A 166,876-nucleotide genomic window follows, 5' to 3' on the forward strand; every position below is an offset into this window, starting at 1 on the left:
TTTGTGTTCGGGAAATAGCTCAGCTTGGTAGAGCACCTGGTTTGGGACCAGGGGGTCGCAGGTTCGAATCCTGTTTTCCCGATTAATTAAAAAAGAACCTAAACATTATGTTTAGGTTCTTTTTTTGTCTCAAGACAAATGACTTTCAATTTTGATATATATTTCGTATAATTAAAGTCAACATTAGTCAAACTATTTGAGGTGATGAATATGCAGGGTCAGAATATTTCTGATGTGATTGAAAAGTACTTCAAAAAAATTCTGTTGGATGAAAAAGCAATCGTTATTAAACGCTCTGAAGTTGCTGAATTATTTAATTGTGTACCATCGCAAATAAATTACGTGATAAATACTCGCTTCACTATTCAAAATGGATACGTGGTTGAGAGCAAACGCGGTGGCGGTGGGTATATAAAAATTGAAAAGGTAAACCTTTTTGCGGATCAAGAATTTATTCAAACACTAGAAAATTTAATTGGCACGGATGTATCTCAACAAGAAGGATACGATATTATACAAAGTTTATATGATGAAAAAACATTAACAAAGAAAGAATCAAATTTAATTTTGGCTACAATAAAAAAAGATGTTTTTCTTGGGATGGATACCAACTTAGAAAACACAGTACGTGCTAAAATGTTAATTAATTTAATTAATCGCTTACGATATGAAGAGTAGAAAGAGGTAATATTATGGATAATTTATTTACTCCGAGCGCAAAAGAAGTTCTTATTAGGGCTCAAGAAGCAGCCAAACACTATCGTCAACAAGCTGTTGGTACCGAACATTTACTTTTGGCCTTATCTGAAGTGCAAAATGGTGTCGCAGATAAAGTATTAAAGCAGTTTGATGTTGACCCAGAAGATATAATGGAAGAAATCGAAAGATTTACCGGTTATGGGTCGTTGAGATTGACTAAGAATGACACTTATTTACCATACTCACCAAAAGCAAAAATGATTTTATCAATTGCTAATGATGAAGCTAAAAACTTAAATGCAAGTAAAGTTGGTACGGAACATCTTCTACTTGCACTGACAAGTAACAATGAGATATTGTCATCAAGAATAATGGGTAGTTTGAGTGCGGACATTAAACAGGTTCGCAAGATAATATTCCGCCAACTTGGCGTTAGTGAAGTTCAAATGAGACAAAAAAATCGTGGTAACAAAGATAACGCGGAGCAAGGTACGCCCACATTAGATGAATTAGCTCGTGATTTAACTAAAATGGCACGTGACAAACAAATTGATCCCGTGATTGGCCGAGATTCCGAAGTAAAAAGATTAACTCAGGTTCTAAGTCGCCGAACAAAGAATAACCCCGTATTAATTGGTGAACCCGGTGTTGGTAAAACGGCGATTGCTGAAGGATTCGCACAGCGATTAGTTGATGAAAATGTTCCTGAAGATATGATTGGTAAACGATTAATGATGCTCGATATGGGTTCATTAGTTGCGGGCACTAAATATCGTGGTGAATTTGAAGATCGATTGAAAAAGATTTTGAAAGAAGTCTATGCTACTAAAGATGTTATTTTATTTATCGATGAATTGCACACGTTAATTGGTGCCGGTGGTGCTGAAGGTGCTATTGATGCATCGAATATCTTGAAACCAGCTTTGGCTCGTGGTGAAGTCCAAGTTATTGGTGCAACAACTTTAGATGAATATCAAAAATACATTGAATCTGATGCTGCTTTGGAACGTCGTTTTGCAACAATAACGATTAAAGAACCAACCGAAGCACAGACGGTTGATATTTTAAAGGGTCTTCGACCTAAGTATGAGGCGCATCATCACGTTCAAATTACTGATGACGCAATTGAAGCTGCTGTAGAATTGGGAAATAGATATATTACTGATCGTTTCTTACCAGATAAGGCCATCGATTTAATGGATGAAGCTGCTGCTCAAGTTCGTATTGAACGTCCAAGTACCAAATCAAAATTAAGTAAAAAACAAGATCAGCTTGATGAATTACGTCAACAAAAAGATAATGCAGTTAGTCAACAAAATTTTGAGTTGGCTGCGGGCATTCGAACAAAGGAAATGCGTGTTAAGAAACAGGTTGAAGATTTAGAAGCCGAAAAGGTTGCTGCTGTTGAATCTGAGACGGAACACTATGATATAAAAGTAACTAGTGAAGAAGTTGCAAGTATCGTTTCTGATTGGACGGGAGTCCCACTTCAACAACTAAATAAAAGTGAAAGTGATCGTTTACTTCACCTTGAGGATGTCCTGCATAAACGGGTTGTTGGTCAAAATGAGGCAGTTAGCTCAATTTCAAAAGCAATTCGACGTGCTAGAAGTGGTTTGAAAAATCCAACGAGACCAATTGGATCATTTATGTTCCTTGGCCCAACTGGTGTTGGTAAAACGGAATTAGCTAAGGCACTTGCTGAGGCAATGTTTGGTTCTGAAGAGGCAATGATTCGAGTGGACATGTCGGAATACATGGAAAAATATAGTACGAGTCGTTTGATTGGTTCGCCACCAGGATATGTTGGATACGATGAGGGTGGTCAATTAACTGAAAAAGTTCGTCAAACACCTTATTCTGTTGTTCTTTTAGATGAAGTTGAAAAAGCACATCCTGATGTTTTTAATATCTTACTTCAGGTCTTAGATGATGGGTACTTAACAGATTCTAAAGGTCGCCGAATTGATTTTAGAAATACGATTATTATTATGACGTCTAACTTAGGCGCAACCGCCATTCGTGATGAAAAATTTGTTGGGTTTGGTGTTGAATCTGAGAAAGATGAATATAAAGCAATGTCCGAAAAAATTCGCGCGGCACTGAAAAAATCATTCCGTCCCGAATTCTTGAATCGAATTGATGAATCAATTATTTTCCATTCATTAACTAAAGATGAATTACATGAAATTGTGAAGTTGATGACTAAGGAAGTTCTTGACCGTTTGAAGGAACAAGGTATTAAAGTTAAAATTTCATCCGCCGCAATTGATGTTATTGCTAAGGTTGGTTTTGATCCTGAGTATGGTGCTCGACCAATTCGTCGCGCATTACAAACGGAGGTTGAAGATCGATTAAGTGATATTCTTCTTTCGGGTCAGATAAAAGACAATGATAACGTGATGATTGGTGCAGTAAAAGGTGTCATTAAAGTGACCGTTAAGGAACCAAAAATTAAAGTAATAGCGAAATAAGTCTTAAAGGGTGTAACTATTTATGTGGTTGCGCCCTTTTTAGGCATTAAAATATGAGAATTTAGTAATTCAATCTATAATCAAGCTAGTAGAAAAGGAGGGTCACACATGGAAAAATTTGATTTTATTGCAATCGGTGGTGGATCTGCTGGTATTGCCGCAGCAAACCGTGCCGGATCTTTTGGCAAAAAAGTATTATTAATTGAAGGAAATGAAATTGGTGGGACCTGTGTCAACGTGGGATGTGTACCAAAAAAAATTATGTGGTCAGCGGCGTCAATGGCTCAAGACTTTAATTTAGCTGCTGATTATGGATTTAATGTTCAGAAACCTCAGCTGGAATTTGCAAAATTAGTTGCTAATCGTTCCGCATATATTGATCGTTTGCACGGTTCTTACTTTAGAAATCTTGATAAGAATCATGTTCAAGTTATTAAGGGTTATGCAAAGTTTGTTGACAATCGTACGGTTGAGGTTAATGGCTCGCAGTACGAATCAGATCATATTTTAATCGCGGTTGGGGGTACACCAGATATTCCTGATATTTCTGGCGCGGAATATGGTATCGAATCAAATCAGTTTTTTAATGAGTTAAATGAGTTACCTACCAGTGTTGCAATTATCGGAAACGGTTATGTTGGAACTGAGCTTGCGGGTACTTTAAATGCGTTAGGATCAAAAGTGCATATGTATGCGAAATATGATGCACTTTTACCTAAATTTGATGAATTAATTTCAACGAATGTGACAGAATCGTATGTAAAAAAAGGAATTGATATTAGTTTTAAATCAGAAATAGCTGAGATAAAGAAGACTAGTGACGGTAAACTTGAAGTGGTTGCCAATGATGGTACGATCATTGTAGACCGTGTTATCTGGGCTGTTGGACGTCATCCGGTGACTGATAAAATTAATATTTCGGCGACGGACGTTGTGTTAAATGATGATGGTACTATTATGGTCGATGACTATCAAAACACGTCTGTTGCTGGCGTTTACGCAACTGGTGATGTGATTGGTAAAATGGATTTAACACCCGTTGCGATTGCTGCCAGTCGCCGATTGATGGAACGCGTCTTTAACAACAAGCCAACTGAACATTTGGATTACCAACTTGTACCGTCGGTCGTTTTCTCTCACCCAGTTGCCGGAACCATTGGTCTAACTGAGGCGGAAGCGATACTGGAATATGGTGAAGATAATCTTAAAATATATCGATCGACATTTACACCGATGCGTTATAGCTTGGGTGACGTTAAAGAGACCGAGAATTTGAAATTGATTACATTCGGTGAGAACGAACGTATTATTGGCTTGCATGGTGTTGGCGAAGGTATGGACGAGATGTTACAAGGTTTTGCAGTTGCCATTAAGATGGGTGCAACTAAAAAAGATTTCGACGATACAGTTGCTATACATCCAACAAGTGCCGAAGAATTTGTGACAATGACATAGCGAACAGGAACTGTTGACATCTGATTCAAGAACGTATATGATAATTAAATGTATAATACTGTGAATTTTTATAGCTGATTACGATCTATTGTCCGTAAGAAGCCTTATAGAGAAACAAAAATGGTTATTGTTTAAAAAATAAATAAACTATTTTTGTTTTTTCTTTTGTCAAAAAAACCGATTTTTTCGTCTAGTATGCAATTTGTAACCAAATTGTAATATAAAATCATCGGCTTTTGGCAGGTTTACAGAATAAATTTGAGAGGTGACTAATTTGGCTGGACATTTAGTAAACTACGGTAAACACAGTACACGTAGAAGTTACGCACGTATCAAAGAAGTTTTAGATTTACCTAATTTAATCGAAATTCAAAGTGATTCTTACCAATGGTTCTTGGATGAAGGTCTTCGTGAAATGTTTGAAGATATCATGCCAATTGATGATTTTGCTGGTAACTTATCATTAGAATTTGTTGATTACCAATTATTAGAACCTAAATATACTGTAGATGAAGCACGCGCACATGATGCGAATTACTCTGCTCCACTACATGTAACATTACGTTTAACTAACCATGAAACTGGCGAAATTAAATCACAAGATGTTTTCTTTGGTGATTTCCCATTAATGACTGAACAAGGAACCTTTATTATTAATGGTGCCGAACGAGTTATCGTTTCTCAATTAGTTCGTTCACCAGGTGTCTACTATAATGGTTCATTAGATAAGAATGGCCGTGAAACATACGGTACAACAGTTATTCCTAACCGTGGTGCATGGTTAGAATATGAATCAGATGCTAAAAACATTTCATATGTACGTATTGATCGTACACGTAAAATTCCATTAACTGAATTGGTCCGTGCTTTAGGATTTGGTTCTGATGATGAAATTATTGAAATGTTGGGAAACAACGATAGCTTAATGCTAACGCTTGAAAAAGATGTTCATAAAAATACAGATGATTCACGTGTTGAAGAATCTTTAAAAGATGTTTATGAACGACTACGTCCCGGCGAACCTAAAACGGCTGACAGCTCACGTAGCTTATTGACGGCTCGTTTCTTTGATCCAAAACGTTACGACTTAGCTCCAGTTGGTCGTTACAAAATTAATAAGAAATTAAGCTTGAAAACACGTCTATTGAACCAAACATTGGCTGAAACATTGGCTGATCCAGATACTGGTGAAGTGCTTGCACAAAAAGATACCGTAATTGATAAACAAGTTATGGAAACTTTAGCACCATACCTTGATCGTCAAGATTTCAAAACAGTGACTTACCATCCATCAGAAGATGGGGTTGTTACTGAACCAATGGTTCTTCAAATCGTTAAGGTTTACTCTCAAGTAGATCCAGAACGTGAAATGCCAATGATTGGTAACGGTAATATTGACTTACAATATAAACATATTGTACCTGCTGATATTATTGCTTCAATGAACTACTTCTTTAACTTGAAAGAAAACATCGGTTCCGTGGATGATATTGATCATTTAGGTAACCGTCGTATTCGTTCAGTTGGTGAATTACTACAAAATCAATTTAGAATTGGTTTATCACGAATGGAACGTGTCGTTCGTGAACGTATGTCAATTCAAGATACAACAACTGTGACACCACAACAATTGATTAATATTCGTCCAGTTGTGGCTTCAATTAAAGAATTCTTTGGTTCATCTCAATTGTCACAATTCATGGATCAAACTAATCCACTTGGCGAATTGACGCATAAACGTCGTCTTTCTGCCTTAGGACCTGGTGGTTTGACTCGTGATCGTGCCGGATATGAAGTTCGTGATGTTCATTACACGCATTACGGTCGTATGTGTCCAATTGAAACGCCTGAAGGACCTAATATCGGTTTGATTAATAGTTTATCAAGTTACGCACGTGTTAACCGTTATGGCTTTATCGAAACACCATATCGTCGTGTGAGCTGGGAATCACATCAAGTAACTGACAAAATCGATTACTTGACTGCTGATGAAGAAGATAACTATGTTATTGCACAGGCTAACTCACCATTAAATGAAGATGATTCATTCGTGAATGAACTTGTAATGGCTCGTAACCGTTCAGAAAATATCGAAATCGGTATTGATAAAGTCGATTACATGGATGTTTCACCTAAACAAGTTGTGGCTGTTGCTACAGCATGTATTCCTTTCTTGGAAAATGATGATTCTAACCGTGCCTTAATGGGTGCCAACATGCAACGTCAAGCTGTTCCTTTAATCAATCCTCATTCACCACTTGTTGGTACAGGTATTGAATATAAGGCAGCTCATGATTCTGGTGTGGCTTTAATTAACAAAAACGAAGGTACTGTTGAATATGTCGATGCGCGTGAAATTCGTGTTCGTCGTGAAGATGGCGCTTTAGATAAATACAAATTAATGAAATTCCATCGTTCAAATGGTGGTAAAAACTATAACCAACGTCCAATCGTTCGTGTGAATGACCATGTCGATGCTGATGAAATTTTAGCTGATGGTCCTTCAATGGAAAATGGGGAATTAGCTTTAGGCCAAAACCCATTAGTTGCCTTCATGACATGGAATGGTTATAACTTTGAAGATGCTGTTATTATCAATGAACGTCTTGTTCGTGATGATGTTTATACATCAATTCATATTGAAGAATTTGAATCAGAAGCACGTGATACGAAATTAGGACCTGAAGAAATTACTCGTGAAATTCCTAATGTTGGTGAAGATTCATTAAAAGATCTTGATGAATTTGGTATCGTTCGTATTGGTGCTGAAGTTAATGATGGTGATATCTTAGTCGGTAAAGTAACGCCTAAAGGGGTTACTGAATTATCTGCTGAAGAACGTTTATTACATGCTATCTTTGGAGAAAAAGCTCGTGAAGTACGCGATACTTCATTGAAAGTTCCTCATGGTGGTGGCGGTATTGTTCAAGATGTTAAAATCTTTACTCGTGAAGCAGGGGATGAATTAAGTCCTGGTGTTAACATGATGGTTCGTATCTACATCGCACAAAAACGTAAGTTACGTGTTGGTGATAAGATGGCTGGACGTCATGGTAACAAAGGGGTTGTTTCAATCGTTGTGCCTTCTGAAGATATGCCTTATATGCCAGATGGTACACCAGTTGATATTCTCTTGAATCCCATGGGTGTTCCTTCTCGTATGAATATTGGACAAGTATTAGATCTTCATTTAGGTATGGCTGCTCGTAAATTAGGTATCCACGTTGCAACACCTGTTTTTGATGGTGCTCGTGATTCAGATATCTGGAATGTCTTTAAAGAAGCTGGAATCTCAGAAGATGGTAAGACAATTTTATATGATGGACGTACTGGTGATGCATTTGATAACCGTGTCTCTGTAGGGGTTATGTACTACATGAAACTTGCTCACATGGTTGATGATAAAATCCATGCTCGTTCAATAGGACCATACTCATTAGTAACGCAACAACCTTTAGGTGGTAAAGCACAATTTGGTGGACAACGTTTTGGTGAAATGGAAGTTTGGGCACTTGAAGCTTATGGTGCCGCTTATACGTTACAAGAAATTTTAACGTACAAATCTGATGATGTTGTGGGTCGTGTGAAAACATACGAAGCAATTGTCAAAGGTGAACCAATTCCTAAACCAGGTGTTCCTGAATCCTTCCGTGTTCTTGTTAAAGAATTACAGTCATTAGGATTAGATATGAAAGTACTTGATGCTAAGAAAGCTGAAATTGAATTACGTGACATGGATGATGACGATGATGATATCGTTAATGTGGATGCGTTAAGCAAGTTAGCTAACGAACAAAAAGAGAAAAAAGCTAAAGAAGAAGCCGAAAAAATGGCTGCTGAAATGAACAAAGAATAATTTTGGCTTAGTTACTGAACTTGAATTTGTGTTGATGAAGCTAATTTCAGTTTAAGAAATTCAATACACTATAAAACTAAAGGGAGGTCGGTCCTTTGATCGATGTCAATAAATTTGATAGCATGCAAATTGGCTTAGCATCTTCTGATAAGATTAGAAGCTGGTCATACGGTGAAGTTAAAAAGCCTGAAACAATTAATTATCGTACATTGAAACCTGAAAAAGATGGATTATTCGATGAACGTATTTTCGGACCAACAAAAGATTGGGAATGTGCCTGTGGTAAATACAAACGTATTCGCTATAAAGGTATTGTCTGTGATCGTTGTGGGGTTGAAGTTACACGTTCTAAAGTACGTCGCGAACGTATGGGTCATATCGAATTAGCTGCACCAGTTACACATATCTGGTACTTTAAAGGAATTCCAAGTCGTATGGGTCTTGTCTTAGATATGAGTCCTCGTGCTTTGGAAGAAGTTATTTACTTTGCTTCTTATGTTGTTACGGAACCTGGTAACACACCTCTTGAAAAGAAACAGTTATTAACGGAACGTGAATATCGTGAAAAACGTGAAGAATACGGAACTGAATTCGAAGCTGGAATGGGTGCCGATGCTATTCGTCATTTATTACGCGATGTTAACCTTTCTGGTGAATCTGAAGAATTAAAAGAAGAATTGAAAGATGCTACTGGCCAAAAGAGAACGCGTGCCGTTCGTCGTTTGGATATTTTAGAAGCATTCTTACTTTCTCAAAATGAACCTTCATGGATGGTTATGGACGCTGTTCCTATCATTCCGCCTGATTTACGTCCAATGGTTCAATTAGAAGGTGGCCGTTTTGCCACTTCTGATTTGAATGATTTATACAGACGGGTGATTAACCGAAATAACCGACTAAAACGTTTATTAGATTTGAATGCTCCTGGTATTATTGTTCAAAATGAAAAACGTATGTTACAAGAAGCTGTTGATGCATTGATTGATAATGGTCGTCGTGGCCGTCCAGTTACTGGACCAGGTAACCGACCATTGAAATCTCTTTCACATATGTTGAAAGGTAAACAAGGACGTTTCCGTCAAAATTTACTTGGAAAACGTGTTGATTATTCAGGCCGTTCAGTTATTGCTGTTGGACCAACGTTACAAATGAATCAATGTGGTATTCCTCGTGAAATGGCTTTGGAATTATTCAAACCATTTATGATGAAAGAACTTGTTAAACGCGAAATGGCATCAAATATTAAAAATGCTAAACGTAAGCTTGATCGTCGCGATGAAGACATCTGGGATGTTTTAGAAGAAGTTATTGTTGAACATCCAGTTCTTCTTAACCGCGCACCAACACTTCATCGTCTTGGTATTCAAGCTTTCGAACCAATTTTAGTTGATGGTAAAGCAATTCGTCTTCATCCTTTGGCTTGTGAAGCTTACAATGCTGATTTTGATGGAGATCAAATGGCTATCCATGTACCTTTATCTGATGAAGCACAGGCAGAAGCTCGTTTGCTTATGTTAGCTGCTCATCATATCTTGGCACCTAAAGATGGTAAACCAGTTGTAACACCTTCTCAAGATATGGTTTTAGGTAACTACTACCTTACAATGGAAGAAGCTGGTCGTGAAGGCGAAGGCATGATCTTTAAAGATGCTAACGAAGCAGTGATGGCTTACCGTAATGGTTACGTTCATTTGCACACTCGTATTGGATTACAAACAGCAACACTTGCTGCTGAAGGTAAACCATTTACGGATTGGCAGAAAGAACGCATTATGATCACAACTGTTGGTAAAGCAATCTTTAATGAAATCTTACCTAAAGAATTTGCTTATATTAACGAACCTAAGAATGATAACTTAATTAACCAGACAGCCGATAAATATTTCGTTGAACCTGGCGATAATATTGGCGATATGATTAAAGCACAAGAAATTATTTTACCTTTCAAAAAAGGCTTCTTGAGCGATATCATTTCTGAAGTTTATAAACGATTTAAAGTAACTGAAACTTCTAAGATGTTAGATCGTCTTAAAAACTTAGGTTACGATCAATCAACACATGCTGGTATCACAGTTGGTATTTCTGATGTAACCGACTTGAAGGAAAAACCTGCAATTATCGAAGAAGCTCATAAACAAGTTGCTTTGGTTGCAAAACAATTCCGTCGTGGTTTGATTACAGAAGATGAACGCTATGAACGCGTTATTGCTATCTGGACACAAGCAAAAGATGACATCCAACAAAAACTGATGGAAGCATTGGGCACACAAAATCCTATCCAAATGATGAGTGATTCTGGCGCCCGTGGTAATATCTCTAACTTTACTCAATTAGCTGGTATGCGTGGTTTGATGGCAGCTCCTAATGGTAAAACAATGGAATTACCTATTATTTCTAACTTCCGTGAAGGTTTGTCCGTGTTGGAAATGTTTATCTCAACTCATGGGGCTCGTAAAGGGATGACTGATACGGCCTTGAAGACTGCCGATTCTGGATACTTGACTCGTCGACTTGTTGATGTTGCTCAAGATGTTATTATTCGTGAAAAAGATTGTTTCACTGATCGTGGCTTAGATGTATCAGCCATCAAAGAAGGAAATGAAATGATCGAACCATTGTATGACCGTATTTTAGGTCGTTACGCAATGAAGACCGTTAAAAATCCTAAAACTGGTGATGTTATTGTCACTTCAAATGAAATGATCGAAGAAAGCAAAGCGCAAGCAATTATCGCTGCTGGAATCGAACAAGTAACAATCCGTTCAGCATTTACATGTAACACGAAGCATGGGGTTTGTGAACATTGTTATGGCCGTAATATGGCTACTGGCGACCAGGTTGAAGTTGGTGAAGCAGTTGGGACCGTTGCTGCTCAATCAATCGGTGAACCCGGAACTCAATTAACAATGCGTACTTTCCATACCGGTGGGGTTGCCGGAGATGATATTACACAAGGTTTACCTCGTGTTCAAGAAATCTTCGAAGCACGTAATCCTAAAGGTCGTGCCGAAATTACAGAAGTAACTGGTGTGATTGAAGCGATTGAAGAAAATCCTGCTGAACGTACTAAAGAAGTAACGGTTAAAGGTGAAACTGATACACGAACATATAGCTTGCCTTATACTGCTGTTCTTAAAGTTGCTGAAGGCGATAAGATTCATCGTGGTGAAGCACTTACAGTTGGTTCAATTGATCCTAAACAATTAATTCAAGTTCGTGATGTTCTTTCAACGGAGAACTACATTCTTCGTGAAGTTCAAAAAGTATATCGTATGCAAGGGGTAGAAATCTCTGATAAGCATGTGGAGGTTATGTCTCGTCAAATGTTACGTAAGGTTCGCGTTATGGATCCCGGTGACACAGACGTATTGCCAGGTACTTTGATGGATATCATGGATCTTAAAGAAGATAACTATAAGACATTGATTAAGGGTGGCATTCCAGCTACTTCACGTCCTGTCTTGCTTGGTATCACTAAAGCTTCTCTTGAAACAAACAGTTTCTTATCAGCTGCATCATTCCAAGAAACAACTCGTGTTCTTACGGATGCTGCTATTCGCGGTAAGAATGATCCATTAATTGGTCTTAAAGAAAATGTTATTATTGGTAAGATTATTCCTGCCGGTACTGGTATGCCAGATTACCGTCAAATCAAACCAAAAGAAACAGGTTCAATTTCGGCTAATGTTTATTCAATCTCAGACATTGAGAAACGAATGAAAGAAGAAGAAGCTGGCGTGAACGACTAACGTTAAAGCAAAAAAAGAACAATTCTTATTAATTTAAGGATTGTTCTTTTTTTTGTGCTTTATAAACGAACGATAGATGTAACAAGTAAAAAAACATCCGTGAACCATTGAATGAATAAATGGACTGTGTTAATATTGTCATACAATAAAAAAATACCAACCACCTATATAATGTCATGATATGGATGCTAGTCTCTACCCGGAGCCGTAAATTCCGGACTATATGTGAGTTAAATCAAGCGTGTATTGAGAGTGGAGTCCATAAAAATCTGACTTATTAGTGTGCAGGATAACGTGGAGGATTGAATGAAAAATAGCACGGAATTAGAAGATAGTAGTTTGGATGAATCTAACTTATCAAATTTTAAAGCATCAATATTAGGGTTGCAGCATTTATTAGCCATGTATTCAGGCGATATTTTAGTGCCATTATTAGTTGGGGCTGCACTTGGGTTTAGTACAAAACAAATTACTTATTTAGTTTCGATGGATATTTTTATGTGTGGGATTGCAACATTGCTACAATTAAAACGCACACGTTTTACCGGGATTGGGTTGCCAGTAGTGCTTGGATGTGCAATTGAGTATGTGGCACCATTGTCAGCCGTAGGGAAACATTTTGGACTGGGAACCATGTACGGGTCAATTATTGCCGCTGGGATTTTTATTTTCTTAATCGCAGGTTTTTTTGCGAATATTAGAAAGTTTTTCCCACCAGTAGTGACGGGTTCATTGATTACATTGATTGGGTTAACATTAATTCCGGTTGCCTTTACTAACATGGGTGGCGGGGATATCACGGCTAAATCATTCGGTAGCATTCCTAATCTGATTGTTGCCGGTGTAACAGTCCTCGTCATCTTAGGGTTGAACATCTGGGGACGCGGATTTATTCAACAAGTCGGAATCTTAATTGGTATCTTGGTAGGTGTTGTGGTTGCTTCGTTCATGGGTGAGGTATCATTAGAGCCTGTGAGTCAGGCAAGTTGGTTCCAACTTCCTCATGTCTTCATGTTCGCTGCTCCAAAATTTGAATGGTCATCAATTGTGACGATGATTTTAGCGGCATTAACAACGATGATTGAGTCAACTGGTGTGTTCTTTGCATTAGGTGATATCGTTGGTCGTCCCATTAAAAAGGATGATTTGAAAAAAGGGTACCGTGCTGAAGGACTTGCAGCTATTTTAGGTGGTATTTTCAATACATTCCCTTATTCAACTTTTTCACAAAATGTTGGGATCGTTCAATTATCAGGAATTAAAACAAAAAAACCGGTATACTTTTCAGCATTCTTTTTAATTGCCTTGGGTTTGCTTCCAAAAATTGGTGCAACGGCAACTGTCATTCCCGCATCCGTTCTAGGTGGCGCCATGTTGGTGATGTTCGGAATGGTTGGTGCGCAAGGAATTAAAATGTTGCGTGAAGTCGAAGGTAGCAATAGCAATTTATTAATTATTGGTATCTCAGTCAGCTTAGGTCTTGGCGTAACTGTTCAACCAGCGTTGTTACAAGCCTTACCTTTAACGATTCAAACTATTTTTGGCAACGGACTTGTTGTCGGTAGTTTGTCAGCTGTTATATTAAACGTTTTATTCAATTATGGTCATTTAAACGACGCAATCGAAGATTAAATTAAAGGCCGAGCGTATTTGCTCAGCCTTTTTGTTTACATATAGAAAGATAGTGCGAATGTTAGATAGGTGCCTAACGTTAAATGGGGAACGAACGCAAAAATCTGATATCTCGTTTGATTTGCGCAGATAAAATATAAGAGTGCACTTACACAGGCGCAAAGTGTCACGATTAAGCAAAAATGGATACCAAATGTTAGTTGAATGACAAGCAGTAGTATGAAATCACCGACCCCCATTTTTTGTTGAAAGCATAATGTAAATAGAAACAGGCTAAATAACAAGATTTCTAATAATGAGTCTGGTAAGCCGAGTAATAAATAGTGCCAAACAATAAATATGAGACCACCACCAATAGTTAGACGACTAGAAATAAGTCGATTAGTAAAATCCATAACAGATAAAAAAGTGAGATAAAATAAAAATGCGGTAACTAGTATAAATAGTGGCGGGGAAAGTTTAGCGAAAGTCAGAGGCAGCATAATAGCCAAACTGCATTCAAAAATAAATGAGTATGCTGGAAATTGCCCCTTGCAGAATCGACAATGTCCACGTAATCTAAGATAAGCGTAAATCGGAATAAGGTCTCGCCAAGGGATGTTTACCCCACAATAGTCGCACATCGATCTTTGACCGAGTTGACTTTGATTCAACGCATGGCGTGTCGCAGTGCAGGTAATAAATGATCCCAGGCAGGCGCCTAGTAAAAATAAGTAGCTAATTAACATAATTTATATCCTCCTATGTAAAAAATACGCTTTTTAATACAAATACCATTGACGAAAATAAAATACCATGCTATTCTGTGTAAGGTGCTTTTTGTGAACAGTTAATTCATCTACATAGTTGAGATTCTGTATAACAGCAGCGCATTATAAGCCAGACGTCTAGGACGTTATTTTTTATTATTAAAAAATGAACCACCTGGATGTGTGGACTTAAAAACAATTAACCTATAATAAGGAAGGAGGAAACTTTAGATGCCAACAATTAATCAATTAGTTCGTAAAGGTCGTAATTCTAAAGGTTCAAAATCTGGTGCACCCGCATTAAACTTCGGGTATAACAGTTACAAGAAAGTTCAAACAGATAATCCTGCACCACAAAAACGTGGGGTTGCTACTCGTGTCGGAACAATGACACCTAAAAAGCCTAACTCTGCTTTACGTAAATATGCGCGTGTTCGTTTATCTAACCTTCTTGAAGTTACAGCATACATTCCTGGTATTGGACATAACTTACAAGAACATAGTGTTGTTCTTATTCGTGGTGGCCGTGTAAAAGATTTACCTGGGGTACGTTACCATGTTATCCGTGGTGCTCTTGATACAGCCGGTGTTGCTGATCGTAAACAAAGTCGTTCAAAATACGGCGCAAAGAGACCTAAATAAGTTTAGGTCATTCTAATAAAAATAGAATCTAAGGAGGTTATTTAGATGCCAAGAAAAGGCCCAGCTCCAAAAAGAGAAGTATTGCCTGATCCAATTTACAATTCTAAATTAGTAACACGTTTAATCAACCGTTTAATGTTAGATGGTCGTCGTGGTACTGCATCAAAGATCTTGTATGATGCATTCGAAATGATTAAAGAACAAACAGGAAACGAACCTAATGAAGTTTTTGATGAAGCTATGAAAAACATCATGCCCGTACTTGAAGTTAAAGCTCGCCGTGTCGGTGGTTCTAACTACCAAGTGCCAATTGAAGTTCGCCCTGATCGTCGTTCAACTTTAGGTTTACGTTGGTTAGTAAGTTACGCACGTTTACGTGGGGAACATACAATGCCAGAACGTTTAGCTAAAGAAATCATGGATGCAGCAAACAATACTGGTGCATCAGTTAAGAAACGTGAAGATACACATAAAATGGCTGACGCTAACAAAGCATTCGCACATTACCGCTGGTAATTTTATAAAAGGATGGCTATTATATGATTTTGATAATCGATATAGTAGTCATTTTTTTGGATATATTTTAGAATTGGAAGGAGATCATACAAAATGGCAAATAAACGCGAATTTCCACTAGAAAAAACGCGTAATATTGGTATTGTTGCTCATATCGATGCTGGTAAGACAACAACTACTGAACGTATTTTATACTATACGGGTAAAATTCATAAAATTGGTGAAACTCATGAAGGAGCTTCACAAATGGATTGGATGGAACAAGAACAAGAACGTGGTATTACAATCACATCAGCTGCTACAACAGCTGAATGGAAAGAACATCGTATTAATATCATCGATACTCCAGGACATGTGGATTTCACTATTGAAGTTGAACGTTCACTTCGTGTCTTAGATGGAGCCGTTGTTGTTTTAGATGGTCAATCTGGTGTTGAACCACAAACTGAAAATGTTTGGCGTCAAGCAACAACATATTCAGTTCCTCGTATTGTATTCATCAATAAGATGGATAAAATGGGTGCTAACTTTGATTACTCAGTAGGTACAATCAAAGATCGTCTTCAAGTAAACGCTGTTCCTATCCAAATGCCAATTGGCGCTGAAGATGATTTTGAAGGTGTTATTGATTTAATCGAAATGAAAGCCGATTTATATGATAACGAAGATTTAGGTGCTACATGGGAAAGTATTGACGTTCCTGAAGAATATTTAGAAGAAGCTACAAAACGTCGCGAAGCTTTAGTTGAAGCCGTTGCTGATGTTGATGAAAAGCTTATGGAAAAATATCTTGATGGCGTTGAAATTACTAAAGATGAAATCAAAGCTGCTATCCGTAAAGCAACATTAAACCTTGAAATGTACCCAGTTCTTGCTGGTTCAGCATTTAAAAACAAGGGTGTTCAAATGATGTTGGATGCTGTTAATGATTTCTTACCATCTCCTTTAGATGTTAAACCTTATAACGCAACTGATCCTAAAACGGACGAACAAGTTGAAATTACAGCTGGCGATGATAAAGATTTCGCTGCTTTAGCTTTCAAAATTGCAACGGATCCATTCGTTGGTCGTTTGACATTCTTCCGTGTTTACTCAGGTACGTTACAAGCTGGTTCATATGTTTTGAATTCTACTAAAGACACGCGTGAACGTGTTGGTCGTATTCTTCAAATGCATTCAAATCACCGTAATGAAATTCCTGAAGTATTCTCAGGTGATATTGCTGCTGCTATCGGTTTGAAAAACACGACAACTGGTGATTCTTTAACGGATGAAAAACACCCATTAATTCTTGAATCAATGGAATTCCCTGAACCAGTTATCCAAGTTTCTATCGAACCAAAAACAAAAGCTGATCAAGATAAGATGGATATCGGTTTACAAAAACTAGCTGAAGAAGATCCTTCATTCAAGGCAGAAACTAACCCTGAAACTGGTGAAACTTTAATCGCTGGGATGGGTGAATTGCATTTGGATATCATCGTTGATCGTATGAGACGTGAATTTAACGTTGAAGCTACTGTTGGTGAACCACAAGTTGCCTACCGTGAAACATTTACAAAAACTGTTTCTGCACAAGGTAAATTCGTTCGTCAATCCGGTGGTAAAGGTCAATATGGGGATGTTACGGTTGAATTCTCACCTAATGAAGAGGGTGGCGGTTTCGCATTCGAAGACGCTATCGTTGGTGGTGTTGTTCCTCGTGAATACATTCCTTCAGTTGAACAAGGTTTGAGAGAAGCTATGCAAAATGGTGTTCTTGCAGGATACCCACTTATTGATGTTAAAGCCAAGTTATATGATGGATCATATCATGATGTCGATTCTAACGAATCAGCATTTAAAGTAGCTGCTTCAATGTCATTGAGAAATGCTGCTAAGAGTGCTGGTGCTGTCATCCTTGAACCAATGATGAAGGTTGAAGTTGTTGCTCCAGAAGATTACTTAGGTGATGTTATGGGACATGTAACTGCTCGTCGTGGACGTGTTGAAGGTATGGAAGCTCGCGGAAACGCACAAGTTGTTAACGCAATGGTTCCTCTTTCAGGTATGTTCGGTTACGCAACTACTTTACGTTCTTCAACACAAGGACGTGGTACATTTACAATGACATTTGATCATTATGAAGCTGTACCAAAAGCAATCCAAGAAGAAATTATGAAGAAAAACGGAACATCTGCTGATTAGTCAGCCGTTCTGAATTTTTAAAAGAAGTTACCGTTTATCGGTAGCTTCTTTTTTTGTGTTAAAATAACGATTGAATAAAAAGTTGTTTCGAAAAAAGTGAATTATGATTTTCTAATGAGAAACTTTGAAAAAAAGAAAGAAAGCACTTGCCATAAGGCTTTATCTTTAGTAGTATAGATAAGTACCCAAAAACAGATGGCGTAGTTCGCCCTGTGATAGGGTTTCATAGAATGAGCTAAGATGTGAAAGATTGCGACACGCCCGGCAGCTTTGCCACGCAAGGCGTGTCGGTCACTTACACGGAGCTAGTCTTATTTTTAAAATAGACGAAGGAGGGAACAAAATGGCAAAACAAAAAATTCGTATTCGCCTAAAGGCTTACGAACACCGTATTTTAGATCAATCTGCTGACAAGATTGTTGAAACTGCAAAAAGAACAGGGGCAACAATTTCTGGACCAATTCCATTGCCAACAGAACGTACATTATACACAGTTTTACGTTCACCACATAAGCATAAAGATTCACGTGAACAATTCGAAATGCTTACACATAAACGTTTGATTGATATCGTTAACCCAACACCTAAGACAGTTGATTCATTGATGAAACTTGACTTACCTAGTGGCGTTGATATTGAAATCAAATTATAAAACTCAGCAACAAAAATAAATTATAAACATATTGGAGGTGTACTTATGACTACAAAAGGAATCTTAGGAAAAAAAGTCGGTATGACACAAGTTTTTACTGAAAATGGTGAATTGGTACCAGTTACAGTGATTGAATCTACGCCAAACGTTGTTTTACAATTGAAAACAATTGAAAACGATGGTTACGAAGCAATTCAATTAGGTTACCAAGACAAACGTGAAGTATTAACAAACAAACCTGCTAAAGGTCATGCAGCAAAAGCAAATACTACTCCTAAGCGCTTCGTTCGTGAAATTAACGATGTCGTGCTTGGAGATTATACTGTGGGTGACGAAATCAAAGTTGATACTTTCTCAGCTGGAGACGTCGTTAACGTCACAGGTACGTCTAAGGGACATGGTTTCCAAGGAAATATCAAACGTTGGGGACAATCACGAGGTCCTATGACTCATGGTTCTCGTTACCATCGTCGTCCTGGTTCAATGGGTGCCGTTATTAACCGTGTATTCAAAGGTAAGAGATTACCAGGTCGCATGGGTGGCAAGCGCGTAACTGTCAAAAACTTGGAAGTTATCCGCGTTGACGTTGAAAGCAATGTTATCTTGATTAAAGGTAACGTGCCAGGCGCAAACAAATCATTAGTTACAATTAAAAACGTCACTAAAGACGCTAAATAACAGGAAGGAGGAATTTCAAAATGCCAACAGTCGCATTATTAAAACAAGATGGTACTAAAAATGGTGAAGTTGAATTAAACGACGCTATTTTTGGAATCGAACCTAACGACAATGTCATTTTTGACGCCGTAATCATGCAACGCGCATCATTACGTCAAGGAACTCATTCAGTTAAAAACAAAAGTGCAGTTTCAGGTGGTGGTAGAAAACCATGGCGCCAAAAAGGTACAGGTCGTGCTCGTCAAGGATCTATCCGTAGCCCACAATGGCGTGGTGGTGGTGTCGTATTTGGCCCTACTCCTCGTTCATACAGTTACAAATTACCTAAAAAAGTTCGTCGTTTAGCTCTTAAATCAGTACTTTCACAAAAAGTATTGGATAATGGCGTGGTTATGGTCGATGCTCTTAGCTTCGAACAACCAAAAACAAAAGCTTTCAAAGAAGTTTTAAGTAACTTAGATATCAACAAAAAAGTATTAATAGTTCTTGAACCTGGCAATGATTTCGTTGCTTTAGCAGCTCGTAACTTACCAAATGTTACAGTAGTAGAAGCTAAAGGTGTTAACGTTCTTGACGTTATCAACAACGACAAATTAGTCATGACTCAAGCAGCTCTTTCTCAAGTAGAGGAGGCTCTTTCATAATGGAATCAAGAGATATTATCTTACGCCCAGTCATCACCGAAGCAGCAATGGACAGAATGGCTGATAAAGTTTACACATTCGACGTTGATACTCGCGCAACTAAAATTGAAGTCAAAAAAGCTATCGAAGATATTTTTGGCGTTAAAGTTGTTAAAGTAAATATCATGAATGTTAAAGGTAAGTTAAAGCGTCAAGGTCGCTATGCCGGTTATACTAAAAAACGCCGTAAAGCAATCGTTACTTTAACTGCCGACTCAAAAGAAATTCAATTATTCGAAGAATAATCTAAAATTTTGTAAATAGGAGGAAAATAACGTGGGAATTAAAAAATTCAAACCAACCACTAACGGTCGTCGTAATATGACTGGTTCTGATTTCTCAGAAATTACTAAATCAACTCCTGAAAAATCATTACTAGAATCAAAAAGCAGAACTGCCGGCCGTAATAACTATGGTCGCATTACTGTTCGTCACCGTGGTGGTGGTCACAAACGTCAATACCGTTTGATCGATTTCAAGCGTGTTAAAGACAATGTAACAGCAACTGTTAAAGCAATCGAATATGATCCAAACCGTTCAGCTAATATTGCATTATTACAATATACTGATGGTATCAAATCATACATCATTGCTCCTAAAGGATTAGAAGTTGGCATGATGGTTCAATCTGGTAAAGAAGCAGATATCAAGGTTGGTAACGCATTAGCTCTTCAAGATATCCCAGTTGGTACAATTATCCATAATATCGAATTAAAACCAGGTAAGGGTGGACAACTTGCTCGTTCAGCCGGTGCTTCAGCACAATTACTTGGTAAAGAAGGTAAATACGTTCTTGTTCGTTTGACATCAGGCGAAGTTCGCATGATCTTGTCAACATGTCGTGCATCTATCGGTGCCGTCGGTAACGAACAACACGAATTAATCAAAATCGGTAAAGCTGGTCGTGCTCGTTGGGCTGGTAAACGTCCTACAGTTCGTGGATCAGTTATGAATCCTAACGATCATCCTCATGGTGGTGGTGAAGGTAAAGCTCCAATTGGTCGTCCATCACCTATGTCTCCTTGGGGTCAAAAGACGATGGGTTACAAAACACGTTCAAAGAAAAACCAATCAGACAAATTTATCGTACGTGGACGCAACAAAAAATAATAATTTGCTTGTTGCTTAAGCTATATTCCGGAAGGAGGATTCACATTGAGTCGTAGTCTAAAAAAAGGACCATTCGTCGATGAACATTTGATGAAAAAGGTCGAAGCACAAACTGATCAAGAAAAGAAAACAGTTATCAAGACATGGTCACGTCGTTCAACAATCTTCCCTAACTTCATTGGTCTAACAATCGCTGTATATGATGGACGCAAACACGTTCCAGTATTTATGCAAGAAGATATGGTTGGTCATAAGTTGGGTGAATTTGTTCCAACACGTACTTTCCGTGGTCACGGATCTGACGATAAGAAAACTACAGTTAAATAAAGGAGGTTATACACATGGCTGAACAAGTAACATCAGCAAAAGCAACCGCCAAAACTGTTCGTATTCCAGCGCGTAAAGCTCGCTTGGTAATCGATCTTATCAGAGGTAAAAGTGTTGCTGAAGCTATCGGTATTTTGAGATTTACTCCCAGAGCCGGAAGCCCAATCATTGAAAAAGTTTTACTTTCTGCTGTAGCTAATGCAGAAAATAATTTTGATTTAGATGGTGAAAACTTAATTATTAGTGATATCTTTGCTAACGAAGGACCAACGTTAAAACGTTTCCGTCCTCGTGCCAAAGGATCAGCTTCACCAATTAATAAACGTACGAGTCACATTACAGTAGTTGTATCTGAAGCTACAAAATAAGGAGGGATAACGCGTGGGTCAAAAAATAAATCCAACGGGATTACGTGTAGGTATCATTCGTGATTGGGATTCAAAATGGTATGCAGAAAAAGATTTTGCAAACTACCTTCATGAAGATTTACACATCCGTAAATACATTCAAGAAAAATTAACCGACGCTTCTGTCTCTATCGTTGAAATCGAACGCGCTGCAAAACGTGTTAACGTTTCAATCCATACTGCTAAACCTGGTATGGTTATCGGTAAAGGTGGAGCTGAAGTTGAAAAACTTCGTAAAGAATTAAATGATTTAACAGGTAAACGTGTGCATATCAACATTGTTGAAATCAAACGTCCTGATTTAGATGCTCAATTAGTCGGCGAAAACGTTGCGGAACAATTAGAAAACCGTGTCGCTTTCCGTCGTGCCGTTAAACAAGCTATGCAACGTACAATGCGCTCTGGTGCCAAAGGTATCAAAGTTCAAGTTGCTGGCCGTCTTAACGGAGCTGATATGTCTCGTGTTGAAAGCTACTCAGATGGTACAGTTCCATTACATACCTTAAGAGCAGATATTGACTACGCTTGGGTTGAAGCAATGACTACTTATGGTAAATTAGGCGTAAAAGTCTGGATCTACCGTGGCGAAATCTTACCAGCTAAGAAAAACGCTGTGAAAGGAGGGAAATAACCTATGTTAGTACCTAAACGTACAAAATTCCGTCGTGAATTCCGTGGTAAAATGCGTGGGGAAGCTAAAGGTGGCAAAGAAGTCGCTTTTGGAGAATTCGGTTTACAGGCTCTTGAATCATCATGGATCACTAACCGTCAAATCGAAGCTTCTCGTGTCGCAATTAACCGTCATATGAAACGTGGTGGGAAAGTATGGATTAAAATTTTCCCTCATAAATCATATACTGCAAAAGCAATTGGTGTTCGAATGGGTTCTGGTAAAGGTGCTCCTGAAGGATGGGTAGCTCCAGTTAAACGTGGAAAGATCATGTTTGAAGTTGCCGGTGTTCCCGAAGAAGTTGCTCGCGAAGCTTTACGCTTAGCATCAAACAAACTTCCAGTGAGAACTAAAATTGTAAAACGTGAGGAAGTAGGTGGCGAATCACATGAAGGCTAAGGAAATTAATGAATTAACCACTGCTGAAATGATTACCAAAGAACAAGAATTTAAAGATGAATTGTTTAACTTACGCTTCCAATTAGCTACCGGTCAATTAGAAAATACCGCACGCTTAAGTGAAGTACGTAAAACAATTGCTCGTATTAAAACGGCATTACGCCAACAAGAATTAAACAAGTAGATTACGAAAGGGAGGCCATTTACGCATGAGTGAAACTCGTAACCAACGTAAAGTCTATCAAGGACGCGTTGTATCCGACAAAATGGATAAAACGATTAGTGTTCTTATCGAAACATACAAGACACACAAAACCTACGGTAAACGTGTGACTTATTCTAAAAAATTCTATGCACATGATGAAAACAACGAAGCAAAAATCGGCGATATCGTTCAAATTATGGAAACTCGTCCGTTGTCAGCAACTAAGAGATTCCGTTTATTAGATATCGTTGAAAAAGCAGTTATTGCTTAAGCATAATTGCCATTCGTATTTCTAATTTGCTATTGAAAGGAGGACACTTACTGTGATACAAACAGAAAGTCGTTTAAAAATTGCCGACAATTCAGGCGCAAAAGAAATCTTAACTATTAAAGTTTTAGGTGGATCAAAGCGTAGAACTGCTAATATCGGTGACGTTATTGTTGCTACTGTTAAACATGCAACACCAGGTGGTGTTGTCAAAAAAGGTGAAGTTGTTAAAGCTGTAATCGTACGTACAAAATCAGGTGCTCATCGTGCTGATGGTTCATACATCAAATTTGATGAAAATGCTGCTGTTATCATCCAAGATGACAAGAGCCCTAAAGGTACACGTATCTTTGGACCTGTTGCACGTGAATTACGTGATAACAATTTCATGAAGATTGTTTCTTTAGCACCCGAAGTATTATAAGAAATCCATCGGAAAACAAGGAGGTGCGCTAAATGTTCGTCAAAACTGGTGATAAAGTTCAATTAATTGCAGGTAAAGATAAAGGTAAACAAGGTACTGTTACTAAAGTTTTCCTTAAACAAGACCGTGTGATTGTTGAAGGTATCAATATTGCAAAAAAACATCAAAAACCTAGTAACTCGAATCCACAAGGTGGCATCGTGGATATTGAAGCACCAATTCACGTTTCAAACGTGATGCTTGTCGACCCTTCTACAAACGAACCAACTCGTGTTGGCTTCAAAGTTGTAGATGGCAAGAAAGTTAGAGTTTCTAAAAAATCAGGTGAAACTGTTAAATAGACCTATTGAAAGGAGGACACTTTCTTCATGACTAACCGTTTAAAAGAAAAGTTCACTAATGAAATTACACCATCTATGATGGAAAAATTTAACTACACATCAATTATGCAAACACCTCAAGTTGATAAAATTGTTATCAATATGGGTGTTGGTGATGCTGTTACTAATGCTAAAAACTTAGATAAAGCTGTTGAAGAATTAGCTTTGATTTCTGGTCAAAAACCATTGGTCACAAAAGCTAAGAAATCAATCGCTGGCTTCCGTTTACGTGAAGGTATGCCAATCGGTGCTAAAGTTACTTTACGTGGCGAACGCATGTACGATTTCTTAGATAAATTAGTTTCAGTTTCATTACCTCGTGTGCGTGATTTCCGTGGCGTTAGCAATAAAGCCTTTGATGGCCGCGGTAACTATACTTTAGGTGTTCGCGAACAATTAATTTTCCCAGAAATCGATTTTGATGATGTGGATAAAGTTCGTGGAATGGATATTGTTATTGTTACAACTGCTAATACTGATGAGGAATCAAAAGAATTACTCACACAATTGGGTATGCCGTTTTCTAAATAATAAGGAGGTTACAAAGCTTTGGCTAAAAAATCATTGATTGCAAAGAACAAACGTCCCGCAAAATTCTCTACGCAAGCTTACACGCGTTGCGAACGTTGTGGTCGTCCACATTCTGTTTATCGTAAATTTAAATTATGCCGTATTTGTCTTCGTGACCTTGCTCACAAAGGCCAAATTCCTGGTATGAAAAAAGCTAGTTGGTAAATTTAAAAAGATAAGTTAAAGGAGGGTAAACTCAATGGTCATGACTGATCCGATCGCAGACTTTTTAACTCGTATCCGTAATGCAAACATGGTACGGCATGAGTCTTTAGAAGTACCTGCTTCAAAAATCAAACGTGATATCGCTGAAATCCTTAAAAATGAAGGTTTCGTACGTGATATCGAATACATCGATGATGACAAACAAGGTATTATCCGTGTATTTTTAAAATTTGGAAAAGACAACGAACGTGTAATCTCTGGTATTAAACGTATTTCAAAACCAGGATTACGTACGTACGTTCAAGCTGATGCAGTTCCTAAAGTATTAAATGGTTTAGGAATCGCAGTTATCTCAACATCAGAAGGTGTGATGACAGATAAAGATGCACGCGCCAAACAAATTGGTGGCGAAGTCTTAGCATACATCTGGTAATCAATTAATTCGTAAGGAGGTGTCACTCGCGTGAGTCGTATAGGTTATAAAGAAATCGTTCTTCCTGCTGGTGTAGAAGTTACACAAGAAGGTCAAATGGTTACAGTAAAAGGCCCCAAAGGTGAATTAACTCGTAAGTTTTCTAGTGCTATTACAATGCATGTAGAAGGTCTTTCAGTTAAATTTACTCGTGAAAGTGACGATAAAAGCACTCGTGCCTTACATGGTACAATGCGTGCCAACGTAAACAACATGGTTCTTGGAGTTACAGAAGGTTTCAAAAAAGAACTTGAGTTGATTGGTGTTGGTTATCGTGCACAATTACAAGGGAAAAAATTAGTATTAAATGTTGGTTATTCACATCCAGTGGATTTTGAAGAACGCGCAAACTTAACTGTTGAAGTTCCTGCAAATACAAGCATTATTATTTCAGGTATCAGTAAACAAGAAGTTGGCGATCTTGCCGCAGAAATTCGTGCCGTTCGTCCTCCAGAACCTTATAAAGGTAAAGGAATTCGTTACGTTGGCGAACATGTTCGTCGTAAAGAAGGTAAAACAGGTAAATAATGCTGCTTAGCATTACTTACTTTGTTTTTGAATAAAATCAAGAGGTGAAAATTGTGATTACAAAACCAGATAGAAATAAAACACGTTCAAAGCGTCATTTACGTGTTCGTGGTAAGATTTCTGGAACTGCAGAGTGCCCACGCTTAAACGTATTCCGTTCAAATAACCACATCTACGCTCAAGTAATTGATGACGTAGCGGGTGTAACGCTAGCAAGTGCCTCAACAATGGATAGTGATGTAACAGGCGATAGCAAAGTAGCAAAAGCTACTGCTGTCGGCGCATTAGTTGCTAAACGCGCTAATGACAAAGGTATCAAAGCTGTTGTTTTTGATCGTGGCGGATACTTATACCATGGACGCGTTGCTGCTTTAGCTGAAGCAGCTCGTGAAAATGGATTAGAATTCTAAGAAAGGGAGGAAATAGTTTATGACTTTCATTGATCCAACTCATTTAGATTTAGAAGATCGTGTTGTTGCGATTAACCGTGTTACTAAAGTTGTAAAAGGTGGACGTCGTCTACGTTTTGCTGCATTAGTTATTGTCGGTGATCACAATGGTCATGTAGGCTTCGGTACAGGTAAAGCTCAAGAAGTTCCTGAAGCAATCCGTAAAGCAGTTGAAGATGCTAAAAAGAACTTGATTGACGTACCTATGGTCGGTACGACACTTCCTCACGAAGTTCTCGGTCAATACAGTGGTGGACGCATTATGCTTAAACCAGCTGTTGAAGGTTCTGGAGTTGCCGCTGGTGGTTCAGTTCGTGCCGTTATGGAACTTGCTGGAGTATCAGATGTAACAAGTAAATCATTAGGTTCAAATACACCAATCAACGTTGTTCGCGCAACAATGGATGGTTTAAAGAAAATGAAGAGTGCTGAAGAAGTTGCTGCGTTACGTGGCGTTTCTATCCAACACTTAGCTGACTAGGAGGACTAAAACATGACAGATTTGAAAATTACATTAAAACGCAGTGTCATCGGACGTCCTCAAAATCAACGCGAAATCGTTAAAGCTTTCGGTTTACACCGTATTAGCAGCTCTGTTATTCGTCCTAACGACGCAGTAACACGAGGCGTTATCGCAAAGATTTCTCATTTAGTGGACGTTGAAGAAGTTAAATAACATCAACATCTTGTTTGCAGTTTAAAATAAGGAGGTGCCAACCCTATGAAATTACATGAATTAAAACCAAGTGAAGGTTCTCGCTCAGTACGTAACCGTGTCGGACGTGGAACATCTTCTGGTAATGGTAAAACTTCTGGACGTGGTCAAAAAGGCCAAAAAGCCCGTAGTAAAGTACGTTTAGGTTTTGAAGGTGGACAAATGCCTTTATTCCGTCGTATGCCAAAACGTGGATTTAACAACATTAACCGTAAAGAATATGCAGTTGTCAATTTAGATAGCTTAAACAAATTCGAAAACGGTGCTGAAGTAACACCAGCTTTACTTGTTGAATCAGGTATTGTTAAGAACGAAAAATCAGGAATTAAAATTTTAGCTTCCGGCGAACTTAACAAGAAATTAACTGTTAAAGCAGGTAAATTCTCAGCTGCTGCTAAAGAAGCTATTGAAGCTGCCGGTGGTCAAACAGAGGTGATCTAATGCTTAAAGTGATGAAAAATGCATTAGCCGTGAAAGAAATCCGTCAAAAGATTTTTTTCACTTTATGTGTTTTAATTGTCTTTCGCTTAGGTACTTTTATAACAGTTCCTGGAATTAACCATGCTGCAATTGCTAGTGCAACAAGTAGTAACTTAGTTAGTCTTCTTAACACTTTTAGTGGTGGTGGATTAACTAACTACTCGATTTTCGCAATGGGGGTTTCACCCTACATTACCGCTCAAATTGTTATCCAATTACTACAGATGGACATTGTTCCTCGTTTTGTAGAATGGAGTAAACAAGGTGAAGTTGGTCGTCGTAAATTGAATCAAGCTACGCGTTACCTAACAATTGTTTTAGCATTTGTTCAGTCTGTGGGTATCACCGCAGGGTTAGACTCATTGAGTAGTTTAGGTTTGGTTAAAAATCCAAGTACGGAAACATATGTTGTTCTGGGCATTATTTTAACAGCCGGAACAATGTTGACGACTTGGTTAGGTGATATGATTACCGAACGAGGTATTGGAAATGGTGTTTCCATGTTAATCATGGCAGGTATCGTTTCTCGTATCCCGGGTGGTATTAAACAGATTTTTAATGAACAAATTGTCCAAGCTGATAAAGGTGATCTTTGGGGGGGCATCTTGTTCATAGTAATCTTGTTCGTTGCAATTTTTGCAATCGTAACTTTTGTAACATATGTTCAACAGGCTAACTATAAGATTCCAATTCAATACACAAGACGAGTTGCTGGTGCGACAGATAGTTCATATCTGCCACTTAAGGTAAACGTTGCGGGTGTTATCCCCGTTATTTTTGCGAGTTCATTCATTGCAACTCCCCAAACTGTGCTTTTGGCTTTCCAAAGCTCACAAGGGGACGCGACTTGGTATAAAGTATTGAGTCAAGTTTTCAATATGCAAACGACATACGGTGCCATTCTTTATACCGTATTGATTGTCTTGTTCACATTCTTCTACGCTTTCGTTCAGGTAAATCCTGAGAAACTCTCAGAGAACTTACAAAAACAGGGAAGTTACATTCCAAGTGTTTGGCCTGGTAAAGCAACAGAAAAATATGTTTCAAAATTATTGATGCGTTTAAGTACCGTTGGTTCATTGTTCTTAGGATTTGTTGCTTTAATTCCATTATTAGCATCAAGTATGTTTGGATTAGATGAATCAATTGGTTTAGGTGGTACTAGTCTGTTGATTGTTGTTGGTGTTGCTCTTGAAACAATTCGTCAACTAGAGGGTATGATGATGAAACGTAAGTACGTTGGATTCATTAGATAATCGATAAAAACAAATTTTAAACTGAGAATTAGGTTAGGCTGATGCCTAACCATTTCTCATATTAGGAGGATATTCATGACTAAAATGAACCTGATGTTAATGGGTTTACCTGGTGCAGGTAAGGGAACACAAGCTGAAAAGATTGTCGACGCTTTCCACATCGCTCATATCTCTACGGGAGACATCTTCCGTGCAGCAATGAAAAATGAAACACCAATGGGACTTGAAGCTAAAAAGTATATTGATCGTGGCGATCTTGTTCCTGATGAAGTCACAAATGGCATTGTCAAAGAACGATTAGCCGAAGATGATATTCAAGATGGCTACATGCTTGATGGCTTTCCAAGAAATATGGCGCAAGCTGTTGCCTTGGACGAAATCGGTAAAGACCTTGGAAAACCTCTTAACGCAGTCATTGACATTCATGTCGATCCTGAATCTCTAATTGAACGTTTAACTGGTCGTTACATTTGTCGCAACTGTGGTGCCACTTATCACAAAATCTTTAACCCCACAAAGGTTGAAGGAACATGTGATCGTTGTGGTCATCATGAATTTTATCAACGTGAAGATGACAAGCTTGAAACGGTTAAGAACCGTTTAGAAGTTAACATCAAAATGAATACACCGTTATTAGATTTTTATGAACAACGTCATCTATTGTATACAGTAGATGGCAACCGTGATATTGAAGATGTATTTGCAGATATTGAAACGATTTTAAACAATCTCAAGTAATCTGAGTATTCCGCCGCAAAGTAATTGTGCCGGAGTGACTAACTTGCATCTGAGATAGCGGTATGATAGAATAATTCCGGTTTATCTTTTCAGGAGGATATTTTTTATTAATATCCTGATAAGAACGGGTGAGAGTCTCTATTTCTCACCATTTTTACATGTAAAGTTAAAACACGATTTTAAGGAGGTACATTTACGTGGCGAAAGAAGAAGTAATTGAGATTGAGGGTACGGTCCGTGAAACGTTACCCAATGCGACTTTTCGAGTAGTACTTGAAAATGATCATGAAATTTTAGCTCATGTCTCAGGTAAAATTCGTAAGAATTATATTCGTATTTTACCTGGTGATAAAGTGACGGTTGAAATGTCTCCTTACGATTTAAGTAAGGGTCGTATTACTTATCGCTTTAAATAGATTGTACTTCAAAAACTTTTAGGAGGTATAATTCAATGAAAGTAAGACCATCAGTAAAACCAATGTGTGAACATTGTAAAGTTATCAAGCGCAAAGGTCGAGTTATGATCATTTGTAGCGCAAATCCAAAACATAAACAACGTCAAGGATAATAAAAATTAGGAGGTGTAATTGTTATGGCTCGTATTGCAGGTATTGATATTCCACGTGATAAAAGAATCGTGGTAGCATTAACTTACATTTATGGAATCGGTAATACTACTGCTGCTAAGATCTTGGTAGAAGCAGAAGTATCAGAAGATATTAGAACTCGTGATTTAACAACTGACCAAGAGGATGCAATCCGTAAAGTTGTTGATCAATTCAAAATTGAAGGTGACTTACGTCGCGAAATCAGTTTGAACATTAAACGTCTCCAAGAAATTGGAACGTACCGAGGCATGCGTCATCGTCGTGGTTTACCAGTTCGTGGACAAAACACGAAAAACAACGCTCGAACACGTAAAGGCCCAGCTACATCAATTGCAGGCCGCAAGAAATAATTACTAGATTAAGGAGGTAATACTATTTATGGCAACTAAGAAAGTTTCTCGCAAACGCCGTGTTAAAAAACATATTGAAGCCGGTGTTGCACATATTCATTCTACTTTTAACAATACACTTGTTATGATTACTGATGTTAACGGTAACGCCGTTGCATGGTCATCAGCTGGTGCATTAGGTTTTAGAGGTAGTCGTAAATCTACACCATTCGCAGCACAAATGGCAGCAGAAGCTGCAGCTAAAGGCTCAATGGAAAACGGTATGAAAACCGTTGAAGTAGCTGTTAAAGGACCTGGTTCTGGCCGTGAAGCCGCAATCCGTGCTTTACAAACTACTGGTCTCGAAGTAACCGCAATTCGCGATGTTACTCCGGTGCCTCATAATGGATGTCGTCCTCCAAAACGCCGTCGTGTTTAACGTGGATTAATATTCATTACGGAGTTGAACTTCATAATGTTTTCACTAGATTACACGTTACGTTTTGAAAGGGGTAAAGATAAGAATGATTGAATTTGAAAAACCAAATATTCATAAGATAGATGAAAGTCCTAACTATGGTAAATTTGTTGTAGAGCCACTTGAACGCGGTTATGGTACGACATTAGGTAATTCACTTCGTCGGATTCTACTATCTTCCTTACCAGGTGCATCTATTACTAATATTCAAATTGATGGTGTCTTACATGAGTTTTCAACTATTGAAGGCGTATTGGAAGATGTTACTCAAATTATCTTGAATATTAAGAAAGTTGCTTTGAAGTTAGCTGCTGACGAAGACCAATCCATCGAAATTGATGTGAAAGGTCCCGCAGAAGTTACTGCCGGTGACATCATTGGCAACAGTGATGTTGAAGTGTTAAATCCCGACTTGTACATTTGTACAGTCGCAGAAGGCGCATCTTTTCATGTTCGCATGAACGCTAGTAATGGTCGTGGATATGTATCTGCTGATCAAAACAAAGCGGAAGATATGCCAATCGGCGTATTACCAATTGACTCCATTTATACCCCAATCGAACGTGTGAACTACCAAGTAGAAAAAACACGTGTTGGTCAAAAAGATGATTATGACAAATTGACACTTGATGTTTGGACTAACGGTTCAATTACACCAAGCGAAGCCATTAGTTTGTCGGCTAAAATTTTAACTGAGCATTTGACTTTATTCGTTGATTTAACCGATGAAGCTAAAAATGCCGAAATTATGGTTGAAAAAGAAGAAACGCATAAAGAAAAAATGCTCGAAATGACGATTGAAGAACTTGATTTATCAGTTCGTTCATACAATTGTTTGAAACGTGCTGGTATCAACACGGTTCAAGAATTGACGAATAAATCCGAAGCTGACATGATGAAGGTCCGTAACTTAGGACGTAAATCATTGGAAGAAGTTAAAGCTAAATTAGCTGCGCTTGATTTATCATTACGTCATGATGACTAATATTATATAGAGGGAGGGAACCTATTCATGAGTTACCGCAAATTAGGACGTACAAGTTCTCAACGTAAAGCAATGTTACGTGATTTAACAACAAGTCTTATTATCAACGAACGAATTGTGACTACTGAAGCTCGCGCTAAAGAAGTACGCAAATCTGCCGATAAAATGATTTCTTTAGGTAAACGTGGTGATTTGGCTTCACGTCGTCGTGCTGCTGCTTTCGTAAGAAACACAGTTGCTGACGTGAAAGAAGATGGTGACGATGTCACTGTTCAATCAGCATTACAAAAATTATTTTCTGATGTAGCTCCTCGTTACGCTGAACGTAATGGTGGATACACTAGAACTATGAAGACAATGCCTCGTCGTGGCGATGCCGCACAAATGGTTATTATTGAATTAGTATAATTCGTTAACAGATAATTTTTCACTTTGATTGATGATTAAAAACAAACGTTATGATGATGGAGTAATCTTAGTCTAGTTTGAAGGTCTTTCACGTTTGTGAATTGCCGGTCATCCTTCATAGTGATTTTTTATTGTCTAATGAGATTTTTAAAAGGGTTCTAAACACATTCAAGTAATGTGTTTAGAACCCTTTTTTTATGTCTAGAAACCTAGTATGATAATAATATTCTTAATCCAATCAGGAGGTAGCCCGATGTCGATTGATGGTACTCAACTTTATCAGTATGATCCTAAATATTTATCCGAAATTATTACATTGTTTAATCGAACTGTTCAAGTCGTTAATCGACAGGATTATTCGCAATTAGAAATTAATGAATGGGTACAAGTACACCCCGATTTGGACGAGTGGCATCAACGGTTAACTCAGACGTATAGTTTGGTTGCCATAAGTGACGGGAAGGTTGTTGGGTTTAGTAATATTGATGAAGACGGGCAGGTAGATTTATTGTATGTTTCGAGTCTTATGATTCGGCAACAAATCGGTACACGATTGCTTGCTGGATTAACCAACTATCAAAGACTTTATTTACAAACAAAAATACAATCAGTAGATGCTTCAATAACAGCCGTTCCTTTTTTTGAACAACAAGGTTTTAAAGTAGTCCGAAAACAAAATAACTACCGACGACAGCAAAATTTAATTAATTATCACATGGTGAGAACTATTGGACCAGAATACGGTTCTCAGCCTGCTCTGAATGGTCACAACTAAATCTCCATCAATAAGTAATAAGTGCCTTATAATTGGAAATTAGACTCATAGTGATGAAGATATGGTCGGATTAGTGTGTATAATTAAAAGTATAAAGTTACCGGGTTAATTTTTGCCTGTGATATAATTCAAAACATAATCTATTTTGTGAAGTGTGAGGACAAGCGGCATGACTGAAGTAATTAAAGTTGATCATTTAAATTATCAATATGAAGCACAAAAAGAACTGAATGAAATGGCGCTCAAAGATGTCTCCTTTACGATTAATAAGGGAGAGTGGGTCGCTATCATCGGTCATAATGGTAGTGGTAAAAGCACGCTATCAAAAAATATTAATGGCCTATTGGCTCCTAAATCTGGTGAAATTACGGTTGATGGACTGGTGCTATCAACTGAAACAGTTTGGGACATTCGCCGTAAAATTGGAATTGTCTTCCAAAACCCAGATAATCAGTTCGTTGGAGCAACAGTTGAAGACGATGTGGCATTCGGACTTGAAAATAATGGTATTGAACGTAAAGAAATGCAAGAACGTGTTAAAGATGCGCTTGAACGTGTTGATATGTGGCAGTTTGCGGCCAAAGAACCAGCCAGACTATCTGGTGGGCAGAAACAACGGGTCGCAATCGCAGGAATTGTCGCTCTAAGGCCAGAAGTCATCATCTTGGATGAATCAACTAGCATGTTGGATCCTGAGGGTCGTGACGAGGTTTTAAGCCTAATTCATCAACTTAAAGATGAGCGTGGGTTAACAATCATTTCAATTACACATGATATTAATGAAGCGGCAAGTGCCGATAAAATTATGGTAATGGATGGCGGGCAACTCGTTAAACAGGGAACGCCTGCCGAAATTTTTGCGCTCGGCGAACAATTAGTGGATATGGGTTTAGATGTTCCTTATCCGGAACGCCTAAAAGCAGCACTTAAAAAACGTCATTTTGATATTCCGGACGACTATATGACAGAGGAAGGCATGGTAGATTGGTTATGGCAATTAAATTCAACGAAGTAGCCTTTACCTACCAAAAAGGCACACCTTTCGAAAGTCAGGCTCTGCATGATATTAATCTTGAAATTGAGGATGGATCATTTACGGCAATCGTCGGGCATACGGGTTCTGGTAAATCGACACTATTACAACATTTAAATGGACTATTAAAGCCCACTGAGGGTGAAATTCAGATTGGTGAGCAGATAATAACGCCAGAAACGCCTAATAAAGCGCTGAACGATTTACGTAAACAGGTTGGGATTGTTTTTCAATTTCCGGAGGCACAACTCTTTGAAGAGACCGTCATTAAAGATGTGGCTTTTGCGCCAAAAAATTTCGGTAAAACGGAATCTGAGGCAGAAGCCATTGCCGCAAAAATGCTGAAATTAGTTGGATTGCCAGAGAGCATCTATCAACAGTCTCCATTTGACCTCTCAGGGGGCCAAATGCGTCGGGTAGCAATAGCCGGCATCTTAGCTATGGAGCCTAAAATCCTTGTTTTAGACGAACCTACGGCAGGATTAGATCCTAGAGGCCGCGTTGACATGATGGCAATGTTCGAGGAACTCCATCGTGAACAAAATCTCACAATAATTTTAGTGACGCATCAAATGGATGACGTGGCGAATTATGCAGATCATGCGATTATTATGTCTAAAGGAACGATTATTAAATCGGGTACGCCGAGGGCCGTTTTTTCGGATCCGGATTTCTTATTGGATAACCATTTAAATGTGCCAACGACGACTTTATTTTCAAAAAAATTAACTGAAAAAGGGTTCTCTTTCGCCAATATGCCTTTAACGGAAGCTGAACTCGCTGATGACCTTGTCGAACTATTAAGTCGAAAAGGAGGTCACGACGCAAATGAATAAATTAATTTTAGGACGTTACATAGCAGGTGATTCACTTATTCACCGCCTAGATCCCCGAGCTAAATTAGTTCTGAGTTTCTATTTTGTCGGAATCATCTTCATGGCGAATAACTGGCAAAGTTTCTCGATGCTCTTAATCTTCACGTTAGTCTGTATCTTGGCGTCAAAAATTAGTCTGAGTTTCTTTCTAAAAGGTGTCCGGCCATTAATTTGGCTGATTATTTTCACGGTCGCTCTACAAATGCTATTTTCAAGTGGTGGCCAGATGTATTGGCATTGGGGAATCTTCAAAATTTCAGAGTTTGGTGTGACAAATGGGTTATATATTTTTTGTCGGTTTATTTTAATTATTTTCATGTCGACATTATTAACGTTATCGACGGCGCCATTGCAATTAGCAGACGCGATTGAATCGTTATTGAAACCCCTGAAAGCCATTAAATTTCCAGTTTACGAAATTGCCTTGATGTTATCAATTGCGTTACGATTTGTGCCAACATTGATGGATGAAACGGCTAAAATTATGAATGCGCAACGTGCTCGAGGCGTGAATTTTGGTCAAGGGTCGTTGATTAAACAAATGCAGTCAATCATTCCTTTGTTAATTCCACTATTCGTTAGTTCGTTCAATCGGGCGGAAGATTTAGCCATTACGATGGAATCGCGTGGTTATCAAGGTGGCGAAGGTCGCACGAAATACCGAGTGCTTAAATGGCAAACAACGGATACGATGGCTTTTGTTTTATTTGCAGTCGTGACCGTTGTATTAGTCTATCTCAAAAATTAAGGATGAAGAAATATGTCAGTACGTTATAAAATCACGGTTGCTTATGATGGGGCAGCCTTTGCCGGATTTCAACGGCAACCAAACCAACGAACTGTTGAATCCGTGTTAGAAAAAGCAGTCACAATTATGAGTAAGTCAGATGTTCCGGTTAGAATTTATGGTTCTGGTCGAACGGATGCAGGCGTTCATGCATTAGGTCAAGTTTTTCATTTTGATTTCATGCATGAAATTCCAGAAATGAGTATGTTAAGGGCTTTGAATAGTTTATTACCGTTGGATGTTCAAGTTAAAAAGGCTGAACTGGTTAGTGATGATTTCCACTCACGTTATAGTACGCACGGTAAACGCTATATGTATCGTGTATCACAAGGAGAGTTCACGGATCCATTTAAACGATTCTACACGGGTCACTATAAATATAAAATCGATATTGCAAAAATTGAAGCAGCGTTACCTGATCTAGTTGGGGAACATGATTTTTCGAGTTTTGTGGCTGCCGGTAGTCAGGTCACCGATCATGTTCGAACGATTTATGAGGCAACTGTGAGAGAAGATAAAGAAAATCATGAAATTATTTTTGAATTTTATGGTAATGGATTTCTCTACAATATGGTCCGAATTTTAGTTGCAACGCTCCTAGAAATAGGGAACGGGCGGCGTCCAGTCCATGATATTCTACGGTTATATGAAGTGAAAGATCGACAACAGGCTCGAGAAACTGCTCCAGCCAGTGGATTATATTTAAAAAAGGTTTATTATCCGGATGAACTAGGGTAATATGGTAGTTATTGACAATATGAATACTAAGGCAATTCTAAATCTGAAAAGGTGTTATTTATTTGTGGGATGCCCATAAATTAGATTGACAAATTGACTTTTAATAGTTAATATTATAAATGGTATTGTTTGCCCCACTGATAGGCCCCGGAAACTTATTTGAGTGTCAAACAAACAACATGAAAAAACGGAGGAAACAATCGTGCGTACAACTTATTTAGCAAAAAAAGGCGAAATAGAACGTAAATGGTATGTTATTGATGCAACCGATATCTCTTTAGGTCGCTTATCAACTGTCGTTGCTTCTATCTTACGCGGTAAAAACAAACCAACATTCACACCTAATGTGGATACTGGTGATAACGTTATTGTTATCAATGCAGAAAAGGTTGGTTTAACTGGTCACAAAGCTGACAGAAAATTATACCAACATCATACAGATCATCCAGGTGGTTTAAAGACTCGTACTGCCGGTGATTTCCGTGCCAACGATCCTGAAAAATTGATTGCTTTCTCTGTTAAAGGTATGCTTCCAAAAGGTACTCTTGGTAAAGAACAAGCATTGAAATTACACGTATATCGTGGTGCAGAACATGATCAACAAGCACAACAACCAGAAACTTTAGATATTACAAACTTAATTTAAGGAGGCAATTGAAATGGCTCAAGTCGTATATTCAGGAACAGGTCGTCGTAAAAACTCAGTAGCTCGCGTACGTTTAGTACCAGGTACTGGTAAAATTACTATTAACAACAAAGCAATTGAAGATTACATTCCATTTGCTAACTTACGTGAAGTTGTCTTACAACCATTTAACGCTACAGAAACATTAGGTAGTTATGATGTTTTAGTTAACGCTAATGGTGGTGGCTTCTCAGGTCAAGCTGGCGCAGTTCGCCATGGTATTTCTCGCGCATTGCTTACAGTAGATCCAGATTTCCGTGCCGCTCTTAAATCTGCAGGATTACTTACACGTGATCCTCGTATGAAAGAACGTAAGAAACCAGGTCTTAAGAAAGCTCGTAAAGCAAGTCAATTCTCAAAACGTTAATATATTCGTATATCAATATTTCAAGACATCTTCCATTTGGAAGGTGTCTTTTTTACGGAATAAAAATAATTCAGTTTTGCTAAAAGCGCACACTATCATGAATTGATAGTGTGCGCTTTATTTATTTAGTGGTAACTTTATTTGCTCTTTCAATTAGGGAAACAAATTGTAAAATGCTTTCCATCTGCTCGTCAGTTAGTCCCCCCATTTTGAATGGTAAATCATCGGAAATCCCAAGTAAATAGTCAGCAGATGTATCTAATATAATGCAAATTTTTGTCAACGTTTCAATTGATGGATAAGATAAGCCTTGTTCGTACCCGGAAATAGTTCCTTTGCTAACATTTAGACGTATCGATAAGTCCCGTTGTGTAAGACGCTTTGATTTACGAATTGCTTTTAATTTTCCGCCAAAAAAGTCTATAGACATATGATTATCACCTCAATATTAAGGGTATCAAAGATATATAACAATATTACACGTACTAAGTGAAGTCAATATTGTTAATTAAAATGTTTTATGATAATATTAACCATATTAAATATCATATTTACACGTAGTTTAATTATCGAAAGTGGGGGAGAAAAAGATTATTGAATGTGTGTTCCGAGGGGAAGAAAAATAATTATGATGAGATATTTGATATGACTCGTTGGTGTGAAGTATATAACTTGGATGGGATGGGATATTATGAACAGAAATGAAACGTTAGAATATTTAGAAGAAAAAAGAATAGCGCTTGCACCCGTTGCTATTGCGCAGCAAGATAGAGCCCCAAAACAATTTAAATCTGAAAAAGCTGAAAAAAGATTAAGGAAAACAATTATTGCATTTTGGGTATTCGCATTAATTGGTCTCTTTTTTGGTGGATCAGCCAATGAACCATTGATATACAATGACGCAGCGGGGGTAGCGCAAACAAATAATATGGGTTATTTCTTGATTTTTGGGGTCATTGCGGCGATTATTATGGCAGTCAAATATAAATTTTGGGTAAAACCGGCTCATGAAATTTTAGATGAAGCCAATCAAAAATTAAGACAAGAAGAAAACATGCCAGCTTATATAGAAGGACGAAATGGATTTCCGGAAGAGTTTTATACGTACTCGGACGCTTATCGACTATGGAAATTAGTTAATGAAGGCCGGGCAGAGTCGCTAAGAGAAGCGTATAATCTTTTAGAAAAACAAAATTTTTATGAAGATCAATTGGCGATTCAAGAGGAGACAAGGTCCTTGCAGGCAGATACAGCCACATCTGCAAAAATAGCCGCTATAGCCGCAACTGTTGCCGCAGTTAATACAACTAATAATAAATAGCTTTTATTATTACAACGTAGCATTGTTCTAATTATTAATAAGAATAATTTTTAGGGATAGGGAGAAAAATGAAAAAGAAAATAATTATGTTAATGATGGTTTTTATGGGAATGATTACACTATCGGCATGTGGTAATACGTTAGAGGGAAATTACGTGTATAATTTCCCGAAAATAATCAGACGTGGTTCGATACCTCAAAAAAAACAGTCTTACGTATTCGATAATGGTACCGTTACAGTAAAGGCGGACGATAAAAGAATTTCGTCGGAAGGGACTTATACAATTTCAGGCGATAAACTCGAAATTAGATTTGGAGATGCACTACATACAGCGAAACTCTTTAACGATAAAAAATCGTTTAAGATTACAAGTGTAAAAGTCGGTGGTGAGGAAGTACCGAATCGGGTTCACTTAACGTATACGAAAGAATAAATTATGAACTAACGAATTACTTACGAGAAACGGAGATAAAAATGAATAAAAAAAGAATTGTTGGATTTATTGCCTTGTTGGTGATGATGTTCACTCTTACAGCATGTGGTAATAAGTTGGATGGTGATTACAAAGGTAAAGTTCATTTTATGTTTACTGAAACAACTGACACGCTGACTTTTAAAGGCGATTCTGTTGAAGAAAAACAAGATGGCAAGGTTATTAATAAAGGGACATATACAATATCCGATGGAAAGCTCAATATAAAATTGGGTGAATACCGTATGGTAGCGCTTTTGTCACAAGATAAAAAATCATTCGTTGTGCAGTCTGCCGAGGGATTAGCCAACTTAGCAAAAGGGACAACATACGATAAAAAATAAATTTAGCGGTATTAATTGTGAGCTGTTAATAAAAAGCTAAATATGTAATAAATGATAAGGGGCCTATTTCCTATACTTTGAAGGAAATTGACCCCTTATTTTAGAGAGATACAGGATGTAATTTAACAATTAAATAATATTGTTATTAATATCCATAATCTATAGTATAAACATGGGACGCTAGCCGATAAATTGTTTTTAATGATTCAACGTACTTATAAGAATTAATAAATTACGGGGGTAATAAGGATGAAGAATAAGAAAGTTTTATGGATTGTGGCAATTATAGTTATTTTGGGTGGCGCGTTTTACATATATAATCAGAAGCAAGACAATGGGCCAAAGATAGAGGAACAGTTAAAAGGAATAGACAAAGAGACAGTAGCTTTTGAAAAAGAAAAGAATGAAAGTAAGCAATTTATAGAATTAGAAAAATTGATTAAAGAGTCAGACGAGTACAAAAAAGGAACAGAAAAAAATAAAAAAGTCATAAAACGTTATGATGATTCAATTTATAAAGCTAGAAAATTACTGAAAGATAAAAATGAGACAACTTTTGAAGAAAGTAAGATTACAAATCTTTCTAAAGCATCAATCAGAAATATTACGATGAAGGTAAATTCATTAAAGGTTCTTTCTAAAAGATTAGAGATACAAGATGTGACTGTTTACGATAAAAAAGAACTTAATAATTTTAAATCAAAAGTAACTACTTTGAAGAAATCTTATGATAAACAACTTAACAAATCGGATAACGAGTCAGATGAAAAGTCAGAATCTGCATCAACGGAAGTAAACGAACAAGCAGATCAAGCAATGGATCTTTCAAAGATTCAACAGGGAGACTATACGAGTTTACTGGGCGATTGGAGAGAGGTTGCCACATCTAGTAATCATCACGACGGAAATGGTAACACATGGGATTCCCCAGATGGCACCAAACTTTCGGTAACTGAGAACCAACTTGCTAATGAATCCATGAAGCTACAAAGTAAGACATTAACTGATAGTAATGGAAGTTCAGCAATGATATATAAAGTGCAAAATGGATATTTGGCGGCAGATTCTGCGGATCAAATGGCTTCAATATTATGGGGCGTATCTTTTTACCCTAAAGGAGTGGCAATGGCTAACTCAGGAGACGATAAGCCAGCGACCATAGACGATTCGAAAGATCGAATTACTGTCCGAACGAGTAACAATAGTTATTTACAGGTTTTTCAAAAAGTTGACGGAAGCACATCCGTTAAAAAAAGTTCAAATGTGAGTTCTACGGATAAGGCAAAGATGGATATTAATGAAATCAAAACGGGTGACTATGCGACCATTGATGGAACTTGGAAAAATAAACATGGACGTGAAATTAATGTAGGACATGATACCATGAAATTTACGGATATCACTGGATTTAAGCAGGCCGGTGAAGTGAGAAATTTAAAACTAAATATTCCCGAGTTAAACCTAGCAAATGGTAAACCAAAGCTAGCGGGTCTTTATCAAAGTGGAGATGAATTGATGTATAAGCAGCAACTACAATCGACAATAACTGATGGGGCGCTAGAATTAAAAGGTTCAGTTTCTCGTTCTGGCTTATTTGTCTTTTTCTTACCTGCAGGAACAAAAGGTGAACTGGCGGCTGGAGATATCAACAAAGACAAGATAGTGGCCCTTAGTACTCAAGGAGCACTGTCAATGATGGTTACGGAATCGGACGTCTACTATAAAGTTAATTAACATATTTGCCCATCCCCCACAAATATGATAATCTATAAACAATTAATAAACAGGGAGTGTGAAGAACATTGAAAAATACAAATCGTTAATCGAATATCTGTCGGCCAAGCATGGGGCGAAGTGTGTCCTTTTATGCGGGTTGGCTATTCAAACGGTTTGCAATTTCAATTCTTTTTCACATCTCAAAGAACCATTTTTTGATGCGTAACGATTGAAGAGCATATAACTGTATGCTCTTTTTTTGTGGACCCAAGTTGAATGGGCCAATGGTCGACCTCACAAAGAAATGAGGTAATTACCATAGGAACAATACAAATTGAACAATTAAGTTTTCAATATGATGGCCAGTTAGCACCAATATTTAACCGCGTTGATTTACAATTAGACGCGAGTTGGAAGTTAGGGTTAATTGGTAGAAATGGTCGTGGAAAGACGACCTTATTTAGAATTTTACAGAACCAACTGCAGTATAAAGGGAAAATTAGAACCGATTTAGAATTTCAGTATTTCCCTCAAACTGTTGAAAAACCGGAAGAATCCGTCTGGTTAGTTATTAGGCGTGTGACAGGTTTAGAAGATTACGATCAGTGGCAGATTTTAATTGAATTAGATAAGTTAGGTTTGCCTGAAAGTATTCTAGCAGAACCGTTTAACCAGTTAAGTCCGGGGCAACAAACGAAGATATTATTGGCTAGTTTGTTTGTGGGAGAAGGAAAGTTTCAACTAATTGACGAACCAACGAATCATTTAGATGAAGCTGGACGCCAGGTTATTTCTGACTATTTATGGCAAAAATCAGGTTTTATCTTAATTAGCCATGACCGGTATTTTTTAAACGCCATTATAGACCATGTTATCTCCATTGACCGAGCTAAGATTAGCCAGTTTAAAGGAAATTATCGAACATGGGATGAAGAAAATACGGCACGTAACAACTGGGAGCTCAATGAAAAAGAAAAATTACAGCGCGATATTAAACGGTTAGAAAGCGCATCGCAGAAAAAAACGGGTTGGGCTAATCAAACGGAAGCCAAAGTCTCTAGTGCAGTCGACCGTGGATTTATTAGTCACAAGTCGGCAAAATCAATGAAACGTGCATTAAGTATCAAAAAAAGAGCCAATAAGGCAGTGGAAGAAAAACAGTCGCTCCTTAAGAATATCGATGTGGCAGAACCTTTAACCTTGAATTTTGAGCGTATCTCGTCAGAAAAATCATTATTAGAAATTATTGATTTCTCGGCATTCCGAAAGGAAGTGGCAGTCAATCATCCCGTCTCTTTTAAAGTAAAATCAACGGAGCGACTTGTTATTCAAGGTGAGAATGGATCCGGAAAATCTAGCGTTATTTCCGCCATTTTGGGTCATTTAGATTATCAAGGGCAACGGCAACTGGCAGCGCCTTTAAAAGTCAGTTGGTTGCCGCAAGATTTTGATGGACTATCTGGTTCATTACAAGATTTTGCCGCAGAAAAGGCTGTTTCATATTCGTTATTATTAGATATGTTAAGAAAATTAGGCTTCGAACGGGATGAATTTACGAAAGATATCAGCCAAATGAGTATGGGGCAGAAGCGAAAAGTTGCGTTAAGTCGCTCCTTAGTTGAACCGGCCAATTTATATATTTGGGATGAACCACTTAATTATTTGGACGTCATCACGCGACAACAAATTCAAGATGTCATTATGACTTTTCAACCACCAATGTTAATCATTGATCACGATAAGGAATTTGTTGAGGCGGTAGGGACAAAATTTATTGAAATTAAACGACGTATTTGAAAGCTAAACCTTAGCTATTTAACGCTTCTATTGATATAAAGTGAGTCATAATGATATACTGTTACAAGCATCGTTATTTGATTGTATGTCAGTAAGTAATGCATACAAAATTGAAAGAGACCTAGAAGTTGATGATTCAAGAATCGACTTTATTTGAAGGCATTTATTCAGTAGATGAATCTTTAACTTTGAAAAAATTGTTAATTACGAGAGCAAGGAGGACACACCAATGGCTGATAAAGCAAAGACAGACAGAGAAAAAATGTTAGAAATTATTAAAAAGAAACAAACTGACGGTGGCAACTTCAACAAGAAGGCAACTGCTCGAAATGATCGCACTAAAATGCGTAAAGGTCCTAAAATATTTAAATAGTCGTAGGGAGAATAGTTCAGATAATATCTGGGCTATTTTTTTGCAATAAATTTAGGTGTAATCGATAGTTAGGTTGATGCCAATATGATAAACTTAGCCCATCTAAATACGTCAAGGAGACCCTAATGAAAACAGATAAAGACATAATTAAAGTGCTTAACCGGTTATCAGACCATTATGGCCCACAATACTGGTGGTCAAATGAAAATCCAATTTCTGATTGGGTGACGATGATTCTTATCCAACAATCTACTGGTGTCAATGTGGAGAAGGCCATGGTTAAACTAGACGGTTATTTAACGGTTGAGCAACTTCAGTCAATGGACATTGAAGACTTGCAAGAGCGCATTCGATCGGCAGGATTTTACAAACAAAAAAGTGCCTATATTAAAAATTTAATTAACTGGTTTGCTGGACACGGAGCAGATTTTACTGGTTTTGAAGAAATAACGACGATAGATTTACGTCAAGAATTATTGGCAATTAAAGGTATTGGGCCCGAAACGGCAGACGATATTTTATTGTATACATTTGGCCGCAATGTCTTCATCGCAGATCAATACGCAATGCGGTTATTTGGTCGCTTAGGTTTTGGAGAATATAAATCTTACAAAAAAATGCAAGCTGATTTTACGGAGGCTGCTGAAAAGGTCCCACTAAACCTGTGTCGTGAATGGCATGCGGTGATTGATGAACATGGTAAAGCCTTTCGGAAAAATAAAAATTTGGACGAAAGCTGGTTACTTGCGGATTAGAAAGTTAGGCTACTTTAGTAGTCTTATTTTTTTGTCACTAATCGTACGTCGGTCATTTTGACATCCCTCGTAGAAACAATTATACTTCAAATATGAAAGCGTTTTAAAAAGACTAATGGGGGTTAAATAAAATGATTCCAGAGATTGAATGGTTAGATACACCAGCAGTTTTCCGAGAGGGCCAGTTACCGGCTCATAGTGATCACCGTTACTACGCTACGGAAGCTGAGATGGCACTACAGAAAAGTTCATTTGAACAATCTTTGAACGGAACATGGCAATTTAGTTATAGTCCAAATGCAGCAAGCCGGCCAAAAAATTTCTTTCAGACAGATTTTGATGCGGAACAATTCGATCAAATTACGGTACCGCAGCATATCGAATTGGCGGGTTATGATCAATTCCATTATATAAATACGATGTATCCGTGGGAAGGTCATGAATATCGACGACCTGCTTTTTCGGAATTTAATCAGGATCATTTCACAGGGATGTTTAGCGCGGCAGAATACAATCCGGTCGGTTCGTATTTGCAGCATTTTGATTTGGATCCCGCACTGCAAAACAAACGCGTTATTATTCGTTTCTTGGGAGTCGAACAGGCAATGTATGTTTGGTTAAATGGTCACTTCTTAGGTTATGCAGAAGATAGTTTTACACCATCCGAATTTGATTTGACGCCTTATTTAAAAGCGGAAGATAACCATTTAGCGGTGGAGGTTCATAAACGAAGTTCTGCAGCTTTTATTGAAGATCAAGACTTTTTCCGTTTCTTCGGAATTTTCCGAGATGTGACTTTATTAGCGCAACCGGAAACACATTTAGATGACTTATGGGTTATTCCTGAATATGATGTTAACCAACAAACGGGACAATTAAATTTACAGCTGCATTTTAGTGGCGAAACACGACGAGTACGCGTCACTTTTAAAGGCCAAGAAAATCTGTTATTTAGTGATGATTTAACGAGTGCGCCAACCGTTGAGCAACACTACGATTTGGAACAACCAGTTGTTGCTTGGCAAAATGAACGCCCTTATTTATATACGTTACAATTAGAAATTATGAATAATGAGGGCCAAGTTATTGAGGTGATTCAACAGTTAGTTGGTTTTCGGAAAATTGAGATTAAAGATCGTGTAATGTTGTTGAATGGTGAACGTCTAATTATTAATGGTGTTAACCGACACGAATGGAATCCTAAAACGGGACGGACAATTTCTGATGCTGATGAGGCATGGGATGTTGACGCCATGTTGCGTAATAACATTAATGCAGTCCGGACATCACATTACCCGGATCGGTTATCTTTCTATGATCGTTGTGACCAAGCCGGCATTTATATGATGGCTGAAACAAACTTGGAATCACATGGCTCGTGGCAGAAAATGGGCGCGGTTGAACCTTCTTGGAATGTTCCTGGTTCAATGAATGAGTGGGAACCAGCCGTTTTAGACCGTGCCAAAAGTAATTTTGAACTTTTTAAAAACCATCCTTCAGTCTTGTTCTGGTCGTTAGGTAATGAATCTTATGCCGGTAGCGTGTTGGAAAAAATGAATGCCTACTATAAACAACAAGATGCAACACGTTTAGTTCATTACGAAGGTGTTTTCCGTGCGACTGAGTATAAGGACACGATTTCGGATGTTGAAAGTCGGATGTATGCAACGCCAGATGAAATTAAAGCTTATTTAGACGACTCACCAAAGAAACCATTTATTTTGTGCGAATATATGCATGATATGGGAAATTCACTAGGCGGAATGAAATCATATATTGATTTATTGCAGCAGTATGAGTCATACCAAGGCGGGTTTATTTGGGACTTTATTGATCAAGGACTATTGGTTGAAGACCCAGTAACGGGACAATCTGAGTTACGTTATGGTGGCGATTTTGATGATCGGCCATCTGATTACGAATTCTCGGGTGATGGACTTGTTTTTGCAACGCGTGAAGAAAAACCAGCAATGCAGGAGGTAAAATACTACTATGGCACAGACAAATAAGCAGTTAGCCGTAATTTATGGGGATGTGACGCTTGGGTTGAAAGGAGACGATTTCCATTATATCTTCTCTTATCAAACGGGTGGTCCAGAATCTTTTAGAATTCAAGGCAAAGAGTGGCTTTATCGTTCACCTAAACCAACTTTTTGGCGAGCGACTACTGATAATGATCGCGGTAATAAGTTTCCAGTGAAATCCGCAATGTGGTTGGGCGCTGATCAGTTTAGTCATAATCAATCAGTGTCTGTTGCCATTAACGGACAAGCGATTGAATTACCCATTGCGCCTGAAAATAATCGTTATACTGACCATGAAGTCGCCGAAAAAGTTGAGATAAGCTATACTTATCTTACGACGACCGTGCCAGAAACGCAGGTGACAGTGACTTATACGGTTGAGCCAACCGGTAAGATGAATGTCGCAGTTGCTTATAAAGGACAAAAAGGATTACCATCTTTACCTGTCTTTGGGTTACGGTTTATTATGCCAACGACGGCAACGCGTTTTACTTATCAAGCCCTTTCTGGTGAAACGTATCCGGATCGCATGGCAGGCGGCATAGCAGGTCAATACGACGTTCAAGGGTTACCGGTAACGCCTTATTTGGTACCACAAGATTGTGGAATGCATATGCAAACGGATTGGGTGACCGTCTATCGTCAGGCAGTTCTAGATAATCGTATTCGACAAGTACCAGAAACCGGACTGAAATTCAGTGCGGTCAATCAACCTATTGCGTTTTCATGCTTGCCTTATACGGCTGAAGAATTAGAAAATGCGACCCATCATAGTGAATTGCCAGCCAAACATCGAACTGTTCTATCTATTCTTGGCGCCGTTCGAGGCGTGGGTGGTATTGATAGTTGGGGCAGTGATGTTGAGTCTGACTATCAAATTGATGCGGAGAAGGATATTGAGTATCAGTTTGATATTTCATTTTAGAGGAGCCTTTTTTTCTAAATAGATTGAAAAAGTATAATAATCACCCCAAAGAACCTTCCAACCAGAAGGTTCTTTTTTTATTGACTTCAAATAAAAAGAATTATATTATGAAGTTAACTTCACATGAAGTTCATTTCATACTGAGAGGTAACAAACATGCAAAATAAAATTAAACAATACAGGACGCAACTTGATTTAACGCAGGAACAGTTGGCTGAAAAAGTCCAGGTCTCAAGTCGGACCATCATTTCGCTTGAAAAAGGGAAATATAAACCGTCGATTATGTTGGCTTATCGATTGAGTTTATTATTCGATTGTCGAATTGAAGACTTATTTCAGCTAAAAGAAAACTTAGCATTGGAGGAAAGTTAAGATGAAAATTTATAGTTATCGTCATTTTTTTACCGGAATATTCTTTACAATTATTGGGATTTCAACAATTTGGACAACGAATTTAACCTTTACGGATACTTTTGATTGGTTAGAACTAGGGAAATCACTCTTCTTTATTATTTGTTCTTTTTTGATTGCGAGTTACCAATTCTATATCACTTTTTCCAAAAAGGGATTGAAGGAACATGACCTTGAGGAAAAAGATGAACGTAATCAGTTAATTGATAAATCAGTCGATGCCATGATTGGCAAAATTGCGTATAACATGATTTTTGTTTTATCGTTATTATTCATTATTTTATGGGCAATTTTTAAAATCGGAACACTTTTATGGATTGGGGCGGCATTCTCAGTCTTGTATACGACGTTGTTATTTATTTCATTCGCAGTAGTTGTCCACTATGAAAAGAAATTTTAGTTGTAATTTAAGATGTTCTTTTCAATTTGAAAAGGCATCTTTTTAATTCCGAAAAAATAACCTATGCTATAATTTACGTATTAGAGAATTATCTGTGAAAATGAGCAAAGAGAAAGGACCATATGAATCCACAATCAGTTTTAAAAGAAAAATTTGGGTACGATAATTTTCGTCAAGGCCAACAAGAAGTCATCGACGGTATCCTAGCCGGTGAAGATGTCTTAGCGATTATGCCAACGGGTGGCGGAAAGTCACTCTGTTACCAGATTCCGGCACTTATCTTGGATGGATTAACGTTAGTTATTTCACCATTAATCTCATTAATGAAAGATCAAGTTGATGCCTTGAATGAAAATGGGATTGCGGCAACGTTTATTAATAGCACGTTAGATTATATGGAAGTTCGTGAACGCTTCAATCAAGCTGCGCGTGGTGAAGTGAAGTTACTTTATGTGTCACCTGAACGACTGGATTCTGATGGATTTATGGCCGACTTATCACAATTAAAAATTGATCTTGTAGCCATTGATGAGGCCCATTGTATCTCACAATGGGGGCACGATTTTCGTCCCAGCTACTTGCGGCTGACAGAAACAATTCAACGGTTGAATTCGAATCCGACTATTATTGCGTTGACGGCTACAGCAACGTCACAAGTGGCCGCAGATATCATGCAACGACTTGCGATTGTACATGAAGTCAAAACGGGATTTTCTCGTGAAAATTTAGCCTTTCAAGTGGTTAAAAATCAAAATAGTGACCGCTTCTTACTTGATTATTTGAAAGCGCAAAAGCAACAATCTGGTATTATTTACGCTAGTACACGAAAAGAAGTTGAACGGTTAACGAAATTAATTAAAAAGGCCAAAATTAAAGTGGCAATGTATCATGGTGGTATGAAGGAAGACGAACGCCGTCAGAATCAGGAAGACTTCTTGTATGATCGTGTACAAGTCATGATTGCGACTAATGCTTTTGGAATGGGTATTGATAAAAGTAATGTTAGATTTGTGATTCATGCTCAGATTCCGGGAAGTTTGGAAGCTTATTACCAAGAAGCTGGACGCGCGGGTCGAGATGGGTTACCCAGTGAAGCCGTTTTGCTCTTTAATTTAAAAGATGTACAGATTCAACATTTCTTTATTGATCAGTCTGAGATGGATGAAATTAATAAAAAACATGAATATCTAAAATTGCAAGAAATGACGCAATATGCGAATACGCAGCAATGTTTACAACAGACAATCGTGAATTATTTTGGCGATGAAGCGCCTGAGTGTGGTCGCTGCAGTAATTGTCTGGACACACGGGATGCGCAAGATATTTCAATTGACGCCCAGAAAGTGTTATCGTGCGTAAAACGTATGGATGAACATTTTGGTAAAGGCTTGGTCGCCCAGGTTTTAACTGGATCGAAGGTACAAAAGGTCATGCAATTCAGATTTGATGAGTTGCCCACTTATGGTTTGATGAAAGATCGCTCGCAAAAAGAAGTTTCGGGATTAATCGATTATTTGGTGGCATCGGGATTCTTACAGGCCTCAAGCGGACAATATCCCGTCTTACAGCTTGCTGCTGATGGTGTTGGGGTTTTGAAAGGCGAGACAAAAGTTACCCGTAAAATGGCCGTTAAAGTACGACAGGCATTACCGGAAGATAACGAATTATTTGAAGAATTGAGACAATTACGTCGTGAATTGGCGGAAGACCAAGGCGTACCGCCATTTGTTATTTTCTCTGATAAAACGTTATATTCAATGTGTGAAATTATGCCGGAAACCTTAACAGAAATGTTAGACGTTAAAGGTGTCGGTGAAAGTAAATTAGAAAAATACGGCGAGTTATTCTTAGATATTTTAAACGCAGAAGATTAAATTCTTGAAGGAGAGTTCACATGACAATTTATGAGTATTGGCAAGCATTTAAAAAGGCAAACAATATTGAACATGATAACTACGATGCATGGGCATTTGGTGCCACTAAAAAAACGTCGCTAGAGTTGGGCCAATTAGTACTGGACGGTCTTAAAACAGCAACGTCATCAGCTTATGGTCTATATTTTGATGAAGAACCAATACCTAAAGTTGGCGATTATAACGTTATTGTCGACTACAAAGACAATCCGATGGCTATCACGAAAACAACTAAAGTCTACACGACACCATACAACGAGGTCACGGAAGCGCATGCTTTTCTTGAAGGGGAAGGTGACCGGACATTAGCTTATTGGCGTAGTGTTCATCAACCTTTTTTTGAAGAAGATTTAGAGAGCGTCAATAAGACATTTGACGAAACAATGCCCGTCTTATGTGAAGAATTTGAATTGGTTTTTCCAACCGTAACAACGGAGGCATAAAAATGAAAATTGAACATATTGGTTTGTGGGTAGCAGATCTCGAAAGCATGCGTGATTTCTACGTGACAAATTTTAACGCTACTTTAGGTGAACGTTATGATAATGTCACTAAAGGATTCTCTTCATATTTTATGAGCTTTCCGGACGGTCAAGCCCGGTTAGAGATTATGACAAGAACGGACGTTACAACGCGTTATCCGACTGGTCATGGCTACGCGCATCTTGCATTTTCCGTTGGCAGTCATACAATTGTTGACCAAATGGTCGTTGATTTCAAGGTTGCTGGGATAGAGGTAGTTGGTGAGCCTCGGACAACTGGGGATGGCTACTATGAAGCTGTAATCCTAGACCCTGAAGGTAATCAAATTGAACTTGTCGGTTAAGTAAAAGGCGCTCAGTTATTGAGCGTTATTTTTTTGGTTAAAATTAAATTGGTACTTAACAAGTAAGTCATTTATAATTAAATGAAAGCGATTTAAAAGAAACGGAGAACACTCATGAATTTTGGTATAATTGGTTATGGTAATATTGCGAAGCGTTTTTTCAACAGTATACAATACACAGAAAATGGACGAGTAACGGCAATTGGATCGAAATCATTAGCCACTAACGACCAATTCAAAATGGATAATCCTAATATAACTGTTTATGATTCTTATCAGGCTGTTTTAGAGGACGATACGATTGATGGTGTCTATATTGCGTTACCGCACATGATGCACAAAGAGTGGTCGCTAAAAGCGTTAGCGTTAAAGATACCCGTCTTTTGTGAAAAACCAGCCGTTTTAACAACGGCTGATATGAAAGAAATTGAGTTTGCCTCGGTGCAAAATAAAACATTATTTATGGAAGCATTTAAGACGAAATTTAATGCGGGGATGGATCATTTAAAAAAGGACTTAGATTTAATTGGACCCATTCAAACGTTGTCGGCTAATTTTTGTTCAAATGCTATCCCGGAACAAAAACCAACCTCATATTTACTACAAAAAGGTCAAGGTGGGGCTTTAAATGATATTGGTACGTATCCAATTGGGTTCGTATTAGATATTGTGGCGGCTCCAATTCGAAAAATTAATCCTACAATGGAAATGCGCAATGGGATTGATGAAAGTTTTTCGGCAACTATTTATTTTGAAAATGGCGTGCAGGCATTTATCGAAGGGGCCATTAATGAAGCTAAAGAACGAGTTGCCATTATTTCAGGGCAACGGGGCCAAATCACAATTCCGATGTATAACAGAATTGAAGATTATACGATTGCGCTGACGAATAGGCAAAAAATTGATCGTCATTATTTTATTGCTGGGGATGATATGACGCTTGAAATTCAGGCTTTTATTGATTTGGTGGAAGTTGGGGCGAGCGAATCTCACAGACATAGTTTGCAAGATACATTTGATATTATTCAAGTGATTGAGAAGATTAGACAAGATAAATGATGATAAAATACCTTTTGACAGCGCTTTCTTAATTTGGTATACTTGTCTTGTCAAATAAGGGCTGTAACTGATTAGATCAGGCGTTACCTATTGATAACTACTTTTTGTGGTTATTAATGGGTAATTTTTTTTGAAAAAATGAGTATCAGCTTGTTTTGACGGCAACATGGTACATAAGAACGACAAAAAAACTTTGAAGGAGCGTAATGATATGTATAAAACAGATTATCCAAAAGGGTTTAAAGATGGTTTCTTATGGGGTGGCGCAACGGCCGCTAACCAAGTTGAAGGTGGCTGGAATTTAGATGGAAAAGGGATGACGACTGCTGAAGTTATTCGGAAATCTGAAAAAAGAACTGAAATGAATTTGGGTTCTGTCACAATGAAAGCTATTGAAGAAGCGATGGCTGATACGACCACTGACCATTATCCAAAACGTCGTGGTATTGATTTTTACCATAATTATAAAGAAGATATAAAATTATTCGCAGAAATGGGATTCAAATCATACCGAATGTCGATGGCATGGGCACGTATTTTCCCTAAGGGTAACGAAACAGAACCAAATGAAGAAGGATTGGCTTTTTATGACCGTGTCTTTGATGAATTAGCAAAATATGATATTGAACCCGTTGTGACATTATCACATTATGAGATGCCGCTCGACTTGACGATTAAACAAAATGGATGGGCAAGTCGTGATACAATCACAAGTTTTACACGTTACACGGATGTTGTCCTTAAACGTTACAAAGATAAAGTGAGGTATTGGCTTACTTTTAATGAAATAAACGTTAGCTCATTTGGGTTTATGGAAACAGGCGCCGTAGATAGTGAATTAACGGAAAAGGAACAATTACAAATTCGTTATCAGGCAGTTCATCATCAATTTATTGCTAGTGCATTGGTCGTTGAACAAGCACGGAAAATTAATCCTAATTTTGAGGTGGGATGTATGCTTGCGAGAATGCAAACTTATCCCTCAACGCCAAATCCGGCAGATGTTCGGGCTGCTCAAAAAAATGATGATTTAAACTTATTCTTCACGGATGTTCAGGTCCGTGGTGAATATCCAGAATACATGAACCGTTACTTCAAAGAAAACGACGTACATATTTCAATGGAACCTGGGGATGAGGCAATCCTTAAAATGGGAACAGTGTCCTATCTTAGTTTTAGTTACTATATGTCAATGGTCACGTCGGCTGGCAAAACAGGTGATACGTCGTTGGGAAACATGATTAATGGTGAAAAGAATCCATACTTAGAAACAAGTGACTGGGGTTGGCAAATTGACCCAGTCGGGTTACGAATTACGTTGAATGCAATGTGGGATCGTTACCGAGTGCCATTATTTATCGTTGAAAATGGGATTGGCGCTCTTGATAAGTTGGGCGCGGACGGTAAAGTTCACGACGACTACCGAATTAAATACCTTGAAGAACATATTATCCAAATGAAAGAGGCAGTCATGGATGGCGTCGATTTAATGGGTTACACCATGTGGGGTTGTATTGATTTGATTAGTGCATCGACTTCCGAAATGAGTAAACGCTATGGATTCATTTATGTGGATCAAGATGACGACGGTAATGGCTCATTGAAACGTTACAAGAAGGATAGTTTTGATTGGTATAAGCAAGTCATTGAAGCCAATGGTCAAAATATTTAAAGACAGATTTTATCCGACGAAAAGGGGAAATATAATGAATTTAAATGATATCAAAGATGGGCTAGTTGTTTCTTGCCAGGCGCTTGAAAATGAACCGTTATACAGTTCATTCATTATGGGGAAAATGGCTCTGGCAGCAGAACAAGGTGGTGCTGTCGGGATTCGTGCCAATTCAGTCGCCGACATTTTAGAAATTAAAAAACAGGTGAATTTGCCGTTAATTGGAATTATAAAACGAGACTATCCTGATTCAGAAGTTTATATCACGGCGACCATGAAGGAAGTAGATGAGTTACTGACAACGGATGCCGAAATTATTGCGATGGACGCAACTATTCGAGACCGTCCAAATCATGAAGCCGTTAGTGATTTAGTCAGCAAAATTCATGCGGAAAATAGACTAGTTATGGCAGATATTTCGACTTACGAAGAAGGTATTATGGCCGAAAAAAATGGCTTTGACATGGTTTCTACTACGCTTTCTGGCTATACAAATTATACGGATGAAAGAGACAGTCCAGATTTTGAATTATTAAAAAAATTGGTTGAAAATCTTAGAATTCCCGTAATCATGGAAGGCCATACAACAACGCCGGAAGAAGTAAAAAAGGCCTTGAATATGGGCGCATTCTCAGCTGTTGTGGGTGGTGTTATAACAAGACCACAACAAATTACGCAACGATTCGTTGATAAAATAAGTTAAGACAAGTGTAAAAATTAAGGGACGCCTTATCAGGGAGCGAGATAATTATGATAAGGTGTCCCTTTGTGTGGATAAAATTTAGAATTTAAGATACATAAAAAATTATATTCATTATTTTTATTATTGGGCTTAGGCGCGTTATGATAGGCATGGACGTTTGTATTATAAATGTCATAAAGTCCCATTTTAAAAGTAATTTTAACAAACGACTATATAAGTGGTATTCTTATACTATGATAAAAACTGAGAGAGAAAAGATGTCAGATGGTGAACCGTATGAGCAGTTTGATCCGGAATTAGTTGAACGAAGAGAACTAATTCGGAGAGAACTGCTGACAATTAACCAACTTGACGATAATAAACAACAGAATACAAATATTAAAGCATTATTGGCTGATTCCGGTGACGACTTTTGGGCCGAAACGGGAATCGAATTTGATTATGGATTTAATATTCATATCGGAAATCACTTTTATGCGAACTACCATTTAACGATGTTGGACACTTGTCCGATCACGATTGGTGATCATTGTTACATTGGTCCAGACGTTGGCTTCTACACACCAGTACATCCCTTATCCGCAAAATTACGTAACGCGGATGTCGAAATGGGTAAACCAATTACGGTTGGCGATAGTGTCTGGATGGGTGGACACGTCACGATTTTACCAGGCGTTACGCTTGGTGACCGTGTCGTAGTTGGCGCCGGATCAGTAGTAACAAAGTCGTTCGGTGATGATCTCGTAATTGCGGGTAACCCAGCACGAATTATTCGTTATCTAGATGATAATGGAGACGTGAGCCCAGGTTAGCGATTCGATAGAATATTAACTATTAATTAACGTTATGAGTATTTGTATAAGATGGCAAGCTAACAAGCACGCTGTGCAGATATCCCTAGTGGAGAAACTGTACCAGTGTGTTTTTTTTGTGCAAATAAAAGTGAAGTTGTTGGAATGAGTGCGAGGCGCACTCTAAATTTAGGAGGAATTTTTTATTTTAGAAAAACAAAATATCGATAAAAAAATGTTTGTACCAACTGTGGCACTATTTATTTTAGTGTCAGTCGGATTATTGCTTGGTGGCTCAGGTTTGAAGCTAGCATTGGGTTCTGCGATGGACGCCATTACGGCTCATCTGAGTTGGGTTTATCTTGGCATATATATTCTTAATTTTGTTTTCTTTTTATATATTGCCTTGAGTCATTACGGTAGAATAACCCTCGGTAATAAAGGCGAAAAGCCCGCATACAATGATTTTAAATGGGGAAGTATGGTTTTTGCGACTGCCATTGATGCTAGTATTTTGATGCTTAGCATGGTCGATCCACTTCGTTACGTGCAACAACCATTGTTTGGCGCTAAAGCGATGTCACCTGTTAATTATCAAAATGCACATATGATGGGCCAATTTGATTGGGGTCCAATGGCTTGGATGATGTTTGCGTCATCGGCCGTAATTATTTCGTACGTTATGTATGTAAAAAAAGTAAAAGTGATGTGTGTCAGTGATGTCATCCCCATGTTAAAAGGGGACCAAGCTTATAAAAAAATCTTACGTAAAATTGTTGATTTTCTAGTTGTCTTTGGCATTATGGGCGGTGTTGGCTCATCAGTCGGAATGGAAATCCCAGTATTGTCACGAATTATCGCAACATTAACGGGTGTTCCAGATACAATTTTGTTGAAATTAGCCTTGTTTGTAGTCTTGTTTTCTATTTTTACGTTAACAATGTTCAAGGGAATTAAGGGCGGAATTGATCGATTAAGTTCAGCGCATATCTGGACGGCAATTGGGTTCTTATTAATTGTTTTATTAGTAGGTCCAACGCTATATATTTTAAAATCAGAAGGACATAGCCTTGTACTGATGGTGACACAATTTGTCGCAATGAGTACAGGGACTGCATCAGGATTGGGCCATGCGGTTGATCCTGTTAAATCAGAAACTATTTTTTATTGGGGTTGGTGGTTGACGTTCATGCCATTTATGGGCTTGTTCATTGCTAGAATTTCACGTGGTCGAACAATTCGCCAAGTGATTTTAGGGATGCTGGCATATGGCGCATTAGGTTGTATGAGTTTCTATGCAATCTTAGGTGGCTACTCACTTTATCTTCAGCAAAGTGGAGCTGTTGACCTTATTCATACCTTGAATGTTTACGGGCAGGCCGCAGCAATCGCGCAAGTCATTTCGACATTGCCCTTTAAATATGTCATGTTAGTTATATACGCAATTTCCTGCTTTATTTTCTTAGCAACCACAATTTCTTCGTCAGCGTACATTGTGTCGGCATTTACCAGTACAAAACTTGGACCAGCGCAACAACCAAGTTTATTTAATCGCTTGGTTTGGATGGCAATTTTTATGTTATTCTCATTCGGGATCGTCTTCGTCGGCGGTTTCAAAACCATTCAAGCGATTTGTTTAATGGCCGGATTCCCGCTGATTTTTGTATCATTATTGTTAATTATTTCAACATGGCAATATTTGGCACATGATCATTCAACGGAAAGCGTCCATACTTCATTTATGAAGATGATTGGAAAAGCAGTTAAAAAGAATATCGCTGCGCAACAACATGTGATACACGATATGATTCATTAAGTAGATAAGAATAAAGGCTATTTCTGATGGAATTGACGGATGAATAATTCTTTGTTACAGTATTCATAACAAATCAACTAAAAATGAAATGAGTGAACTTTTTGAGCGCCTTAGGTATCTAAACAAACCATAATTGAAGCAACAAACAGAACTATTACTAATTGTTTTATTTGTTGTACCCATTATTTAAGTTTGAGATATCTGTTATTTATAGGCGCAATTAACTATTTCTAAATAGAAATGGTCAATTTAGAGAATTTTATTTGACTATAATCCAGAATATTAAATGAAGAGATTGGGAAATATTTCCCGATCTCTTTTTATTTTGAGTTGATTTGTTAAAACGGATATCTCTTTAACAGAAAGAGAGAACACAATGAAAAAGCAAGCAATTGAACAAACCCAATTTAACGAAGTTAGGAATCGCGTCAGCGAGTACGCGAGAAGTAACACAGTTAAAGAAAGAATTGAGACATTTGAACCATCAAGTAACTTAGACGAAGTTTTATTGTTCCAAAAAGAAACAGGAGAAGGCGTATCACTAGTAGAAAGTCAAAAAAGTATTCCGTCAATGGCGAGTGAAAAAATCGATCGGTTATTTCAAAAAATTGAAGATGGATATGTACTAGGGGTAAAAGAGTTACTAGAAATATCTGGATTTTTAAGAACGATTCGAAAGATAAAACGTTATTTTCAAGAGAACAAGAAGTCGGCACCAACCCTGTATGAATACTCAGTGGCGTTACAGAGTTTCCGACATATAGAAGAGGCAATAAATATATCTATCAAAAATAATTTAGTTACATCTGAAGCTTCAAGGGAATTGAAAAAAACGCGTCAAAACATAATCCGTTATGATAGTAATATTAGAGATAAGATGCACAAATTTATTACTAGCTCGACCAATAAATTTAAAATACAAGAATTTATGGTTATTGAACGAGATGGTGTCCTAACAGTACCTGTCAAAAGTGCCTTTAAGAACAGTATTAAAGGCAGAATAGTTGCTGAATCTGGAAAAGGGTCAACAGCTTTTCTCCAGCCTGAAGCAACTATAGAACTGAGCAGGAAATTACAAATGTTTCAAGCGGAAGAAAGTACCATTGTTTATCAAATATTAGCTAATCTAACGGAAGAAGTTGCTGTAGAACTTAAGAAATTAAAAGAAACAAATGAAATTGTTTTATCACTTGAAATGATAATCGCTAAATCAAAATACAGTGTTGAAATAAATGGTCGGAGAGTAAACATTAATGACCAGGGGAGGATTAACCTGATTGAAGCCAAGCATCCTTTATTAGATAACGTGGCAGTTCCATTATCAATTCAAATTGGGGCATTAGAACGAGGCTTAGTCATTACTGGTTCTAATTCTGGTGGAAAAACGGTCGTGCTTAAAACAATCGGGTTACTCACTTTCATGACGATGATGGGGCTCTTTATTCCCGCAGATACGACCAGTGAAATCAGTATTTTCGAACACATACTAGTTGATATTGGGGACTATCAAGATTTTGACAATGCGTTAAGTACTTTTTCAGGACATATAAATAATATGAGAGCCATTTTAGAAGTTGCTAATAATCGTTCATTAGTACTAGTTGATGAGATTGGAAGTGGAACTGATCCAAGCGAAGGTGCCGCCATAGCCATAGCAATTTTGGAAACATTAACGGAAAAAGGCGCTCTTGTTTTAGCTACTACTCATTACGGAGAAATTAAAGAATTCGCCGTAAAAGATGAGCTCTTCCTAACTGCCGCAATGGCATTTGATCGAGAAACGTTGCAACCTCTATATCGGCTATTAATGAACGAAGTAGGCGAGAGTAACGGTCTATTCGTCGCTCGTAAAATGAAACTAGATGAGTCAGTCATCAATAGGGCAGCTAAATATTTAGAATTATTTAAAACGTCATGAGAGATAAGATGAGGGTAAACTTTTAATGAGGTGAAAAGGAAATTAGAATTTTTTTAAATAGACATGGTTTAAACGAGACTGTTTCGGTATGGTCCGTATTCAAAAAGGTCTGATATTCTAGGTGATTAATTACTGCTTAAATGTGAGTGGTAATTGGTTGCCTATTTTTATTTAAGTTGAATTTTAGTTATCTTGGAATAAACTGTAATGTCGATGAAAATATTGGTATAATTCACTTATAATTACTTACGCTCTGCGACAACGTAAGTTCGGAGGAGAGGCGATATTATGGCCGAAAGTGAAGCACAACTTGAAGAACGTTTTATTGGGTATCTAGAAAAATTAAATTATAAACGAGTCGAATTACGTTCGCTTGATGAAATGATTGCACATTTTAGAGCAATATTAAATCAACGTAACGCTGATAAATTAAATGGGAAATTATTAACGGATGGCGAATTTTCACGAATCATGTCGAAGTTAACAAGCGGGAACGCGTACGCAACTGCACATATCTTAAGAGATCAAACATTAACGATCCAAAGGGATGATACTAATGAACCAACGTTGTATCTGAACTATTTTGATACGAAAAATGCGGATAAAAATATTTATGAGGTTACAAATCAAGTAACTGTGATGGGTGTTAATGAACACGAAAACCGATATGATGTAACGATTTTGGTTAATGGATTACCACTTGTTCAAGTTGAATTGAAAAAACGTGGTGTTGAGAATCACCAAGCCTTCAATCAAATTGGACGTTATCGACAGGTTTCTTATCAAAATCTTTTCAGATTTATTCAAATTTTTGTGATTTCTAACGGTGTAAATTCACAGTATATGTCTAATACTGACGGTAAGATTAGTGCGGACTTTCTATTTAATTGGACGGATGAGGGAAATCATCGTTTTAATGAAATTCAAGATTTTACGAACTCATTTTTAGAAATTAACCGACTGCATTCAATGATTTCAAAGTACTTTATTTTTGATGAACGAAAAAAAGTCTTGATGGTGATGCGCCCTTATCAAGTATATGCGACAGAGGCGTTAGTGAACCATGCGCTAACAACGAATGAGAATGGGTATATCTGGCATACAACGGGTTCGGGTAAAACCGTGACGTCGTTTAAAGCAGCAACGTTGCTGGCCCAAGAAGAAAGCATTGAAAAAGTTATTTTTATGTTAGATCGCGCTGATTTGAATAAGCAGACGACCGATAATTTTACGGCGTTTTCTGAAGAACTAGATTTATTGAGCGGGACAGAATCGACCTATGACTTAGTTAGACAACTTAAAGGACAAGAGACACAAGTTGTCATTACCACTATTCAAAAAATGAATTATGCAGTTACCCGTCATGAAGCGGGGTTAGCAGCATTAAAAGATAAAAAAGTTGTCTTTATTGTAGATGAAGCTCATCGGACAACTTTTGGTGAACAACAAAAGGCTATTAATGGTTTCTTTTCAGAAGCTCAGTGGTTTGGATTTACTGGAACGCCGAGATTCAAACAGAATCCGGCAGGCGATGGTAGAACAACCGATGATATTTTTACAACAATGCTACATTCGTATCTAATAACGGATGCGATTCGAGATAAAAATGTGTTAGGTTTCCAAATTGACTATATGAGTACGCTTAAAATGGCAAACGCGGTTGATGATGGTGAAAAAGTTGTTGGAATTGATACGCAAGAAGTTTATGAATCTGAAGAGCGTATTGCCGCAGTAACTAAAAATATTTTAGGACAACATCTACAACGGACGCGCAATGGTAAATTTAATGCCTTTTTAACAGTTAAAGATACTAAGTTAGCAGTTGCTTATTATGATGAATTTAACAAGCAACTAGCCGATTCTAAAAAAGACATTAAGGTGGCAACTATATTTACCTGGGCGGCAAATGAGGATGGTAATGAAGATGAGTCAACGCAATCTCATTCACAATTACAAATGGACCGAATTATAGATAATTATAATAAAACGTACCATACGCAGCATTCGACGAATGAGTTCAGAAAGTATGCTGAAGACGTTCAAAATCGCGTGGAAAAAAATGATCCATTAAATCGGATTGATATTTTAATTGTGGTCAACATGATGTTGACTGGATTTGATTCTAAAACTCTGAACACGCTCTACGTCGACAAAAATTTGGAATATCACAATTTAATCCAAGCTTATTCAAGAACAAACCGTGTTTATGATATGAATTTAAAACCATTTGGACAAATTGTTGCTTACCGTAAGTTAAAAGAACAAACGGATGAAGCACTTGAGTTATTTGGTGCAACTAATAGTGTAGGTGCCTTTTTACAGCCACCTTTTAATGACATCAAAGCCGATTATCAAAAAGCAATTGATGAGTTACTTGAATATGTGGGAACACCACAAATGGTTGATGATTTACCGGATGAAGAGGCGCAAAGTAAATTTATTAAACTTTTTAGAACGCTCGCTCGAGTTGAACGAAAAATGGAAGGTTATGCTGAATTTGATTTAGCTAAATCTGGTTCAGAGTTTGGTTTTACTGAACAGGATATGAATGACTATCGTTCAAAATATTTGGATATTTATATTAACCAAGGGGGTCATGATAAGGCCTCAATTCTTGATGAAATCGATTTTGAAATTGATCTTATTGAGGAAAATACAATCAATACAAGATACATCAAAGGGTTAATTGGACAACTTGACTTAGCTGCTCCAGAAGATGAACGTAGAAAGGCAGTTAAAGAATTAATAGATGGAATTAAGAGTTCTAATGATGCTAACCTGTTTTTGAAACGAGACTTATTGATCTCATTTCTTGAAAATGAGGTACCCAGCTTAAGTTCAGATATTAAAATTGAAGATGCGTTGTTAGATTTCTTTGAAGAACAAGAAAAAATTGCTGTTCAAACGTATTCGAAAGAAAATGACGTTCCAGAATCAGCGATTAACGAAACGATTAGTGAATATAAGTTCACTGGTCGAGAGAAGAAAGAGTCGCTGAAAAAAGGAATCGGCGCACCGCTTAAAAATAAACGGAAAATTGAATCGGCATTGAAATTCGCCATTCAAACCGTTAAAAAATTCACTATAGGAGTTTAATTAATGACTGAAAATACGGATACTGTACAGCAACAACAGGCTAACCTACAAAAAGCACTTTGGGCTGCCGCAAACGATTTACGTAGTAATATGGATGCCAGTGAATTTAGGAATTATCTGCTTGGCATGATTTTTTATCGGTATTTATCACAAAAAACAGCAAAATATGTGGACACTTTACTGGAAGATTATCCTGAATTAACAACTTATCAAGAATTGGTTGCGGAAGCTGGGGAAGAAGACGTTCGCGCCGAATTGTTAGATACGCTTGGTTATGTCGTATTACCTGAAGATTTATTTTCTAATATGATTAAAGAAATATCTGCTAATAACTTTTCTGTTGAACATTTAGAAATTGCGGTAAACCGTGTTCAAAGCTCAACAATCGGAACGGATTCAGAACAAGATTTTGACCATCTGTTTGACGACATGGATTTGAGTTCAACTCGTTTGGGTAGTTCGGTAACAGCTAGATCTGGTTTGATTGCGAAAGTAATGCTTTCAATTAATTCAATTGAAACAGACTACGATAATACTCAGATTGACGTTCTTGGGGATGCGTATGAATATTTAATTGGCCAATTTGCGGCAAGTGCTGGTAAAAAAGCTGGTGAATTCTATACACCACAAAAGGTTTCAAGTATCTTAGCTAAATTGGTCACAATGGATAAAAAGAAATTACGTAACGTCTATGATCCAACGGCTGGTTCGGGTTCGTTGTTACTTCGTGTCGGGGATGAAGCCGAAGTTAGCTATTACGCGGGTCAAGAATTGAATGGAACAACTTATAATTTAGCTCGCATGAATCTACTTCTTCATGACGTTTCTTTTGATGACTTCAATATTGAGCAAGGCGATACGTTGGAAAATGATAAATATGGCGATCAAAAATTTGATGCAGTAGTCGCAAATCCACCATATTCAGCTAACTGGAATGCCGATGCATCTAAGAATGATGATCCACGTTTTGGTTCATTTGGTAAATTAGCGCCTAAATCAAAGGCTGATTTTGCCTTTGTTGAAACGATGCTTTACCATTTGTCCGAAGAAGGTACGATGGCTGTAGTCCTACCTCACGGGGTATTATTCCGTGGTGCCGGTGAGGGCTTAATTCGTAAACAAATGATTGAATCAATGAATGTCCTTGATGGTGTAATTGGTTTACCGGCTAATTTGTTCTATGGCACAAGTATCCCAACAACTATTTTAGTATTCAAAAAGAATCGGACTAATGATGATATCTTCTTCATCGATGCGTCAAATGATTTTGAAAAAGCGAAGAATCAAAATAACTTAACTAATGAGCACGTAGATAGGATCATTGCAACATATCAAAAACGTGAAGATGTTGAAAAATATGCGCATAAAGCGGAATTGGCCGAAATTGTGGAAAATGATTTTAACTTAAATATCCCACGTTATGTGGATACTTTTGAAGAAGAAGAACCTATCGACTTAATTCAAGTTAGTAAAGAACTTGTTGATTTGAATGCAGAAATTAAGAAATCAGAGGCAGAATTTCGAGCTATGCTGGATGAATTAGCCATGACCGACGAAACAAAAGACTTGATTGAAGCGACAAAAGAGGTATTCAAATGAGCGATAAAATGACGCCCGAGATACGGTTTAAAGGGTTTTCTGACGATTGGGAACAGCGTAAATTGGGAGATATTCTAAAGGTTAACTCAGGCCGCGATTACAAGCACCTGCACAGTGGAAATATTCCGGTTTACGGAACTGGTGGATACATGTTAAGCGTAGATGACAAACTATCCCAACAAGACGGAATAGGGATTGGCAGAAAAGGTACTATCGATAGACCACAATATCTTAGTGCCCCTTTTTGGACTGTAGATACTTTATTCTATTTAACACCCTTAAACAATCACAAGCTTAACTTTATTCAACAAATTACTTATATAATAAATTGGAAAAAATATTCTGAACAGACTGGCGTTCCAAGTTTATCTAAAAATTCTATTGAAAAAATAGATATTAATGTCCCTGAGATCACTGAACAAACTAAAATTGGGGAATTATTAAGAACGCTAGACACCACTATCGCTCTTCATCAATTTAAGATAAAAAAAATTCAAAAAATAAAACAAGGACTATTACACGTTATTACTCCTAAAAGAGGTCAGTTGATACCTTTTTTACGATTTACAAATTTTTCTTCTTCTTGGGAACAGCGTCAGTTGGACTCTACCGGTGAAATCATTACTGGATCAACCCCATCAACTTTAAAAAGTGAAAATTATTCAACTAATGGGTCACCTTGGGTTACACCAACAGATATTATTTCAAAAACGACAATAAATACCGCTAAAAAACTATCAAAAGTTGGTGAATCAGCTTCAAGAATGGTTCCAGCTAATACCATTTTAGTTACAAGTATTGCAAGTATCGGAAAAAATACAATGTTATTAGTACCCGGTAGTTTTAATCAACAAATAAATGGAATAGTTCCTGACAATAATAATGATTCCTACTTTTTATTAACAATGTCAGAACTTTGGTCACGCACCATGAAATCATTTGCTAGTTCCGGTATTATGCAAATAGTTAATAAATCCGAATTCAGTAAAATGAAATTTCCATTTCCAGATACCAAGGAAGAACAGATGAAAATTGGATACTTGTTTAGGCAACTAGATAATACCATTGCTCTTCATCAAACAAAAATCAAAAAACTCCAACAAATTAAAAAAGCTTACCTTCAAAAAATGTTTATCTAGCGTTATCTTTGAAGTAATCGTTAACCTCCTAAATAATAAAGAAGATGATTTAATCATCAACTATAATTTAGGAGGTTTTTTGTATGGTAAGCAAAAAAAAGAAGGAACAACTGTTTTACGATTATTTTGAAGAATGGGTGGAATTATACAAGGTAGGTGCGGTACGACAGGTTACGTTACAAAAATATCGAATGACAACCCAACGATTAGTCGAACTGGCACCAAAGTTAAAGATGGGTGAATTGAATCGACAACGTTATCAAGAATTATTGAACGAGTATGCGATTACGCATGAACGACAAACAACGATGGATTTTCATCATCAAATAAAAGGATCCATTATGGACGCAGTAGATGAAGGTATTATTGATAAAAATCCAACTAGGAAAGTTATTATTAAAGGACGAGCACCCAGTGAGAAGAAAATAAAATTTCTCAATCAATTTGAAATTCAGGCGTTGTTTCGAGAAATGAACTTGGCTGACGAAATAAATTGGGATTGGTTTATTCTATTAGTTGCGAAAACGGGACTACGCTTTTCTGAAGCACTGGGACTAACGCCTAACGATTTCGATTTTTCGAAACAAAAATTAACCGTGAATAAAACATGGAACTATAAGCGAGCTCACGGCAGATTTCAGGAGACAAAAAATGAATCTTCTAAACGGAAAATTCAAATCGACTGGCAAACGGCCATGCAATTTTCTCAGTTGATTAAGGGATTGGATCCGGATGAACCTATTTTTGTGAAGAGTCGTGTATTTAATTCAACTGTGAACAATCGATTGAAAGTACTTTGTGAAAAAGCTGATAGTCCGGTTATCACAGTTCATGGATTAAGGCATACGCATGCATCATTACTTTTATTTGCGGGAGTATCGATTGCGAGCGTTGCAACAAGGTTAGGTCATTCCAGCATGACGACTACGCAAGAAACTTATTTGCATATTATTCAGGAATTAGAAAACAAGGATAATGATAAAATTATGCAACACCTTGCTTCTTTAATGTAAATGTAAAAATGAAAAAGATTGAATCCAGTTATATTTTCTGAATTCAATCTTTTTTGTGTTAGATAAACATTTTTTGAAGGTAAGCTTTTTTGATTTTTTGGAGTTTATCGATTTTCGTTTGTTGAAGGGTAATCATAATATCCACGTGTTTCAAAAATTTTTTTATTGTTAATTGTTCTTGATTATCTGGAACATTAATTTTTATTTTTGATAGTGTGGGGAATTTCAAATTCCAGGTATCCGATGTTAAACCCTGCGAGTTTTTTTGGAATATCTGTATCATATCATTTCTTTTAAACAGAAATGAGAATAATTCAGCGTCTATTCCTTCCCTTGGCGTAATTACTGTGTATGCGGGGCTTAGTATTCCGTCATAAACGGAGTATCCGCTGGCGCCCTGCCACATGCGCATTGAATTGTACGCAATATCATTTTTTTTAACAATCTTATAATTTGATTTGTTCGAACTAGAATTATCTTTTCTGATTAACTCTGAAGATTTGATTACACCTGAATTTATTGTAACTGAGATTAATTCACCCATGCTACTACGATCAGAACGTTCAGTAAATATCTCTCCTAACTCTCGCTGATTCCAATTGTCCTTGAAGTTAGTGAACCTTAATTGGGGTACGCTCTTATGAGCTGTCGGAAAAAGAGACTGTAGAAAACTTTTTTTCGCTCTCCTAAGCGTAAGAGCCTTCTCCTGATGAAGAGCGATAGTGTTATCTAATTTATTAAATAACGTTCCAATTTGTTCTTGCTCGTCAATTTTAGGAATATATATCATTCTTTTTTTCCAATCAGCTATGTTAAACACAAGTTTTTCAATATCAATCCCATAGGAACTGAGAAAAAACATCTTATACATTTGTGGAAGTTTAGATATTATGGTTAGGAAATTTGTGGTTATATTATCATTTTCGATTGATACGAAGTACTCATTAGATACGATTGCCCCATCTAAATGATCAGGAACTAACCCCGTTGCTCCATGGACGACTTGACGTTTAGATATTAAGAAATCTCCAGAATTTAATTGGTAATAATTTTTTACTAAGATATCTTTTCCCTTAAAAAAGCCTCTAGAAACGATCCCTTCATTTCGTCGTTTCACAGTTACTAGTTGGTAGTTTATATTGTCATACATTTTTATAGGCCGCTTAGTTTCTGTAACGATATCTCCCAGTTTACGCTGTTCCCATGTGTCAAAGTTAAACGTTTCATCGAGTAATCAAAACGTTGTCTACAAAAAAACGCAATACTAATGCCATAAATCAATTTCTATGACATAATAAAAATATACTAACTAAATTAATGGGGTAACCAATATGAACTTTGAAGATGAAATTCCAACAATCACAACGACGGAACTTGAAGCATTACTGTCGGAAAATCCACAGATTATTGACGTTCGTGAAGATTACGAATTTGCCGAAGAACATATTCTGAATGCAATTAATGTCCCACTAGGTGAAATTGATAATTATGAGTTGAATGGTAAAGCATACATCATTTGTCGATCAGGACAACGTAGTGCGCAGGCTGCTGATATTTTGTACGAAAAAGGAAACAACGTGGTCGATGTATACGGAGGAATGCTTAGCTGGCAAGGTCCTACAGTTACAGAGGGGTAAACGGTTTCATGATTTTTATGATTTAAGAACGGAGAGGGGGACATATTACTTGTATGTACCCCTCTATTTACTCTATAATAATTAAAATGAGTGTTTAAGTATTAGAAATTGATGATTATTTGCTTTGTTTTGGGTGGGGACTAAGCGTGAGTAAAATTAGGAGGGTCAAGATGATTGAACTAAGCGGAACTTTTAATAAATTAAATCAGCTGTTGAGCTTATACGGGAAGCAAGACGGGCTTATGGATATTAAGCAACTGGGGACAATTGACATATACTATTTGAACGCGATTGAGCAGTTAAAAAATCCAACAATTGGACGAGTGTCAAAATTGTTGAATCAATCAACACCAAATACGAATTACCATTTAAAAAAGCTAATCATGTTAGGGTTAGTAGTGAAAAAGGCAGATGTTTCAGATAAACGGGTGATTCACCTGGTTGTAACGGATAAATATAAAGAGTTAACGGCTGTTGATAACGATTTTTGGAATCAATTAGAAAGTAAGCTAGAGGAACAAGTAACGGGTAAAGATCTAGCGACTTTTAGACGCGTATTAAAAGAAACAATTAATCAAATTGAAGCAATGGAATAAATTTATAATAATAAATTATTCTGGCAAAAATAGCGTACTTAATTAATAAGCATTAGCTATAATTTAATGGATCGATACCTATGAAGAACGATAATAACATCGTTCTTTTTATTTTTGGCAAAAATGATTTAACGCTTGCGATATAAAAATGAATAGGGTATGATAAGTAAAGAGAAACGAACAGATGTTCTACTATTGAGAGGATGGGTTACTAACTATGGCTAATAGAAGTATTGCAACCGGAGACGGTAAGAGAAAAGACGGTAAAGAACGCGAAGCAGCATTAGAAAAAGCGTTATCAGCAATTACAAAAGAATTCGGACAAGGTGCTATCATGAAGATGGGTGACAAGGCCGATACGAAGATTGATGTTAACTCAACGGGTATTTTATCGTTGGATTACGCATTAGGTGTAGGTGGTTTCCCTAAAGGCCGTATTATTGAAATATACGGACCAGAAAGTTCTGGTAAAACAACGATTGCACTTCATGCAACTGCAGAAGTGCAAAAAAATGGTGGTACAGTGGCTTATATCGATGCTGAAAATGCGATGGATCCTGCATATGCTACAGCATTAGGTGTAGATATTGATGGCTTACTATTATCACAACCAGATACTGGTGAACAAGGATTAGAAATCGCAGACGCCTTGGTATCTAGTGGCGCTGTTGATCTTGTTGTTATTGATTCAGTTGCAGCCCTAGTGCCACGTGCCGAAATTGAAGGCGAAATGGGTGACGCTCATGTTGGTTTACAAGCCCGTATGATGTCGCAAGCACTCCGTAAATTAGCCGGTTCAATTAATAAGACAAGAACAACGGTTATTTTCATTAACCAATTGCGTGAAAAAGTTGGGGTTATGTTTGGTAGCCCTGAAACAACGCCAGGTGGCCGCGCTTTGAAATTTTACGCAACGATCCGTTTAGATGTTCGTCGTCGCGGACAAATTAAAGATGGTACTGATGTCATCGGAAATGAAACAACGATTAAAGTAGTTAAAAACAAAGTCGCACCACCATTTAAGATTGCTGAATTAAACATGATGTATGGTTCAGGTATTTCAGCGACAGCCGATATTTTAGACCTTGCAGTTGAAAATGGGATTGCTGAAAAAGCCGGTTCATGGTTCTCATATCATGGTGAACGTTTAGGTCAAGGTAAACCAAATGTTGTTAATATTTTGGAACAAAAACCTGAAATGTTACATGAAATGGATCAAGAAGTTCGTGCAAAAATATTTGCACCTGAAGAAGAACCTGCTAAAAAAGTTAAAGAAGAAGTAACAGCGCCAAAGAAAACGACTAAAAAAGCAAAAAAAGCTGATGATGATGCCCCAGTATTAGATTCAAAAATCGAAACATTGGATTTACCAGAAGCTTAATAAGATTAAAAAGCAGCCCGCATTTAAAATGTGGGCTGCTTTTTGTTTCTAACTATATGGAAGGATCGATTAAAACGTCGATTAATTTTGCTTGGGTTGGTGTCAAAATGTGACTCGTACGATAAACAAGTGACATTAAAAATTTTGGTTGATCTTGTTCTGATAAGGGTAGTGCAACTAAGTTGTCTGAAGGATCTAGGGCAAGTTCTGTTAAGAATCCAACTCCGATATTTTCGGCAACCATTTTTTTAATAATTTGACTGTCGCTTGTTGTATAAATGATTTTCGGTTTAAAGTGATTCTTAGTAGTTAGTTCTTTAAATGCAATAGGATGAACAAAACCCTCATTTTGCATAATGAATTTTTCGTTACGAAGTTCGGCAAACTTAACGGATTCTCTTGAGGCAAGCGGATGTTCCTTACTGACAATAATCTTAAAATTTTTAGACGCAAAATGCCTAACTATTAGGCGATCATCTTCAATCGGTTCAACTGACCCTAGTAAAGCCATATCCAGGGAACCATTTATTAACTGGTGAAGTAGGACTTGTGAGCCATTTTCTACAGTATCAAGATGGTCCATCAATCCCGTTTTGAAAAGGTTGCCCACAATCTGTGGGAAATAGTAGGTTCCTATAATAGGGGGTAGACCAAAGCGAACGCGTTCATTTTTAAGTTGTTCAATCTCTTGGTTCGCAATTTTCAATTCCCCTAGAATTATATTAACGTGTTCAGCAAATTGTTCTCCGCTAGGCGTGAATAAAACTTGCCGATGTGATTGGTCACGAATGATTAAGGTTGTTTCGAGTTCTGCCTCCAACCGTTTCATAGAAGTTGTAATTGTGGGCTGACTTACTGAAAAATAATTAGCAACTTTTGAAAAATTTCTTAAATTAATTATTTGTTGGTAATATTCTAAATCTCTAATATTCATCATAATCCCCTTGAAATAGGCTTTTTTAATTGTCATATAAATAATATTTATAGTATAGCATATGTTTGACTATAATTTTTAGTGGGGTGTATCCTTGCTCTTGTAAGTAACAGAGAAAACTAAATACAGATAAATAAATGGAGGAATCAATTATGACAAAAGCACAAGATATGTTAAATAACCCATTTGTAAATAAAGGAACAGCTTTTACAATGGAAGAACGTCGTGAATTAGGACTTGTTGGTATGTTGCCAGCCCAAGTTCAAACAATCGAAGAACAAGCTACACAAAATTATGCACAATATTTAAGTAAAGAATCAGGTCTTGAAAAACGCCATTTCTTAATGGAATTATTCAACGAAAACCGCACGTTATTCTTCTATTTAATGGGACAGCATGTTGCTGAATTCATGCCCGTTGTTTATGATCCAGTTGTTGCTGACTCAATCGAACAATACAATGAAATCTACGTTAACCCACAAAATGCTGCCTTCTTATCAATCGATCATCCAGAAGATATCGAAGCAACTTTGAAAAACGCTGCTGCTGGCCGTGATATTCGTTTAGTTGTTGTAACTGATGCCGAAGGAATTTTAGGTATGGGTGACTGGGGTGTCAACGGTGTTGATATCGCAATCGGTAAATTAATGGTTTATACAGCTGCTGCTGGAATCGATCCTTCACAAGTATTACCCGTTTCTATTGATGCCGGTACAAATAATGAAACATTGATGAATGACCCATTATACCTTGGTAACAAACATGCTCGTGTAACTGGCGACAAATACTATGACTTCGTTGATGGTTTTGTTCAAAGTACAAAGAGTTTGTTCCCAGAATTATTATTACATTGGGAAGATTTTGGTCGCTCAAATGCTGCTAATATTCTTGAAAAATACCAAAATGATATCACAACATTTAACGATGATATTCAAGGAACAGGGATTGTTGTTTTAGCTGGTATCTTAGGTGCTCTAAGTATCACTAAAGGCTCAATTGCCGACCAAACAATCGTTACTTATGGTGCTGGTACTGCCGGTGTTGGTATTGCTAACCAAATTATGGATGAAATGAAACGCGCTGGTGTTTCAGAAGAAGATGCTCGCAAACGTTTCTTCTTAGTCGACAAACAAGGGTTATTGTTCGATGATACAGAAGACTTAACACCTGGCCAAAAAGAATTCACGCATAAACGTTCAGAATTCGCTAATGCTGATGAATTAACAACTTTAGAAGCAGTTGTTAGAGCTGTTCAACCAACTGTTATGATTGGTACATCAACACAACCTGGTACATTTACGAAAGAAATTGTTCAAGATATGGCTTCACATGTTGAACGTCCAATTATCTTCCCATTATCAAACCCTACAAAATTAGCAGAAGCTAAAGCTGAAGATTTGATTGAATGGACTGACGGTAAAGCATTAGTTGCTACTGGTATTCCAGCAGATAACGTTGAATATAAAGGTGTTACTTACCAAATTGGTCAAGCGAATAATGCACTTATGTACCCAGGTCTTGGATTTGGTATCATCGCTTCAACGTCTTCAAGAGTTAATGGCGAAATCTTATCACAAGCTAGTCATGCTTTAGGTGGAATCGTTGATACGACAGCCGTTGGTGCTGCTGTATTGCCACCAGTGACACATTTAGCAGAATTTTCACAAACAATTGCTGAAGTCGTTGCCCAAAGTGTCGTCGACCAAAAATTAAACAAAGAAGCAATTACGGATGTTAAAAAAGCTGTTGCAGATATGAAATGGACTCCTAAGTACTAAAAAAAGTGTAGAGAGAAGGACAATTAATTATGGTATTTTTCCAATCAATTCAAAGTGTTTTAGTTGTTGTTTTGATGATGTTACTTGGTTATATTTTACAAGTTAAAGGATGGTTCGCCGATTCATTTGGTGGCAATATCTCATCATTAATTACTAAAATTGCTTTACCCGCATCAATTTTCGTTTCTGTTTTAAAATTTTTAAAACGTGATCAATTGGTTGCCTTGTCAGGTAGTTTACTTTACCCAGCAATCGCTGTTATTATTGGTTACTTAATTGCATGGGCACTTGTTCATATTTTGAACATCAGACCAGGTCGTCGTGGTATTTTCATGAATGCTGTTGTTAATGCAAATACAATCTTTATTGGTTTACCTTTAAACGTTGCTTTGTTTGGCGAAAAGAGTATCTCATATTTCCTTGTTTACTATATTATTAATACAGTATCAACATGGGCATTTGGTGTTTTCTTAATTTCAAATGATGATCCAACAAAAGATAAATCAGACAAAACGAAAAAGAAAATTAACTGGGCAAAAGTTATCCCAATGCCACTTGTTGGTTTCATTGTTGCTTTGATTTTCTTGATTCTTGCAATTCCAGTTCCTGATTTTATTAGCCAAACATTAGGTTATGTTGGTGGATTGGTTACACCATTGTCATTGATCTATATTGGTATTGTGTTAGCTAAGGCCGGATTGAAGAGTATCAGATTTGATCGTGATACAATCGTTGCTTTATTAGGACGTTTCGTCTTATCACCAATCATTTTGATTACTGTTATCCTTTTAGGGACACACTTAACTGGTGCAGATTTAGCACCATTGCTACAAAAAACGTTGATTATTCAATCAGCTACACCTATGTTAGCTGTATTACCAATCTTGGCTAATGAAGCACATGGGGACGTTAAGTATGCAACGAATATTGTGACTTCAAGTACAATTCTATTTATCATCGTTGTCCCAATTTTAACGACACTTATCTCATTTATGTAAGACTTAAGTATTCAAATAGTGTATTGATGATGACCTCCATAATCATTGATGCACTATTTTTTTGCATATTAATGGCAACAACAAGTAAATCAGTTATAATGAAGGAGCATTAGTGAGACCCATTAAAATTGTAGGAGTAAAAACATGAAAACTAATAATAAAACGTATCATATGAGTATTCTAGCGCTATTTATTGCGATTGTTATCGTTCAGAATTTTGTGCCATTATTCGGGTATATTCCAGTTGGACCACTGAGTATTACAACCATTCATATCACAGTTATCGTTGCCGCGTTGGTATTGGGTTGGAAGGATGGTGCGTTTGTCGGTGGCGTTTGGGGATTAATTACTTTTATTAGAGCTTTTGTATCACCAACAAGTCCAATTGCGCCAATTGTGTTCACCAATCCAATTGTATCAATTGTGCCAAGAATTTTGATTGGTATCGTTACGGCAGTAGTTTTCTACTTCATATATAAATGGTGGAAAAATAAGACATTGGCGATGATCATTGCTTCTGTCTTAGGTTCATTAGTTAATACTGTTTTAGTGTTAGGACTGATTTACTTGTTGTACCATGGGCAAGCAGCTAACTTTTATAAAGTTGATATGGGACAATTATTACCTTACATTATGGGATTAGTTGTTACAAATGGTGTGCCAGAAATGATTTTAGCGGGGGTTGTCGCGCCACTGATTGCAGCACCGTTACAAAAATTAGTTCGAAAAGGTTAGGTGAAGTGAGCGATGAGTGTTTTAACATTTGATTGTTATGGAACATTATTGAATAGTGACATTATTTATGAGTATATTGAAAAAGTGGCAAAAGAACACGGTGTTGATGGACAACATGCAAGAGACATATTTACGATGTATGAGGATCGATTAATGTATGGTGAACCATACCAGGATTATGATCAAATTTTAAAACAGATTTTAGAGTATTGTGATTTTGAACTTAAAACGGATTTTTTTAAAGGTGAATATGATAATCTTATTGCAATTCATTTTAACTTTAAATTACATCCTGATGTTTTACCAGCCTTAAAGAAGTTAAAGGAACAAGGACATCAAATCTATTTGATGTCTAATACGATGCATCGATTTATGGATAAACATTCGGAACAATTTGATGGCGTAGTTGATGGTGTGTTTTTAGCCGAAGATATGCATTGTTATAAACCAGATTTAAATTTCTTTAAACAGGTGCAAGCAAAACTGGCATTTACAAATGATAATCATGTTCACATTGCTAAAGGTTATTGGTGGGATATTGTCCCTGCAACAAAACTAGGGTGGTCAAAGATCTGGATAAATCGTGATCAAAAGCAAGGATTTGAACAAGAGGCTCCTTACTTAGAATTGCCGGATTTAACTGATTTGGTAACACTCATTAAAAAATAAAAAAGTTGCTAACAGCGAGAAAATCCGTTGTTAACAACTTTTTTAATTGAATTTAGAAATAATATGAGAGTCTGAGTTACCTGACTCCAATGCGATTAACGCATCGATGACGGACATTTGGTGAATTTCAGTATCATCCGCGAGCAAGCTACTAGGGATGAAAAAAGTCATTTCATTTTGATCACCGGCCAAGTAATCACCATCGATTGTTTGACCTAAAATGCAAACATCATCCCAGTTCAAAGAAATAGTATCCGGTGTTTTTAAAAAATTCATTGTTTCTTGAAATTGGGTTTGTAGCGAACGACCGGGAAACTGAATGTACCCGTCATTTGTTTGGCGAATATTTTTGTCTATTAATAATTGTTGCAGTGTTTGTGGCGCCAAATCGCTTAATTGATTTTTTAATTCTGTGAACATGAATACCACACTCCTTTGACTTAACGTTTGTTTAGGATGGTAACATTAAAATTGATATTTCCCCAAGAAGTTGTACTTTTTCCTTGCATTTGTATCGCTTTTGGAAAAAGTGATTTACCGGAAAAAATAGGTGTGACTTGATAACGAACATGATCACCTTTATCGACTGCTGCGCGAACTGCATTTTCGTATTTAGTCATGTAAGGCGTATTGACAGGATTTTGATATAATGTTGCCAAGTTTTCTCTCTTATCACCGCTACCGCCTAATTGGCGACCAATTAAATGGCCGCGAGAATGATTGTAGGGTGATTGACCAGAAACGAAACCAGTTGGTCGGATTGCAGGGTCAGCGGATGTTCCTCGAGATGCCAATGATTTAACTAAAAGTGCATTCGCTTGTGTTGCACGGCCAAGTGAATCTAATGCGCCATATTTAATCCAACCACTTGAAGAGTCTGACAGATCACTTTTTGAAAATGTCGGATTCTTATTGTCGATAATTCCTTTAACAGCTTTATTGCTATTAATGGAGCTTGTATTTGCTGTTCCTGACCCTTTTTTAACGGTTGTTGAAGTTTGGTGGTCATTTGTTTGTAACAAATCTTTAACAGAACTAGGTAATTTACTACCAAAAAGTGAGAGGACGATAATGACTACAAGTCCTATCAGATAATTTCGCGTTTTATTTTGGATGACACGTTTTTTTCGTTTCATATAATAGTTAACTCCAACTCTTTTTCTTTTAGTGTAGCATGGAATTAAAAAAAGTTATCAACAATTTATGTTGGTAACTTTTTTGATCGAATTTATTTTTCAAATGGATATTTATAGTTCCATTGTTCACGCGCTTGCGTCATGATTGACATGACATCAACTGTTTTTTCTAAGAATGGTTTTGGATCTAATTCGCCAGAGACCATATCTTGAACGTCTTTAATTTCATAATTCATTGCTTGTTTTGAATGGCCAGCTATAATTTCTTTGACTGAACCATCCGCAAACACAAGTGTTGCCTTGTTAGCGCGAGGATAATCATAAACTGTGAAATAGCCACCTTCATAGGCAACGATGCCTATTTTAGGCATTTTAGCTCTAAAAGTTAATGAAACATTTGCCATTTCATCGTTAGCATTTCGTAAACTAATCGTTTCAGATTCATCAACACCTGATTCGAATAAATTCATAGCTGAACCCGTGATTTCTGGTGTTGCTGTCATGAATTGACGAACGAAAGATAAGGCGTAAACACCAATATCTAATAATGCGCCACCAGCTAAGTTGGGATTAAAGAAACGGTTTGTTGGATCTGGTTCTTTAAAACTACCAAATGAAGCTTGAACCATTTTTAATTTGCCAAGTTTATTTTCTTCAGCAATTTCAATGATTCTTTGGTAAAGCGGCATATGATAAACGGTCATTGCCTCTTGTAAGATTAAACCTTTTTCTTTAGCTAAATCAGTCGCTTGCTTGAGTTCAGCACTCGTCATCGTAATGGCTTTCTCACTCAAGACATGTTTACCAGCATTAAGTGCAGCTAGAATTGTTTCAATGTGATAATTGTGAGGCGTTGCAATGTAAACGATGTCAATTTTATTGTCAGCTAATAAGTCTTCATAACTACCGTAAGCATGTGGAATATTAAATTCATTTGCAAAAGTCTGCGCCTTTTCTAAATCACGAGATCCTGCTGCATAAATGTCACCAAATGGTTGATCAAAATAAGTTGCGAAGCTGTGGGCAATGTTACCGAGTCCGATAATTCCCCAGTTCAAATTTTTTGTCATAACTGCTCTCCTATCACATTTAAGAATAGGTTAAGTTTAACAGAGATTTACTTAAAAGAGAAAAAATACGATGGTATTAAAGATAAAATTAGGGTAAAATAAGTGAAACAATTAAAAGCATAGGGGACGTGTACTGATGAAAAAGAAAAATGTACGGGGAATTTTTGTTAAGAATGGGAAAATTCAAGTTGCAAATATTATCGTTTTAATTCTAATTGTGGGGATCATTACAGTGGTCGTTTCAATGAATGTTCATAAAAAAAATGTTGCGCGTGATGAATCGATTGCAACATCATTATCAACTTCAAAAATTGAAGCCAGTGAATCAGCTAAAAAAGCAGCCGAAGCAGCTAAAAAACAAGCATTTATTAAAAAAGTTGCGCCCGAAGCACAAAAAATGCGTAAACAATATAAAGTATTTGCTAGTATCACAATTGCGCAAGCTATCTTAGAATCGGATTGGGGCACAAGTTCACTAGCTAAGGACTACAATAACCTATTTGGTATTAAAGGAACTGGTGCACGCGCCAAAGACTTTAAAACTAAAGAACAAGAAAAAGATGGTACATGGAAAACAGTTACTGCTAAGTTTATTGTGTTCAAAGACTGGGATGAGGCAATTATGTCTCATTCAAAACTGTTAGCAAATGGAAATACATGGAATAAGACACAATTTGCGGACGTTTTATCGGCAGCAACATACGAAGATGCCGCAGCGGCATTGGTTGTTGATGGGTATGCAACAGATAATGATTACAGTACTAAATTAACAGATATTATTAAACAATATAATTTAGATCAATACGATAAATAAATGGGTCTATGGCAAGTAGAATAACGATAAATGAGCGGATTCAAATTGAATTTATCCTCATTTTGTGTTATTCTTAAGTCATTCAAAACCGGAATGTAGCTTTTTTACTTATTACCGAAGTGAAAAAGCTATTTTTATACCCAAAAAAATATAATAACAAGAGGAGCGTAACCCACGTGAAACTTTTAGAAGACAGAATTATGCAGGATGGCATTGTATTACCAGGAGACGTATTGAAGGTTGACCAATTTTTGAATCATCAAGTTGATCCCGATTTAATGATGGCAATGGGTAAAGAATTTGCTAAGTTATTTAAGGATGAAAAAATCACTAAAATCTTGACGGTTGAATCATCAGGTATTGCACCTGCCGTATTTGTTGGTTTACAATTCCATGTGCCCGTTGTTTTTGCACGTAAGAATAAGAGTATTACCATGCAAAATGACTTATATTCTGCTTCTGTTTACTCGTACACAAAGAAAGTTGAAAATACGATTGCCGTTGCCAATAAATTTTTAGGCGAAAATGATCGTGTTTTAATTATTGATGATTTCTTGGCAAATGGTCAAGCAGCTGAAGGGTTGTTTAAAATTTGTGACGAAGCTAAAGCAGAGATTGCTGGAATTGGAATTGTGATTGAAAAATCATTCCAAAAAGGTGCCGAATTAATTCATAAACGCGGCGTGCGTTTAGAAGCACTCGCTAAAATCTCATCATTCGATGGTGATCAAGTTCATTTTGAAGATTAAATTGACTAAAAGAACGCAAAATGCGTTCTTTTTATTTTCTTATAAATTTGTTAAATAAAGAAGGTTAAACCTTGCTTGCCCCACATGATACCAGTATGATTAAGAGTATAAAGCCAAAGTAGAAAGTAGTGAACATATAGTGGAGAAAAAAGTTATCTTTCCTGGAAGTACTTTAGGAATAATTGGTGATAGTCCAACGGGCGCAATGTTGGCCATGGCTGCAAGAAATTTAGGATTCAAAATCGCAGCATATAGTCAAAATGAAGTCAGCGAAACGCTTCAATTAGCGGATTATTCCGTTGTGGGTAAGATGAACGATAAAGATAAATTGAAAGAATTTGCCGAACGAGCAGATGTAGTGACGTATGAGTCTGAACATGTCAGCTCTGAAGTCATTGAATACATTTCAAAATATACTTACGTTCCCCAACAATATGACGCACTAGAAATTGTACAAGATCGTTTGTTAGAAAGAGCTTTTTTTGATCAAATAAATGTTAATATCCCGCCTTTTGAGACAATTGTATCGCTTGAAGACGTCTATAATTCAGTGCTTTCAATCGGGTACCCGAGTGTCTTAAAACCCATTCAAAAGGGATTTGGCAAGAGTTACCAAAGCGTGCTTAAAACCCAAGCCGATATTTCGGATGCGGCTTATTTAGTTGAACGTGGGACTTATATTTTAGAGTCATGGATTCCTTATGAGCAAGAGATTTCAATGGTGTTGATTAAGAATGGGAAAGAAATTAATTTCTTTCCAGCGGTGGAAAATAAATATCGTGATCATAGATTACACCAATCAATTGTACCGGCTAATCTAGATTCTGAAATTTCTGCTGAAATCCATAAAATTGCCATTAAAATTACGGAGAACTTGGATTACGCTGGCGCATTAGAAATCGGTTTTTTTGTTACGAAATCTGGTACGATTTATGTGAAACGTATTGTACCGGCCATGCACCAATCGGGTTACGTATTCGATAAGGCGACTAACGTTACAATGTACGAACAACATTTACGTGCAATTTGTGGGTTACCATTATCAAAAGTTAAATTTCTCGCGCCGACCGTTATGGTGTCATTAAAAGAAGAAGAACGTGCTGATTTGAAGACGCAGTGGGTTCTTAAAAATAACTGGTATTATCATTTCTATCGTTACCCAGAAAATCATAAATTGGAACGTGCTGGTCATATTTTAGTACAGTCTGATTCAGTTCGTGAAGCATTAAACCAAATTGAAGATACGGGTATCTGGGATAAAAAAGAACCAATAAATTAAATATAAATGAGGGGATGAATCGATTCAAAGTGATTCATCCTTTTTTATGGACTAATACGGGTATTTATTAAACAAAAATTAAAGAAGTTAAGACGTTTTTTTGCTATAATAAATAATGACTGATTTATAGAGAGGGTTGACTAATTTGACTACTGAAAGCTTACTGAACGGAATGAATAACAAACAAAAAGAAGCTGTCCTACAAACTGAAGGACCACTTTTAATTATGGCCGGAGCCGGAAGTGGAAAAACGCGGGTATTAACGCATCGCGTTGCTTATTTAATTGAAGAAAAAGGGGTAAACCCGTGGAACGTTTTAGCCATTACGTTTACAAATAAAGCATCGAAAGAAATGCGCGAACGTGTTAACAAGTTGCTTGATAAAGGTGCTGAAGATGTTTGGGTTTCAACTTTCCATGCACTTTGTGTCCGTATTTTAAGACGCGATATTGACCAAATTGGTTATAATCGTGCTTTTTCGATTACCGATACTGGTGAACAAACGACTTTAGTAAAACGTATTTTAAGAGAACAGAACATTGATCCACAAAAATTTACGCCAAGATCATTTTTGGGTGCTATTTCGAATGCCAAAAATGATTTACTAACAGAAACGGAATATGCTGAACGTGCTGCGAGCATGTTTGAACAAATGGTTGCCAAAGTTTACACGGCATACCAAAGAGAATTACGTTCAAATCAAGCCGTTGATTTTGATGACTTAATTATGTTAACGATTCGCTTATTTAAAGAAAAATCAGAAACGTTAACTTTCTACCAAAATAAATTTCAATATATTCATGTTGATGAATACCAAGATACAAATGAAGCACAGTATACATTAGTTAATATGTTAGCTGAACGTTTCAAAAATCTCTGTGTTGTCGGGGATGCGGACCAAAGTATTTACGGGTGGCGTGGTGCGAACATGGATAACATCATGAACTTTGAAAAAGATTATCCGAATGCCGCTGTCGTTAAATTGGAACAAAATTATCGTTCAACAAAAACAATTTTAGACGCAGCTAACTCAGTAATCGGAAACAATACAAACCGGAGTGATAAGAGCCTTTGGACCGACAATAAAGCCGGTGAGAAAATTTCTTATTACCGTGGTCAAAGTGAAAACGATGAATCACATTATGTGGTTGAAAAAATCCAAGAACAAATTAAAGAAAACCATTTAAACTATGGCGATTTTGCCATTTTATATCGAACGAATGCGCAGTCACGTGTAATCGAAGAAACGTTCCTAAAATCTAATGTTCCCTACAAAATGGTTGGTGGACATAAGTTCTATGAACGTCTAGAAATCCGAGATATCTTAGGTTATATTCGGTTAATTGCTAACGATCAGGATTCGATGAGTTTTGATCGTGTTGTGAACGTGCCAAAACGTGGAATTGGTGCAAGTAGTGTTGATAAATTACGTGAATTTTCAGAGATGAATAATTGGACAATGCTTGAAGGTGCTGAAAATTCAGCACTTGCTAATATCTCTGGTAAAGCTGGGAAATCGCTTCAAGAGTTTGCCGTCATGATCCGTGGACTGCAAAAAATGCGTGAGTTCTTAAACGTAACTGAATTAACCAAAGAAATTTTAAAACAATCTGGCTACGAAGCTAGTTTGAAAAAAACAAAAACAATTGAGAACGAAACACGACTTGAAAACGTCGAGGAATTCTTATCTGTGACGCAACAATTTGATGACCGCTGGGAAGCTGAAGAAGATGACAGTGACCGGTATGTTGATTTCTTAGCCGACTTGGCTTTGGTTTCCGCACAAGATGACATTGCGGAAGAGCCTGAAGAAGTGACGTTAATGACCTTACATGCTGCAAAAGGACTTGAATTTCCAGTTGTCTTTTTAATGGGATTGGAAGAGGGGATTTTCCCACTTTCTCGTGCCATGTTAGAAGATGATGAACTTGAGGAAGAACGTCGTTTGGCCTATGTAGGTATCACACGTGCAGAACGTAAATTATACTTAACTAATGCTTATTCAAGAATGTTATATGGTCGTCGTCAAAGTAATCAGGCATCACGTTTTATTGGTGAAATCGATGATTCATTGCTTGAATTAGACAATCAAATGGCGGCACCATCAAGTGGTCGCTCGTCATTTTCAAATCAACGTGCAACGGCCACGACCTATCGTCGTCCTGCTAAAACGATTGAACGTGATAATGGAACAGGGGCAGATTCAGTTGTTTGGCGAATTGGTGAAAAAGTTGAGCATAAGGCTTGGGGAACTGGGACAATCGTCAAAGTTTCGGGTTCTGGATCCGATGCTGAATTAGATATCGCATTCAAAGAACAGGGGATTAAACGCTTATTAACAGCATTTGCGCCCATTACAAAAAAAGTTGACTAAATAAGGGAGGGTTCAAGTTTGTCAAATCAAGAGACAACATTAGAAGAAGCAACTCATAGAATTAATCAATTGAGAACTGATTTAATCGAATGGACGCGTCAATATTATGTCCTTGATCAGCCAACGGTTGAAGATCATGTCTATGATGAAAGTTACCGGCAGCTAACGGAACTTGAGCAAGCCTTTCCGAGTTTAGTGACACCCGACTCACCGACGCAACGAGTTGGTGGACAAGTACTTCCTGGATTTGAAAAAGTAACACATGAGATTCCGATGCTGTCATTGGGGGACGTTTTTTCCATTGAAGAGCTTTCTGAATTTGACCAACGATTACAAAAATCGGTTGAGTCTGAAGTTAGCTATAACGCTGAACTTAAAATCGATGGATTAGCAATTTCATTAACGTATGAAAATGGTGTATTTATTAAAGGATCAACTCGTGGGGATGGGACAATTGGAGAAGATATAACTGAGAATCTTAAAACAGTTAAATCTATTCCGTTAACATTGACAGAACCTATTTCACTTGAGGTTCGTGGTGAGTGTTATATGCCAACAAAAGCATTTATTGCATTAAATAAACGACGTGAAGAAGCTGGGGAAGCAACCTTTGCTAATCCACGGAATGCAGCGGCAGGCAGCTTGCGTCAATTAAATACGTCCGAAACAGCACAACGCCAATTAAGTACTTTTATTTATTATTTGGTTAATCCAGAACAATTAAACGTAAAAACGCAAAGTGAAGCTTTAGAACGGTTAACCAAACTTGGTTTTAGAACAAATAACGAGTCGCGCGTGACTAACAATATGACGGAGATATCGGCATATATTGCTGAATACCAAGCGAAACGCCATGATTTATCTTACGATATTGATGGTATTGTACTGAAGGCTAACTTGTTTGCGATTCATGATGAAGTTGGGAATACGGTTAAAGTACCAAAGTGGGCAATTGCTTACAAATTTCCTCCCGATGAGCAGGAAACAATTGTTTTAGACATTGAATGGACGGTTGGTCGAACGGGTGTTGTGACGCCAACGGCAATTATGAATCCAGTAAAATTGGCTGGAACAACGGTTTCTAGGGCATCTCTGCATAATGGTGATTTACTTAAACAAAAAGATATTCGGATTAACGATACTGTCATGTTACACAAGGCCGGAGATATCATTCCAGAAATATCTGAAGTTGTTTTGAGCGAACGTCCAGCCGATAGCGTTGATTACGAATTACCAACACATTGTCCCGTTTGTGATGCATTATTAGTTCATTTGGATGAAGAAGTTGCATTGCGCTGTATTAATCCAAAGTGTCCTGCCTTAATCAAAGAAAGTTTAGCTCATTTTGCTTCTCGAAATGCAATGAACATTGATGGACTCGGACCTAAGATTGTTGAACAATTATTTGAAGCTAAGTTAATTACGGATGTTGCGGGTTTGTACCAACTAACTGCGGATCAGTTATTAACATTAGATAATTTTAAAGAAAAATCTGTTAATAAATTATTGCAGGCCATAGATAACAGTCGACAAAATTCCATGGAACGTTTGTTGTTTGGACTGGGTATCCGACATGTTGGTGCTAAGGCGGCACGTTTAGTTTCAGCCGAATTTAAAACAGTTCATCAGTTAATGACCGTGACAGCTGAAGAAATTTTAACAATTGATTCGATTGGACAAGTCATTGCTGACAGCCTTGTGACGTATTTTGCAAATGAACAGGTTCATGAATTGATAGCCGAATTAGATAGTGCGCAAGTTAATTTAACCTTTTTAGGCCGAACAGCTGAAGAAATTGCAGAAGTGGCTGAGGGAAGCCCTGTGATGGGTAAAAAAGTTGTCCTAACGGGAACCCTTGACCAATTGAAACGCAATGATGCTAAGAAATGGCTTGAAGCACACGGCGCTTCCGTCGTAGGTAGTGTTTCAAAAAATACGGATTTATTAGTTGCCGGACATGATGCCGGAAGTAAATTAACGAAGGCCGAGCAACTAGAGATTGAAATCTGGGATGAACAAAAGTTCATTTCGATTATGGAAGGAGCATAACATGAAAAAAATTAAACTTGGACTTATGCTGAGTTTCTCACTGATCATTTTAGCAGCGTGTGGCAACGTTGCATCATCATCAGGTGCATCAGGTATTTCTAAAAATAACTCGAGTTCAGGGTACCAGACAACTGGACAAACAAGTGATAGTAATTATGAAGGTGTTATTAAAAGCGGTAAATACTTGACGAGTAAGTCAAGAGGCGTGGCATTAACACAAAATGAGAATGTTTTGAATTTGAAAAGTTTTGAATCTGGTTTATTAGATTTATCAAAAGGTCAATTTGCAACTAACGATTATATATTTCAAGAAGGTCAATACCTATCAAAAGCAACCGTTCAAAGCTGGCTATCACGCGAATCTGGTTCAAATAGTGAGGGGTTAAATCCTAAAGATAATGGCAAAACGGGTGAAACAGAACGTAATCCAATGTACGTTCAACAACTTGAAGAACAAGACTTTATGACAAAAAAAGATAACAAAATGACTCTTGCAGGTATATCTTTAGGTATTGGGATGAATTCGGTCGATTATTACCAAAAAGAAGAATATGGTGCGCAATACAAGACTGAAATATCTGATGCCACAATGAAAGAAAAAGGTAAGGAGGCGGCAAACAAAGTAGTTGCTCGTCTTCGTAAGACAAAAGGAATTAGCGATAACATTCCCATCATGGTTGCAATGTATAAGCAAGCTTCAAATGATAGTTTAGTTGGTGGTAGTTTCTACGCGTACGCCGTGAATAAAAATGGTAAAACAACCATAGATAGTTGGAAAGACGTTTCAATCACAAGTTACACATTCCCAACAACGTCATCGGCAACAACACCCAACACAAATGATGAAACGACATTTACGAATTTCAAGACAGAAGTTCAGAGTTTCTTTCCCAATTTAGCGGGTGTGACGGCACAAGTTCAATACAAAAATAAAGCAATCACGGGGATGCACATTAATATTACCTCGCAATTTTACAGTGAAACTGAGATTGTTAGTTTTACGCAGTACTTAGCAACAACCGCTGCAAAATATCTAGCTTCTGGGATTCCAATTGACATTACCGTTAAGGGTAGTGATGGAACAATCCAAAGTTTCCTTGCCAAATCGGCTAAGGATAGTTCATACTATACGCATGTATTTACCAGTTATTAAAAATAAAACCAATTTGAATTTTGAAGGGATGGCTTTGAATGTCAATTAGCAAAGAAGAAGTAAAGCATGTCTCAGAGTTAGCTAAATTAGAACTCAGCGACACAGAATTAGACGTATTTACTAGTCAATTAGATGATATTATTGGAATGGCTGAACAACTTTCGGAAGTGGACACAACAGATGTTCCTGTTACAACGCATATTACGGATGTTATGAATGTCATGCGTGAAGATGTTGCAGAAAAAGGAACAGATCGTGATCTACTCTTTAAAAATGCGCCAGACAGTGAAAATGGGTTGATTAAAGTGCCCGCTATTATTGATGAAAGTGAGGAAGCTTAAACATGGATTATTTCAAACAAGACTTATCGAGTTTACATGACTCATTAGTAAATAAAGAAATGAGTTCTGAAGAGCTGACAAAGGCGACCTTTGCCGAAATTAAAGCACGCGATTCAAAAATTTCTGCTTTCCTTGCAATGAATAAAGAAATGGCAATTAATCAAGCTAAAGCAGTTGATGCCGCTGGTATCGATGCAAATAACGTTTTAGCCGGAATTCCCATTGCTGTTAAAGATAATATTGTGACTAAAGATTTAACAACAACTGCTGCAAGTAAAATGTTGGAAAATTTCAACCCAATTTATGATGCAACTGTTATTGAAAAAATGCGTCAAGCTCAAATGGTTACGATTGGTAAAACGAACATGGACGAATTTGCCATGGGTGGTTCTACTGAAACATCAGCTTTCAAGACAACAAAAAATCCTTGGAATACAACTAAAGTTCCCGGCGGCTCATCAGGTGGCTCCGCTGCCGCCGTTGCCGCAGGAGAAGTTGTTGCCGCATTAGGTTCAGACACTGGTGGTTCAATTCGTCAACCCGCTTCATTTAACGGCGTTGTCGGTACAAAACCAACTTACGGTCGTGTATCTCGTTATGGGTTAATCGCATTTGCTTCAAGCTTAGACCAAATTGGCCCATTCACACGTGGTGTTAAAGATAATGCTGCCGTTTTAAATGCAATTAGTGGTAACGACAGTCATGACTCAACTAGTTCAGCACAAGCCGTTCCTGATTTTACTGCCGGTTTGACTGGTGATATTAAAGGGATGAAGATTGCTTTACCTAAAGAATATCTGGGTGAAGGTGTTGATGCAGACGTTAAAGAAGCGATTCAAAAAGCCGTTAAGACGTTTGAAGAACTCGGAGCAACAGTTGATGAAGTGAGCTTACCAAATAGTAAATATGGTGTACCCGTTTACTATATTTTAGCTTCTTCTGAAGCATCATCTAACTTACAACGTTTTGATGGAATTCGTTATGGTTTCCGTGCACAAGATGTTAAGAGTTTGGAAGATGTTTACGTTCGTTCTCGCTCTGAAGGATTTGGTGATGAAGTTAAGCGTCGAATTATGTTAGGAACGTTCTCATTATCTGCTGGAACTTATGATGCATTCTTTAAGAAAGCAGCCCAAGTTCGAACATTAATCTGTAATGATTTCCGTAATGTATTCAACGATTATGATTTAATTATCGGCCCAACAGCGCCAAATACGGCCTTTAATATTGGTGACAAAATTGAAGACCCTATTACGATGTACATGAATGATATCTTAACAATCCCGGTTAACTTAGCTGGGTTACCAGGTATGTCAGTTCCTGCTGGATTCTCAAAAGGGCTTCCAGTTGGGTTACAATTAATTGCGAAATCATTCGATGAAGCAACAATGTATCGTGCCGGATATGCGTTTGAACAAGCAACTGATTTCCACAAAGAAGTTCCTACGTTAGGAGGCCAAAACTAATGAATTTTGAAACAACAATTGGACTTGAAGTTCATATTGAAATGAAAACTAAATCCAAAGCGTTCTCGCCTTCAAAGGTTGATTTTGGGGCAGAACCTAATACGAATACAAATGTTATTGACTGGGGTTATCCCGGTGTTTTGCCAACAGCAAATAAAGGCGCGATTGAATATGGCATGCGTGCCGCTTTAGCGTTAAATTGTGAAATCACAAAAGATAATCATTTTGATCGTAAGAATTATTTTTACCCTGATAATCCAAAAGCTTACCAAATTACACAATCTGAAGAACCAATCGGTCGTAATGGTTTCTTAGAAATCGAAGTTGACGGCAAAACGAAAAAAATTGGGATTGAAGAAATGCATGTTGAAGAAGATGCGGGTAAAAATACGCATAATCCTAACGGCTATTCTTATGTCGATTTAAACCGTCAAGGGACACCTTTAATTGAAATTGTGTCGCGTCCTGATATTAAAACACCTGAAGAAGCTTACACGTATCTTGAAAAGTTACGCCAAGTTATTCAATTTACTGGTGTTTCAGATGTGAAGATGGAAGAAGGGTCAATGCGAATTGATGTTAATATCTCAATCAATCCAATTGGACAACCAGGTTATGGTACAAAAATTGAAATGAAGAATTTAAACTCATTTGAAAATGTCCGTAAAGGACTTGAATTTGAAGAAAAACGTCAAATGAATGTTTTAATGTCTGGTGGTATTGTACAACAAGAAACACGCCGCTTTGATGCACCAACTGGCACAACTATTTTAATGCGTGTTAAAGAAGGAGCTAGCGATTATCGTTACTTCCCAGAACCAGATATTCCACCAATTCATATTAGTGATGACTGGATTCAAGAAGTTAAAGACTCAATTCCGGAAATGCCTGACAAACGTCGTGCGCGTTATGCAAGTGAATTAGGGTTACCTGAATATGATGCTGAAGTCCTAACGCAAACAAAAGAAATGTCAGATTTTTTTGAAGAGACAATTCAATTAAAGGCAGATCCTAAGTTAGCCGCTAACTGGTTAATGGGCGAAGTAAATGCCTTTATGAATACGAATAAATTAAACTTACAAGATACTAAATTAACACCAGCAAATCTTGCCGGCATGATTAATTTAATTACTGATGAAACAATATCAAGTAAGATTGCTAAAAAAGTTTTCCAAGAAATTATTAAAAATGGGAGCGAACCTAAAGCGTGGGTTGAGTCTAAGGGTCTTGTTCAACTTTCTGATCCTGCTAAGTTACAACCTATTATCGATGGTATTTTGGATAATAATGAACAATCAATCGAAGATTTCAAAAACGGTAAAGATCGCGCTGTTGGATTCTTAATTGGACAAATCATGAAACAAACACAAGGACAAGCAAATCCTAATGTGGTTAATCAATTATTGATGGCCTCGTTGAAGCTAAGATAATCTTATTAAAATAAGATTCATGTGGAGGAACGGAATGAGAAAAAGAGCCAGAATTATTTATAATCCAACATCTGGTCGCGAGGCATTAAAAAGTGATCTTGTGAGTATTCTAGATATTATTGAAAATGCGGGATACGAAACGAGTGCTTATGCCACAACGGCTAAAAAACATTCAGCACGTGATGAAGCAACACGAGCTGCCCAATTAGGGTTTGATTTAGTCATCGCTGCCGGTGGTGATGGAACCATTAACGAAGTTGCTAATGGAATTGCGGGGCTTAAACACCGACCAAAACTAGGTGTTATACCTGCCGGAACAACTAATGATTATGCTAGGGCCTTAAAAATACCTAGGGATGATCCAGTTGCTGCAGCAAAAGTTATTGCTAAAGGAAACACGGTTAAAATGGATGTTGGACAAGCCGGGGAAAAATATTTTATTAATATTGCCGGTGGTGGACTCTTAACGGAATTAACTTATGATGTTCCTTCACAGTTTAAATCGCTTTTTGGTTACCTTGCCTACTTGGCCAAGGGTGCTGAAATGTTGCCAAGAATGAAGCCAATTGAAATGAACCTTGAATATGATGGGGGATCGTTTAAAGGAAAAGCGTCAATGTTTTTATTAGCATTAACGAACTCCGTAGGTGGCTTCGAACAAATCGTACCAGACGCTTCGCTTGATGACGGTAAGTTTACCTTGCTTGTCGTTAAAGCAAGTAACATCGCCGAAATGTTGCATTTGATGGCACTTGTATTAAATGGTGGTAAGCATATTAATGATAAACGTGTAATCTACATTAAAACGTCTAAATTAGTTGCTAAGCCAGTTAATAACAATAAAATGATGATTAACATTGACGGTGAGTACGGCGGGGATGCACCAATGACGTTCAAAAATTTGAAGCAACATATTGAGATTTTTGCGAACACGGATGCATTACCTGAAACGTCAATTACATCAGGACGCACAGCTGCTGAAATTGCTGCTGAAGAACAATTCGTAAAAGGCGTTGAAAAAATGAATGGTGAAGATATTGACGGCAATGGTATAATCGGTAAGTAAGAGATAAATAGGAAATCAAGTAGGATTGGGGCGCTCGGTAAAGGCCTCAATCCTGTTTTATTCCTAGAGTTGGTACCTATTGACTTTTAGGGGTTAAACATGGTTGAATAAAGTAAATACGCAGGAACATCGAAAGGACAACAATGAAAAAACTACCTCCAGTAATAAAGAACCAAGAATTTGACACAGAAATTATCGATTTAACTTATCAAGGCATGGGTGTTGCCAAAGTAGACGGCTACCCATTGTTTATTGAAAATGCGTTACCAGGCGAAAAAGTTAGTATTCGTGTTATGAAAGTCAGCAAGAACTTTGGTTTCGCCAAAGTATTAGCTTTCCGTAATGAAAGTCCAGATCGTGTTGAAACAAAGGGCTCAGCATACACACAAACTGGGATTGCGCCATTACAACATTTGGCCTACCCAGCACAATTGAAATTCAAACAAGCACAAGTACAAGAATTATTAAAAAAGGCGCATTTGGATATTGAAGTATCTGACGCTATTGGTATGGAAGATCCTTTCCACTACCGTAATAAAGCCCAAGTACCTGTACGCGAAATTGCTGGTGAATTAAAGACTGGATTCTTTAAGAAAAATAGTCATGATTTTATCGCAATTGAAGATTTCTTAATTCAAGATGAAGAAATCGATAAAGCCATTGTTGCCGTACGTGATGTCTTGCAACGTTTCCATGTGGAAGCTTATGATGAACGTGCACATAAGGGGATTATCCGTCATATTATGGTTCGTCGTGGCCATTACTCAAAACAAATGATGGTTGTTTTGGTGACACGTTCTAAGAAATTACCAATGTTTACAGAAATTACGGCTGCAATTCGTGAAGCATTGCCAGACGTTACGACAATTGTTCAAAATACAAACTCTGAAAAAACAAATGTAATCTTAGGTCGCGAAAACAAAGTTCTCTTTGGCCCCGGTTACATTGAAGATCAATTGAACGGTTTAACATTTAGAATTTCTCCACATTCTTTCTACCAAATTAATCCCGTTCAAACGGAAAAATTATATGCTGCAGCCTTTGAACGTGCCGGTTTAACAGGTAACGAAACAGTAATTGATGCTTATAGTGGTATCGGTACAATTTCATTATCAATGGCAAAACATGCACGTCAAATTTACGGTGTAGAATTGGTTTCAGAAGCCGTTAAAGATGCAAAAGAAAATGCTAAAATTAATGACATTGATAATGTTCGTTTCGAAACAGGGATGGCAGAAAACTGGATGGAAAACTGGAGTCATGCTAACTTAAGACCCGACGTCTTAGTTGTCGATCCTCCTCGTAAGGGATTAGAACCAGCATTTATCGAAAGCACACTTAAAATGCAACCCAAGAAGGTTGTCTACATTAGTTGTAACCCATCAACGTTAGTTCGTGATATTGAAGGATTTATGGCAGATGGTTATAAAGTAACAAAACCAATCTTACCAGTTGATCAATTCCCACAAACGACGCATATTGAAACAGTTACAATTCTAGAAAAATAAACAAAAAGAAGACACCCCAAAGGCTATTGCCCTTGGGGTGTCTTCTTTTATACATGCTCAACAATAATTAATTGAGTAAATGTTATAATTATTCAAATTTTTTTGATGTGAAAATTCCTGATCTAAAGTACAATGTTAAAGCAATTACTATCATAAAAGCTGCAAAAATAGGTCCTATGTCAAATAGTGTTGATGGAGCAAAAAAATGATAAAGCTAAAGCTGAAGAATCTTACGATTCTTTGGTTTTTTTATGCCGTTATAAAGATTCTATTTCTGAATGAATTGAAAGTTCTGTAACCGAAGGATACACGCTTAATAACCTTGATTTTATTATTTATGCCTTTTAGTGTCGCATTAGAATATGGCTGAGAGATTACATTTATTATATGTTCTTTATGTTTGATTGAACTGATGTTTTAAAGAGTTCATTCGGTGTTCCTTTTTCTTCTGGTCCTTTAATAAATTGAAGAAATTATTCTGTCTTTTTGTATTTAATGATATGAATAATAGCTTGATAAATATGATAAGCATCAGAAAGTTCAGGTGAATAGGCTAACAATCGGTCCATTAAGTCTTGTTCAGTAAAAAGACCTTTAAATAAAGAAAAATGTTGGTAATTCTTATAATCGACTTTATCGGAATACTTGTTAAATTTTTTCCAATAACGCTTTAATACTAGCGTATCTTTTTTACGAGATAACTGTTTAGAGACGTTCACGCGTGTACTAGATAAGGATCTTTGAAAGATTTGGACAATATGAAATCAATCTAAAATGATGGCGGTATTTGGATAGACGGTTTTAATAACGGTCTCGTAAGAGGCGTTCATATCAATTACAATATACTTTATTCCTAACTTCTTTAGGATAGTGGAGAAAATGCGATTTTAAAGTTGTTTGTCTACAATCTGGTAAGATATCGAGAATTTTCCCACTTGTTTCATCTGAATATATGAAACTTAAACCACCTAAAACGTTACTAGTGAGACGGACTTCATCAAAGCAGAGTGCTTCAGGTAAATGCATCCAATCTGTCTGATGTTGATTTTCAAGGGCATTTAAAACACGAAGTGTTGTTGAAATCGAAATACCAATCCGGGTTGAAATAGTTTTTATGGATGAAATATCCGATAAGTAAAGAAGCGCTTAATGGCGATAGAAAGATGACAACCAGGTTTCCTGACATACTTTACAAAAGAAACGTTGTTTCTTTAAGTTAAGATCGGTATATATGTGAGAACGGCATCAACTTTTTTGATTTTTCTTTGATGGTAAGTCACTGTCGTGACGGCATTCTTACAAAATAAAATATTTTTGTCTTGGATATCAAGTAAATCTCGTATACCATTATTAATGGACATGAAGTTCACACTCCTAAAATTGTAGTTTAGTCGCTTTTAATTTTATCATGTGAGAACTTTATGTTCTTTTTTTGCGAAAAAATAGTGCTGATGATTTCTCATCAACTCTCAAAAGTATAGAACCTTTTTTGTATTTTTGTGTCAATAATAGCTTTAATTTTATCACTCAATAACAAATATTGTAGATCCAATGATAATTACTTTGAGTTGTCTTTTTTTGGTAAATGATAAATGATATTTTTAATGAATTGTGTTATTACGAATAGGGTGCAAGTTTTGTACCCCATCAAAATTAATCAGGTAATATACTATAGTTACAATCAAACCTGGCCAAGGGAGATTTAAAAATGGAAAATAAACGTTTAAATTTAATTTATAAGTTAAACCATATTGTCAATGAATTAGAGATAGGAACAGTGGAGTATGAACTAGCAAAATTTTTCTTAGGAAACTTTAAAAGCGCTAACAAATGGAATATTTATGATATAGCAGAAGAAAACAATGTATCAAGAGCCTCAGTTAGAAGATTTGCTAAACAATTAGGGTATAAAAATTTTTTAGAGATGAAAAAATATGTACAAGAGTTTGATGATGGAATTGAAGAATTTCAAAAGTTTTATGGTGTTGAAAATTTTTTAGATAAACTTGTCACAAACATTGAAGTAATGATGAAAGAATTAAGTGTTCGATTAAATACTCAAGAAGTTGACTGTTTAAATAAAATGATTAATGAACATGACGAAGTAATTATTTTCACTTCTAGTAATATAGCTGGATTAGTTAAAACATTCCAACAAAGAATGATTATTTTTGGAAAAAAAGTTACGTTACTGACTGAATTAGAAAGTTTAAAAAAATTTAAAAATGTAAAGAATCCTCCGTTAATTATTGTTTTTTCTATTTCGGGGTTGCTACTTTCAACTATTTTGTTAGAACTAAGACAAATTGATGCAACGAAAGTATTATTTACGAATAATCGTAATCCAGTTTACAATCAAGATTTTGATAAATTGTATCATTTGAGTTCGCAGCATTATGAAGGAGATATGAATGATGTGCTGTATTATACGTACGGTATTAATTTTGTTTTAGATTTGTTATTTAATGGATATTTATTGAAATATAAAACAGGGGGAATTTAATTATGTATTATAAAGAAAATCCAACATTTCCAAAAGATTTTTTATGGGGAGCTTCAAGTTCTGCTTGGCAAGTAGAGGGAGCAGTTGCAGAAGATGGTCGTTCAACTGCAATTATTGACTTAAACAGTAAAAAGAAAAAACCGTATGCCGATAACTCGGTTGCCGCAGATCATTATCATTTCTATAAAGAGGATGTTAAGTTAATGAAGGAAGCAGGATTTACTTCGTATAGATTTTCAATTGCTTGGTCAAGAATTTATCCAGATAATTCTGGGGTACCTAATCAATTAGGAATTGATTTTTACAATAACTTAATTAATGAATTAGTAAATAATGGGATTTCACCAATTGTTACGCTTTACCATTACGATATGCCAGTATGGGTTGACGAAGAATTTAATGGTTGGTATGGTCGAGGAATCATTGATGCCTTTGACAAATATGCTAGAACATGTTTTGAAGAATTTGGAGATCGTGTGAAGTACTGGTTAGCAATTAATGAGCAAAATATGCAAATTGTTTATGGTAATTGGTTAGGTGTATGTAAAAATTCTGAAACGTGGTTTGAAGATAAATGGAAAGTAAATCATATTATGAATCTTTGCCATACGAAAGCAGTTATTGCCTGTCATGAATTGGTTGATGGTGGAAAAATTGGTCCTGTTCCAGGAATGGTACCTTTTTATCCTGAGTCTGCTAGTCCAGAGGATCAAATTGCAACAATGAATGCTGAAGAGTTGACTGAAAAAATTTGGAATGATTTTGATGCTAATCGTGAGTACAATGGATTTATTAAACGTTATTGGAAGGAACATAATATTGATCCAGATATCCGACCTGGAGATATGGACTTAGTTTCACAAGCAAAAATTGATTTCTTTGGTATTAACTGTTATCGAAGTAATGTAGCCAAAGCATCATCGATTGATTCAAAATTTCAAGAAATTGGGTTGAATAAATCTGGTAAAAAAGGAAATTTTGTTTATCCTAATTATCCAGGAATTTTTGAACAAACAGAAAATCCATTTGTTGATACCACTGATTGGGATTGGGAGATTGACCCTGTTGCAATGCGATACTTACTCAGATATATGGACGATCATTACCACCTCCCAATGGTCATAACAGAAAATGGATACGGCGCTCATGAAAAATTAAATGAAGATGGAAAGGTTCATGACATCGAACGAATTAAATTTCTTAAAGAAAATATTTATCAAATTGGTCTTGCAATTGAAGATGGTGCAAAAGTGTTTGGGTACAATCCTTGGTCATTTACTGATTTGTTGAGTACAGGTAATGGTATGGCGAAGCGTTACGGGCTAGTTTATATTAATACAACAGACGAGAATGTTCTGGATCTTAAACGAATACCAAAGGATTCATTTAATTGGTATAAAGAAGTAATTACTTCTAATGGTGCAAAAGTTAGTGAAGATAATATTAATTTGTAAAAGTAAAAGAGCAAACGCTCTCAAAGTTTGCTCTTAAAATAGAATTCAAATGTAATCGATTACAAATAGGGAGGTGTATTATGGGGAAATATGATGATTTAATTCCTTTTATCTTTGATAATATTGGGGGAGAAAAAAATATTATTAGTTCAAATCATTGTGCAACTAGATTACGATTAAAGTTGGGTGATGCATCAAAATTTAATGAAGATAAGTTGAAAAATAATTCATTAATCATGGGAACAGTAAAAAGAGATAATGAGGTTCAATTAATTATCGGGCCAGATGTTGATAAAGTCTATTCACTTTTTAATAAAGAATGGAATAAATCTGAATTTGATAATCAAGTTAGGCAACAAAAACGGCCTAAGAAAAATTTAAAAAGTTATGGAACTTTAATAGTAGATTTCATTAGTGGGACTTTTGTTCCGGTATTACCTATTTTAGTTGCAGCTGGACTAGTATCAGCGGTATTAAATATATTAGTTACATTCTTTGGTGTTTCAACTACGAGCGGAACTTATACAATCCTTAATACAGTGAACAATGCAGGATTTTATTTTTTACCAATTTATATAGGGTATAGTGCGGCGAAAAAAATTGGAATAAATGGTATGATGGGGATGTTTTTAGGTGCTATATTAGTCCATTCAGCTATTGATGGGGCAAAAGGCTTAAGTTTCTTTGATCTATCAATTCCTATTACGACATATAATACAACAACAATACCTGTTATTTTTGGTGTTTTATTCATGGCTTTAGTTGATAAGTGGGCTGATAAGGTTATACCCGATGCAATTAAATTCTTTTTAAAACCGTTAATTGTGATTTTAATAACAGTGCCGATAACACTTATTTTGTTAGGACCACTTGGAAATATTGTTGGTGGGTATATAGTAAGTTTATTAGGATTTATGTTTGATAAGATGGGCTGGCTTTCAGTTGGAATATTAGGTGGATTGACACCACTATTGGTTATGACGGGCACCAATCAAGCGCTGTTTCCGCTTGTATTTGCTATGATGGCTGAATCAAATTATGATCCGTTTGTACTTCCTGCGATGTTGGCAGCAAATGTGGCTGTAGGTGCAGCTGCGCTAGCTATTTCGTTACAAGAAAAAAATGTTGAAAAACGGTCCTTGGCCTTGTCAGCAGGTATTACTGGAGTGATGGGGATTACAGAACCAGCTGTTTTTGGAGTAATGATTAATTACAGTAGTGCATTTATTGGTGCCATTACTGGTGGGGTTGTTGGTGGAATATTTGCTGGGTTAGTTTCATTGAAACAATATGCTGTAGTTTCACCAGGAATTGCTGCTATTCCAACATATATACCAACAAATGGTTCTGGATTAAATAGTAATTTTTGGTTTTCTATAGCTGTTCTAGTTGTTTCCGTGTGTGCTTCATTTACTGTGACTATTGTTCTTGAAAAGAGGAAACGCAACAAATTAAAAATTCAAAAAGCAGATGCTTCATTTAAAATATTAAGTCCCGTTCAAGGTACAGTTTTACCAATTGAACAGGTAAACGATCCATTATTTTCAGAAAAAATGATGGGTGATGGATTAGCAATTATTCCTAGCGAAGGAGTAATTGTGGCTCCATTTGATGGCTATGTTATTATGACCACACCAACCAAACATGCAATTGGATTACGCGGAGATAATGATGTAGAAATTTTGATACATGTTGGAATGGATACTGTTAATTTAAATGGAGAATTTTATAATTTATTAGTTGAAGAGGAACAATATGTTTATGCAGGAGATGTATTGATAGAGTTTGATATGCAGGCGATAGCTGAAAAGGGATTCGATTTAATAACGCCGGTAATTGTTACTAATTCTGCAGAACATGATTGCTTTGCCAAAACTATTCAAAAAGAAGTTAAGAAGAATGATTATCTTTTTTCAGTGAATTAATAATAACGAATCAAAGTACCTTCTGACACACTATTGACAGCGGATACATTTAACGCTATACTGAGTTTATTCACAATGTTATTACTCTTGAAGTAAGCATGTGTGGACTTAAAATGATTATAAATGATTTAATAAGGTGTTATCAGAATTCTGAGCATGACTTGTTTGTAGGTGGTAAACTATACCTAATACAGATGAGTCTATTTTTTTGAGGTGAAAGCGATGAAGATTAAACGTGTTTTAAATAATAATACTGCGATATCCGTCAATCACAGCGGACTAGATGTATTATTGATGGGCGCTGGAATTGCTTTTGGTAAAAAGCAAGGTCAAAGTGTAGATATGGATAAAGTTGAAAAAACGTTTATTATTAAAGATAAAGACACGCTTAATAAATTTACAGATCTTGTAATAGATGTTTCTTTGCCAGAAGTCATGATGGCGGAGAAAGTCATTAATTTTGCTAAAATTAAATTGGGTAAAAAGTTTAATGAAATAATCTACGTTAATTTAACCGATCATATGCATAATTCAATTAAACAATACAAAGCTGGTATTGTTTTGAAAAACCCTTTAAAATGGGATATTGCAAGGTTTTATCCGGATGAATATGAGGTTGGTCAAAAAGCAATTAAAGTTGCTTCAGATGAGTTGAATATTAAGTTTGAAGACGATGAAGCTGCTTTTATTGCTTTGCATTTTGTGAATGCAGAGATAGATGGTGTCGAAACTAGTAATAACTTGGCTTATAATGTCACCAAGATTGTTAAAGAAATCGAAGATATTGTGAAGGACTATTTCCATACGGAGTTTGATGAATCATCATTAAACTATTATCGGTTTATTACTCACTTAAAATTCTTTGCGCAGAGACTGTTAGCAGGGAAGCATTACGACGATGACGAAGATCAGATACTACTTGATACAATAAAGAAACGGTATCAAAAAGCTTATGATTGTGCACTTAAAATTCAAAATTTTGTGAGTGAACATTATCAGTATGAAATAAGTGGAACAGAATTATTGTATTTAACGGTTCATATTAACAGATTAATAAAAAATTTATAGGGATGTTATTTTAATTAAGCATGACCTAAAAGACAAGTAATAGTGTCTTTTTAGGTCATGCTTTTTTTATATCAAAGGAGAGCATAAAATGAAAAATAAAGACTCAGCAAAAAAAATATATGATGAAGTTGGACAAGAACAAAATATTCATTCACTGATTCATTGTATGACAAGATTACGTTTCGAATTAAAAGATGGAAGTATTGTTGACGATGAAAAAATTAAAGAAATACCTGGTGTTATGGGTGTTAATCATCAAAGTGGTCAATATCAAGTGATTATTGGAAACGATGTTGGTGATTATTATGATGAAATTACAAAGTTGGGCGATATTGTTGGAGAGTCATCTGATGAATCATCAACTGAAACAAAGAAAGAGAAAAGAAATTTATTTAATCGTTTTGCGAGCTTCATCTCAGCCTGTATGTCACCGTTAATTCCTGCATTAATTGGTGGTGGGATGGTTAAAGTCATTTTGATTTTATTGCCATTGCTCGGTTGGATGAGTGAAAAAAGTCAATCGTATGCAATTTTAACAACATTTGGTGATGCACCATTTTACTTCTTACCGATTATGTTGGCCGTTACTGCAGCTAAATATTTCAAAGTGACACCAATGTTAGCCGTCACGATTGCCGGGGTTATGATTCATCCCTCATTTGTTGCGATGGTCGCTGCTGGTAAAGGTGTGCACTTCATGGGATTACCAGTTACATTGGCCACTTATTCATCATCAGTTATTCCAATTTTGATGGTGGTTTGGGCTATGAAGTATATTGAAATGGGTGTAGATAAAATTTGTCCCGCTTCAATGAAAAGCATTTTAAAACCACTTTTAGTTTTATTTATCACAGCAACTTTGGCCCTTGTTGTTATTGGGCCTATCGGAACTTATGCAGGTCAATATTTATCAGATATTATTTTATTCATTCAAGCTAAAGCTGGCTGGTTGGCGATGATTGTCATGTCAGCATTTATGCCTTTAATTGTGATGACAGGAATGCATTGGGCTTTTGCGCCACTATTCCTTAATGCATCAGTTGCTTCGCCGGATTCACTTATTTTACCTGCAATGTTAGCTGCAAATATTGCTCAAGGAGCTGCTTGTTTAGCCGTTGCCATTAAAGCAAAAAATAAAAATACAAAACAAATCGCAAGTGCCGCAAGTATCTCGGCTTTATTAGCGGGTGTTACTGAACCTGCCTTGTATGGGATTACACTTAAATATAAGAAACCTTTATATGCATCGATGATTGCGGGTGGTATTACAGGATTATTTACAGGAATTATGCACTTGAAATCATTTACGTTTGCCGTTCCATCAATTATTTCAATGCCTCAATTTATGAGTAAAACAGATGGTCAAAATATTTATACAGCTGTGATTGTATTGGTTGCTTCATTTATAATTAGTTTCGTTTTGACATACCTGTTTGGAATTGATGAAGGTGATGCTAAAGTTGCAACGGTTACGACGAATTCGACTGCTAACACGGAAGAAATTAATGCATTAATTTCTGGTTCAAAGGGAACAAAGAAAGTATTCAGTCCAGTTGCTGGAGAAGTAATCACTTTAGAAAGTGTCAATGATCCAACATTTGCTGAAAAAATGTTAGGAGACGGGGTCGCAATTATTCCAAACGATGGTAAAATTTTTGCACCTTTCTCTGGAGAAGTTGTAACGGTCTTTCCAACTAAACATGCTATTGGATTGAAAAGTGATACAGGAATTGAATTATTAATTCATTTTGGCTTGGATACAGTTAATTTGAAAGGCAAACCATTTACCCAACATATTGAAGCAGGGCAACACGTCAAGCAAGGCGAGTTACTCATGGAAGCTGATATTAAACAAATTCAAGATGCGGGCTATGATATTACAACACCAGTCGTGGTGACAAATACGGCAGAATTTGTTGAGATTGTCCCAACAGAAGAGGTAGTCGTCGCAAAAGATGATACTATTTTATATGTAATCTAAGAGGAGGAATTCAAATGACGAAATTTCCAAAAGGATTTTTATGGGGCGGCGCAACAGCCGCTAATCAACTTGAAGGGGCCTACAACGAAGGTGGGAAAGGACTATCAGTTCCGGATGCCTTACCAGGTGGGACAGAGAGATTTGATATTACCAATCAGCCTGATTTTAATTGGGAAATTGATACTAAAAAATATACTTATCCCAATCACGATGGCATTGATTATTACCATCGCTTCCGTGAAGATATTGCCCTTTTTGCTGAAATGGGATTTAAAGCGTATCGTTTTTCAATTGCATGGTCACGAATTTTTCCACAAGGTGACGAATTAACACCAAATGAAGAAGGATTAGCCTTTTACGATAAAGTCATTGATGAATGTTTAAAATATAATATCGAGCCTGTTATTACGATTTCGCATTATGAATTACCACTTAACTTAGTGACGACTTATGGTGGTTGGAAAAATAAAAAATTAATTGAATTTTATGCAAGATTTTCTGAAACAGTTTTAAATCGGTACCACGCTAAAGTTAAATATTGGATGACTTTTAATGAAATTAATAGTGCTTTACATTTTCCAGTGATGAGCCAAGGGTTAGTTGCAAGTAACGGTGCAAACGACATGCAAAATGTTTACCAAGCATGGCATAACCAGTTTGTAGCAGGGGCAATGGCCGTCAAAATTGGACACGAATTAGATCCTGATTTACAAATTGGCTGTATGATTTTATATGCAACCACATATAGTTATAATTCGGATCCTATTAATCAAATGGCAACGCTTGAACAAAATCAAGAATTTAACCATTTTTGTGGTGATGTTCAAGTACGTGGCGAATATCCAACATATACAAATCGTTTGATGCAAAAATATGGGTTCAAGTTTAGTGATTTGGAGACAACGCCAGAGGAATTGGCGTTACTAAAAGCCAATCCTGTTGATTATATTGGATTTAGTTATTATATGTCAGCAACGGTTGATGAAACGCATGTGGCCCAAGACAGTGCTCAAGGAAATCTCATTGGTGGCGTTAAGAATCCGTACTTGAAAGCCAGTGATTGGGGTTGGCAAATCGATCCTACTGGTTTAAGAATTGCGTTAAATGAGCTTTATCAACGTTACCAGAAGCCATTATTTATTGTTGAAAATGGTTTCGGTGCAAAAGATGAAGCAGACGAAGATAAGTTTGTTAATGATGATTATCGCATTGATTACCTTCGTTCGCACATTGAAGCAATGGCTGATGCAATCAATGATGGCGTGAATTTAATGGGTTATACGCCATGGGGATGCATTGATTTAGTTAGTGCGTCTACTGGTCAAATGTCCAAACGTTATGGCTTTATTTATGTGGATTTGAACGATGAGGGTCAAGGAACTCTTAATAGATTTAAAAAGAAATCATTTAGTTGGTACAAAGAAGTAATAAAAACAAATGGTAGAAAGTTATAAATCTATCATAACGTATCTAAATTTATGATAGTATTTCAATATTAAGTTAGGAATTATGAAAATCTGTAATATTCTTTTATTTGAAATTAGAGAAAGTCAAAGTAATCCTTTGGCTTTCTTTTTTTGTAAACAAACAAATTGTGTTCGCCATAAAAAAGAGTATTCTAGAGATATCTCAAAACAAATAGGAGGGTTCATCATGACAAAAGAAACTGAAAAAGAGTTACGCGAACGCTTATCGAAACAAGAATTTGAAGTAACGCAACATGCTGCGACAGAAGCGCCATTCACAGGTAAGTACGATGACTTTTACAAAAAAGGCATCTATGTTGATATTGTTAGTGGTGAAGCACTCTTTAGTTCAGCAGAAAAATATGATGCTGGGTGTGGCTGGCCATCATTTTCTAAGCCCATTCCGGGTTCTAAGATTGCCGAATTAGCAGATAATAGTCTTCCAGGTCATCAACGAGTGGAAGTGAGAAGTGGCGAAGCCAACTCGCATTTAGGTCATGTTTTCCCTGATGGACCTCAAGATCAAGGTGGATTACGTTATTGTATCAATTCAGCTTCATTAAAATTCATTGCTGAAAAAGAAATGGCAGCAGCTGGTTATAAAGATTACTTAAACGTTTTATAAAAATAAAAGCATTCAACTTTCAAGGCCATTTTGGGCGTTAAAAGTTGAATGCTTTTTTAATTATGATTGTATTTTACGATGGATAAAGTAGACAGGAATACCAATCCCGGTCATTAATAGACCAATTAAAGCCAGGCCTGTTTGTGTTAGTAAAGTTGCGGTAAGAATGAAGAGGCCCCCAATAATCGCAATTATGGGGATTACCGGGTACAACGGCACTTTATAAGGTCTTTTTAGAGCGGGTTCTCGTTTTCTTAAAATGAAAACGGCGATAAAAACGAGCACGTTAAAAATCCAGATAACAAAAATTAACATATCCGTTAACACATCAAAACTACCTAAAAACATCATGATAATGGCAATACCAATTTGTAAGAAGCCAGCAATATAAGGAACTTTTGTGTGAGGAGAGAGACGTTTTAACCAGTTACTAAAGGGAAGTTGGTTTTCTAATGCCATCGCGTAGGGAACGCGCATGCCGGTCAAAGTATAGCCATTAATTGCGCCATAAACTGAGATTAAAATACCGATGGTAACAAATTTACCACCAAATCGGCCAAATAATTGCAGCGAAGCGTCTGAAGCGGCATTTAAATTGCCGGCCAGTTCCGAAATGGGTAATGCTTTAAGAAAAACAAAGTTAATTAACGTATAGATAATCGTAATTAAGAATAAGCCAAAAATGATAGCTTTTGGTAAATCGCGTTCAGGATGATGCATTTCGCCAGCAATATTTCCGACCCCAATCCAACCATCGTAAGCGAACATAGTCGCAAGTAAACCGCCACTCAAAGCGGTGAAGAAGGAGTTATGTGCGCCAGATGTTAAAGGAATTAAGCTAAATGAAACATGCGCGGGCGTAAAAAGTCCCCAGACGACAATCACGATAATAGGTAATAATTTTAAAATTAATGAAATTGACTGAAATGCGCCACCAACTTTTGCGCCTAAAAAATTAATTAAGGTAATACTGATGCCACTAATTAAAGCAATTGGAATAGTTAGATTAGCATTAAGGTGAAATAGGTTAATGAATTGTGTTCCGAAAATAATCGAAAGTGCCGCAATATTTGCGGGGTAGTAGATAATGATTTGGGCCCAACCGAGTAGGAAGGCCGGAAAGCGGCCATAAGTATATTCGATATACTTAATTGCGCCACCTGTTTCTGGAATTGCGGCCGCAAGTTCTGCGGCAGTCAGTCCGGCACAAATGGTTAAAAAGCCACCAAGTAACCAAACAAATAGGGTTAGGTTAGCGGATTGGGTTTGTTGTGTGACACTCGAGACTTTGAAAAAGACGCCTCCGCCAATTACTGTCCCCATGACAGTTGATAGCGCGGCAAAAAAACCAATATCTCGTTTTAAGTGATCGTTGTTCATGGTGAAAAATCCTCGTTTCTATTTGGAATGCGTATTTAACTATTTTAGACTATTTAATCGCGTAATGAAACAAAAAAATTGAAGGTGAAAATCAACAAAATTCTGTTAATCTTCATCTTCAATTTTAGGTTCCGAAGGTTCTTTAATCGGAGCTAACTTAATGGGATAGGTGCGATTATCTGCTTCATCAAATAAACTGATGGGACCTTGATCATTCGCGTCGATTCTTAGGTGAAATCCATACTCGTCTAAGAAACTAAGTTCACGTTCATCTAAACGTTCAACTTCACCGTTAAGTGCGCGCTCGTCAATTCGAATCGTGAGGTCTGATGAAATATCTAGATTATGGTGTCGGTGGCTAAGTTCATCGTAAAACAACCAATGACCGGCATAAAAAATAGGTAAAGAAACCTTAGTTTTTGGTGCGGTTATTGATTTGATGTCTTTCGTTAATCCAATAAAAAATGATGCACCCAATAGTGCAAAACTACGCTTCTTCACGCCTACCCCTCCTATTAGAACTGCTTTATTTAAATATAACACTTTTATCTAACAAGCGGAATATATTGTCTCAAATATATCTAAATGTAATCTATCGTCATAAAATTGACACAAAGAGATTATTATGAAAACGATTTAACTATTGTTATAATGGAATCAATAATAAAATGGAGGTAACAAATATGATTAAGTTAGGTATTATTGGTACGAATTGGATTACTGGTCAATTTATTGAAGCAGCTCATGAATCAAAAGAATTCCAATTAACGAGTGTTTATTCAAGATCTGAAGCAAAAGCTAAAGATTTTGGTGAACAATATGGAGCAACAAACTTCTATGATAATGTGACAGATTTTTTTGCTTCTGATTCATTTGAAGCCATCTACATTGCATCCCCAAACAGCTTACATTTTGAACAAATTAAGTTAGCAATTGAAGCGGGTAAAAAAGTCATTGCTGAGAAGCCGATGGTATCGAATCCAACAGAAATGGCTGAAATTCAAGAGATTCTAAAAAAACATCCTGAAAGCCAACTTTTTGAAGCAGCGCGTCAAATACATCAGGAAAATTTCAAAATTATTGAACAAAAAGTAACGGAGATAGAAACAATTCAAGGCGCAACCTTAACTTATATGAAATATTCATCACGTTATGATGCCATTTTAGCCGGTGAAGAACCTAATATTTTCTCGCCAAAATTCTCCGGTGGTGCTTTACAAGATCTTGGCGTCTATGTTGTCTATGATGCCATTGCTTGGTTTGGTGCACCACTCAAAGTGCAATATTACCCAACGATGTTACCAACAGGCGTTGACGGTAAAGGTGTCGCAATTCTAACTTACAAAGATTTCAACGTCACATTGAATGTTGGTAAGACAGCTAATTCATATTTAACGAGTGAAATTTATGGCTTGAAAGATACTATTGTGATGGATAATGCCGCTGAATTGAATGAGGTTATTTATCGAGATGGTTCTGATAAAGAAGACATGTTAAGCCAATTTCCAGCAAAAAATCCGATGTTAGCTGAAGCAAATGCGTTTGCTAGGGTAATAAATAATCCTAAGGATGCTACAAATATTGCGGACTACAAGAAGTGGCAAGCACTTAGTATAACGGTTAACCAAGTCTTGTTTGATTTAAGACAAAGTGCCGGAATTGAATTTCCAGCTGATCATAGATAGAAATTACTGAGATAAGTTTCCATGAATCAATGGAAGCTTATTTTTTATATGCTATACTTAATTATTAAAACTAATCCTAGAAGTTAAAAGAAAGAGACTAAAATGAATCCAAAATTTGATGCATATTTTAAAGAACAAGGTTTTGAAACGCGGTCACCTATTCAAGAAGCCGTTTATGAACCCCTAAAAACTGGTGAAAATGTCCTTGGTTTAGCACCAACTGGATCAGGTAAGACCTTAGCATTTAGCTTGCCATTACTTGAAAGATTAACACCAAAGGATGGCATCCAATTACTTGTTATCGCACCTTCACAAGAATTGGCTATGCAATTAGCAGGTGTAATCCGTCCATGGGCTAAAGAACTTGATTTAAAAGTTCAAGCAATTATTGGTGGCGCAAATATGAAACGCCAAATTGAAAATTTAAAGAAAAAACCTGAAATTATTGTTGGAACTCCAGGTCGTTTATTAAATTTAGCCGAAGATAAAAAAATTAAGTTGCACAAAGTTATGTCAGTCGTGATTGATGAAGCTGATGATTTATTAACGGACGAAACATTAACGACTTGTCGTGAGTTAATTAGCCAAGCTCCCGCGGGTATTCAATTGAGTTTCTTCTCCGCAACTGAAACAGCGATTTTAGATGATTTAAAGAAATGGTTTGGTGCAGATGTGACGACTTACGATGTTCGTGATGTTGATCAAACACAGGGAATCGTTCACCATTACGCCATTGAAACACCAACTCGTAAACGTCAGTCAACGTTACGTCGTCTGGCAAATGTAGAGGATTTCTATGCCTTAGTTTTCTTCAACCAATTATCATCCCTACAAGATATGGCTCAGAAATTAAAATACGATCATGTGCCGGTTGCTGTTTTAGACAGTGAACAACGCCAAGTTAACCGGGCAAATGCCTTATCGCAATTGCATAAACATGAAATCAAGCTATTGTTAACAACGGATGTTGCTGCTCGAGGCCTAGATATCCCGATGTTACCAGCAGTTGTTAATTATGATATGCCAAAAGATATTACGTCGTATATTCACCGTGTCGGCCGAACGGGACGGATGGGTGCCGAAGGAATGGTTATTAATCTTGGAAACGAACATGATTTACGAACGTTAAAACAAGATTTAAAAAATACGCCATTTGAAATTGAAAAAGGCTACTTATACGAGGGCGCTATTGTCACGAAACGTCCAGAACGTGCGGTTGAACCTAAAGTTAAAAAGCCTAAACCAGTTGAAGTAAAAGCTAAAACTGCTGTGGGCCAAAAAGAATCTGATGAACCAGTTAAGAAACCGCATCGTAAAATTCGTTTGAGAAATCAAAAGAATAAAGGAAAAAGACGTAAACCTAAAGCAGAACATTTCGATTAATGAGAGTAATCATCCAAAGTTATTTGGGTGATTTTTTTATTGCCCTCATCTGTAAGCGATTGCAAGAGTGGCGTTACCGTGCTATATTTAAAGAAGTTAATCTAGACATAAAAGGAGTTACATATGGCCATGACAAATATTAAGTTAGATAAAAATCATTTTGACGGATACTTTGATTTATCAATTTATGCATTTAATAAAACCGTTTCAGCTGAAAGAAAAAGCTTTTTTAAAAAGTTATATGACCATTCATCTGACTGGGGTTCCGTTGAGTCGGGTCAAGTGGTCAGTGGGGTGATTAATACACCGTTTATGACTAATTTTCATGGTGTTTCGTTCAAAATGGGTGGAATTGGTTATGTCGCAAGTTATCCTGAATTTGCCGGGCAAGGTAGTATTGGTCAATTAATGAATTTAGCCTTAGATGAAATGTATCAAGATGGAACAACGCTATCTTATTTAGCACCATTTTCATATCCGTTCTATCGTAAGTTTGGGTATGAAGCAACGTTTGACCAAACTGTTTACCGAATGAATGCGAAGGATTTGCCTCGATTGAAAGTGAAGGCAATTGGCCACGTTGAACGCCACCCATATTCAGAAGTTAAAAATGACCTTAATGAAATATACAAAAAGAATCAATTATCACAACAAGGTGGAATTGAACGGGCAGAATGGTGGCTAACGTATTCTGCCGAGAAACATCCTAATTGGGAAACGGCCGTTTATTATAACGAGGCAAATGAACTAGAAGGATACCTCGTATATCAAAGAGAAGCTAATGAATTTAAAATAGTCGAATGGGTTTATCAAACAAGTGAGAGTTGGCTTCAATTACAAAACTTCGTGATTAAACATCAATCAGCATATGAATGGTTTAGCTACGAGAGTCCAATTGGGCAACCATTGCCAGATTTGTTGGCTAATCCACAGGTTGACGTGAAAATAAAACCATATATGATGGCAAGAATTGTGAATGTTGCTGATTTTTTGATGCGATATCCTTACCAACATGATTTTGATGCGATTGTGATTCAAGTTAAAGATGCCAATATTGCCGACAATGAAGGTCAATGGCAAGTTAGTCATGTAAATGGGCAGACTACAGTAGACAAAGTAACGGATAAAGAGCCAACTTTATTCACTGATGTTCAGAACTTAACACGTAGTATGATGGGTTACCGAACGATGAAACAATTAAAACAATATGGGTTTTTATCGGGTGACGTAACTGCATTTGATCGTGCTTTGATTAAAGATCAACCGATACTAAGTGATTACTTCTAAGGAGATAACAAATGGAATATGAAAAAATGAGCCATTTTCCAACGGATTTTTTATGGGGTGCTTCTTCGGCGGCCTACCAGATTGAAGGTGCCTACCGAGAAGACGGGAAGGGTTTATCAGTTTGGGATAAGTTCGTTCGAATTCCCGGAAAAACCTTTAAAGGAACCAATGGTGATGTAGCCGTTGATCATTATCACCGCTTTGAAGAAGACGTTGCTTTAATGAAAGAACAGGGATTAAAAGCTTATCGTTTTTCAATTGCTTGGACACGAATTTTTCCTGAAGGAAAAGGACAAGTTAATCAAAAGGGAATTGATTTTTATAATCGTTTAATTGATGAGCTGATTGCTAATCAGATTGAACCCGTTGTGACTCTCTATCATTGGGATTTACCTCAGGCTTTGCAAGATGAGTATGGTGGTTGGGAGTCACGTGAAATTGTGACCGATTTTACGAACTACGCCAAAACATGTTTTGACGCGTTTGGTGATCGTGTTAATTACTGGGTATCATTGAATGAACAAAATGTTTTTATTTCACATGGCTACCAAATGGAGAGTCATCCCCCAGCAGTTAATGATGAAAAACGGATGTACGCCGCAAATCATATTGCTAATTTGGCAAATGCCTCAGCGATTAAGACATTCCATGATGGTCATTATCAAGGTGGAATCGGACCTAGTTTCGCTTATAGCCCGGGTTATGCGGTTAATGGCGATCCCAAAAATCAAGTTGCAGCAACTAACTATGAGGATTATGCTGCCCATTTTTGGATGGATGTCTATGTTTACGGTCGTTATCCAAAAATGATTTATAAATGGTTAACTGAGCGTGGAACGGCACCCGTAATTACCGAAGCAGACCAGGCCTTGTTAATTGCTGGGAAACCGGATTTTATGGGATTAAATTATTATCAGACACAGACAATTGCGGCTAATCCGTTAGTTGGTGGTGTTGGACTTGCGGCAGAAAATAACACAGGTAAAAAAGGAACCAGTTCTGAAAGTGGCGTTCCGGGGATGTTCAAGACAACTAATAATGAATTCTTAAAACAAACCGATTGGGATTGGAATATTGATCCCGAGGGACTAAGAATTGCTTTAAGACGAATTGACAGTCGCTATGACTTACCCGTCCTGATTACTGAAAATGGACTTGGCGCTTACGATAAATTAGAAGAAGACCATCAGATTCATGATGACTATCGAATTTATTTTATTAATGAACATATCAAGGCGATTAAAGAAGCCATATCTGATGGTGTTAAAGTGATTGGCTATACAACTTGGAGTTTTACAGATTTATTAAGTTGGTCAAATGGGTACCAAAAACGTTACGGTTTTGTTTATGTTGACCGTGATGAGGAAAGTGCGAAAGAATTAAAACGTTATAAGAAGGACTCGTTCTACTGGTACCAAAAAGTGATCCAGGAAAACGGGCGTTATTTATAAAAGAATAAAGCTATTGTTGATTGCGCTTACATATGGTGGTACACTAATAGATGAAATGAGTGTTACTGATTCGATCAGGCATGACCTATTGATGGAGATGTGTAAATGTCTGTATTTATGGGTCTTTTTTTATGGAAAGGGGGTGGTTTAATGTGAAGTTTGTTAAAAATTTTAATAACAATGCGGCTTTAGTTGAATCATCCGATAATGTTGAGTGGGTTGTTATCGGTAACGGGATTGGGTTTGGCTATCACGTTGGAGATATGATTGATGATGCTAAAATCGACCGCCGTTTCAAGGCTGAGGAAGATTCAGATACAATGAAACTCGTATCTGGATTTGATGCCCAGGTTTTAGAGGTTGCTTCAGCACTTGTTAATGTGGTTGAGCCTTTAATCAACGTTAAGTTTGATGATGTTCAATTCTTAGTTTTGGTTGATCATCTGCAATACTCGCTCAAGAAGAACAGTGATGAAATGTTTTTGAATGACCAGTCTGTTCACTGGGAAATCAAAAAATTATTTCCAGTTGAATTTAATGCTGCAGAGGCCGGAATTCAAAAAATTGAGTCGGAGTTCAATCTTTCGGTTCAAAAAAATGAACTTATTTTACTGACATACCATCTCATTAACGTTAAAGAAGGCGGACATGCTGTCCAAGATTCGATGAAAATGTCAGAGCTTATTTCAGGAATTATTAATATTATTCAATTGGATACCGGTATTATTCTCGACGAAAAAACTTTTAACTATAGTCGATTTGTGTCACATTTACGTTATTTATTCATTAGACATTTTAACAATACCGAGATTGACCGTGCAGAGCTTGATCCCGAGTTACTCGCGATGATGATTAGTCGTTACCCACAAGTTTATAAGACTGTGGAAAAGATTGTGCATTATATTAGAGAACGTGCCAATTGGGATTTACAAGCGGATGAGCAAGTTTACTTAGTGCTACACATTTGGCGCGTGACCCACAGGCAAGAAGAAAATTAAATAAATCGATAATTAGGTGTGTTATTGCCATTTATAAGCAAGCATAAACCCAGTTACTCATTTCAGACTCAGCTTTTTTTGAGCCGGAATGAATAGCTGGGTTTTCATTTACAAAAAAATAAAAGGAGTGATTATAATGAGTTACGATAAATTAGCTAAAGATATTCTGAAAAACGTGGGTGGGGAAGCCAATGTTAATAGTGTTGTCCATTGTACAACGCGATTAAGATTTAAATTAAAAGATGAAGACAAAGCCAACACGGATATTTTAAAAGATATGGATGGCGTTGTTACAGTTGTTAAAAGTGGTGGCCAATACCAAGTGGTGGTTGGTAACCAAGTACCAGAAGTTTATGATGAATTGGTCAAAGGTAGTGGACTTGCCGGAGACGGAATTGTACCGGACGATGACGGCGAAAAAATGAAACCGCTTGATGCGTTCATCGATATGATTTCAGGTATTTTCGCACCAACTTTAGGTGTCTTGGCTGCAACAGGTATGATCAAAGGGTTAGTTGCCATGCTTGTCGCATTTAACTGGGTGGCAGCAACATCTGGAACTTATATCATTTTAAATGCGTTGGGAGATTCTTTCTTCTACTTCTTCCCAATTATTTTGGCTTACAGCGCAAGTAAGAAATTCCACGTTAATCCATTGTTGGCAATGGTGATAGGGGCATCCCTAGTCTATCCAACAATTGTGGCCCAATTACCAGCAACATTGGCCGCAACGGGTGGTAAGGCGCTGTATACTTTATTCGCGGGAACTATTTTTGAATCACCTATTTACATGACATTCTTAGGGATTCCGGTGATCATGATGAGTTATGCATCGTCAGTTGTACCTATTATTGTGTCAATTTGGTTTGCATCAAAAGTTGAACCCTTCTTCCAAAAAAGGATTCCAGAAGTTGTTCGAACATTCTTGGTACCAATGTTAACGGCACTTGTAGTTGTTCCAATTACCTTTATATTCATCGGTCCCCTTACAACTTGGGCCAGCGATATCGTCGCAACCGGATTTTCAGCAGTTTATTCACTTAGTCCAATTGCTGCTGGGGCAGTGCTTGGTGGTTTATGGCAAGTCCTTGTTATTTTTGGGTTACATTGGGGACTTATTCCGCTCGCACTTCTCAATATTTCAACACAAGGGTCAGATCCCATTTTAGCTTTGATGCTGGGGACAACATTTGCCCAAATTGGATCCGTTTTAGCGATTACAATTAAAACTAAAAATAATAAATTAAAAGCACTTGGCTATTCTTCATTTATTTCAGGTATATTTGGTGTTACGGAACCCGCTATTTATGGGATTACCTTACCTCGTAAAAAACCATTCGTTATTACATGTATTTCAGCCGCTATTGGTGGAATGATTCTTGGGTTATTTGGAACAAAAGGTTACCTGCTTGGTGGATTAGGAATTTTCTCAATTCCAAGTTACTTAAATCCTAAAACAGGGATTGATATGTCATTTTACGCCGTACCAATCGCAATCGTGGTCTCATTCGTTTTATCATATGTCCTAACGATGATGTTCGGGTTAACAAAAGCGGATCAAGAAGTCCCTGTTGTGGTTGAAACAACGAACGCAACGACAACTGCATCAGTTCCAGTTAAATCAGAACAAGTTGAAGAAGAAGTTCTTGTTAGCCCACTTAAAGGCCAAGTATTACCTTTAGCTGACGTGAAAGATCCGGTCTTTAACTCTGGTGCAATGGGTAACGGAATTGCTATTTTACCTGAGATAGGTCAACTATATGCACCAGCCGATGGTGTCATCTCACTCGTTTTCCCAACGGGCCACGCGGTTGGTATGAAAACGGATAGTGGCGCTGAAATCTTGATGCATATTGGGATGGATACAGTTGAATTAGGCGGTAAATTCTTTGAAATTCAAACTGAAATGGATAAAGTCGTCAAAAAAGGCGATTTATTACTTAAATTTGATATTGATGAAATTAAAAAGGCCGGATATGAAATTATTACGCCGATTATTGTAACGAATACACCAAGATATAAAGAAGTTAACGCAATTGCTAAAGAACAATCAAATGTGATTGTTGGCGATGATTTACTGGATTTAGAAACTAACTTAGGGGGTAAATAGAATGACAAAATCAAATTTTCCAGATAATTTTTTATGGGGCGGCGCAACGGCTGCTAACCAATTTGAAGGGGCATATGATGTTGATGGTAAAGGATTATCATTGGTAGATATCCTGCCGGATGCTCATCATGGTCGTTGGGATTACTTATTTAACGCAAAAGCAGCAATGAAAATGGAAGAAGACTTTTATCCTAGTCATGAGTCAGTTGATTTTTATCATCGTTACGAAGAAGATTTACGATTAATGGCAGAAATGGGGTTTAAAACGTTCCGGATGTCAATTAGTTGGCCACGAATTTTTCCACAGGGTGATGAAAAAGAACCAAATGAAAAAGGCCTACAATTCTATGACAGAGTGATTGATCTATGTATTGAATTAGGGATGGAACCACTTGTGACGATTAACCATTTTGACACGCCATTAGGAATGTTGAAGAAAATGAATGGTTGGGCTGATCGTCGGATGATAGATAATTATTTGAATTTTTCACGCGTATTATTCATGCGTTACAAAGATAAAGTTAAATATTGGTTGACGTTTAATGAAATAAATATGATTTTACACATTCCGTTATTGGGTGGCGGCCTAGATTTAGAAGGTATCGATAATCCTGAACAAGTAAAATATCAGGCGGCGCATCATCAATTGGTGGCCTCTGCATTAGCGACTAAAATGGCGCATGAAATTAATCCTGATTTCCAAATTGGATGTATGTTGGCAGCCGGAGTAACTTATCCTAATACGCCAAATCCAAAAGACGTCTTTGAAGCAATGACTAAAGATCGAGAAGGTTATTTCTTTATCGACGTTCAATCACGTGGCTACTACCCAAGTTACTCAGCAAGATTGTTCAAAGATATGGGTGTAACCATTGAAATGGCTGATACTGATGTGGCAGACTTACTTGGAAATACGGTTGACTTTATTTCGTTTAGTTACTATTCATCACGTTTAGCTAGTGCTGATCCTGAAATGACGGATACAACTGCAGCGAACGTCTTTGAAAGTTTAAAAAATCCTTATTTGAAAACGAGCGAATGGGGTTGGCAAACAGATGGCCTTGGATTAAGAACAACCATGAATCAAATCTACGACCGTTATCAGAAACCTTTATTTGTAGTTGAAAATGGATTGGGTGCAAAAGATATTGTGGAAGATGGCGATAAGATTCATGATGAGTATCGGATTTCTTATCTTAGTGAAAATATTCAGGCGATGGGTGAAGCAATTGCGGACGGGGTCGTTTGTTTAGGCTATACATCATGGGGCTGTATTGATTTAATCAGTGCTGGTTCCGGAGAAATGGCAAAACGTTACGGATACATCTATGTCGATCGAGATAACGATGGAAATGGAACATTGAATAGACTAAGAAAAGATTCATTTTATTGGTACCAAGACGTCATTAAAACAAATGGCGTAGAACTATAAACAAATAAAAGGACTGAATGCGATTAAAAATCGTGTTCAATCCTTTATTTGTTTATAAATTAACTACGAGCGTAAATTTTATTTTTTTAGAATACCTAAATCAATCATGGATTGTGCGGTTGTAATGACGGATTCTTTAGCAGAACGAGGGTGCCAGCCTAATAAATTAACTGATTTTTCGTTGCTGGTAGCGGCATATTTACCAACTAAAGAGGCAACCATCCGTAAATTTGGACGGAAGATAGCCGCAAATTTAACGACGCCATTAGGAATTGTTTTTTTAGGTAATTTGTTGGCATAACTTGGAAAAGCATCTCTTAAAATATGAGCTAAATCTAGCATGGAAAGTGTTTCACCAGTCGTTGCTAAGAAACGTTCACCATTTGCTTTTTCTGAAGTCATTGCGAGGATATGCAAGCTGGCAACATCACGGACGTCAACGTAACCCGAGTTAACATTAGGGACTGCTTTAATGTCACCATCCATCATTTGTTGAATTTGAATATTTGAATGTGAGTAAACGGATCCTAAGACGGGTCCCATAACGGCAACCGGATTTACAACAGAGAGTTCTAAACCGTGACCCTCATTCTGAATGAAATCCCAAGCGGCTTTTTCCGATAATGTTTTTGATTTTTGGTAAGGATGGATATGATTATCTTCTAAATTAGACCAATCTTTTTCAGTGTAAGGCGTTTGACGGTTATGATGACCGGCGAAAATGGCACCATAAGCTGATGTTAGAACAACGCGTTTAACATTGGCATTTTGTGCTGCCCGTAAAACCATGAGGACGCCATTTACAGCAGGATTAATCATTTCTTCTTCATGTTTGAAGTTTAGTTTTGGCGTGGGCGATGCAACGTGCATCACGTATGAGACGCCTTCCATTGCTGCCGGCCAATTTTTTTCACTGGTTAAATTCGTTTCAATAAAAGATAAATCTTGATTATTTTGAATACCGCTGCTATGCATAATTTCTTTAATATAGTCGGCTTTTGCCATTGAACGGACAGTTGCTCTAACGGCATAGTCTTGTTGTAATAGTTGTAAAATAATATGTGAAGCGATAAATCCGCTACCACCTGTGACCAAAACTAATTTTTTCATTTGAAGTACCTCCTAAGTTACGTTACACTTGTAACGTCAATAACGATATATTAAGTTAAATGACAGGGAAATTCAAGTGAAGAGTCAGCATCTGTGACAGAATGGAGAATGTGTTATGTCAGCGACCAACCATGCACAACTAATAAAAAAAGATTCTGAAGACTACTTAACTACGGCATTGTTGCAATTACTAAAAACGAATCAACTAACTGATTTAAGCGTGACTCAGGTAGTTAAGCGAGCAGGTGTCAGTCGAATGGCATTTTATAGAAATTATAAAACGCTTGATGATATTCTTATTCGTTATTTAACGCCTATTTTCAATGAGAGTTTCGACGATGTGAGTGAAGGGTTAACCCAAGATGATAAACTGCAGGCCATGGCACGTCTATTTGATGAACTGTCGGATCCATTGGATTTAGCAATGAAGCAGGGATTTGAAACCATTGTTCAACAAGTATTTAATGAAAATATCATCCGGATGTATCAGAAACAAAATATATGGTCGGGATTAGCGCCGGACGACCAAAAATATTATACAAACTTTATGGCAGCTGGCGTCTATGGTATTTGGCGTGAATGGCTGTTGAGTGGTAAGAAAGAACCACTCGTTAATATCCAACTATTGATTACCAATATTCAGGCGTCACTTACTGCATCAACGACTAAATATAAATAAGCCGCAACCATAATTGAAATGGTTGCGGCTTATTTGGTATGTCCCTGATCAGAGTCGAACTGATGACCTACCGCTTAGGAGGCGGTTGCTCTATCCAGCTGAGCTACAGAGACAAAAGACTAGCTACTTCATTGTAAATGGCGACAATAAATAAGTCAATTTGATTTTAATAGAAGCGCTCGAAATTATGGTAGAATACAACTAATGATTAGTGAGGATGTGAGCGGCATGAACGGAAAAGATAGACAAGAAAATATCAAAGAACAGCTATATAATAATGCGAACGCAATCAGTGCGAATCAATTTGCGCAACAATTCAAAGTTAGTCGACAAACAATTGTGGGTGATATTGCTTTGTTAAGAGCACAAGGTGAGCAAATATTGGCCTCATTCAATGGCTATACCTACGATCAAGCACCTAATAAAATCATTAAAATGATTGTTTGTAAACATCGGGTTGACCGTGTACAAGAAGAATTAGAGCTCTTAATTCGGAATGGCGCAGAGGTCCAAAATGTAACCATTAACCATGAAATCTATGGGGAATTATCGGGAACGTTACTGATTAAAACGGAAAATGATATTAATGAATTTATGACAAAACTTAATGGACATAAAGGTCGGTTACTGTCAGAATTAACGGCAGGAATTCATACGCATCTCATTAAAGTAGCTTCGGAAGAGAACTACGCTAAAATTCAACAAGAATTATTTGATGCAGGTCTTAGTTATCAAACAGATTAGGTTGACAAGACACCCTAATATTTGGCATACTCTACTTTAGAAGGTGTAAAGACACCCTCGTAAATTAGACGAGAAGAGATGTTGGTAGATGGATATTCAGAAAAAGAAGGAACACAAATTACTGGCTGTGGCTGGGTTTGCATGGCTATTTGACGCCATGGATGTGGGGTTATTATCATTCATCATTACGGCACTTCAAAAAGAATGGCAGTTATCTGAAGTTCAAATGGGTTGGATCGGTAGTGTCAGCTCAATTGGAATGGCGGTTGGTGCTTTGGTTTTTGGGATGTTAGCTGATCGTATGGGACGTAAAATCATTTTAATTGTCACGCTATTATTCTTCTCCATCGGTAGTGGATTGTCGGCACTAGCAACGGGGTTATCTTTTTTCTTAATCATGCGTTTCTTAATTGGCGCCGGACTAGGTGGCGAATTACCAGTTGCGTCAACACTTGTTTCTGAAAATGTTGCACCTGAGAGACGCGGTCGAATTGTTGTTTTGTTAGAGAGTTTTTGGGCTGGTGGTTGGATTGTATCAGCCGTTGTAGCAACATTTGTCATTCCAAAATATGGTTGGCGTGTAGCGGCAGTTGGGACTGCGCTAACGGCAATTTATGCGATTTTCATGCGTTTGGGGATGAGAGATGTAAAAGAACCCGTAATTATCGAAAAAACGCAGAGACTGTCATTTTTTACCTCAATACGAGAAGTCTGGTCTCAAGCATACCGTCGTCAAACTTTAATGTTATGGATTCTATGGTTCACGGTTGTTTTTTCTTACTATGGGATGTTTCTTTGGTTACCCAGCGTGATGGTGATTAAAGGGTTCGATCTTGTGCATAGTTTTAGTTATGTCATGATTATGACCTTAGCACAATTACCGGGTTACTTTAGTGCAGCATGGTTAATTGAGAAATTAGGCCGAAAACCAGTTTTAATCAGTTATTTATTGGGAACGGCAGTATTCGCTTTTCTCTTTGGGAATGCCGTGAGTGTTGGGGCGTTAGTTACATATGGCGCGCTACTCTCATTTTTTAATCTCGGCGCGTGGGGCGTAATGTACGCCTATACGCCTGAACAATATCCAACCATTATTCGAGGCACAGGAACAGGAATGGCGGCTTCGTTCGGTCGAATTGGTGGGATTGTTGGACCAGCATTAGTTGGGTATCTGATTAGTAATCAGATTACTGTCGGCCATATTTTTACAATTTTCTGTGTCGCTATTATGCTCGGCGTAACGGCGGTTTTCTTTTTAGGCGATGAGACTAAAGGAAAAGTATTAGATTAAACTCAAAAGAAGTTAACTTGGAAAGAAATTTTCTGGGTTAACTTCTTTTTTGTTGACAAGTGTAAACGATATAATTACAATGTATTTATTGTTTACATTTGTAAACTAACTGAAACGTTAATCTGGGAGGAAATAAAAATGTCAAAATTAATTGTATCAATGATTGGTATCACGGTGGTCGGATTTATTATCTGGTGGTTTTTTGGTAAGCATGAACAGTCAACTGCGATTGCGGATGTTAAGGCTGACACGCAAAGCGTTGATATTGAGGTCAACGGTGGTTATTCGGTTGAGACGGTTATCTTGAAGCAGGGTATTCCAGCTGTACTTAATTTCAAACGATTAGATTCATCAAGTTGTTTAGACCATGTCGTTTTTCCGGAATTTGGTATTAATCGTGAATTACCAAAAGGTGAAGTAGAAACGATTGAAATTGATACAAGTCAAGTTGGAAAATTTCAATGGGCGTGCGGGATGGATATGTTCCGAGGCAACGTCATTATTGAAAAATAACAAATCTATGGAGGGTTAATAATGAGCAAAATGAAACAGCAGGTTCAGGTAACAGTGGCGGGTAATTACAGTCCAAGCGTCATAGAATTAAAACAAGGAATTCCTGCCGAAATTCTAGTGACACGTATTAATACGCAAGGCTGTTTGGAGACAATACATAGCAGCGAAATGGACTTTGAAACGGACTTACCTTTGAATGAACCACAAACGATAACTATCTCAACGGATAAGGTCGGAGAATATGCGTTTAGTTGTGGAATGGATATGGTGTTTGGGAAAGTGGTGGTGAAATAATGTCAGTGATGAATCGGTTCTGGATTGCATTGATCCTGTCAATGCCAATGTTAGCAAATATGATTTTGATGCCATTTGGAATTATGATGCCAGGTGGTGAATGGGCACAATTCGGGTTGACGACAATCATCATGGTTGTTGCGGCGGGGCCCTTTCTGCAAAGTGCTTGGGCCTCTTTTAAAAAACATCATGCAAACATGGACACACTGGTTGCGATGGGAACGATTACGGCGTATATCTACAGCATTTATGCGATGATCATTCATGAAGCCGTCTTGTTTGAAAGTGCGGCTTTGGTGATAACGTTCGTTTTACTTGGTCAAGTTTTCGAAGAACGTATGCGAAGTAGCGCATCAAATGCAGTCGAAAAATTAGTTGATCTACAGGCAAAAGATGCAGAGGTTATTCGTAATGGTGTGACAATATTGATTCCATTGTCGGAAGTTATTGTTGGGGATGTAATTAGTGTCCGTCCGGGTCAAAAAGTGGCAGTGGACGGTATCATTATTGAGGGTGGGTCAACGATTGATGAATCAATGGTTACCGGAGAGAGTATGCCTGTGATGAAAAAAGTTGGTGATAAGGTAATCGGTTCAACCATTAATAGTAATGGTGCGTTTACATTTCGTGCTGAAAAAATTGGTGATGATACCTTACTCGCGCAAATTGTGGAATTAGTTAAAAAAGCGCAAACGAGCCATGCGCCCATCCAAAAATTAACGGATAAAGTTTCAGATATTTTTGTTCCGGTGGTGTTAATCGTTTCGATTGTGACTTTCTTATTTTGGTATGTGGTTCTCGGTGCAACAGTTGCCAACGCGTTAATCTTCGCCGTTTCCGTTCTGGTCATTGCATGTCCCTGTGCGTTGGGACTGGCAACGCCGACTGCTCTAATGGTTGGGACCGGATTAAGCGCAAAAATGGGTATTTTAATTAAAAATGGGGAAGTACTTGAAGCGGCTAACGACTTACAAACGGTCGTTTTCGATAAAACGGGGACAATTACGGTTGGTAAACCAGTTGTTACGGATATTATTGGTGATCCACAAGATGTTCTTTCTCTGGCAGCTAGTTTAGAAGAGTCATCGGAATACCATTTGGCAGCGGCCATTATGGATAAAGCTTCAGAAGATAAGCTTATAGCACCTAAAGTAACTGAATTTCGAGCGATTGAAGGTAAAGGCGTTGAGGCAATGCTTGATGGGAAACGGGTATTTGTTGGTAACGATAAGTTATTAAGCGACTATCAAATTGATGCTGAAATGGCTATTAAAGTGCAACAATTACAAGATGAAGCTAAAACAGTTGTGTTTGTTGGACGTGGGGATGAGGTTGTTGGATTAATGGCCATTCAAGACGAACCTAAGGCAACTTCAAAGGCTGCTATTAGTGCGTTGAAAGAACGTGGCCTTAAAACAGTTATGTTAACCGGGGATAATGAACGCGTTGCACGATCAATTGCCGACCAGGTTGGGATTGATGAAGTAGTGGCTGATGTCCTTCCAGGAGATAAAGCTGCGCATATCCGTGAATTACAAAAGACAAGTAAAGTTGCCTTTGTAGGAGACGGGATTAATGATGCCCCCGCTTTAACGACAGCTGATGTTGGTATTTCAATGGGTTCTGGTACAGATATTGCAATTGAATCTGGTGGAATCATTTTAGTTAAAAATGACCTTCGTGATGTTAATCGTGCATTAATCTTGAGTCACAAAATAGTGAATCGAATCAAACTTAACTTATTTTGGGCGTTTGTATATAATGTGCTAGGAATCCCGGTTGCCGCAGGCTTGTTTTACGGAATTGGATTAGTTCTTAGCCCAGAACTAGCAGGGTTAGCTATGGCATTTAGCTCATTGTCGGTTGTGACAAGTTCTGTTTTATTAAACAAAGTCAAGATTAGTCAACAAACACGTCCAGTCTAAAAAATAATTTGGGATAAAAGAACATACAATTAAATGGTATACTGACGTAAAGAAAAGAAGCCCTGCGTCAACAGGACTTCTTTTATAGAACCGTTAAAGATGGTGACTAGATTTATGTTATAAAATAACCGTTATCTCGTCAAAAGTTAATAGGATGGTTATTTTTAAGCAAATTTATAATTAAACCAATTAGGGCAACAATCAATAAAAAAGAAACTAACAAAATCTGTTAGTTTCTTTTTTCGTTATCTAGTTATGCCCAGTCGCCATTACGGAAAACGGGAACTTTACTACCGTCCTCACGAATACCATCAATTGACATGTCAGCGGAGCCAACCATGAAATCAACGTGCGTTTGACTTAAGTTCAAACCAGCATCCGCTAATTCTTTATCGTTCATTTTTGTGCCATTTTTGATTGAGAATGGGTATGCAGAACCAAGTGCCAAATGATCACTTGCATTTTCGTCGAACAATGTGTTGTAGAATGTTATTCCTGATTGTGAAATTGGAGAAGGGTCCGGAACTAAAGCAACTTCGCCCAATGATTTGGCACCATCATCAGTAGCAAGCAAGTGTTGTAAAACGTCCTCGCCTTGTTCGGCAGTTGCTTCAACGACTTTACCCGCTTCAAAAGTGAATTTCATGCCACTTAAAGTTGTTCCTGCGTAACTTAAGGGTTTCGTTGAAGAAATGTAACCATCAATTCGTCTAGAATCAGGAGCAGTGAAGACTTCTTCAGTTGGCATATTTGCCATAAATTCAAACCCTTGTGCATCAAACGAACCCGCACCTTCCCACAAATGGTTCTTGGGTAGGCCAATTACGATGTCAGTTCCTGGTGCAACGTAATGTAAGGCAGAAAATTGTTCTTGATTTAACTCTTCTGCTTTTGTCCGTAATTTTAAATCATGTTGGTGCCAAGCTTTTATTGGATCAGCTTGATCAATTCGAGTTGTTTTGAAAATTTCTTCCCATAAACGTGAAACGGCCGCGTCACCTTTTAATTCTGGGAAAACAAGTTCTGCCCAAGCCGTATCAGCAGCAGCTACCACAGTCCAACTAACGTCATTGTTTTGAGTTGCTTTACGTAAAGGACGTAAAGCTTGGCCCATGGCTTTTTGGCGTGAGGCAATCTTTTCAGCAGAAATACCGGCAAACGCGTCGGGGTCATCTGACATTACTGAAATACGTGATGCTTTTTTTGCCACCCAATCTTCGACTTCAGAAGTTGTGTAACCAGGAACATCCACTAAACGATCAAGTGGCGCAAATTCAAGGAATGATTTTGCAACATGACTATCTGCCCATTTGACGATTACTTCACTGGCACCGGCAGCATACGCTTGGTCCACGATTAAATGCGCTAGTTCCTGTTGTGTAACAGAAATTTGTAGCACAATGGTTTGCCCTTTTGACACATTCACACCGACCTTAACGATTAATTCAGCATACTTTTTAAGTTGTTCTTTAAAATTCATTTTTGACATATTAAAACCTCCAAATTTATTAATTAAGTAAGGATAACATATTAATGAGAAAATGATGAATGATTAGCAATTAAATTTTTGTTAACATAATCAGAATTTTAACGTTTCTTTGGTATACTGTTAGATAGAATCATTATTGAGGAGGCCAATCATGAAAAAAGTGAAAGTGATGACGGTGTTTGGTACACGTCCAGAAGCAATTAAAATGGCGCCAGTTATCTTAGAGTTAAAAGAACGATCTACAGAATTCGACATGGTGACTGTCGTAACTGCACAACATCGTCAAATGTTAGATCAAGTTTTAGAAATATTTAAAATTACACCAGATTATGATTTGAACGTCATGCATGCTAACCAAACGTTGAGCGACACGACACGCAATGTTTTACAGAAATTAGATGACGTTATTAAAAAGGAACAACCGGATATTATCCTAGTCCATGGCGATACAACGACGACTTTTGCCGCAAGTATTTCTGCCTTTTATAACCAAGTTGCGATTGGGCACGTTGAAGCGGGACTCAGAACTTGGGATAAATACTCCCCATTTCCAGAAGAAATGAATCGTCAATTGACCGACGTTTTAGCGGATATGTACTTTGCACCAACCTCACAAAGTGAAGCAAACCTATTATTAGAAAATCATGCAAAGAATGTTATTTTTGTGACGGGTAATACGGCGATTGATGCCTTGAAACAAACCGTTCAAAAAGAATACAATCACGATGTTCTAACATCAGTTAATCCTGAAAATAAGATGATTTTGTTAACGATGCATCGCCGTGAAAATCAAGGTGAACCCATGCGCCGTGTTTTCGAAGCCATCAAAGAAGTTGTGAATGACCAACCGGACGTTGAAGTTGTGTATCCCGTCCATTTAAATCCAGTCGTCAAAGATTTAGCTGATGCTATTTTGGGGAATGAAGCTCGTATTCATTTGATTGAACCACTTGATGTGGTTGATTTCCATAACATAGCGGCTAAAAGTTATTTTATTATGACAGATTCCGGTGGTGTGCAAGAAGAGGCGCCATCGCTTGGCAAACCAGTGCTCGTTTTGCGTGATAATACAGAACGTCCAGAAGGTGTCGACGCAGGTACCTTGAAGTTAGTCGGAACTGACCCTGTAAAAGTTAAAGAAACCATGATATCATTGATAACTGATAAGAGAGAGTACGAACGAATGGCAAATGCGAAAAATCCTTATGGGGATGGGCAAGCCGCTAAACGAATTTTAGATGCGATTGCTTACCAACTTGGAGATAGTCAGCAAGAACCAGAACGTTTCGAATAAATGGAGGATTTCTAAAGCATGAGTAAACGAACAAAACGTCCCATTATTATTGGTGTAACCGGTGGTACTGGTAGTGGTAAAACAACAGTTAGTAACGCCATTTATTCACAATTAGCTGGTGAATCAATCATGATTTTACAGCAAGATACGTATTACAATGATCAAGCTGATATGAGCATGGACGACCGTAAGGCAGTTAATTACGATCATCCGCTTGCTTTTGATAATGATCGTATGATTAGTGATTTAGAACAGTTGCTAAATAATGAAGCAATTGATATGCCAGTTTACGATTACACAAAGTTCACGCGTTCAAGTGAAACAATCAAAACGGAACCACAAGATGTGATTATCGTTGAGGGAATTTTAATCCTCGGGGATGAAAGACTTAGAAACTTGATGGATATTAAAGTCTTTGTTGATACAGATGATGATTTACGTATTATTCGTCGTATTACCCGCGATATGAAAGAACGCGATCGTTCATTACAATCAATTATTAATCAATACGTTAAGACGGTTAAACCAATGTACAACCAGTTCATTGAACCAACTAAACGTTATGCAGATATCATTGTGCCAGAAGGTGGCGCAAATACCGTTGCGATTGATTTATTATCAACTAAAGTTCGCGATATTTTACAAAAAGATTAGAAAGAAAAAGCACTCATATTAGGTTATGAGTGCTTTTTCTATCTAGGAGAAGTTAATGAGGCGGATAAAATAAAAATCTCATTTTAGTTAAAATGAGATTTTTTTCTAAGAAAATATAGTTTAAAAATGGCGCTTTTGGCCATTTTTTATGGTGAGAACGATGAGCGCTATAACACTGATTATCCAAGCAGAAATTATAATAAGTATACTTTTCGTTGTGATTAAATTTGAATGGTATGACAAAGTTAATGTATTCTTACCTACTTTTGGTGAGGTAATAGTGGGTGTTCCAATTGTTGATAATGTCATTTTATCTTTATTTAAATGATGGTTATTTAAAGTTATTAACGAATTTGCATAAATAATAATCGGTAACTGTATTTTGTCTGCTTTTTTTATAGCATTCCAAGAAATAATAAGTTTATCGTTTACGACCCGTTTAGTAATGGCTGATGTATTTCGATTAATATATTTACCATAAGCAGCGTAGGCTTCGGAATCTCCCTTATTTCGGTATCCATTTGTACCACGCTGATTATATGAAGCGGCATCGGCAGAATAGTATTTAGGTAGGTAGTCCGATGATTCATTTGTAACTATTTGAAGGCCTTTTCCTAGGTGTGATGAAACAAAAATATGTTTAATTTGTTCATTCCCATACTCACTCTTAAAATTATTAAGTGATTTAGAAATAATAGGGCGATCTGTGTTCCATAATGTGCTTTTATTTTGTAAGTCCATATAGGATTGGAACAATAAAAAACTACTTAATATGGCCATGGAAATTTCAAAATATCTTTTTAGTCGCACGGATGGTAGTGAAGTTATAGTTGCTCCAAACCCTGCTAATAATAAAACCGTGGCAAACCCGATGAAACGGTATGGAAATTGTAAAGAGATCTGTAGTTGGGGAATAAGATTACTTAATTTAGTCCATGGAATAAGATTTGATGATAAGATTAAAAAAAATGTACCGAGAATAGTAACTAATTTATTAGGCGTTGTAAATTTAACACTTTTTGAAAAATATAAACCAATTTGTAAAAGAAAAATAAGACTTAAAACGAACCCTATATGCGTGGTATCGTAAGTTGATACAGAGATATCGGTTGTAAAATTTGACATACTGAGTTCTGAAAATGGAGAATAGAGCTTTTCAGAACCAAAGACGTCTAACATTGCCCCCCAAACGTTAAATGTAAGAAGTAACGTTAACATTCCCGCAAAAAAACATTTTAATAAAAGTTCATTTCTTTTTTTGTTTTTAATCATACTAAATATAAAAAAGATACCTAAAACGATAATCGACATTAAAGTGCTTAATACGTGAACCTGAATTAACAGTGAAAAGATTAATGCAAAGGGCAGAACATGTAAGCTCTCGGAATCATTTTTAAGCATTTTAATACCAATTAGAACAATCAAGGGCATGAGCATAACGCCCCAGGTCATGAAGGATTGATTTGTTGACCATCTGGTAATCCAAAAGCTACCCATAAAAAGGGTAGCCGTGAGTAAAGATATTTTTCTTGTTGATCCCATCTCTCTGGATAAAAAGAACATAGTATAACCACTAATGAAAAAAGCGAAAAATGACGTTATAATTTGAAAGTTGATCCAGTTGTGTACAAGAACTAAGAGTGCACCCAAGAGGTAGGCAAAACCCGGTCCGTACAGTGCATTAATGATACGACCGCTCTGTAAAAATCCGTAGTTTGACTGGAAATAACTAAAATTCCCCGTTTTAAATTGCATGTAGATATCGTAGATGCGATTGAAATGAAATAAAGAATCACCACCTAATATTAAGCTGTGATTAAGTATTTGAGGTAAAACTAAAAATAAACTTACTGCAGAAATCACACCGAGAACGGGTCCGTGATTTTTTAGATAGCTAAACTTACTTACCAAAATATAAATCCCCCAAAATTTCTATAAAGACTAATAATTTTTAAAACGGGCCCAAGCAACGGGTACAAGGATTGACACAAACCAAATGAGCAACCCAAGGACGCTGAGTATAGCACCAGTGGTCAACCCAGGTGTTTTGTAACTGTAAACAATATGGTGAGTCCCTTTTTGTAATTTTAGACCAATAAAAGCTTCATTTGTTTTAATGACTGGAACGGGATGACCATTATCTGCTGCTGTCCAACCTTCAGAGTAAGGGATGGATGAAGTTAAGATACCTGGTTCCCCAGTCGTTATTGAACCTGCAACTTTATTTGTTGAAAATTTTAACGAATGTAGTCTATTTTTTTGAATGGTTTTCACTTCATTCGTGTAGGTCTTACCAAGCGGTACGGCGGTAATTTTAATTTTGAATGAGTAAGTGCCTGAATTCGATAGAAGTAACTCTAAACTTTCAGGCATCTTTTTTTGATAGCCCATATTCAAGGTAGTATCAGATAATATCTTGAAGAAAGAGAGATTATCAACACCTAATTGTTTAATCTTATTTGTTGTTTTTTTGGACTTGAGACCGATGGAATAACTGGTGCCTGAAGAACCCGTTGTTAATTGTTTACTGAGTGACTTTTGTGAGGCCAATGATGCGTTTGTATCTAATAGCTGTTTATCAGAACCTATTTTGTTATTTAGAACGGCCAAGTTCATTTGATCTTTAACAGATAGTGCCTCGTGTTTAATATTAGTCAAAGAAACATGTAATTCAGAATTCTGATATTTTTTAGCATCTTTGATTTTTATGTGGTAAGTATCCAAAACAGGGTTATTGTGATATTCATTGCCAATGACAGGTATAGTTGACTCGTTCAGTTGACCCGTATTCTTCGTCTTTTCAACTGTAAAGGAGACGTTTTTTACATCAGATACCGGTTCAGTTTGTTTGAAATCAGAAGTATCAGCAATACTAACCACTTTTGATAACTGGCGTTCTTTATTTGAGGCTGATAACTTAGTATAACGGGCATCTGAAATGACATTAGGTTGCCAATATATTAATGGAAAATTATTCTTCGTCTCATAAAGATTTGTTTGTTCAGTTTTATCTTTTGAAAGGTTAGAGTGACTCAGGTGATAACCATAAGGAATTTTTGCGTCATTTAATTCATCTGATTTTGTGAAAAGATATTTTACGCCTAAAAAGTTATTCGCAATCGTTCGATCATCGAAGTTTTCAAGGGGAACATTATTGTTATACTGCGAATTTTGGAGATTATTTGAAAAAGTACTCAAGGAACCATTCTGGATGGAATAGTAAGAATTAATGAGATTTACATCAGGATTTAAATTATTGCGTAACATAAAATCAGCGCCAAAATTGTAGTTGCGACTAATTGTTGAAACACGAAATGCATTAGATTTAGGGATGTCTTTGTCTAAATCAGCAAAAATATTTTTTGATAAAGATTGATATCCATCACTGGGCATTAAGGTATGACTGAATGTATTCGTGAATGGAGAAGCATAAGAAATTCCAGTGGCAGCCAGGTTTAAGAGAACCAAACTTAATAGGATCCGCCCGGAATAACGTCGTTGACGATATAATAAAATAATTGCAAAGAAAGAAATTAAAAAAATGATAGGGATAAAAATCTCTGTCTCACCGTTAATATAAAAAGGAACGGTAACTAATATTAAATAACCAACAAGACATTTCCCCATAAATTTAAGTTCCGCTAGGTCCATTTTTTTAAGGCTATCAATGAACAGTGCACTACTTAATGCGACTGGGACAAATAGTAAGAGAATCCAGCGGTTGGAGGGTGCTTGAAAACCATTAAATAAGGCTCCAAATAATGGGAATAAAAGCATGATTAACCCTATTATAAAAGTTGTTATTAATAATGGATATTTTTTACGATGATAAATAATGTGAATAATTGCTAAAACGGCAAAACTGCTAAATCCGAATTTGGTCCAAAATGTCGACTGCCCACTCGCAATTAGTTGGGCGGGAAGATTAATATAGTAATAAATAGGGAAGACCTTTAATCCATTAGCGAATAAACCACCAGATCGTGTCGAATCTAACACGGAAATCATAGCGGGTAACAACATAATTGATGAAACTAATAGACTAGTTATGGCACTAAATAAGAAAATAGCGGCCGTTTTAAAAAAAATTAAACGTTTGCGGTAGTAAATAACGTAACGCAAAATGAGATATAGCAGCGCACCGATACCTAAAACAACGGAAAAATAAAAGTTACTGATAAACGTCCAAGTTAAGATGAGAATAAAGAAGTGAGGTCTAGCCCCTTGTAAAATTTTCTCAATACCAATAATTAACAGCGGAAAAATAATAAAAGGTGTTAGAAAAAATGGTTGCATGACAGATGAGTAAAGTGAAAATGACGTAAACTGGTAAATGAACGTTCCCGTTAAAATTGCACTTGTACTTAGTTTGAAATGTCGTGCAAAGAAAATAAAGGATAAACCAACACAAAATAACCTCAAGACGAGTGTGAACTGATAAACAGTTACCACGGCACTTGAGGGAAATAATAATGTAATATAAGCAAAAACATCACCAATAACATAATAAGCGAACGTTTGAAATTGATCGGCCCCAATTCCTAAGTTCCAAGACCACATTTTTAGTGGTTGAAAAGGGTGGGTAATGAAATTACCAAGGAGCTGACGATAATTTTCTAGTATAGGTAGATGTTGTTCTGCAGGATCATGACTTTGAATTAAAGAATATCCGGATATTTTGTAAGTCCCAAAAATAAGACCAGCTAAAATTGCAAAAATAATAAGATAATAAAGGTACATCATTTTTGATTTTTTAAGATCGAAGTGAAACTTATACATAACTAGAATCCTCCTGTAACTAATCCTTTTTTGAACTAAATATATCTGATTCTTTTACAATATAGATAGGACGATTTTTAACCTCTAAGAAAATTTTACCTAAGTATTTACCAAGAATCCCGATACAGAAAAGTTGGATGCCACCCATCATTAAGACAATTGAGATAGTTGATGGCCAGCCAGCCGTTGGATCTCCGTAAATCAAGGCTCTAATAATAATAAAGATAATAGCGAAAAGAGAGCCAATGAATGATAGGAATCCAACGAAAGTCGCAATTGAAAGAGGTGCTTCTGAGAAAGCGATAATACCGTCTAAAGAGTATTTGAATAATCCCCAGAAATTCCAACTTGTTTTACCGGCAACGCGTTCTTGATTTGTATATTCTAAGTATTTTGTGTTAAAACCAACCCAACTAAAAATACCTTTTGAGAAACGATTGTATTCAGACATTGATAAGACAGCATCAACCATTTGACGTGTCATTAAGCGGTAGTCGCGGGCACCATTAACAATTTCAGTATCTGAAATACGGTTAATTAACTTGTAGAAAAGAGTGGCAAAAGCAGAACGAATAACGGGTTCACCTTCACGAGTTGTTCGGCGTGTGCCCACACAATCGTAATCATTTTCAGGATCTTCTAGAATAGCTAACATTTTAGGTAAGAAGCTGGTTGGATCTTGTAAATCAACGTCCATAACTGTGACATAGTCTCCGGTTGCTTTTTGAAGACCGCAATATAAAGCGGCCTCTTTACCGAAGTTACGAGAAAATGACGCATAATGAACCGTTTCTGGGTGCGATTTTTGTAGTTTACGCATTTCTTTAAGTGTATTATCAGATGAGCCATCGTTAATAAACCAGTATTCTAATGCCACGTTTGGTAAATTAACGGATTCTTTTTCAACCGCATCAAAAAAAAGTGGGATAGATTCTTGTTCGTTGTAACATGGAACGACAATTGAAAGAACTTTGTTTGTCATGAGTGGTGCCCCCTAGTAAATTTAATAAGTTTATTTTATGATTTTTTAAAGATGAATAACTTGCTGAAAACGTAGTTAATTAAAACAATGAATACCTGATCAAATAATTTAACGAGTGCTGCATCTAAGTGTAAGACAGAGACGCCAATTGTCATAATTAATTGATCGATTACTAAGGATAAAATTCTAAATCCAAAGAATGATAAAATTTCTCGCATGAAACCTGAAAAGTTAACATTTTTGGAGCCGAAAACCCAAAGCTTATTAGTTACAAATGCAAAAACGACGGAAACAAACCAAGCAATTACGTTCGCAAATTGATAATTCACGCCAAGATATGATTGGAAAATAACAAAAGTAATGATATTAATTAAGGTTGTTAACCCACCAAAAATTAAATATGAAATTAATGCGTAGTGCGCTTGAAATAGCTCATTAATTTTTTTCATCTATTAATCCTCGCTAATATTCGCTTTATCGAATAATTCCTTTGCAAATATCTCTAGGTTGGCGATGTCTTCTTCTTCGGGTTCCAGGTTAATCTTTAGATTAGCTGATCCTTTAGTTGCGCCAGCTTCTTCAAAAGCTGTACCAAAGTCATCAACGGCGGTAGCGAAGTACTCTGCGTAGAATGTATCACCAGATCCGGCAACACCGAATAATTTACCAGTTAAATCAAGTTCTTGTAAATCTTCATAGAAATCAAGGCCTTCATCAGGAAGAGAACCTTCATCATAAGTATAAGGAACTACGATACCAATATCGAAGTTATTTAAATCTGATGCATCTGATTGTGAGATTTCTTCCATCTCAACTGTTGCGCCTAAATTTTCGAGTGCTTCTGTAATAATATCGGCAACGTCTTCATTATTACCCGTAATTGTTGCAAAAATAACTTTAGCTGAAACCAAACTAAATTCCTTCTTCCATAATTAAATATTATTCAAAGTATATCAGATAAGAAATTGATTGTGAAAGGAATTAAGCATCTCGTAACAAATTTTCAACAATTGCGGTATAATAGTTTAGAAGAATTATTTAAATAGGAGGAAACAAATTAAATGATTACATTAAAATCAGAACGCGAAATTGAAGAAATGCGTGCTTCAGGTGCTATTATTGCCGGTATGCACAAGGGTTTACGCGATATTATCAAACCAGGTATCTCAAGCTGGGAAATTGAAACTTTCTCACGTAAATATATTGAAAGCCATGGCGGTATTGCGGAACAAATTGGGTTTGAAGGTTACAAATACGCAACTTGTGTCAGCATCAACGATGAAATCTGTCATGCCTTCCCCCGTAAAGGGTTAATTTTAAAAGATAACGACTTAGTTAAAGTCGATACTGTTGTTAGCTTGCATGGTGCGATGAGTGATTCTTGCTGGAGTTATGTCGTTGGTGAATCAACACCAGAGATTGATAAGTTAATGGCAGTGACGCATAAGGCTCTCTACCTAGGTATTGATCAAGCTGTTATTGGAAACCGTATTGGCGATATCGGTAATGCTATTCAAACCTATACTGAAGACCAAATGGGGTATGGGGATGTTCGTGAATTTGTTGGACATGGCATCGGCCCAACAATGCATGAAAGTCCTTCGGTTCCTCATTACGGTCAAGCTGGTAAAGGCTTACGTCTTAAAGAAGGAATGACAATTACGATTGAACCCATGATTAATGTTGGTGGCTGGGAATCAGAGAGTGATGATCCTAATGGCTGGACTGCAAGAACAGCCGACGGTAGTCTTTCATGTCAATATGAACATGTTATTGTCATCACAAAAGATGGTCCCAAAATTTTAACATCTCAAGATCCAGAGTTTGATGCGAAGTATTTATAAAATAATGGAAATGGGAGTCGCTTACTTAATTTAAGGCGATTCCCTTTTTTTGTGGTAATTTAGGCAATTCATGGTAAAATTATAGTGTTATTAATAAACTTAAAATAATATTTAAAAAATAAATTTGATTTAACAATGACGCTCGAAGTTAAGTTTATTAAAATAATGAGATTCTTTATTAAGCCATAAAGAACGAAATAAAAGGAGAAGTAAATAATGAAAGTTAGAAAAGCAATTATACCTGCAGCGGGATTGGGAACGAGATTCTTACCGGCAACAAAGGCAATGGCCAAGGAAATGTTACCAATCGTTGATAAGCCAACGATTCAATACATTGTTGAAGAAGCAAGAGCAGCCGGAATTGAAGATATTTTAATTGTTACCGGAAAAGGGAAACGACCAATCGAAGATCATTTTGATTCCGTTCCTGAATTAGAAGCTAACCTTGCGGCTAAAGGCAAAACGGAGTTATTAAAAATCGTTGAAGAAACAACAGACATTAACTTATTTTTCATTCGTCAATCACATCCTAGAGGTTTAGGTGATGCTGTTTTAATGGCTAAAGATTTTGTTGGTGATGAACCATTCGTTGTCATGTTGGGTGATGACATTATGCAAGACAAAGTGCCATTAACAAAACAATTAATGAATCGTTACGATGAAACGCACGCTTCAACACTTGCCGTAATGGAAGTCCCACATAAAGAAGTTTCAAAATATGGGGTCATTGCACCTAAAAGCGAAGTGTCAAAAGGATTATTCGATGTTGAAAAATTTGTTGAAAAACCAGCAGTTGACGATGCACCAAGTGATTTAGCAATCATTGGTCGTTACTTATTAACACCAGAAATATTTGGTATGTTGGAGACACAAAAACCCGGTGAAGGTAACGAAGTTCAATTAACTGACGCAATTGACCGCTTAAATAAAGTTCAACGTGTTTTTGCGCATGAATTTAAGGGCGATCGTTATGATGTCGGTAATAAATTTGGTTATTTAAAAACAAGTATCGACTTCGGATTAAAACATCCAGAAGTTAAAGATGAATTGAGAGAATATATCAAAGAATTATCTAAAAAATTATAATTAAATTAAAAGATTTGGTCGATATCGATGACCCAATCTACTAATTTAAGTTTTATCAACTATTATTGGTGGATGAATAAGAAAGTGTATAAAATACTTTGATTGGAAACCCGTAAAGTTAATAATGAAGAATTTTCAAGGCATTAATTACTAGTGGTTAAGCTTCATTCTAGTAACGGTGGAAGCTGATTTCTAAAAACTTGAACTTTAAAAGTTTCTGAAAAGTTAATTAAAAAATAACCATCAATATTGGATTTCCGTCCAATATTGATGGTTATTTTTTAATTAACTTTATTTTGATGACGATGATAAGATTGGATTATTGCCATTAAAATGAAAATAATCCAGCCAAGTATAGATATGATCCAACTTAACTTTTGAATGACGGTATTTTTGTAAGATATATTTATTTCTTTTGTATTTTTAGTTGATAAAATTTTTAATGTACCCCGAGAAGATATTTTAATTGGTAACGAATCTCCGTTTTGATTTGTCGCAACGTAGCCTTTGTAATATAAAATAGGTAAATCAATGGTTTTTGCACCATTAACGGATAATTTTCCATCGTAGTTTGTCATCTTGAATATTTTTTTCTGAATTTTAGAATCAATAAATACTTTATGATCAAGAATTGTTGAGTCCAGATGAGTCCCATCAGGGACGGCTTGAACGGCAGCATAATCAACGGTCCCTTTATAATTCAGGGCTTCGTTATAATTTTTTAATGAAATGGTGCCGTACCTATCCGCTTCTTCCGTTTTCATATTTTGAAGACCACTAACATGAAGAGCTATGATAAATACGAGTAGTAAGAAAATCCAAATTTTAGCATTTTTAAACTTAAGTTGGCATAATTCCCAACTTAAGAATACAGCTAAGAACAAGGTAGAAAATGAAAGCCATCTCCATGGGAACTGAATGAGTGAAAAAGGTGTTTCTTGCAGTAAATTCCATGGGAACAATTTAGTACTCATAATAAAAAATAAAATGCCTAAACCAAAAATAGGGCCGTAGATAGACATCTTTTTCTTATGACAAACAAAATAAAATAAAATAATTGGTAAAATAAGTAGTATAATTCCAATGTTGTAAGCGAATAAACCATTTTTACTATCAAACATTTGATTGTTTAGGCTGCTATTTATAAGGGTCGACATATCTAATGCTGTATCGTATAAAATTGGTTTGTATGCACCTAATATCTTTACATTAAGGAATGATTCCAACATTGGGAAAATAATACCGGCTGATAAAACAAGAGTTAGGCCAGCAGCATAAAATATTTGCTTAATTCGTAATGTGAATTCATTTTTTACTAAAAGCATAATGATAAACAACAAGACAGCCACAATTAAAAACATGAGAATACCAAGAATATGAGCATACGATAATAGAGCAATACCTATGGATGCCCAGTACCAATCCTTCTTATTTCCAAAAAATAAGCTATAGATACCGTAAACGGCTACTGGTAAAATCATCAATGTCAGAGACTCACCAAGTGCTCCACGAAAAAGAGAATCTACGACCCGATAACAAGAAAATGAGTAAATAATTGAAAATAAAATTGACTGCTTTTCAGATTTTGAAAATTTATACATAGAAAAATAAGCAATTAACATGGAAATAAATTGAAAAAAGGCAACCCCTAATAAGTATCCTTTAATTGGATTTTTTAATAAAATATCAAATATTGCAAATGGATATAAAAACACGAACGGATAAAATAGATTAGTTGCAACGCCGACATTTTTAAACGTTGATAGATTTACATAAGATAATATTTTTCCATGCTGCAGCGCATTTACTAACTCTGAAATTCGATTCAAGTGAAAAGTTGTATTCTGATTATAGAAACTTGTGACATAGTTACCTCGCATGTAAGGCAGCATGAATATAATAGTTAGTGCCCCAAATAATATAATCGTTGCCATTAATCTTCTACGCTTTGTCATTAATAATTTTGAAATCATAAATTCTCCCTTTAAAAAATTTGTGTGAATTTTTGAATAGATAAAGTTAACGATACTGTAACTGCCCAACAGTGCTATTTACGTTCCCTAGTCATAAAATTGAGGCCTGTATGTAGCACAACACAATTGACGGGTTCGTCTTAATAACTCATGACAAGATCTGTGTAGGGTAAGCGCCGGCAGACTTGATCATGAGTTTTTGAAGATGAATAATTTACTAAATACATAATTAATTAATACAATGAATACTTGATCGACTAATTTAACAAAAGCTGCATCCATGTGTAAGACAGAAACACCAAAAGTCATGATTAATTGATCAATAACAAGTGATAAAATTCGAAAGCCAAAAAATGAGAAGACTTCCCGTAATAACTCAGGAAATCCAGCCGTTTTTGACTCGAAAACCCAGAGTTTATTGGTTACAAATGCAAAAATAACAGAAATAAACCATGCAATCACATTTGCAAATTGATAATTGACTCCTAGAAAGGATTGAAAAATAACAAAGGTAACAATATTAATTAAAGTAGTTAAGCCTCCGAAAAATAAATATGAAATTAATGAATAATAAGTTCTAAATAATATTTTAATTTTTTCCATTAATTATCACCAACATCTGCTTTGTCAAATGATTCTACGCTGACATCGGCAATGTTTTCATGACTACCAGCAGTTGTTTTAAAAATAACCTTAGCTGAAACCAAATTAAATTCCTTCTTCCATTGTTTGAATAGTATTATAAAGTATATCAGATTAAAAAATGATTGTGAACGCATTTATATATCTCATAACAAATTATAAATAATTGCGGTATAATGATAATCGTATAATTATCTAACATGGGAGGCATAAATTAATTAATCATTACATTTAAATCAGGTTGTGAGATTGAAAAATGAGTGTCTCAGTTGTCGCTACGGTGGGATTCGTGAGGGGTTGATTGATATTATTAAACCTTATATTTTTCACGTAGATATATTGAAAAATCTAGTAAGTAGCTGAATAAATTGGACTTAAAGGCTGTGAATGCGCAACTTGCATCAGAAATAAATGACAAAATTTGTCATTTATTTCCACGTGGGGTTTAATTCTGAGAGATCATGAATTAGTGTTTTATATAGCGTGATGGGTGATTCTTGATTGTGACGTAACAACGGGAATTGATATATTAATGGAAGTTACGTAATAAAAATTGTTACATAAAAATCTGATAGTCCCAACGTATTAGCGTCATAAGATTTATAATTTGACGCAAGATATTTATAAAAACTAGCGTTACAACTTGATAATTACTAAGCAATATTAAGTGGTAATTAAATAAATAAACGGAGCTGTATAAAACAATGGAACGATTAATTATTGTAGTACCTGCATACAACGAAGAAGAATCACTACCTAAAACAATTAATGTATTAAGTGAATTAATGCAAGGCTTTATCAAGCAAAAAAGGATTTCCAATGAAAGTATAATTCTTTTCGTTAATGATGGTTCAAAAGATAAAACATGGGCCATTATCAATGAATATGATAAAAAAAATGAGCACGTATCTGGTATTAATTTTAGCCGTAATTTTGGTCATCAAAATGCTATTATTGGTGGTTTGACGGCGGCATATGATTATGGTGATATCTTTATCACCATTGATGCCGATCTTCAAGACGATGTGGAAGCAATGGGTAAAATGTTAGACGCTCGATTAGAAGGTTATGATATCGTTTATGGTGCTAGAAATGTACGTGAAACCGATACGAAGTTTAAGCGATGGACTGCTGAAACTTTTTATAGCTTAATGAAAAAGATTGGCGTTGAAATGGTACCAGATGCTGCGGATTATCGACTTACGTCTCGCCGTGTTGTTAAACATCTATTACAATTTAAAGAACGCAATTTGTTTCTAAGAGGGATTGTCCCTAAAATTGGATATCCTAGTACCGTTGTTTACTATGCGCGAAAAGAGCGTGAATTGGGGGAATCAAAATATCCGCTACGTAAAATGTTATCATTCGCGTGGGATGGCATCACTTCATTTTCTGTGGCCCCAATGCATCTGGTTTTAGGAATGGGTATTACAACAACACTTGTTTCACTTTTTATGGTTATTTATTCAGTTTGGCAGTATTTTTCAGGAAGAGTTATTCCGGGTTGGTCATCGTTAATGATCTCGATTTGGTTTATTGGTGGCGTTCAATTAATTGGTATCTCAGTAATTGGCGAATACGTTGGGAAAGTATTTAATGAAACTAAAGAACGCCCTAGATTTATTATTCAGGATAATTTAATGAGCACGGAGAAAAAAATCGATGAAAAAGAATAAAAATTTTTATTTGTCTTTTATTTTGCCAATATTAATACTTTTAATCACGTGTCTATTAGTAATAGGGTCTTCACCACTATTTCAAACTAATAGTTGGGTAGATAGTAATGCAATGTTAACAATGGGACGAGGAGTGCTACATGGATTAACCCCTTATAAAGACTTAATGGATCAACGTGGACCGTTACTGTATTTAATATTTGGTATGGGTGCGGCTATAAAAGAAACGAATTTCTTTGGTGTATTTCTCTTACAGGTAATAAATGTTTTAATTGTATATTGGGTATCTTTTAAAATTGTTAAAGATATGAAAACAACTAAAATAAAGGAACAGTGGCTTGCATTGCTCGGACCACTGTCATTGCTTGCAACCAGTACTTTTCAATTGAGCGGTTCGCCAGAAGAATTTGCATTTACGTCTGTTCTATATTTATTATTCGTTGTTAACCATTACCGACAGGACGTCATTGACGTACCGTTATATGTGTTCTATTTACTTGGACTGAATTTAAGTCTAATTTTTTGGAATAAATATTCCATGGTAGGTGTATTTGTTGCTTTCTTTATTTGGACATTTATTCTATTTATTTATAAAAAAAAGTTCTTCCCGTTAGTAAAGGTTATTCTTGCATCCGTTGCCGGTTTTTTGACGTTATCTATTTTGATAAGTATTTGGTTTGTTTGGAAAGGTGCTTTAGGGGATTTATTTCAGATATATTTTGTTCAAAATCTAACGTCGTACGGAAGTACGAATCAATCAATACTTATGAAAGTATGGAGTTTACTGTTTATTATTGGTAAGGAAATTAGTAATCATTACATTGTTGTCCTTATTATATTCTCTGGGTGGGTGAGAATGATTTTCCAGGCTAAAAAAGTTAGTTTAGAAGTGATACTATTTTTATTCTCATTGCTATTTGTAGCACTTCAACACACAGAGGCCGTATATTATAATTTAATTTGGATGCCGTTCTTTGGTGTTGCTTTAATTCGATTAGCGTCAGCTGCTATTGAAAATGTTAATCAAACTAATACCCATAGAAGCAAGTATCTGCCTATCTACATGATGCTTTCAATTTCATTAGTAATACTTCCATTTATAAATAATACAACTTTAGGTCAGCTGATTGTTAGGGGCGAGCGGGTATCATATGCTAACAAAACATTAGATGCTCAAGCCAGATTTACAACTATAATGCTCAAGAAAAATAAGAAGCCAACCTTGTTAATGATTAATTCTTTAGATCAGGGCTTTTATTTATCTACACAGACGTTACCTACGACAAAATTTTTTCATCGATTAAATATGACCTATGAACAATTACCGGTTATGTATGAATCATTCATTAATGATATGGATACCAAAAAGGTGGATTTTGTAATTGTTAAATTAAATACACAGCCTTTGAACGATGAAGTAGGGTTGAAAAAACAAATAGATGCGTCAATTGATGCACATCTACGTATGGCATTAGAAAATAATTACCAGGTGAAGGCAACAGCAAAAGATGCCGGTAATGAATCATTTGTTCTTCTGTACAAAAAATAATAGACACTTTACTCTTTACTAAAAAATTATAATTAAATTAAAAGATTGGGCCGATAACGATGACCCAATCTATTTTTTTGTCTAAATGTGATACAATTTATTCTATGGATACAAATCTCGGAGGAATCACATGAAGAATAGATGCTTACAATTTATTAAAACATTTCAAACTCAATTCATTAATGCCGATGTGAGTAATTCCTCGGTTATTATTGCGTATTATACGCTGTTATCAATTTTTCCAGCCATTATTTTTATCGGAAATTTATTACCATTGCTTCATTTAAGAGTAACTGTCATTCTGGAATATTTAAAACTTGTCATGCCATCAGCAATCTACAAAATATTGGCACCATTAATTGAATCTTTTCTGAATAATGGAAATGGTGGATTATTATCAATTGGGGCCGTTGTAACGCTATGGACGACAAGTAAAGGGATTAATGCCTTGAAGAAGGGGTTTAACCAAGCCTACGGCGTTGAAACTAAACAGAATGCTATTATTGGACGAGTCGCATCCTTAATATTGACGATTGCTTTAGTTGCTACTTTGGGTGCCATTATTTTATTCCTTGGATTTGGTCAAATGGTTGTTGAATTTTTAACGCCAATATTTCATCTTCCGGGAGCCATTTTAACGGTTATTACAACGGTTAAGTGGCCGGTTGCCTTAATTGGTATTTTTATTATTATTTTATTGTTATACCGAATTGTACCAAGCGTTAAGCTGAGGTTTAGGGCCGTTATACCGGGAACAGTTCTGACAACACTTGGATGGATTATGTTAACTCAGGTGTTTTCAATCTACGTCCGATACTTTGGGGGTTCATTCAGTAGTTATGGGGCCATTGGGACTGTTATGATTATGTTATTTTGGTTAAATTTTGGCGCGTGGATAATTATGCTAGGTGCCGTTCTTAATGCGTCAATTGCTATTATGCGACATGGAGAGGTTGAAGAACAGTCAAGTCGTTTGAATATCTTAGTTGACCAATATACTGGTAGATCAACTAAGAAAAAACGAAAAAATAAGAAAAAAAATAAATATCATAAAAAATAATAGGTCTGCCGTCCTCTATAGTAGTAAATAAATATTTTTGGGAGTTAATCTATTGGGAAATAAGTTTAGCTATTTTAAAAATCAAGGAATAGTCTTCAGTTTTATTTTTACCGTTAGTTTATTATTGGTACTACCTCAAATCCTTAATCATAGTTTAGTTTTGGGATCTGATTCCCTGTTCCATTTTAATCGTGTCTATGATACCTACATGCAATTTAAAACGGGTAATTTTAGTTATTTTCAAACTAATTACGGTTTTCAACAAGGAGGACGTATTGTAAATGCCTTATATGGACCTGGTTTCGCTTATCTTTTAGGCGTGTTGTTGTTAATTGTACATAGTTGGATTAAATTTCAGATTATTTCTAATTTCTTAATTTTTTTTATCAGTGGTTATTCGATGTATGTCTTGTCTAGAGAGATGACTTCAACTAAACGAATTTCTCTACTTATGGCTATTTTCTTCATGACCAGTTTATGGATTACGCGTTGGTCAACTGAACAGAACTTTATGGCTTGGGGTATTGCTTTAATGCCGTTAGTCGTTGTAATGGGATTAAAGATGGTAAAAAATAATGCCGAATATTTACGAATTATCCCCCTAGCATTAGTTGTTTCATTGATGATCCAAGTCCATTTGTTAAGTGCCTTAATGTCAATTGGCGTCTTAATAATATTTTTTATGGTGGGTTTTATACGAACGAGTAAAAAACGACAACTCGTGCTAAAGTGCATCTGGGCTAATTTACTATCATTGGTACTGACATTTAATGTCTGGGGCGCCATGCTAGATGTTATGACGAAAAACCAGTTATATCCACCATATGACAATCCTGACATGGTAGAATCAACCATGAATTTATCGACGGGAGATCCAACGTTAACTCAAATAGGCTTAGTCATGAGCATTATCTTTGTCTTACAAATTCTTTGGGTATTTATGAAAAGGGATCAATTGCCCTTAACTAATAAAGTCGTAACGATCCTTGGATTGTTATTTTTAATTTTAGCTTCCAATGTTATGCCGTGGACTGAAATAGCGACTGCCGTTCCGCAATTGCAACGCTTTTTACAATTTCCTCGTCGATTTGAAGGATTTGCTTCGGTGTTACTGTTGGCCGGTTTTGGTGCAACCTTATCAACTTTACCATTCAAGGATTCAAGGAAATATTGCGAATTTTTATTATTAGCTGGTAGTCTTTCTATCGGAGTACAAGCCTATTCAGAAATAAATAAAAGTAATCAAATTTGGAATAATCAGCAGCCGCTGGCATCTGCTGAGAATGTTAACGTTGTAAATGGCATGAGTAATAAGCAGATTACGCATGCCTTTACTAGTCCTAAGTTAGGAGCAGGATTGGACCTTGTCACGAAAGCGACACCTGACTACTTGCCTGACAATCGTGTGACAAGCAAAGATCCTTACATTGACTATAAAAGAGATATGATTATTAATAAATCTAAAGTCAATAAAACGGTAGATAAGCATGGCGATTTGACCATTCACTGGAATACGATAAAAAAAGGAGAGTCTAGCTCCCTGCCAGTTGTTATTTACAATGGGTCAACGCTTAAACTAAATGGAAAAAAGATTAATCCAAAGAAAATAAGGTTATCAACGATGGGTAGTCCGACCGTTGAATCTACTAACATAGGTATAAATACCTTAACGGTGGGGTATCAATCAAAAATAGTCACTAAATTGAGATTGTTGATTATTGTTTTAACTTGGGTTGCTAGTAGTTTGTGGGCCGTCTTCAGAATGATAGTGAGGGATAAAAATAAATTAGATTGATATGACTTCTATATGTATCAATAATAATGCGCGTTAAAGATGAACATGAATTTTGGTAAAAGATAATTTTGAAAAACGTATAATCTAATATTTACGTTTTTTTGTATTAAAAATGAAATATTAAGAAGTTAAATCTAACGTATAATTAAAAAAGTGGGCCGGTCAAGCTTTGAAAACGAAAACAAAAGTTAAATCAAAGGTTATTGGTTGACAACAAGATTAAACAATGATTAGACAATCCATTTTAAGTTTCATTTAAGGATACTAACATGTATAATGAATTATTGCGTCATTGTATACATCTAAAAAAATATTTAGGGGTAATTAATTATGGACGAAGATAAAAGTCAGCAACAAGGTAGTCACAAGAAACATCGTCATCATAAGAAGAAAAGAATGAGTACACCAAAAAAATGGGGGATTGGTGTTGGAGTTGTTATTGCCACACTGTTAGTTATCGGTGGGGGCTTGATGGCCAAGGTCTATCTGGATGCAAAAGACGTGGTAGATAATACATATCAAAAAGTAAATGTTAAAAGCAAGCGAACAACGGGTACGGTATCACTTAAAAAAGAAGCACCTTTCTCAGTTCTAATTTTGGGTGTTGATACGGGCGAGGATGGTAGAACAGATCAAGGTCGATCAGATACAATGATGGTCGCAACGATTAACCCTAAGACAAACATGACAACTTTAACGAGTTTACCTCGTGATACGAAGATACCAATTACCGGACACGGGACAGAGAATAAGTTAAATGCTGCTTACGCGTATGGGGATGTCTCACTGGCCATGGATACCATTCAAAACTATTTAAATATTCCGATTGACTATTATGTTGAGATGAATATGAAGGGGCTAGAAGAAATAACGGGCGCAGTTGGTCCAATTACAGTTAATAATCCATTTGCATTCGACGATTACGCTAAAGGTGACATTGAACTGAATGAAAGCAATGTATTAGCGTTTTCTAGAATGCGTCATAATGATCCTAATGGCGATTATGGGCGTCAGAAACGTCAACGTGCTGTTGTAACTGCATTGGGTAAGAATATTGCTTCAATTAATGGCGTAACAAAATATCAATCAATTTTGAGTGCGTTAGAGAGTAACATGAAGACGGATTTAAAATTTGATGATATTAAGGCGATTGCAACTAAGTACCGCAGTGCCATTGGAACAATTAAAGATATTCAACTTCAAGGTCAATCACAGATGATTGATGGCGTGTCATATGAAGTTGTGCCAACGGAGCAAGTAACGAAAGTATCACAAATGATTAGAAAACAATTAGAATTAGACTAGGAGACTTATATCACATGGAAGAAACGATTAGTATTGAACAAATTTTTAATATTTTGAAAAAACACCTTAAATTAATTAGTGGGTTAGTAATAATGGGGGCTCTGGTCGCATTTCTTGTAACGACATTTTTTGTGACTCCAAAATATGATGCAACCGTACAAATTTTAGTTAATAGAACTGAACCAGCTAGTAATGCCGGTGCCGCATTTAACACACAGCAAGCAGATGTTCAAATGATTAATACATATAAAGATATTATTCAAAATAAAATTGTGTTAGATCCAGTTAGAAAAGAAATCGTCAAAAAAGATAACTTTGTTGGGACGAGTGATGACTTAAAAAGTCAAATAAGTATATCAAATCAAGAAAACTCACAAGTTTTCAGTGTAACAGTTAAAGATACCAATGCTTACCGCGCAGCAGATATCGCTAATTCGGTTGCCGATAATTTTAAAAGTAAGATTAAAAAAATGATGAAAGTTAACAACGTAACAATAGTAGCCGATGCGATTGCAAAACCTAATGCTGTGTCACCGAACAAAAAGATGAACGTAATAATCGGTTTAATGCTTGGAGCAATTTTAGGAATAGGAATAGCAATAACAATAGAAGTTTTTGATAAAACTGTAAAGGGCGTTGAATTTTTAACGGATCTTGGCCTCTCGAATTTAGGCATGATCAATCATATTGATGAAACGAAAAAAAGCTAAGGGTTGTTTGGACAATCAGCACCGAGAGTACGAAAACATAAAAATTAAGTGAAGTGGATAGGGGTTATTAAAATGAGTTTATTAAAAAAAGAGAAAAAGTTATCGACTGATAGCATCGATAACGGTGTTGGGCTAATTACGGTTACCCAACCAACATCGACGATTGCTGAACAATTTCGGACTGTTCGAACAAATATTCAATTTTCAAGTATTGATAAAGAGATGAAAGTAATCATGGCTACTTCTTCAGGACCTTCTGAGGGGAAATCAACAGTTATCACAAATTTAGCCGTCACATATGCTAATCAGGGACTTAAGGTATTATTAGTTGATGCAGATATGCGACGTCCAACGGCTCATCAAACATTTGGGTTAAGTAATGAAATAGGGCTAACAAATTGTTTGACAGAAAAAAATATTGATATTGCTAAAGCTGTTGAAGAAACGCCAATTGAAAATTTGTACGTTATGCCCGCGGGCCCTACGCCACCCAATCCTTCGGAGTTATTGAACACAAAACGAATGGATGTTATTTTAGCGGCCGTTTCTGAGCAGATGGACATGGTAATTATTGATACACCACCATTGATTTCCGTAACGGACGCACAAATTGTGGCAACTAAAGTTGATGGCACAATTTTAATTGTTAGAGAAGGTGTAGCGAATAAGGGCGCGGTTGTGAAGGCTAAGGAATTATTGGATACGGTCCACGCAAGAATAATTGGTACAATTTTGAATGATGTTAAGGGTAGCGATGAATCGGGTTATTACGGTGGTTACTACGGTTATTATAAATAGAAAAAAAGATCGGTTCTTATAACGATTACCACATATTGAGGTAAAATATCGTAATTAATCAAGAACAGTTGATAGATGGGATAAATCAAATGAAATTAACAAGACACATGAAACAAGTGGTATTGATGGTAGTTGATGTATGTTCAATTATTTGCGCAAATATTTTAACGTTATTATTTATTGGTAGTTATATTTCAGTCGGAGGAAAGTATGTAATATTAATTTTTACTGTTGAAAGTATAATTTATCTAATAATGGCGAGTTTTTTAAAAGTATTTAGTCAAATAAATCGATTTACCGGGATGAAATCGGTTAATGCAATTACTGTTAGTCTTTTAGTAGCGTTCTGCATGAATGAAGTTATTTTAGTTACAAATGGAGCAATAGTATCATATCGCTTTTCATTTCTATCATTCTTGTTTGCGGCGTTATTTGTACCCGGATCGCGATACATCTGGCGCGTGATTAGTGATATAAGCAATCATAATATAAATGATGAGCCCGTTAAAATGGTTTTAGTAATTGGAGCAGGTCGTTCTGGTGATTTTTTAGCAACCACAATAAAAAAAGAAGAAACTGCTTTTAAAGTGATGGGATTCTTAGATGATGATTCAAATAAACTTGGAATGTCCATGGAGGGCGAAAAAGTTTTAGGTAAAATCAAGGATTTAGAAAACATTTTAATTGCATATGATATTGACCAGGTGACAGTGGCGATAAGTGAATTAGACGGTTCCTCATATAGCTATATTGTTGATACGGTACACGCGGTGAACAAAGAACTCATAGTTAATCGTATGATTAATATTGAAGATCTTATTTCTGAAGGTAGTAACGCAAAACTTGAGGAAATTAACATTGAAGATTTGCTAAACCGTGATGAAGTAAAGCTGGATATGAATAAAATTGCTGATACAATAACCGGAAAAGTTATCATGATCACCGGCGCTGGAGGATCAATTGGGTCTGAAATTGTTCGTCAGGTGTCCCGTTTTAAACCAAAGCAAGTGATTCTCTTAGGTCACGGCGAAAATTCAATTTATCTGATTACTAAAGAAATGCAAGGAAAGTATCGCAATGGGGAAATTGATTTTCGACCAACAATTGCGGATATTCGAGATCGAGAATTGATTTTTAGTTTAATGAAACAATTAAGCGTTGATGTCGTTTATCATGCGGCGGCGCATAAGCATGTGCCGTTAATGGAGTATAACCCTAAAGAAGCAATAAAAAATAATGTATTCGGGACGACAAATGTTGCAGAAGCGGCTAAGGAAAACAATGTTGATCGATTTGTTATGATTTCTACGGATAAGGCCGTTAATCCAACTAATGTAATGGGTTCAACGAAGCGGATGGCCGAATTGATTGTGACAAACTTGAACGAAGAAGGCCATACTAAGTTTACGGTTACTCGATTTGGAAACGTTTTAGGATCTCGTGGATCTGTAGTCCCACTATTTAAACGACAAATCGCGTCAGGAGGACCGATAACAATTACCGATTTTAAAATGACTCGTTTTTTTATGACTATTCCTGAAGCATCACGTTTAGTCATTCAGTCGGGCGCGATTGCAGAAGGTGGGCAATTATTTGTTCTTGATATGGGGAAACCAGTGAAAATTTTTGATTTGGCTAAGAATATGATTAGACTCTCCGGGCTTTCAGAATCTGAAATAGAGATTAAAGAAATTGGGATGCGACCTGGCGAAAAGTTATACGAAGAGTTGATTTCAGACGGGGAGTCCAGTGGTGAAAAAGTATTTGATAAAATATACTTAGGAATTGTTTCTAAAATAAATCCGGAAGATATTAAACAATTTGCAGATGAGCTATTGATGTTACCAGATGATGAGGTTGAGGTTAAGCTTATCACATATGCTAACAAACATAATGGTTCAATAAATAACAAAAAATCAGAACTTTCATGATGACTGATCAGGTACCTGAAAATAAAGGAGGGATAAGTATGTACCGCAAATATTTTAAGCGTACAATTGATATTGTTCTTTCATGTCTGGGACTTGTTTTGTTATCATGGTTATTTTTGATATTAATTATTGCCGTTAAGTTAACTTCTCCGGGACCTGTATTTTTTAAACAACAAAGAATTGGTAAGAATCGCAAACTATTTATGATATATAAATTTCGATCAATGCGCATAGATACACCAGATGTACCTACTCACTTGTTAGATAATCCGAATCAATGGATTACTTCCGTAGGTAAAATTTTGCGTAAATCATCATTAGATGAGTTACCTCAATTATTGAACATTATTAAGGGAGATATGAGTATTATTGGTCCACGTCCGGCATTATGGAGTCAAGAAGACCTTATATTTGAACGTGATAGGTATGGAGTAAATACTATTTATCCGGGTCTTACAGGACTTTCTCAGGTAAGTGGACGTGACAAGCTTACTGTGGCCGAAAAAGCAAAATTGGATGGAGAATACGTAAAACTTCTTTCTTTTTCTGAAGATATTAAAATATTTTTTCAAACGATTATTTCAGTATTAAAGAGCGATGGCATAAAGGAAGGCAAAACAGATGAGTAAAAAAGTACTAATTACGGGAGAAAATAGCTATATAGGTAACTTATTAAAAAAAAAATTACAGCATTCAGCTGACGATTATGAAATTGATACAATTAGCGTAAGAGGAGATAGTTGGAGAGAGAATAATTTTGGACAGTATGATTCTATTGTACATGTAGCGGCAATAGTGCACTCTAAACAACAAGTTTCAAATTTGTATTATGAAATTAATAGAGATTTAGTTGGTGAGGTGGCTAAAAAAGCCAAAAATGAAGGCGTAGAGCAATTTTTATTTTTAAGTAGTATGGCGGTATATGGTCTAGCCGAAGGTGCTATAGAAGGGGACACAATTCCACATCCTAAAAATGACTATGGTAAATCAAAGCTTGAGGCAGAAAACTTGTTGATAGATATGGAATCAAAAAAATTTACTGTAAGTATCGTGAGGCCGCCCATGATTTATGGACCTGGAGCTAAGGGAAACTATACCATGTTAAGGAAGATAGCATTAATAGCGCCGGTGCTTCCTAAGATAAATAACAGACGGTCTATGTTATTTATAGACAATTTATTGACAATATTAGAGGCTATATTAAGTAATAAAATTGGAGGCATCATATACCCCCAAAACGACGAGTATACGAACACATCTAAAATGATGACAACAATCAGAAAAGCACACGGGAAAAAAACAATTGAGTCCAAGCTGCTAGGTAGTATAGTGATATCGTTTAAAAATATACCTGGAAGCATTGGGGTTAAGATAACAAAGGCATTCGGAACATTATATTATTCTAAAACGATCTCTGATAATGTTAAATACTCAAATGAAAAAAGTTCTTTAGTTGAAAGTATATATATCACCGAGAAAATGAATATAAAATAATTAGGAGGGGAGTATTATGGAAAACGATCTATCAGTTCTAATGTCAGTATATAATGGTGAAAAACCTGATAACTTAGACGAATCCATGGAAAGTATACTAAGACAAACTGTGCTTCCGTCTTACTTTATTTTAGTCATTGATGGCTATATAAGCGATGAGTTGGACATTGTTATTCAAAATAAGTACTTAAAATTTGAAAAAAAAAATATATCTCTCAAGATAGTCAGATTAAAAAAAAATCAAGGACTCACTATTGCGCTGAATGCAGGATTAAATGAGTGTAAAACAAAATATGTGGCGAGAATGGATTCTGATGATATATCCAACAAGAGCAGATTTGAAAAACAAATGGAGAAATTATTAGAAAATAAGGAATTAGATATTATTGGTAGCGATGTGTCAGAATTTGTTTCAGATAATGGTAAAAAAAAGGAAATAAACTATAAAACTATGCCGTCTTCAAATGGAGATATATTGGCATATTCAAAATTAAGAAATCCATTCTGTCACCCTACCGTCATTTTTAAAAGAGATATGGTGAAATCAGTTGGTAACTATGAGGAATGTCATTATTTCGAAGATTATTATCTATGGATACGACTATTTAAGCATCGTTGTATCGGAATGAATATAAATGAGCCTCTCGTTGCAATGAGAGTGGATGAAGGACTGTACTTAAGAAGAAGTGGTTTATCTTATGTAAAAGATATTTTTAACTTTAGAAGAAAAGCACTCCAAATCGGATATCAAAATTTTTTTGAATTTTTGTACACGATTATTCTACAAGGAATGGTTGCAATAGTACCTTCTCAACTACGAGAACTGGTATATAATAAATTATTAAGGAAAAAAATATGAAATACTTACTGATATGTATGATAGTTATCGGTCTACTAATCGTACGAAATAACAAGATAAATATCGCTAATCCACTATTTGTTTATTCGAGTATTTGGGGAGTAATGGCATTAACAGTTTTCTTTCATGTTTTTTCAAAATTCACTAAAATAAATAATGAATTTATAATAATGATGGGTATATCGTATCTAATGTTTTTAATTGGTAGCATGATGTTTAAAAAGATTAAAATGAAACCAAAAAAAAATATATATAATTTTAATAAAATGTATTTATCAGGAATAATCCTTTTTGTCATAATAATGATTTCATTTATAATAACATGGTACATTATTGGTCCTCCCCCCTTGTTGGGAGGAAATGTAAATCGTGTGGATTATTATATTGGAGCCGTAGAAATGTTTTTTTTGTTTATTTTTCCGTTATGGTATGTGTGTTTGTTTCAAATCTCAAACGGGTTTAAAGTTAAACAAAATATGATATTAGTATTCTTCAGTTTAATGATAGTTATTTTAAAAGGAAATAAATTCCCAATAATAATTTTCTTATTATATGTTGCTTTTTTTATACAAATATATAAAAAAATAAAAGTTAAACATATATTAATAGGAGTAACAAGCGTACTTTTAGTTTTTTATTTAAGTTCATCACTATATGGAGCTAATAGTCAGTTGATGGGGTATAAAGCAAATATAACAGGATTCACGTTTCAGAAGGGTAGTTATATACTATTAGATCCTTTGTTATATTTATCAAATAATATATATAATTTAAATAGATTTTTACAAAGTGGTTTTCACCAGTACACCATGGGATTTTCCGGATTAGAGGGAATTATGAAGGTGCTACATATTGATTCAATATCTTTGGACTCAGTTATGAATGGCGAACAATATTGGAAAGCGAACTTGCAATATTCATGGCTCACAACGGGTACGTACTTGAAAAGCGCGTATATAGATTTTGGAATATTAGGCCTTTTTGCTATACCATTTCTACTAGGGTCTATATCAACAGTATATTATACTGAAGTAAAAAATAATAATGATGCTAAAAATAATAATCTGACACGATTATTTATTTATATTAATTTATTCGTATTTTTATGTCTTAGTTTTTTTACTAACTATTTTTCTAAGACAGAAATTGTACCGAATATAATAATTATCTTTATTATTGATATGTATTCAAAAACAAAAGGAGTAAGAAATGATACCTAAAAAAATTCATTATTGTTGGTTTGGTGGTGAAAAAAGTGAAACTGTCAAAAATTTCATAGATATGAATAAAAAATTATTATTTGATTATGAATTCTATGAATGGAACGAAACAAATGTACCTTTTGGAAATATGAAAAATAGATACCTGTCTGAGGCATTAAAATACAAAGAGTGGGCATTTGTATCAGATTACGTTAGGTTATGGGTTTTAAAAAAATATGGAGGTATATACATTGATACTGACGTATTGTTTGTAAAAAAACCAGATGAATTACTAAATTCCGCTTCAATAATTGGTTTCGAAAATAGGTATACTTTATCCACTGCACTAATAGGCTCGGAAGTAGATAGCATTTTTATAAATGAAGCATTATATCAATATGATAATGCTTCATTTATTATTAACGGTAGAATTGATAAAACACCTAACGTCGTCCGAATGACGGAACTTGGAAGACATAACGGTTTGGTTTATAAAAATAAGAGCCAGAAGCTAAAAAATAATTTAATCGTTTATCCAATTGATTATTTTTCCCCCATACATTTTATTTCTAGAAAAGAAAGTAAGACCGTTAATACCAGGGCTATACACTTTTTTGATGCCTCATGGACAAAAGAAAATTCTAAAAAAAGAATTTTAAAAAAATTAATTTATTACATTTTTAGAGATTATTACTTTATTATTATAAGATATGTGAGGAGGGTACTGCATGGTTAGTATAATTATTGTTACTTGGAATAATGAGGATGTTATAAAAAAATGTCTAAAGTCAATTAGCGAGTATGAACCTCACGCCGAAGTCATTGTTGTAGATAACGGATCAACAGATAAGACGATTGAGATAGTTAGCACATTATTCCTGAACGTTAAATTAATAAAGACAAACGCAAATTTAGGATTTGCAAAAGCAAATAATTTAGGCGTTATGAACGCTAAAAATGATAATATATTGTTGTTGAACCCTGATACTATACTAATTGAAGAGAATTTGGGCAACTTATTTGATCATTTAAATAACGAGGTAGGGATAGTATCAGGTAGATTGTTAAATAACGATCTAAGCTTGCAACCGTCATGTTATAATTTCGATAATATTCATAATATCATCATTGAACAATTCATGTTAGGAAAGATTTTACCAGAAATACTAAAAAGGAAAATAGCGCCATATCTATCAAAACATGATAGAATTATGCATCCTGATTGGGTTATTGGAGCTTTTATATGTATAAGAAAAGAAAATTATCTTGAAATTGGTGGTTTTTCTGAAGATTATTTTTTATATTCTGAAGACATGGATATTTGTTTTAAAATGAGGCAATTTGGTAAAAAGACAGAATATATTCCTGGTTACTCTGTGATTCATATTGGAGGACAATCAGAGAAAAAAAATAGTTCCAAAAAAAGTATAAAATTGATTGAAAGTAAAAAAGTTTTTGCTAAAAAATATAAACTTGCTAATAATATTAAAACGTTTCGACTCTCGTATAAAGTTAAAATAATTATTTTTTCTATTCTAAAAAATAAAGAAAGAGTTAAAATTTACACAGATATATATAAGGAGTGCATTTAAAATATGAATATATTAATAGTAAATCAACATACATTAAATTATGGAGATGATATTGCTGGGAAAGCACTGGTTCAGCAATTATTAAAAAAATTTAGTAATGAGAAAAGCTTGAAAATAAATATTATATACAATACGCACGGCGAGATAGAGTTTAACGATGAAAGGGTATCGAATAGATCCGAAATTACGTTGAAAAAAATGGGTGCATTGAATATTTTATTTTTTATGATCATATCATTGTTTAAAAAAAATATAGCATTCGGAAGCCAGATGAAACTATATCGAAAATTAATACAAGATAGTCAGTACGTATTTGTTTCACCTTCAGGCGCGAATATTGGAATATATACAGACTGGAGATTCTTAATTAAAGTCTGGCTAGTAGTCTCCTTCAATGGGACACCGATATTCCACAATAATACAATTGGTAAAAGTAAAAATATTTTATTTAATTGGTACGCGGATAAAGTTTTAAAGTCTTCAAACATTTATGTGAGAGAAGAGGCAAGTTTGAAGTACTTAAAATCAAAAAAAATATTTTCAATTAGATCAGTGGATACTGGTTTTTTATTTGAAAATAAAAAACCGGTAAATTTAAAAGAAGAAAAATATAATGTATTTATTCCTACTCAGGTGAACAATTGGCATCCTGATTTCAAAGATAATAATCCTAGTCGGAATATTGAAAACGTATTTCGAAAATTTTTATCATTTTCAGAAAATAATAATATGAATGTTAAAATTTTACCGCATCTATACGGAGAAAAATATGAAAAAAAATTACTTGAATCTTTTTTGGAAATTGCAGCTAATGATTTTCCTGGGGTGGATACTAAGATAGCCATAATTAATTGCGCGGAAGATTATGATAACGTGATCGCTCAAGCAAATTTTGTTTTATCTATGCGCTATCATGGAGTCGTCATGGCAGTAAAAAATGTAGTTCCATTTATATCAATCGCTTATGAAAACAAGATGAGTGAAGTTTGCAACTACTCGGGGGTAGGACAGCTAAACTTTAATTTAAAAGATGTCGAATTATTAAATGAAATTAATTTTAATAGGGTATGGAATGAAAGAAATGAAATAAAAATCGTGTTAGAAGCAAACGTAATTTTAATTAAAGAAGCCTGTAAAACGTGTTTGAACCAGATTAATTTTTTAAGTGAAACGGTAAGATTGGATGAATAGGGAAAAAAAATTAATTTCTAATACCATTGTATTCGGTATTGGAAACATCGGTTCAAAAGTAATAATGTTTTTGATTGTTCCAATATACACATACTATATGAGTACGTCAGAATATGGAAGTGCCGATTTACTCAATACAATAGTGATGTTGTTAACCCCTCTTTTGTCTTTGAGTGTGTATGATGCCGTGTTAAGGTGGGTTCTAGATAAAAAAGAAACGATTGAGGACATATTTAATACTGGCTTAACAATAGTTATTATATCAGGAATGGTTAGCATGATTATTTCGATTGTAACATATGTCGTTTACCCTAATGTTAAAATCATATTACTTTGTACTTTAATTATATGTCAAATATTTAATACTTTTTTTTCTCAATTTTTAAAAGGAATAGAAAAAAATATAATTTTTGCTATAAATGGAATTATACAATCAGTAGGTACAATTATTTTTGCCTTAGTATTTTTAAATCAAAATATGAATCATATTGATGCCTTTTTTCTGTCGTTAATTTGTTCAAGTTCAATTAGCATAGCATATATGTTTATTTTTGGTGAATTATATAAGTATTATAAATTAAATAAATTCAATAAAAAATTGATGACAGATATGCTCATATATAGTTTACCGCTAATACCCAATCAACTTATGTGGTGGGTTATGAATGTATCAGATAGATACATTGTAATATATTATCTAGGGTATAGTGTGAACGGAATTTATGCGGTAGCCACTAAAATACCAGCGGTATTGAATATATTATCTTCTGTTTTTTTACAATCATGGCAGATAAGTGCCATAGAAGAAAATAATAGTGCCGATAGGACTAAGTATTTTTCGTCCATTTTTAATAATATGAACAGGATTTTAACCATTGGAGTTTCAGGGATTTTAATATTTATTCGTCCTTTTTCTAAAGTTATTTTTGGAGCGGCTTATCAGGACGTTTGGAAATTTGTTCCTCTATTACTTGTAGCTCTCTTATTTTCAAATTTCTCTATGTTTATCGGAATGTCATATTTGGCTTCAATGAAAACATGGGGTATATTTAGGACTTCTATTTTAGGAGCGGTCATAAATATATTATTAAATATTATTCTAATTCCCTTAATTGGTCTTAACGGAGCCGCATTATCCACCGCCGTAAGTTTTTTTATTATATGGGTTATTAGAATTAAAGAAACAAAATCGTTTGTTAAAATAAAAATTGATTGGATGTATTTTGTAAGTATTACGCTGATTTTGATTGTGCAAATAGTATCATTGTTTATAACGAGTAAAATTATTTTATTAATGATTCCGTTTATTTTTGTTATTTTTATTAATCGTAAATTTTTAATCGAAAGTTATAAATTTTTATTAGGAGGGAACTAAATGAAGGGAATTATCTTAGCAGGAGGGGCAGGAACACGTTTGTATCCCCTGACAAGAGTATCTTCAAAACAATTAATGGCAGTTTATGATAAGCCGATGATTTATTACCCTCTATCGACGTTAATGTTGGCTGGAATAAAAGATATATTAATTATTTCAACCCCAGATGATATTGGTAGATTTGAAGATCTTTTTGGAAATGGGCATGAATTTGGAATTAATTTGAGTTATGAAGTGCAACCGAATCCAGACGGTCTTGCTCAAGCGTTTATTATTGGTGAAGATTTTATTGGTGATGACAACGTAGCGCTTATTTTAGGTGATAATATATATTACGGACCGGGACTTTCTAAAATGTTGCAAAGAGCGACAAGCAGGGAGAATGGTGCAACGATTTTTGGATACGCGGTAAAGGATCCAGAAAGATTCGGTGTGGTAGAGTTTGACGCTGGAATGCGGGCGGTGTCAATTGAAGAGAAACCTCAAAAGCCTAAGTCTAACTATGCGGTTACAGGATTATATTTTTATGATAACGATGTTATAAAAATAGCTAAAAATATTAAACCGTCTGATCGTGGAGAGTTAGAAATTACCGATATAAATAGAGTATATTTAAGTGAAAAGAAACTAAATGTCGAAGTAATGGGGAAAGGGTTCGCATGGCTAGATACCGGAACGCATGAATCGTTACTTGAAGCAGGTCAATTCATAGAGACAGTGCAGCGAATGCAAAATATGCAGGTGGCTAACTTGGAAGAAATTGCTTACCGAATGGGATATATTTCTCGTGAACAATTAATTGAACAAGCGCAGCCATTGAAGAAAAATAATTATGGTCAGTATTTGTTACGTATAGCAGAAGAGGGCGAACAGTAATGGAAAAATTAAAAGTCACTACTACAAAATTACAAGATGTTAAAATTATCGAACCAGCAGTATTCGGTGATAATCGTGGTTTTTTTACTGAATCCTATTCAGATAAAGATTTTAAAGATGCCGGGATTGATATTGATTTTGTTCAAGATAACCATTCATTATCAACACAAGCTGGTGTTTTAAGAGGGTTACATTTCCAACGTGGAGAAGCTGCACAAACGAAATTAATCCGCGTTGTAACGGGCGCCGTATTGGACGTTATTGTAGATGTCCGTAAAGGTTCACCTACTTATAAGCAGTGGGAAGGATACATTCTTTCCGCAAGTAATCACCGTCAATTATTGGTACCGAAAGGTTATGCGCATGGGTTTGTGACGTTAACCGACAATGTTAATTTTCTTTATAAGTGCGATGGCTATTATAATGCGGCCGCGGATGGTGGGATCTCATTTAAAAGCCCAGAATTAAATATTGATTGGCCCATTGATTTTGATCAAGCAATTACATCCGATAAAGATGCAGCACAACCAACGTTTACGGAGTTTGAAAAAGATAATCCGTTCGTATACGGAGAAATCTAAATAGGAGAGGTAGTTTAAATGAAAAATATTATCGTAACGGGCGGAGCTGGATTTATTGGTTCTAACTTTGTTCATTATGTGGTCAACAACCATCCGGATATTCATATTACGGTATTAGATAAATTGACTTATGCTGGAAATAAAGAAAATTTAGCCGGGCTACCTGCTGACCGTGTTGAACTAGTAGTCGGTGATATCACTGATGCTGAACTCGTCGATGAACTTGTCAGTAAAACTGATGCAGTGGTTCATTACGCTGCAGAAAGCCACAATGACAATTCTTTAAAGGATCCCTCTCCATTTATACAGACGAATATTATTGGAACATATACTTTATTAGAAGCTTGTCGTAAATACAATGTCCGTTACCATCACGTGTCAACTGATGAAGTGTACGGTGATTTACCGTTACGCGAGGATTTACCCGGACATGGAGAGGGCGAAGGCGAGAAATTCACGCCTGAAACGCGCTATAATCCAAGTAGTCCTTATTCATCAACAAAGGCTGGTTCTGATTTATTAGTCCGTGCATGGGTACGATCATTTAATTTACAAGCTACTATCTCTAATTGTTCTAATAACTATGGTCCTTATCAACATATTGAGAAATTTATTCCTCGACAAATTACGAACGTTTTAAGTGGAATTCGTCCTAAGTTGTATGGATCAGGTAAAAATGTCCGCGATTGGATTCATACTAACGACCACTCAAGTGCCGTTTGGGCAATTTTAACTAAAGGTCAAATCGGTGATACTTACTTAATTGGTGCGGATGGCGAACAAGATAATAAAGCCGTGTTAGAATTGATTTTAGATTTAATGGGCCAGCCTAAAGACGCTTATGACGTCGTAAAAGACCGTCCTGGACATGATTTACGTTATGCAATTGACTCATCTAAATTACGTGAAGAACTCGGTTGGAAGCCAGAGTTTACTGATTTTAAATCTGGTTTACAAGATACGATTGACTGGTACAGAAATAATGAATCATGGTGGAAAGCTGAGAAAGATGCAGTCGAAGCTAACTATGCTAAAAATGGACAATAATAACTAAGGATGGACTTTTAGTCCATTCTTTTTTTGAAGGGGTTAGTCATGAAAATATTGATTACTGGCATAAACGGACAGTTAGGAACGGAATTAAGTCATTTACTGGACGACAAGCAAATTGAATATACGGGCACTGGCTCTAAGGAGTTAGATATCACCGACACAAAGGCGGTTAGCGATTATTTCTTAGAGAATCGTCCAGAAGTAGTGTACCATTGTGCTGCATATACGGCGGTTGATGCTGCGGAAGAAGAACCCGGTAAATCAACTAATGAGCGGGTTAATGTGTTAGGTACTAAAAATGTTGCTGAGGCCGCTGAAACCGTTGGAGCAACGCTTGTGTATATTAGTACGGATTACGTTTTTGACGGAACAAATGACCAAATGTACACGGAAGAAACACCAACCGCGCCAAAAAATGAATATGGTCGCTCAAAATTAGCCGGTGAAGAAGCTGTTGCCAAAATAATGAGTAAATATTACATTATTCGGACTTCATGGGTTTTTGGCGAATATGGTAAAAACTTTGTTTATACAATGCTGAATCTAGCTAAGACGCATGATCATTTAACAGTTGTTAGCGACCAATATGGACGTCCAACTTGGACTCGGACGCTGGCTGAATTTATGACATACGTCATTAAAACGGATGTACCATTTGGCTTATATCAACTATCAAATGATGGTTCTTGTACGTGGTATGAGTTTGCTAGTGAGATTTTAAAAGATAAACCAGTTGAAATTAGTCCGGTAACGTCTGAGGAATATCCGCAGAAAGCATATCGTCCTAGACATTCGATTATGGACTTAAATAAGGTGAAGGCCACTGGTTTTAGAATTCCAACCTGGCAAGATGCGCTTCATGAATTTATGGCTGAAATAGAAGTATAATATGAGACAACTTTTAATGATTTGATTTATCGAATTATTAAAAGTTGTTCTTTTTTATTTATCTCATCTTTCGTGCTAACATAACACTAAGGAGATGATCGAATGACAATTCCATTAGGGTTAAAAGCAGGAACGGAACCGATTCAACTTCATGATCGTTTACAACATCAGCCAGATGTTTTCGAATTTTATCTTAATGAGTTCGACGTTTCTGGAGATGGTTTAAAACGTTTATCGGATAAAATTGATGAAGTGAAAGATACAACGAAGAAAATCGTATTACATCATCCAATGAAGGTTGGGGATCAATCTGTTGAGCTAGATGTTTCTGAAGTAGCTGATCCTAACTTATATCGATTCGTTAGAGAGAGCACAGAGACGTTAATTCAGCTAGCGAAAGATAAATCAATTCAAGCTTTGATACATGGTTCTTATAACCAGCAAACACCAACAATTATTGCAGAGTATGCTAATTTTGATGAAGCACAATCAGCATTATTTAATCGGATGGACTATTACCAAAAATATGGTCAAAATAACGTTATGTTTGAGAATTCTATTTCAGATTTATTTTATTTTGGTTCTGAAGAGATGGACCGATTTATTCTTCAAAAAGGTTATCGATTAGCTTTCGATACATCTCATGCATTTATCAAACAATCGGGAAGTAACGCTGATTTACAGGCAAGTCTAAAACGATTAATGCCAAATATTGTGCATTATCATTTGGTCGATTCAATGGGTGGATTTCATGACAGTTTGACATTAGGTAAAGGTAAAATTGACTGGGAACGGGCTTATTCCTTAATGAATCCTGATGCGACTTCAATTTACGAGATTGATTTAGTGGATCAGAATGATTGTCGTGAAATGCTTGAAAGTCACGATTATCTACAAAATTTAATAGAAAAATAGACCTAGTTTTGAAAGTGTGCTACAACTATAACTTTCAAAACTAAGGTCTATTTTTTTCGATTATCAAACCAATATAATAAAGAACCTAAGACTAAAATAATAATCCCAAATAAAATAATTTTCCAAGTGAAACTAAGTAGTAAGTAAAGCGATACAATCAACGCTATACTTGGGATAATCGGACCACCAGGAAGTTTAAAGCCTTTTGGTAACTTTGGATCATTATTAAATTTAAATGTGGCCAAGATAGTCGGTACATATTGAACAAATGATGCGAAGACAATACATGAAATTAAGAATAAGTAACTGCCACTGAGTAGCAACAAGATACTTGTAACGGAGGTGGCAATGATTGCCACAAATGGCGTATTGTGTTTGCTTAGTTTACCAATAATTTTTGGTAATAATTGGTGTTCATTGGCTAGAGAAGCGGCAACGATTGGTGTATTAAAAGAGACCGAAATTGCGACACCAAGAATTGAAATAATCATCCCTACAATAATGACCGTGTAGCCCCATTCACCAAAAATACTTCTGAATGCTTCAGCAATTGGTAGTGAAGATGCACCAAGTTTTGGCCCAAGGATACCAACGGCAACTGTTTGAAGTAACACGTAGAGCAACGTCACCGTTGCAATCACGCTTAATAATGCCTTTGGAATATTCTTTTCAGGGTTATCCATCTTGGCTGCAGCAATTGGTAGGAATGAAAAACCAGTGTACATATAAAAAATCACGCCAAATGCGGCATTGAATCTCGTAAAGAGTTGAGTGCCACCTTGAATATCAGCTGGTATCATTGGCGTAAAATGCCCACTTTTAACAAATAAAGCGCCAGCAACGATAAAGAGTAGCATAATGAAGACCTTTGCCGCAGAAGACAAGTTATCCGCGAAATCGAGAATTGCTGTTCCAAAATAATTAATGACGCCTAAAATGGTGACTAGGGTAATAGCTGTTAGATTATAAATAGGTGCCTGTTGAAGCGCCGGAAAGAGCATTTTAAGCACGGTCAACAAGGCGGCAATTTCAGCAGATAATGTGACGACACCTAAGACCCAAGTGAAAATACCGACTTGGAAACCGGTGAATTTACCGAACGCATTATAAGCGTATAGCCAAGCGGCACCGTCTTCTGAAAATTTGCTGGCTAATGTGGCATAGCAGAGTACAATCATTGTGACAGCCAACGCTGCAAGAATGATCGTGAAAATGCTGAAAGCACCAATATCGTTATATATTTGACCGGACAGTAAGAATATTCCTGATCCAATGATGCCATTAATACCTAGTAGAAAAACGGTAAAAAAGGTCATCTTTTTGTTAGCTGTTTTATTCATATGTATTGCTCCTATCCAATAACTGATTAATTTCAGCATAGCGAATATCATATGAAAACGCAATGGATAGCCATTATGAGCGTACAAAAAAAGCCAACAATTAAGTTGGCCTCCAATGTTAGACTAGGTCGTTCTTGTAGATTGGTGTTTCAATTGTTTCAACAAACTGTGCTGAAAGTGGTGTCACAAACATTTTTTCGTTATCGCGATGGAATAAATCTGAACCCGTGATTTCTTCCATGGCTTTCTTAACTGTAGCTGGATCTAAATCCGTATTGACGTAACGGAGTTTCATGTGACGTGTCTTACCTGCTTCATTTTTAAATGCTAAATCTAATTGTTTCATATTAGTTCCCCCTTAGTTTTAATTAAGCTAAAATACTTGATTCCGTGCGGATAGTCATCTTAACGGTATTGTCGCCTGTTAATGAAGCAACGGTTGCGCCAAGTTGTGCAATTGCTTCGTTAGAGGCGTTCTCAGTAATATTAGCGAATGAACGTTTACGTTCAACCCCGTCAGTACTTAATCCCTCAACGATAACGTTTGTTTTTACCCAAGTTTTACTCATTTATGTTCTCCTCCATGTTGCTATATTTGATAAGTGCCGCGACGCCTTACATAGATAATAAAGAATCAAGTAGGTAGTTTGTAAAGTAAATCGACAAATTTATTCTTGATTCATTTGGGCGATGACTAGTAAGGCTTTTTTACCAACGTTATTACGCCAGTTATAGGCGGTTTGTCGACTGACATGGTGACTTGCAGCAATTTTGGTGACTGACCTATGTCTAATGTAACAATCTATCAAATAATGTTGTTCAACGTTAGAACATAAATCGTACAAGGTCTTAAAAAGTTGCTCAGTGAATAGTTTTTCAGCAATCGTATCTTGAGTCTGTAGTGTGAGGTCAATGATGGAATCCGTTATATCAACAGAATCGTCACCAGTTGGTTCTAAATGGGCCTGTTGATTCGATTGACGGTTAATTAAATCTAGTAGTCGCCAGTAAACCCGTTGATACGCGTAAACCATAAAAGATTGTTCATTTGTTTCAATACTTTTAGGATAATGATCGTAGGCGGCACTGAATGCTAACCGTGCTTCTTGTACGAAATCATCATATAAGGGATGTGATTGATTGAGGGTCATTTTTTTCAAGACACCGAAGATTAGTTTCTCTCGGTTATTTTGTAGTAAAAAGGTTAAGCCTTCATTGGTCTGATTTGTCATGTGGTTTTAACTCCGCTTCATTAATTAGGATCCCTTGGCCAAGGTTCTTAATTAGCATACGAAGATGGTAAGACAGAAAATACCCGACGTAATCACGTTATTTATGGGTTTTTGATGAGGTTTTACCGGTAAAGTCTAGACTTATTATTTTCTTAAGATAAACTTAATAATTACACTTAAGTTCACACAAGATTGTGGGCGATTAAATCTGTAACATTAATTAAGTTGTTGAATGGTATTGGAAGTAAGAAAGGGAGTAAGGGCTATTGAGTTGGGAAGAAGAGGCAAAACAGGATTTTGAGGAGATTATTGATTATCCGGAAACACGGTTATTATCGGTTGGTGCGCAATATTGGCGGACATTGTTGGAGAATCATCCGATTATTGATGTTACAGATTATGATTTTTTCACGGAACATGGGATTGTGACAGACAATTATCAAGTCAATATGGAAACAACGCTGTATATTCATCATATTAGAGATAAACGCGATGAGCTGCGATCAATTATTTTTGATAAGCACAAGGGGATTTTACTATGTAAGTACACGACCACGAATTTTGTGAATCGTTTAATTAATGAAAAGATTCTGACTTATGTGGCGATGCGTGCGATTGGATCGTTAGTTAATAAGAAGCAGGCGTTACCTTATTCGTGTGGTCTTTATCAATTGTTCCCAGATTGTGGACCGTCAAAACGGGATGCATCATGGACGGCAGGGCACCATCTTGCTAATATTTCCGATGTAAAGACGGGGACAGATTTATTTTTTAATAACGGATTAAGAATTCGGGTTCAGAGTAGTTATTCACAGTTTCTTAAACAATTGAATTTGGCCCATCTCTTTACGGATATTCAAGTTTCCTTAGCCGGTAAGGTAGCGGCTGAAATGGGGTACGAAAATCCTATCCCTCTATTCAGGTACCATGATGCTATTTTGTCTTTAGTCCAGAATAGACGTGAGATTTATGTGGATAAGATTGATTTTATCAAGGAAGTTAAACACTTACTGGCTGCGTATACGTTAAAAGGGTATGCCGACGAATCACCTGATGATTCACTTATTAGACAAACATGTAGTTGGACACATATGAATAGAGGAATTCTTCGTTATTGAGATGATGAAAATATTAGTTATTTACAATTACCGTTTCTAGTTACTCAAATACGAAAATTGCCTATAAACATAATTTTAAACGTACACGTCATTTTTAAAATTTTTTTGATTTTTTATGGTGGATTTAATGATTTCGGACAAATTAAATTATCCGTTTATCTGAGAAATGAATAGAAAAAAAGTGTTGTCACGAAGTGACAACACTTTAATAAAAATTCTTTACCGACGGCAATTTTCGGAGAGTAAAATACTTGAGTTAGTTCTCTTTAACAGCCATGATAATGCAGTTTTTGGTTTATCTAATGACTGAAGAACGGCGTGATAATTTAACGACGGCTTCAACTTTTGATGTTTGTGGGAACATATCGACCGATTGAATGTAATCAACGCGATATGATTTTGTTAATAATTCTAAATCTTTTGCGAGCGTTGAGGGATTACATGAAACATAGACGAATTTTTTAGGACGACTCTTATTGATGGCTTCAATTAATTGATCATCTAACCCAGTACGTGGGGGATCAACAACTAAGGCATCTGGTACGAAACCTTCTTCTAACCATTTAGGCAAGATGTCTTCTGCCTTGCCGACTTCATAAGTGGTATTTTCTTGATGCGAAAGAATTGCATTCTCTCTGGCATCTTCGATTGCTTCAGGTGTTGTATCCATACCACGAACTTCTTTAGCGCCATGGGCAACATAAAGTCCAACGGTACCAACACCACAGTAGGCATCGACTAAGGATTCATTTTTATCCAAGTTAAGAGCTTTATTGATTTCGTCGTATAAAACGCCAGTTTGAACTGGGTTTAATTGGAAGAAAGCACGTGCTGATAATTTGAATTTCATTTTACCAAGGCGTTCCATAATGAAATCTTGGCCGGCGATATTAATTGTTTCGTCGCCCCAAACAAGAGATGTCTCACCTTTGTTGATATTTTGCATGACTGAGGTTACCATAGGTAATTCTTCCAGAATATGCATGATTAGTTCGCGTTTCTTAGGTAATTTTGATGAATTCGTAATGAATGTTAATTGAACTTCACCCGTGTCAAATGATTCACGAACGGCAAGTGTTTTGATAATTCCTGATTTGGCTTCTTCATTGTAGATAGGAATTTCAAGTTCTTCCAGTAGTGCAACAACATGACGAATAACAAGCATTGTTGTTGGACGTTGTGTGCTAAACTCTTTTAAATCTACTAAATCATGACTCTTTGGTTTATAGAGTCCGGCAATCACATGTCCGTCTTGTTCGCGAACTTGGAATTGTGCTTTATTACGGTATTCGTAAGGTGTTTGCATACCAATAGTTGGTTTTAAATCGTAATGTTCATAACCGCGTGGTTTGTATCTTTCTAAGGATTGAACAATAACATCTTTTTTGAAATCTAACTGACCTTGATAATTTAAATGTTCTAATTCGATACCACCGACTTCGCCATAAGTTGAATCTTTTGGTTCTACACGAACGGGGCTTTGTTTACGGATTTTGTGGATTTTAGCGTTAATGTAAGTTGGTGATACACTAGTGACTTCTGCCACAACAACTTCGTCTGGAAGCGCACCGGGGACGAAGGTAATCTTACGTTTATAGTAGCCGATTCCTTCACCATTAATGCCTAAGCGTTTAATAGTTAGAGGGAAGCGTGAACCGGCTTCGATTTCTGTTCCAAATTCTTGATTGTCTGCCATAGTTTTTATAAACTCCTTATTGCTTTTTTCTTATTATAACACAGGAATATTGGCATTTTGGCTGTTCAAAGATATAATAACAAGATAAGCATTTAAAGGAGTCCACATGACAAAAAAAATTACAAAAATAACTACGCAGAAACGTGTTGGTCGCTACAACGTCTTTATTGATGAGAAGTATGCCTTCCCTATTGGTGAAGAAGTATTGATTTCGTTTCATCTCGCAAAGGGAATGGAACTGGACGATGCATTAATTAAACAAATCGCTGATGCAGATGATCGTTCGAAAGCGTATTCCAAAGCGTTGAATTATTTATCAACGCAAATGCGAACGGTTAAAGAAATAAAAGATTACTTGAAGAAACATGAAATTACAGAAGACTCAATTGAAGAGACGATTGAGAAGTTATATGAATTCAGATTAGTCAATGATCTTGAATATGCCAAGAGTTATGTCCGGACAATGATGCATACGTCTGATAAAGGGCCAACGGTTATTCGCCAGAAATTACGGTTAAAGGGTGTTGCGGTTGAAAGTATCGATGAAGCATTAGAAGAATTTCCAATAGATGAACAATTGGAAAATGGCATCAAAGTAGCTGAGAAATTAGTTAAACATTACCATGATCAATCATTTAGAAATTTAATTAATAAAGTTCGCCAGGCATTAATGACAAAAGGATTTAAATCTGATGAAGTCTCACAAATTATGGATAACTTGGAACTTGAGATGGATACTGAGGTAGAGTGGGATGCGCTCGTTAAACAAGGGGATAAAGTTTGGAAACGACAACGAGGGTTAGAAGGTAGTCAACGTGCTATGAAAGTTAAACAGGGATTATTCCAAAAGGGGTTCCAGTTTGATGATATTAATGAATATATTGAATTGAAAGAACAAGATGAGGCACTTGAATGATAATGTGGGATGACGCAAAAATTAAAGATTTTCAAGAAACCTTATTAACTTGGTATGACAGAGAAAAGCGCGATTTACCTTGGCGCCGGGATCATGAGCCTTACCATATTTGGGTCTCAGAAATCATGTTACAACAAACGCAAGTGAACACAGTTATTCCCTACTATGAACGGTTTATGGACTGGTTTCCAACCGTTGAGAGTTTTGCAAGTGCACCAGAAGAGCGAATCTTGAAGGCATGGGAAGGGCTTGGTTATTACTCGAGAGTTCGAAACATGCAAAAGGCAGCTAAACAGGTTGTTCAAGATTACGCCGGTAAATGGCCGCAAACAGCCAATGAATTACAAAATTTAGTTGGTATTGGTCCATACACGGCTGGCGCTATTGCCAGTATTGCTTTTAATGAGTCAGTTCCTGCGGTTGACGGGAATGCTTTTCGCGTATTTTCACGCTTGTTTGAAATTGAAGACGATATTGCGAAACCGCAAACTCGAGTTATTTTTGAACGAGTGATCCAACAAGTGATTTCTAATGAACGGCCTGGTGATTTTAACCAAGCAATCATGGATTTGGGATCGAGTTACATGACCGCTAAAAATCCTGATCCGGAGCATTCACCGGTTAAGCGTTTCAACCAAGCTTATTTGGATGGGAAAGAACTTGAATTCCCCGTAAAATCTAAGAAGCCCCGTCCTATTGAAATGGCTTATGTTGCTTTGGTGATTGAAACTGACAAAGGTTTTTTATTCGAGAAACGATCTAGTAAAGGGATGCTCGCAAATTTATTGGCTTTTCCGTTACTTAAAGTTGATGATTTGAAAGAAAATCCGAATGATGAATTATTAACGGATGAACTGGTCGTAAAATTAAATCAATGGAGTCAGGAAAACTTGAATCAACTACTCGTCTTTTCGCCATTAGAAGGGCAAATGGTTAAGCATACCTTTACACATCAAAAATGGCTAATTGATCTATTTGTTGTGAAAACTGAGGCATTTGATTTAAGTTATTTCCCAGGAGAATTCATTCTGGAGAAGGATTTTGATCAAATTGCGGTTCCTAAAGTACAACAGAAAATTTGGGATAGATATTTAAGTCTTTCTTCAAATAAATTTTAGTAAAACGGCTTACTTTTTGGTATAATTATTCTTGCAATCGATGTAAAGTGCACTACGTGTTTAGAAAGTAGGTTTTGGTAGAGATGAGTAATCAGTCAAAGGAGCCTAAAGAAGGCGACTTCATTACCATAAAGAGTTATAAACACGACGGTAGTTTGCATCGAACATGGCGTGATACAATGGTGTTGAAAACCAGTGAGAATATGATTATTGGGTGTAATGATCACACATTAGTGACCGAAGCAGACGGTCGTCGATGGGTGACCAGAGAACCCGCAATTATTTTTTTCCATAAACACTATTGGTTTAATATTATAGCCATGATACGTGATAACGGCGTTTCTTATTATTGTAATTTGGCTTCACCGGCCACATTGGATAAGGAAGCTTTGAAATATATAGATTATGATTTAGATGTCAAAGTTTTTCCAGATGGTGAGAAACGGTTATTGGATGTAGATGAATATGCAGAACACGGGAAGAAGTGGGAATATTCTGACAATGTCGATAAGATATTGAAGCATAATGTCCGAACACTTGTGGACTGGATAGATAACGGGAAAGGGCCATTTTCTAAAGAATATATAGATATTTGGTACAATCGTTACCTCGAACTAGCGGAACGTGAGAATAAGAAGTAAGGAGAATGATTCTGTATTTATATGGAATTATTCTCCTTATTTTTAACAACAAATAAAAAATATTCAAAAGTAAAAATACGATGCCAATAATTAGAAATTAATTAAATTCCATATAAATAAGAGCTATTGTTTGCTATAATTTAGGATAACGCGTTTTTAAATTAATTAAGGGGGAGTAATTTTTGAAAAACAAAAAAATGATAAAAGTTTCGGTGGCTCTGTTTGCTGCTAGCATTGGCGTGGGGTTTGCGGGCATACCAACAATTAACCAAAAGACATCAGTTGTAGAAGCTAATGCATCAACTGATTTTGTTAATAAAATGTCAGATAGTGTCCAAAATACGGCTCGGAAAAATAATTTGTATTCATCTGTAACACTTGCACAAATGATATTGGAAAGTAGTTATGGGAAGAGCGAGTTAGCTACAAAAGCAAATAATTATTTTGGGATTAAGGGAAGTTACTATGGTGCAACTTATTCAAAGAAATCATTAGAATATGATAGTAAGGGTAAACCATATTATGCTGTTTCAAAGTTTAAAAAATATCCATCAGTTCAGGCATCAATTGATGATTATGCAAATCACATGCGTAATGGTGTGACGTGGGATCATAAGTACTATTCAGGCGTTTGGCGTGAAAATGCAAAAAATTATCAAGCCGCTACAAAAGCGTTGAATGCTAAATATTCAACAAATGGTATCTATGCAACGCATTTAAACAAACTGATTACTACTTATCATTTAGATAAATTGGATGTTAGTTATTCAAAAGTATCATACCGAGATGGAACTGGATCAGAGACGGCTAAGGTTGTAGGAAATGGTTATAATCTATATAACCACGTTTCAAATACAGCGGGAAGCGCGTCAAAAGGATCAGCTTCACAATTGGCAGGAAAAGAAGTATATATGGATTGTACGGCCAATAAAGATAACCAATCAACTTGGTATCGAATTCGGGTAGCCGGTTCAAATACGAAGTATTGGGTAGATGGAAGAGCGTTACAACTCAGAAAAATTGACTACGTTGCACTACCAGCAAATGCAACAATGACATTTAATGGAA

General features: G+C 36.3%; 162 protein-coding genes, 2 tRNA genes, 2 pseudogenes and 1 riboswitch. Of the genes and pseudogenes, 138 read left to right on the plus strand and 28 right to left on the minus strand.

What is annotated here, in order from left to right; all coding sequences use genetic code 11:
• The first annotated feature begins 8 nt into the window (after positions 1-8).
• From N0K80_RS04670 to N0K80_RS04700, 7 genes are all read left to right on the plus strand, one after another.
• Positions 9-82: transfer RNA gene (locus N0K80_RS04670), tRNA-Pro, on the plus strand.
• A 128-nt stretch (positions 83-210) separates the two neighbouring features.
• Positions 211-678: a CtsR family transcriptional regulator gene (locus N0K80_RS04675; protein ID WP_146343217.1), complete on the plus strand. Its 468-nt coding sequence runs from the start codon at positions 211-213 to the stop codon at positions 676-678.
• Between the two features lie 14 nt (positions 679-692).
• Positions 693-3,173 (plus strand): ATP-dependent Clp protease ATP-binding subunit, encoded by a 2,481-nt coding sequence (locus tag N0K80_RS04680; RefSeq protein WP_269023952.1) that lies wholly within the window; start codon positions 693-695, stop codon positions 3,171-3,173.
• Between the two features lie 108 nt (positions 3,174-3,281).
• Positions 3,282-4,628 (plus strand): glutathione-disulfide reductase, encoded by a 1,347-nt coding sequence (gene gorA / locus N0K80_RS04685; RefSeq protein ID WP_269023953.1) that lies wholly within the window; start codon positions 3,282-3,284, stop codon positions 4,626-4,628.
• A gap of 265 nt (positions 4,629-4,893) precedes the next feature.
• Complete coding sequence (gene rpoB / locus N0K80_RS04690) at positions 4,894-8,484, plus strand: DNA-directed RNA polymerase subunit beta (RefSeq protein ID WP_186726317.1); 3,591 nt, start codon at positions 4,894-4,896, stop codon at positions 8,482-8,484.
• A 95-nt stretch (positions 8,485-8,579) separates the two neighbouring features.
• The gene (rpoC, locus tag N0K80_RS04695) at positions 8,580-12,233 is read left to right on the plus strand and encodes a DNA-directed RNA polymerase subunit beta' (protein ID WP_269023954.1); all 3,654 of its coding nucleotides are present in this window, start codon (positions 8,580-8,582) and stop codon (positions 12,231-12,233) included.
• A gap of 144 nt (positions 12,234-12,377) precedes the next feature.
• Positions 12,378-12,475: riboswitch (purine riboswitch) on the plus strand.
• A 64-nt stretch (positions 12,476-12,539) separates the two neighbouring features.
• Entirely contained in the window at positions 12,540-13,865 is a 1,326-nt protein-coding gene (locus N0K80_RS04700) for a nucleobase:cation symporter-2 family protein (RefSeq protein ID WP_146302623.1), read from the plus strand.
• Positions 13,866-13,900: 35 nt separating this feature from the next.
• On the opposite strand, the gene N0K80_RS07945 is transcribed toward N0K80_RS04700, so the two are convergent.
• A complete protein-coding gene (locus N0K80_RS07945) occupies positions 13,901-14,593 on the minus strand; it encodes a prepilin peptidase (protein ID WP_407932688.1) in 693 nt (230 codons plus the stop codon).
• 252 nt (positions 14,594-14,845) lie between these two features.
• On the opposite strand from N0K80_RS07945, the gene rpsL reads away from it, so the two are divergent.
• The 39 genes from rpsL (at position 14,846) to rpsI (ending at position 37,603) form a co-directional block, all read left to right on the plus strand.
• Complete coding sequence (gene rpsL / locus N0K80_RS04705; protein ID WP_057974646.1) at positions 14,846-15,256, plus strand: 30S ribosomal protein S12; 411 nt, start codon at positions 14,846-14,848, stop codon at positions 15,254-15,256.
• 45 nt (positions 15,257-15,301) lie between these two features.
• Positions 15,302-15,772 carry a 30S ribosomal protein S7 gene (gene rpsG, locus N0K80_RS04710; protein WP_057974645.1) on the plus strand — a complete coding sequence of 157 codons (471 nt, stop codon included), beginning with the start codon at positions 15,302-15,304 and terminating at the stop codon, positions 15,770-15,772.
• Between the two features lie 93 nt (positions 15,773-15,865).
• Positions 15,866-17,959, plus strand: a complete 2,094-nt coding sequence (fusA, locus tag N0K80_RS04715; protein WP_057974644.1) for an elongation factor G — start codon at positions 15,866-15,868, stop codon at positions 17,957-17,959.
• A 343-nt stretch (positions 17,960-18,302) separates the two neighbouring features.
• Positions 18,303-18,611 carry a 30S ribosomal protein S10 gene (gene rpsJ / locus N0K80_RS04720; RefSeq protein WP_057974643.1) on the plus strand — a complete coding sequence of 103 codons (309 nt, stop codon included), beginning with the start codon at positions 18,303-18,305 and terminating at the stop codon, positions 18,609-18,611.
• 45 nt (positions 18,612-18,656) lie between these two features.
• Positions 18,657-19,289: a 50S ribosomal protein L3 gene (gene rplC / locus N0K80_RS04725; protein WP_057974642.1), complete on the plus strand. Its 633-nt coding sequence runs from the start codon at positions 18,657-18,659 to the stop codon at positions 19,287-19,289.
• Positions 19,290-19,309: 20 nt separating this feature from the next.
• Positions 19,310-19,933 carry a 50S ribosomal protein L4 gene (gene rplD / locus N0K80_RS04730; protein ID WP_057974641.1) on the plus strand — a complete coding sequence of 208 codons (624 nt, stop codon included), beginning with the start codon at positions 19,310-19,312 and terminating at the stop codon, positions 19,931-19,933.
• The gene (gene rplW, locus N0K80_RS04735; protein WP_057974640.1) at positions 19,933-20,217 is read left to right on the plus strand and encodes a 50S ribosomal protein L23; all 285 of its coding nucleotides are present in this window, start codon (positions 19,933-19,935) and stop codon (positions 20,215-20,217) included. The genes rplD and rplW overlap by 1 nt, the downstream gene beginning before the upstream one ends.
• A gap of 31 nt (positions 20,218-20,248) precedes the next feature.
• Positions 20,249-21,082 (plus strand): 50S ribosomal protein L2, encoded by an 834-nt coding sequence (gene rplB, locus N0K80_RS04740; RefSeq protein WP_057974639.1) that lies wholly within the window; start codon positions 20,249-20,251, stop codon positions 21,080-21,082.
• A gap of 45 nt (positions 21,083-21,127) precedes the next feature.
• Entirely contained in the window at positions 21,128-21,409 is a 282-nt protein-coding gene (rpsS, locus tag N0K80_RS04745; RefSeq protein ID WP_057974638.1) for a 30S ribosomal protein S19, read from the plus strand.
• 14 nt (positions 21,410-21,423) lie between these two features.
• A complete protein-coding gene (gene rplV, locus N0K80_RS04750) occupies positions 21,424-21,777 on the plus strand; it encodes a 50S ribosomal protein L22 (protein WP_057974637.1) in 354 nt (117 codons plus the stop codon).
• Positions 21,778-21,790: 13 nt separating this feature from the next.
• Positions 21,791-22,447, plus strand: coding sequence for a 30S ribosomal protein S3 (rpsC, locus tag N0K80_RS04755; protein ID WP_057974636.1), 657 nt, complete (start codon positions 21,791-21,793; stop codon positions 22,445-22,447).
• A 3-nt stretch (positions 22,448-22,450) separates the two neighbouring features.
• Positions 22,451-22,885 carry a 50S ribosomal protein L16 gene (gene rplP / locus N0K80_RS04760; protein ID WP_057974635.1) on the plus strand — a complete coding sequence of 145 codons (435 nt, stop codon included), beginning with the start codon at positions 22,451-22,453 and terminating at the stop codon, positions 22,883-22,885.
• Positions 22,875-23,069 carry a 50S ribosomal protein L29 gene (rpmC, locus tag N0K80_RS04765; RefSeq protein ID WP_057974634.1) on the plus strand — a complete coding sequence of 65 codons (195 nt, stop codon included), beginning with the start codon at positions 22,875-22,877 and terminating at the stop codon, positions 23,067-23,069. Before rplP ends, rpmC begins: the two co-directional genes overlap by 11 nt.
• A 25-nt stretch (positions 23,070-23,094) precedes the next feature.
• Positions 23,095-23,361, plus strand: a complete 267-nt coding sequence (gene rpsQ / locus N0K80_RS04770; protein WP_057974633.1) for a 30S ribosomal protein S17 — start codon at positions 23,095-23,097, stop codon at positions 23,359-23,361.
• A gap of 52 nt (positions 23,362-23,413) precedes the next feature.
• Positions 23,414-23,782, plus strand: a complete 369-nt coding sequence (gene rplN / locus N0K80_RS04775) for a 50S ribosomal protein L14 (protein ID WP_057974632.1) — start codon at positions 23,414-23,416, stop codon at positions 23,780-23,782.
• 32 nt (positions 23,783-23,814) lie between these two features.
• Positions 23,815-24,123 carry a 50S ribosomal protein L24 gene (gene rplX, locus N0K80_RS04780; RefSeq protein ID WP_057974631.1) on the plus strand — a complete coding sequence of 103 codons (309 nt, stop codon included), beginning with the start codon at positions 23,815-23,817 and terminating at the stop codon, positions 24,121-24,123.
• 27 nt (positions 24,124-24,150) lie between these two features.
• A complete protein-coding gene (gene rplE / locus N0K80_RS04785) occupies positions 24,151-24,693 on the plus strand; it encodes a 50S ribosomal protein L5 (RefSeq protein ID WP_057974630.1) in 543 nt (180 codons plus the stop codon).
• A gap of 18 nt (positions 24,694-24,711) precedes the next feature.
• Positions 24,712-24,897 carry a type Z 30S ribosomal protein S14 gene (locus tag N0K80_RS04790; protein ID WP_057974629.1) on the plus strand — a complete coding sequence of 62 codons (186 nt, stop codon included), beginning with the start codon at positions 24,712-24,714 and terminating at the stop codon, positions 24,895-24,897.
• A 34-nt stretch (positions 24,898-24,931) separates the two neighbouring features.
• Entirely contained in the window at positions 24,932-25,330 is a 399-nt protein-coding gene (rpsH, locus tag N0K80_RS04795; protein ID WP_057974628.1) for a 30S ribosomal protein S8, read from the plus strand.
• 30 nt (positions 25,331-25,360) lie between these two features.
• Positions 25,361-25,897 (plus strand): 50S ribosomal protein L6, encoded by a 537-nt coding sequence (gene rplF / locus N0K80_RS04800; protein ID WP_057974627.1) that lies wholly within the window; start codon positions 25,361-25,363, stop codon positions 25,895-25,897.
• 53 nt (positions 25,898-25,950) lie between these two features.
• Entirely contained in the window at positions 25,951-26,307 is a 357-nt protein-coding gene (rplR, locus tag N0K80_RS04805) for a 50S ribosomal protein L18 (protein WP_083478987.1), read from the plus strand.
• Between the two features lie 19 nt (positions 26,308-26,326).
• Positions 26,327-26,827 carry a 30S ribosomal protein S5 gene (gene rpsE, locus N0K80_RS04810; protein WP_057974625.1) on the plus strand — a complete coding sequence of 167 codons (501 nt, stop codon included), beginning with the start codon at positions 26,327-26,329 and terminating at the stop codon, positions 26,825-26,827.
• 12 nt (positions 26,828-26,839) lie between these two features.
• Entirely contained in the window at positions 26,840-27,022 is a 183-nt protein-coding gene (gene rpmD, locus N0K80_RS04815; RefSeq protein WP_057974624.1) for a 50S ribosomal protein L30, read from the plus strand.
• A gap of 45 nt (positions 27,023-27,067) precedes the next feature.
• Positions 27,068-27,502 (plus strand): 50S ribosomal protein L15, encoded by a 435-nt coding sequence (rplO, locus tag N0K80_RS04820; RefSeq protein ID WP_112250646.1) that lies wholly within the window; start codon positions 27,068-27,070, stop codon positions 27,500-27,502.
• Positions 27,502-28,797 carry a preprotein translocase subunit SecY gene (secY, locus tag N0K80_RS04825; RefSeq protein WP_057974622.1) on the plus strand — a complete coding sequence of 432 codons (1,296 nt, stop codon included), beginning with the start codon at positions 27,502-27,504 and terminating at the stop codon, positions 28,795-28,797. The genes rplO and secY overlap by 1 nt, the downstream gene beginning before the upstream one ends.
• 75 nt (positions 28,798-28,872) lie before the next feature.
• Positions 28,873-29,535, plus strand: a complete 663-nt coding sequence (locus N0K80_RS04830; RefSeq protein ID WP_284060691.1) for an adenylate kinase — start codon at positions 28,873-28,875, stop codon at positions 29,533-29,535.
• Between the two features lie 197 nt (positions 29,536-29,732).
• A complete protein-coding gene (gene infA / locus N0K80_RS04835; RefSeq protein ID WP_057974621.1) occupies positions 29,733-29,951 on the plus strand; it encodes a translation initiation factor IF-1 in 219 nt (72 codons plus the stop codon).
• A gap of 35 nt (positions 29,952-29,986) precedes the next feature.
• Positions 29,987-30,103, plus strand: a complete 117-nt coding sequence (gene rpmJ, locus N0K80_RS04840) for a 50S ribosomal protein L36 (RefSeq protein WP_057756760.1) — start codon at positions 29,987-29,989, stop codon at positions 30,101-30,103.
• Positions 30,104-30,127: 24 nt separating this feature from the next.
• Complete coding sequence (gene rpsM / locus N0K80_RS04845) at positions 30,128-30,493, plus strand: 30S ribosomal protein S13 (RefSeq protein ID WP_057974620.1); 366 nt, start codon at positions 30,128-30,130, stop codon at positions 30,491-30,493.
• Positions 30,494-30,521: 28 nt separating this feature from the next.
• The gene (gene rpsK / locus N0K80_RS04850; protein WP_057974619.1) at positions 30,522-30,911 is read left to right on the plus strand and encodes a 30S ribosomal protein S11; all 390 of its coding nucleotides are present in this window, start codon (positions 30,522-30,524) and stop codon (positions 30,909-30,911) included.
• An 85-nt stretch (positions 30,912-30,996) separates the two neighbouring features.
• Positions 30,997-31,935, plus strand: a complete 939-nt coding sequence (locus N0K80_RS04855) for a DNA-directed RNA polymerase subunit alpha (protein WP_057974618.1) — start codon at positions 30,997-30,999, stop codon at positions 31,933-31,935.
• Positions 31,936-31,962: 27 nt separating this feature from the next.
• Positions 31,963-32,343: a 50S ribosomal protein L17 gene (rplQ, locus tag N0K80_RS04860; protein WP_057974617.1), complete on the plus strand. Its 381-nt coding sequence runs from the start codon at positions 31,963-31,965 to the stop codon at positions 32,341-32,343.
• Between the two features lie 253 nt (positions 32,344-32,596).
• Positions 32,597-33,118, plus strand: a complete 522-nt coding sequence (locus N0K80_RS04865) for a GNAT family N-acetyltransferase (protein ID WP_269023956.1) — start codon at positions 32,597-32,599, stop codon at positions 33,116-33,118.
• A gap of 169 nt (positions 33,119-33,287) precedes the next feature.
• Positions 33,288-34,133 carry an energy-coupling factor ABC transporter ATP-binding protein gene (locus tag N0K80_RS04870; RefSeq protein WP_146342562.1) on the plus strand — a complete coding sequence of 282 codons (846 nt, stop codon included), beginning with the start codon at positions 33,288-33,290 and terminating at the stop codon, positions 34,131-34,133.
• Positions 34,109-34,987, plus strand: coding sequence for an energy-coupling factor ABC transporter ATP-binding protein (locus N0K80_RS04875; RefSeq protein WP_269024051.1), 879 nt, complete (start codon positions 34,109-34,111; stop codon positions 34,985-34,987). The genes N0K80_RS04870 and N0K80_RS04875 overlap by 25 nt, the downstream gene beginning before the upstream one ends.
• The gene (locus N0K80_RS04880; protein ID WP_269023957.1) at positions 34,980-35,774 is read left to right on the plus strand and encodes an energy-coupling factor transporter transmembrane component T family protein; all 795 of its coding nucleotides are present in this window, start codon (positions 34,980-34,982) and stop codon (positions 35,772-35,774) included. The genes N0K80_RS04875 and N0K80_RS04880 overlap by 8 nt, the downstream gene beginning before the upstream one ends.
• 12 nt (positions 35,775-35,786) lie before the next feature.
• Positions 35,787-36,551 (plus strand): tRNA pseudouridine(38-40) synthase TruA, encoded by a 765-nt coding sequence (gene truA / locus N0K80_RS04885; RefSeq protein WP_269023958.1) that lies wholly within the window; start codon positions 35,787-35,789, stop codon positions 36,549-36,551.
• Positions 36,552-36,753: 202 nt separating this feature from the next.
• Positions 36,754-37,197, plus strand: coding sequence for a 50S ribosomal protein L13 (gene rplM, locus N0K80_RS04890; protein WP_057974611.1), 444 nt, complete (start codon positions 36,754-36,756; stop codon positions 37,195-37,197).
• A gap of 13 nt (positions 37,198-37,210) precedes the next feature.
• Positions 37,211-37,603, plus strand: a complete 393-nt coding sequence (rpsI, locus tag N0K80_RS04895) for a 30S ribosomal protein S9 (protein ID WP_057974610.1) — start codon at positions 37,211-37,213, stop codon at positions 37,601-37,603.
• Positions 37,604-37,724: 121 nt separating this feature from the next.
• Here rpsI and N0K80_RS04900 read toward each other — a convergent pair whose 3' ends face one another.
• Positions 37,725-38,033, minus strand: a complete 309-nt coding sequence (locus N0K80_RS04900) for a helix-turn-helix domain-containing protein (RefSeq protein ID WP_057974609.1) — start codon at positions 38,031-38,033, stop codon at positions 37,725-37,727.
• A gap of 261 nt (positions 38,034-38,294) precedes the next feature.
• On the opposite strand from N0K80_RS04900, the gene N0K80_RS04905 reads away from it, so the two are divergent.
• The 24 genes from N0K80_RS04905 (at position 38,295) to N0K80_RS05020 (ending at position 65,687) form a co-directional block, all read left to right on the plus strand.
• The gene (locus N0K80_RS04905) at positions 38,295-38,924 is read left to right on the plus strand and encodes a hypothetical protein (RefSeq protein ID WP_269023960.1); all 630 of its coding nucleotides are present in this window, start codon (positions 38,295-38,297) and stop codon (positions 38,922-38,924) included.
• Positions 38,925-38,992: 68 nt separating this feature from the next.
• The gene (locus tag N0K80_RS04910) at positions 38,993-39,358 is read left to right on the plus strand and encodes a hypothetical protein (protein WP_269023961.1); all 366 of its coding nucleotides are present in this window, start codon (positions 38,993-38,995) and stop codon (positions 39,356-39,358) included.
• A gap of 41 nt (positions 39,359-39,399) precedes the next feature.
• Positions 39,400-39,741 (plus strand): lipoprotein, encoded by a 342-nt coding sequence (locus N0K80_RS04915; RefSeq protein WP_269023962.1) that lies wholly within the window; start codon positions 39,400-39,402, stop codon positions 39,739-39,741.
• A 249-nt stretch (positions 39,742-39,990) separates the two neighbouring features.
• A complete protein-coding gene (locus N0K80_RS04920) occupies positions 39,991-41,475 on the plus strand; it encodes a DUF6287 domain-containing protein (protein WP_269023963.1) in 1,485 nt (494 codons plus the stop codon).
• Positions 41,476-41,733: 258 nt separating this feature from the next.
• On the plus strand, positions 41,734-43,254 hold the full coding sequence (gene abc-f / locus N0K80_RS04925; protein WP_269023964.1) for a ribosomal protection-like ABC-F family protein: 1,521 nt from the start codon (positions 41,734-41,736) through the stop codon (positions 43,252-43,254).
• Between the two features lie 229 nt (positions 43,255-43,483).
• A complete protein-coding gene (locus N0K80_RS04930) occupies positions 43,484-43,627 on the plus strand; it encodes a hypothetical protein (protein WP_057974603.1) in 144 nt (47 codons plus the stop codon).
• Positions 43,628-43,752: 125 nt separating this feature from the next.
• Positions 43,753-44,382 carry an endonuclease III domain-containing protein gene (locus N0K80_RS04935; protein ID WP_269023966.1) on the plus strand — a complete coding sequence of 210 codons (630 nt, stop codon included), beginning with the start codon at positions 43,753-43,755 and terminating at the stop codon, positions 44,380-44,382.
• A 131-nt stretch (positions 44,383-44,513) separates the two neighbouring features.
• On the plus strand, positions 44,514-46,391 hold the full coding sequence (locus tag N0K80_RS04940) for a glycoside hydrolase family 2 TIM barrel-domain containing protein (RefSeq protein WP_269023968.1): 1,878 nt from the start codon (positions 44,514-44,516) through the stop codon (positions 46,389-46,391).
• On the plus strand, positions 46,375-47,331 hold the full coding sequence (locus N0K80_RS04945) for a beta-galactosidase small subunit (RefSeq protein ID WP_269023970.1): 957 nt from the start codon (positions 46,375-46,377) through the stop codon (positions 47,329-47,331). The genes N0K80_RS04940 and N0K80_RS04945 overlap by 17 nt, the downstream gene beginning before the upstream one ends.
• Positions 47,332-47,487: 156 nt before the next feature.
• Positions 47,488-47,703: a helix-turn-helix transcriptional regulator gene (locus N0K80_RS04950; RefSeq protein WP_146302613.1), complete on the plus strand. Its 216-nt coding sequence runs from the start codon at positions 47,488-47,490 to the stop codon at positions 47,701-47,703.
• A gap of 1 nt (position 47,704) precedes the next feature.
• A complete protein-coding gene (locus N0K80_RS04955; protein ID WP_269023972.1) occupies positions 47,705-48,142 on the plus strand; it encodes a hypothetical protein in 438 nt (145 codons plus the stop codon).
• A gap of 122 nt (positions 48,143-48,264) precedes the next feature.
• Positions 48,265-50,016, plus strand: coding sequence for a DNA helicase RecQ (gene recQ / locus N0K80_RS04960; RefSeq protein WP_269023974.1), 1,752 nt, complete (start codon positions 48,265-48,267; stop codon positions 50,014-50,016).
• 20 nt (positions 50,017-50,036) lie between these two features.
• On the plus strand, positions 50,037-50,498 hold the full coding sequence (locus tag N0K80_RS04965) for an ASCH domain-containing protein (RefSeq protein WP_269007453.1): 462 nt from the start codon (positions 50,037-50,039) through the stop codon (positions 50,496-50,498).
• 2 nt (positions 50,499-50,500) lie between these two features.
• Positions 50,501-50,881 carry a VOC family protein gene (locus N0K80_RS04970; protein ID WP_269023976.1) on the plus strand — a complete coding sequence of 127 codons (381 nt, stop codon included), beginning with the start codon at positions 50,501-50,503 and terminating at the stop codon, positions 50,879-50,881.
• 114 nt (positions 50,882-50,995) lie between these two features.
• Positions 50,996-51,940 (plus strand): Gfo/Idh/MocA family protein, encoded by a 945-nt coding sequence (locus N0K80_RS04975; protein ID WP_269023977.1) that lies wholly within the window; start codon positions 50,996-50,998, stop codon positions 51,938-51,940.
• Positions 51,941-52,151: 211 nt separating this feature from the next.
• On the plus strand, positions 52,152-53,612 hold the full coding sequence (locus tag N0K80_RS04980; protein ID WP_269023978.1) for a glycoside hydrolase family 1 protein: 1,461 nt from the start codon (positions 52,152-52,154) through the stop codon (positions 53,610-53,612).
• A gap of 31 nt (positions 53,613-53,643) precedes the next feature.
• On the plus strand, positions 53,644-54,315 hold the full coding sequence (locus tag N0K80_RS04985; RefSeq protein ID WP_407932689.1) for an N-acetylmannosamine-6-phosphate 2-epimerase: 672 nt from the start codon (positions 53,644-53,646) through the stop codon (positions 54,313-54,315).
• 233 nt (positions 54,316-54,548) lie between these two features.
• Positions 54,549-55,127, plus strand: a complete 579-nt coding sequence (locus N0K80_RS04990) for a sugar O-acetyltransferase (RefSeq protein ID WP_112250602.1) — start codon at positions 54,549-54,551, stop codon at positions 55,125-55,127.
• Positions 55,128-55,341: 214 nt separating this feature from the next.
• Complete coding sequence (locus N0K80_RS04995; RefSeq protein ID WP_083478985.1) at positions 55,342-56,922, plus strand: BCCT family transporter; 1,581 nt, start codon at positions 55,342-55,344, stop codon at positions 56,920-56,922.
• A gap of 376 nt (positions 56,923-57,298) precedes the next feature.
• On the plus strand, positions 57,299-58,840 hold the full coding sequence (locus N0K80_RS05000) for an endonuclease MutS2 (RefSeq protein ID WP_269023980.1): 1,542 nt from the start codon (positions 57,299-57,301) through the stop codon (positions 58,838-58,840).
• 288 nt (positions 58,841-59,128) lie between these two features.
• A complete protein-coding gene (locus tag N0K80_RS05005) occupies positions 59,129-61,936 on the plus strand; it encodes a type I restriction endonuclease subunit R (RefSeq protein WP_269023981.1) in 2,808 nt (935 codons plus the stop codon).
• Positions 61,937-61,939: 3 nt separating this feature from the next.
• Positions 61,940-63,535: a type I restriction-modification system subunit M gene (locus N0K80_RS05010; protein ID WP_269023982.1), complete on the plus strand. Its 1,596-nt coding sequence runs from the start codon at positions 61,940-61,942 to the stop codon at positions 63,533-63,535.
• Positions 63,532-64,674, plus strand: a complete 1,143-nt coding sequence (locus tag N0K80_RS05015) for a restriction endonuclease subunit S (protein ID WP_269023983.1) — start codon at positions 63,532-63,534, stop codon at positions 64,672-64,674. The genes N0K80_RS05010 and N0K80_RS05015 overlap by 4 nt, the downstream gene beginning before the upstream one ends.
• Before the next feature lie 83 nt (positions 64,675-64,757).
• Positions 64,758-65,687: a site-specific integrase gene (locus N0K80_RS05020; protein ID WP_269023984.1), complete on the plus strand. Its 930-nt coding sequence runs from the start codon at positions 64,758-64,760 to the stop codon at positions 65,685-65,687.
• 58 nt (positions 65,688-65,745) lie between these two features.
• On the opposite strand, the gene N0K80_RS05025 is transcribed toward N0K80_RS05020, so the two are convergent.
• Both N0K80_RS05025 and N0K80_RS05030 read right to left on the minus strand, forming a co-directional pair.
• Entirely contained in the window at positions 65,746-66,408 is a 663-nt protein-coding gene (locus N0K80_RS05025; RefSeq protein WP_269024052.1) for a restriction endonuclease subunit S, read from the minus strand.
• Positions 66,397-66,882 (minus strand): annotated as a pseudogene (locus tag N0K80_RS05030) (restriction endonuclease subunit S); the annotation flags it as partial. The gene N0K80_RS05025 and the pseudogene N0K80_RS05030, both read right to left, overlap by 12 nt.
• A 136-nt stretch (positions 66,883-67,018) precedes the next feature.
• Between N0K80_RS05030 and N0K80_RS05035 the strand changes: the two are divergent.
• The 3 genes from N0K80_RS05035 (at position 67,019) to recA (ending at position 69,301) form a co-directional block, all read left to right on the plus strand.
• On the plus strand, positions 67,019-67,324 hold the full coding sequence (locus N0K80_RS05035; protein ID WP_269023985.1) for a rhodanese-like domain-containing protein: 306 nt from the start codon (positions 67,019-67,021) through the stop codon (positions 67,322-67,324).
• Positions 67,325-67,494: 170 nt separating this feature from the next.
• Complete coding sequence (locus N0K80_RS05040) at positions 67,495-67,920, plus strand: MarR family winged helix-turn-helix transcriptional regulator (protein ID WP_057974442.1); 426 nt, start codon at positions 67,495-67,497, stop codon at positions 67,918-67,920.
• A 217-nt stretch (positions 67,921-68,137) separates the two neighbouring features.
• Positions 68,138-69,301 carry a recombinase RecA gene (gene recA, locus N0K80_RS05045; protein ID WP_112250585.1) on the plus strand — a complete coding sequence of 388 codons (1,164 nt, stop codon included), beginning with the start codon at positions 68,138-68,140 and terminating at the stop codon, positions 69,299-69,301.
• 52 nt (positions 69,302-69,353) lie between these two features.
• Here the strand turns inward: recA and N0K80_RS05050 are convergent, their stop codons facing one another.
• Entirely contained in the window at positions 69,354-70,238 is an 885-nt protein-coding gene (locus tag N0K80_RS05050; protein ID WP_269023986.1) for a LysR family transcriptional regulator, read from the minus strand.
• Positions 70,239-70,387: 149 nt separating this feature from the next.
• On the opposite strand from N0K80_RS05050, the gene N0K80_RS05055 reads away from it, so the two are divergent.
• The 4 genes from N0K80_RS05055 to N0K80_RS05070 all read left to right on the plus strand — a co-directional run bounded on the left by N0K80_RS05055 (position 70,388) and on the right by N0K80_RS05070 (position 74,415).
• Positions 70,388-72,013, plus strand: a complete 1,626-nt coding sequence (locus tag N0K80_RS05055) for a malolactic enzyme (RefSeq protein WP_269023987.1) — start codon at positions 70,388-70,390, stop codon at positions 72,011-72,013.
• Between the two features lie 29 nt (positions 72,014-72,042).
• Complete coding sequence (locus tag N0K80_RS05060) at positions 72,043-73,011, plus strand: AEC family transporter (protein ID WP_057974438.1); 969 nt, start codon at positions 72,043-72,045, stop codon at positions 73,009-73,011.
• Between the two features lie 144 nt (positions 73,012-73,155).
• A complete protein-coding gene (locus N0K80_RS05065; protein ID WP_269023988.1) occupies positions 73,156-73,746 on the plus strand; it encodes an ECF transporter S component in 591 nt (196 codons plus the stop codon).
• Between the two features lie 12 nt (positions 73,747-73,758).
• On the plus strand, positions 73,759-74,415 hold the full coding sequence (locus N0K80_RS05070; RefSeq protein ID WP_269023989.1) for an HAD family hydrolase: 657 nt from the start codon (positions 73,759-73,761) through the stop codon (positions 74,413-74,415).
• Between the two features lie 42 nt (positions 74,416-74,457).
• Here the strand turns inward: N0K80_RS05070 and N0K80_RS05075 are convergent, their stop codons facing one another.
• The 3 genes from N0K80_RS05075 to N0K80_RS05085 form a co-directional block, all read right to left on the minus strand.
• Positions 74,458-74,835, minus strand: coding sequence for a hypothetical protein (locus N0K80_RS05075; RefSeq protein WP_269023990.1), 378 nt, complete (start codon positions 74,833-74,835; stop codon positions 74,458-74,460).
• Between the two features lie 20 nt (positions 74,836-74,855).
• On the minus strand, positions 74,856-75,551 hold the full coding sequence (locus N0K80_RS05080; protein ID WP_269023991.1) for a DNA/RNA non-specific endonuclease: 696 nt from the start codon (positions 75,549-75,551) through the stop codon (positions 74,856-74,858).
• A gap of 92 nt (positions 75,552-75,643) precedes the next feature.
• Complete coding sequence (locus tag N0K80_RS05085; RefSeq protein WP_269023992.1) at positions 75,644-76,621, minus strand: Gfo/Idh/MocA family protein; 978 nt, start codon at positions 76,619-76,621, stop codon at positions 75,644-75,646.
• Between the two features lie 136 nt (positions 76,622-76,757).
• On the opposite strand from N0K80_RS05085, the gene N0K80_RS05090 reads away from it, so the two are divergent.
• From N0K80_RS05090 to rlmD (N0K80_RS05140), 11 genes are all read left to right on the plus strand, one after another.
• The gene (locus N0K80_RS05090) at positions 76,758-77,435 is read left to right on the plus strand and encodes a glycoside hydrolase family 73 protein (protein ID WP_057974433.1); all 678 of its coding nucleotides are present in this window, start codon (positions 76,758-76,760) and stop codon (positions 77,433-77,435) included.
• A 176-nt stretch (positions 77,436-77,611) separates the two neighbouring features.
• The gene (locus N0K80_RS05095) at positions 77,612-78,184 is read left to right on the plus strand and encodes a xanthine phosphoribosyltransferase (protein ID WP_057974432.1); all 573 of its coding nucleotides are present in this window, start codon (positions 77,612-77,614) and stop codon (positions 78,182-78,184) included.
• A 139-nt stretch (positions 78,185-78,323) separates the two neighbouring features.
• Complete coding sequence (locus N0K80_RS05100) at positions 78,324-79,463, plus strand: 5-(carboxyamino)imidazole ribonucleotide synthase (protein ID WP_269023993.1); 1,140 nt, start codon at positions 78,324-78,326, stop codon at positions 79,461-79,463.
• A gap of 145 nt (positions 79,464-79,608) precedes the next feature.
• Positions 79,609-81,837, plus strand: a complete 2,229-nt coding sequence (gene pcrA, locus N0K80_RS05105) for a DNA helicase PcrA (protein WP_269023994.1) — start codon at positions 79,609-79,611, stop codon at positions 81,835-81,837.
• Positions 81,838-81,855: 18 nt separating this feature from the next.
• Positions 81,856-83,886, plus strand: a complete 2,031-nt coding sequence (gene ligA, locus N0K80_RS05110; RefSeq protein ID WP_269023995.1) for an NAD-dependent DNA ligase LigA — start codon at positions 81,856-81,858, stop codon at positions 83,884-83,886.
• A gap of 1 nt (position 83,887) precedes the next feature.
• Positions 83,888-85,039, plus strand: a complete 1,152-nt coding sequence (locus N0K80_RS05115) for a CamS family sex pheromone protein (protein WP_269007471.1) — start codon at positions 83,888-83,890, stop codon at positions 85,037-85,039.
• A 38-nt stretch (positions 85,040-85,077) separates the two neighbouring features.
• Positions 85,078-85,380, plus strand: coding sequence for an Asp-tRNA(Asn)/Glu-tRNA(Gln) amidotransferase subunit GatC (gene gatC / locus N0K80_RS05120; RefSeq protein WP_146342518.1), 303 nt, complete (start codon positions 85,078-85,080; stop codon positions 85,378-85,380).
• A gap of 2 nt (positions 85,381-85,382) precedes the next feature.
• Positions 85,383-86,846 (plus strand): Asp-tRNA(Asn)/Glu-tRNA(Gln) amidotransferase subunit GatA, encoded by a 1,464-nt coding sequence (gene gatA / locus N0K80_RS05125; RefSeq protein ID WP_269023996.1) that lies wholly within the window; start codon positions 85,383-85,385, stop codon positions 86,844-86,846.
• Positions 86,846-88,276: an Asp-tRNA(Asn)/Glu-tRNA(Gln) amidotransferase subunit GatB gene (gene gatB, locus N0K80_RS05130; protein WP_269023997.1), complete on the plus strand. Its 1,431-nt coding sequence runs from the start codon at positions 86,846-86,848 to the stop codon at positions 88,274-88,276. The genes gatA and gatB overlap by 1 nt, the downstream gene beginning before the upstream one ends.
• 34 nt (positions 88,277-88,310) lie before the next feature.
• Entirely contained in the window at positions 88,311-89,342 is a 1,032-nt protein-coding gene (locus N0K80_RS05135) for a diacylglycerol kinase (RefSeq protein WP_269007473.1), read from the plus strand.
• A gap of 143 nt (positions 89,343-89,485) precedes the next feature.
• On the plus strand, positions 89,486-90,850 hold the full coding sequence (rlmD, locus tag N0K80_RS05140; RefSeq protein WP_057974424.1) for a 23S rRNA (uracil(1939)-C(5))-methyltransferase RlmD: 1,365 nt from the start codon (positions 89,486-89,488) through the stop codon (positions 90,848-90,850).
• 249 nt (positions 90,851-91,099) lie between these two features.
• Here the strand turns inward: rlmD (N0K80_RS05140) and N0K80_RS05145 are convergent, their stop codons facing one another.
• The 3 genes and pseudogenes from N0K80_RS05145 to N0K80_RS05155 form a co-directional block, all read right to left on the minus strand.
• On the minus strand, positions 91,100-91,264 hold the full coding sequence (locus tag N0K80_RS05145) for a transposase (RefSeq protein WP_269024053.1): 165 nt from the start codon (positions 91,262-91,264) through the stop codon (positions 91,100-91,102).
• Positions 91,265-91,323: 59 nt separating this feature from the next.
• A pseudogene (locus N0K80_RS05150) lies at positions 91,324-91,731 on the minus strand (transposase).
• A gap of 330 nt (positions 91,732-92,061) precedes the next feature.
• Entirely contained in the window at positions 92,062-92,211 is a 150-nt protein-coding gene (locus tag N0K80_RS05155) for a hypothetical protein (RefSeq protein WP_269023998.1), read from the minus strand.
• Positions 92,212-92,558: 347 nt separating this feature from the next.
• Between N0K80_RS05155 and N0K80_RS05160 the strand changes: the two genes are divergently transcribed.
• From N0K80_RS05160 to msrB, 7 genes are all read left to right on the plus strand, one after another.
• Positions 92,559-93,353 (plus strand): MurR/RpiR family transcriptional regulator, encoded by a 795-nt coding sequence (locus tag N0K80_RS05160; RefSeq protein ID WP_269023999.1) that lies wholly within the window; start codon positions 92,559-92,561, stop codon positions 93,351-93,353.
• Between the two features lie 2 nt (positions 93,354-93,355).
• Positions 93,356-94,807: a glycoside hydrolase family 1 protein gene (locus N0K80_RS05165; RefSeq protein WP_269024000.1), complete on the plus strand. Its 1,452-nt coding sequence runs from the start codon at positions 93,356-93,358 to the stop codon at positions 94,805-94,807.
• Between the two features lie 80 nt (positions 94,808-94,887).
• Positions 94,888-96,732: a glucose PTS transporter subunit IIA gene (locus tag N0K80_RS05170; RefSeq protein ID WP_269024001.1), complete on the plus strand. Its 1,845-nt coding sequence runs from the start codon at positions 94,888-94,890 to the stop codon at positions 96,730-96,732.
• Positions 96,733-96,954: 222 nt separating this feature from the next.
• Positions 96,955-97,800 (plus strand): BglG family transcription antiterminator LicT, encoded by an 846-nt coding sequence (licT, locus tag N0K80_RS05175; protein ID WP_269024002.1) that lies wholly within the window; start codon positions 96,955-96,957, stop codon positions 97,798-97,800.
• 88 nt (positions 97,801-97,888) lie between these two features.
• A complete protein-coding gene (locus N0K80_RS05180; RefSeq protein WP_269024003.1) occupies positions 97,889-99,781 on the plus strand; it encodes a beta-glucoside-specific PTS transporter subunit IIABC in 1,893 nt (630 codons plus the stop codon).
• A 14-nt stretch (positions 99,782-99,795) separates the two neighbouring features.
• A complete protein-coding gene (locus N0K80_RS05185) occupies positions 99,796-101,235 on the plus strand; it encodes a glycoside hydrolase family 1 protein (RefSeq protein WP_269024004.1) in 1,440 nt (479 codons plus the stop codon).
• A 199-nt stretch (positions 101,236-101,434) separates the two neighbouring features.
• The gene (gene msrB / locus N0K80_RS05190) at positions 101,435-101,872 is read left to right on the plus strand and encodes a peptide-methionine (R)-S-oxide reductase MsrB (RefSeq protein ID WP_057974422.1); all 438 of its coding nucleotides are present in this window, start codon (positions 101,435-101,437) and stop codon (positions 101,870-101,872) included.
• A 60-nt stretch (positions 101,873-101,932) separates the two neighbouring features.
• Here the strand turns inward: msrB and N0K80_RS05195 are convergent, their stop codons facing one another.
• Together N0K80_RS05195 and N0K80_RS05200 are read right to left on the minus strand one after the other, a co-directional pair.
• Complete coding sequence (locus N0K80_RS05195) at positions 101,933-103,252, minus strand: APC family permease (protein ID WP_269024005.1); 1,320 nt, start codon at positions 103,250-103,252, stop codon at positions 101,933-101,935.
• 105 nt (positions 103,253-103,357) lie between these two features.
• The gene (locus N0K80_RS05200; protein WP_225429376.1) at positions 103,358-103,753 is read right to left on the minus strand and encodes a DUF4828 domain-containing protein; all 396 of its coding nucleotides are present in this window, start codon (positions 103,751-103,753) and stop codon (positions 103,358-103,360) included.
• 182 nt (positions 103,754-103,935) lie between these two features.
• Between N0K80_RS05200 and N0K80_RS05205 the strand changes: the two genes are divergently transcribed.
• The 7 genes from N0K80_RS05205 to N0K80_RS05235 all read left to right on the plus strand — a co-directional run bounded on the left by N0K80_RS05205 (position 103,936) and on the right by N0K80_RS05235 (position 113,598).
• Positions 103,936-104,937 carry a Gfo/Idh/MocA family protein gene (locus N0K80_RS05205; protein ID WP_269024006.1) on the plus strand — a complete coding sequence of 334 codons (1,002 nt, stop codon included), beginning with the start codon at positions 103,936-103,938 and terminating at the stop codon, positions 104,935-104,937.
• Positions 104,938-105,039: 102 nt separating this feature from the next.
• Complete coding sequence (locus tag N0K80_RS05210; RefSeq protein WP_146342509.1) at positions 105,040-106,320, plus strand: DEAD/DEAH box helicase; 1,281 nt, start codon at positions 105,040-105,042, stop codon at positions 106,318-106,320.
• 129 nt (positions 106,321-106,449) lie between these two features.
• The gene (locus N0K80_RS05215; protein WP_269024007.1) at positions 106,450-107,607 is read left to right on the plus strand and encodes a GNAT family N-acetyltransferase; all 1,158 of its coding nucleotides are present in this window, start codon (positions 106,450-106,452) and stop codon (positions 107,605-107,607) included.
• An 11-nt stretch (positions 107,608-107,618) separates the two neighbouring features.
• A complete protein-coding gene (locus N0K80_RS05220) occupies positions 107,619-109,058 on the plus strand; it encodes a glycoside hydrolase family 1 protein (RefSeq protein ID WP_269024008.1) in 1,440 nt (479 codons plus the stop codon).
• A gap of 152 nt (positions 109,059-109,210) precedes the next feature.
• Complete coding sequence (locus N0K80_RS05225) at positions 109,211-110,056, plus strand: PRD domain-containing protein (RefSeq protein WP_269024009.1); 846 nt, start codon at positions 109,211-109,213, stop codon at positions 110,054-110,056.
• Between the two features lie 136 nt (positions 110,057-110,192).
• Positions 110,193-112,166, plus strand: a complete 1,974-nt coding sequence (locus N0K80_RS05230; protein ID WP_269024010.1) for a beta-glucoside-specific PTS transporter subunit IIABC — start codon at positions 110,193-110,195, stop codon at positions 112,164-112,166.
• A gap of 1 nt (position 112,167) precedes the next feature.
• On the plus strand, positions 112,168-113,598 hold the full coding sequence (locus N0K80_RS05235) for a 6-phospho-beta-glucosidase (RefSeq protein ID WP_269024011.1): 1,431 nt from the start codon (positions 112,168-112,170) through the stop codon (positions 113,596-113,598).
• A gap of 78 nt (positions 113,599-113,676) precedes the next feature.
• Here the strand turns inward: N0K80_RS05235 and N0K80_RS05240 are convergent, their stop codons facing one another.
• The gene (locus N0K80_RS05240) at positions 113,677-114,708 is read right to left on the minus strand and encodes an SDR family oxidoreductase (RefSeq protein ID WP_269024012.1); all 1,032 of its coding nucleotides are present in this window, start codon (positions 114,706-114,708) and stop codon (positions 113,677-113,679) included.
• Positions 114,709-114,823: 115 nt separating this feature from the next.
• Between N0K80_RS05240 and N0K80_RS05245 the strand changes: the two genes are divergently transcribed.
• Positions 114,824-115,387, plus strand: a complete 564-nt coding sequence (locus N0K80_RS05245; protein WP_269024013.1) for a TetR/AcrR family transcriptional regulator — start codon at positions 114,824-114,826, stop codon at positions 115,385-115,387.
• 39 nt (positions 115,388-115,426) lie between these two features.
• Here N0K80_RS05245 and N0K80_RS05250 read toward each other — a convergent pair.
• Positions 115,427-115,500: transfer RNA gene (locus tag N0K80_RS05250), tRNA-Arg, on the minus strand.
• A gap of 115 nt (positions 115,501-115,615) precedes the next feature.
• Between N0K80_RS05250 and N0K80_RS05255 the strand changes: the two genes are divergently transcribed.
• The 5 genes from N0K80_RS05255 (at position 115,616) to N0K80_RS05275 (ending at position 120,154) form a co-directional block, all read left to right on the plus strand.
• Entirely contained in the window at positions 115,616-116,131 is a 516-nt protein-coding gene (locus tag N0K80_RS05255; protein WP_269024014.1) for a transcription repressor NadR, read from the plus strand.
• 88 nt (positions 116,132-116,219) lie between these two features.
• Positions 116,220-117,422: an MFS transporter gene (locus tag N0K80_RS05260; protein ID WP_269024015.1), complete on the plus strand. Its 1,203-nt coding sequence runs from the start codon at positions 116,220-116,222 to the stop codon at positions 117,420-117,422.
• Positions 117,423-117,560: 138 nt separating this feature from the next.
• A complete protein-coding gene (locus tag N0K80_RS05265; RefSeq protein WP_269024016.1) occupies positions 117,561-117,935 on the plus strand; it encodes a cupredoxin domain-containing protein in 375 nt (124 codons plus the stop codon).
• A gap of 21 nt (positions 117,936-117,956) precedes the next feature.
• A complete protein-coding gene (locus N0K80_RS05270) occupies positions 117,957-118,229 on the plus strand; it encodes a cupredoxin domain-containing protein (RefSeq protein ID WP_269007489.1) in 273 nt (90 codons plus the stop codon).
• Positions 118,229-120,154, plus strand: coding sequence for a copper-translocating P-type ATPase (locus tag N0K80_RS05275; RefSeq protein ID WP_269024017.1), 1,926 nt, complete (start codon positions 118,229-118,231; stop codon positions 120,152-120,154). Before N0K80_RS05270 ends, N0K80_RS05275 begins: the two co-directional genes overlap by 1 nt.
• A gap of 253 nt (positions 120,155-120,407) precedes the next feature.
• Here the strand turns inward: N0K80_RS05275 and N0K80_RS05280 are convergent, their stop codons facing one another.
• Positions 120,408-121,643 (minus strand): aminopeptidase, encoded by a 1,236-nt coding sequence (locus tag N0K80_RS05280; RefSeq protein WP_146342496.1) that lies wholly within the window; start codon positions 121,641-121,643, stop codon positions 120,408-120,410.
• 151 nt (positions 121,644-121,794) lie between these two features.
• Between N0K80_RS05280 and wecB the strand changes: the two genes are divergently transcribed.
• Positions 121,795-122,937 carry a non-hydrolyzing UDP-N-acetylglucosamine 2-epimerase gene (gene wecB / locus N0K80_RS05285; RefSeq protein ID WP_269024018.1) on the plus strand — a complete coding sequence of 381 codons (1,143 nt, stop codon included), beginning with the start codon at positions 121,795-121,797 and terminating at the stop codon, positions 122,935-122,937.
• An 18-nt stretch (positions 122,938-122,955) separates the two neighbouring features.
• Positions 122,956-123,591: a uridine kinase gene (gene udk / locus N0K80_RS05290; protein ID WP_057974404.1), complete on the plus strand. Its 636-nt coding sequence runs from the start codon at positions 122,956-122,958 to the stop codon at positions 123,589-123,591.
• Between the two features lie 120 nt (positions 123,592-123,711).
• On the opposite strand, the gene N0K80_RS05295 is transcribed toward udk, so the two are convergent.
• The 5 genes from N0K80_RS05295 to N0K80_RS05315 all read right to left on the minus strand — a co-directional run bounded on the left by N0K80_RS05295 (position 123,712) and on the right by N0K80_RS05315 (position 130,263).
• Positions 123,712-124,992, minus strand: a complete 1,281-nt coding sequence (locus tag N0K80_RS05295) for a hypothetical protein (RefSeq protein ID WP_269024019.1) — start codon at positions 124,990-124,992, stop codon at positions 123,712-123,714.
• Positions 124,993-125,532: 540 nt separating this feature from the next.
• The gene (locus N0K80_RS05300; protein ID WP_269024020.1) at positions 125,533-128,370 is read right to left on the minus strand and encodes a YfhO family protein; all 2,838 of its coding nucleotides are present in this window, start codon (positions 128,368-128,370) and stop codon (positions 125,533-125,535) included.
• 19 nt (positions 128,371-128,389) lie between these two features.
• Positions 128,390-129,352 (minus strand): glycosyltransferase family 2 protein, encoded by a 963-nt coding sequence (locus N0K80_RS05305; RefSeq protein ID WP_146342491.1) that lies wholly within the window; start codon positions 129,350-129,352, stop codon positions 128,390-128,392.
• A gap of 35 nt (positions 129,353-129,387) precedes the next feature.
• Positions 129,388-129,801, minus strand: coding sequence for a GtrA family protein (locus tag N0K80_RS05310; protein WP_269024021.1), 414 nt, complete (start codon positions 129,799-129,801; stop codon positions 129,388-129,390).
• 3 nt (positions 129,802-129,804) lie between these two features.
• Positions 129,805-130,263, minus strand: a complete 459-nt coding sequence (locus tag N0K80_RS05315) for a flavodoxin (RefSeq protein ID WP_269024022.1) — start codon at positions 130,261-130,263, stop codon at positions 129,805-129,807.
• Positions 130,264-130,413: 150 nt separating this feature from the next.
• Between N0K80_RS05315 and map the strand changes: the two genes are divergently transcribed.
• Both map and galU read left to right on the plus strand, forming a co-directional pair.
• Positions 130,414-131,196: a type I methionyl aminopeptidase gene (map, locus tag N0K80_RS05320; protein ID WP_057974396.1), complete on the plus strand. Its 783-nt coding sequence runs from the start codon at positions 130,414-130,416 to the stop codon at positions 131,194-131,196.
• A gap of 216 nt (positions 131,197-131,412) precedes the next feature.
• Positions 131,413-132,282, plus strand: coding sequence for a UTP--glucose-1-phosphate uridylyltransferase GalU (gene galU / locus N0K80_RS05325; RefSeq protein ID WP_112250505.1), 870 nt, complete (start codon positions 131,413-131,415; stop codon positions 132,280-132,282).
• 281 nt (positions 132,283-132,563) lie between these two features.
• Here galU and N0K80_RS05330 read toward each other — a convergent pair whose 3' ends face one another.
• Positions 132,564-134,255 (minus strand): glycosyltransferase family protein, encoded by a 1,692-nt coding sequence (locus N0K80_RS05330; RefSeq protein WP_269024023.1) that lies wholly within the window; start codon positions 134,253-134,255, stop codon positions 132,564-132,566.
• 189 nt (positions 134,256-134,444) lie between these two features.
• Positions 134,445-134,858 carry a GtrA family protein gene (locus tag N0K80_RS05335; RefSeq protein ID WP_269024024.1) on the minus strand — a complete coding sequence of 138 codons (414 nt, stop codon included), beginning with the start codon at positions 134,856-134,858 and terminating at the stop codon, positions 134,445-134,447.
• Between the two features lie 743 nt (positions 134,859-135,601).
• On the opposite strand from N0K80_RS05335, the gene N0K80_RS05340 reads away from it, so the two are divergent.
• From N0K80_RS05340 to N0K80_RS05440, 21 genes are all read left to right on the plus strand, one after another.
• Positions 135,602-136,573 carry a glycosyltransferase family 2 protein gene (locus N0K80_RS05340; protein WP_269024025.1) on the plus strand — a complete coding sequence of 324 codons (972 nt, stop codon included), beginning with the start codon at positions 135,602-135,604 and terminating at the stop codon, positions 136,571-136,573.
• Between the two features lie 112 nt (positions 136,574-136,685).
• Entirely contained in the window at positions 136,686-138,122 is a 1,437-nt protein-coding gene (locus N0K80_RS05345; protein WP_269026212.1) for a teichoic acid glycosyl transferase, read from the plus strand.
• 130 nt (positions 138,123-138,252) lie between these two features.
• Positions 138,253-139,182: a YihY/virulence factor BrkB family protein gene (locus N0K80_RS05350; RefSeq protein WP_269024027.1), complete on the plus strand. Its 930-nt coding sequence runs from the start codon at positions 138,253-138,255 to the stop codon at positions 139,180-139,182.
• 52 nt (positions 139,183-139,234) lie between these two features.
• Positions 139,235-140,977: an MFS transporter gene (locus tag N0K80_RS05355; RefSeq protein ID WP_269024028.1), complete on the plus strand. Its 1,743-nt coding sequence runs from the start codon at positions 139,235-139,237 to the stop codon at positions 140,975-140,977.
• Positions 140,978-141,307: 330 nt separating this feature from the next.
• On the plus strand, positions 141,308-142,282 hold the full coding sequence (locus tag N0K80_RS05360) for an LCP family glycopolymer transferase (RefSeq protein WP_269024029.1): 975 nt from the start codon (positions 141,308-141,310) through the stop codon (positions 142,280-142,282).
• A gap of 14 nt (positions 142,283-142,296) precedes the next feature.
• The gene (locus N0K80_RS05365; RefSeq protein ID WP_269024030.1) at positions 142,297-142,992 is read left to right on the plus strand and encodes a YveK family protein; all 696 of its coding nucleotides are present in this window, start codon (positions 142,297-142,299) and stop codon (positions 142,990-142,992) included.
• Positions 142,993-143,064: 72 nt separating this feature from the next.
• Positions 143,065-143,790, plus strand: a complete 726-nt coding sequence (locus N0K80_RS05370; protein WP_269026214.1) for a CpsD/CapB family tyrosine-protein kinase — start codon at positions 143,065-143,067, stop codon at positions 143,788-143,790.
• Between the two features lie 89 nt (positions 143,791-143,879).
• Positions 143,880-145,721 (plus strand): polysaccharide biosynthesis protein, encoded by a 1,842-nt coding sequence (locus tag N0K80_RS05375; RefSeq protein WP_269024032.1) that lies wholly within the window; start codon positions 143,880-143,882, stop codon positions 145,719-145,721.
• Positions 145,722-145,759: 38 nt separating this feature from the next.
• Positions 145,760-146,350 carry a sugar transferase gene (locus N0K80_RS05380; protein ID WP_269024033.1) on the plus strand — a complete coding sequence of 197 codons (591 nt, stop codon included), beginning with the start codon at positions 145,760-145,762 and terminating at the stop codon, positions 146,348-146,350.
• Positions 146,343-147,215 (plus strand): NAD-dependent epimerase/dehydratase family protein, encoded by an 873-nt coding sequence (locus N0K80_RS05385; protein ID WP_269024034.1) that lies wholly within the window; start codon positions 146,343-146,345, stop codon positions 147,213-147,215. Before N0K80_RS05380 ends, N0K80_RS05385 begins: the two co-directional genes overlap by 8 nt.
• A gap of 16 nt (positions 147,216-147,231) precedes the next feature.
• On the plus strand, positions 147,232-148,074 hold the full coding sequence (locus N0K80_RS05390) for a glycosyltransferase (RefSeq protein ID WP_269024035.1): 843 nt from the start codon (positions 147,232-147,234) through the stop codon (positions 148,072-148,074).
• A gap of 17 nt (positions 148,075-148,091) precedes the next feature.
• Positions 148,092-149,294, plus strand: a complete 1,203-nt coding sequence (locus tag N0K80_RS05395; RefSeq protein ID WP_269024054.1) for an O-antigen polymerase — start codon at positions 148,092-148,094, stop codon at positions 149,292-149,294.
• Positions 149,284-150,012, plus strand: a complete 729-nt coding sequence (locus tag N0K80_RS05400; protein WP_269024036.1) for a glycosyltransferase family 32 protein — start codon at positions 149,284-149,286, stop codon at positions 150,010-150,012. Before N0K80_RS05395 ends, N0K80_RS05400 begins: the two co-directional genes overlap by 11 nt.
• Positions 150,005-150,868 (plus strand): glycosyltransferase family 2 protein, encoded by an 864-nt coding sequence (locus N0K80_RS05405; RefSeq protein WP_269024037.1) that lies wholly within the window; start codon positions 150,005-150,007, stop codon positions 150,866-150,868. Before N0K80_RS05400 ends, N0K80_RS05405 begins: the two co-directional genes overlap by 8 nt.
• A 3-nt stretch (positions 150,869-150,871) precedes the next feature.
• Positions 150,872-152,059, plus strand: coding sequence for a polysaccharide pyruvyl transferase family protein (locus tag N0K80_RS05410; protein ID WP_269024038.1), 1,188 nt, complete (start codon positions 150,872-150,874; stop codon positions 152,057-152,059).
• Positions 152,052-153,434, plus strand: a complete 1,383-nt coding sequence (locus tag N0K80_RS05415) for a lipopolysaccharide biosynthesis protein (RefSeq protein ID WP_269024039.1) — start codon at positions 152,052-152,054, stop codon at positions 153,432-153,434. Before N0K80_RS05410 ends, N0K80_RS05415 begins: the two co-directional genes overlap by 8 nt.
• Positions 153,435-154,310, plus strand: coding sequence for a glucose-1-phosphate thymidylyltransferase RfbA (gene rfbA / locus N0K80_RS05420; RefSeq protein ID WP_269024040.1), 876 nt, complete (start codon positions 153,435-153,437; stop codon positions 154,308-154,310). It abuts the gene before it with no gap.
• Positions 154,310-154,891, plus strand: a complete 582-nt coding sequence (rfbC, locus tag N0K80_RS05425) for a dTDP-4-dehydrorhamnose 3,5-epimerase (RefSeq protein WP_269024041.1) — start codon at positions 154,310-154,312, stop codon at positions 154,889-154,891. The genes rfbA and rfbC overlap by 1 nt, the downstream gene beginning before the upstream one ends.
• Positions 154,892-154,909: 18 nt before the next feature.
• Positions 154,910-155,938 carry a dTDP-glucose 4,6-dehydratase gene (gene rfbB / locus N0K80_RS05430; protein WP_269024042.1) on the plus strand — a complete coding sequence of 343 codons (1,029 nt, stop codon included), beginning with the start codon at positions 154,910-154,912 and terminating at the stop codon, positions 155,936-155,938.
• 48 nt (positions 155,939-155,986) lie between these two features.
• The gene (rfbD, locus tag N0K80_RS05435; protein ID WP_269024043.1) at positions 155,987-156,832 is read left to right on the plus strand and encodes a dTDP-4-dehydrorhamnose reductase; all 846 of its coding nucleotides are present in this window, start codon (positions 155,987-155,989) and stop codon (positions 156,830-156,832) included.
• Between the two features lie 102 nt (positions 156,833-156,934).
• The gene (locus N0K80_RS05440) at positions 156,935-157,747 is read left to right on the plus strand and encodes a TIM barrel protein (protein WP_269024044.1); all 813 of its coding nucleotides are present in this window, start codon (positions 156,935-156,937) and stop codon (positions 157,745-157,747) included.
• Between the two features lie 47 nt (positions 157,748-157,794).
• Here N0K80_RS05440 and N0K80_RS05445 read toward each other — a convergent pair whose 3' ends face one another.
• The 4 genes from N0K80_RS05445 to N0K80_RS05460 form a co-directional block, all read right to left on the minus strand.
• Entirely contained in the window at positions 157,795-159,087 is a 1,293-nt protein-coding gene (locus N0K80_RS05445) for an APC family permease (RefSeq protein ID WP_269024045.1), read from the minus strand.
• Positions 159,088-159,205: 118 nt separating this feature from the next.
• Positions 159,206-159,433: a DUF2922 domain-containing protein gene (locus N0K80_RS05450; RefSeq protein WP_112250459.1), complete on the minus strand. Its 228-nt coding sequence runs from the start codon at positions 159,431-159,433 to the stop codon at positions 159,206-159,208.
• A 22-nt stretch (positions 159,434-159,455) separates the two neighbouring features.
• On the minus strand, positions 159,456-159,656 hold the full coding sequence (locus N0K80_RS05455; protein WP_057974372.1) for a DUF1659 domain-containing protein: 201 nt from the start codon (positions 159,654-159,656) through the stop codon (positions 159,456-159,458).
• 99 nt (positions 159,657-159,755) lie between these two features.
• Positions 159,756-160,319, minus strand: a complete 564-nt coding sequence (locus tag N0K80_RS05460; protein ID WP_269024046.1) for a sigma-70 RNA polymerase sigma factor region 4 domain-containing protein — start codon at positions 160,317-160,319, stop codon at positions 159,756-159,758.
• A 266-nt stretch (positions 160,320-160,585) separates the two neighbouring features.
• Here N0K80_RS05460 and N0K80_RS05465 point away from each other — a divergent pair, with 266 nt between their 5' ends.
• Positions 160,586-161,437: a competence protein ComK gene (locus N0K80_RS05465; RefSeq protein WP_269024047.1), complete on the plus strand. Its 852-nt coding sequence runs from the start codon at positions 160,586-160,588 to the stop codon at positions 161,435-161,437.
• Between the two features lie 295 nt (positions 161,438-161,732).
• Here N0K80_RS05465 and rlmD (N0K80_RS05470) read toward each other — a convergent pair whose 3' ends face one another.
• Positions 161,733-163,133 carry a 23S rRNA (uracil(1939)-C(5))-methyltransferase RlmD gene (gene rlmD, locus N0K80_RS05470; protein ID WP_057973651.1) on the minus strand — a complete coding sequence of 467 codons (1,401 nt, stop codon included), beginning with the start codon at positions 163,131-163,133 and terminating at the stop codon, positions 161,733-161,735.
• A 106-nt stretch (positions 163,134-163,239) separates the two neighbouring features.
• Here rlmD (N0K80_RS05470) and recX point away from each other — a divergent pair, with 106 nt between their 5' ends.
• The 4 genes from recX to N0K80_RS05490 all read left to right on the plus strand — a co-directional run.
• Positions 163,240-164,049: a recombination regulator RecX gene (gene recX / locus N0K80_RS05475; RefSeq protein WP_269024048.1), complete on the plus strand. Its 810-nt coding sequence runs from the start codon at positions 163,240-163,242 to the stop codon at positions 164,047-164,049.
• Positions 164,046-165,167, plus strand: coding sequence for an A/G-specific adenine glycosylase (gene mutY, locus N0K80_RS05480; RefSeq protein WP_269024049.1), 1,122 nt, complete (start codon positions 164,046-164,048; stop codon positions 165,165-165,167). Before recX ends, mutY begins: the two co-directional genes overlap by 4 nt.
• Before the next feature lie 83 nt (positions 165,168-165,250).
• On the plus strand, positions 165,251-165,808 hold the full coding sequence (ntdP, locus tag N0K80_RS05485; protein ID WP_057973654.1) for a nucleoside tri-diphosphate phosphatase: 558 nt from the start codon (positions 165,251-165,253) through the stop codon (positions 165,806-165,808).
• A 182-nt stretch (positions 165,809-165,990) separates the two neighbouring features.
• Positions 165,991-166,876 (plus strand): glucosaminidase domain-containing protein (locus N0K80_RS05490; RefSeq protein WP_269024050.1); only part of this gene is annotated, 886 nt, incomplete at its 3' end.

The sequence above is a fragment of the Dellaglioa carnosa genome (assembly GCF_026948345.1).
GTDB lineage: Bacteria > Bacillota > Bacilli > Lactobacillales > Lactobacillaceae > Dellaglioa > Dellaglioa algida.

Coding starts and splice junctions, on each gene's coding strand:
- gorA (WP_269023953.1), top strand. CDS start 3,282: ATGGAAAAATTTGATTTTATTGCAATCGGTGGTGGATCTGCTGGTATT.
- licT (WP_269024002.1), top strand. CDS start 96,955: ATGAAGATTAAACGTGTTTTAAATAATAATACTGCGATATCCGTCAAT.
- N0K80_RS04950 (WP_146302613.1), top strand. CDS start 47,488: ATGCAAAATAAAATTAAACAATACAGGACGCAACTTGATTTAACGCAG.
- N0K80_RS05090 (WP_057974433.1), top strand. CDS start 76,758: ATGAAAAAGAAAAATGTACGGGGAATTTTTGTTAAGAATGGGAAAATT.
- N0K80_RS05260 (WP_269024015.1), top strand. CDS start 116,220: ATGGATATTCAGAAAAAGAAGGAACACAAATTACTGGCTGTGGCTGGG.
- N0K80_RS05160 (WP_269023999.1), top strand. CDS start 92,559: ATGGAAAATAAACGTTTAAATTTAATTTATAAGTTAAACCATATTGTC.
- N0K80_RS05220 (WP_269024008.1), top strand. CDS start 107,619: ATGGAATATGAAAAAATGAGCCATTTTCCAACGGATTTTTTATGGGGT.
- N0K80_RS05350 (WP_269024027.1), top strand. CDS start 138,253: ATGAAGAATAGATGCTTACAATTTATTAAAACATTTCAAACTCAATTC.
- N0K80_RS04990 (WP_112250602.1), top strand. CDS start 54,549: ATGATAAAAACTGAGAGAGAAAAGATGTCAGATGGTGAACCGTATGAG.
- N0K80_RS05445 (WP_269024045.1), bottom strand. CDS start 159,087: ATGAATAAAACAGCTAACAAAAAGATGACCTTTTTTACCGTTTTTCTA.
- N0K80_RS05455 (WP_057974372.1), bottom strand. CDS start 159,656: ATGAGTAAAACTTGGGTAAAAACAAACGTTATCGTTGAGGGATTAAGT.
- gatA (WP_269023996.1), top strand. CDS start 85,383: ATGGATTATTTCAAACAAGACTTATCGAGTTTACATGACTCATTAGTA.
- N0K80_RS04920 (WP_269023963.1), top strand. CDS start 39,991: ATGAAGAATAAGAAAGTTTTATGGATTGTGGCAATTATAGTTATTTTG.
- rplX (WP_057974631.1), top strand. CDS start 23,815: ATGTTCGTCAAAACTGGTGATAAAGTTCAATTAATTGCAGGTAAAGAT.
- recQ (WP_269023974.1), top strand. CDS start 48,265: ATGAATCCACAATCAGTTTTAAAAGAAAAATTTGGGTACGATAATTTT.
- N0K80_RS05370 (WP_269026214.1), top strand. CDS start 143,065: ATGAGTTTATTAAAAAAAGAGAAAAAGTTATCGACTGATAGCATCGAT.
- rpsL (WP_057974646.1), top strand. CDS start 14,846: ATGCCAACAATTAATCAATTAGTTCGTAAAGGTCGTAATTCTAAAGGT.
- rplO (WP_112250646.1), top strand. CDS start 27,068: ATGAAATTACATGAATTAAAACCAAGTGAAGGTTCTCGCTCAGTACGT.
- N0K80_RS05230 (WP_269024010.1), top strand. CDS start 110,193: ATGAGTTACGATAAATTAGCTAAAGATATTCTGAAAAACGTGGGTGGG.
- N0K80_RS05070 (WP_269023989.1), top strand. CDS start 73,759: ATGAGTGTTTTAACATTTGATTGTTATGGAACATTATTGAATAGTGAC.
- N0K80_RS04880 (WP_269023957.1), top strand. CDS start 34,980: ATGAATAAATTAATTTTAGGACGTTACATAGCAGGTGATTCACTTATT.
- N0K80_RS05005 (WP_269023981.1), top strand. CDS start 59,129: ATGGCCGAAAGTGAAGCACAACTTGAAGAACGTTTTATTGGGTATCTA.
- N0K80_RS04700 (WP_146302623.1), top strand. CDS start 12,540: ATGAAAAATAGCACGGAATTAGAAGATAGTAGTTTGGATGAATCTAAC.
- N0K80_RS04970 (WP_269023976.1), top strand. CDS start 50,501: ATGAAAATTGAACATATTGGTTTGTGGGTAGCAGATCTCGAAAGCATG.
- N0K80_RS04875 (WP_269024051.1), top strand. CDS start 34,109: ATGGCAATTAAATTCAACGAAGTAGCCTTTACCTACCAAAAAGGCACA.
- recX (WP_269024048.1), top strand. CDS start 163,240: ATGACAAAAAAAATTACAAAAATAACTACGCAGAAACGTGTTGGTCGC.
- rpsM (WP_057974620.1), top strand. CDS start 30,128: ATGGCTCGTATTGCAGGTATTGATATTCCACGTGATAAAAGAATCGTG.
- N0K80_RS05215 (WP_269024007.1), top strand. CDS start 106,450: ATGACAAATATTAAGTTAGATAAAAATCATTTTGACGGATACTTTGAT.
- rpsE (WP_057974625.1), top strand. CDS start 26,327: ATGACTTTCATTGATCCAACTCATTTAGATTTAGAAGATCGTGTTGTT.
- mutY (WP_269024049.1), top strand. CDS start 164,046: ATGATAATGTGGGATGACGCAAAAATTAAAGATTTTCAAGAAACCTTA.
- N0K80_RS05440 (WP_269024044.1), top strand. CDS start 156,935: ATGACAATTCCATTAGGGTTAAAAGCAGGAACGGAACCGATTCAACTT.
- N0K80_RS05080 (WP_269023991.1), bottom strand. CDS start 75,551: ATGAAACGAAAAAAACGTGTCATCCAAAATAAAACGCGAAATTATCTG.
- rpsH (WP_057974628.1), top strand. CDS start 24,932: ATGGTCATGACTGATCCGATCGCAGACTTTTTAACTCGTATCCGTAAT.
- N0K80_RS05075 (WP_269023990.1), bottom strand. CDS start 74,835: ATGTTCACAGAATTAAAAAATCAATTAAGCGATTTGGCGCCACAAACA.
- rplQ (WP_057974617.1), top strand. CDS start 31,963: ATGAGTTACCGCAAATTAGGACGTACAAGTTCTCAACGTAAAGCAATG.
- N0K80_RS05195 (WP_269024005.1), bottom strand. CDS start 103,252: ATGAACAACGATCACTTAAAACGAGATATTGGTTTTTTTGCCGCGCTA.
- N0K80_RS05305 (WP_146342491.1), bottom strand. CDS start 129,352: ATGACAAACAAAGTTCTTTCAATTGTCGTTCCATGTTACAACGAACAA.
- rfbB (WP_269024042.1), top strand. CDS start 154,910: ATGAAAAATATTATCGTAACGGGCGGAGCTGGATTTATTGGTTCTAAC.
- N0K80_RS05275 (WP_269024017.1), top strand. CDS start 118,229: ATGTCAGTGATGAATCGGTTCTGGATTGCATTGATCCTGTCAATGCCA.
- N0K80_RS05410 (WP_269024038.1), top strand. CDS start 150,872: ATGAATATATTAATAGTAAATCAACATACATTAAATTATGGAGATGAT.
- N0K80_RS05015 (WP_269023983.1), top strand. CDS start 63,532: ATGAGCGATAAAATGACGCCCGAGATACGGTTTAAAGGGTTTTCTGAC.
- N0K80_RS04900 (WP_057974609.1), bottom strand. CDS start 38,033: ATGTCTATAGACTTTTTTGGCGGAAAATTAAAAGCAATTCGTAAATCA.
- N0K80_RS05450 (WP_112250459.1), bottom strand. CDS start 159,433: ATGAAACAATTAGATTTAGCATTTAAAAATGAAGCAGGTAAGACACGT.
- N0K80_RS05385 (WP_269024034.1), top strand. CDS start 146,343: ATGAGTAAAAAAGTACTAATTACGGGAGAAAATAGCTATATAGGTAAC.
- N0K80_RS05115 (WP_269007471.1), top strand. CDS start 83,888: ATGAAAAAAATTAAACTTGGACTTATGCTGAGTTTCTCACTGATCATT.
- rfbA (WP_269024040.1), top strand. CDS start 153,435: ATGAAGGGAATTATCTTAGCAGGAGGGGCAGGAACACGTTTGTATCCC.
- N0K80_RS05180 (WP_269024003.1), top strand. CDS start 97,889: ATGAAAAATAAAGACTCAGCAAAAAAAATATATGATGAAGTTGGACAA.
- gatC (WP_146342518.1), top strand. CDS start 85,078: ATGTCAATTAGCAAAGAAGAAGTAAAGCATGTCTCAGAGTTAGCTAAA.
- N0K80_RS05460 (WP_269024046.1), bottom strand. CDS start 160,319: ATGACAAATCAGACCAATGAAGGCTTAACCTTTTTACTACAAAATAAC.
- N0K80_RS05065 (WP_269023988.1), top strand. CDS start 73,156: ATGAAAACTAATAATAAAACGTATCATATGAGTATTCTAGCGCTATTT.
- map (WP_057974396.1), top strand. CDS start 130,414: ATGATTACATTAAAATCAGAACGCGAAATTGAAGAAATGCGTGCTTCA.
- recA (WP_112250585.1), top strand. CDS start 68,138: ATGGCTAATAGAAGTATTGCAACCGGAGACGGTAAGAGAAAAGACGGT.
- msrB (WP_057974422.1), top strand. CDS start 101,435: ATGACAAAAGAAACTGAAAAAGAGTTACGCGAACGCTTATCGAAACAA.
- N0K80_RS05155 (WP_269023998.1), bottom strand. CDS start 92,211: ATGTCCATTAATAATGGTATACGAGATTTACTTGATATCCAAGACAAA.
- N0K80_RS04980 (WP_269023978.1), top strand. CDS start 52,152: ATGTATAAAACAGATTATCCAAAAGGGTTTAAAGATGGTTTCTTATGG.
- gatB (WP_269023997.1), top strand. CDS start 86,846: ATGAATTTTGAAACAACAATTGGACTTGAAGTTCATATTGAAATGAAA.
- rplP (WP_057974635.1), top strand. CDS start 22,451: ATGTTAGTACCTAAACGTACAAAATTCCGTCGTGAATTCCGTGGTAAA.
- N0K80_RS04680 (WP_269023952.1), top strand. CDS start 693: ATGGATAATTTATTTACTCCGAGCGCAAAAGAAGTTCTTATTAGGGCT.
- N0K80_RS04865 (WP_269023956.1), top strand. CDS start 32,597: ATGTCGATTGATGGTACTCAACTTTATCAGTATGATCCTAAATATTTA.
- N0K80_RS04930 (WP_057974603.1), top strand. CDS start 43,484: ATGGCTGATAAAGCAAAGACAGACAGAGAAAAAATGTTAGAAATTATT.
- rplW (WP_057974640.1), top strand. CDS start 19,933: ATGGAATCAAGAGATATTATCTTACGCCCAGTCATCACCGAAGCAGCA.
- N0K80_RS05040 (WP_057974442.1), top strand. CDS start 67,495: ATGATTGAACTAAGCGGAACTTTTAATAAATTAAATCAGCTGTTGAGC.
- N0K80_RS05390 (WP_269024035.1), top strand. CDS start 147,232: ATGGAAAACGATCTATCAGTTCTAATGTCAGTATATAATGGTGAAAAA.
- rplV (WP_057974637.1), top strand. CDS start 21,424: ATGGCTGAACAAGTAACATCAGCAAAAGCAACCGCCAAAACTGTTCGT.
- N0K80_RS05310 (WP_269024021.1), bottom strand. CDS start 129,801: ATGAAAAAAATTAATGAGCTATTTCAAGCGCACTACGCATTAATTTCA.
- rpsQ (WP_057974633.1), top strand. CDS start 23,095: ATGAGTGAAACTCGTAACCAACGTAAAGTCTATCAAGGACGCGTTGTA.
- N0K80_RS05185 (WP_269024004.1), top strand. CDS start 99,796: ATGACGAAATTTCCAAAAGGATTTTTATGGGGCGGCGCAACAGCCGCT.
- N0K80_RS04955 (WP_269023972.1), top strand. CDS start 47,705: ATGAAAATTTATAGTTATCGTCATTTTTTTACCGGAATATTCTTTACA.
- N0K80_RS04870 (WP_146342562.1), top strand. CDS start 33,288: ATGACTGAAGTAATTAAAGTTGATCATTTAAATTATCAATATGAAGCA.
- N0K80_RS04935 (WP_269023966.1), top strand. CDS start 43,753: ATGAAAACAGATAAAGACATAATTAAAGTGCTTAACCGGTTATCAGAC.
- N0K80_RS04830 (WP_284060691.1), top strand. CDS start 28,873: ATGACTAAAATGAACCTGATGTTAATGGGTTTACCTGGTGCAGGTAAG.
- rpsJ (WP_057974643.1), top strand. CDS start 18,303: ATGGCAAAACAAAAAATTCGTATTCGCCTAAAGGCTTACGAACACCGT.
- N0K80_RS05245 (WP_269024013.1), top strand. CDS start 114,824: ATGTCAGCGACCAACCATGCACAACTAATAAAAAAAGATTCTGAAGAC.
- N0K80_RS05345 (WP_269026212.1), top strand. CDS start 136,686: ATGTTAACAATGGGACGAGGAGTGCTACATGGATTAACCCCTTATAAA.
- N0K80_RS05330 (WP_269024023.1), bottom strand. CDS start 134,255: ATGATTTCAAAATTATTAATGACAAAGCGTAGAAGATTAATGGCAACG.
- N0K80_RS05280 (WP_146342496.1), bottom strand. CDS start 121,643: ATGTCAAAAATGAATTTTAAAGAACAACTTAAAAAGTATGCTGAATTA.
- N0K80_RS05415 (WP_269024039.1), top strand. CDS start 152,052: ATGAATAGGGAAAAAAAATTAATTTCTAATACCATTGTATTCGGTATT.
- N0K80_RS05205 (WP_269024006.1), top strand. CDS start 103,936: ATGATTAAGTTAGGTATTATTGGTACGAATTGGATTACTGGTCAATTT.
- truA (WP_269023958.1), top strand. CDS start 35,787: ATGTCAGTACGTTATAAAATCACGGTTGCTTATGATGGGGCAGCCTTT.
- N0K80_RS05035 (WP_269023985.1), top strand. CDS start 67,019: ATGAACTTTGAAGATGAAATTCCAACAATCACAACGACGGAACTTGAA.
- secY (WP_057974622.1), top strand. CDS start 27,502: ATGCTTAAAGTGATGAAAAATGCATTAGCCGTGAAAGAAATCCGTCAA.
- rpsG (WP_057974645.1), top strand. CDS start 15,302: ATGCCAAGAAAAGGCCCAGCTCCAAAAAGAGAAGTATTGCCTGATCCA.
- N0K80_RS07945 (WP_407932688.1), bottom strand. CDS start 14,593: ATGTTAATTAGCTACTTATTTTTACTAGGCGCCTGCCTGGGATCATTT.
- rplE (WP_057974630.1), top strand. CDS start 24,151: ATGACTAACCGTTTAAAAGAAAAGTTCACTAATGAAATTACACCATCT.
- N0K80_RS05235 (WP_269024011.1), top strand. CDS start 112,168: ATGACAAAATCAAATTTTCCAGATAATTTTTTATGGGGCGGCGCAACG.
- N0K80_RS05335 (WP_269024024.1), bottom strand. CDS start 134,858: ATGGAAAAAATTAAAATATTATTTAGAACTTATTATTCATTAATTTCA.
- N0K80_RS05055 (WP_269023987.1), top strand. CDS start 70,388: ATGACAAAAGCACAAGATATGTTAAATAACCCATTTGTAAATAAAGGA.
- rfbD (WP_269024043.1), top strand. CDS start 155,987: ATGAAAATATTGATTACTGGCATAAACGGACAGTTAGGAACGGAATTA.
- udk (WP_057974404.1), top strand. CDS start 122,956: ATGAGTAAACGAACAAAACGTCCCATTATTATTGGTGTAACCGGTGGT.
- N0K80_RS05400 (WP_269024036.1), top strand. CDS start 149,284: ATGATACCTAAAAAAATTCATTATTGTTGGTTTGGTGGTGAAAAAAGT.
- rpmD (WP_057974624.1), top strand. CDS start 26,840: ATGACAGATTTGAAAATTACATTAAAACGCAGTGTCATCGGACGTCCT.
- rfbC (WP_269024041.1), top strand. CDS start 154,310: ATGGAAAAATTAAAAGTCACTACTACAAAATTACAAGATGTTAAAATT.
- N0K80_RS04675 (WP_146343217.1), top strand. CDS start 211: ATGCAGGGTCAGAATATTTCTGATGTGATTGAAAAGTACTTCAAAAAA.
- N0K80_RS05395 (WP_269024054.1), top strand. CDS start 148,092: ATGATAGTTATCGGTCTACTAATCGTACGAAATAACAAGATAAATATC.
- N0K80_RS05165 (WP_269024000.1), top strand. CDS start 93,356: ATGTATTATAAAGAAAATCCAACATTTCCAAAAGATTTTTTATGGGGA.
- wecB (WP_269024018.1), top strand. CDS start 121,795: ATGAAAAAAGTGAAAGTGATGACGGTGTTTGGTACACGTCCAGAAGCA.
- N0K80_RS04975 (WP_269023977.1), top strand. CDS start 50,996: ATGAATTTTGGTATAATTGGTTATGGTAATATTGCGAAGCGTTTTTTC.
- rplD (WP_057974641.1), top strand. CDS start 19,310: ATGCCAACAGTCGCATTATTAAAACAAGATGGTACTAAAAATGGTGAA.
- rlmD (WP_057973651.1), bottom strand. CDS start 163,133: ATGGCAGACAATCAAGAATTTGGAACAGAAATCGAAGCCGGTTCACGC.
- N0K80_RS05265 (WP_269024016.1), top strand. CDS start 117,561: ATGTCAAAATTAATTGTATCAATGATTGGTATCACGGTGGTCGGATTT.
- N0K80_RS04905 (WP_269023960.1), top strand. CDS start 38,295: ATGAACAGAAATGAAACGTTAGAATATTTAGAAGAAAAAAGAATAGCG.
- rpsK (WP_057974619.1), top strand. CDS start 30,522: ATGGCAACTAAGAAAGTTTCTCGCAAACGCCGTGTTAAAAAACATATT.
- N0K80_RS05405 (WP_269024037.1), top strand. CDS start 150,005: ATGGTTAGTATAATTATTGTTACTTGGAATAATGAGGATGTTATAAAA.
- rpmC (WP_057974634.1), top strand. CDS start 22,875: ATGAAGGCTAAGGAAATTAATGAATTAACCACTGCTGAAATGATTACC.
- N0K80_RS05210 (WP_146342509.1), top strand. CDS start 105,040: ATGAATCCAAAATTTGATGCATATTTTAAAGAACAAGGTTTTGAAACG.
- ntdP (WP_057973654.1), top strand. CDS start 165,251: ATGAGTAATCAGTCAAAGGAGCCTAAAGAAGGCGACTTCATTACCATA.
- N0K80_RS05170 (WP_269024001.1), top strand. CDS start 94,888: ATGGGGAAATATGATGATTTAATTCCTTTTATCTTTGATAATATTGGG.
- N0K80_RS05020 (WP_269023984.1), top strand. CDS start 64,758: ATGGTAAGCAAAAAAAAGAAGGAACAACTGTTTTACGATTATTTTGAA.
- N0K80_RS05135 (WP_269007473.1), top strand. CDS start 88,311: ATGAGAAAAAGAGCCAGAATTATTTATAATCCAACATCTGGTCGCGAG.
- N0K80_RS04855 (WP_057974618.1), top strand. CDS start 30,997: ATGATTGAATTTGAAAAACCAAATATTCATAAGATAGATGAAAGTCCT.
- N0K80_RS05295 (WP_269024019.1), bottom strand. CDS start 124,992: ATGCTTAAAAATGATTCCGAGAGCTTACATGTTCTGCCCTTTGCATTA.
- N0K80_RS05085 (WP_269023992.1), bottom strand. CDS start 76,621: ATGACAAAAAATTTGAACTGGGGAATTATCGGACTCGGTAACATTGCC.
- N0K80_RS05365 (WP_269024030.1), top strand. CDS start 142,297: ATGGAAGAAACGATTAGTATTGAACAAATTTTTAATATTTTGAAAAAA.
- N0K80_RS05340 (WP_269024025.1), top strand. CDS start 135,602: ATGGAACGATTAATTATTGTAGTACCTGCATACAACGAAGAAGAATCA.
- N0K80_RS05300 (WP_269024020.1), bottom strand. CDS start 128,370: ATGTATAAGTTTCACTTCGATCTTAAAAAATCAAAAATGATGTACCTT.
- N0K80_RS05050 (WP_269023986.1), bottom strand. CDS start 70,238: ATGATGAATATTAGAGATTTAGAATATTACCAACAAATAATTAATTTA.
- N0K80_RS05270 (WP_269007489.1), top strand. CDS start 117,957: ATGAGCAAAATGAAACAGCAGGTTCAGGTAACAGTGGCGGGTAATTAC.
- N0K80_RS05255 (WP_269024014.1), top strand. CDS start 115,616: ATGAACGGAAAAGATAGACAAGAAAATATCAAAGAACAGCTATATAAT.
- N0K80_RS05000 (WP_269023980.1), top strand. CDS start 57,299: ATGAAAAAGCAAGCAATTGAACAAACCCAATTTAACGAAGTTAGGAAT.
- rlmD (WP_057974424.1), top strand. CDS start 89,486: ATGAAAAAACTACCTCCAGTAATAAAGAACCAAGAATTTGACACAGAA.
- galU (WP_112250505.1), top strand. CDS start 131,413: ATGAAAGTTAGAAAAGCAATTATACCTGCAGCGGGATTGGGAACGAGA.
- N0K80_RS05380 (WP_269024033.1), top strand. CDS start 145,760: ATGTACCGCAAATATTTTAAGCGTACAATTGATATTGTTCTTTCATGT.
- rpmJ (WP_057756760.1), top strand. CDS start 29,987: ATGAAAGTAAGACCATCAGTAAAACCAATGTGTGAACATTGTAAAGTT.
- N0K80_RS04945 (WP_269023970.1), top strand. CDS start 46,375: ATGGCACAGACAAATAAGCAGTTAGCCGTAATTTATGGGGATGTGACG.
- N0K80_RS04940 (WP_269023968.1), top strand. CDS start 44,514: ATGATTCCAGAGATTGAATGGTTAGATACACCAGCAGTTTTCCGAGAG.
- abc-f (WP_269023964.1), top strand. CDS start 41,734: ATGGGCCAATGGTCGACCTCACAAAGAAATGAGGTAATTACCATAGGA.
- N0K80_RS04915 (WP_269023962.1), top strand. CDS start 39,400: ATGAATAAAAAAAGAATTGTTGGATTTATTGCCTTGTTGGTGATGATG.
- fusA (WP_057974644.1), top strand. CDS start 15,866: ATGGCAAATAAACGCGAATTTCCACTAGAAAAAACGCGTAATATTGGT.
- N0K80_RS05360 (WP_269024029.1), top strand. CDS start 141,308: ATGGACGAAGATAAAAGTCAGCAACAAGGTAGTCACAAGAAACATCGT.
- N0K80_RS05010 (WP_269023982.1), top strand. CDS start 61,940: ATGACTGAAAATACGGATACTGTACAGCAACAACAGGCTAACCTACAA.
- N0K80_RS05240 (WP_269024012.1), bottom strand. CDS start 114,708: ATGAAAAAATTAGTTTTGGTCACAGGTGGTAGCGGATTTATCGCTTCA.
- N0K80_RS05375 (WP_269024032.1), top strand. CDS start 143,880: ATGAAATTAACAAGACACATGAAACAAGTGGTATTGATGGTAGTTGAT.
- N0K80_RS04910 (WP_269023961.1), top strand. CDS start 38,993: ATGAAAAAGAAAATAATTATGTTAATGATGGTTTTTATGGGAATGATT.
- rpsI (WP_057974610.1), top strand. CDS start 37,211: ATGGCTCAAGTCGTATATTCAGGAACAGGTCGTCGTAAAAACTCAGTA.
- N0K80_RS04965 (WP_269007453.1), top strand. CDS start 50,037: ATGACAATTTATGAGTATTGGCAAGCATTTAAAAAGGCAAACAATATT.
- N0K80_RS05060 (WP_057974438.1), top strand. CDS start 72,043: ATGGTATTTTTCCAATCAATTCAAAGTGTTTTAGTTGTTGTTTTGATG.
- rplC (WP_057974642.1), top strand. CDS start 18,657: ATGACTACAAAAGGAATCTTAGGAAAAAAAGTCGGTATGACACAAGTT.
- N0K80_RS04995 (WP_083478985.1), top strand. CDS start 55,342: ATGTTTGTACCAACTGTGGCACTATTTATTTTAGTGTCAGTCGGATTA.